Raw genomic sequence first — 227970 nt, 5'->3', positions numbered from 1 at the left:
TCGATACGCAGGCCCACCCACCCAGATACGCCAAAGCGGTCGGCATCCAGCCGCGCACGCTGGAGCTGTTCGAGGAGATGGGTGTTCTCCGCGACGTCCTCGACGCCGCGATCCTGATTCGCGGCCAGCTCGTCTTCGTCAACGGCGTCGAGTCGGGGCGGCTCGACCTGGCGCTGCCTCCCGAGGTGCCGTTCGCCTTCGTCGGGCTGCCCCAGTACGAGACCGAGCGCATTCTCTGGCAGCGGCTGGCCGCGCTGGGCACGCGCGTGGAACGCGGGGTGACGCTGACCGGGTTCACCCAGGACGACGACGGCGTCGACGCCGTGCTGGCCGGACCCGACGGTGAGCACACGGTGCGGACGCGATACCTGGTCGGCTGCGACGGCGCGCACAGCATCGTCCGCAAGACCCTCGGGCTCACCTTCGAGGGCGCGGCGTTCACGGAGCAGTACATGCTCGGCGATGTCGAACTGGACTGGTCGCAACCGCGCGGCTACGGCGTCCGGGCGATGCACCAGACCGACGGCGTCACCGACGACGTCCTGGTGTGCATCCCGCTGCCCGGCCGCCACCGCTACCGCGTCTCGATGCGGGTGCCCCCGGAACTCGAGATCGGCGCGGGCGCCGACGGTGTCGCGCACGGCTTCGGCAGTGGTCCGGCACCCGAATTGGCCGATATCCAGGCGGTACTGGACCGGTTGTCGCCCGAGCCGGTGCGCGCGTCGCACCTGCGCTGGTCCTCGGTGTTCCGGATCAGTCACCGCATCGTCGACTCCTATGGGCGCGGACGGGTTTTCGTCGCGGGCGACGCCGCCCACATCCATCCGCCCACGGGCGCGCAGGGTATGAACACCGGCATCCAGGACTCGCACAATCTGGCCTGGAAACTGGCGCTGGCGGTCGCGGACCTGGCCGCGCCGCAGCTGCTGGCCAGCTACGACGCCGAGCGCAGGCCGGTGGGCGAGGAGGTCGTCGGCCGCACCGTGCGCCATGCCAGGGACGGCATCGGCGCGGGCGACCCCGACCCGGAGCACGTACTGCTGCGCGAAGCCCAGTTGCTCATCGACTACCGCGACAGTCCCATCGTCTTCGATTCCCCGGTCGGCGCACCGGCGCCGACGGCGGGCAGCCGCGCCCCGGACGCGACCGGGCTGACCCGCGACGCGGTGGCCTCGCCGTTCCGGTTGTTCCCCTTGCTCACCGGCCCGGACCACACCGTGCTCTGCTACGTGGACAGCACCTGCGACGCCGCGATGCTCGACGAGATCGAGAGCCGGGTCGAGCTGCTCCGGGAACTGGCCGACGACCGGCTCGACGCCTATCTCGTCGCCGCGCCGGGCGCCGCCGTGGCGGCGGCCGTGCTGCCGGTGATCCATGATCGCGACGGTGACTTCGCCCGGCAGTACCACGCCGGACCCGGCGCGGTGTACGTCGTCCGGCCCGACGGCTATCTCGGGTACGCGGCCCGCCCGGCGTCCGCGCACGACCTCACCCGCTACTTCGGCGCGATCTTCGCCCCCGTGCCGGAGGGTGTCGCCGGGACCGCCTGAGCGTGGGTCAGTGCTCCCCGTCCTCGATCCGACGGCGCAGCAGACAGAATTCGTTGCCCTCCGGGTCGGCCAGGACATGCCACGATTCGGCGCCGGTCTGCCCGATCTCGACCGGTCGGGCCCCGGCGGCGAGCAGCCGCCGCAGTTCCGCGTCCTGATCGCGGTCGGTGGGATTCACGTCCAGGTGCAGGCGCAGTTTCTCGCGCTTCGGTTCCGTGCTGCGGCTGAACAGCAGGGTGGGCTGCGGGCCGCCGAATGCTGTTCCAGGCGGGCCGATCTGGATGTCGCCCTCGTCCCGGTCGAGTTCGACGTAGCCGAGGATCTCGCACCAGAAGTCCGCCAGCCGTTGCGGATCGGCGCAGTCGAGGACGAGTTCGGTGATCCGGCAGGCCATGCCCGCGACCCTACGCGCGGGTGGCAGCCGCAGCCAGGGACGACACCCGCTGCCCGGCCCGCGGGGCGATAAGCTGACCCGTGATGGCGACAGGAAGGCGACGATGACCCCCAGGGCCGAGGACCCGCGACCCACCGCGCCGGTGTCCAAGCGCAAAGCGGCGTCGGCCGGACGCGCGGCACGCAGGCTCGGGGTCGAGGACTGGACGAACGCGGCGCTGCGGGTCCTGCTGCGCGACGGGGTCGCCGGCATCACGATCGCCAAGTTGTGCGATGAGCTCGGGGTGACCAAGGGCAGTTTCTACTGGCATTTCGACGGTATCGATCAGCTGTTGCAGACCACGGCCCAGTTCTGGTGCGCCGATCAGAACGATGCCGCGCGCGGCTTCCAGGGCCTCGAGGAACTGCCGCCCCGCGAGCGGCTGGCCCGCATGGGCGAACTGCTCACCGCGGAGCGGGTGTGGCAGATCGAGCTCGCGGTGCGGGACTGGGCGCGCACCAACGCCGAGGTGGCCGCGGCCGTCAAGGCGCTCGATCAGCGGATCTTCCACGCGCTGTCCGACACGCTCGTCGAGATGGGCTTCGCCGCCGATCAGGCCGAGATGCGGGCGGGCCTGATGTGTTTCGCCGGGATCGGCTTCGTCCACGGCAACCAGAATCTCCCGGTGCCGACCGAGGATCAGCGCCGGGAGTTCTTCCGGTTCATCACCAGCACGGAGTCCGCGGACTGACCGCTGGTCAGGTCAGTGCGACCAGTTCGTGCAGGGTCGTCCCGGTGCGGTGCTCGGTCCCCGCGCCGGTGCGCACGGCCAGCGTGAAGGTGGACTCGAACCGGAAATAGCCCGGGTGCCCCACCAGCCGGTGCACGAGCGGTTTGATCAGCCGGGACCGGGCCACCGGGACATCGTCGAGCAGGTCGTGGGCGTGGATGACGCGCACGACGTCCAGGCGCAGCTCGAGGCTGCCGGGCACGGTCAGTTCCACCCATTCGGGGTAGGTCCGTCCGGCGGTGGCGTCGAAGCGCGCGGGTCCCTCGGTGAGGACGGTCTCGCCGGTGGACAGCACGATCTGCTCGTGGTGGGCCAGCATCAGCGGGCTGATCTCGTGCCCGCCCCGGCGCTGCTGGGTCAGGACGGAGGCGAACAACAGGGAGTAGTCCTCGACGTAGAGCCGTCCCCAGTGCCAGCGCTCGATGATCTTCTTCATGTCGCCGACGCCCCAGTTGTGGTCGTGGTATCCGCGCCCGGTGACCTCGTGACGCACGCCGTCGAGTTCGATCGCGCCGGTCACCCTGGCCCGGGGCGCGCCCACCATCCAGCCGAAGGAATCCCTGGTGCCGAAACGGGTTTCGCCCTTGCCGGGCATCCAGCTGGGCACTTCGTTGTGGAAGCGCAGGTCGAAGACGATGCCGTCCTCGGCCATCCACAGGTGATGGACGGGCAGGCCGTCGGTTCCGGCTTCGGTGCGGGCGGTGTTGTGGCCGACGCGGACATCGCACGCCTCGGCCGAGAACGACGTGTCGGCGCGGGGATAGCGCCGCGACACCTGACGGCGGGTGCCGTCGGGCGCGTAGACCATCATCTCGACCCACGGCCGCGCGGTGGGCAGATCCTCGGGCCTGCGCTTGGTGAGGAAGCCGATCACCACGTGGCCGGTGTCGAGGTGGGCGTCGAAATACCAGTGTTCGAAGGCGAGCCTGCTCGGCGAGGGATGGAGTCCGTTGTGCCGTGGCTCGACCGCTGTCAGGACACCGTCGCGGCGTCCCGGTCCGTTCCACACTTCGACGATGTCGCTGGTCATGATTGCTTCCGGTCGGTTCATCGGCGCAGGGCGCCGCTGGCGTCGAAGGCCGCTTCCCGGCCCTGCATCTGGGCGCGATACCAGTTCTCGCGATGCCACAGCATCAGCTTCTCGTGCGCCCGCGCGAACGGCGGGCAGACCCGGCGGGCGACCTCCATGGCGGTGATCAGCGGGAACCGGACGATCGGGACGACGATCCACGGGAACGCGGGCGGCATCGTGTAGCGCCGGCGGGTGCCGGGCGCCATGTACATCGCGGAGTACACGGAATTGATGCGGTAGTTGTACTTCTCGCGCAGCCGGGTCAGGCCACGGTGACCGTCGCGGGGCGCGAAGGCCGCCGGGTAGGACTCGATCAGTTCCGTGCCGTGCTGTCCCGCATCGTAGGAGCGCGACACGATCGTCATGGCCAGCACCCGCAGCGCGTCCAGGACGGTCTCCGGGTACCAGCGCAACCGCACGCCGAGCAGGTGCCCCAGGTACTTCTGGAAGTGCAGCAGCGCACGGATTTCCGACGGCGTGGTCTGGTAACCCAGTACCCACAGTCCCAGGCCGGGCGTCACACTGCCGCCGAGCAGCGTCAGCATCTGGTAGGTCTGGCTGATCGGCAGACCCCACCGTTCGATGTCCCATTCGGGGTGGCCGGCGACCTTCGCCCGCACCGAGACGTGCATGACGCGCACCTTCAGCGCGGTGGCGCGACCGGCCGAGCCCGGGGTGAGCAATGCGTCGGGGGCCGAGACGTCCATCCAGAAGCGGGTGGTCTCCAGGAACCGGCGCAGGGCGCTGTCCCCGGCGTAGCCGCCGGCGAGCGACAGCGGGGTCGCGACCGCCGCCTCGGTGTACATCTCGAGTGTCTCGGCGCCGGCGAAACTGAACAGCATGGTGCCCCAGCGCCGCCAGATCGCCGCGCCCTGTTCCACCAGCTCCGGCACCACCCACTCGGGTACGGTCTCGAACTCGTCGAACAGCGCGCGCATGGATTCGGGCGCGTCGGGCACCGCGTCGATGCCCTCGGCCAGCGCGTGGTCCAGCAGGCGGCGTCCGGCCTTCGCGCCGATCGCACCGTGGCTCACCTCGGCGACGAAGCGCTCGGCCACCGGGTCGCCGGTGAACAGGTCCGCGCACAGCGCCACGGCTTGTTCGTCACTGGGAAACAACCGCTGCCGGGTCACCGTGGCGAACAGGCGCTCGATCCGGCGCACCCGCGCGGTACCGCGCGCCTCCCAGTAGCGGAAGGCGGTGGGGCACTGCACCGGTGGCCGCTCGACCGCAGACCGGGGTGGGTCGGATCGGACCTGACTGTCGACGAATTCGGCCAATGCCGTGCTCCTGACGTGAAATTCGCTCCCCGGCTGTCGCGATAAGCCGACCATACTACGGAGAACATCCATCCGTACCTGAAAGTATGGAAGCGGGCGTCAGGGCACGATGCGGTACTTCAGCATCATGTCGTGATCCTCGTGATCGAGCAGGTGACAGTGCCACACATAGCCCTGCAGATCGTCATGCGAGCGGCCCCCGTGGTCGGCGGTGCGGTGCGTGCCGTGGGAATCCGTGGCGTCGAGTTCGGTCGCGTTCCGGCGGGGGAAGGTCGCGTCGGGGTCGAAGCCGAGTTCGGCCGCGGTCGGGAATCGGACGATGATGCTGGTGACGGTGCCGCCGTCGACCCGCACGATGTCCTTCCAGCCGGCTTCCCACGGCTGCGGCGGCACCATCGCCCCGGCCAGGAATCCCTCGGCCGAGGGCGCCCACTTCTGCCCGATCGGCGGCTGCGGATGCGCCAGCTGGTAGTCGACCGTGCGCAGCGGTGTCCGGCCGAGAATCCGGAAGGTGACCAGGTGCAGGTGGATCGGGTGCGGGTCGGGCGTGATGTTGATGATGTCCCACTGCTCGACGGTGCCCTGTCGCGGCCGCTCGATATCCGGGCTGGCGAAGGTGAGATTGTTCAGCGACATGATCGCGGGCGGCACCCGCAACTCGTAGGGCTGACTCACCGTCACCTGGCGGACCACCGTCGGGGTCTCGAGCGCCGGGAGCACCGCGGGACGAGATCCCCCGCCGCGCAACCGCTCCGGCACGCCACCTGCGAACCCGGGCCGATCCTGTACCCGGAACTGGCAGAACACCGGCATCGCCACCTCACCGAGGACCGCCGCCTGGAAGACCGGCGCCTCGTCATTGCACAACTCGACGGTCTCCCCCGGCGCCAGTCCGGCGAAATCGACCAGCACGTCCACCCGTTCCCCCGGCGCCAGCCGCAGCTCGTGCACCGGGACCGGGGCGTCCAGCAGTCCGTGCTCGGTGCCGATCACCCAGAACCGCATCCGGTTGCCGAAGAACAGATTCCACACACTGAACGAGGCCGCGTTGAGCATCCGGAAGCGGTAGAGACCGCGCGCGACCGGCAGGTAGGGCCAGATCTTGCCGTTGACCACCCCGACGTCCCCGACCGCCCCGCCTTCCCATCGTCCCTGCGGAACGACCGGCGTCGAACGCACCGATTGCCGTCCGTCGGCGGTGAACAGCTTCTCCTGCAAGACCAGTGGCACTTCGAACTCCCCGGCGGGCAGACCCAGCGGGTTGCCGGGGGCACCCGTATCGACGTCGTCGCGGAGCAGTAGCATTCCGGCGAGTCCCGCGTAGACGTTCACGCGGGTGATCCCCATCGCGTGGTCGTGATACCAGAGGTGGCCCGCGTCCTGCGCCAGCGGGAAGTCGTGGTCGATATCGCCGCCGGGATACACCAGTTGTTCCGGATGCCCGTCGCTGTCCGGCGGCGTCACTCCCCCGTGCAGGTGCAGCGAGGACGGCGGCGCGGACCGGAAGCTCTCCGCGACACCGTGCAGGGTGGTGTCCATGTCGGCGGCCAGCGGATGGGCGCTCATCCGGTTCTCGAAACGCAGGCGCAGCGGCGTGCCCGCCCGATGCTCGACGGTCGGCCCCAGGTAGGTCGACCCGTTGTAGCCCAGCGCCGGTGATTCCGGCAGATCGCGGTGGAAGCGATGGGAGGTCGTCGCCGCGACCAGATCGAGCCGGTCGCCGCGCACCACCGGCAATCGGGGCAGCTCGTCCACGAACGGCTCGACCTTCGGGGAGGGGAACAGCAGCGGACTGCGCGCCCGCGGCGGCACCGCGGCAGCCGACGTCTCGAGCAGCGCCGCGCCGAGCAGACCAGCCCCGGCGGCCCGCAGAAACCCACGACGTTCGATCGGATATCCCATGGCCGAGCCCTTCCCGGGCTGCACCGTCGCACGCACCGCCGTGCGACCATACCACTGGGTACAGTTATCAGTACCTCATCGAATGTGGCGGGACCGAGCTGTTCATCACCTCGCCGGACAGCGCGACTGGCCGATCGGCCGCCTCGCCTCGGACGCCTCGAGCGGTCGCGGCGCGAACCCGGACATCGGTCTCGTCACCTCGGATGCCGATGCGGGACAGACGACCCCGTCCGCCGGACCGAAGTTCATCGTGGCGAGCGGTGCGCAGACGACCTGGGCGAGGGCGATGAGGCACAGCATCTCGGTGCGCGTCGGCGCCGCATCCAGGTCGCGGGTGCGCCGGAACGCCCGGGAAGCAGCGCCGCCCCACACTCGACCGAGAAAGCGTCGACGGCGGCTCACCGGGTCGACAGGCGGTCGTTGGCGACCAAGGCTTCCGAGGCAGCGAGTGCAACTATGCACGCGAGTTCGGTTGCGTACGACGGAGCCTCGTCGAGCACGCTCAGCCACGCGAACAGCGGCGCGAGGAGCAGCGACCTGGTAACTGCGAGATCGGGGCGGCAACGCAACTCGCCACGGCGGATCGCTCGGTCGAGCAGTGTGGCGACCACCGCGCGCTCCGCCGCCGGACAGGTCGACGCGAACCGGACACTCAGCGTGCAGTCGCTGCGGATATCGGCCAGCAGACCCGCCACTGTCTCGCCACCCGATCGCCGCAGCCGGGCGCCGAGGCCGTCGGCGAGGGCAGCCAGATCACCCCGGAGCGAACCGGTGTCGGCGGGCGGATTCTCCCGCAGGGCATGCAGCAAGGCCCCGAAGGCCATCTCCTGACGGGTGACGAAGCGCCGGTGGATCGCCGCCGCGCTCACCCCGGCCCGCGCCGCGACCGCGTCGACGCCCAGACCCGCATACCCGGACTCGTCGAGGATCTCGCGCATCGACTCCGCGATCGACTCGTCGATCCGCCGCTCGCGCGCACGGACATCCCCGCGTTTCACCGTCACCATGAGGGCAGCATACGAAACTGTTAGTTTCGATATCAAGCGTCTCGTAACCGGTGACCCCGTTACTCGATCAGACGCTCGCTCTTCAACCAGTCGTAGGCGACATCGGACGGGTCCTCGCCGTCGATGTCGACGCGGCCGTTGAGGTCCTGCATCAGTTCGTCGGTCAGCCGCTCGGAGATGGTGCCGAGCAGGGCCCGGAGTTCGGGGTGCTGCTCGATGACCACGCCGCGGACCACGGCTGTGCCGCTGTAGGGCAGGAAGAACTTCTTGTCGTCGTCGAGGACGGTCAGGTTCAGGTTCTTGACGCGGCCGTCGGTCGTGTAGACCATGCCGAAATTGCAGGGCTGGCTCTTGGCGGTGGCGGTGTAGACGACGCCGGCGTCCATCCGGGTGACATTGCCCGAGGGCACGCCGTTCGGATCGTTGTACGGGATGCCGTACTTCTCCAGCATCGGCAGGAAACCGTCGGAGCGGCTGAAGAATTCGTCGTCGACGCAGAAGGTGCGCTCGGCCACCGGCAGGGCGGCGGCCTCGGTCAGCGACCGCACGCCCAGCCGCTGGGCGGTCGGCGCCGACGCGGCGAAGGCGTAGGTGTCGTTGAAGTTGGCCGGTGGGAGCCATTCCAGGTCGTAGTCGCGCTTCTCGACGTCGTGGACGCGCTGCCACAGTTCCTGCGGGTCGGCGATCGTCTCGGTCTCGTTGTGGTAGTTCACCCACCCGGTGCCGGTGTACTCCCAGAGCACGTCGGCGTCACCGTTGAGCTGGGCCTGGCGGGAGGAGGCCGAGCCCGGCGCGCCGGTCAGGTCGGTGACCGAGGCGCCCGCCGCGGCCAGATAGGTCGCGGTGATCTTGCCGAGCAGCACACCCTCGGTGAAGCTCTTCGACGTCACCACGATGTCCGCGCCGTCGAGCGGGCGGTCGCCGCCGGGCAGGCTCGCGTCGTGGAAGGTGCCCGACGAGCTCACCAATCCGCATCCGGTGAGCAGGGTCAGACCGGCCACGAGTACCGGAACCAGCCGTCGTCTCATGAGACACCTCGCGGGGTCGCGGCCAGTTCGACGAGTCGGCCGAGCCAGTCGATGATCAACGCCAGCAGCCCGACCAGCACGGCACCGGAGATCAGCAGCTTGGGCAGGAACAGCGTGACGCCGGTGGTGATCAGGGTGCCCAGACTGGTCGCGCCGATGAACGTGCTCAGCGTCGCGGTGCCGACCAGGATGACCAGCGCCGTGCGCACCCCGTTGAGGATCACCGGCACCGCCAGCGGCAGCTCGACCTGCACCAGCGTGCGCGCGGCGGAGAAGCCGATCCCGCGCGCCGCTTCGATGGTGCGCTGATCCACCTGCCGCAGACCGACGATCGTGTTCTGCAGGATCGGCAGCACCGCGTACACGACCAAACCCACGATCGCGGTGCGGAATCCGGTGCCGAGCCAGAACGTGAACAGCACCAGCAGGCCCACTGCGGGCGCGGCCTGCCCGATATTGGCGATATTGACCGCGATCGGCTCGAATCGCTTCAGCGCGGGCCTGGTCAGCGCGATGCCGAGCGGAATCGCCACCAGCACAACGATCAGCGTGGCGACCACCGTCAGCCGGATGTGTTCGGCGATGGTGGTCTGCAGATTGTCCCAGCCGAGGGAGGCCTGCTCGGTCGCGGTGAAGGTCGTCGACCGGTACCAGAGCAGGTAGCCCAGGCCGACCACCACGATGATGATCGGCTCGAACCACACGTCGATCGGCACGCGACGCAGCCTGCTCATGACGGTTCGGCCGGTGCGGTGCCGTCGTCGGCGGCGACGACCGGGGTCGGCGTCGGGTCGGACCCGTCGACATAGGTCTCGTACGAGGACGCGGGCTCGGTGGCGTGACTCTCGGCCAGCTTCGTCTGGATCACCTCGGTCACCGACCCGATGCTCAGCGAGCCGACGACCGCGCCGCGCCCGTCGGTGACGAGGGTGGCGCCCTGGCTGGCGGCCAGCATTGCGTCGAGCGCGTCGTTGAGCGTGGAGGACTGCGCGACCACCGGCAGCCTGCGGTCCAGATAGTCGGAGACCTCGGGCTTGCTGGCGACTTCGGTGAGCGAGGGCCACGAGCGCGGCCTGCCCGCCGCGTCGACGACCACGACCCAGGTGTGCCCGGCCGCCCTGGCCCGCTGGATCACCGCCTGCGCCGGTTCGCCGATGCGCGCCGTGGTCACCGGGTCGTAGGCGACATCGCGCACCCGCGAGACCGTCAGATACGCCAGTTTCGCGCCGGATCCGACGAATTCCTCCACGAACGGTGTCGCGGGATCGGTGAGGATCTCCTCCGGGCGCGCGTACTGCTCGATGTGCCCGCCCTCGGACAGGATGAGCACCTTGTCGCCGAGCTTGGTGGCTTCCTCGAAGTCGTGGGTGACGATCACGATGGTCTTGCCGAGTTCGTGCTGGATCGCGATCAGGCTGTCCTGCAGGCGAACCCGGGTGATCGGATCGACCGCGCCGAACGGTTCGTCCATCAGCAGCACGGGCGGGTCGGCGGCGAGCGCGCGGGCCACACCGACGCGCTGCTGCTGGCCGCCGGACATGTCCTTGGGCAGCCGGTCGGCGAAGGTGGCGGGATCGAGACCGACCAGATCCAGCAGGTACTCGGTGCGTTCGGCGATGCGCTTCTTGTCCCAGCCGAGCACCCGCGGAATGGCGCCGATGTTCTTGGCCACCGTCCAGTGCGGGAACAGGCCGCCGGACTGGATCACATAGCCGATCGACTGGCGCAGCTTGTCGGGGTCTTCCCTGGTGACGTCGCGGCCGCCGATGAAGATCCGGCCCTCGGACGGCTCGATCAGCCGGTTGATCATCTTCAGCGTGGTGGTCTTGCCACAGCCCGATGGCCCGACGAAGGCGACGATGTCGCCGGCGTCGATCTCCAGATCGAGCCGCCGCACCGCGGGCACGTCCTGCCCCTTGTACCGCTTGACGACACCGTCGAGCGTGATCGACGCCCCGGTCACGGTGCGCTCCGGCGCGGCAGGGGCGGGCTGGCTGGTCACTTCGGTCATGTCAGTCCTTCGGCAATCGTGAGCCGTCCGAGCAGGACGAGCAGCGCGTCGAACACCAACGCGATCGCGACGATGAGGATGGTGCCGGTCAGCGCCATCTCGAGGGCGTTGGCGCCGCCGAGGCGGGACAGGCCGTTGAAGATCAGCGAGCCCAGCCCGGGGCCGAGCACATAGGCGACGATGGCCGCCACGCCGACGATCATCTGGGTGGACACGCGAATACCGGTGAGGATCACCGGCCACGCGATCGGGAACTCGACCGTCAGCAGGATCCGCCATCGCGACAACCCGATGCCGCGCGCGGATTCGATCACCGAGGGCGGCACCGAACGCAGCCCCACGATGGCGTTGCCGATCACCGGGAGCGCCGCGAAGAAGGCCAGCATGATGAACGACGGCACCACGCCGAGCCCGAACGGCACCAGCAGCAGCGCCAGCAGGGCCAGCGAGGGAATGGTCAGCGCGACCCGGCTCGAGGTGAGGGTCAGCGCCGAGGCCAGCGGCAGACGGTAGACGGCCACCGCGACGAGGACGGCGACGAAGGTGCCGACCAGCACGGTCTGGAACGCCAGCGAGGCGTGCTGGTAGGTCAGGAAGGTCAGCAGCTCCCCCCGACCCCGCACATAGTTCCACAAGTTCACGGGAATCCCATCGTCGAGCCGGGCCGGTCAGGACCTGTGCGCGCGTGATCACCGGACGTACGTGTCGTCGAAGGGTAATCCATGACGTGCGTTCGGCCGGGGACCCGAAGTTCCGGAAGTGTTGCGATACCGGTTGATTCCTACGCCGCGCGCCGGTGCGGGGCACTCGCGTAGCCGGCGGCGTCGCCCGCGATCACCGTGCTCGGCGTGCCGTCGACGCCCACCGGGACCGCGCCGGCCAGGGTGATGCGGGTCAGCCTGCGGTGCTCGCGGCCGTCGTAGTCGTCGACGGCGTAGTGCTGGGTGGCGCGGTTGTCCCAGACGGCGACGTCACCGAGCGACCAGTCCCAGCGGGTGGTGTGCTCGAGCCGGGTCACCCGATCCTGGAACAGCCGGAACAGCGCTCGCGATTCCGAGCTCGACAGCCCGACGATCTCCTTCACGAAGCAGCCGAGCAGCAGAGCGCGCTCACCGGTCTCGGGATGCACCTCGACGACGGGATGCTCGGTCTCGAAGTAGGTCGACTCGAACTCGCCGCGGTAGGCGCGGTCCTTGTCGTCGGGCCGGTCCTCGATGTCGGCGGCGTAGTCGTAGCGGTTGGTGTGCCGGGCGCGCAGGTTCTCGGCCAGCAGTTTCAGCGGCGCGGGCAGCGCGTCGTAGGCGGCGACGGTCGAGGCCCAGGTGGTCGAGCCGCCATAGCTGGGCAGCGCGACGGCGCGCAGGATCGAGGCACTGGGCACCCGGTCGACGAAGGTGACATCGGTGTGCCAGACATTGGAGCGGGTCTGGTGCGAGTCGATGGCCAGGCTCTTCGCCCCCGCCGAGGTGACGGTGGGATGCGGAGTCGTCGGGGTGCCGAGCAGCCGTGCGAACTCGTACTGCCCGTCCTCGGTGAGGTGGTGCTGATCGCGGAAGAAGATCACCTTGTGCTCGTGCAGCGCGGCCCGCACCGTGGCGACGGTCCGCGCGTCGAGCTCGCCGCCGAGCCGTACGCCCTCGATCCGCGCACCGAGGTGCGCGCCGAGCTTGACCACCCGCACACCGGTCGCGGGGACGGTGGCGTCATCGACGGACATACGGGGCCTCTCGCTCGAACCGGGACGATCCGGTCCTACGAAACCATCCGCGCCACGGCGGGAACAGGATTGGACTCACGGCGAGCGGAACCCGCGTCCGACGCCGTGGACCTGCTACTGCGCGGCGTCGCGTACGTTGGTCGGCGCACACCCGGCTCTAGCGAGAGGCAGATTCCCCGATGGTCCTCACCGACGAGCCGCTCCTGCGCTCCCCCGGGCTCTACCTGGACGGGTGCTGGGTGCGGCCGGTCGACGGCGGCACCAGAGCCGTCCACGATCCGGCCGACGGTGGCGTCCTCACCATCGTCGACGAGGCGGGCCCCGCAGATGTGTCGACGGCGATCGCGGCCGCGCGCGCCGCCTTCGCGACCGGTGACTGGCCCGCGACACCGAAGGCCGAACGGTCGGCCCTGCTGCTCCGGATCGCCGAGCTGCTCGACGCCCACCGTGACGACCTGGCCCGGATCGAGACGGCCGACACCGGCAAGACGCTGCGCGAGAGCCACCTCGACATCGACGACGTGATCGCGGTGTTCCGCTACTACGCGCACCTGGTCACCATCGACACCGACCGGCTCGTCGACACCGGGAACCCGGCGGTGATCAGCCGCGTCGTACACGAACCGGTCGGGGTGTGCGCGCTCATCGCGCCGTGGAACTATCCGCTGCTGCAGATGTCGTGGAAGATCGCGCCCGCGCTGGCGGCCGGGTGCACCGTGGTGGTCAAGCCCAGTGAGGTCACGCCGCTGTCGACGATCGCGCTGGTGCGGTTGATCGACCGGGCCGGGGTGCCCGCCGGCGTGGTGAATCTCGTGCCGGGCAGCGGCGAGGTGGTGGGTGCGGCGCTCACCGACAGCCCCGACGTCGACCTGATCTCGTTCACCGGCGGCGCGAGCACCGGGGCGGAGATCGCGAGCCGGGCGGCCCGGCACGTCACCCGCGTCGCCCTCGAACTCGGCGGCAAGAACCCGCATCTCGTCTTCGCCGACGCCGACCCCGACAGCGCCGTCGACGCGGTGCTCACCGGCGCCTTCCTGCATTCCGGTCAGGTGTGTTCGGCGGGCACCCGGCTCATCGTGCACGCCTCGATCGCCGACGAGTTCGTGGCCGAGCTCGCGCGCCGCGCGGCCGCGATCCGGGTGGGCCCCGGTAGGGACCCGGCGTCGCAGACCGGCCCGCTGGTCTCCCCCGAGCATCGCGCGAAGGTGGAAGCGTATGTCGCGCTGGGCCTTTCGGAGGGTGCGCGGCTGGTCGCGGGTGGCCGCCGCCCCGACGACCCCGCGCTGGCGGCGGGCAGCTACTACCTGCCCACCATCTTCGACGACTGCGACCGCTCGATGCGCATCGTCCAGGAGGAGACCTTCGGCCCGATCCTCACGGTGGAACGCTTCACCACCGAGGCCCAGGCCGTCGCGCTGGGCAACGACACCGCCTACGGCCTGGCCGCCGGTGTCCGCACCGCCGACCCGGCGCGCGGCGAACGGGTGGTGCGCGCCCTGCGGCACGGCACGGTGTGGCTCAACGACTTCGGCGTCTACACGCCCGCCGCCGAATGGGGCGGGTTCGGCCGCTCCGGCATCGGCCGCGAACTCGGGCCGACGGGACTGGCCGAATACCAGGAGACCAAGCACCTCTGGCACAACACCGCCCCAGCCGTCGGCGGGTGGTTCAGCACCGGGTAGCCGGAACCGGAACGACTCGGCGACAGCTCACTTCGCGTCGCCGTAGCACTGCACCACCGCGGTGGTGAACGGGAACCGCACCGGGGTGGGCCCGAAGGCGAGCCGGCCCGCGGTGTCGGCGGCGGTGGCGATCACGTCGACGATCGTCGCGGCCTCGTTCTCCGGGCAGTGCACGATCACCTCGTCGTGCTGGAAGAAGACCATCTCGGCGCGCAGTCCCGCGCTCGCGATCGCCTGGCGGATCGCCGCCAGGACGAGCAGCGCCCAGTCGGCGGCGCTGCCCTGGACCACGAAGTTCCGGGTGAACCGGCCACGCGCTCGCGCCGCCGGCGTCCCGGTGAAGACCGCGCCGTTCTCCTCGGCGAGATCCGGGGACGTCGCCGTCACGGGCGGGCAGGTGCGGCCCAGCCAGGTGCGCACCAGCCGGCCTTCCTCCCCCGCGTGCGCCGCGTCGTCGACATAGGCCACCGCGGCGGGATACTGCCTGCGCAGGCCCGCCAGATGGGTGAGGGCATCGCCCGAGGTCTGCCCGTAGATGGCGCCGAGCAGCGCGAGTTTGGCCTGCGCGCGGTCGCCGCCGAAGCCCCGGGCCGCCAGGTCGGCGTAGAGGTCCTCACCGCGACCGGTCACCTCCATCAGGGCCGGGTCGCGCGAGATCGCGGCCAGGATCCGCGGTTCCATCTGCGCGGCGTCGGCCACGACCAGCGACCAGCCGGGGTCGGCGCGGATCGCCTGCCGGATCACCTTCGGAATCTGCAGGGCCCCACCACCATTGGTCGTCCAGCGGCCCGACACCGTCCCGCCGGGCAGGTACTCGGGCCGGAAGCGGCCGCCGTGCACCCACTGTTCGAGCCAGGACCAGCCGTGCGCGGTGTGCACCCGGTACAGGGATTTGTAGGCCAGCAGCGGCGCGACCGCCGGGTGATCGATCTGCTGCAGTTCCCATTTCCGGGTGGAGGACACCATGATTCCGGCCCTGGAGAAGGCCTTGACGATGTCGTTGGGCAGATCGGGCCGCACCCGCACCCCGCCGCCGAAGGCCCGTGACACCTCGTCGGCCAGTTCCGCCATCCGGCGCGGTTCCAGCGCGCCCGGAAAGCGTTCGCCCAGCATGGTGTCGAGCAGAGCGCGGTGGATGTCGGCGCGCCACGGGATCCCGGACCGGGCCATCTCGGCCGCGACGAGCATGCCCGCGGACTCGGCGGCCAGGAGCAGTCGCATCCGTTCCGGGTGTTCGGTCCGCGCGGTCCGGGCGACCTGCCGCTCGTAGACCGCCACCAGCGCGGTGAATTCGTCGGTGCCCGGCGGCAGCGGCACCGGGCCCGAGTCGAACAGGGAGGGCTGGGTCTCGGCGGCGCGCACGGGAGCGTCCGGCGGGACGGCCAGGCCGTGCAGGCGCGCCCAGGCGGCGGCCAGCGACCTGGCCTGGCCGGACTGACCTTCCTCGTGTCCGATCAGCAGCGCCTCGGCGGCCTCGACGTCGTAGCAGCGCTCGACCCGCACCCCGGCGGCCAGCAGGGTCCGGTAGATCTCGGCGGTCGATCGCCACACCCACCGCTCGACCTCGGGACGCGCGCGGACGGCCTCGGCCAGCGACGGTTCGTCCATGATCGGTCCCGCGGGCCTGCCGTCGGGGTCGAGCGGGCACAGCCGGGCGCCACCGTCACCCGTCTCCGCCACCGCCCATCGCACGTGCCGAGTGTGGCATCGGGGTCCGACACGCCACGGCCGCGCTCACCGTCCCGCGGCCGTGAGCTGGTGATCCGCCTCGAGCAGCATCCACCCGCTCAGCTGCACCGACAGATCGCGGCTCAGGTTCGCCGCCGACGCCGCGTCGGCGCCGGCGAGATGGAGCAGCGAGCTCGGATACTCCGGCGCGGCGATCGGGCGGTTCCAGTCCATGCCGAACAGCGGCAGCCCGTCGACCTCGGCGCGATGCGCCCACGCGGCCCGCGCCGACGCGCGCACGATGGCCGCAGCGGTGGCATCACCCAGCGCCAGCGCGGTTTCGGCCAGATACCGGGCGAGGATGCCCATGAACAGCCCGGAATCGTTCGCGGTGGCCGCGATGATCACGCCCCCGGTCGTCAGCGCGGTCGCCGTCGCCGCGACGAGCGCCGCCGCGCGGTCCCGGTGGACGGCGTCACCGGTGCGCACCGCCAATTCGGTCTCCAGCCCGATCGCCACGCCCTGGCAGTAGGTGTGGATGGTCCGGTTCACCTGTCCGTCGGGTTCGTGGACGCCGTCGAGGGTCAGCCCGGTGGCGGGGTCGCGCAGGCGGGTGTGCAGGAACTCGGCGAGTTGGCGTGCCCGGCCGAGATCGCCGAGCCGGGCCAGCGCGATCCCGGTCGGCCCCACCGCCGGGGTGTTGAAGTAGGGATCGCCCGACCGCCACGGCACCGCGCCGACCTGCGCGTTCCAGCCGTCGAGCAGGTCCGACCGCAGGTCACCGATCGCGTCACCGAACCGGATGCCGAGCAGCCGGTCGGCGCGTTCGAGCGCCAGCGCCAGCCAGGCCATGTCGTCGTAGTACCGGTTGGTCCAGCCGGTGATGTTGCGGGTGCGGATGCCGAGCGCGAGCGCGGCGACCCGGTCTGTGCGGGCGGGTGTGGGGTCGCGGTGGGCGGCGTCGACCGCGCAGTCCACCAGGTGGGCCTGCCACCAGTAGCACCAGCGCCCGAACGACTGTTCCACCGGCGACGCTGGCCAGACCAGCGCGCCCAGACTCCGCTGCGGCAGGCCCCACAGCGCGCGCACGTGCCGGGTGACGATCGCCCGTTCCGCCAGCTCCGCCCGCTGCCCGGAGGTCAGTGCGTCGGCGGCGGGCGGGCACCGGATCGTGCCCGCTCGCGGTGGGTGCCCCAGCACCCCGATACCGATCGCGGCACCCGCCGCGATCAGCGCACCGCGCCGGCTGATCCCCTCGTTCCGGCGAACCATCCGCTCGGACTCTCCTTCCGCACGACGACGCCCGAGCCGGGAACCGTACCGCTGGGGCGTCGGTCCGCGGTGGCCGGAACTTGAACTGTTCCGGTGTACCGCGAGAACGTTCGGCGGAGCCGGAGGCTGTCCGGCGGGTGTCGGCCGGGCGGTCCGGGCGGGGCGATCGGCGCGGCCGACGAGATCGGCGGCCCAGCCGTTCACAGACGACGAGGTCGACGGGCAGTTCGGTACCGTCGTCCAGAATCACCGTGTTCGCGGTGAATTCCCGCACTCGACCGTGTGCCAATTTTATCTCGCCGTCAGCACGCAGGGCCGCGGTGCAGATGGTCGTGGACCAGGCGGCGCCGGCTCAGTCCTGATCTCCCGCCTGACCACGTTTGTGGTCGCCGAACGGTTCGTCGCGTTCGCGCACGGCCTCCCGGAATCCGACAGTGGCCGAACGGAGTTGGAAGGCGTAGCCCTCTCGGGTGTGCCGGGAGATGCCGTCGAAGACGGTGCTGACCATGCCGGACGTGGCGACACCCTGGGCCAGCAGGCTCGAGTTGAGCGCCAGTTTGGCCATCATGAGCTGATTGACCGGCATCCGCGCGATCCGCTCCACCAGCGCCTCGGTGCGCGCGTCGAGTTCGTCGGCGGGCCACGACTCCACCGCCAGACCCCACTCGGCGGCCTGCTTGCCGGTCAGGCAGTCGCCGGTGAACAGCAGGCGCTTGGCGCGCTGGTCACCGAGCCGGTGCGCCCACATGCCCGCCGCCGGGATGCCCCAGACCCGGGTGGGCGGATAGCCGATCTTGGTGTCGTCGGCGCAGATGATCTGGTCGCTGTAGAGGGCGATATCGGTCCCGCCCGCCACCGCGAAGCCGTGCAGTTTGGCGACGGTCGGCTTGTTCGCGTGCAGCAGGCTGGCGAAGCCGCGATTGAACCGGCTCATCATGGCGTAGTCGAGCATCGGATCCCAGGTGCCCCAGGGATTGTGGTTGACCGCCTGCGCGATCGGGTCGACCGCGGTGCCGGTGACCTCGTCGGAACCGCCCGCGCTCGCGAAACCCCGCTCGGCGAACAGGTCCAGGTCGTAGCCGCCGCAGAAACCCTTGCCGCGCCCCGAGACCAGGATGACGTGCACGCGCGGATCGAGATCGGCCCGCTCGACCGCGTGCGCGAGATCCACCGGTGTGTCCGGGGTGATGGCGTTGCCCTTGTCGGGCCGATCGAAGGTGATCCGGGCGATGCGACCGTCCCGCTCGTAGGTCAGCGTCCGATATTCCCGCTCGGCACTCGGGTCGGGCCGGTCGCGCCACGGGGACTCGGGCCCTTCGGTCCAGTTCTCGTACCACGCCGCGGGCCGCTGTCCCGCATGCGATTCGTAGTCCGACATGTGGCTGCCTCCTGGGTACACGGAACGTGACGGCGAGGCCGATGCTATCGGCAGGCCAGGCCATGGCCCGCCGATTTCGCCTCGTCGCCTCCCGCCGCTGCCGCGCTATGGTCGAACGGCGTGGCCGTCCGTGACCGCGGGCGGGTTCCCCAGCCAACCGACACGAAGAGGCATGTCATGCACCTCGGCGGTACGACCATCCGGGCCCTGATCGCGGCGGCTGTCGTCGCGGCACCGCTGGGCGCGCTCGCGCCCGTCGCCGCGGCCGACCGCGGCCTGCTCGACGACGCGATCACCCTCACCAGCGGCGGACTGTGCGTCGGGCACATCCATTTCGCGACGGTCTTCGGACCGGACACCCCGTATTTCGGCCTGGTCAGCGCGCTGCACGGGATCGGCCCGTGCTCGGTGGAGGTCGCGGTGAACTGGCGCAATCTCGACACCGGCGCCACCGGTACGGTGCGGCAGCAGGTCTACGGGACCGGCGGCACCCAGATCTCGTTCGCTCCCGGGCCGGGGCGGATCACCGGCACACTCACCACCGACGCGCCGCACAAGCCGGGCACCTTCGAATTCCAGCGCACCGCACCGTGATCCGCCGCGGCCGGAGGGTGACCGGCCGCGGCGGAATCGAGGTGCCGCTCAGGCGCGGGTGAGCGCGCCCGCGTACTCGGACCGGGCGAATCTGCCCGCGGGCTGGAACCGGGCGAGCACGTCGGCCGCGGGCACCCCGGTGATCTCCTCGATGTAGGCGCCCGCCTGCTCGGCGGTGTCGATCCCGAGGAACGGCTGCGGCTGGTGCAGCAGGCCGACCAGCGCACTCGCGAACCGGGGCTCCACCGCCGCGGCGGCGAAGAACTGGCCGCCGATGTCGGCGAATTCCGGGTCGCTGAGGAACAACCGGGTCACCTTGGCGGCGGCATCGCTGCGCGCGGCGAGGAACTCGCCGTAGCGGGCGGCGATCCAGGCCTCGTCGAAGGCGCCGTCGTGCACGGCGGCCGCGGCCACCAGGCGTTGCGCCTGGATCAGGCCGCTCTGCGCGCCCTGCCCGGCGATCGGGTCGTAGGCGACGGAGGTGTCGCCCAGCGAGGCCACCGGATGACCGCTCGCGGTCCGGCCGACACCGGCCCGGACCACCGGCCGGACAGCGCCCTTCAGCCACGAGTGCGGATCGTCCTCGATCACCCGGGTGGCCAGGACCTCGGGCAGGTCCCAGTCGATGTAGTCGCGGTACAGCTCGGTGACGATCCGGTGCGCCGAGGCCGCCGAATCGGCCGCCCCGAACCGCGCCGCCCAGTCGCTGCCAGGCCGGGCCCAACCCAGGAACGCCCAGCTCGGACCGGCGTCCTTGTGCAGGTAGGGCCCCCACCAGCCCTCGCCCTGATCGGCGAAGATGGAGAACCCGCTGTGCCCGCCGCCCGCCGGACTGCGATGCGCGAACACACCCGGGTCGTGGCCGAGCCCGGTGACGGTGACCGTGAGCAGCGAACGCTGGGGCGCGTCGTAGACGGTCCGCTCGGTGTCGACGGGGAACAGGTCGGACAGGCCACCGCGGCCGGTGGCGACGAGGGTCAGGTCGTGCCGGGCGGCGATACCGTCGAGGGATTCCGGGGTGACCTGCTCGACGACGAAGTGCCCACCGCGTTCGCGGAAAGCGGTGAGCCGCTCGTCGGCTTTGAGCCTGGTGTCGACCGCGACCCCGACGTAGCCGTCGAACACGCCGTCGAAGGCGATCAGCTCGGCGCGGTCGGGGTCGGCGATCCGGACGCTGAGCCCGGTGTGCCGGGGGGCCCTGGCGGTGTAGGTGTCGAGGCCGAGGGCCAGTTCGGCCTGCTGGGTCACCCCGAATTCCAGGGCGGTGCCGGTGGCGGGAACGTCGTCGCGGAGGGCCGGTTGGTCGCGGTCGCTGTAGAGCGTCACCTCGAAGCCGGCGTCGAGCAGACCTAGCGCCGCGGAGACGCCGGTCTGTCCGGCGCCGACGATCGCGGCCGAACGCGTGGAACGTGAAGCGGGATTCTGCGATGTCATATCGACATGGTTCTCGATTCCCTTCCGCCGCAGCAGGGTTGCGATCAGCGGGAATCGATGGCCGCGGCGACCGAGCCCGGCCGTGACTCCGCGTCGGGCAGGACGGTCGAATTCCGGCCACCCACCCGGTAACTCGCGCCACGATGGTCGGCCGGGAGCCGGTCGCCCGCGCCGAACAGCGCCTGCCGCAAGGTGCCGGGCTCGTACGCGGTGGCATAGGCGCCGCGGGCGGTCAGTACCGGGACCACGTGCCGCACGATGTCCTCGAAGGTGCCGGGGGTGATCGCGTAGGCCAGGTTGAACCCGTCGAGATCGGTCTCGGCCACCCACTCCTGGAGCTGATCGGCGACGGTCTCCCCCGACCCGACGAACACCGGGCCCATGCCGCCGATACCCGCCCAGCGGCCGATGTCGCGCACGGTCCACGCGCGGCCGTCGTCGTCGAACTCCTGGAACGCCGCGACCGCCGACTGGATGGCGTTGCTCCGCACGTCGCCGATGGGGTCGTCGAGGTCGTAGCGCGACAGGTCGATCCCCAGCCAGCCGGACATGAACACCAGCCCGCCCTCCACACTCGCGTAGGACAGGTACTCCACGTACTTGGCGTGCGCGGCCTCGTCGGTGGCATCGGTGATGATGGTGGCCAGCGCGTAGATCCGGGCCGCGTAGCGGTCGCGGCCCGCCGCCTCGAGCGCGTCCCTGACCCGCGACACCGTCTGGGCGAGTACCCGTTTCGACGGTGCGGCCACGAACACCGCCTCGGCGTTCTCCGCGGCGAAACGCACGCCGCGCGGGGACGCGCCCGCCTGGTAGATCACCGGGGTGCGCTGCGGTGACGGCTCGGACAGATGGATGCCGGGCACGGTGAAATGCCGTCCGCGATGGCCGATGTGGTGCACCTTCGCCGGGTCCACGTAGACGCCACGGTCGACGTCCCGCACCACCGCGTCGTCTTCCCAGGAACCCTCCCAGAGCTTGTAGAGCACCTCGAGATACTCGTCGGCCTGGTCGTAGCGATCGTCGTGGTCGAGCTGGTCGTCGGCGCCGAGATTGCGGGCGGCCGAGGGCAGATAGCCGGTGACCACGTTCCAGCCGATCCGGCCGCCGGTGAGGTGGTCCAGCGTGGACAGCCGCCGGGCGAACGGGAAGGGGTGCTCGAAGCCGGTGCCGGTGGTGATGCCGAAACCGAGATGCTCGGTGACCGCGGCCATCGCCGTCACCAGCAGCAGCGGATCGGCCACCGGCACCTGGGCGCCCTCCCGCAACGCGGCGAGGTCGTTGCCGCCGTAGACGTCGTAGACGCCGAGCACGTCGGCGATGAAGATGCCGTCGAAGCGGCCGCGTTCGAGCAGCTGGGCGAGCTCGGTCCAGTAGCTCAGCTCCTTGTAGCGGTGCGACTGGTCGTCGGGGTGGCGCCACAGGCCGGGCGACTGATGGGCCACACAGTTCATGTCGAAGGCGTTGAACCGGATCCGGCGGGTCATCGGGTCTGCCCGTCGGCCGCGACCCGCTCGCCCGCACTCCAGCCGAAGGGCAGGTCGGTGCCGTTGAGCAGGTGATCGCCCACCGCCCTGGCCTTCTGGATGGCGGGGTTGTGCACGGAGATGGTGCGCGCGTTGCGCCAGTGCCGGTCCAGGCGCAGCCCCTCGGACACGATCGACGCGCCACCCACCTCGAACAGCAGGCTCGTGGCGGGCAGCACGGTGTCGATCACCGCGAGCTGGGCTCGCGCCGCGGCGAGTTCGACCGCGACGAGCGCGGTCTCGTCCTTCGCCCCGGCGGCGAGGACCTCGTCGAGCAGCTCGGCCACCGCGAGCACGTTCGCGCGGGCCGAGAACGCGGCCGCCGACAGGGTGCCGATCACCTGCTGCACCAGCGGATCGTGTCGGGGCAGGTCGGCGGCGGAATGGGTGTAGCCGCGCGTGCGTCGCGAGACCCACTCGCGCACATCGCTTTCCGCGCGCTGGGCGATCCCCGCGAGCACCGCGAGCTGGACCAGCTGCAGGTAGGCGGTCGCGTAGGTGGGGCCGGACACGCCGTAGCCGGGGCCGAGGATCTGATCCTCGGTCACCCGCACCGCGGTGAATTCGGTGGTGCCGCTGGCGGTGAGCCGCTGCCCGAAGCCGTCCCAGTCGTCGTGCTGACGCACCCCGTCGGCCTGCGCGCCGACCAGCACGCCGACCCGTTCGCCGTCACGGTCGGCGGCGACGAGGATGTGGTCGGCGTAGAGCGAACCGGTGCTGTAGTACTTGGTGCCGTCGAGCCGCCAGTGCTCGCCGTCGCGAGTGAGCCGGGTGCGGTACCGGTCGACCGCGCCGACACCGGGTTCGGTGATGGCGTTGCCGACCAGGGTGCCCTCGGTGATCGCCCGCAGCCACCGCTCGCGTGCCGGGCCTGCGTCCGCCAGCAACTGGTCCTCGACGAAGGAGAAGTGCACGCGCAGGGCCTGCGGCAGGTTCGATTCGGCGGCGGCGAGGTCGATGAGCAGCCGGAACAGCTGGCGCACGCTCGCGCCGTAGCCACCGAACTCCACCGGCACCCGCAGGGCGCCGAAGCGGGCGGCGCGCAGGTCCGCGATCTCGGCATGCGCCAGTGCACGGTCGGTCTCGCGGGCGACAGCGCCCTCGGCGATACGGTCGAAGAGGGGACGGAAGACGTCGTCCAGTTCGGAATCGGCCACGCGTTTCGTCTCTGTGGAAGTCATTCCCCCACCATGACGCCGCGGGCCCGCGCGCTCACGGGTTGCGCGCAGCGGGATCGCAAAGCGGGCCGGGCCGCGTTGCGATCAGGCCGAGCCGGGGGCCTGTGCCCCGGCGGGGTCTCTGCGACGATGTCGGCATGAGCACCGCCACCCGACCGGGTGTCTTCACGACCGGCACGCTGGTTCTGCTGTCCGCGCTGTACTTCGCGCAGGGTCTGCCGTTCGGCTTCTTCACCCAGGCGCTGCCGGTGGTGCTGCGCGAATCGGGCTATTCGCTGGTGGCGATCAGCGCGTCGGGTGTGCTGTTCCTGCCCTGGGCGCTGAAGTTCCTGTGGGCGCCCTATGTCGACCGGTACGGCACCCGGCGGACGTGGCTGCTGGTGCTGCAGCTGTCCGCGGCCGCGGTGGCGATGCTGCTGGCGTGCCTGGACCTGTCGTCGTCGCTGCGGTGGCTGTTCGTCGGCATCGTGGTGGTGAATCTGCTGTCGGCGACCCAGGACGTGGCCACCGACGGGCTCGCCGTGCGTCTGCTCGGTCCGCGCCAGCGTGGACTGGGCAACGGCATCCAGGTCGGCGCCTACCGCGTCGGCATGATCGTCGGTGGCGGGGCGCTGCTGTGGTTGTTCGCCCTGTCGGGGTGGCGGGTGCTGTTCCTCGCCATGGCGGTGCTGATCGTGGCGACCACGGTGCCGGTGTGGCTGCTGCGCGAACCGGTCGCCGACCGCCCGCCGCGCCCGCATCCGGCCCGCCTGCTCGGCACCTGGTGGACCCGGCTGCGCAGGCCGGGCGTCCTCGCGTTCATCGCGCTGATCGGCGCGTTCAAGTTCGGTGATTCGATGGCCTCGGCGCTGACCGGTCCGTTCCTGTCCGACGCCGGGCTCGATCTCGGCCAGATCGCGCTGATCAAGGGGGTGCTCTCCTCGGCGGGCGCCCTGGCGGGCGCGGCTATCGGCGGCTGGCTCGCCTACCGCTTCGGCCGCAGGCACGCGCTGCTGATCGGCGGGGTCACCCAGACCGCGAGCATCGCGCTGTATCTGTTCGCGGCCCTCGGCGTCGGCGGATTCGAACTGCTCGTCACCGCGAGCCTGGCCGAGCACGTCTTCGGCGGCGCCGCCACCGTCGCGGTGTTCGCGTTGATGATGGACGCCGCCGACACCGACCACGCGGGCAGCGACTACACCCTGCTCGCCTGCGCCATCGTCGTCGTCCAAGGGATGGCGGGGCTGGCGGCCGGGGTGATCGGCGACCTCGCCGGCTATCCCGCCCTGTTCGCGACGAGCCTGGTCCTGTCCGGACTCGGTTGTGCCGCAATGCTTCTCGGGTTGTCGCGCGGGCTCGGGCCCGTCGGCGTACGCCGCGCGCTGGCGGACACCGACGCGGCCGCGCGTCCGGTGCAGGAACCGGCGGCCGAGGAGTCTGCCAGACTGGGCCGGTGAGCGATGCCGATGCGGGTACCTACGTCGAGCCGGGCGAATTCCGTCGCGATACGAACTACATCACGACGCGGATCACCGCCGACGGTCGCGACGGTTACCCCGTCGAACCGGGGCGCTACCGGCTCGTCGCGGCCAGGGCCTGCCCCTGGGCCAACCGCACGCTGATCGTGCGCCGATTGCTCGGCCTCGAGCCGGTGCTCTCCCTGGGCCTGTGCGGGCCCACCCACGACAAGCTCAGCTGGACCTTCGATCTGGACCCGGGCGGGTTCGATCCGGTCCTGGGCATCCACCGGCTGCGCGACGCGTATCTGGCCCGGTTCCCCGACTATCCGCGCGGGATCACCGTGCCCGCGGTGGTCGACATCCCGACCGGGCAGGTGGCCACCAACGACTACGCCCAGATCACCCTCGACTTCTCCACCGAGTGGACCGCCTTCCATCGCCAGGGCGCGCCGCAGCTGTATCCGGAGCCGCTGCGTGACGAGATCGACGAGATCAACCTCGACGTCTTCCGCAACGTCAACAACGGCGTCTACCGCTGCGGATTCGCCGGCGCCCAGGACGCCTACGACGCCGCCTACACACGCCTGTTCGACGCCCTCGACCGGCTCACCGAGCGGCTGAGCACCCAGCGCTACCTGGTCGGCGACACCATCACCGAGGCCGACGTGCGTCTGTTCACCACACTCGCCCGCTTCGATCCCGTCTATCACGGCCATTTCAAATGCAACCGGAGCAAACTCACCGAGATGCCGGTGCTGTGGGCCTACGCGCGCGATCTGTTCCAGACCCCCGGCTTCGGCGACACCATCGATTTCGGTCAGATCAAGGAGCACTACTACGTCGTCCATCGCGACATCAACCCCACCGGCATCATCCCGGCCGGACCGGAGTTGTCGAACTGGCTGACGCCGCACCACCGCGAGGAACTGGGCGGTCGCCCGTTCGGCGACGGCACCCCACCGCCGCCGCCCCTGCCCGCCGAGCAGGTTCCGCCGATTATCTGAGATCGACTGTCCCACATCGACGCCGGGGCGCGTGGACACTAGGGGTATGCCCGAACTGCTGCCGCCCGTGGTGGATCCCGATCGATTCGCCGCGACACCGCAACCGCATCTCTCCGGCGTCGACGGCCTGGCCCTGCGGCCGTGGGCCGAGGCCGATGCGCCCATCGTGTACCGGGCGTTCCAGGACGCGGCGATCAGCCGCTGGCACGTTCGCACCGCCGAATCCGTCGGCCAGGTGCGCCGGTGGATCGAGCGGTGGCGCACGGCGTGGTCGGCCGGTAACGGGCAGTGGGCCGTCACCGTCGGCGACGAGGTGGCGGGGCGGATCGGCTTGCGCCGCAGCGACCTCGGCGAAGGCCACACCGAACTCGCGTACTGGACGCTGCCCGCCTGGCGCGGTCACGAGATAGCGCCCCGCGCCGCCCGCATCCTCACCCGGTGGGCGTTCGAGGACATCGGTTTCGACCGCATCCAGCTCACGCATTCGGTCCACAACCCACCGTCGTGCCGGGTGGCGGCCAAATGCGGATTCGTCCTGGAAGGAACGCTGCGCGGGGCTGGGCGCCACCGCGACGGCTATCACGACATGCACCTGCATGCCCGGCTGCGTACCGATCGCCCGGGAGTCCGCTGAACGATCGGCTGCTTGTCTCCCCCTTCTACTGTATACACGAATCCGGGGCCTCATGAGGCGCGCAATCGTGGTCCATAATCGCTCGCGAAATACCGAAACCACCAGGTGAGGAGTAGCGGGGATGGCCTATGTACTGGATTTCGGGGAGATCGATCGCACCCGGGTCGCGATCGTCGGCGGCAAGGGCGCGAACCTCGGCGAGCTGGCCCGGATCGACGGAGTCGACGTGCCTGCGGGCTTCTGCGTCACGACCGAGGCCTTCGCCGAGGCGGTGACGGGCGCACCCTCGATCGAGGGTCTGTTCGAAGAGGTGTCGCGGCTAGCGGCCGACGACCGGGCGGGTATCGCCGCCGTCAGCGCCCGTGTTCGCCGCGCGCTCGAAGAGCTGGTCGTGCCCGAGCACATCGCGGCCGAGATCCTCGGCACGCACGCCCGGCTCGGAGTCGACGGCGCCTACGCGGTCCGGTCCAGCGCGACGGCCGAGGACCTGCCGACCGCGTCGTTCGCGGGTCAGCAGGACACGTTCCTGAACGTCGTCGGCCCCGCGGCGATCCTCGCGCACGTCAGCCGGTGCTGGGGTTCGCTGTTCACCGAACGGGCCGTCACCTACCGACTGCGCAACGACCTCGGCGAGCAGCCGGTGCGGATGGCAGTGGTCGTGCAGCGGATGGTGTTTCCACGCGCCTCGGGCATTCTGGTCACGGCCGACCCCGTCACCTCCGACCGGACCGTGGTCTGCATCGATGCCGGATTCGGTCTCGGCGAAGCGCTCGTCTCCGGTCTCGTCAACGCCGACATCTACCGGGTCCGCGACGACGCCGTCACCGAGCGGACGATCGCCACCAAGAAACTCGCCGTCGAGCCGGCGCCGGAGGGCGGCACCCGGGTGCGCGAGATTCCCGAGGAGCGCCGCACCGACCCCGTGCTGTCGGAGGCGGAGGTGCTGCGGCTGGCCCGGCTCGGCCGCCGGATCGAAGCGCATTTCGGCAGTCCGCAGGACATCGAATGGTGCCTGGACGGTCCGGACCCGCGGATCGTGCAGAGCAGGCCGATCACCACGCTGTTCCCCGTTCCGGTGGCCGCCGACGCGGAGAACCGCGTCTACGTGTCGGTGGGCCACCAGCAGATGATGACCGACGCGATGAAGCCGCTGGGAATCTCGCTGTGGCAGTTGACGAGTCGCGCGCCGATGCGGGACGCGGGTGGTCGGCTGTTCGTCGATGTCACCGAGATGCTGGCGTCACCGATGATCCGCACCGGTCTGATCGACGGGCTGGGCAAGTCCGATCCGCTGATCGGCGACGCGCTGCGGTCCGTGGTCGAGCGCGATGACTTCCTGCGCCCGGCGACCGACGACACCTCGGTCCGCGCACCCGCCGGTGTCCCCGCACCGGGCGCGGCCCGCGCGCCGATCGAGGCCGATCCCGCCCTCGTCGCCGCACTGGTCGCCGATATCGACGGCTCCATCGCCACGCTGCGGCGCGAGATTCCGGCCTACTCGGGCCCGGCGCTGATCGACTTCCTCCTGGCCGATATCCAGGAGTTGCAGCGGACGGTGTTCGCGCCGCGCAGCCTGCAGGCCATCATGTCCGCGATGGAGTCCACCGAGTGGCTCAACGACCGGCTGTCGGACTGGCTCGGCGAGAAGAACGCCGCCGACGTACTGCTGCAGTCGGTTCCGGGCAATGTGACATCGGAGATGGGGCTGGCTCTGCTGGATGTCGCCGATGTCATCCGGCCGCACCCGGAGGTCGTGGCCTACCTGCGCGAGGTGGAGCAGACGGGTGCGGAGCGCGACGACTTCCTCGATCAGCTGGGCGCACGCTCCGGTGGGGCCGCGGCCCGGGCCGCGCTCGAGGGGTTCCTCGACCGGTACGGCATGCGCTGTGTCGGCGAGATCGACATCACCCGGCCTCGCTGGAGCGAAAGCCCCACCACGCTCGTGCCCACGATCCTGGGCAATATCAAGAATTTCGGGCCCGGCGCGGGCAAGCAGCGCTTCGACGACGGCCTGCGCGACGCCGAGCAGGCCGAGCACCGACTTCTCGCGCGCGTGCGCGCCCTGCCCGACGGTGCCGCGAAAGCCGCGGAGACCGCGGCGATGATCGACCGCCTCCGCACGTACTCCGGGTATCGGGAGTATCCGAAATACGGCATGGTGAGCCGCTACTTCGTCTACAAGCAGGCACTGCTGCGCGAAGCCGACCGTCTCGTGCGCGACGGCGTGCTGCGCGACCCCGAGGACATCTACTACCTCCGGTTCGACGAGCTCGGCGAGGTGGTCCGCACGCAGCAGGCCGACGCCGAACTCATCGACCAGCGCAAGGACGCGTTCCGCTCGTATCGAACGCTCGCCGCGCCCCGGGTGCTCACCTCCGACGGTGAAGCCCTCACCGGCGCCTATCGGCGCGCGGACCTGCCGCCGGGCGCGCTGCCCGGGATGGCGGTGTCCGCCGGGACGATCGAGGGCCGCGCGCGCGTCGTGTCCGATATCGGGCAGGCCGATCTCGACCCGGGCGACATCCTGGTGACCGCCTATACCGACCCCAGCTGGACGCCGCTGTTCGTCGCGATCCGTGGCCTGGTGACCGAGGTCGGCGGGCTGATGACCCACGGCGCGGTGATCGCCCGCGAATACGGCCTGCCCGCCGTCGTCGGCGTGGAGCACGCCACCACGCTGATCCGCGACGGGCAGCGCATCCGCGTGCACGGCGCCGACGGCTATGTCGAGATCCTGACGCCGGACGAGTGACGCCGGCACCGGCGCTCGGCGGCCCACCTCCGGGCCGCCGAGCGTCCGGTCTAGACGACCTTGGCGTCGATCAGCAGGTTCCAGATCTCGCCCTGGTCGACGACCTCCACGCCGAGCTTCTCCGCCTTGGCCAGCTTGCTGTCACCGACACCGGCGCCGGTGATGAGCAGATCGGTGTTGGCCGAGACCGAGGAGGCCGCGGTCGCGCCCGCCTGCTCGCACAGCCGCTGGAAGGTCGGGCGGGCGACCTTCTCCCCCGACCGCGGGTCGCTGATGGCGCCGGTGATGACGACCGTCTTGCCCGCCAGCGGCGCGCCTGCCGCGACGACCGGGGCGAGGTCTTCCTCGCGCACGTCCAGGTCGACACCGGCCGCCCGCAATCGATCCAGCTCCGGGCGTAGCCGGGTGAGGTGCGCGACCAGGGAGGCGGCGACCTTCGGGCCGATGTCGTCCACCGCGACGAGCCGTTCCTCGCCCGCGTCGGCGACCTCCTCCAGCGAGCCGAATCCCGCCCTGGCCAACCTGGCGGCGGTGCCGTCGGAGGCCATCGGGATGGCCAGCCCGATCAGCGCGCGGCGCAGGCCGACCCGGCGGCTCGCGTCGATGGATTCGATCATCCGCGCGGCCGACACCTCGCCGATCCGATCGAATTCGAGCAGGCGCTCCTGGGTGAGGGTGTAGAAGTCCGACGGGTGCTCCAGGATGCCCGCCTCGGCGAGGCGTTCGATCCACACCTGACCGATGGCGTCGATATCGGCCGCCGCGCGCGAGGCCCAGTGGATGAGCCTGCGCACCGTCTGGGCGGGACAGGCGACGTTGGTACAGAACAGCTCTCGGCTGTTGCCCTGTTCGGTCACCGGCTGCCCGCACGACGGACACACGGTGGGCGGCACGATCTCGCGCTCCGCGCCGGTGCGCTTCGCCGCGTCGAGCACGCCGGCCACGAACGGGATCACGTCACCGGCGCGGCGCACCAGCACCGTGTCGCCGATCTTGATGTCGCGGGCGCGGATCACCTCTTGATTGGCCAGCGTGGCCTTGGTGACGGTGGTGCCACCGACGAACACCGGTTCCAGCCAGGCGACCGGGACGATCTTGCCGGTCTTGCCGACATCCCAGACGACGTCGGCCAGCAGCGTGGTCTTCTCCTCGGCGGCGAACTTGAACGCGAGCGCACCGCGCGGCGAGTTGGACCGGGTTCCGGCCGCCGCGTAGGCGTCCCGGTCGGCCAGGCGCAGCACCGCGCCGTCGATGTCGTAGTCCAGGTCGTTGCGGCCCTGCTCGATCTCGGTGATCGCGGCCTGCGCCGCGGTGGCGTCGGCGCACACCCGCATCCGCGCACCCTCCACGCCCAGCGCCAGCAGCCCCGCGCCGAGATCGTGGGCGGCGCCTCCGTCGGCGGTGTCGAGGTCGAAGCCGAAGAACTGCAGGCGGCGTTCGGCGACCGTGGCCGGGTCCTTGGCCCGCAGCGTGCCCGCCGCGGCATTGCGCGGGTTGATCAGCGGTTTGTCCGGGTGGGCGGCGTTGTAGGCGGCGAAGGTCGACCGCAGCATCACCGCCTCGCCGCGCACCTCCACGCGCCCGGGGAGCTCGATCCGCTCGGGAACGCCGTCGACCAGGGCGCGGACCAGCATGGTCACGTCGTCACCGGTGGTGCCGTCGCCGCGCGTCACCGCTCGCACCAGGCGCCCGTCCTCGAAGACCAGCGACAGCGACAGGCCGTCCAGTTTCGGCATCACCACCACCGGCTGCCCGGGGAAGCGCTGGAAGAACGCCTCGACCTGCTCGGGTTTCGTGGCCTTCTCGAGCGACAGCATGGGCCGTGCGTGCCGGACCGGTGCGTGCAGCACCGCGGGCGCGCCGACCTGGTCGAGCGGGTTCGGGTCGGGCGTGAGTTCGGGGTGCGCCGTGATCAGCGCACGCAACTCGTCCTCGATCGTGTCGTACTCGGCATCGGCGACCAGTGGCGAGCCCTGATAGTAGGCGTCGCGCAGCGCCACGATGCGATCGGCGAGTTCCTGGATACGTTCCCCTGTTTCCACAGCACGCGACGCTACCGATGCCCACCGACAGCTCCGGCGAGGAGGGTGCGCCACCCGCCCGGCCGCTCACGAAATCCTCACGAGGGCGGCGGCAGTATCGGTGCCGGATCAGGTGCCCGGCCACGCCGACCGAGCGAACCCGACACCCGCGGCGGCACCTCGCGCCCCGCGGACCCGCACCCCGAGCTGCCCTCGCGGTGCGGATCGCTTCGTGGCCGCCGCTGATCCGGCGCACCCGCCGACTGTTCCTCCGGCGGGTGCGCCTCTTCCCCGACCGTCGGCGCGATCAGGCCGCGGCGGTCCGCCGAATCGCGTGCAGCCGTTCCGATGTCGGCGGATGGGTGCCCAGCCAGCGGGCCCTGGCCGCGAGCAAGGCCGACTCCGGCGATGTCTCGTACGGCAGCCACTTCCGCAGTGCGCCATGGAGATCGCGGCCGTACCCGAACTCGACCGCCATCCGGTCGGCGGCGAACTCCGCGCGCCGCGAGCGCGCCGCCGCCGTCAGCGGTTCCAGGACGAGCAGGCCGATCAGGACGACCACGACCGGCACGCCGATGCGCGGCGTCAGCACGACCGCCGCGACCACCAGCAGCGCGGCCGAGATCGCCGATCGGATCAGGAACCGGACGGCACCGGGCCCCCGTGCCGCGCGGACCGGGATCTTGCCGATCGCGCGCACCGTGCGGGCCGGGAGCGCGACCCACTCGTCGAGCAGCCGTAACCGTGGATCGAGCATCAGGTGATGGGCGAGTTCATGGGCGAGCACCGCCGCCAATTGCCGTGGCCGCAGCGATCCGATCGCCCAGCTCGTCACCGCGACCATCCGCGCGGGCGCGGCGAACGCGTTGAGCGTGCCCGATTGCTGCACCCACAGCGAATAGGGCCAGCCGTCGACGCCGGCGGTCCGGGTGACGTCGGACCACGCGGTCGCGAGCAGGTCCGGTTCCGCGCCGACCGGCTTACGGAAGCCGTAGGCGGCGGCCGCCTGGCCCCGGTTCGGGTGGAACCACGCGGCACTGGCCACCGCGCACCCGATCACGAACCACAGCGCGAGCACGACCGCCGCCGCCCAGCGACCGACGGCGACTCCGACGACGTACACCAGGACTCCGTTGAGCGCCACGCTCGGCAGCGTCAGCAGAAATCCCCCGGCGAATGCGCGAATCCTCCCCACGCACGCGAGTTTACGGCGAGCCACCGACACCCTGGTGAGCCCGACCACCAACGCTTGCCGCCCGGTAACCGGCGTGCCATGGTGGAGGCGAGCCCGGACTTCGGGCGACCGGACGAGGGGTGCCGTACCCGGAGTGCGACAAGACGGCCCGAGGAGGGCTGTGATGTCGTGGATTCTGCTCGTCGTGTCCGGATTCCTGGAAGCCGTGTGGGCGACCGCGCTGGGCAGATCCGAAGGCTTCACCCGGCTGGTGCCGTCGGTGGTGTTCTTCGTCGCGCTCATCGCGAGTATGGCCGGATTGGCCGTCGCCCTGCGCGAACTACCCGTCGGCACCGCCTACGCGGTCTGGGTGGGCATCGGCGCGGTCCTCACCGTCACCTACGCCATGGCCACCGGCACGGAACCGATCACGATCGTCAAGCTGGTGTTCCTGACCATGATCGTGACCGGCGTCGTCGGCCTCAAACTGGCCCACTGACCTGCGAACCGGATGTCCGCTCGTCAGCGGGCCGGGGCGGTGTGGCTTCGACCAGTTCGCGGAGTGCCTCGACGTCGCGGGTGAGGTTGCGTTGCAGCATCCGTGCCAGGAGCGCACCGAAGGGCCGTTGCAGTCCGTGCGGTCGCACCCGCAGGTCGAGGCGGACCGCGCAGCGGGCGGGCGCGAGCGCGGTGACGGTGCGCGCGCCGTCCGCGTCCGCTCCGCTGACGGTGCGCCAGGTCAGGCGGGTGCCGGGGACGACGGTGCCGACCTCGCCCCGGGTACGCCAGGTACGCCCGGCGAAGCGGAGTTCTTCGGTGGTCCGGGTCGCCGCGGTGGCGATGCCGGGTGGGTCGGCGGTCATCGCGACTACGCCGGTGCGCCACCGTGGGGCGTTGGCGTAGTCGGCGAGGACCGCCCAGACCTGCGCGGCGGGCCGGAAGACGGTCGTCGCGGCACAGAGTTCGAAGGTGCGCGCGTGCTGGGGATCAGACATGGTTCGGCCCTCACGGTGTCGGTGCGGAGCGGCCGGTCGGCGGCTCGTCTCGACTGTCGCGCCCGGGTGTTTCAGTCCCGCTACAGCGACGGCGTCCCCGGCCCGAGCTCCGGCCGGTCGGCGCGTGCCAGCGCACCGACCAGATCGATCACCGCGGGCCAGCTCAGCGCCGCACCGTCGGTCAGCTCGTCCGGTCGCGAGTGGGCGGCCAGCAGCCGGTCCATCCGCGCGACGATCGCGGGATGGGCGAACTGGGCGTAGCGGCGCGGATCGGCGCCGACCCGCGCGGAGTGGTGCAGTGCCGCCGCGCGCACCCGCAGCGCCTGCTCCGGTCGTCCCCGCGCCATGAGCGCGTACGACGCGGCGTACACCGCCCCCAGCGCGTCGGCGATGTTCGACTGCCGGGCGAACACCCCCAGCGCGCGATCGAGGGCGGTGAGAGCTGCGGCGGCGCCGTCGGTGTCGTCCGGGTCGGCCAGGATCGCCCAGGCCAGCACCACATCGGCCATGCCTTCACACCACAGGTGACCGCAGTCGGCGCTGCGTTCGCGGGCCACCCGCAGCAGGCGCACGGCCTCGGTCCGACGGCCCTCCAGCAGCAGCACGGTGCCCGTGCCGAACTCCGCGCAGCCGCGGATCCACTCCGGCGTCGGCAGCCGGTCGACCTCCGCGACGAGCGCGTCGACCGCCACCCGCGCGGTCGCCGGGTCACCGAGCGCGGTCCACGCCAGCGCCCGATACATCAAGGCGGACAACCACAATTCCCGCTCGGTCTCCGGTCCGCCCAGGGTGGCCATGGCGGCATCGGCACCCGCGAGCGCTTCCACGGGGTCCCCGGCGTGGAACGACACGATCGACAGACCGAGCAGCCCGAAGGCACGATCGGCGGCGGGGGCATCGGCCGCGGCCGCCAACGCGTCACGCAGCAGCGTGCGGCCGACCGCCACGATGCCGAGCACACTCCACGCGAACTGCAGGGCCGCCACGGTCCGCAGTGCCGCCACCGGATGGTGCTCGAGATCGTAGGCGATCCCCGCCCGGAGATTCGGCAGCTCCGCGGCCAGCGACCGGTAGGCGCCCGCGGCGTGATGGCCGGTCAGCAGGGCCGATTTCTCGGCGGCGAAGGTGCGCACCCAGCGCGCGTGCTCGGCCCGGCTGGCCCCCGGGGCGGGGTCGACGCCACGACAGTAGCCACGGACGGTCTCCAGCAGGCGGTAGCGGGTGCCGGAGGGCGTGTGCTCGAGGGTGAGCACGGACCGGTCGACGAGCGAGGCCAGCGGGGCGAGCACACCCGCATCGGGGTGTGTCGCCGCGGCCGCCTGCCAGGTGAATCCGCCCTCGAACGGCCACAACCGCACCAGCAGAGCCCGATCGCCGGGGGCCAGATCGTCGACGCTCCACCCGATCGCCGCGGACAAGTCGGCGTGCCGCGACAGCGATCCGTGCGGGGTCGGACCGAGCACGTCTCGCCGGTCCCGCAGATGGGTCGCGATCTCGGTCAGGCCGAACGCGCGTTCGCGCGCGGCCGCCAGTTCGATGGCCAGGGGCAGGCCGTCCAGCATCGCGCAGATCTCGTGCGCGGCCGTCCGATCCGCGGCGTCGGGCCGCCAGCCCGCCCGGCCGGCGCGCACCCGGTCGAACAGCAGGCGCACCGCGGCACCGTCGTCGCCGAGCCCGTCGAACACCGGCAGCGGCGACAGGGCCAGCACATGCTCGCCGTCGACACCGAGCGGCTGTCGGCTGCTGGCCAGGATCCGCAGGTGCGGGCAGGCGGCCAGCACCGTCACCACGACGCGGGCGACCGGTTCGACGAGGTGCTCGCAGTTGTCGAGCACCAGCAGGCCGGGCGTCGCCGCCAGCGCCCGGCAGATCTGGGTCACGGGGTCGCCGGTGCGCTGGACCAGCGACAGCGTCGTCGCGATCGCGGTCGGTACGGCGTCGCCGTCGTCGACGTCACCCAGGCGCACGAACCATCGGTCGACGGGCGCCTCCGCCGCGGTCCAGTGTTCGATCGCCAACCGGGTCTTGCCCACGCCGGCGGGTCCGACCACGCTGACCAGTCGCTCGGTGGTGAGCAGCTCGCCCAGCACGCGCAGCTCGTCGTCGCGGCCGAGGAAGGTCGACAGCGGCCGCCGGTGCGGTGGGCGGCGGCCGGGCGGGGAATCCGGCCGCGCGCCAGGCGATTCCACCAGCAGACCCGGATCCTGCGCGAGCATCCGGCGTTCGAGCGACCGCAACGCCGGACCGGGTTCCACCCCCAGTTCCGCCACCAGCAGCTCGCGCACCCGGCGCAGTTCGGCCAGTGCCTGCGCCTGACGACCGCTGCGGTACAGCGCCGAGGCCAGCAGCTCCCAGCGCCGCTCCCGGAACGGTGCGGCCGTCACCGCCTCGCCGAGATCGGCCACCGCCGTCGCGAGCTCACCGCACGCCAGCCGCGCCGCCGCCCGCTCCTCGATCGCGACCTCGTACAACTCCCTGAGCCGGATGCGCTCCGCCAGCGGACCGTCGGCCTGCTCCAGTTCCGGCCACGGGTCACCCCGCCACAGCGCGAGCGCTTCGCTCAGTACCCGCTCGGCGGACACGGGATCGTCGACGGCGAACTCGCGCACCCCGGCGGCGACCAGGTCGGTGAACCTGCCGAGATCGGTGCGCTCGGCCGGGAGTGCCAGCAGGTAGCCGGACCCCCTGCGGCGCACCAGCTCTCGCCCGGCGGGGCCCAGTGCGGACCGGAGCCGGGAGGCGACGACCCGCAAGGTCGCCGATGCCTGCCGTGGCTGGTCGGCACCCCACACGAGGTCGGCGAGGGCGGCATCGGAGAGCGGCGAGCCCGCACCGGTCGACAGCGCCGCGAGGAACCGTCGCGGCACCGGGCCGCCCAGATCCACGACGTGCCCGTCCACCTCGACCTCGATCGCGCCCAGTGCCCGCAGGAACACCACCACGAAACCCTATCCCGAGGCCGACACGCGATCCGGGATCCGCGTTGCGACCTTGTCGCCCCGCACCCCCGCTGGCACAATTGCTCGGAAATTGCCGAGGTCTCGCTCTTCCCTCCCGCTGAAGGGGTAGCCCATGCCGCAGACATCGAAGACGCGAAAGACCCATCGATCGGCAACCGGTAGACGACGTTCAGCGGCACGCGGGGGTACGTCCGCCGCGCTGCTCACGGCACTGGGTGTGGCATGGCTCGAGATACAGAGTGTCGGCGCGGTCGCGCTGGCGGCGACGACGGTGCTGATCGTGCCCGGCACCGGTACCAGCGACCCGTCGGTGGCCCACGATTTCGAGAGCAACGCGTACCAGAACTTCGTCGTTCCCGGCGCACACGGTTGTACCGACAACGCTTGTCCCGGCGTCACCTTCGTTCCCGTTCCCTACGACGCGTCGCTGTGGCCGGTCATCTCGTCGAAGGGCCCCGAGGCGTCGTCGGCGAAGTGGGACCCCTCGGTCGCCGACGGCGTCGCCACTCTCGGCGCGCTGGCCGCGCGTCAGCTGGGTGCCCCCGGGAACGGCGGCATCGTGATCTTCGGCTATTCGCAGGGTGCGACGGTGGCCAGCGCGGAGAAGACCGCCCTGGCCGGGCTGACGCCGGCGGAGAAGAACCGGCTGACCTTCGTCCTCATCGCGAATCCGAACCGTCCCAACGGCGGCATCATCGAACGGCCGGTGCGTTTCGGTGAGATCCCGGTCGCCGACATCAGTTTCGGCCCGCCCACCCCGACCGACACGGGCATCGCGACCACGGATATCGCCATGCAGTACGACGGCATCTCGGATTTCCCCGCCTATCCACTCAATGTGCTCGCCGATGCGAACGCCCTGCTGGGCACCCTGCTGATCCACCCCTCCTACCTGCAGCCGAAGGGCGACGGCGCGGGCAGCGCACCCAAGGCGGGCGCGGCGATCTACGGCTACCGCGATCCCGCCGACTTCGTCGCCCAGCAGAACTGCGATGCGCACCCCGGGAATTGCCAGAGCCACGGTGACACCACCTACACGACGATCCCCAGTCCCGAGGGCACCTTGCCCCTGCTGTACCCCTTGCGCGCGGTCGGACAGCACACGAACACCACGAGTGTCACCGAGCCCGCCGCGGTCCTGCTGGAACCGGCGCTGCGGGTCCTGATCGAGACGGGATACGACCGCACCGACTACGCGGAGCCGACGCCGCTGCGGTTCGACCAGCCGCTGAACCCGAGCAAGACCGCCTCCTTGCCGGTGGACCTGCCCGCCGCCATCGACGAGGGCATCGCCGACGCCCTCGCGGAGATCGACGACCCGGCACGCACGCCGGACCGGACGCTGCCCCCGGCCGCGGCCCTGGCCAATCTCGACGACCTCCTGCCCCCGAACCCGGTGACACCGCTGCTGCGCGACTTCTTCCCACCCGCGCCCTGAGACCACGCCGGAATCGCCGGATGCTTGATACCGAAACTAATAGTTTCGTATGCTGCCCTGGTGGCGACAGGGCGACGAGGGGCCGGCCGACCGCGCGAGGACCGCGTGGACGCGTCGATCGCGGCGGCGGTGCGTGCGGTGCTCGACGAGCGCGGGTACGCGGGGTCGACCGTGGACGCGGTCGCGACCCGCGCGGGCGTGAGCAAGGCGACCATCTACCGCCGCTACGCGACCAAGCAGGAGATGACCTTCGCCGTCCTGCTCCACGATCTGCGCGCGGCGGCGCCCGCCGACACCGGCAGCCTGTCCGGCGATCTGCGCGCGCTCACCGCCCAGATCGCGACGCAGGTGCGCGGCGCTGGCGCGGGCAACCTGACCGGCCTGCTCGCCGACATCCGCGCCGACCCCCGCCTGCGCACCCGTTTCGCGACGACCTTCCTGCCCGTGGAACGGCGCATCATCACGACGGTGCTCGACCGCGCGATCGCCCGCGGCGAACTGACCCGCGCGCCGGACCCGGCCGTGGTCCAGGCGCTGCTGCTCGGCCCCCTCTACTCCTGGCTGATCATGCTCGACGAAAACCCCACGCGCGCCACCGAACTCACCGGTCTCGTCGCCGCCGTGGTCACCGAGGCGCTCACCACGAATCTGCTGCCGACCCGCAGATCACCCGACGCACAGCCGGGGACCGAGCCCGGCGGGCCACGGCCACCACCGGCGCCACGCACGTCCCCATGGCCAGGACTCAACGCTTCCACCGAAGATCGTCCCGAACAAAGGAGTTCCATGAACAAGACATTCACCGCCGTCGCCCGCGTCGCGGCCGCCGGGGTTTGCGGCCTGGCGTTCGTCGCCGTCATCGGTTCCGGCACCGCGCAGGCGGCACCGCAGGACTGCCGGGTCGAACGGGATCTCTTCGGCGCGTCGGCCACCTGTCAGCCCGACGGCGGAAGCAACTACGTTCTGCACCTCGACTGCTTCGGCTTCTACGCCAACGGCCCGTTCCCGATGTACACGATCGGCTCCTACACCGTGCTCAGCTACCCGTTCGAGCCCTCGGGCCAGCGCATCTCGGCCGCGTGCACCGGCATGGGCCCGGGTGTCGTCGCGGCCGCCACCAACGCGTACGTCGAGGTCTACCGCGGCTAGCGAGCCGCGCGGCGCGCCCGATGTCGGGACCACTCGCATCGGGTCTCCGCGGCGCCCCGGTTCGGCTAGGGTCCGAGCAGATCGACCGCGCCGAGCGAAAGGAGCACGATGTCGCTCTCCCGTCGGCAGTTGCTCGCCGCAGCCGCGCTCGGCGGCGCCGTCACCGCCATCGGCCTACCCGCCGCCAGGGCCGAGGGGCGGGTGCTCGGTGCAGGCGACCACGAGTACGAGGAGCTGACCCGGCGCGGCTACAACCGCCGGTTCCAGGCCCGACCGGCGAAGATCTACCTGCCCACGACGACCGAGCAGGTCCGCACCGCGGTCGCGAGATCCGTCGCCGAGGGGACGCGGATCGCCGCACGCTCGGGCGGGCACTGCTTCGACGACTTCGTCGACCACGCCGCCACCCGGTCGCTCATCGATCTGAGCAGGATCGACGCCGTGTACTGGGACGAGCGCCTGCGCGCGTTCTCGGTCGGCGCAGGCGCCGACATCGGCACCGTCTACGACGCACTGCTCCGGAACGGGGGCGTCACCGTGCCGGGCGGGATCTGCCTCGGCGTCGGCATGGGCGGCCATCTCTGCGGTGGCGGCTACGGCCCACTGTCGCGGCGGCACGGACTCGTGGCCGACCACCTGGCCGGAGTGGAGGTGGTGACGGTCGACGCCGACGGCGCGGTGAAGGTGGTGCTCGCGACCCCCGACGGACCCGACCGCGATCTGTGGTGGGCCCACACCGGCGGTGGCGGCGGCAATTTCGGTGTGGTGACACGGTTCCTGCTCCGCTCCCCCAGCGCCGACGGCACCGATCCCGCCGCGGCCCTGCCGAAGCCGCCGGGCAGCATGCTCAGCACGCGACTGATCGTGCCGGTCACGACGGAGGAGTCGTTCGTCCGCTTCGTCGGCAACTACCTCGCCTTCTTCGAACGGCACAGCGCGCCCGGCGACGAGTTCACCGGCCTGTACGCCCCGCTCATGATCAGGACGACCGGCACCGCCGCCGCGGAGCTGCTCGTGCTGCTCGACGCCGACGCACCCGACGCGCGCGCTCGACTGGACGCCTTCGTCACGACGGTGACCGACGGTGTCTTTCCCCCGGCGATCCCGACGCCGGTCGCCCAGCTGTCCTACCCCGACACGGTGCGTCAGGTGTACTACGCGAAGGGCCCGAGTGAGCTCCGGGTCAAGGTGAAGGCCGCCTATCTGCGCACGGCGTACTCTCCCGACCAGCTCCGGATCTTCTATCGCTACCTCACCGATCCCCGGTTCCTCGGCGAGTCCCAGCTCGAATTCCTGCCGTTCGGCGGCGCGATCAACGCCGTCCCCGCCGACGCGACCGCCATGCCCGCGCGCGATTCGTTCATGACGATGCTCATCCACGCCGCCTGGCGCCGGCCCGCCGGCGACGACCGCTTCCTGCGCTGGGCCCGCGACATGTACCGCGACGTGCACGCCGACACCGGCGGGGTCCCGGTCCCCGGCGACACCTACGGCGGCAGCTACATCAACTACCCGGACCCGGACCTGGCCGACCCGGCGTGGAACACCTCCGGCCTGCCCTGGCATGCGTTCTACTACCGCGACAACTATCCCCGGCTGCACCGGATCAAGACCGATCGGGACCCGGGAAACGTTTTCGCGCACCAGCTCTCGATCGGCAGGCCCGAGTGGGGACCGATCAGGTGAGGGCGAGCACTCGGCACGGTCCACCCGTACCGCCCGCGTGCTTCGGCGCGCCCACGACGACCGTCGCCCCGGACGGCGGAACCGTCGCGAGGTTCGCGAGCATCTCCACGCCGTAGCGGCCCGCGCCGAGCAGCGTGGTGTGCGCGCCGAAGTCCGGGTCAGCGCCGCAGTCCAGGCTGAGCGTATCGACGCCCGCCCCGACGATCCCGCACTGCGCGACAAGGTATTCCGCGGCATCGGCCGAGAATCCCGGCGCGTGCGGCCTGCCCTGACCGTCCAGATTGAGAAAGGTCGACGGTTCGGCCAGGCGCCGCTCCCAGCCGGAATACATCGCGACGAAGGCCCGCTCGGGGATCTCCCCGAACTGCGCTCGCCATCGGTCGATATCGGCGACGGTGACCACCGCGTCGGCCTCGGTGGCGGCCTTCGCGCTGATGTCGATGACCACGAGCGGGGCGACCAGATCGTCGACGACCAGCGCATCCGTCGTCGCGCCGCCGACGATCCGATGCGCGGGCGCGTCGAGGTGCGTGCCGGTGTGTTCCCAGTAGCCGAGGGCGAACTGTCCGAAGCCACCGGAGGCGTGTCGTGCCACCGGCACCAGGGCGATCGGCGGATTGCCCGGCCACACCGGCAATTCCGGTGTGAGCGTGTGGGTCAGGTCGATCACGCCCCCGGTGCGCGGTGCGGCGGCAGCGGGTGCGGGTACCGCCGCGGCGAGCGCGGTCAGGCCCGCGAGACCGAACAGGGCCCGCCGGCTGGGACGCGGCGCACCGTCATGGGCGAGACGAACGATCTCCGGCGAGCACATCGGCCCAAGATAGCCGAGCGCGCCGGGCCCGGCGCAGATCTACGCGCCGGGCGAATTCGCCTCCCCGAGATAAGTCGGACACGATGTCCAGGTAAACTGTGCGGCGGGCACGGTCGTGGAGGTATGTGATGGTCAGCTGGGACAACGCCGTGCGCAATGTGGGCGCGCTGCTCGGCCCCGGAATCGAGCCGTATGTTCCGACGCCGTCGGAGGTCGTCTACGACCATCCGCACCGGCGGTTGCGGCGCTATCGCCGCAGCACCGAGAGCACCGGCAACCCCGTTCTGCTGGTCCCGCCGCTGGCGGTGACCATTTCCTGCTACGACCTGCGGCCCGGCCAGAGCCTGGTCGAGTACCTGCTGGAGATGGACCGCGACGTCTATGTCCTCGACTACGGCGAGATCGGCTACGCCGACCGGAACCTGGGTTTCGAGGAATGGGTCGACGACATCGTGCCGACCGCCGTCCGCCGGGTCAGCGCGGCGCACGCGCACGCTCCGGTCGACGTGATCGGCTGGTCCTTCGGCGGCACGATCAGCCTGCTCACCGCGGCCGCCGACCCCCGGCTGCCGCTCGCCTCGCTCACCGCGGTCGGCACACCGTTCGATCAGCGCCGCAACGGCCCGATGGCGCTCGCGCGCTCGGTCGGCCGCCTGACCTCGGGCCGGATCGTCACCGAGCCGGTCCGGCTCGTCGGCGGCATACCGAAACAGGCTGTGCGGCTGGGCTTCCGGGCCCAGGCGCTCGATCGTGAACTCACCAAACCGTGGTACATCGCCCGCAATGCCGGTGATGTGGAGGCGCTGGCGCGCATGCAGGCCGTCGACCGGTTCATGGACGAGATGCCCGGCTATCCCGGCCGGTTCTACCGGCAGGTCTATCGCCAGCTGATCGTGCGCAACGAGATGTGGAAGGGCACCGTGCATCTGAGCCCCTATCACGCGATCGAGCTGGCCGCGATCACGGTCCCGGTCCTGCTGATCGGCGGCCGCCGCGACAAACTCGCCTCGGCCGCGTCCGTCGCCGCGGGGACCGAGGTGCTCACCGGCGCGCCGGTGCGCTTCGCCGAGGTCGACGGCAGTCACCTGGGCATCATCGCCGGTCCCGGTGCCCGCGACTCCAGCTGGGCCGCGATCCGCGACTTCCTCGCCACCGAGGTCCCCCAGTGCGTCTGAGCCGCTAATCCGGCTCACTCGCGAAGGCACCGAGGATGGTGTCACGCAGCCAGCGCTGCGCCGGATCGGTGTCGAGCCGGGCGTGCCACGACAACCGCACCTCGACCGCGGGCAGCGGCGCGGGCACCGCGAACCAGCGGATGCCGAGGGCCGGACCGTACTGCTCGGCGAGGCGCTGCGGAACGAGGCCGACGTAGCGACTCGACGACACCAGCAGGGCGGCGACCGCCGAGGTGGGCACCACGGCGGCGACCTGACGGCGCAGTCCGGCGGCCTCGAGCACCTCGTCGAGCGGACCCCTGGTCCGTCCGCGCCGGGACGCCGACACGTGCGGATGACGACACAGCTGTGCCAGGGTCGGGCGCCGGTGCCTGCCCAGCGGACTGTCGGCGCGCACGATGCCGACGAGTCGTTCCCGGTACAGCGGCGCCGTCCGGATATCGGGCGCGGCGCCGTCACCGGCGCCGATGTCCAGGTCGACGGAGCCGTCGCGCAACGCCTCCACGCTCTCGGTGCCCTCGGTGACGAACCGCAGGATCACCCCCGGCGCCAACGCCGCGGTGGCCTCCACCACGGTGGTCGCCAGGGTGGCGGCCACGCCGTCGTTGATGCGAATCGTGAAGGTGCGCTGCAGGTCCGCCGCGGCGATATCGCGCTCGGCACTGATCAGCGCCGACGCCTCGTCGAGCAGCGAGCGCACGCGGGGCGCGGTGCGCAGCGCGAACGGGGTCGGTGTCATCCCCCGGCCTGCCCGGACCAGGATCGGATCGTTCATCGCTCGCCGCAACCGGCTCAGCGCACGGCTCGTCGCGGGAATCGACAGGTGCAGCCGTTCGGCCGCCACGGTGACGCTGTGGTCCTGCAACAGCGCGTCGAACACCCGCAGCAGGTTCAGATCGAGCTGCTCCGCCATAGTTGCATCGTACGCAAAGTATTCTTGCCAAAGTTGCGTGGCAGGAAGTAACAGCAGGCACATAGCGTTTTCCCATGCAATGGAATGTGCTCACCCGCGAGCGGATGCCGCGGGAATCGTCATCGGCGCCGGCCTCTGGCCCCGCCCTCCTCGCGATCATGTGCGCCTGCGTCGTCCTCGTCGTCGGCATGGTGGCCGCGATCAACCTCGCCGTCCCGATGCTGGCGTCGAGCGGCCTCCGCCCGTCCGCGTCGGCACTGGTCTGGATCGTCGACTCGTATGTGATCGTGTTCGCCTGCCTGGTGATTCCCGGTGGGGCGGCCGGAGATCGGTTCGGGCGCAAGGGCGTGCTGATCGCCGGTCTGGTGGTGTTCGCGAGCGGTGCGCTGCTGTCCGCCGTCGCGCCGAACATCGCGGTCCTGCTCCTCGGCCGGGCGCTCACCGGGGTGGGCGCCGCCGCCGTGCTGCCCAATACGCTGGCGGTGCTGCTGCACGCCGTCGCCGCCGAGCGCCGGGGCCCGACCGTCGCGACCTGGGCGTCGATGACCGGCATCGGTGGTGTCGTCGGCAATGTCGGCGGCGGGGCGATCCTGTCCGGGGGATCGTGGCGGTGGCTGTTCGTGGCGGTGGTGCCGATCGCGCTGGTTCTCGTGGTGCTGGTGGCCCTGTTCGCGCCGGTGTCACCGCGGCACGACCGGCGACTCGATCCGCTGGGAACGGCCTTGCTCGTCGGAGCCTCGGTGGCCCTGCTGGTCGGCATCGTCGAGGGGCCAGAGGCGGGGTGGGGCAGCACGGTCGTGATCGCCGGATTCGGCTGTGCCGTGGTGCTGTTCGCGCTGTGGGTGTTCGTCGAGCTGTCGGTCGAACATCCACTGCTGGATCCGCGTGTGTTCCGCTCGCCCGAGCTGCGCAGCGCGTGCCTGGGGATGACGACGATCTTCTTCGGCATGTTCGCGCTGTTCTATGTGAACGCCTCGTTCCTGCAGTACGGCAAGGGGTTCGGGGTGCTGCGCACCGGGCTGGGCATCGTCGCGCTGACCGTGCCGATCATCGTCGGCGCACGCCGGGTCGGCGGGCTGGTGCGGCGCATCGGCGCGGACGCGACGATCGCGCTCGCGTTCGTATTCGTCGGTGGTGGCCTGCTCGGGTTGTCGACCTGTGGCGCGAGCACGCCGTATCCGGCCTATGCCGCCTGGCTCGTCGTCACCGGAATCGGTGTGACACTGGCCCTTCCGACGCTCTCGGCCGCCATCGCCGGATCGCTGCCGCCCGCGCAGGCCGGTGTCGGCGCCGGGCTCCAGGCCACCACCCGGGAATTCGGCAGCGCGCTCGGGGTGGCCGCGGTGGGCACCGTGCTCACCGCACGGTTCTCCGACCTGCTGCCGGCGGACCTGCGCGCCGCGCACGCACCGCACACCGTCGCCCAGGCGCTCGCCGTCGCCCCCGATCGAGCCGACGACATCCTCACCGCGTTCGTCTCGGGCACCCAGTCCGGGCTCCGCGTGATCGGCGTGGCGGTGCTGGTTCTCGGCGGCTCGGTGGTCGCGCAGTCCTTGGTCTCCGGGCGCGGAGGGCAGCGGTAGGACCGGCGAAACCCACCCTCCCACTCTAGATTTCACCCTTCTGCGGCCGCGAGTCGACCGCCTCCACCCCGTCCGCGCGAGTCGCGGGCAACCCTCGAGGAGTGTCACCATGCATGTCTTCATCACCGGAGCGACCGGATGGATCGGCTCGGCCGTCGTCGATCACCTGCTCGCCACCGGACACGTCGTCAGCGGCCTCGCCCGCTCCGAGACCGCCGCGGAGGTGCTCGCGCGCAAGGGCGCCCGGCCGCGGCGCGGCGACCTCGACGACGTCGACGGCCTGCGCGCCGCCGCCGCGGCCGCGGACGCCGTCGTCCATCTCGCCAACAAGCACGACTGGACCGACCCGGCCGGAACCAACCGCACCGAACGCGCCGCGGTCACCGCGATGGCCGAGGCCCTGACCGGCAGCGACCGGCCGTTCGTCCTCGCCGCCGCACTCTCCGGCCTGACCAGGGGCCGCCCCGCAACCGAGCGCGATCCCTCCCCCGCCGTCGGCCCGGATTCACCCCGCGGCGGCAGCGAGAACCTCCTGCTCGCCTACGCCGACAGAGGCGTGCGAGTGATCAGCAGCCGATTCGCGCCCTCGGTCCACGGGCGCGGCGACACCGGATTCGTGGCGAGTCTGGTCGCGGCGGCCCGGCGGCACGGCCGCTCCGCCTACCTCGGTGACGGTGACACAGCCTGGGCGGCCGTGCATCGCGGCGATGCCGCCCGGCTCGTCCGGCTCGCGCTCGAGGCGGCACCGGCCGGATCCGTCCTCCACGCCGTCACCGAGGACGCGATCAGCACCCGCGCCATCGCCGACGCCATCGGGCGGATGCTCGATGTGCCGGTCGTGTCCATCCCACCCGAGGACGCCACCGAACACTTCGGGTTCGTCGGCCGGTTCTTCGGCATGGACATGTCGGCGTCGAGCGCGCACACCCGGGAACTGCTGTCGTGGACGAGTTCCGGTCCCGCCTTGCTCGCGGACATCGAGAACGGCGCGTACGCCTGAGATCGAGCGCCGACGCCCGCTGGTCCTCGGACAGCGGGTGTCGACGTCCTGTCCGTCGGCGATCGCCCGTCTTCCCGGTACGGCGGTCACACAGGTGTGACGCTCGGTACTTTCACCCTGTCGCGGACTGCGCGTCGATGGCAGGATCAGCTGCGGGAGTTGCCTGATCTACCCGGAGTGACGCTGCATCATGACCGAAACCCGCACCCCCGGCCCGGCTCGCCCGTCGAGATCCACCGACGGCGACCTCGTGAACGTCCGGCTCATCGCCCTGGCGATGGCCATCGGCTCGACCCAGCTGTTCATCCTCCCGCTACTGCTGCTTCCGCGGAACGCGGCCTGGGGCTGGATCCTGGTGCCGCTGGCGCTGACCACCACTCCGTTCTGGTCGCTGATCCACGAGTCCATCCACGGCACACTGCTGCGGGACCGCGCACGCAACGATCGCGCGGGCCGGGTGCTGGCCACCGTGTACGGCTCACCGTTCGCGCTGCTGAAAGCCGGTCACCTGCTGCATCATCGCTACAGCCGGGTCCGCGAACGCGCCGAGATCTACGATCCCGCCACGACCAGCCGGTTCCGGGCCACGCGGTCCCACTACCTGCAACTCCTCGGCGGCCTGTATCTGCTCGAGCTGATCGCCCTGCTCCTCGCCGCGATGCCGGCGCGGACCATCCGGGCGCTGGCCCGCCGGGTGGAGGCCCCCGAGTCGGTCGGCGGCCTCCTGCTCGAGCGGGTCGCCCAGCCCGCCGTGCTCGACAAGTTCCGCACCGACGCCGCCGCGATCGTCACCGTCCACGCGGTGGCGTTCCTGGCCTACGGCGCGCACGGCTGGATGCTGCTCGCCGCGATCGCCGCCCGCGCCCTGGTCATCTCGCTCTCCGACAACGCCTACCACTACGGCACCGACCTCGACGCACCCCGCGAGGCGATGAACCTGCGCCTGCCCCGCCTGCTCGAACGCTGCACCCTCAACTTCACCCTCCACGACGTCCACCACCGCCACCCCGGCCTGCGCTGGCACGAACTCCCCTCCCGATTCCGCGACGACGGCGCCCACTACCACCTCGGCTGGTTCACCGCCGTCGCCCGCCAGTTCCGCGGCCCCATCCCCCTCGACCGACCGACCGTGCGCCACGACTGATTCCCACACACACCACGGCGGGCTGGTGGACAGCGGCATGGCGTGGACGATCCTGCGGCCCACCCAGTTCGCGTCCAACGCCCTGTGGTGGGCGCCCGCGATCCGCGAATCCGGGGGTGTCGAGATACCGTTCGCCGACATCGGGCTGCCGACCATCCATCCCGGCGATATCGCCGCAGTGGCCGCGCTGGCCGCGACCGACGACACCGTCGCCCGGATCACGGGCAGGCAGCCCCGCCCGTTCCACGAGTGGGTCACCCACCATCTCACCGAGTTCCGGTGAGAAACAACGACGAGCTGGTCCCGTGGCCGAGGCACGGGACCAGCTCGTCGTGATGGGGCTATCCGGTGGTGTCGATGATGGAGCCGACCAGGCTCCAGCGGTCACCGGTCAGGCGCTGGATCTGCAGGGCCTCGATGGGGAACGCGTCGCCGTTGCCGGTCTTCAGCGAGACTCCCGGGAGCAGCAGATCGATCGGGATGTTGTTCAGGTTGCGCATGGAGTCGCGCAGGCCCTCGCGGGTCGGGCAGGTGGCGGCGGCCATGGTCTTGGCGAAGCTGTCGGCACTGGTCCAGCCGATGATCGCGTAGTTGCTGGTCGGGTCGATGCCCTGGCCGTAGCGGGCCAGCTTGTCCTTGTAGTCGCGCATCGCCGGGTCGGCGTCGCGGGCGGGGTCGGCGGGGTCCTTGGTGTAGGCGGCCGACACCACGCCCTGGATGTTCTCGACGCCGACCGGCTTCAGCGTGGTCACCGAGTTGGAGACGGTGGTGATGACATGCAGCGGGTTCCAGTCGCCGGTGCGCGCGTCGGCGGCGAGGGCTTGCGCGGTGAACTTCGGGGTCGAGAAGTTCAGCAGCACATCGGCTTTCGAGGCGGCCAGGTTGCGAACCTGCGGCTCCACCGTCGGATCGGTGACCTCGTAGCTCTGCTCGGCCACGATCCGCACGCCGCTGCCCGCCACCGCCGCGCGGAAGTTGTCGAGCAGGTCCTTGCCGAAGTCGTCGTTCTGATAGAGCACCGCGACGGTCGCGTCGGGCCGTTCCTGCCGGACGTACTTCGCGTAGGCCCGCGCTTCGGACCGGTAGCTCGGCTGCCAGCCGATGGTCCACGGATGCGCGGTATCCGAGCCCCACTTCGTGGCGCCGCCGGCGACGAACACCTGCGGGACCTTGCGCTGGTTCAGGTAGTCCCACACCGCGGACGAGGTGGCCGTGCCCAGCGTCGGGAAGACCGCGAACACCTGATCCTGCTCGACCAGCCGGCGGGTCTCCTCCACGGTCTTGGGCGGCTGGTAGCCGTCGTCGCGCACCAGGTATTCCACCTTGCGGCCGTTGATGCCGCCCTTCTCGGCATTGAGATAGTCGAAGTAGGCCTTCCCAGCTTTCCCCGCCTCGCCGTAGGCCGACGCGGGCCCCGACAGCGGGTACACCCCACCGAGTTTGATGGTGGTGTCGGTGATGCCGACGGTCTGCTGCCCCTGGCAGTCACCGCCCGCCGTTGTCGCCGTGTCGCCGCGACCACCACACGCGGTGAGGGCGAGCATCGCCGCCGCCGTGACACCGGCGACCCGGAATACCTTGGTTCTCATGGTCTTACGCCTTTCCGAGCAAGCAGGGTGAGGAGGTGACGAGGGAGCCGGGCGAGGAGTCCGGCCAGTCCGGTGGGTGCGAGATACATCAGGCCGATGACGACGATGCCGAAGATCACCCCGGGTGCGGCGTCGTTGACGTCCTGGGCCAGGCTCGGCACGTACATGACGAACGCGGCACCGAGCACCGCGCCCCACAGCGACCCGAGACCGCCGACGACGATGCCGGCGAGCAGCGTGATCGACAGGGCGACGGTGAACGAATCCGGTGACACATAGGCGATCACCCAGGTGTAGACGCAGCCCGCGATCCCGGCGAGCATGGCGCTCCAGGCGAAGGCGAGGGTCTTGTAGACCGCGAGCCGGACACCCATCATCTCGGCGACGATCTCGTTGTCGCGGATCGCCCGCAGCGCCCGGCCGACGCGTGATCGCAGCAGCCCGGCCACCGCCGCGAAGCTCAGTGCCGCCGTGGCCGCCGCCAGGAAGTACAGCCACTGGTCCTCGGCCAGACCCGTCCACGCCGGGGCGCTCGGCTTGGTGACGGTCAAGCCCATGGATCCGCCGGTGACCGCATCGAATCGCTTCAGCAGCGGCACCAGGAAGACCGCGATCGCCAGCGTCACCAGGGCCAGGTACAGCCCGTGCAAGCGCAGGGCCGGGATGCCCACCGCGACACCGAACAGGAAGGTCACCGCGGCGGCCGCCGGGAGAGCGGCGAGATACGGTGCGTCCCAGTGGTGCATCATCCCGGCGGCCACATACGCACCGGCGCCGAAGAAGGCGCCGTGCCCCAGTGAGATCTGCCCGGTGTAGCCGACGAGGAGGTTCAGCCCGAGCAGCGCGATCGCGTAGACCATCACCATCGAGAGCTGGAAGGTGTAGAAGGGCGCCAGCTGGAACGGTGCCACGCAGACCGCCACGGCCAGTGCCGTGAGGACGAGCGCGGTCCGGTGCGCGGTCACGAAGGCGACCAGGCGCGCACGCGGTGCGGGTGACGTCCCACCGGGTTCGGCGGCGGGCGCGGTGTGGTGCAGTGCGGTCTCGCTCATACTCGCTGCACCGCCGGGGTTCCGAAGAGACCCTGCGGGCGCACCAGCAGGACGGTGATGATGATCAGCAGCGGCACGGCGATCTTGAGCTCGGTGCCGATCGCGTCGATATAGGCGCCCGCCAGTGTCTCGCTGACCCCGACGATCAGGCCACCGGCGACCGCGCCGACCGGGGAGTCGAAACCACCCAGCGTCGCCGCGGCGAAGGCGTAGATGAGGACGCCGCCCATCATGTTCGGTTCCAGGAACAGCATCGGCGCGGCGAGGATGCCCGAGACCGCGCCGACCAGGGCCGCCAGGCCCCAGCCGAGGGCGAGCACGACGCCGACGCGAATCCCGTTCAGCCGGGCGGATTCCGGGTTCGCGGCCACCGCCCGCATCGCCAGCCCGATCTTGGTGAACCGGAACAGCGCGAACAGCGCCACCATCACCAGGCCGACCACCGCGAGCACGCCGAGGCTCTGATAGCTCGCGCTCACCCCGCCGGTGCCGATCGCGCCCGCGGGGAACGGGCTCGGAAAGGTGTGCAGCTGGAACGACCAGATCCATCCCGCCGCGGCATTGACGAAGAAGTACAGGCCGACGGTGACGATCACCAGCGTCAGTTCGGGTGCGCCCTCGACCGGGCGGATCACCACCCGTTCGATGAGCAGGCCGCCGGCGAAGGAGACCGCGAGGGCGGTGAGCATGGCCAGCCACAACGGCATTCCGCTCTGGCCGAACTGCCAGGCGAGAAACGCCGAGAACATGGCCAGCTCGCCCTGGGCGAAGTTCGCCACGCCGGTGAATCGGTAGATGAGGACCAGTCCCAGCGCCAGGCTCGCGTAGATCGCGCCCGCGGTGAGACCGCCGAGGAGTTGTTCGAGAAATGCATGCATGGGTCAGGCCTGATATCCGAGGTAGGAACGAGCGATGTGGTCGTCGGCGTCGATCTGGGCCGGCGTGCCCGACAGCACTACCCGGCCGGTCTCCAGCACGTGGGCCCGATCGGCGATGGCCAGCGCGAGATGCGCGTTCTGTTCGACCACCACGACGGTGGTGCCGTCGGCTTCGTTGACGGCGGCGATGATGGCGAACAGCTCCTGGGTCACCAACGGCGACAACCCGAGTGAGGGCTCGTCGAGCAGCAGCAGGCGCGGCCGCATCATCAGCGCGCGGCCGAGAGCCAGCATCTGCTGCTGGCCACCGGACAGGCCGCCCGCCTGCTGCCGCAGTTTGTCTTTCAGGATCGGGAAGTAACCGAAGACCTTGTCCAGGTCGGCACGGATCGCGGCGGTGTCGCGGCGGGTGAACGCCCCGGCGCGCAGGTTCTCGGCGACCGTCAGCGGCGCGAAGGTGCCGCGCCCCTGCGGCACGTGCGCGACGCCGAGCCGCGCCACCGATTCCGGCGTCGATCGGCCCAGCACCACGCCGTCCACGCGCACGCTGCCCGCGCGCGCCCGCACCATGCCGCTCGCGGTCCGCAGCAGGGTGGTCTTGCCCGCGCCGTTGGGGCCGAGGATCGCGCACACCTCGCCCTGGGCCACCGACACACTCACCTCGTGCAGCACCTGCGCCGCACCGTATCCGGCGCACACGCCGTCGACGACGAGGAACTCGCTCATGCCGGGGTCCCCAGGTAGGCGGCGACGACCTCGGGATGCCGTTGCACCTGCGCGGGCGTGCCCTCGGCGATCACCCGGCCGAAGTCCAGGCACACCACCCGATCGCACAGGCCCATCACGAATCCCATGTGGTGTTCGACCACGATGACAGTCAGGGCGAATTCGGCGTGCACGGCGCGGACGAGCGCGGCGAACTCGAAGACCTCGCCGTGGCTGAGACCGTTGACCGGCTCGTCCAGCATCAGCAGCCGCGGCCGGCAGGCCAGTGCCCTGGCCAGTTCGATCCGTTTGAGTGTGCCGAACGGGAGTCCGGCCGCCGGGTGGTCGGCGACGTCCAGCAGATCCAGGCGTTCGAGGACCTCGTGCACGTCGGCGACGAGCCGGGTCTCCTCGCGCCGGACCCCGGGCAGCCACAGGGCCGCCGCGCCGAATCCCGACGTCGCCCGGTGGTGCGCGCCGACCAGGACGTTCTCGCGCACCGTCATGTGCTCGAACAATCCGAGATTCTGGAACGTGCGGGCGATTCCCAGCCCGGTCAGCTCGTCGGGACGCTTCCGCAGCAGATCGATTCCGCGATAGGTGACCGTGCCTGCGTCGGGCTTGCCGCGGCCGGTCAGGCAGTTGAACAGCGTGGTCTTTCCGGCGCCGTTCGGGCCGATCAACCCGAGCATCTCCGACTCCCCGACGTCGAAGCACACTCCGTCCAGGGCGGTCACGCCACCGAATCGGACGGTGATGTTCCGTATTTCCAGCAAGCCGTCCTCCGCTCCCCGGATCGTGTCGCCACGATGTCGAGCTGTGCGCTGCCGACGCTGGTCTGCGCGTCGGGCGCCAGTATCAAATCAAGGGCCTGCGGCGGCGGGGAGGACGAACGAGTAGCACCGATGGGACGAGTGAAATGTCCCAATTGTCCCGGATGACCGGGACGGAATGCGGTAGCCGGTCACGGCACCGGACCCGGACAGACGACCACCGGCCGGGCACAGTGCCCGGCCGGTGGTCGTGGTGCCGATCGGATCAGCGCGGCGCCATGCGGATCGCGCCGTCGAGGCGGATGGTCTCGCCGTTGAGCATCGGGTTCTCCACGATGTGCCGGGCCAGCGCGGCGAACTCGGTGGGCTGGCCCAGGCGCGAGGGGTGCGGCACCTGCGCGCCGAGCGACTGCAGCGCCTCCTCGGGCAGCGTCTCGAACAGCGGGGTGCGGAACAGACCGGGCGCGATGGTGACGACCCGGATCTTGAAGCCCGCCAGGTCACGCGCGACCGGCAGGGTCAGGCCGACGATGCCACCCTTGGACGCCGAGTAGGCGGCCTGGCCGATCTGGCCGTCGTAGGCGGCGACGGAGGCGGTGTTGACGATGACGCCCCGCTCCTCGCCGACCGGCTCGGTGGCCGCCATGCGCTCGGCAGCCAGCCGGATCACGTTGAACGTGCCGACCAGGTTGACGTTGATCACCTTGGTGAAGTCGGCGAGCGGGAACGCGCCCTTCTTGCCGACCGTCTTGATCGCGTTGCCGATGCCCGCGCAGTTCACCGCGATCCGCAGCGGCGCCAGCGATTCGGCGACGTCGAGGGCCGCGGACACCGCCGATTCGTCGGTCACGTCCGCTGCCGCGAAGGCCGCGCCCTCGCCCAGCTCCTTGGCGATGGTCGCACCGTTGGACGACGGCAGGTCGACGATGACGACCTTGGCGCCCTGCGCGTGCAGTTCCCGCACGGTCGCCAGGCCCAGACCCGACGCGCCGCCGGTGACGATCGCGGACGCATTGACGAATTCCATACCAGTTACTCCTGTTCGATGAGGTGACTCGTGGTCGACCGCAATATTGACACACCTCGCCAAAACTGGTTGGCTTTCGCCGTGACGCCGCCCGCTGCCCGCCGCCCCGGCCGCCCGTCGGTGCTGGACACCCGGGCCGTCTCCGTGGGCGCGCTGCGCCTGTGGACCGAACGCGGTTTCGCCGCGACGAGCTGGAACGACCTCGCCGAGGCCACCGGGATCAGCGCGCGAACCCTGTTGCGGCACTTCTCCTCCCGGGCCGAGATCGCCTGGCTGGGGGTCGCGCCTGCCACGGACCGGCTGCGCGACGCGCTCACCGGCGCGGCCGAGGACGCGCTGCCCGCGCTGGTGGTCCGCACGGCGATCGTCGAATCGGTCTCGCGCGACCCGCGGATCCATGAGCTCGCGCCGGATTGGCTGCGATTGATCTCCTCCGAACCCGAGCTCGCCGCGACCGCGCCCCGGATCTACCAGCCCTGGATCGATACGCTCTCGGGCTATCTCGCCCGCCGGCTACCCGGCTCCCCCGCCGCCATCTGCCGGGCGCTCGCGACCGCCTACCAGTCCGCGACCTTCGCCGCGCTGATCGAGTGGGCCGAGTCCGGCGCGGGGGACGACTGCGCCGACTCGGTCGATCGGATGCTGCGGTGGATGGACGGTCACCTGCCGGGAACCGGCACCGCCCCGGACTCCTCGTCGCGGATCTCGGCCAGCGCGCCGAGCTGATCGCAGTAGTGCTCGGCCGAGGTCGCCGATAGCGCGGCGCCGATCACCGTCGCGCCCGCGCGGGTCGCCGCCGCGAGCTTCTTCCTTGTCCCCGTGGGGTTTCCGAGCGGGTCCAGGGATCCGGCCGAGAGCACGACCTCGAAGCCGGCGGGCGGCTCGCGGCGGGCGAGCAGCGTGCCGATCTCGTCGAAGGTCAGCCCGAACGGGACCCAGCCGTCGGCGAGGTCTACCGCGCGCCGCAGCGACCGGGCCGTGCGGCCACCGACCCACAGCGGGACCGATTCCTGGACGGCGTGCGGTTCGACCACCAGGTCCGAGAACCGGTGATACGGGCCGTCGTGGTGCGGGACGCGCTGCGACAGCGCGGCTCGCAGCGCGACCAGGGCAGCGTCGGCACGGGCGCCACGGTCGTCGAACGGCACGTCGAGGAGCTCGAATTCCTCTTGAAGCGAGCCCACTCCCAGGCCGAGGACCAGCCGTCCACCGCTCACGACATCGAGCGTGCCGTAGCGCTTGGCGATCTCGAGCGGATGGTGATAACCGAGGACGAGCACCTTGGTGGCCAGCCGGATCCGTTCGGTGCGCGCGGCCAGGTAGCCCAGGGTGGCCAGCGGATCCCAGTACGTCGCGCCACGCACCGCCGCGACGGCGGTCGGCACCGCGACATGTTCGCTGCACGTGAGGTGATGGAAACCGAGCCGGTCGGCGACGACCGCGATCCGCGCCAGTTCGGCGATGCCCGCCGACTCCTCCCACGGGCTGTGCGCGCCGGGCACCCGGGTGACCACCGGGGTGTCGATCCCGATCCTCATCGCACCGCCTCCCGAGCGCCCGGCGGCGGCAGGAGCTTGCGCGCCCCGGCGCTCGCCGCCAGCAGCAGCGCGGCCCGGTCGGTTCCGCTGTTGCGCTCGGCGATCGCGGCGAACTCCGTCACCACGACGACAGGTCCGTTCGGCAGGCTCGCCAGCCCCTGCGCGGCGACCTCGCGGGGTTCGGAGACCCGCAGGCCGGGCCGGTCCATCCGCAGGCCCGCTCGGGCCATGGCCGGGGTGCGGGTCACACCGAGGACCAAGTGCAGGACATCGACGTCGTAGTCGCGCATCTCCAGCCACAGCCCCTCGGCGAAGGTCCGCAGGAACGCCTTGGCCGCCGCGTAGACGCTGATCTGCGCCGACCCCAGATAGCCGCTGAGCGAGCCGACCAGCAGGATCCCGCCGCGGCGCCGCTCGCGCATGGGCGCGCCGAAGTGCTGGACCAGCCGCAGCTGGGCGGTGATGTTGAGGTCGATCACCTCGCGGAATCGGTCGAGGTCACCTGTCACGAACTCGTGGCCGTAGGTGTTGGCGCCCGCGTTGTAGACGAGCAGGCCCACGGTCAGGTCCTCGGTGAGGGCCACGATGCGGTCGAGCGCGTCCGGGGCCAGCAGATCGACCGACAGGGTGCGCACCTCGACGCCGTGGGCGCGGCAGACCTCGGCGGTCGCCAGCAGCGGCTCTTCCTTGCGCGCCAGCAGTACCAGATGTGTGCCAGCGCGGGCGAGCTGCTCGGCGAATTCGGCGCCGACGCCTTCCGATCCGCCCGCGATCACCGCCCAGGGTCCGTACTTGTCGAGATCCATGATGCTCAGCTCCGTTCGGATCCGGTGCCGACACCGCCGAGCAGCTCGCGCGCCTCCGGCCTGCCGTCCAGCAGCCGGGCCACCCGGCGCTCCACCTGCCAGCGACCGTCGGCCTTGACCAGTTCCCAGCGGTTCGCGGTGATCCGGGCGACCCGGAAGTCCGCGGTCGTGCCCGGCACCTTCAGCACCAGCTGCGAATGGCCGATGGCCACCGCGCGATCCCCGTCCACCTCGATGTGCGGCAGGCCGATCAGGTGCGCGGAGCCGTTGGTGATGAAGCCCTGATGCGGTGCGCCGCCGACCATCGCGCGCAGTTCGGCGCGCCCGCGCAGCATCCCCGAATCGACGTCGTACTCACCGTCTTCGGACCACAGTGCGGCCGTGGCGTCGGCGGCTCCGCTGTCCACCGCGGGACCGTAGGCGGCGATCAGCTCGAGGATCTGCCATTTGTCCTCCATCACCTGCACGCGTCGCAGCAGTGCGCCGATGTCCCCGGTCGTCTGTGTCATGGATCCCTCACGTCGTCGAATGGCTTCGACAGTAACCACGTTCGACCTGACGGTGTAAGAAATTCCTCCCACTCAGTGGGCCGAATCCGGTCAGGACAGGGCGGCCCGCCGCGCCGCGACCCGGGCCCACACCTGCGGGTCGGTGCGCGGACCGCCCGGGGTGTCGGCGCCGTATCGGCGGATCTGGGCGTCGATGTCCAGCGGCGCGGTCAGGGAGGTGCCGGGCGCCAGCGCGTCTTCCACGTGCGCGTCGGGCACCAGCCAGCACACCTCGAACTCGATGCCGTCGGGGTCACGCGCGTAGAGCGCCTTGGTCGACCCGTGATCGCTCGCGCCGGTCAGCGCGTCCGCGGCGGCCAGAGCGTCGCGAACCGCGGCCAGCTCCGCCAACGTATCCACTTCCCACGCGACGTGATACAGCCCGACCGAGCCCTGTCCCGCACCGCGCGTCCTGGCCTGGAAGAGCCCCAGATCGTGGTCGTTGGCCGAGCCGGGGTGACGCAGGAAGGCGCCGCCGGGGAACCCCTCGGCGAGCCGCTCGAATCCGAGCACGTCCTCGTAGAACGCGATGCTGCGCGGCAGATCCGCGACGAACAAGACGATGTGGTTGATGCCCCGCATGCCCGGTGACCTCCTGGGTGGACTGTTCTCGACCCCTCACCGTCCCACGGAACCGCGCCGGGACGACATCGGGTGACCGCCGAGTGGGACTGTTCGCGCGGTCCTCACTTCGGGACCAGCACCCCGGACAGATCCGCGTCCCGGATCGGCGTGTCCGGATTCGCCTGCCCGCCGCACATCAGGTTGATCGCGGCGACCGCCAGGTCGACATCGTTCTGGTCCGCCGCCGCGTTCCCGCGGCCCTCTTCCTCGAGCAGCTTCGTCACCGTGGTGTGCTTCTTCGCCGAGTCCTGGGCGAGGTACTCACTGCACCGGGTGTCACCACCCTTGTTGACCGCTTTCTCCAGCTCCGCGCATCCCGTCGCCCCGCCCAGGGCGGCCAGGATCAGCGCGGTCGTCACGATCGTCGTTCGCAGGTCCATGATCACTCTCGTTCCTGTCGCATCCGTGCGCCGCGAAGGCCCTACACAGGGGGCATAGCCACGATCGACGTCGGTAATCAGCCGCGCCCGGCCTCAGCGGGACGAACACGCCCGCACGGCCGTCATCCGCGCCGCGCGAGCGCCACCGACAGCGACTCGGCGCCCGCGCGGATCGTGTCGACGTACCGCTCGCGCTCGCCCCGGCCCACCGTCGATCGCAGCGGGCCGATCTGGACCTCGTAGGGCGCACCGGCGCCGGTGAGCACCGGCGCCGACAGATAGCTGACGGGCAGCGGGCGCTCGTCGGCGAGGTCGGCGTCGCGGTAGGGGCGCGCGGTCAAGCGGGCCAGCTGCCGCAGTACCCGGGCGCGGAGTTCCGGCTGGACCACCTCGCCGCCGACCGCGCCGAGCAGCTCGGCGAGCACCTCCACCAGACCCGCGTCGGCGGAGTCCGGCCCGAAGATCGCGCAGCCGTGGGTGGTGACGAACCGCAGCAGCGCGGGTGCGCCCCGCCGGGCCGGACCGGTCACCGCCGCCGACCACGCGCGGCGTTCGGCGTCCCCGCGCCACGGCATCACCGCCGCGCCCGCCGGGTAGGACAGCGGAATGGATTGTCCGACCGCCAGTCCCGGCACGATGCGCGCGCCCCGCGCGTACTCCTTGGCCACCACGGTGAGCCGTCCGTCGGCGATGCGGCTCAGTGTCACGCCGCACTGCGCGGCCACCGCCATCGCCCGCAGCTCGGCGCTCACCGTCGCGGCCGGGATCTCGGGGTCGGCGACGGACAGTGCGGCGAGCGCGGGGCCGGGACCGAAGCGCCGGTCACGGTCGCGGCGCACCCATCCGGCGTCGGTGAGTTCGGTGAGTACCGCGGTGACCGTGGCACGGGCGAGCGAGAGCGCCGACGCGATCTCCGAGGCGGTCAACGCCCGGTCGCCGCGCGTCAGCAGTTCCATTACCTCGATCACCCGGCGGGTCGGCGGCGACGCGGATTCCGGCATGACACCCCTTGTCTGCGGATGTGACCCGCCCTACACTGCTTCGACTATTCGCCACATATTAGTCGAATATTCGACGCACGAGAGGTGCTCATGATCCTCGACCAGTTCCGTCTGGACGACCGGGTAGCCGTTGTCACGGGAGCGGGACGCGGCCTCGGCGCCGCGATCGCGACCGGATTCGCCGAGGCCGGTGCCGACGTGGTGATCGCCGCGCGCACCGAGGCCGACCTGCGGCGGGTCGCCGATCAGGTCGAGGCGGCGGGTCGGCGCGCGCACGTCGTGGTCGCCGACCTGGCCGACCCGGACGCCGTCACCGCGCTGGCCGATGCCGCGACCGCGCGGTTCGGCCGCCTGGACATCGTCGTCAACAATGTGGGCGGGGCACTGCCGCGACCGTTGCTCGACACCTCCCCCGACGATCTCACCGAGGCTTTCGCCTTCAATGTCGGAACGGCGCACGCCCTGGTGCGGGCCGCGGTGCCGAAGATGCTCGAGACCGCGGGCGGCGGATCGATCGTCAACATCACCTCGACCATGGGCAGGCTGCCGGGCCGCGCGTTCGCCGCCTACGCCACCGCCAAAGCCGCCCTGGCACACTACACCCGCAGTGCCGCCATGGATCTCAGCCCACGGATCCGGGTCAACGCGATCGCCCCCGGCTCGATCCTGACCTCGGCGCTCGACATCGTCGCGGGCAACGACCAGATGCGCACGGCGATGGAACAGGCGACACCGCTGGGGCGCCTCGGCGAGCCCACCGACATCGCCGCGGCCGCGCTGTTCCTGGCCTCGCCCGCGGGCGCCTTCCTCACCGGGAAGGTGCTCGAGGTCGACGGCGGGCTCATCGCACCGAACCTGACCATCCCCCTGCCGGATCTGTGAGGACGACACCATGGTTCACCGCGTAGTCCATTGGGGCACCGGCAATGTCGGGCGGCACGCCCTGGCGGGCGTGCTGGCCGACCCCCGCTTCGACCTGGTCGGCGTGCGCGTCTCCGGTCCCGACAAGGCCGGTCGCGACGCCGCCGAGCTCGCCGGATCACCCACGCCCACCGGCGTACTCGCCACCGCCGACACCGCCGACATCCTGGCGCTGCGACCCGATTGTGTCGTCTACACCGCCATGACCGACAACCGGCTGATGGAGGCGCTGGCCGACCTGCGCGAGCTGCTCGCCGCCGGGATCAATGTGGTGGCCAGCGCACCCGTCTTCCTCCAGTACCCGTGGCATGTGCTGCCAGCGGATCTGCTGGACCCGGTGGAACAAGCTGCGGCGCAGGGCAATTCCAGTCTGTTCGTCAACGGCATCGACCCGGGTTTCGCCAACGACCTGCTGCCGCTGGCCCTGCTGGGCACCTGCCACTACGTCGAGCAGGTGCGCTGCCTCGAGATCGTCGACTACTCGACCTACGACAATCCCGCCGTCATGTTCGACATCATGGGCTTCGGCAGGCCCATGCACCAGACACCCCTGCTGTTGCAGCCCGGCGTGCTCTCGCTGGCCTGGGGCAGCGTGGTGCGCCAGCTCGCCGCCGGTCTGGACCTCGAACTCGACAGCGTCACCGAGCATTACGAGCGACTGCCCGCGCCGGAGACCTTCGAGATCTCGTCGGGCACCATCCCCGCCGGTACCGCGGCGGCCCTGCGATTCGAGGTCCGCGGCATGGTCGGGGACCGGCCCGTCACCGTGCTCGAGCACGTCACCCGGCTGCGGGCCGACCTCGCACCCGAGTGGCCGCAGCCCGCCCGTTCCGGCGGGTCCTACCGCGTCGAGATCACCGGCGAGCCGCACTACACCCTGGATCTGGCCATGTTCAGCGACCACGGCGACCACAACCACGCCAGTCTCGTCGGCACGGCGATGCGGGTGGTGAACGCGATCCCCGCCGTCATCGCCGCGCCGCCGGGCATCCGCACCACGCTGGACCTTCCCCTCGTCACCGGTGCGGGCCTGGCCGATCCGGGCCGAAAGCCCGGACAGCACAGGTGAAGACGGCCGACCCGAGGGTCGGCCGTTCACTCGTCCGCGTGCGGTCCGGCGACAGCGGCCTCCCGTCCCCACGCCGGCGGGTCCACGATGGTCGGTCGGGTGTCGGCGGGCGGCCAGGTCGTCCAGGCGGCCGCGGCCGCGTGTTCAGCGATGGATTTTCCCCAGTTCCACATCGTTTCGCTCCTCCCCAGAGCTCCTCGGTGGTCTCACCAGGCTATCCGGCGATGATGTGGAGGGCTAACGATTATTCGCCGCGCGCGCCGCATCCGCGCGGCGCCGGACCGGTTCGTAAGCTGCGGGTGTGCGCCTGATCGACCTGACCCAGCCGATCCACACCGGCATGCCGGTGTTCCCCGGCGACCCGGAAGTCCTGCTGGAACCGGCCCTCCGGGTCGCCGACGACGGGGTGAACGTGCTGCGCGTGCACCTGGGATCGCAATCCGGGACCCACGTCGACGCACCGGCTCACCTCGACGATCGCCTGCCCACCCTCGACGAACTGCCGCTGGAACGGTTCATCGGGCCCGCGCACCTCGTAGATGCCCGTTCCGTGCCCGCGCGCGGCGCGATCGGAGTCGAGCTGTTCGACCTCGATCCCGTCCCGGGTGCGGTGGTGCTGATAGTCACCGGCTGGTCGACCAGCTGGGGCACCGCCGACTATCTCGGCCATCCCTCTCTACACCCGGATGCCGCACAGTGGTTGGTGGACAAAGGAATCCGGACCGTCGGCATCGACGCTCCCAGCATCGACCCGTCCGAGGCCGACGATCTCGCCCTCCCGGCGCACCGGATCCTGTGCGGCGCGCACGCGGTCATCGCCGAGAATCTCACCGGGCTGGACCGGCTGCTGACCGCGGGCGCCGCGATCGAGATCTCGCTGTTCCCGCTACGGCTCAGCGGGGCGGACGGTGCCCCGATCCGCGCGGTGGCCCGAGTAGCCGACCGGTAGCGGCCCGCCACGCGGCCGAGACGCTACCGACGCCGGCGTCGAACACCAGGATCGGCGCGGCGATGTCCCGGTTGTGGCGGCCGGGCCCCGGGTTACGAGAGCAGCCGTCTGCCGAGACGACTTCCGAAGCCGAATCGAACCAACGCTGCGAGCTGTCGCTCGGTCGCCGGGGAATACGGGTACCAGATCGCTTCCCGTTTCGATCCACCGCGGGAGACCAGGACGGGTTGGGGATGCGTATAGCCACGCAGCCCCTCCGCGCCGTTGTTGATGTGTCCGAGCCCGCTGCTCTTGCGCCCGCCGAACGGCGCCTCCGGCACGCCGTAGATCACCGCGGCGTCGTTGTGGACGACGGACCCGGTGTTGAGCCTCGCCGCGATCCGGCGCGCTTTGGCGCCGTCTTCGGTGAATATCGAACCGCTGAGACCGTAGCGACTGTCGTTTGCGAGCTCGATCGCCGAGTCCTCGTCGGGCACCCGCATTATCGCCACGACCGGGCCGAAGGTCTCCTCTGTCATCAGGTCCATCTCGTGGGTCACGTCGATGACAACCGTCGGTGCGAAATGCAGGCCGTCTCCCCCGACCGGATCACCGCCGACCAGGATCGACGCGCCACGCAGTCGCGCATCCTCGAGATGGCGCCGCACCACCTCGAGCTGCCGGTCCCAGATCAGCGGTCCGACATCGGCGGCCTGGTCACGACGGAACCGCACCTGCGCAGCCTGCTCCCGCACCCGCCGGATGAATTCGTCGGCAACGCTTTCCACCACGTAGACGCGTTCCACACTGAGGCACACCTGACCGCAGTTGAACAGCGACAAGTACACGGCCCCGGCCGCCGCGCGTTCGAGGTCGGCGTCCGCGCAGACGATCATGGCGTCCTTACCACCCAGTTCCAGGGCACACGGTGTCAGCGCCGCGCCGCACGCCGCGCCGACCTTGCGCCCCGTCGCGACGCTTCCGGTGAAGCAGATCTTGTCGACACCCGAATCGACGAGCGCGGCACCTGTCTGTCCGTCACCGTGCAGGACCTGGACGACGTCCTCCGGGACACCGGCTTCCCGCAGCAGGCGAACAACCCACGCACCCGAATACGGCGCGACTTCGGACGGTTTGAGAATCACGGCGTTGCCTGCGAGCAACGCCTGGACGACCGGATTCAACGACAAGACGAACGGCGCGTTCCACGGCGTGATCACACCGACCACACCGAGCGGCTGGTAGTGCACGAACAGTTTCCGGAACGGCCGGATATATCCGTGCAAACCGCGACGCTCCGGGTTCAGAGCGCGCGCCGCGTGCGCGCTCCAGTAATTGATGAAGTCGCAGGACGGAACCAGCTCCATCGTCAGCGCCTCGATGCGCGGCTTGCCGGTCTCGGCATGGACTGTATCGATGATCTCTTCGCGCCGGCGAACGAGGACATCGAGCGCGCCGCGCACGATCCTCGCCCGTTCCCGCACCGGCAACGCCGCCCACACAGGCTGGGCGGCACGGGCGCGGGCCACCGCGCGCTCGACGTCTTCCGTGGTGCTCACCACCAGTTCCCCGACCCGATGCCGATCGATCGGACTCTCCAGTGCGATCCGGCGTCGTCCGTCCGACGTCTCGGGCAGCGGTTGGGTTATGGCCATCAGTTCTCCTTGGAACGCCGCGACTCACGCTCTATTCTGGCCACCATTCCATACTAATGTCTAGAGTGTTGTCCAGTTCACTGCCGCCGACCAGCGCGGTCACCGAGGAGCTGAAAGCGCTCTGAGACAAAGCGATTCGCGCCTTTTCCACGGGTGACCACACCGGGGACAACGAGAGTCGAGGATGCTTGCTGCGAACCACGTGTCGTCGGCCCGACGACACGTGGTTCGAGTGGCACGGTGCTATTTGGTCGGCAAAGCGTTCTGCAGACCACCGACATCGGTGATCTTCCAGTCCGCGTTGCGATCCAGCGTCAGCGAGTAGGTCACGGTGGTCTGGGCACCGGTCGGGGTTTGCGCGCTCGTCGAGGTCACCGTGAGATAGGCGTTCACCTTGTAGATTCCGCCGGCCTCGGAGATCACCTGCGCCGACAGCGGCGTCCCTGTGGACGTCCACTGCAACGGCAGCAGAATCTGTTCCAGTTGTGGGGAGGTGGCCTCGAACTTCGCCGCCAGTTCGGGGGTGGTGCCCGCTTTCAGCCGGTTCAGCCACGCTCTGGTGTCGCGGTAGTCGATCGTCGAGGCACCCACCGCGTAATTCGACGCGACCTGTTCGGCATGCCGGTCGTCAACGGACTTCGCCTCCCGTGCGGCCAGGTCGGCGTCGGCCGATCGGTAGAGCATCGCGAAAACCGCGGTCGACACGAGCAGCGCCACGATCGCGAACGCGGCTACGAGCGTGGTCAACGACAGCGACACCGTCCGCTCGCCCACCCGGGGTAGTCGAGATCCGCGCGTCGCCGCGGACGCCTGATCGGTGGATGTGTCGTCGACCTCCGCTGTCGCGGTGTCGCCGACCTCGTCGGTCCGCGTTGTCATGTGCTGTCCTTCCGCCGAATCGGTGGGCTACGAGGTGGATCTGCTACTTGACGCCGATTCGGAATTGCAGGGTGCCGTCGGCATCGACGCCGTGGAGCGCCTGATTGATCAATGCGCTGATGTCCAGCGCCGGTGTCCGATTCATCGCGTCGGTGACGACCGGTTCCAGCACCGGCCCCAGCTGGGCGGCGGTCGGCCCGATCTGCTCGACGAGGGTGGTCATGTTCCGCAGGAAGGGCACCAGCCCGTCGCCGGTGAAATAGTCGGTGACCGGACGGCTTTCCGCGAGTGCCGCGCCCGACTCGACAATCCGGTTCAACGTGGTACCGAACGCCGCGAACTCGGGGCCCGCCGCGGCCAGCGACGGCCCCAGCCATTCGATGTCGCCGCCGAGCGCCTGAAGGTCGTCGAACAATTGCCGGACGGTCTGGGTGCGGCTGAGCAGCGTCGCGGCCAACAGCGACGTCGATCGTTGCAGGGTGTGCACGGCCGAATCGGTTCCGCTCAGCGCGCGATCGAAGGTGCCGACCAGATTCCCGATCACTGCGGGATCGATCTGTTCGAGCAGTCGCACCAGTTTCGCCGACAACGCGGTGATGGTCATCGGCATCCGGATCCGCTCGGTGGGCACCACCTGTCCGTCCTCGAGATACGGCGCGGCATCGCGCACCGGCGAGAACTGCACATAGGGCTCACCCAGCGCCGAGAGTTGTTCGATCCGCACCTCGCTGGCCACCGGAATCCGGTACCGGTCCTCGATCCGCAGGCGCACGAGGACGCCGCCGGCTTGCTTGGTCACCGTCTCGGTACGGCCGACCTGCACCCCGGCCACCAGCACCGGGGCGTGGGCGCCCAAGCCGCCCGAGTCGTCCAGGCGCATCTCGACGGTGACGAAGCCGCGCCGGGGATCGACGTGCAGCACACCGAACGCCATGTACCCGACGCCGAATATCAACACCGCGACAATCGACGAGAGCGACACCGCCGCACGGATATTCATCGCAGCACCCCGATCATGCGCAGGGTGTCGACAATGCGGGCGGTCTGCTCTTCCGACGACATCGCCGCGGGCTGCTGCGCGCCCATCGTCACACCGACAACGTTCACTTTCGGACCCCGATCGGCAAAAGGAATGATCTTGTCCTGGATCAGGTCGACGACCTGTTTCATCGTCGAGGGCGAGTCGGCGTCGAGCGGGCGGCCGCCGAAGAGCATGGGCACGATCGCCCGGGTGGTGCCATCGAGGGATTGCACGACCGGCCCGAGCCAGCTCAGGCTGGGCGCGACCGGACCGAGAGCGGTGAGGACGAAGATGACGCCGATCTGGGCGTTGATGGAATCGACGGTGTGCGCAACGCCGTACGGCGTCAACAGGTCGTCGAACACCGGGACGTCCTCGCGCAGGCCGTGGCCGGTCGCCGCGAGACCGTCGAGCACGGCACCCACGGAGCTCAGATTGCCGCCGAGGTCGACCAGGTCGCGGCCGAGTACCTCGGCGATGCGCGCGGTCTCGCGCGGATCATCGGGCATGATCGCGTTCAGCTGGGTGACGATGGTCTGGATATCGGTCACCGCCCCGCTGCCGACGAAGGTGGCCAGCCCCGCGAAGATGTCCTCGATCGGCACCGAGGGGATGCTCTGCGCGAGGGGAATCGTGGCGCCCGGCGGCATCGGGGCCGCCGTCGAGTCCGCCGGTGCGCGCAACGCGATGTGCACGTCACCCAGTGGTGTCTCCTGCCGCAGCGCGGCGGTCGTCGCCGCGGGCAGCTGTACCGACGAGCGGACGGCGACATCGGCGACGACGTACCCGCGCCTGCCCTGTTCGGTCGGCGCGGTCGAGATCGGGTCGACGAGCCGCAGGCCGATCAGCTGGCCCACCCGGACGCCGTCGGCGAACACCTTCGCTCCCGGCGGAAGATTGAGAACGTCGGCGAACTCGATGTGCAGATCGTAGGTGGGGCCGTCGACGCCGGCACCCGGCACCGTGATCTCCGCCGGCTGAAATCCGCAGCCGGTCACCGCGAGTGCCACGGTGAGTGCCACGGTCGTGCCCATTCGGCGACATCGGGCGGTGAGCAGGGTCATCGCGCGCTCACCCCCGCCAGCAGAACCGGCAGCGGGGGCAGGGTGAGCGCGCCGTTGTCCGCGGTCAGGCAGCCCTGCCCGGTGATCGCTTGCACCGCGGCACAGACCTGGCCCGAATCCGGTGACGCCAGGACGAGTTTCGGTGCGGCGTAGCCGAGTGTGGGCCGCCCGGTGGCCGGATCGAGGGCCGTGGCGAACCCGGTCGCGATCGCCGGGATCATTCCGATGAGCTCGGTCAGTGATCCGACGCCCGCCTTCAGCAGGTCGGCCAGGCTCGCGGCCGAATCCAGCGCGCGCAACGCGGGCGAACCGAACATCATGATCACATCGTTGATCTGGGGTAACACCTGGCTCAGCGCGGCCACGAGGTCGATGATCGGTGGGAACGCGATGACATTGATGTCGTTGAAGGTCCGCGGCAGTCCGCTGACGGTCTCGCGTACCTGCGGCCAGCCGCCGCGGGCCCGCTGGGTCAGTTCGGCTACCGCGTCCAGCAACGCCCCGATGTGCCCGATGGCGGCGTCGGGGGCGGCCAGCGCCGCGCTCGCGCTGTTGATGAGTGCGTTGATCTGCTCGCCGGAGCCGTGAGTCGCGCGGTCCAGCGCCGCGATCCCGGATCCGAGCGCATCGCGCTGCGCCGGGTCGTCGACAGCGTTGAGCTGGTCGCTGAGCTGGGCCAGGGCGTCGAAGGTTTCCGACATGCTCTTCGGGGTCAGCGTTCTGGTGATGCACCGGCCCGGGCTCCAGCCGCCGTGCGTCGGCTCGTCGCCGATCAGCGCCAGCTTCCGGTCCGCGATCAAGGTGTCGCTGACGGTGACAGCGCCGACGTCCTCCGGCAGTCTGCGGTCGGCCCGCACCGTGAACCGCACACGCGCGATGGTGCCGACGAGTTCGACCTCGGTCACCTCGCCGACCGGTACGCCCAGCACCGTGACGGAGCTGCCCTGATACAGGCCGATGCCGTCGGGCATGTCGGCGCAGTAGTCGCGCGTCGCCGGGGCCGGTTTACCGATCGCCAGCACAGTTGCACCGGCGACGACGACAGCGACGATCATCGCCACCGACATCACCGCCCGTGATCCCAGGAATCGTCGCATCATCAGCAGGTCCCTCCGGGTACGGGCACACAGATGGCCGCGGCGGACTGGTCGACGGTGATCCCACCGCCAGGGGGCAGGAGCGGCAGCAGCTGCCGGTGCATGGTGCGCAGTGCCTCGAGCAGTTCGCCCAGCCGGGCCTCGAGCTGCGTCAGCGGGGGGATCGCATCGGCGAGCGTTCGAGCCCGCTCCTTCACGCCGTTGTCCCAGGCCCGCCCCAGGGGCGCGATATCCGACAGCACGACCGCCAGGTCGTTGAGGGCCTGCGCGACCACGACCTTGTGGTTGGCGATGATGTTCACCATCGTGCCCAAGGTGGTCAGCAGCTTCGCCAGCACAGCGGAGTTCTCCCGCATCGCCGTGAGGTACTCATCGGCCAGCGACAGCGTGCGCGAGACCTCGGAGTTCTGCCTTTCCATCAGCCCGACCAGGTCCGACGCGGCGCCCACCACGGCCCGGATCGATTCCGGGCTCTGGTTCAGCGATGTCGACAACTGGGCCAGGTTCTGGCGCAGCACCGCACCGTCTATCGCGCGGACCGGCTCGACCGCGTCCTGGAATGCCTGGGTGAGGTTGTAGGGGATGATGACCCGTTCCGGCGGGATGACGCCGGCTCCGAGAGGCTTGGTCCCGGCCGGCTCGACGGCGAGGTAGTAGCCGCCGACAACGGTCAGCATGCGGATGTCGAGCACGGTCTGGTCGCCGAGGAAGGCGTCATAGTCGGCGGTGAACTCCATCCGCACCCGGTCCGGCAGCAGCGTCAGCGATTTCACCTTCCCCACCGGGATGCCCGCGATCCGGACATCGTCGCCGGTCCGGATCGTCCCGGCCTGGCTCAGCTCCGCGCGGTAGGTCCTTTCCCTGGTGGTCCCGGTCAGCGAAACGACACCGACGGCCGCGACCAGCACGACCACCGCGCACAGGCCCCCGAGGCCCCAGCGCAGATCGGTGTTCCTCGGTGCGGTGGCTACTCCGGTGCGCCGCACCGAGATCCGCGCGCGCAGGTTCATGAGTTGCACAGGACAATCCTTTGACCGGCGAGCAGGATATGGAGTGGCTCGGGAGCCTGAGCGGCGCCATGAGCGCAGCCCGCCTGCGGACCGGACGCCGGTACCGCCGCGGCGATCGACTCGATCAACCCGGGCATCCGCTCGAACACCGCGACCGCGTCGTACGGGTCCGGAAACGACTGCTTCAACAGTGCGTCGAGATCTCGATCTTCCTGCCCGGTGAGGCCGAGCACGGTCAGCATGCTGCGCAGCGGCTGGATCACCGGGGGGATCTGCTGGGAGAAATCGACCAGTCCGGGCAGCTTGGCGGCGATCACGGCGAACAGATCTGTCAGGCTGCCCAGCAGTTTCATCGCGTTTCCCGAATCGCCGCCGATGTGATCGGAGACCTCGGCCAGGTTGTCCACCAGCACCGACAGCACCGCCTGCTGGTCGGACGCGTACCGGCTCAGGTTCTCGATCGCGCCGAGCGCGGGGCCGATACCCGTGCCGTTGCCCTCCACGACGGCGAGCAGGCTGGTCGTGAAACGGTTCAGATCATCGGGTGAGAGTTCGCGCAGCACGGGCTGCAGACCTTTGAACAAGGTCGTGATGTCGAAGGCGGGCACCGTCTGATCGACGCCGAAAGTCGATCCCGCGCCGCGTTGTTCGCCGGGCTGCGCGGGCTGCTCGACGTCCAGATAGCGGAACCCGGTGAGATTCTGATAGCGGACCGCGACCTTGGAATTGACGAACAGCGGGCGATCGGACCCGATGGTGAACCGCACCCGGGCCAGGCCACCGTCGAGCTCGACAGCGACGACCTTGCCGACCTGGACGCCGTAGAGGCGCACGTCGTCACCCGGCCGCAGGCCGTTGGCGTCGGTGAACATCGCGGTGTGGGTGTCGGTGTCACCCTCGACCGGACGTGTGATCACCGTAAAGATCCCCGACAGGACTATCAGCATCGACACCGCCGTGACCACGACCCGGATCAGCAGCGCACGGGTTGTCATCGCGGTCCTCCCCCCGCGGGCAGTCGATCGACCAGCGCCGCCAGCGGACCCGCCAGCCCGGGGACGAGGTCGAGTTCGACGCGGGCGTCGAGCACCGGCCCGTCCGGACCGTCGCGGAACGCGCGGTCGAGCCGATCCATCAGTTCGGTCAGCTGCGTAGCCGAAACCGTCGGATCGCCGACTGATCCCGAGACTCGATCGAGCAGCATGCTCACGATGGGCAGCAATCCGCCGAAGTAGGGTCGCGCGGTGCCGAACAGGGCGGTGACGGCGGGCAGCAACTCGTTCTGGATGCTCGGCCACATGTAGCCGAACTTGTCGAGATGTTCTTGCTCGGCCAGGTAGCCGTTGCGGTAGCTGGCGTGCAGCACGGTCAGACCGCCGCTCAGCATCGGCGGCAGGCCGGCCAGCGCCGCGCCGTAGCGGTCGAACAGCACCGACGGCGGGAGCTGCGCGGTCTCGGTGTAGGAACGCACCGTCGTGCCGATCGCTTGCATGAGTGGAGTGAACGCGCCCAGGTCACGGGCCACGGTGTGCAGTAGTTCGGTGAGCTGAGGCGTCAGCACGTCCTCGGTCAGCTCACCGGTGTAGCTCAGCAGCGAGGCGAGAGTGGCGTCGCGGACTCGATCGGTCCGGCCCTCGGTGAGGTCGACCGTCGACCCGTCCGCGAGGATCACACCGCCGGCGTCAGGGTGCACCTCGAGTGCGCTGATGCCGAACAGGTTGCCCGGCACGTAGTCGATCGACAGCGCGCTGGTCAGACCGAACAATTGGGATCGGACCAGGTTCAGCTCGATCTGCCGTCGACCCTGCCCGGCGACATCGATCCCGCCGACCGACCCGACCCGGACTCCGTCGAGCCGCACATCGGTCCCCGGCCCGATCCCGGCACCGACATAACCGACGATCAGGACGACGTCGATCTCCTCGGCCGAATCCGCATCGGGCAACACCCGCCACACCCCGGCGGCTATCAGCGTGAGCGCGACCGCGCACACACCCAACAACCGAGCTTTGAGTGGCCCGACTTCCGATCCAGGCAATCCATAGACAGGCATGCCGTCACCCCGTAAACGTAATGGGAGATCGGAATCCCCACAGCAGAATTGTCGCGAGCATGTCCAGGGCGATGATCGACACCAGGCTCGCGCGAATGGCCCGGCCCGATCCGATGCCGACACCTTCGGGACCGCCCGTCGCGAAATACCCCTGGTAACAGTGGATCAAGACCACCGTGATCGCGAAGATCATCACCTTGATCGTCGCGGCAACGACATCCCAGGTGAGAATGAACTGATCGAAATAGTGGTCATACGTTCCCGAGGGTGTGCCATGCACAACCGTCACGATGAACGCGCAGGAAGAATAGCTCAGGATCAAGGCGACGACGAACGCCGGCGCGACCGCGATGATGCCGGCGATCACACGGGTAGTCACCACGAAAGGCACGGAACGAATTCCCAGCGATTCCAGGGCATCGATTTCCTCCGAGATTCGCATCGAACCGATTTCGGCGGTCATACGGCACCCGGCCTGCGCGGCGAACCCGACCCCCGCCGCGATCGGCGCCAATTCGCGGGTCACGCCGAACGCCGAGATGAGTCCGCTGAGTTGCCCGAGCGACAACAGGTTCAGCGCGCTGAACGCCTCGATACCGATCGAGGCACCCATCGCCGCACCCATCAGCAACATCAACGGCACGACCCCGCCGCCGACGATGATCGAGCCACGGCCCCAGGTCATATCGGTGATGACGGCGACCGTCTGGCGCCGGTAGCGCATCAGCGTGTAGGGCACCGTCGAGATCACCTGCCAGCAGAACCCGAGCACGAATCCGAGCGAATCGACCGGCCGCAGTGGCGGGAACCGGCGCTGCAGCCATCCCGTCCAGCGAAGCACCGGCGGCCGGTAGGGCGCGGCCGCCATCACGCCATCCTGACCGGCAGGAACATCGTTACCACCTGGGTGATCGCGGTATTGAGGACGACGACGGCCGCAATGGACATCACCACGGCGGCATTGACCCCGTCCGCGACGCCACGCGGTCCCCCGTTGGCCTCCAGCCCCCGCTGGCAGGCGATGACGACCACCAGGAAACCGAACAGAGTCGCCTTGATCAGCGAGACCCAGACATCGGCCGGCGTGGTGAAAGAACCGAAGGACTGCCAGTAGCTACCCGGTGTCACATCCATCGCGGTCACCGCGGCCACGAAGCCCGAGGCGATGCCGACGAAGATGATCAGGATGTTGAGCAGCGGAGCGACGAGCATCATCGCCGCGATCCGCGGAACAACGAGGCGCTGCACCGGATCGACACCCATCACACGCAGCGCGTCGACCTCTTCGCGGACAGTACGGGCACCCAGATCGGCCGCGATAGCAGCGGCACCGGCGCCGCCGAGCAGCATCGCCGTGGCCATCGGAGCCCCCTGCTTGATGACGCCGAGCCCACCGGCCGCACCGATCATCGAATCAGCGCCGAGCTGGGAAACGATATTGCCGACCTGCGCGGAGACGATGACGCCGAACGGAATCGCCATCAAAATACTGGGCACCGCGGTGACTTTGATGAGAAACCACGCTTGCCGCAGGGTTTCGTCGACCTGCACGCGCAATCGAAAGATATCGGAGACCCCGACGGCGACAGCCTGCGCACCCATTCGCAGCGCCCGCCCCAGTGTGGCCACACTCGATAAAACGGTGTCGGCGAAATTCTTGCGAATCACAGCCGCCGGCGTCGGAATCGACACCTCATCGATTTCGGTGTTCATCGTCATCGCGCGACACGCATTCTGAAGTCGAATGATTCGGTGACCGCGCGAGCGCGCGAAAAAGCAGCATTGCGCTTTGTCATAGGATTATGTCGTAACTGTTCTACTGCGAGATTGCGGCTGCCGGCAGTGCCCCACGCCAGCCCATCCTGCCGCTCCTGTGTGCCATGCCGCGACACTACCATATGATGTGGACCACATTCCAGACACAAATCCAGATTGGTGAGCAGATTACTGTCAGCTCGTCGGAACCCGCTGATCGACTGCGTCGACCAGTGCGAATGCCGAGCAGCTCCCGACCACGACGAGAGGGCGCGAGACTCGTCTCGCGCCCTCTCGTCGTGGGGCTAGGGAAGCTCCACCGCGGCCAATCTGGCGCTGAGCCGGTCCAGGTAGGCCAGCACCTCGTCGGCGGACCGGTCCGGCACGCCGTAGAGGACATCGGTGACGCCCTCGGCGGCCCACCGCGCGAGCTTGTCGGGATCCGGCTTGAAATCCAGCGCGACCACGCGGGGACGATCGACCCGACCGGCTTCGGCCCAGATCTTGTGCAGCATCGCGAGCCTGACCGAGATGTCGGTTTCGGTCGGCGTGGTGATCCAGCCGTCGCCGGTGCGCGCGATCCACCGGAAGGTCTTCTCGGTGCCCGCCGCGCCGATCAGCACCGGAATGTGCGGCTGCACCGGCTTGGGCCAGGCCCAGCTGGGACCGAAGCTCACATACTCGCCCTGGTAGCTCGCTTCCTCGTGAGTCCACAGTTCCCGCATGGCCTCGACGTACTCGCGCAGCACGGTGCGGCGCTTGTTCGGCGGCACCCCGTGATCGGTGAGTTCGTCGGTGTTCCAACCGAATCCGGCACCGAGGGTGACGCGCCCACCGGAGAGATGGTCGAGCGTGGCCAGCGTCTTGGCCAGGGTGATCGGGTCGTGCTCGACCGGCAGGGCGACGGCGGTGGACAGTTCGATGTGCTCGGTCACCGCCGCCGCCATGGACAGTGATACCCACGGATCCAGGGTGCGGGTGTAGCGGTCGTCGGGCAGGGAGGCATCACCGGTCGAGGGATGCGCGGCTTCGCGTTTGACCGGTATGTGGGTGTGTTCCGGCACGAAGAACGACCGGAAGCCGCGTTCCTCGGCGGCCTTCGCGGCGGCCGCCGGCGTGATGCCACGATCGCTGGTGAACAGTACTAATCCGAATCGCATGGGCGCTCTGTCTCTTTCGTTGTCTGCTCGCGCGCGGCCGCGCGGCCGGCTCGACGCCCGTAGAAGCTGCCGTCACCCAGTGACGCGCCACTGGCATAGCCGCCGGTACAGATGCCCGCGGTGCACCGGCCCGCGGCGTAGAGGCCAGGGATCGGGACGCCCGCGGTGTCCAGCACCCGTGCGTCGAGGTCGGTCCGCAGTCCGCCGAGCGGGAAACCGGCGGTGAACCCGCGCATGTCGAAGGCGGCCACCGGGGAACCGATCGGCTCGAGCCATTCGGGCTTCTTGCCCAGCAACGGATCCGCCCCTCGTGCTGCATGCTCGTTGTAGGAGGACACCGACTCCTGCAGCGAGCCCGCGGGCAATCCGATCTCGCTTTCGAGTTCGGCGATGGACTCCGCGACCCAGGTGGGCTGCTGACGGAAGAACGGCGTGGCCGTCACGGTCGCCAGGGCCGCCTCGTGGGCTTGTTCGTCGATGATCAGGAAGGCCTGGTTGTCCTGCTCGATCAAGGTGGCCTGGCCGATGCGACCGGGGTAGGTGTCCTCGGCGATGTATCGCTGTCCCCGCCCGTTGACAACCACACCGCGAGCGAGCATCTGCGGATCACCGAAGAAGGCGACCTCGGTGGCGTCCATGGCTTCCACCTGCGCGCCGAGCTCCTGCGCGACCTGGATGCCGATGCCGTCGTGCTCTTCGATCGCGGCGGCCGGACGGCCGAGCAGGCGCGGGGCGTACTCGGCCACCATCTCCTGGTTGTAGGCGAAACTGCCGGTGGCCAGGACAACCCCGGTGCGCGCGGCGACGGCGAGGTCCTTGCCGTACCGGCGGGCGAGCACGCCGACCACCCGGCCGCCCTCGTCGACGATCAGCCGCTGGATCCGGGTGTCGAATTCCACTCGAACACCGAGCTTTTCGGCGGTCTCGACCAGCGGCTTCATCAGCATGTAGCCGCCGCCCTTCTCCCCCGTGCGCTTGTTCTGCATCTGCGGAACGTGACCACGCGGCGCGGGCGTCGCGATCGTGTTGAACGGTGCGGCGTTCTCGCCGCCGGAGTACATCAGGCCCTCGTCGTGCGGCGGTTCCCAGCCCGGCTCGCCCCAGAACTCCTCCTTGAACCGGACTCCGCAGTCGACGAGCCAGTGATAGTGATCGACGCTGCCCGCGCAGTAGTCGGCGATCTTGACCGGATCGGCACTCGGCCCGACGGCGGCCAGCAGGAATTTCTCCATGTTCGCCGCGTCGTCGTCGAAGCCGAGCGCCTGCTGCAACGGGGTGCCGCCACCGAGGTAGACGAAGCCGCCGGCCAAGGCCGCGGCCCCACCCCAGCCGCCGGTGCGTTCCAGGATCAGGACATCGGCGCCGGAGCGCGCCGCTTCGATCGCCGCGCAGACACCGGCGATCCCGTAGCCGGCGATGACGACGTCGGCCTGGGCGTCCCACTCGTCGATCTCGACTGCCCGGTGGGGCTGTACGCCGCTCATGACTGCTTGCGGCGATGCTGGGACACCACGGTGCCGACGGCGTTGTCGAGCTTCATGCCCGGCGCCCAGCCGATGTAATGGGTCAGGAACACCGCGATCTCGCGCAACTGCGCTTCGTCGAGTTCGTCGTTGCGCAGTGCCGCGCCCAGCTGGATCTCGGCGACATCGAAAAGCCCTTGGGCACTGAGCGCCCCGAGCAACAGCAGCCGCCGGTCACGGATCGTCAGTCCCGGCCGCGACCAGATCTCGGCGAACAGGTGGTCGGCGGTGATAGCGAAGAGGTCACCGGGGCCGTCGGCGAAATCCCAGCCGTACACCTCGCTCATTTTCGCCAGTCCCCGTTGCCGGCGGCTGTCGCTGTCCGGCTGTCCATTGGTGGTCATGCGGTCTCCTTGCCTAGCAGCTGTTTTCCGACACCGAGCCCGTCGGCCAACCGCGTCGCGGCCAGCTGGGCCAGCGGGAGCGGCACGTCGAGTCGCTCGCCCAGTTCCACCGCCAGCGCGAGATCCTTCTCGCCGAGGTCGCGGACGTGGCCGAGAATGGGGAACCAGAAGTCGTCGGGGTCGACCGCGCGGGTGGTCTCGCGCAGCATGATCGAGCCCGGCCCGCCGGTGATCGCGTCCGAATGACGCACCACCTTGCCCAGGTCGGCGATGTTCAATCCCGCACGCTCGGCCAGTCGCTGGGCCTCGGTGGCAGCGGTGAACGCGACGAAGTGCAGCAGGTTGCGGGCCAGTTTCATGCGCGTGCCCGCGCCGACCGGTCCGGCGTGAACGATCAGGTCCGAGAAGCAGCCGAACGGTGCCCGGATGCTGTCCACCGCGGCGTCGCTGCCCCCGACCATGACGGCCAGGCTGCCGCGCTTGGCCGCGCCCGCACCGCCGCTGACCGGCGCGTCGACGAATTCCACCCCGCGCTCGGCGCACACCGCGGCGAGCTGCTCCGCGGTCCGGTCGCTGATCGTCGAGTGCACGGCGATGACGGTGCCCGCCGCGGCGGTGCTCAGCAGGCCGGCCGGCCCGGTGACGACATCGATGACCTGCGCGTCGTCGAGGACGGTCACAGAGATCACCCGTGCCGCCGCCGCCAGCGCGGCCGGGTCGGCGGCCGAGGCCGCGCCCTGCTCGGTGAAGGGCAGCGTCGCCGCGGGACGCACATCGCAGACCGTGAGCCCGCCCGGCCAGGCCAGCAGCCGCTTCGCCATCGGGGCGCCCATATTGCCCAGCCCGATGAATCCCACCGGGAGATGGCCGGATTCGGTCGTCATCGGATGATCTGCCCGCCGTCGACATTGAGGATCTGGCCGGTGACCCAGCTCGCGTCGTCGGACAGCAGATACAGGCACGCGCCGACGAGATCCTGCGGGGTGCCCATCCGCTTGATCGGGATGCGCGAGACCATGTCCTTGACCATGTTTCCGGGCGTGACGGTCTGGGTGGCCTCGGTGTCGATCGGTCCGGGCGCGATGGCGTTCACCCGGATCTTCGAGCCGCCGAGCTCGGTCGCCAGCTGCTGGGTGAGACCGTTGATCCCGACCTTGGCCAGCCCGTAGAACCCGGAATACAGCCAGGCGGCCGTGGAGGATTGGTTGACGATGGACCCGCCACCGGCCGCGGTCATCGGCTGCCAGACCGCACGGGTCACATTGAGCGCGCCGTCGAGGTTCACGCCCATGAACTTCTTGTAGTAGTCCCACGGGACGGTGAGCAGCAGGTCCAGCTTCATCTCGCCGTAGATGGCGGCGTTGTTGACCAGGTGGTTGATGGCCCCGAACTCGGCGACGGTGAATTCCGCGAGCGCGGTGGCGGATTCGGGATCGGACACATCGACCCGGTGGAAGACCGCGGTGCCGCCGTCGGCGCTGATCTGCTTGGCGACCTCCTCGCCGCGCTCGACATTGAGATCGGCGACGACGACGTTGGCGCCCTCGGCGCCGAGCGCTGCGGCGTATTCCGCGCCGATGCCCTGGGCAGCGCCGGTGACGATCGCGGTCCGGCCAGTGAAACGTGCCATGGTGTTCAGCTCCTCATGCTGGGGTGACAGTGAATTCGGACGGGTGTGGATTTCAGGCGGGGGTGGCGACCACTTTGGTTTCGAGGTATTCCTCGAAACCCGCGACACCCATCTCCCGGCCGATGCCGGATTGCTTGTAGCCGCCGAAAGGCGCGTCGGGGTGGTACCAGAGCCCGCCGTTCACGCTCAGCGTCCCGGTGCGCACGCCCGCGACCACCCGCTCGACGCGGTCGGGATCGGTGCCCCACACCGCACCGGACAGGCCGAAGGGTGAATCGTTGGCCAGCCGGATCGCGTCGGCGTCACCGTCGTGCGCGATGACCACGAGCACCGGGCCGAAGATCTCCTCCCGGGCGACGGTGGCGGTGTTGTCGAGTCCGGCGATCAGCGTCGGCTCGATGAAGTAGCCGTGGTCTTTGTCCGCAGGCCTGCCGCCGCCCACCACGATGCGTCCCCCTTCGGCGCGCGCGATGTCGAGATAGTGCTCCACCCGGTCGCGCTGCCGAGCCGAGATCACCGGCCCGCACACGGTTCCCGGGCTCGTCGGATCGCCGGCCCGCAGGCCCGACAGCGCCTTGGCCGCGGCGTCAACGGCCGCGTCGTAGGCGGCGCGGGGCACCAGCAAGCGGGTGGTCAGCGCGCAGCCCTGGCCGGCGTGCACCGCGACCGAGAAGGCCGTGTAGCTCGCCGCCGTGGCGATATCCGCGTCGTCGAGCACGATGGCGGCCGATTTTCCACCCAGCTCGAGGAAGGTTCGCTTGAGGGTGGCCGACGCACTCGCCATCACCGAGCGGCCGGTCTGGGTCGATCCGGTGAAGGTGATCATGTCCACCCGCGGATCCTCGACCAGCCGGGCGCCCAGGGCGTGATCGTCGGAGGTGACGATATTGAGCACCCCGGCGGGGAAATCGGTGTGCTCGGCGATGAGCGGACCCAGGACCGCCGCGCACCACGGGGTGTCGGGAGCCGGCTTGAGCACCACCGTGTTTCCGGCGGCCAGCGCGGGCCCGATCTTCGCCAGGTTGATCTGGTGCGGGAAGTTCCACGGCGTGATGGCGCCGACGACGCCGACCGCTTCCCGCCGGATCACCCGCCTGCTCGAGATCCCCATCTGCTCCGCGACCCCGAGATCGGTCTGCCACACATAGTTTTCGGCGAGGTCGGCGGAGAACGACAGATCCGCGATGGGACCCTCCAGCTGCGGGCCGCTGGTGAGCATGACGGGCGCGCCCACCTCGGCGACGGTGATCGCGCGCAGTTCCTCGATGTTGTCGCGCAGGACATCGCGCAGCTGACGCAGGCAGTGCGCGCGCAGCGCGGGATCACGAGACCACTCGGTCTCGTCGAAGGCGGTGCGCGCGGCACCGATGGCGGCGTCCATGTCGTCGGCGGAGGCATTGGCGGCGTGCCCGAGGACCTCTTCGGTGGCGGGATTGATCGTCGCGAACACCCCCGCCCCGCCGGGGACGAGCTTTCCGCCGATCAGCAGCGGCGTGCCATCGGGAGGAACGAGGCCGTTCATAGAATCTCCGATACATGTCTGGACAGGTGTTCGGACCATAGTTCACATCGGCTGCTGGACGCAAGGCCGCGACGAGATGGCGACACTCGGCCGGTAATTGCACTGAACTATTATTGATGATACCGTCCAGACACATGTCCGAACTCGTATCTACCGGTATTGAAGCAACTCGGCGGCGGCTCACCGAAAAGCAGGCCGATACCGTCGACCGCCTGACCACCGCGACGGTCGAGGTCTTGGCACGCGAGGGCTATTCCGGGACGACGGTCCGGCTGATCGCCGCCGCCGCGGGTGTCGGCACCGCCACCGCCTATACCTACTTCTCCTCCAAGGAGCACCTCATCTCGGAGGTGTTCTGGCGACGACTGATCGCCAGCCCCGCCATGGAGTCGAGCGATCCGGATCCGACCACCCGCGTCGTCACCGTCCTTCGCCAGGTGTCGATGCTGGTCGCCGACGAGCCATCCCTGGCCAGCGCCGTCGGGAACGCCCTCCTCGGCGACGACCCCGACGTGGGACACCTGCGGGTTCGCATCGGCTGGGAGATCCGCGGCCGGCTCGCCGCCGCGATCGGCGTCGACCGCAAGGACACCGAGCGCGTCTCGATGCTCGAACTGCTCTACTCGGGCGCCCTGCTGCAAGCCGGCATGGGGCTGCTGTCCTACCCCGAGGTGGCCGAGCTGCTGGAGGCCTCGGCGCGGCGCCTGCTCGCCGAGCCGGAAACCACGGACTGAACGTCACCGGCGGGCCGTTGAGGCCTTGTCGAACCAGCGCAATCATAGTACCGTCCAGACACATGTCCACCACCTGTCTGGACATGTCTCCCGGGAAGGATTGTCAATGACGCTGATCAAGCCGCAGCGAGTGTCCGGAGGCGAGGACGAGCACGGGCACCTCGAGGAATTCCGCACCGATCCCATCGCGCTCATGCAGCGGGTGCGCGCCGAATGCGGCGACGTCGGAACATTCGAGCTCGCCGGACGTGACGTCATCCTCCTTTCCGGCGCCGAGGCCAACGAGTTCTTCTTCCGCGCCAGCGACGAAGACCTCGACCAGGGTGCGGCCTACCCGTTCATGAAGCCGATCTTCGGCGAAGGCGTCGTCTTCGACGCGCCGCCCGAGCGCCGCAAAGAGATGCTGCACAATCAGGCGCTGCGCGCGGATCACATGCGCGGACACGCCGTCACCATCGCCCGCGAGGTGGACGCCATGCTCGCCCAATGGGACGACGAGGGCGAGATCGACCTGCTCGAGTTCTTCGCCGAGCTGACCATCTACACCTCCTCGTCCTGCCTGATCGGGGTGAAGTTCCGCAACCAGCTCGATGGCCGCTTCGCGCACCTGTACCACGAACTGGAACAGGGCACCGACGCCCTGGCCTACGTCGATCCCTACGCGCCGATCGACAGCTTCCGCCGCCGCGACGAGGCCCGGGTCAAGCTCGTCGAGCTCGTGCAGGCGATCATGGACCAGCGCGAAGCGAACCCGCCCACCGGCAAGGACGACCGGGACATGCTCGACGTCCTCATCTCGGTGAAGGACGAGAACGGCATCGCGAGGTTCTCCGCCAGCGAGATCACCGGCATCTTCATCTCCATGATGTTCGCCGGCCATCACACCACCTCGGGCACCGCGGCCTGGACGATCATCGAGCTGCTGCGCAACCCGCAGACACTGGCGACCGTCGTCACCGAACTCGACGAGTTGTACGCCGATGGCTCGGAGGTGAGCCACAACGCGCTGCGCCAGATCCCGAACCTGGAATCGGCCCTCAAAGAGGCGCTGCGCCTGCATCCTCCGCTGATCGTGCTGATGCGCATCGCCCGCGACGAGTTCGAGGTGTGCGGCCAGCGGATCGCGCCGGGCGACATGGTGGCCGCCACGCCGGCGATCTCCAACCGGATTCCGGAGGACTTCCCGAACCCCGACACCTTCGATCCGGGCCGCTACCTCGATCCGCGGCAGGAGGACATCGTCAATCGCTGGACGTGGATCCCCTTCGGCGCGGGCCGTCATCGCTGTGTCGGCGCACCGTTCGCGCTCATGCAGCTCAAGGCCATCTTCTCGATCCTGCTGCGGGACTGGGAGTTCGAGCTGGCCCAGCCGTCGGACACCTACCGCAACGACCATTCCAAGATGGTGGTCCAGCTGCAACAGCCCTGCCGCGTCCGCTACCGCCGTCGGCAGCGGTGACCCGCGCACCCCGGTCCACCACGCCGTCGGCCTTTCAGGAGGAAGCTGTGCCAGCGCCGTCCATCCCCGCCGGATTCGACTTCACCGATCCGGCACTGTGGGAAACCCGAAACCCTGTCCAGGAATTCGCCGAGCTGCGCCGCAACGCTCCGGTGTGGTGGAACCACCAGCCCGACGACCAGTCCGGCGGCTTCAAAGACGGCGGCTACTGGGTGGTCTCCAAACACGAACACATCAAAGAGATCTCCCGGAAGCCGGAGCTGTTCTCCTCCCAGGCGAAGGGCTCGGTCATCCGGCTGCCCGGCCAGATCACGGTCGACCAGATCGAACTCACCAGCGCACTGCTGCTCAACATGGATCCGCCGAAGCACACGAAGATCCGCCGCATCATTTCCAAGGGCTTCAGTCCGCGCGCGGTGGAAGGATTGCGCGCCGCCCTCGCCGCGCGAGCGCAGGCCATCGTGGCCTCGGCCAAGGTGGCGGGCACCGGCGACTTCGTCGAACAAGTCGCGTGCGAGCTGCCACTGCAGGCCATCGCCGAATTGATCGGCGTCCCCCAGGAAGACCGCCGCAAGCTGTTCGACTGGTCCAACCAGATGCTCAACTACGACGATCCGGAATACGGCGACACCGCCACGACCACCGTCAGTGACAACGCCTCGGTCGAGCTGCTCGGCTACGCCTGGAACATGGCCGAGCAGCGTCGTGCCGATCCACTCGACGATATCGTCAGCCGACTCGTGCACGCCGACCTCGACGGCGAAGCCCTCGGCTCCGACGAGTTCGGCTTCTTCGTGATCCTGCTCGCCGTGGCCGGTAACGAAACCACCCGCAACGCCATCACGCACGGCATGAAGGCCTTCGTCGACAACCCCGACCAGTGGGAGTTGTTCAAGCGACAGCGCCCGCGCACCGCGGCCGACGAGATCATCCGGTGGGCGACCCCGGTGACCGTCTTCCAGCGCACCGCCACCGCCGACACCGAACTCGGCGGTCAGCTCATCCGCGAGGGTCAGCGCGTCGGTTTGTTCTACAGCTCGGCCAATTTCGACGAAGAGGCCTTCGAGGATCCGTTCCGATTCGACATCCTGCGCGATCCCAACCCTCATCTCGCCTTCGGCGGCACGGGCGCGCACTACTGTGTCGGTGCCAACCTGGCACGGCTGGAGATCGATCTGATGTTCAATGCCATCGCCGACGCGATGCCGAACCTGTCGCAGGTATCGGCACCGGAGCGGTTGCGCAACGGCTGGATCAACGGCATCAAGCATTGGCACGTGCGCTACGAGTAGCACCCGAACGACAGGCGAGAACATGCGCATAGCCCTGCTGTCCTACCGCAGCAAGACCCACTGCGGCGGCCAAGGGGTCTACGTCCGGTATCTGAGTCAGGGCCTGGCCGAGCTCGGCCATCAGGTCGAAGTCTTCTCCGGCCAGCCCTATCCGGAACACCTCGATCCGCGCGTGCGGCTGACCGAGGTACCCAGCCTGGATCTGTACCGTGACGACGATCCGTTCCGCACCCCGCACCCGAGCGAGATCCGCGACCGGATCGACCTGCTCGAACTCGCCACCATGTGGACTGCCGGGTTCCCCGAGCCGCGCACGTTCAGCAGGCGCGCCGCGCGGCTGCTGCGCTCGCGCGCCCACGAGTTCGACATCGTGCACGACAACCAATGCCTCGGTGACGGCCTGCTCGACATCGCCGAACTGGTGCCGCTGGTGGCGACGATCCACCATCCGATCACCCGGGACCGGGCGGTGGACCTGGCCGCGGCACCGTGGCGACGTAAACCGCTGGTGCGGCGCTGGTACGGATTCCTCGGGATGCAGCAACGGGTAGCCCGCGCGATTCCCGATCTGATCACGGTCTCCACGTCCTCGGCGGCCGACATCGCCGCGGACTTCGGGGTGTCGCCGCGGCAGCTGCACACGGTGCCTCTCGGTGTGGACACCGACCTGTTCCGGCCGCGCGACACCGGCCGGGTACCCGGGCGGATCGTCGCGGTAGCCAGCGCGGACAAGCCACTCAAAGGTATCGCGCACTTGTTGAAAGCTCTCGCGCGACTGCGTAATACGCAGGATGTCGAGCTGCGGCTGGTAGCGAAACTGGAGCCGAACGGGCCGACCGAGAAACTCATCGCCGAGCTCGGCCTCGCCGACGTGGTCACCACGGTGAGCGGACTGAGCGACGAGCAGTTGGCCGAGCTGCTCGCCTCGGCGCAGCTCGCCTGTATCCCTTCGCTGTACGAAGGGTTCTCGCTGCCCGCGGTCGAGGCCATGGCCAGTGGAACCCCGCTGGTCGCCAGCCGGGCCGGGGCGCTGCCCGAGGTGGTCGGCGACTGCGCCGAACTCGTCGAGCCCGGCGATGTCGACGCGCTGACCAGCCGGCTCGATGCGCTGCTGGGAGATCCGGGTCGGTTACGGCATCTGGAGCGCGCGGGCCGCCGGCGCGCCCTCGACGTCTACAGCTGGGCCGCGGTCGGCGCACAGACCGTCGCGGTCTACGAACAGGCGATCGAGCGACGTCACCGGGTCCAGGCCCGATCGATACATCCCTTCACTTCGAACAGCCAGGAGCGCACATGCTGACCGTCGACTTCGATCGGCTGGGCATCGGCCCGGGGAAACGCGTCATCGATGTCGGCTGCGGGGCAGGCCGGCATTCCTTCGAGGCCTACCGCCGCGGCGCGGATGTGGTGGCCTTCGACCAGAATTCCGAGGATCTGGCCGGCGTGGCACTGATGTTCGAGGCGATGGCCGATGCCTGCGAGGCGCCGGAGTACGCGAAGGCCGAGACGGTGCGCGGCGATGCCCTCGATCTGCCCTACGGCGACGGGGAATTCGATGTCGTCATCGCCTCGGAGATCCTCGAACACATCCCGCACGACAGTCAGGCCATCGCCGAGCTGGTCCGGGTGGTGAAGCCCGGCGGCACCCTGGCTGTGACGGTGCCACGCTGGTTGCCCGAACGGATCTGCTGGGCCCTGTCGGATGAGTACCACGCCAACGAGGGCGGCCATGTGCGCATCTACCAGGCCGACGAGTTGCGCGACAAGATCACCGCGCGCGGCGTGCGGTTCGTGCACCAGGACTTCGCCCATGCCCTGCACTCCCCTTTCTGGTGGCTCAAGTGCACGTTCGGGGTCGCCAACGACAAGCACCCGGTGGTGGCCGCCTATCACCGGTTCCTGGTGTGGGACATGATGTCCGCGCCCACGCTGACCCGGACCGCCGAAACCCTGCTCAATCCACTGATCGGCAAGAGCGTGGCACTCTACTTCACAAAACCGGTTGTGGCCCATGGTCTTTCCTGAGTTGCCGGCGGTTCCCGGGGTCCTGACCAGCCGGGATATCCGCCGAACCGGCGAATCCATCGCCGCCGCACAGGAACCCGACGGTGCGCTGCCGTGGTTCACCGGCGGCCACACCGACCCCTGGGACCACGTCGAATCCGCCATGGGCCTCACGGTCGCGGGCTTGTGGGACCAAGCGCGCGACGCCTACATCTGGTCGGCCAAGACCCAGCGCGACGATGGCTCCTGGCCCATGCAGATCCGCCAGGGCGTGATCGAGAACGCCGATGCCGACACGAACTTCTGCGCCTACCTGGCCACCGGGATGCTGCATTTCCTGACCGTCACCGGTGATCGCGGCTTCGTCGCCGACCTGTGGCCGACCGTGCGCGCCGGCATCGATTTCGTCCTCGACCTGCCCCGGGGTGCGCACGGCGAAATCCACTGGTCGGCCGGTGAATCCGGGAGCTCGGGCGAAGCCTTGCTCACCGGCTGCTCCAGCATCTACCACAGCCTCGGCTGTGCGCTCGAGCTCGCCGACCGGGTCGGCGATCCCCGGCCCGACTGGGCGAGCGCGCGCCGCAAGCTCGGCGGCGCGCTGCGCGATCACCCGGAAGCCTTCCTGGACAAGAGCAGATACTCCATGGACTGGTACTACCCGATCCTGGCGGGAGCGCTGCGCGGCCGGGCGGCACACGCACACCTCGAGCGGCACTGGGGTGAATTCGTCGTGCCCGATCTCGGCATCCGCTGCGTCTCCGACGCCCCGTGGGTCACCGGCGCCGAGACCTGCGAGCTGGTCCTGGCGCTGGACGCCAACGGCAACGACGCCGCGGCCAACGCCCTGTTCACCGCTATCCAGCACCTGCGGGAATCGGACGGATCCTATTGGACCGGCCTGGTCTTCACCGACGGGAAACGCTGGCCCGAAGAACGGACGACCTGGACCGCGGCGGCCGTCATCCTGGCCGCGGACGCCCTGTCGCGCACCACCCCGGGCAACGGCATCTTCCGCGACGCGCAGCCCTCCTGAACCCGCGTCGGCACACCACCGCCGGGCGGCGAGCGCGACCACGAGTGCGCTCTCCGCCCGGCGGTGCCATCAGACTCGTGCCGCGGCCTCGACGAACCGTCCGGGGCGGGTGACCAGCGGAAGATCCAGCATCGTCCGGATACCGGACGGCGCGGCCACGACGGTGGGGATCGCGTTCACGATGCGGCCCGCGGCGGCGACGATCGCGGCGTGGTTGTGGTCCCCGTTGCGGCTGGTCGGGCAGATGTCGACGTGATACGAGGGCTCACCGACGATCTCGACGCGATAGGAGCCCCCCTCCTGCGCGGGTCGCGGCCAGTCCGGGCACAGGTCCTCACGCAGCCTGGTGATGTGTTCGACGACGATCACCGGCCGGTCCGCGACCATGCCGCGGACCTGGAAACGCAACGCGGCCAAACCTCCTTCGGGAATGCGCCCGGCCGCGATATCGAAACCGGTCGGCGCCGCGACCCGCTCGTAGTCCTCGGTGATCGCGTCCAGTGTGAGACCGAGCCCCGAGGCGAGTTGCTGGATCGCGGGCCCCCAGGCGAGGCTGAGAATGCCCGGCTGCAACAACATCGGGACCTCGTCGAGCGGCTGCCCGAAGCCCATCACGTCGAACATCACGGTCGCGCCGTCGTAGGTGGCGTAGTCGGCGATCTCGAGGCAGCGCACCTGCTCGACGGTCTGGCACGTTCCGGTCAGCGCCAGCGGCAGCAGATCGTTGGCGAAACCCGGATCGACGCCGGTGATGAACAGGCTCGAATCACCTTGCTCAGCAGCATCTTCCACCCTCGCGATGTATTTCGGCGGGAGCGCGTTCCAGGGATACTGCAGCATTCCCGGCGCCGAACCCACGACATTCACACCGGCGGCGAGCAGGCGCCGGCAGTCCTCGATCGCTTCCTTCAAGCGTGTGTCACCCATGGCGCAGTAGACGACACATTCCGGATCGGTGGCCAGGAGGTCATCGAGGTCACCGACCGCGGCGATCCCGGTGGCGACCTCCAGGCCCGCGAGGTCCCCGGCATCCCGGCCGAGCTTCTCCGGAGCCGACACACAGACCCCGGTCACTGTGTAGTCAGGGCTCTCGATCAGACCGGCCAGCGCCAACCGGCCGACGTTTCCGGTGCCCACATGGGCGACACGGATAGGCATCCGTCCTCCTAAAACACTCGTCCACTCTTGATTCCAGACACTAGTCTGGATTTCATTCCAGCTTGCATGTTAGCCTCTCCCGCATGGGACGTGTAGACGGAAAAGTTGCCATCATCAGCGGCGGCGCACGCGGGATGGGCGCAGAACACGCGCGCGCACTGGTCGCCGAAGGCGCCGAGGTCGTCATCGGCGATGTACTCGACGACGAGGGCCGGGCGCTGGCCGAATCACTCGGTGACGCAGCGCTGTACACGCACCTCGACGTCGCCGATATCGAGCAGTGGGAGGCCGCGGTCACGCAGGCGGTGAACCGTTTCGGCACGCTGAATGTTCTGGTCAACAATGCGGGCATCGTCAACGGCGGGCCGATTCAGAAGTTCGATATGGCCAAGTGGCAGCGGATCATCGACGTCAACCTCACCGGGACCTTCCTCGGTATCCGCGCCTCGGTCGACGCGATGATCGCCGCGGGTGGCGGCTCGATCATCAACGTCTCCTCGATCGAGGGGCTGCGCGGCGCGCCCTGGGCACACGGATATGTGGCGTCCAAATGGGCGGTGCGGGGATTGTCGAAATCCGCCGCGCTGGAACTGGCCCCCCACAACATCCGGGTGAACTCACTGCACCCCGGCCTCATTCGCACTCCCATGACCGAGCGCATCCCGAACGACCTGCTCAATATCCCGCTCGGCAGGCCCGCCCAATCCAGCGAAGTGTCACCGTTCGTGGTGTTCCTGGCCAGTGACGAATCGTCCTACTCGACCGGGTCGGAATTCATCGTCGACGGCGGTCTGGTGACCGCGGTGGCCCACAACGGCTCGTAACCGCCCCGAAGGAGCAGCGACAATGACCGAAACGGTCCGGGGCATCATCGCCCGCCATCCCGGCGCCGCCGTGGAAATGGTCCAGATCAGCCTCCCCGATCCCGGCGCGCACGACGTCGTGGTCCGGGTGCTGGCCTGCGGCGTGTGCCATACCGACCTCACCTACCGCGAGGGCGGAATCAACGACGAGTTCCCGTTCCTGCTCGGCCATGAGGCCGCCGGCGTCGTCGACCGAGTCGGCGCCGACGTCACCCATGTCGCGGTCGGCGATTTCGTCGTCCTCAACTGGCGCGCGGTGTGCGGCGCCTGCCGCGCGTGCCGGCGCGGGCGGCCGTGGTACTGCTTCGACACTGCCAACGCCGAGCGTCGGATGACCCTCGAAGACGGCACGGAGCTCACGCCCGCGCTCGGCGTGGGGGCGTTCGCCGACAAGACTCTCGTCCACGAAAAGCAGTGCACCATAGTCGATTCCACTACCGACCCGGCGGTGGCCGGCCTGCTCGGGTGCGGTGTCATGGCCGGTCTCGGCGCGGCGCTCAACACCGGCGCGGTCGGCCGGGGCGACACCGTGGCAGTGATCGGATGCGGCGGCGTCGGCGCGGCGGCGGTGGCCGGGGCGAAACTCGCGGGTGCCACCACCATCATCGCGGTCGACCGTGACGCGGCGAAACTGTCCGCCGCCGCCGAACTCGGCGCCACGCACTTCGTCGACGCCACCGCGCACGATGCGGTCGAGCGAATCAAGGACTACACCAGCGGTTTCGGTGCCGATGTCGTGATCGATGCGGTGGGCCGACCCGAGACCTGGCGGCAGGCCTTCTACGCGCGGGACCTGGCGGGGACGGTCGTCCTGGTCGGGGTACCGACTCCGGACATGCGCCTGGACATGCCGCTGCTCGACCTGTTCTCCCATGGTGGCGCACTGAAATCGTCCTGGTACGGCGACTGCCTCCCCGAACGCGACTTCCCTGCCCTGATCGAACTGTATCGCCAGGGGCGTCTGCCGCTGGACCTGTTCGTCACCGAACGGATCGGGCTCGACGAGGTGGAGAAGGCCTTCGCCACGATGAAGTCCGGCCGGGTCCTGCGCTCGGTGGTCACCTGGTGACCACCGATTCCACCGCCGCGCAGTCCACCGAGCACATTAGGCAGGTGATCACCTCCGGAACCTTCGAACTCGACGGTGGCAGCTGGGCGGTCGACAACAATGTGTGGGTGGTCGGGGACGGCACCGAGGTTGTCGTCATCGACGCAGCCCATGATGCCGCGGCGATTCGCGAGGCGATCGCCGGGCGAGCGGTCCGCGCGATCGTCTGCACGCACGCGCACAATGATCACATCGGTGTCGCGCCTACGCTTGCCCGATCGGTCGACGCCCCGGTGCTGGTGCACCCCGGTGACGACATGCTCTGGCGCGCGGTTCACCCGACCGTGCGATACCAGCCGATCGAGGACGGCCTGCGAATCACCGTGGCCGGTACCGAATTACATATCATCCATACGCCAGGCCACTCCCCTGGGTCGATATGCGTGTGGGCGCCGGAACTCTCGGCCCTGTTCAGTGGCGATACACTCTTCGCGGGCGGCCCGGGCGCGACCGGGCGCTCCTTCTCGGATTTCCCCACCATCATCGGCTCGATTCGAGACCGCCTGTTCAGTCTGCCACCCGAAACGACCGTACTGACCGGTCATGGTTTGAGTACCCGGGTGGGCACTGCGGCGCCCTGTCTCGACGAGTGGATCGACCGAGGCTGGTAGCTCGGAGATAAGGCGGTGACTCGCGATCGACTCGATCGCGAGTCACCCCAACAGGCGACGAGCGCACCGCTCCAAGCGATCGGCCGCCGCGGCGTATGTCAGATGTCCCATTCCCGCCTGCAGCATCGCGCCGTAGTACACCAACTCGAGGTCTTCGAGGTCCTCGACGAGCTCGGGGTTGTCCGATCCCAGCGCCTCGACCAGGCGCTCGTGCAGGGCCGTGCCGATCCGGACCCGCAGATGCGCGACATCGGGGTCCTCGCCGAGCAGGGCTTGGCTCATCGCGGCCGCCAGGGCGGGCTCGTCGGCGACCAGCGTGGACACCTGCCGCAGCACCGCGATGGCGCGGGTCGCGGGATCGGCGTCGGGAAGGTCCTCGGGTTCTGTGGCGGTGAACCGCCGCCAGTACACCTCGGCGATGATGTGATCCTTGGAGGAGAAATAGGTGTAGGCGGTGGCCGTGCCGACACCGGCCTCGGCCGCGATCAATCGGATGGTGGTGGCCGCGTAGCCTTCCCGAGCCAACACGACGACCGCGGCACTGGTCAGCCGGGCAACCGTCTCGGCCTGTTTTCCGGTCAGACGGCGCCGGGTGGCTTCCATGGGGTTCGACGCAGGAGCAGACATATGTCCGAATACTACACCGACATCTGTCCAGAACGACAATTGTGCCACGCCTGTCGCCGGACCGGCGGTGAAATGGTCAGCGAATGAGGCGCTCGTTGTAGCCGCGGCGGGCGGACTGGTCCACCCCGTCGAGGAAGGTGTGGTCGATGCCGAGCCGCCGGACCATGAATTCACTGATCAACCGTGGCGTCACCTTGTCCATCGCGGCCAGCCAGCCGGCTCGGCGCGTTACCGTGACCCGCCGACGCGGTCGCGCAACCAGGCCCGCGACAGCCCGGGCGACGTCCTCGGGTTCGGCCAGCAGCCCGAAGGGCGCGCGCGTCCCGGCGATCATCTCGGTGCGGGTGAACGTCGGCAGGACCGCCGAGAAGTGCACACCACGACCACGGTGTTCCCGGCGCATCGCTTCGGTGAAACTCAGCACCGCCTGCTTGCTGGCGCAGTAGGTAGCCATCCCCGGGGTCGGGTTCTCGCCGGCGAGTGAGGAGATGTTCACGATGTGCCCGCGCCGGCGCGAGAGCATCTGCGGCAGTGCCAGTTTCGTCCCGGCGATGACGCCGTAGACATTGATGTCGAGTATCCGGCGGGTGATGTTGTCGGATTCTTCGACAAAGGGCCCGACGGGCATGACCCCGGCATTGTTGATCAGGACATCAAGGGGCCCGACCGCGTTCTCCGCGTTTCCGAGAAAGCGCTCGAACGAAGCCGGGTCGGTGACATCGAGTGCGAAGGCGCCCGCGAGCCCGAGGGCTGCCGCAGTGTCGGCCGCCGTGTCGAGATCGATGTCGCCGATGACGACCGAGCACCCGCGCGTCGCCAGCTCGGCGGCGATGGCCCGCCCGATTCCGCGCGCGCCTCCCGTGATGGCGATCGTGCGCGACGCGGTCGAGGTTGGACTCACACCCATGACCGCCGCCAGATACTCAGTTGCCTACTCATCAAGTTTCCGCACCTCCTGGGCGATATGACTGTCGTCTCAGCCACTATCCATTGCCTTGCAGTGGTGTCCAGAATAGCATCTAGACTTGTGTCCGAAACAGTGTCTTCCACCGCTGAAATTGACCGACGGATTCCCGACGACGAGGCCGAGACCCGCGCGCGAATCCTGGATGCCACGATTCGTGTCCTGTCCCGCAACGGCTTCGACGGTCTCAGCCTCCACGCTGTCGCCGACGACGCCGGAATCACGACAGCCACCGTGCGGGCCTACTTCGGCTCGCGCGAACGACTCGCGGCCGAGACGATATGGCGCAGCCTGTCATCGGCCGCGCACAGCCCTCCACCGGCCACGCTCACGGTCGCGGCCGGTCCCGACCCCGACGACACCTCCATGCCGCTCACGATCTCTCGGATGGCCGATGAGGCCTCCGATCTCGGTGACAACCCCGGGATCACCGCGCTACGGGATCGGCTGAGCGCTCGTGTTCGCCGACGTGCCCTGGCCGCCCTCGGACCCGATGCCGATGCCGAATCCGTCGACCTGCTCGAACGGGTATGCACCGATGCGCTCATCGATGCGGCCACGGGATACAGCTCGCGGATACTCGAGTTGCCTGCTACGCAAGCTCCGGAACAGCCGGTCACCGGCCAGTGAGCCGAGCTACCGGTTCGCGCCGACATGGCCGGTCGCGAACCGGGAACAGCAGGCCCACAACGGGTGGTGCACGCCCGGACGACAGAGCGCCGTACGAGCGTGCACCACCGTGCACCGGGTTCAGTGCCGATTCACGAGCGAGCCGACGGCGCGGCCCGGTAGTCGGGATCGCGGGCGGTGGCGTAGTTCTCGGCCCAGCGATAGTCAGGTTTGCCACTGGGCGAACGAGTGACCGACTGCGCGATCCACAGTGTCCGCGGCACCTTGTAGCCGGCGAGATGGGTGCGCACGTGGGCGATGATCGATGCGAAGTCGGGTTCTGTCGAGGCCGACAGTGACATCACCGCCGCGACTTGCTGTCCCCATCTTTCGTGCGTGATGCCGACAACCACCGCGTCGAACACCGCGGGGTGCGCTTTCAGCACGCTCTCGACCTCTTCCACGAAGACTTTCTCGCCGCCGGTGTTGATCACCATATTGCCGCGCCCGATGAGCGTGATGGAGCCGTCGTCTTCCACCCGGGCACGATCGTCGGTGATCACCATCCGGGCGCCGTCGACGGTCTTGAACAGCTTCCGGGACTTCTCGTCGTCCTTGTAATAGCCCAGCGGCACCGCGCCCGTCTTCGCCAGCCAGCCCTGTTCCCCCACGGCGACCGGGCGGCCGTCCTCGTCGACGACCACGGCACCGCGGCCGGTCTGCACCCGCGGACCTCGCCCCGGATCATCGTGCTTGGTCGCGAAGCCGATGCCACCGAATCCGGTCTCCGACGATCCGATGGAATCGGTGACCACGGCGCACGGGAACTGTTCGAGCAGTTCGTTCTTCACCGGCTGGGACAGCAAGGCCGCACCCGAGGCGACGGCGACGAGGGAGCTCGCGTCCGGCAGCGCGATCCGGTACGCATCCAGCAGCGGCCGGGCCATCGCGTCACCGGTGACGACCATGATCGCGGGCCGTTCCCGCTGCACAGTCCGCCAGATGGCGGCAGGCTCGAATCTCGATTCGTAGACGATGGTGTTGCCGCTCCACAGCGCGGCGAAGGTGGGCATCATCCCCGCCGCGTGAATCAGCGGCGGCAGGATCAGCCACCGGGTGGGATCGGCTTGCGCGCCGGCGCGCGACTGCGCGAACTCGTCCGCCACCGGTTCCCCGGTATAGAAGTCGATACCGCCGCCGAGCACCCGCCACATGTCCTCCTGGCGCCACATGACGCCTTTGGGCAGGCCGGTCGTGCCGCCGGTGTACATCACGAACAGGTCGTCGGCGTGACGGGGCACCTGAGGCCGCGCCGTCGATGCGGCGAGCACGGACTCGTAGGGCACCGCTCCGGTGTCGAGGTGATCGCTGCCCAGATCATCGTCGACGACTATCGCGTGGCGAACCCGCGGCGCCTGCCGCAGCGCCTGCTCGACCGCCTCGGCATAGCTGCGGTGGAAGACCAGGGTATGGATATCGGCGTTGTCGTAGAGGTAGTGCAATTCTTCGGCGCGGTAGCGATAGTTGATGTTGATCGGCACCGCCCGCACTTTGAAGCAGGCGATGATCGTTTCCATGGTCTCGATGCTGTTGTGCATCTGGAATCCGACATGGACTCCGGGGCCGATGCCGATCGAGATCAAGTGGTGGGCCAGGCGATTGGCCCGGGCGTCGAGTTCATCGAAGGTGATGCGCCGATCGCCGTGGATCAGCGCGGTGCGCCCGGGCATCGCGTCTACCGCGTGCTCGAACAGGTCAGCGAAGGTGCACGCCATAGGAATTCAATCTCTCGGTGGTGCTGTCAGATCACGGTCAGCGGAAGTGGAATGCCACGGTCGGCGAATTGGAAGTTCGCACCGGTGCTGAACCGGGTGATGGCGACTTCGCCCGACTCGGCGAACGGCTTCTCCGCCAAGAGGAATCCGACCGCGAGTTCATCGTCGGTGTCGTCGATGACGTGGACCGTGAAGCGCGGATTCACCCCGCGCGCCATCGCATCCAAGGGCGCCAGATGCGTGGCGTCGATCAGCGCGGGCCAGACCTTGTCGGTCATAGCCCCGCTGCGCTTCGGGATGCGCACGCGCACCCCGATCTCGGCGTGATCGACACGGACGCCGGTGTAGCACAGTGGGTTCCAGGCCGGATGTCGCCGCAGCACCTGGGCCAGGGCGGCATCGTCGTCACCGAGACCCAGTGCCAGGCGCAGCCGCTCGGCGGTCAGGCCCGCGATGCCGGCGAACTGCCTGCGCCCGATGTCGGCGGCCGCTGCGTCCTCGGCCCTGGCACCGACCGCGATGAGGAATCCGAGGGTCAGCAGGTGGTGCTGGAGGCACACCTCGTCAGCCATTCGGATCAGCGCCGAGCGCGAGAAGTCGCCGAACCGCAGATCGCTGAGCAGCGGGCCCGCGTAGTCACCGAGTCCGGGGTCGAGTGGATCGATCGGATCCAGCACCACCTGGGCGGCTTGCGATCGCGCGACGGTCTCGAAGTTGGCCGGAACCGGTGGCGGGACATGCGAGTCGTCGATGACCACCGTCCACGCGCAGACCGGATGACGGTCGGCGGGCACCCGTGGCGGCCGATGGATCGGCCGCACCTGGGCGTGCGGGTTGGTGGCCAGGGCGGTGGCGTCGAAGGTGGGGTCCTCGATATCGTGGCACATCGACCGTACGTAGGACTCCCCCATGGGTTCCACGTCCGCGAGCGCGCCGCAGTGATCGAGCCAGAACTCGCCGTGCCGGTGGTCGTGCACGCGGTAGCGGAAGTCCATGAACTGCGGTGGCGCCCCGATATCGAGTTGCAGCCCTTTGAAGATCGTCTCCACTCCGTCGCCGGTGAAGCCGAGCGCGCGCTGCATCCGCCGGGTGTAGACGGGACTGGCCACCTGCCATTCTTCGATGGCCACCTCGGCCATGCCCTCGCGGCCGAAAGCCGCGATGCTGTGCGCCATCCCGGAGCGGTCGATCAGGTGCCCGCTCAGCAATAGTTCGGGCACCAGGATCGCCAGTTCGCTCCGGCTCAGGTCCGCGAAACCGCTGGGCGCGCGGTCCGGTTCGCTCACCACAGCGGCACCGGGGCTTCGCCGATCTTGTACCAGCCCGGCAGTGGGTCACCGGAGACGGCCCGGGTGATGCGCTTGTTCATGCCCGGCGACAGCGCGTCGGCCGACATCATCTCCAGGAACAGCGAGCTCACATTGCCGAAGTCGAAGAAGTCCCGCTGCCAGGACCACTGGAAATTGCCCCCGTAGCGGAACCAGCTGCCGCCGATACCCGCCGGGGAGTAGTGGCTACCGTCGGGACGCGTGGTGTCGGCGACCTGCTTCCAGAAGCCGATCACCGTGCCGCTGCGGTCGTCGACGACCATCTCCTGATACGGGTAGGTCCAGCCCTCGAGGCCGTCCATTTCCACACCGATGGCGATGTCGCGGATCTCGTCACGGCCGACCGCCATGAATTCCTGTGTCGGACCGTAGTTCCAGCCGTAGGTGGCGTCCTCGGTGTAGTACTGCGCCAGCGGGCGCCAGTCGCCCTCGGCCTCGCAGTCCTTGTTGGCCTGCAGCCAGCGGGTCACCATCTCGTCGAGCTCGGCGCGATCGAAAGCAGCCATGTTCTCAGTCCTTTCGGGGTTATCGGGCAGGTCAGTTGTCGTCGCCGTCGATGATCGACAGCGCGCGAGTGGGGCAGTAGCGCGCGGCGTCCATGACCGCGGCGCGGGATTCCGGCGCGGGATCGGTGTCGAGGATCTCGACCTTGCCGCGACGGGGAACGGTGAAGACCTCAGGTGCCTCGGCCGCGCAGACCGCGTGGCCCTGGCACAGATCCAGGTCGACGACGATCTTCATGCGAGGCTCCCGTCGGTCCTCGGCTGCACTCGTGCCTCGGGTTGCACCTCGGTCAGCCGGATATGCGCGCCGCGCGGCGCCGACACCACGGCCAGAACGGCCGCGGCCAGATTCGACGCGCGCAGCATCTCGGAATGCCGGGCGAATCCCCAGGTGGCCCAGTCCTGCAGGACCGGCCCGATGATCTCGGCGGTGGTGTCGGAACCCATCGAGGTCTTGGTCGGGCCGGGCCGCACCACCGAGGCGCGCACGCCGGAACCCTCCAGCTCCATCCACAGCTGCTGGGCCATCGCTTCCAGGCCCGCCTTCGCGGCCGGGTAGGCGCCCGAACGCGGGCGCGGCGACGGCGCGGTGTCGGAGCTGATGATGACGAAGTCGCCGCGTTCGCGCTCGATCATGCCCGGGAGCACCCGGTGGGCCAGCCGCTGCGGGCCGACCAGGTGGACGTCGACCTGGCGAAGGAACTGCTCGGGGGTCAATTCGTGGACCTGACCGAAGACCAGGTTCCCGGCCCCGGACACCAGGATCTCGGTCGGCCCGAACTCGGCTTCCGCGGCGGTGACAAAGCTGTCGACGGACCCGGTGTCGGTGACATCGAGGCGACAGGCCAGCGCCTGGCCGCCGTCAGCGCGGATCTTGGCCGCCAACATCTCGCACTCGTCGAGCCGACGTGCACCGAGCACGACGGGATGGCCGGCCTCGGCCAGCGCCTGGGCGGTGGCCGCGCCGATGCCCGACGATGCTCCCGCCACGAGCGCCGGGCGGGAGTCGGGTTGGGGTGCGAAGCGGGGCATCAGTGGACCTCCGTAGTGATGGGAAGCGTGGCGAAGCCACGCACGTTCGTCGAATGCACCCGCACGATCCCGGTGTCGTCGAGCGCGTAGTCACCGACCCGGGACACGAACTCGCGCAGTGCGATGGTGGTCTCCAGCCGCGCCAGGTGGGCGCCGAGGCAGAAGTGCACGCCGGCGCCGAAACTGGCCAGCGCGCCCTTCTCCGGCCGGTCGATCCGGAAGACGTCGCCGTCGGGAAACACCGCGGAGTCCCGGTTGGCGGACCCCATCAGCAGCAGCACTTTCGCGCCCGCCGGGATCGTCCGGCCGTGCATCTCGATGTCGGTGGTGGCGCTGCGGGCGACGATTTGACTGGAGGTGTCGAACCGCAGCGTCTCCTCGACCCAGTCCGGCACCAGGTCCGGGGCGGCGACCACCTTGGCGTACTCGCCCGGGGTGCGCGCGGCCCAGTACAGCGCGTTGCCCAGCAGTTTGGTGGTGGTCTCGTTGCCCGCGACCACCATCAGGAACATGAACCCGATGATCTCCTCGTCGGTGAGCCGGTCACCGTCGATCTCGGCGTCGAGCAGGGCCGAGGTGAGATCGTCGGTCGGCAGCCGCCTGCGGCGGGCGACCATCTCGCTGTAGTACACGATGAGTTCGAGCGCGGACTCGATGGCCGCGGCGGGCATATCGAGCACCCCGTCGTCGCGGTGGACCACCAGATCGGCCAGCCGGCGCACCTCGGCACGGTCGGCGACCGGGACACCGAGGAGTTCGGAGATGACGTCCATGGGCAGTTTGCCCGCGAAGTCCTCGATCCAGTCGAAGGATCCCTCGGCCAGCGCCGGTTCGAGGTGCTCGAGGGTCAGCTCGTGGATTCGGCTGTCCATCTCGGCGACCCGGCGCGGCGTGAAGCCCTTGAACACCAGCTTGCGCATCCGCATGTGCCGCGGATCGTCCATCGCCAGAAACGACATCGTCTTGTGGGCGTGCGGTCCCCAGGCAGCCGGATCGAGGGAGACCCCGTTGGCGCTGGACAGGCGCACGTGGTCACGGAATCCGGCGATGACATCGGCGTGGCGCGACAGGGCCCAGAAGTCCAGATCCGCGTTGTGGTAGAGCGGGTTCTGCGTGCGCAGGCGCTCATAGGTCGGATACGGATCGTCGTGAAACGCGTAGTCGTACGGATCGAACGTGAACGGCTCCACTGCGGCCGACGGCATCACGTGTACCTCGAATTCAATAGCGGGCGTGCCCGGTCCCAGGTCATCCGACCGGGCCGGAGGGACAATTGACTGGACATGTGTCTGGACGGTATCACCGACATGAGCCCATAACAATGCTCATCGCGAAATTCGCCGCGACGAGCTCACATTCCGCGACGCGCGAGGTCAACGATCTCCCCGGCGCGCACGAACTTGACACGGGGCCGCCCCGCCAGAGCGCCCTTGGCCCGCTCGGCGGCATCGACCGCCATCCAGCCACCGCGATCGATACGCTGCGGACAGCGCTGCGTGAGCAGTTCCTCGAACGCCGCACGGTCGCGATCCGGCTCCGCCAGACTGCCGGCGAGGAAGTCCTCGATCAGCCCGGTCACCGTCTCCTCGGCATCACCCCGGTTCGTGCCGATGACCCCGCGCGCGCCCCGCTTGATCCAGCCGGCGGTATAGACGCCGGGTACGACCGAGTCCGCCGCATCGACCACCCGGCCACGCCGGTGCGGAATCACGCCAGCGGCGGAGTCGAACGGAACATCGGGGATCGGGTTGCCGCGATAGCCGACCGCCCGCAGGATCAGCGAGGTGGGTACGACTTCCGTGCGGTCGGTGGCGACAGCTGTCGCGCCGTCGGCCGAGGCGCGCAACTCGTTGTGGACGATCCGCACCGCGGCCACCGAATCAGCGCCGCTCACCTCGGCCGGGGAGACGAGGAACCGGAAGACGATGCGCTTGCGATCGCCGGCTCCCGTCTGTCGCGCGTATTCCCCGGCCAAGGTCAGCTTGAGCCGCAGCGCAGGATCGGTCGAGGGGTCCGCGAGCACCGCGGCCACGTCGTCATCGATGTCGGCGGGATCGATCACCACGTCGACATCGAGCTCAGCCAGCGCCAGGAACTCGGGCCCGGTGAACGCGGCGTGCGGCAGACCCCGGCGGCCGAGGAGCACTACTTCACGAATATTGCTGTGCCGCAGCGCTTCCAGCGCATGGTCGGCGATGTCCGTCCGACCGAGCGTCGCCGGATCGGCGGTGAGGACGCGGGCGATATCGAGCGCTACGTTGCCGTTGCCGACGATGACGGCGCGTTCGCCCGAGAGATCGAAGCGCCGGTCGGCGAAGTCGGGATGTCCGTTGTACCAGGCCACGAACTCGGTCGCCGAGTAGCTGCCCGCGAGATCCTCACCGGGGATGCCCAGCCGGCGATCACCGGCGGCCCCGACGGCGTAGATGACGGCGTGGAAGTGCGCGAGCAATTCGTCGTGGGTGACGTCTCGGCCGATGTCGACGTTGAGGTGCATCCGCACCGCGTCCCGTTTGAAGGCGGCGTTGAACATGTCGGTCACACCGCGGGTTTCGGGGTGGTCGGGGGCTACGCCGTAGCGGGCAAGCCCCCATGGCGCGGGCAGCCGGTCGAACATGTCGATCTCGACCCGGCCACGTCCCAGCAGCTGCTCGGCCGCGTAGCAGGCCGCCGGGCCGGTGCCGACGACGGCCACCCGCAGCGTCGCCGACTCCCGTGGCACACGGATCGGGTTCGGCGCGGCCGCGATGGCGGTGTCGAGTGGATTGCGCTCGAAATAGGCGGCATTGATGTCGGCGTAGCGCGCCAGGGCGGGTGGCAGTTCGTCGGCACCGAAAATGGCGTCCACGGGGCACGCCTCCACGCACGCACCGCAGTCGATGCAGGTATCGGGGTCGATGTGCAGTATCTCGGCGGTGGCGAACGCCGGCTCGTCCGGCCGGGGCCGAATGCAGTCGACAGGGCACTCCACCACACAGCTGGCGTCGTTGCAGCAACGTTGGGTGATCACGAAGGCCATGGGTGTCCTCACGTCTGGGGAACCGAGGAGTCGATTCATGTGGCGGTCATGCGGTCGAGGTCGTGTGCCGGTGGCAGACAACAGGCCGGGAGAGCCCTCGCCTGGTCGGCGGCAACTCCGTTCAGCCCATGGCCATGCCCGTGCGCACCGCGAAGTCCTGCGCCCACCGGTAATCCGCTTTCCCGGTAGGCGAACGCACGATTTCCGAACATCGGAGAATCGCCTTCGGAAGTTTGTAGCGGGCAATGTGTTTCGCGCCTTCGGCGAGCAATTCCGCGTCGGTGACGGTGTCATCCATCAGTTCCACGATCGCCACGACCTCGCTCCCCCACCGACTCGACGTCCGTCCGATGACCACCACGTCCGATACGCCGGGATGCGCCGCGATGGCCCGCTCGACTTCCTCGACGAAGATCTTCTCGCCGCCGGAATTGATGGTCAGGTTGTCGCGGCCGAGCAATTCGATCCGGCCGCCGTCGACCAGATTCGCGCGATCTCCGGCGATCGCCCAGCGCTGTCCGTCGATAGTGGGAAACGTCCGTGCCGTCTTCGCTTCGTCGTCGAGATATCCGAGCGGAATCCGGCCGCGCCGCGCCAGCCAGCCGTGCGCCCCAGGCTCGGTGAGCACCCGGCTCATCTCTTCGTCGACGACAGCGGTGTCCGAGCTCTGGGGCGCGAAATTTCCGCCTGCTTGCGGGTCGGCGGAACCGTAGACCTGTGTCATCTGGATCCCTGATTCCGAGGAACCCACGGAGTCGATCACCATCACCTCGCGACCCAGTGCGGTCATCAGCCGCTGACGAACCGTCGGGGTGAGTGGCGCGCCGGCGTTGTGCACCGCGGCGAGCGTGCCCAGGTCGTAGCGACCGGATTCGAGTTCACCCGCGATCGGACGCGCCATCGCGTCACCGACGATCGGCAGCGCGATCACGCGCTCTCGCGACACCGCCCGGAGCACGGAGGCCGGGTCGAAACGGTCCGTGACCGAGGGCAATACCAGTGTGCCCCCGTGGGTCACCGTCTGGAACAGCAACCACCCGCCGGCGCCGTGCATGAACGGGGCGGCGACCACGAGCCGGTAGTGCCCCTCGGTCGCACGTGCCGATTCGACGAGCTCCGCGTAGGAGCCGAGCTGCTCACCGGTGCCGAACCGGGTGCCACCCATGGCGGCCATGTAGATGTCGTCCTGCTGCCACAGCACCCCCTTCGGCATCCCCGTCGTGCCGCCGGTGTACAGCAGGTACAGGTCCTCGCCGCGAGGTGCGGGGAGCCCGTCCGGCGGCCGCGGAGTCGACACCGCGTCTTCGTAGGCGACGGCACCCGGCAGTAGTTCATGGTCACTGCCGTCGGCGACTTGGACGAGCAACACCGATCCGGGCAATTCGTCGAGAATCGCCGCGACCCGGGGGGCGAATTCCGCTTGGTAGACAAGCACTTTGACCTGAGCGTCGCGCAACAGGTAGACGAGTTCTCTTTCGACGTAGCGGTAGTTGACGTTGAACGGCACAGTGCGCGACCGGTAAGCGCCGACGAGAATCTCCGGATATTCGGTGCAGTTGCGCAGGTAGATGCCGACATGGTCCTGGCCCGAGGCATGACCGGCCAATGACGACCGCTCGATCCGGCAACCGAACCCCCGAGCTGCGAGAAAGCTGGCGAATCCACTGCTGCGCCGGTCGGCCGCGCCATAGCTGATCCGCCGGTCGCGCCAGACTATGAATTCCCGATCAGGCACCGCCGCGGCGACAGCGGCGAAGACTTCCGACAGATTGAATTTCACGATTGAAACCATCCCGATGATATGGAACTTGATTCATCAATTGCACTCAGAAACCGTGGCCGGACAGACCGGTTCGGGCGCGAACGACGGCGATCCGCCGGACTGCTACGTGGCATCCATATCGGTGGCGATCATTCGATGCAGGTCCCCGATCGGCCACACCGGCGACGTACGGTGATCGCGGTAGCCCAGGACCTGCGGAGTCTGCCGTCGATACCTTCCCACGAATCCTCCTGCGGCAACGAAGATCTCGCCCGTGACGGACACCGCCGACGCACTGCTCAGGTACAGATACACCGCGGCGGCGTAGTCAGCGGGTGGTGGATCCAGCGACGCGTCCATCGTCACCTGGTCGATCATCCCGCGGCGGTACAACTCCGTCAGATGGTCCTCATAGGCCGACCCCGTGGAAAGCCGGGTCCGAGCGCCCGGACAGACCACATTCGCGCGGACCGCCTTGTCTTTCAACTCAGCCGCGATCGCCAAGGTGAGGCTGTTGACCGCGCCTTTCGCAGCGGCGTAGCCGGTACCACCGAAGTCACCGAGGAACGCGAAGGACGAGGTGTTGATGATCGAGCCACGCTGCTGTGCCACCATGCGCGGGGCGGCGATTCGGCAGGTCGTGAATGTCGTCGCCAGATGGGAATCCAGCTGCGCCTGCCAGTCCCGCGGATCGACCGAAAGAATCGAGGAACCGGACGGTTCCGCGATCCCGGCGCAATTGACCAGCACATCCACCGCGTCGCATTCGGCAACACACGTTCCGACCAGCTTGTCCGCGACCAGCGAATCGGCCGCCGACCCTTCGACACCCCACGCCGCGCCGCCCGCAGCACGGATCTCGGTGACGGCCCGGTCCACAGCCGCCCCGTCCCGTCCGTTGATCACCACTCCCGCACCGTTCATCGCCAGCAGGCTCGCCACAGCAAATCCCACACCGCTACTGCCGCCGACAACCACCGCCCCCCGGCCGAACATGATCTGCGGTCGGCTCACTCGACACCACCCGTGATGCCCGGTCCGCACACCGTCGGGACATCCGGACAACACTCGACGTCACATCGAGCACTCGGTTTCCGCCGCATCAGGCTCTCCTCACCTTGCACGTTCTCCGGAGGGAGTGCATGACCGTCAACCTCCGCTACGACCGGAACCGACCGTCCAACGGAGGCAGTTCAGTGTCTGGACAGATGTCTATCACACATTCTGACACTTGTATACACACCTCTCGCACTCGGCGACAGCCACCGCCACGCATTCGAGTTCGGCGAAGGTGAGTCGTCAGCGCCGCGCAGGCCCCATTGCGTCATCCCGAGGCGCGGCCGCATATCCGGGGCAAGCCCGTCGACCTCACCGCCGGCGACTACCGGCCACGGCGCCGCGTGCGCTCATTCCCCGAGCAACGGCAGTAGCTGGTCACCCTGGCGTTCGATCTCGCGCAGGTACGGCGTATCCGACAGCACGAAGTGGGTGATCCCCAGATCCCGATACTTACGCAGCGACTCGGCGACGTCCTCGGCGGAACCGACCAGCCAGGTGGTACCCGCGCCGCCAGCTCCAGCAGCCGCTGCTGCCCGACGGCGGTCGGGCGCCGCGGATCCTGCGGTGCGCCATCACTGTTCGCCGCCATCTCGGCGACCCTGATCTCGGCATCGGCCCAGGCCTGCTCGGTGGTGTCACGGACGAAGGTGGTGATCCGCAGCCCGAATTCCAGCGGGGCGTGCTCGCGACCCAGTTCGGCACTGAGCGCGCGCAGCCGTTCGATCCGTTCCCGGACGCCGTCGAGCGGTTCGCCCCAGAACCCGCACCCGGCCACCGGTGAGATGGTCGAGAGTGGCTGCGGCGGAAGCGAAGTTCGCGGGCCGCCAGCACCCGGGACGGATCGCGATCAGCGGTTCGAACGTGCGGGTCCGCGCGGCGAGCGCGGCGGCCACGGTCAAGGTGTCGGGGCGGCCCCAGCCGGTGCCGAGCAGGGCGCCCTTCCACCCGTTGGCCTCCAGCGCCTCGGCGTGCGCGGTCAGCGTGTCGAGGCTGTTGTGGTCGGCGGCGACCGGCTCACCCAGTGACCTCAGCGGCCGGTGCTGCCGTCGATCAGTTCGCGCAGGATATCGGCATGGCCCGCGTGCCTGCCGGTCTCCTCGATCATGTGCGTGAGCGCCCAGCGGACACTGGGCGCGGGGCGCCCGGGCCGCGGAATCGGTGCTCCGAGATCGGTACAGCCGTCGAGGATTTCGTTCGCGCGCTCGACCGTGGACCGGTAGCGGGCGACGATGTCACCCACACCGTCCTCGGGAGCGACCCGGAAAGTGGCCTGCCAGTCGGTCACGGTGTCCCCGAGGAACATCGCGCGTTCGACGAACGTCAGATGCGCGAGCACGCCGAGCAGCGTCGTGCCCGACGGCACGGCGGCGGTGCGCGCCTGCGGCTCCGGCGCGCCCTCGACCTTCGCGGCGACCGATGTCCGCAAATAGTCGAGGAAGCCGCGCAGCACCTCGGCCTCGCCGCTGCCGGTCCGGGGCGGTGGGGTATCCCTGCGGCGGGTGCGGCGCGGTGTCGGCACAAGAGTCTCCTTCCGTCGCGAGCGTCGGCCCGCGTCGCCCTCGAGTCTCGTCATGCCCGCCGCGATCTGGCACGCGAAATTGCGGTTTCGGCAAACGGCGAGCGCCCGCGGGGCACCGGCGATCGTGCTCGGTGCCCCGCGGACGGGTGTCAGTTCCGGAAGGCGTCCTTGACCTTCTCGCCGGCGTTCTTCAGGTCGGACTTGGTCTGATCCGCGCGACCCTCGTTCTCCAGGTCCCGGTCGTCGGTGGCCTTGCCGGCGGCCTCCTTGGCCTTACCCGCCAATTCCTCGGCCTTGTTCTTCGCCTTGTCCGCAAAGCTCATCGCGGCATTCCTTTCGACGTTCGCTCGGCCACCACGGTGGCCGTGGGCCGTCTTGGGGACCCACCGCGGCGGTACCCGGGTCGCGCCGGGACAAACAACGGCGCCGGGTCCGCCTCAGCACCCGTCCAGCGTCGCCCGCGCGGATTCGGCCACCACGTCGGCGATGTCGCGTCGGGCGCGGAAAGCCTCGAGCTGGCGGCGCGCACCGTTTCCCCGGCCGATCAACGCGTCGATCGCCGCGACCACGAATTCGTGGTCACCGCTGTCGACGAGCGCCGGCTCGATGTGCTCGACGAGGCGTCGCAGCAGGTCCCGATGCGGAACCACCCGGCTGTCGGCCATGTCGAGGCCGTTGCCGTCCAGGCCGGAATGCGCGGCGTTCCAGTAGGCGGCCCGCAGCACCTCGCCCGACACCGCGAGTGCCGCTTCCCGCCGGGCGATCGACCGCAGCCCGGAGCTCACGATCCCCCGGATCAACGCCGCCAGCAGCGCGGATTCGGCCGCGGTGGCCGGGATATCGCTGACCCGGATCTCCACGGTCGGGAACGACTCCGAGGGCCGGATGTCCCAATAGACCATCTTGTTGTCCAGGATGCTCCCGCTGGCCCGCATCATCGCCACGATCGCCTCGTAGTCGTCGAGCGAGGTGAAATACGGCGGCGGACCGGCGCTCGGCCAGCGCCGCCACAGAATGCTGCGCCAGCTCGCGTAGCCGGTCTCGCTGCCGCGGTAGATCGCCGAGTTGGCCGTCGTGGCGAGCAGGACCGGCAGCCAGGGCCGCACGTAGTTGCCGACGAGCACCGCGGTCTCCCGGTCCGGCACGCCGACGTGGACGTGGCAACCACACAGTCCCTGTTCGCGGGCGAGCATCCCGAACGTGCGCGCGATCCGCTCGTAGCGCGGGGTGTCGGTCACCGGAAATCGCTCGGGAACGGTCGGCGGGATCGCGACCGCGAGCAACCGGGCATCGTGCTCGGCCGCGCACTCGGCGACCCGGCGCCGGGAGGCGCGCAACTCCCCCAGCAGTTCGCCGATATCGGAGTGCACCCGGCTGCTGGTTTCCACCTGGCACCGCGTCAACTCGAGCTGCAGGTCGATGCCGGCCTGCTGCGCGGCGGCGGCGACCTGGCGGTTCTTCGGGGCCGGCGCCCCGGTGCCGGGGTCGGTCAACAGGAATTCCTCTTCGACACCGACCGTGAGTACGTCCGCGTGCCTGCCCACCGCCCGCCTCCTTCGCAGGGATTCGACGAGGTACTTCCCGCCGCGACCACGACACAGCGGCGACATCTTCACGGTAGTCCAGGCCGTGGCCGAGGTGAACCCTGTCGGCGTCGTGTCGGGCCGCGGTCCGACGAGTTCGGGTCAGACAGCGGGGTCGGGCACCACCGACTCCTCGATGTCCGATTCGTCCGCCTCCGCGGGTGGTGCTCCGGTGGCGGCATCGATCTGCTCGCCGATGTACCGGATGACCACCGCGACCATCGCCACCACCGGCACCGCGAGGAACGCGCCGGTGATGCCGTAGAGCGAGCCGCCCGCGGTCACCGCGAGCAGCACGATCACGGCGTGCAACTCCATGCTGCGGCTCTGCAGCACCGGTTGCAGCACATTGCCTTCCAGCTGCTGGACCGCGATGACGATGCCGAGCACGATCACCGCGGTGGTGAACCCGTTGCCGACCAGCGCGACGAGGACCGCGAGCGCACCGGCGACGAACGCGCCGACCATGGGCACGAATCCGCCGATGAAAGTGATCACCGACAGCACCAGCGCCAAGGGGACGTCGAGGATGAACAGCGCGGTACCGATGCAGAGGGCGTCGACCATGCTGACGACGGCCTGGGTCCGGATGAATCCACCCAGGGTCGCCCATACCCGTTCCAGGACGGCTTCGACGTGGCGGCCGCTGCGGCTGCCGAACACCCCGTGCATCCACGGCAGCAGCCGGGGCCCGTCCTTCAGGAAGAAGAACACCAGTACGAGCACCAGGAACACGGTGATCAGGAACGAGGTCGCGGTGGAGACTCCGGTGAACACCCCGTTGGCGATCTGCGCGCCGCTGGACTGCAGCCGCGCCACGATGGCCTCGACGGCGGAATCGAGTTGCTCGTCGCGGATCCGCAACGGCGGGCCCTGGATCCAGTCGCGGACCTGATTGACGCCCTCGGTGGACTTGTCGACGAGTTCGGGGGCCTGATCGGCCACCGACGGCACGATCAGCGCGACGACGCCGGCGACCAGCGCGAGGAATCCCAGCAGGGTCGTCGACGCGGCCAGCGCGGGCGGCCACCGGTGCCGGGTCAGCCATCGGGTGAGCGGCCACAGGATCGTGGCGACCACGATCGCCAGCGCGACCGGCAGAATCACCACCCACAGCCGGGCGGCGACCGAACCGAGCACCCACGCCCCCGCCGCGATCGCCACGATGCACAGCGACCATTTGGCCAGCCACAGCAGCCCGCCGCCGATCACCTCCCCTCGGTCGCGCAACGACTTTCCGTTCGACGCCACCACTCTGGGTTCTTGCACCGAAGGTTCTTTCACCGGCCCGCTCACGCCGCCAGTCTTGCACGCCGGGCCGGATCGCGACGCCGAGACCGGACGCAATTCCATCAAACTCATTTGATGCGTTCGGTGCTAACCTGGAGTGGTGACCTCGCCCCGCCGAACGGTGCCCCCATTCGTTCAGCTGGCCGCTCATCCCCTGCGATGGCAGTTGCTCACCGAGCTGGCCGGCGGCGATCTGCGCGTGCGGGAACTGGTGACGCGGCTCGGCGAACCGCAGAATCTGGTGTCCTACCACCTGCGATTGCTCCGCGACGGCGGGCTGGTCACGACGACGCGCAGCAGCCACGACGGCCGCGATACCTACAACCACCTGGATCTGGACCGCTGCGCCGACCTGATCGCCGGCGCGGGCCCCGCGCTGCATCCGGCGCTCCGGATGCACCCCGGCGCACCGTCCATCGAACCGCAGGCAGCGTCAACGGTGCTGTTCGTGTGCACCGGCAACAGCGCCCGCTCGGTGATCGCCGAAGCCCTGCTCCGGCACCGCGGCGAGGACCGCGTGACGGCGCTCAGCGCCGGAACCCGGCCGAAACCGGCGCTGCATCCCGACACCGTGCGTGTGCTGCGCGACGAGTTCGGCATCGATGTCGGCGCCCGGGTACCCCGGCCGCTCGAGGAACTGCGTGATCAGCGCTTCGATGTCGTGATCACCCTGTGCGACAAGGCCCGCGAGAACTGTCCCGACTTCCCGGACCACCCGCGACACATCCACTGGAGCATTCCGGACCCGGCCGCGCGGCACCGCGCCGACGAGGACCCCTACCCCCTGTTCCTGGCCACCGCGACCGAGATCGACACCCGGGTCCGCCACCTCCTGCCCACCCTCACCGCCCACCCGAAAGGCAGTGCGCCATGACCACATCCACCGACCTGGCCGCCGTCCGCTACCTCGTCGACGACGTCGCGGCAGCGATCGACTTCTACACCGGGCACTTCGGCTTCACCCTGCACACCGATGCCGCGCCCGCCTTCGCCGATGTCGTGCGAGGTCCCCTGCGGCTCCTGCTGTCCGGTCCGGCGAGTTCCGGTGCCCGCGCCACCCCGGCCGAACTGGCCGGGCCGGGCGGCAACCGGATCCACCTCCTCGTCGCCGACCTCGATGCCGAGATCGCCCGGCTCCGTGGCGCGGGCGTCGACTTCCGCAGCGACCCGGTGTCCGGCCCGGGCGGACGGCAGGTCCTCATCGCCGACCCCGCGGGCAATCTCATCGAGCTGTTCCAGCCCGCCGCACAGCGACCGGGTTCGTAGCCGAACGCGGGCGCGCTCGTCCGGTGTCAGTGCTTGTTGCCGTACAGGGTCCGCACCGCGCTCCGGACGATGGCCATGGTTGCGGCCGTCCGCTCGAAGGTCAGCAACGCCATGCCCGGGATCGCGAACCGTTGCCGGGCCAGCGCATGCGGGCGGGCGAACTCACGCAGCCCCTCCTGACCGTGGATGCGCCCGATGCCGGACTCGCCCACCCCGCCGAACGGCAGGGACGAGATGGCGCCGAAGGCGAGGACCGCGTTGATCGAGGTGGCACCCGCGCGCAGCCGACGGGCGATCTCGAGCCCGTGCCGCTTCGAGTAGACGGTGGAGGCCAGCCCGAAGCGGGTGCCGTTGGCCAGCGCCACCGCTTCGTCCACATCGGCGACCGACCGCACGGTCAGGGTGGGCCCGAAGGTCTCCTCCTGCACCGCGGGTGACTGTTCGTCGACATCGAGCAGCACGACCGGGTCGATGAAGGGCGCCCGCACCGAATCGGGCCCACCGACCACGGCGGTGCCGCCGTCGCGCAGCGCGTCCTCGATATGGCGACGGACCACCTCGAGCTGGCCCGGCATGGTCATCGGGCCGTAGTCGGCCCCGGGATCGCTGCCGGCGCGCACACCGTCGAGGTTCTTGCGCAGCTCCGAAACGAACTGGTCGCGTATGGATTTCACGACGTAGACCCGTTCGACGCCGACACAGGTCTGGCCGCTGTTGGCGAAGGCGCCCCAGGCGATATCGCGGGCGGCGGCCGCGACATCGGCGTCGCCGGCGACGATCGCGGCGTCCTTGCCACCGCATTCGAGCAGCACGGGTGTCAGGGAATCGGCGGCCGCGGCCATGATCTTCTTCCCGGTCGCGGTCGACCCGGTGAAGGCGACCTTGTCCACCCCGGCGGTCACCAGCGCGGCACCGGTGGCGCCGTACCCGTTGACGGTCTCCAGAATGCCCTGCGGCAGCTCGGGATTCGCCAGGGCGAAGGCCGCCGCGAAGTAGTTGCCGATGCCGGTGGTGTACTCACTCGGCTTGAACACCACGGTGTTCCCGGCGATGAGGGCGTAGGCGATCGAGCCGGTCGGGGTGTAGACCGGGTAGTTCCACGGCCCGATCACCCCGACCACACCGAGTGGCCGCCACTCGACCGTGGCGGCGAAGTTCGCCATCAGCAGGCCGGGGCGCTCCCGCCGCGAGGCCAGCGCCCGCTCCCCGTGGCGGGCGGCCCAGTCGATGTGGCCCAGCGCCAGGGTGAGTTCGAGGAAGGCGTCGTCGACCGGTTTGCCGTTCTCCCGCTGGATCAGGGCGGTGAACTCCTCGGCGTGCCCGGTCAGGTACGACGCCCAGCGCAGCAGCGCCGTGCGTCGCGCCGAGAACGGCTGCCCCGCCCAGAATTCCGCGGCGACGCGCGCCGTGCCGACCACGCGCTGGACCTGCTCGGGGGCGTCGATCGGGTACTCGCCGATCGGTTCACCGGTCGCGGGATCGAACGACACCAGTACTTCCGCCGTGACCGGCGCCTGCTCGGTGGTACTCATCTCTGCTTCCTCGTTTTCGCTTCGGACGGGTCAGCGCGCGGCGCTGTACATCGTGTCGATCTCGGTGGCGTATTTGGCCGTGATCGGTGTGCGCTTGAGCTTTCCCGTCGGCGTCAGTTCGTCACCGCCGGGCTGCCAGAAAACCGGTGCGACAACGAATTTCTTGATCTGCTCCACCCTGGCCAGCTTCGTGTTGGCGTCGCGGATGCCGGCGTCGATCAGGTCGCGGATCCCCGGATCGGTGGCCAGCTCGGCCGGGTTCGGGGTCAGGCCGTGCGCGAGCGCGTACGCGGCGGCGGCATCGGGGTCGAGGGCGATCAGCGCGGTGATGTAGGGCCGCGCGTCGCCGATGGCCACCACCGACCCGGCGAGCGGGCAGGCGACCTTCACGTAGCCCTCGATCTTGCTGGGCGACATGTTCTTTCCGCCGGAGTTGACGATCAACTCCTTCTTGCGGTCGACGATCGAGACGAAGCCGTCGGCGTCGACAGTGCCGATATCGCCGGTGTGCACCCAGCCGACCGCGTCGATCGCCTCGGCGGTCTGCTCGGGGTCGCCCAGGTATCCCTTCATCACGATCGGGCCGCGGACCAGGATCTCGCCGTCCTCGGCGAGCGACACCTCGACCCCGCGCGCGGCGACACCGACCGTGCCGAGCCGCATCCGGCCCGGCCGGTTCAGGGTGGCGATGGCCGACAGTTCCGACATGCCGTACACCTCACCGACCGGCAGACCGAGTCCGAGGACGAACTCGAGCGCTTCCGGTGCGATCGGCGCCGCGCCGGTCGCACCGACGAGCAACTCGTCGAGCCCGAGCCGGTGCCGGATCTTGTGCAGGACCAGCCGATCCGCCACCCGGTGCCGCGCGGCCAGCCACGGTGAGACGCCTCCGCCCGACCCGCCGAGCTCGGCACGCACCTGCTGCCGCCCGATGTCGATGGCCCAGGTCGCGAGATTCCGCTTGACCGGACTGGTCTCGGCGGCGAGCTGCGCCTCCAGCGCGCCCTTGATCTTGTACCAGACCTGGGGCACGCCGACGAACGCCGTCGGCCGGGTATCCGACAGCGCGGTCACGATCTGCTTCGGGTCGGCCAGGTCGGTGACCGGTCCCCCGCCGATCATCGGGAAGTAGTGGCACGTCCAGCGATTCACGATGTGCGCGTCCGGCAGGTAGGACACCGTCCGATGTTCGAACCAGGGATCGAGCATGTCGCGGACGCCGTCGATATTGCTCAGGATGTTGGCGTGGGTGAGCTCGACGCCCTTGGGGGTTCCGGTGGTGCCGGAGGTGAAGATGATCGTCAGGACGTCCTCCGCGCCGACCCGCTCCCAGGCGGCGCGGAAGTCGAAGCCGGGCAGCGGGTTCGACTCGAGCTCGGCCAGCGACACCGTGTCGGCCCCGCCCTCGTCGACGACCACGACCGTGTCGACGGCGCGGTCGACGGCGCGGGCCGCGGCGATCTGGGGCAGGAACTGCTTCTCGCACACGATCACCCGGCTCCCGGTCTTCGCCAGCTGATAGGCGATCGTCTCGACCGGGTTGGTGTTGTAGATCGAGAAGGGCACGGCGCCCAGGTGCATCGCGGCGGTGTCGACGAGATGGAATTCGGGCCGGTTGGTCAGCATCAGAGCCACGGCGTCACCGGGGGCGACACCCAGATTCGCCAGGCCCGCGGCGATCCGCTCCACCCGGCGCGCGTATTCGCCCCAGGTGATGCGGGTGGTGTCGCCGGGTGTGCGCAGGGCGACGGCGTCGGGCATGCGGGCGGCGGTGCGCTGGAACGCTTCGCACAGGGTGGTCGGCAGGGCAACGGTCATCGGTCGGCTCCGGCAGGTCTCGTCGGGAAGGGGGTCGATCGGTTGCTGTTCACAACCCGGGGCGGTCGGCCGTGGCGGGGACCACCTGGTAGTCCGACAGCGCGAAGGTGCGCGTGCCGCGGCGATAGCTGGACACGGTCCCCGGCCAGTTGTTGGTGATGCGCCCGGCCGCGGTGCGGTACCAGCTCGTGCACCGGGTCCACGGGGTCCGTTCCAGCCGCCGCTGCACCCGGGTGTCGTACGCCTCGGCCACCTCGGCCCGCACATCGAGCACCCGTCCCGGGCGCCGGGCGATCTGCTGGACGGCCTGGCGGATGTAGCGGGCCTGGGACTCGATCATGTAGACGATCGACCCCACGCCGAGATTGGTGTTCGGGCCGTAGATCAGGAACATGTTCGGGAACCCGGGCACAGCTATGCCCTGATAGGCGCGGGCGCCGCCGTCCCACGCGTCGGTCAGCTCGCGTCCGGCGCGCCCGGTGATCCGCATGGGCCACAGGAATTCGGTGCCCTTGAATCCCGTGCCGTAGATGATCACGTCCGCGCCGTGGACGGCACCGTCGGCGGTGCGCAGACCGTCGGGCAGGATCTCGCTGATCGCGCTGGTCTCGACGTGTGCGTTCGGCTGGGTGAGGGCCGGAAAGTAGTTGTTGGAGAACAGGCCTCGCTTGCAGCCTGCCGGATAGTCCGGCAGCAGCGCGGCCCGCAGCCGCGGGTCCCGCACCTGGTTCTCGAGGTGCCGGGTGGCGATGCCGGTCACCAGCGGCCGGATCGCGGGGACATCGACGATGCCCAGCGACAGGAATTCGCACAGCGCCCAGACCGCGAACCGTTCCGCCAGCCGGATCGGTGGCATGGCGGCGAACACGGTGTGGTGCCAGGGCCGGTACTCGATGTCCGGCTTGGGCAGCACCCAGGCGGCCGACCGCTGGAACAGCGTCAGCCGCCGCACCTTCGGCTGGATGGCGGGCACGAACTGGATCGCGCTGGCGCCGGTCCCGATCACCGCGACCCGCTTGCCGGTGAGATCCACCTCGTGGTTCCACTCGGCCGAGTGGAACGACTCCCCCTGGAAATCGTCGATACCCGGGATATTCGGCAGCGCCGGCCGCGACAGCTGTCCCACGGCCGGGATGAGGATGTCGGCGGTGATCGTCGCGCCGTCCGCCGTGTGCACCGTCCAGGTGCCGGTGGCGTCGTCGAACTCGGCCGCCGTGACCTCGGCCCCGAACCGGATCTTCGGGATCAGACCGCGTTTCTCGGCGACCCCGCGCAGGTAGGCATGGATGTCGGGCTGCTCCGAGAACCGTTTTGGCCAGTCGGTTCGGGGTTCGTAGGAGTACGAGTACAGCGGCGAGGGGATGTCGCAGCCCGCCCCGGGGTAGGTGTTCTCGCGCCACACACCGCCGACGTCGGCGGCCCGTTCCAGCAGCGTCACCCGGTCGAATCCGGCCTTCTGCAGTTCCATCGCCATGCCGAGGCCGCCGAAACCGGTGCCGATGATGACGATCGACGGGGTGGTGCGCGCGCTCATCCAGGACTCCTCTGTCGCTGCTGTCGCTGTCAACGCTACGACCTGCGCGAACACCGGGGACAAACAACGACGGCCAGCAAATCAATATTTTCGGCCATACTGAACGGATGCGTACCGTCGAAGAGCCGGAAGTCCGGACCTGGGACTTTCCGCGCGGCATCGCCAGCATCGCGGTGATGGCGGCTTTCGCGGCCGATCACGGCGTCACCGCCGATCGCGTGCTGGCCGGCACCGGCCTCGCCGGGACGGCCCTGACCGCGCCCGATCTGCAGGTACCCGCCGCGACCGAACTCGTCGTCGTGCGCAATCTCGTGCGCGAGCTCGCCCACGTTCCCGCGCTCGGCGTCGAGGTGGGGCGCCGCTACCGGCTCTCCACCTTCGGCATCTTCGGCTTCGCCTGCGTCACCAGTCCCACACTGCGCGAGGCGATTTCGCTGGCGCTGCGTTACTACCACCTGGGCTACGGATTCTGCACGCCGGTCGTCGAATCCAGCGACGGCGGGGTGCTGGCCCGGATCCACCACGAGCTCGTTCCCCCCGACGTGGTGCGCTTCCTCGTCGAACGCGACATCGTCGCCATGCATCGGGTGATGGGCGACCTGCTCGGCCACGAACTCGCCGTCTCGCGGATCGAGTTCGACTTCGACGCGGGCGACAGCGCCGCGCGCCTGGCCGAGGTGCTCGGCGCTCCGCCGGAATTCGGCCGCGCGCAGACGGTGTTCACCCTCGACCCGGCGGTGCTGGCCCAGACGCTGCCCCAGGCGAACGCCCAGACCTGGAGCCTGTGTGTCGCGCAGTGCGCCGATCTCCTGCAACGGCGCAGCGCCCGCACGGGCATCACGGCGGAGGTCCGCGAGCTGATCCTGCCCGGCGGCGAGTCCGCGGGCATCGCGTCCCCGCCGACCATCGAGGTGGTCGCGCGCGAACTGGGCACGAGCCCGCGCACGCTCCGGCGGCGTCTCACCGAGGCGGGTACCGGCTATCGCGCACTCGTCGACGAGGTCCGCTGCACGCTGGCCGAGGAGATGCTCACCGGCACTCCGCTCTCGATCGACGACATCGCGATCCGGCTGGGCTACGCCGAGGCGACGCCGTTCATCCACGCCTTCAAGCGCTGGACCGGGACCACTCCGTCGGCCTACCGGCGCTCCCGCGTCCGCTGAGGGGCAGCGAACGCCGACTCGGCGACCGGCCGCACCGGGCTACCGCCACAACCGATTCCGACACTGTTCCCGCAGTGTGGCTACAGTGGTGTTGGTCAGCGTGCGCGCTGCGCGCGAGCCGAGCAACCGGTGCAGTCGGCGGTGGAATTCATCGGCGCCGAGCCCGAATCGGACGAAGGCCTCGGCATCGTTGCCGCCGTAGGGCGCCCACGCGGTGGCGAATTCGAGCAGCTCGATGTCGGCGGCGCTCAGCACCGTCGGCCGGTCACCCATCAGGCAACATCCGTGCCGGTCGGCGCGCCCGGCGTCGACGCACGCCACGCCCGGTGCGGAATCGCTTCACACATGACTGCACTCGCCGCCGCGGTACGAGGTCGCGTCACCCAGCCGCTGTCCGCCGTCGATCACGAAGGTCTCGCCGGTGATCCGGCCCGCCGCGTCGGAGGCGAGGAAAGCGATGGCGGCACCGATGTCCTCGGGCACAGCGTGGTCCGCCGCCGCGACGGCCGACTGCGGCTCGTCCGGCGGCGTGCGGACGGCGCCCGACGCTACAGCGTTGACCCGCACGCCGGGCGAGAGTTCCAGCGCCAGTTGCTCGGTGACGTGTTTCAGCGCGGCCTTCGCGGCGTGGAAGAGCCCGTGATCGGGCTCGCCCGCCGCGCCGCCGACCGACACGGTGTTGATCACGACCCCGCCGTGCTCACCCATCCACGCCCGCGTCACCAGCGAGGTCCACAGGATCGGCCCCCACACGTTCACCCCGAAGGTCTTGGTGAAACGCAGGTAGTCCTGGTCGAGGACCGGCCCGGCCGACGGGTTGCGGTCCGCGGCGTTGACCAGGATGTCGATGCCGCCGAAGCGGCTCATCGTGGCCTCGACACACCGCAGGGCCGCCGACTCGTCGATGCCACCGGCGGCGAAACCGACCGCTGCGCCCCGCAATTCGGCCGCGGCGGCATCGGCGGCCTCCTGTCGGCGTGCGGTGAGGACGACATTGCCGCCCGCCGCCACGATGGCCCGCGCGGCGGCCGAACCGACCCCCTCCGAGCCCCCGGTGACGATCGCGGTGCGTCCGGTCAGATCGAGTCCGCTCATGTCGGCCCACCGTCGCCGTCCGGCGTGTGGCACCGGGTACCGGCGGTGGCGCGGTCGATCAGATAGACGCGCCCGGCGTCGTCGACGCGCACCACGTCGCCGGTGCGGAGCCAGCCGCCGACGATCGTCTCGGCGGTCGCCGCCGGGCGGTACCAGTATCCGGCGGTGACGTTGGCGCCACGGACGACCAGCTCACCGATGTGCGGGACATCGCCGATCGGGACGATCCCGATGTCCACCGACGGCACCGCGTAGCCGACGGAGTCCGCGTGCGTGACCGCGTCCCGATCGGGCAGCACGGTGATCAGCGACGCCGTCTCGGTCGTGCCGTAACCGTTGGTCACCGTCGCGCGCGGAAAGGCCGCGAGCAACTCGCGCACCAGCGACGGCGCGATCGGGGCACCGCCGTAGCCGACCATCCGAACTCCGGACACGTCCGCGGTGGCGAAGTCCGGGTGCCGCAGCAGCGCCGAGTAGACCGACGGCACCGTCACGACGAAGGAGATCCGTTCCACCGCCAGCGTTTCGATCAGCAGCGCGAGATCGGGCGTGGACTGGATCACCGCGGTTCCACCGACGTAGGCGGCGACCACCAGTTGCGAATGGCAGGCCGTCACCTGGAACAGCGGCATCGAGATCAGCGTTCGCAGATCCGAGCCCACCTCGCGGGGCAGCATGCAGCTGCGGATCATGTTCTCGGCATTGGTGACGAAGGCCCCGTGGGTGGTGGGCACGCCCTTCGGGCGCCCCGCGCCGCCCGAGGTGTAGAACAGCGCGGCCAGGTCGTCGGCGCAGAGCCCCTCCGCCACATAGGGGTCGCTGTCCGGCAGCGGGGTGTCCGCGGTGAGATCGACCGCGATGTCGGCGTCGGTGAGGACGAATTCCACCTCCGGGCCCGCCGACCGGATATTCACCGCCACCGCGATGCCACCGGCCATGATCGTGCCCCAGAAGGCGAGCGCCCAGGTCTTCCCCGACGGGTAGCGCAGCGCCACCCGATCCCCGCGCCGCACCCCGGCGGCACGCAGCCCACCGGCCGTCCGCGCGGCGCGCTCCCAGAGCTGCCGGTAGGTCAGCCGGTCGCCGCCGACTTCCGCGACGGCTTCGGCGTCCGGTCGCTGCTCGACGTGGGCGCGCAGGACATCGATCAGCGTCTCCGGGACCGAGGCGTAGCGCGGGGTTCCCGTGCTGTCGCGCGTCACCTCCGACTGCGGAAAGGGATTACGCGCACGCGTGACTTCGATGACGGCAGTGGTCACGCGGCAACTCCGAACGCTCGATGGAATGGACATGGCGGTCGTGCATTGAATCGATCTCGAATTCAATTCGAGTTTAGGATCCGCGCGGAGCGCTGTCAAAAATCGGCAGATGACCCGGCGACTCCCTCGGACCCGACCAGCCGACGGGCGGGTCAGGCCCTCGGCGCGTAGGTCTCGAGGTAGGCGGCGACGAGCCGCCGCGCTTCGGCGATCGTGGCCTCGTCACCGGAAGGCGACCGCCGGAAGGCGACGTCGAACAGCCGGTTACCCGCCTCGAACGCGAGCTCGACGGGGAGCAGCGGCGTCTCGGCGTCGACGAACTCCCGGTCGATGAGGTACCGCCAGAAGCGTTCGGACTGCGCTTCGTCGAACACCCGTGCCACCTCGGCGATCGCCGGGGGGCGCCCCACGAACCAGAGTTCGATGAAGCCGGGAAACTCCCGGTAGTAGTCGACGAGCAGGTCGATGATCACATCGGTGGCCTGGCGCAGATTTCGCGCCACCGGGCGCTCCAGTACCGCGACGATGCGCGCGTCCAGTTCGCGGACATGACGGTGCGCCAGTTCGACATCGACCTGGTAGCGATCGGCGAAGTAGTGATAGATCGACGCCAGCGGAATACCGGTCCGGTCCCCGATCGCTTTCAACGTCGCCGCGTCGTAGCCCTGCTCGCGCAGCAAGGAATCGGCGGCCCCGAGAATCGCCTGCACGCGCTCGATCCCGCGACGCTGCACGGGAGCGGGCCGGGCCGAGGCCTGCGGGGCCGCCTTGTTCTCGAACACGACTTGACATCGTAACAGCCGATGACCTTGATGCACCGCCCGTCTACGCGGACTCCCCTCCCCCCTTCATCGCCCACGAGTGCGCCTTGACAGGGTCGGGACCCCGCCCCTACCGTCAATCTCGATTCGAGTTCGAATTCACTCGTGCCTCCCTCATTCGCGCAAGGAAGTACCCCCGTGCTGAACCTGTCGGTCCTCCTCGAGGACTCCGCCCGTCGCCATCCACACCGCGATGCCCTCGTCCTGGGTGGGACCCGGCTGACCTATGCCCAGGTGGACGCCGCAGCCAACCAGGTAGCCGATCTCCTGGTCGCGCGCGGGATCAGGCCCGGCGACAAGGTCGCGCTCAGCTGCCCGAATCTGCCGTACTTCCCGATCGTCTACTACGGCATTCTCAAGGCGGGCGCGGTGGTCGTGCCCCTCAATGTGCTACTCAAGAGCCGCGAGATCGCCTATCACCTGCGCGATTCCGGCGCGGTGGCGTACTTCTGCTTCGAGGGCAGCGCCGAACTTCCGATGGGCAGTGAGGGTTTCGCCGCCGCCGGGGTCGCCGAGATCGAGCACTTCTTCCTCATCACCGCCGACCCCGCGGCGCCCAGCCCCCTCACGGGTGCCGAGACGCTGGGTGCGGCGGTGGCCGGCGCCAGCCCGGTCTTCCAGGCGGTCGGCACCGAGGCCACCGACACCGCGATCGTGCTCTACACCTCCGGCACGACCGGGCAGCCCAAGGGCGCGGAGCTCTCGCATTCCAACACCCTCGTCAACGCACTGACCCTGAACCAGCTGCTGCGCAACCGTCCCGCGGCCGACAGTCACATCGTGTGCCTGCCGCTGTTCCACACCTTCGGCGCCACCGTGCAGATGCACGCGGGGTTCGCCACCGCGGCCACCCTGCATCTGGTGCCACGCTTCGACGCCGCGCAGGTCGTCGAGCTGATGAACACCGAGGACATCACCTTCTTCGCCGGTGTGCCGACGATGTGGTGGGGCCTGCTCAACGCTCTGACCGCCGAGATCGACGTCGAGCGAATCGCCCGCAACCTGCGCATCGGTATCTCCGGCGGCGCCGCCCTGCCCTTGGAGATCCTGCATCAGGTGAAAGATCGCCTCGGTATCACCGTGCTCGAGGGGTACGGCCTGTCCGAGACATCACCGGTGGTGTCGTTCAGCGACCCCGATCGCGGTCTCCGTCCCGGCTCGATCGGGGTGCCGATCTGGGGTGTCGAGATCAAGCTCATCGACGACGACGGGTCGGAGATCACCGAAGTGGGGGCCGTGGGCGAGATGGCGGTCCGCGGTCCCAACGTGATGAAGGGCTATCACGGCCGCCCAGAAGCCACGGCCGAGGTCATCCGCGACGGTTGGTTCCGCACCGGCGATCTGGCCCGCAGGGACCAGGACGGCTTCTACTACATCGTCGACCGCACCAAGGACCTCATCATCCGCGGTGGATTCAACGTCTATCCGCGCGAGATCGAGGAAGTGCTGCTGACCCACCCGGCGGTCAGCCTGACTGCGGTGATCGGCGTGCCGCACGACAGTCACGGCGAAGAGGTCAAGGCCTTCGTGATCCTCGAACCCGGGACCACCGCCACCCCCGAGGAGCTCGTGGCCTGGAGCCGGGAGCAGATGGCCGCCTACAAGTACCCGCGCATCGTGGAACTCGTCGACACGCTCCCCATGACGGCGACCGGCAAGATCCTCAAGCGCGAACTCCGCTGACGGACGAGCCGCACCAGCACCTCCGCTCCGGCGGTGCCGCCGACACGCCAGCGGTACCGCCAGAGCGGGCGAAGGTCTCCTACCATTGGTTTTCCGATAGCAATCGTCTCGACCCACCGGCGGGAGAAGCATGTTCGTCGCGATAGCGGTGACGATGGCCATCATCCTGGTGTGGGCCTGCTACTCCCGCGCCTTCGCGCGCTGGAGCGTGACCGAGCCGGTGGCCATGATCGTGGCGGGCGCCGCCGTCGGGCTGACCGACGACGAGTGGTTGCTGCCCTCGATCGACACCACCGCCGCGCTGCGGATCGTCGAATTCCTGCTCGCGCTGTTCCTGTTCACCGATGCCACCGAGATCCGGGACCGGATCGCCAAGAACACCGGGGTGACCCGCATGCTGGTGGCGTTCGCGGTCAGCCTCGTGATCGCCACGGTCGCCGGGCAATACGTGCTGTCGGTGGATTCTTGGCCGCTGTTGCTGATCCTCGCCTGCATCGTGATGCCGACCGATCTGGTGCCCGCCCAGTCCATCCTGCGGGACAACCGGATCACCAAGCGGGTCCGCGACACCCTCAATGTCGAGAGCGGACTCAACGACGGACTCGTCGCCCCGGTCATGCTCTTCGCCCTCGAGGCGTATCGGCGCAGCACCGACTCCGACGAGGTGCTGGGAGCCTTCGGCCACGCGCTGCAGGCCGTGGTGAAGTCCGTCCTGGTCGGCCTTCCCATCGGCGCGGCCGCCGGGCTCGCGCTGTCGGCGGCCGCGGCCCGCGGCTGGACCGACCCCAGGACCGTGCGCTGCGGCATTCTGGCCATCCCGGTGCTCACCTTCGCGCTGGCCATCCAGCTCGACGGCAACGGGTTCGTGGCGGCCTTCCTGGCCGGGCTCGCCTACCGGGCCACCCACCGAGACATCCCCGGCGAACCCCTGGAACTGACCGAGGGCCTGGCCCAATTCCTCGGCCTGGGCCTGTGGTTCGTGGTCGGCGCGATCGCGGTCGCCATTCCCGGGCTGGACTGGCAGGTCGTCGTCTACGGACTGCTCGCGCTGACGGTCTTCCGGATCGTGCCCGCGGCGCTCGCCCTGATCGGTTCCCGCTTCACCGGGCCCGAGCGAATCCTGCTGTGCTGCCTGGGCCCGCGCGGCGTCGCCTCCATCGTCTTCGGTCTGCTCGCGGTCAACAGCCTGGCGGGCACGTCGGACGCGAATCTCGTCGTCGGAGCCACGCTGGTCGTCGTGTGCGGCAGCATCGTGCTGCACGGTATCGGCGCACCCCTCGTCGCCGCGCAGTTCGGTCGGCGCGCGCGTAACTCGCGCACTCGCTGAGAACCCACTGGCAGCTGTCAGCTATTCCTCAGTTTCGCGTGCCACCATCGGCGACACCGTCGACACCTCGACCTCTGCCACAGCGGTGTGGGGCAGTCGCCGATGCCCGTTGCCCCTGCTGTCGAGGAGTCGCTTGTGTTCACCCGTTGGGGCGACCTGGTCTATCGGTTCCGTTTCGCGGTGCTCGCCGTCGTCGGCGCCGCACTGCTGGCCCTGGGCGGCTTCGGGCTGGGCCTGGAGAACCAGCTCACCTCCGGCGGGTGGGACGACCCTGGTTCGGAGTCGTCGCAGGGCGCGAAGATCGCCGACCGCGCGTTCGGACGCGACCACACCGGGGACGTCATCGTGCTGTACACCGCCCCCTCGGGGACAACCATCGACGATCCGAAGTTCAGCGCCGAGGTCGTCGACAGCCTCTCCCGGGTGGTCGCCGAGTATCCGACCGCGGTCGACAAGATCAACGGCGCCTATTGGACAGTGGGCACCACCCCCGGCGTGCCGTCCGTGTTCGGCTCCAAGGACAAGCAGCACGCCTTCGCGTCGATCGCGATCGTGGGCGACAACGACACCGAGGTGTTGCGCAACTACCGGGAAGTGAGCGACGCGTTCGCCATCGACGGCGTCCAGGTGGAAGTGTCCGGATTGCAGGCCGTCGGCGGCACCCTCAACGACACCATCGCCCACGACGTGCAGCGGATGGAGATGCTGGCCATCCCCGCGGTCGCGGTGCTGCTGTTCTTCATCTTCGGTGGCGTGGTCGCCGCCGCGCTGCCGCTGATCATCGGCGGGCTCACCATTCTCGGCGCCAACGGGATCGTCATGGGCATCACCCACGTCACCGACGTCAACTCGTTCGTGTCCGCGGTGGTGTCGATGATCGGACTCGGCCTGGCCATCGATTTCGGGTTGTTCATCGTCAGCAGGTTCCGCGAGGAACTGGCCGACGGCTACGACACGCGGGCCGCGGTGCGGCGGACGGTGATGACGGCGGGACGCACGGTCGTGTTCTCCGCGACGATGATCATCGCCAGCCTGGGTGGCATCCTGCTGTTCCCGCAGGGCTTCCTGCGCTCGGTCGCCTACGGCACCATCGCAACGGTCTCGCTCGCCGCGCTGACCGCGGTCACGCTGTTGCCCGCGATGCTGGCCGTGCTCGGCCCGCGCGTCGACATGCTCGGACTGAAGCGGTTCCGCAAGACCAGGACGTCGGAGGAGATCGAGAACGGCTTCTGGGGCAGGCTCACCCGCTGGGTGATGAGGCGTCCGCTCCAGGTGGCCATCCCGATCGTCATCGGCTTGCTGCTGCTGATCATCCCGGTGGGGAACCTGGCGTTCGGTGGCATCAACGAGAAGTATCTGCCGCCGGACAACAGCACCCGGCTCGCGCTCGAGCACTTCTACGAGATCTTCCCGTTGAAGAAGACCGACCCGATCCAGCTCGTCTTCGTCTCCGACAACACCCCGGCGATCGGCCAGATCATGCGCGAGGCCAACCAGGCACCGGGGCTGGTCAGCTCGTTCGGGGTCCCGAGCAATACCGGGTCCACCGACCCGACGGTGTATCGGACCTCCGCCACCCTGGTCGACCCGACCGGCAACGCCGAGCCGACGATCGACTACCTGCGCTCGATCGAGGTGCCCGACGGCGTGACGATGTACGTCACCGGCCAGCCCGCGATCATGGCCGACAGCATCGACACGCTGCTCGACCGGATGCCGTTCATGATCATCCTGGTGTTGGCGATCACCATGGTGCTGATGTTCCTGGCCTTCGGCTCACTGGTGCTCCCCCTCAAGGCCGTGTTGATGAACGTGCTCGGGCTCGGCGCGACCCTGGGCATCCTCACCTGGATCTTCATCGACGGACATGGTTCCGGGATCCTCAATTTCACGCCACAGCCGATCAGCGCTCCGGTGCTGATGCTGATCATCGCGGTGATCTACGGCTTGTCGACCGACTACGAAGTGTTCCTGCTCTCCCGGATGGTGGAAGCACGTGCCAAGGGCGCGTCCACCACCGACGCGATCCGCATCGGCACCGCCCAGACCGGGCGCATCATCACCGCGGCCGCGCTGATCCTGATCGTCGTCACCGGCGCGTTCGCGTTCTCCGATCTGGTGATGATGCAGTACATCGCCTATGGCATGATCGCCGCCCTGATCATCGACGCGACCGTGCTGCGCATGCTGCTGGTCCCCGCGATCATGAAACTGCTCGGCGACGACTGCTGGTGGGCGCCGCAGTGGATGAAGCGGATCCAGCAGCGGATCGGGCTCGGCGAGACCACCCTCGACGACGAGCGGCCACCGCAGCACGCGGTGACCGTCGGCTCAGCCTCCGGTGGACACGGCTGACGGCCGCAGGAACGCCGCGACGCGGGGCGCGAGATCGTCGGCACGGGTGATCAACCCGAGGTGGCCGTCGGGATAGACGTGCAGGGTCGAGTGCGGCAGCAACCGATGCATGATCCGCGCGTTGACGAGGGGAATGATCGGGTCGTCCGTGCCGGCCAGGATCAGCGTGGGCTGCCGGATCAACGGCAGGAACGGCAGACTGGTCCAGCCCGCCCCACCGATCAGCTGCAGGGCGTAGCCGCGACCGGGCGCCATCCTGGCGTGGCGGATCAGAAGCTCCGTCGCCAGCTCCGGTTCGTCGCGCAGGCGCCCGCCGTACAGCTGCGCGGCGATGGCCGCGGCGTAGGCGGGGTCGCGATACCGGCGGGGGGTGATCATCTTGCTCAGGACCCGCGGCCGGGCCGGGACCATCACCATGCCGGTCGCCGTGGCGACGAGCACCAGGCGACGGCAGCGCCGGGGATTCTGGACAGCGAACTGCTGGGCCAGGCCCCCGCCCCAGGAGATGCCGAGCACGTCCACCTCGCGACAGCCGATGTCGTCGAGCACCGTGCCGAGCAGGCAGGCCATTGTCGCGAAAGTGTAAGGCAGCCTGGGCAGTTCGGATCCGCCGATCCCGGGAACATCGAACCGGATGACGGGGATCGCCGGGTCGAGCTCGTCGACGAACGGCTGGAGCAGATCCAGGTTCGCGCCGATGCCGTTGCACAGCACCAGGGGCCGACCCTCCCCCGCCCGCACCGAGACCCGGACGCGCCGGCCGTTGATCCGCAGTTCACGAACGGTGTCGACAGGGGTCACGCGCACTCCTTCAGGCCGTGGCCGGGATGGGCTGGCCGAACTCGGGGAACATCCGGATCGCTTGCAACGCGGTGGTGAGGTCACCCAGATTCCGTGGGTCGTCGAGCGAGCCGCCCAGATGCTGTTCCAGTCGATGGATGCGGCCGCGCACGGTGTTCTCGTGGCAGTAGAGCAGACGGCCCGTCTCGGCGGCCGAGCCCCGCGCCTGGATCCACGCGGTCGCCGTCGCCAGCAACGTGGTCCGTTCGTAGTCGGGCAAGGCGAGGACACCGCCCAGCACCCGCAGGACGAATCGCCGGGTGGTGTCCCGGTCGCGGACGAGCAGGTCGATGTTCGGCTCGTCGGCCAGCTGACGAACCGATGCCGCACCGGGAGAAAGCGTTTCGAGGGCCACGTGCGCGAGCCGCAGCGCCCGAGCCGCACCGTCGAGCCGGACGAACACCGGACTCACCCCGATCCGGCCGATGGCCGCCTTCCGCACGGCGGCGAGTACCTCGTCCGGATCGCGGCGCCGTCCCAGGGAGAGGACGCCGATCTCGTGATCCGGTTGTGAACGCCACGCCGAACCGACATCGAGCTGCCGCAGGCGGTCCTCGAGATGCGGCAGCGGCGCCGAATTGCCGTCCACCGCCTCCGCGACGAGCACGAGGAACGTCCCGTCGTAGGGCAGATCGAGCAGCCGCGCGACCTCCCAGGCGCTGTGTGAGCCCGAACCGGGGCCGTCGAGGATGGCCGAGAGGAGACCGGACCGTCGCCGGTCGGCGGCGATCATCCGTTCGCTCATCGCTTCCCGGTACGCCTCGGTCACCGCCAGCGAGACGTCGTCGGCGATCTCCCAGATCGTCGTGGCCGTGTCGAGGAGCGCGTCGACCGTCCGCTGCCCCGAGCTCCGTGCCGCGCCGAGCAGCCGCCGCCACAGGAACGCGAAGCCGAGACGGTAGGCCCGCAGGACTTCCGGCAGTGGCATGTCCTGCTCCGCACGGGCGCGACCGGTCTCCCGGGGCGCCGACAGCTCGATCTCCCGATCGCCGCTCAGCCGACCGAGGATCTGATTCATATTGGCTATCAGCGAGCTCTTCAGCTCACGCCGATCGACGATGCACTCCAGGCGATAGACCTCGATCCGATCGGCGATCCGGACGGCGAGCTGGTCGGCCAGCACATCGATCCGTTCCAGCAGGCCGACGGCGAGTGTCGCCACCGAGGGAGCGGGACTGAGGGTGGACACCACGACAGGCTATCGACGACTTCCCCCGGACGCCGCAGCGAGCAGGCGGACTGTGGGCGCCGACACGTACCCCGCCGATTTCCTGTCGGCGCCGACATTGGCGGCCGTGGCGCAGTGCGCCACTGTGGGATCACGCGTTCGGCACGGTGGCCGCCCCGGGATGTGGGACATCATGCGTTCGCCGCCGAAGCCGACTGCCACACCACTCCTCGATCGATAACCGCCGCGCCCTCGGATCACTGCGGGAGATCCACGCGGACCCATCGACAACACGCCGCGCGAACCGATTCGCGCGGCCGTCCAGGAGTGGAGACGACATCATCACCATCGGCAGGAATCCACAGGATGCCGTTCATCGGGTCGTCGGCGGCGACAACGCTGGATCGGAGGGACTCCGATGACGAGCGCTCCGGAGGACACCGCGGTTCCGCTCGACCAGATCCTGACCAGGGCCGCGTTCGGGTCGGCCGGTCGCTGGCTGCCCGGCAGTTCGGGCGCGCGCTTTCTCGACGCGCTGGCCCAGCACCCGGACCGGGTCAAGGCCCGGATCGGCGGGCTGGTCGACGAACTCGGCCGGATCGCGAAGGGCACCTCCGAGATCGCGCCGCGGCGTGGCGACCGCCGTTTCACCGACCCGGCCTGGTCGGAGAATCCGCTGTTGAAACGCGTGGTGCAGGCGTATCTGGCCGCGAACGACACCGCCGAGGGCCTGCTGCGGGACGCACCGCTGGAGTGGCAGGACGCCGAGCGGATGAAGTTCGTGATGTCGAACATCGCCGAAGCCCTGTCACCGAGCAACAATCCGCTGATCAGCCCGGTCGCGTGGAAGGCGCTGTTCGAGTCGGGGGGCGCCAATACGATCGCGGGCCCGCTCAACCTCGTGCGCGACATCGCGAGTTCCCCGCGCATCCCGTCGATGGTCGAGCCGGATGCCTTCCGGGTGGGTGCCGACCTCGCGGTCACACCGGGCGCCGTCGTGTACCGCGCGCCGATGTTCGAGCTGATCCAGTACCTGCCCCAGACCGAGACCGTGCACGCGGTGCCGCTGCTGATCGTCCCGCCGACCATCAACAAGTACTACGTGCTCGATCTCGCGCCCGGCCGCAGCCTGATCGAGTACCTGGTCAAGCAAGGGCACCAGGTGTTCGTGGTGTCCTGGCTCAATCCCGACGAACGGCACAGTGAGTGGGGCATCGATGCCTACGCCGCCGCGGCGATCGACGCGTTCTCGGTGGTCGACCGGATCATCGGGGCCGGCTCAGTGCACGTCCTGGCCGCGTGCTCGGGTGGCCTGATCACCAGCCTCGCCGCGGCCCACCGCGCGGCGAAGGGGTCCATCGGCGCACTCGCCGGCCTCACCTTGCTGGTCACGATGATCGATCAGCGCCGGGCCGGCGTCGCCGGATCACTCGTCGACGAAGGCGTCGCGCGGGCGGCGATCGCGCGCTCGGCGAGCAAGGGCTACCTCGACGGCCGCCACCTCGCGGAGGTCTTCGCCTGGCTGCGCCCGTCGGATCTGGTCTGGAACTACTGGGTCAACAACTACCTCCAGGGCAAGACCCCGCCGAAGTTCGACATCCTGTTCTGGAATGCCGACACCACGCGCATGCCTGCCGCCCTGCATCGCGACTTCATCGAGGCCGCGTTACACAACAAGCTCGCCACCCCTGGGGCGGTCACCGTGCTCGGCACACCCGTCGACCTCGGCGACATCACCGTCGACTCCTATGTCGTGGCAGGCTCGGCGGATCACATCTGCCCCTGGACCAATTGCTACCGCAGCTCCCAATTGCTCGGAGGGAAGGTACGTTTCGTCCTCTCGACCAACGGCCACATCGCCGCGCTGGTCAATCCCCCGGGCAACCGCAAATCGAGCTACCAGGTGTCGGACGACAATTCGCTCGATGCCGCCGAATGGCGCGGTGCCGCGATCACGGCGCAGGGGTCGTGGTGGCCCGACTACGCCACCTGGCTCGCCGACCGTTCCGGCCCGCGGATCTCCCCGTCACCGCTGCTCGGCAACACCGAGTTCGCGCCGCTCGGTGTCGCCCCCGGCACCTACGTGATGGCCCGGTAGCACCCCGGCCCGAGCGCGAGTTCGTCCGCGCTCGGGCCGACCGGCGCCGGTCAGCGAGCATCCTGATAAACTCGATATCGAGTCGAGTTCGTAAAACAGCGAACACCGGAAGGAGTGAGGGACATGGTTGTCGCGATCGAGATCCTCGTCATCGCCTGCGCCGTCATGATCACGTGGTTCGCGGGCTACGTGATCTATCGCCTCGTCACCGAGGAACCCAACCGCCGCTGATCGCGGGCCGTCAAATCGCCGGACGTTCGGCGGCCGGACGCGAGCGCACCGCCACCACCCCGATCAGGATCAGCACGGCGAGCGTGTCGAAGACCGTGCTGAACAGCGGCGCGTCCGGCCGGGTCGCCGGATCCGACAGTGTCAGAACGAGATTCGTCGTCTTGGTAGCGATCGCGGCCAAGGCGACGGGCACCCGCACCGCCGGAACGAACGCCGCCCAGACCAGCGCGGCACCCAGCACCAGCTGCATCATGCCGCGGTGCCGGAGCAGGGCTTCCTCCATCGGGGCCAGCTGGGTGAGCCCGTAGTACTCCAGGGCCGCCGGTGTCACCAGGGCGAGCACCGGCGTCATCGTGACCAGGCCGAGGACTACGAGGACGATCTTGACGGCACGGGAATCGGGCATTCGACACGCTCCAATCATCAGTGGCACTGACGATCAGTGTACGTGACTAGAGTGAGGTGATGCGAGAGACGAATCCGGTGGCACGGATCACCCAGGCGCCGCTGTTCCTGTTGTTCCGGGTCGGCGACGCGGCGCGCGAGGCCGTCGAGCAGGCACTGGAGCGTTACGACCTGCGCGGCAAGGACTTCCGCGTGCTCGCCTACGCCGCGACGGGCACGCACTCGCAGCAGGATCTGGCCCGATCGACGGGCCTGGACCGGACGACCATGGTCGCCGTCGTCGACCGCCTCGAGCGCACCGGCATGGCCACCCGCGAACGCGGCGCCGACCGGCGCAGGCACGTGGTGGTCCCGACCGCGCAGGGCCTACGCACCCTCACCGACGCCTTCGCCGACTTGGAGCGCACGCAGGCCGACTTCCTGGCTGCCCTCAGCCCGGCGACACAGCAGGCCATGGACACCGCGCTCACCCAGCTGTTCACCGCGCACGATCCGTCCTGCCGCCCACGGCCCGACGACTGACAGGCCGCTCTCAACGCCCCCTGCGCGCCACCGCGAGGGCGAGTTCGGTACAGAGCGTGGCCAATTCGACACTCGACTGACGGGGGTCGCGCAGCCAGGCGTCGATGAGCTGATTGATCCCACCGACGACGAAGAGCGCTTCCTGGCGCCGGCTCTCCGGACTCGCGGGCGCGTCGAGGAACTCCGCGCTGTACTGCACGACGAGATCGGTGATGATGCCGACGGAGCGGGCCCGAAGCTCTTCGAGGCCCGCGGTGCCGTGGGTGTCGCTGGTGAGGATGCGGTGGATCCGCGGGTCGTCGGCGATGGCGTCGAGGAACGCCGTCAACGCCCGCAGCAGTTTGTCCCGCAGGCCGTCGGCCTGGGCCTGACTGGCCTCGACCAGGGTGGCGGCCAGCTCTTCGTGCACCTGCTCGGCGACAGCGAGCACCAGCGCGTCCCTGGTGGCGAACTGCTCGTAGAAGTAGCGCGGCGTCAATCCGGAAGCGGCGCAGACGCGGCGCACCGTGACCTCGGTCAGCCCGGCCTCGCCCCAGACCTGCCGACCGGCGGCGAGGAGCTTGTCGCGGCGTTCGTCCCGGCGATTCGCCGCGCTCATGCCCCGATAGGGCCGGACCACCTCCGCACGCGCCATTGACAGCACTTTAGCAGGCGGCCTACTTTGGATATCAGTCGTTATCCAGTTTACGTCGCTCAACGAGGAGTGCCGATGCCTACCGTTCCCACCCGACACCCCGACCGGCCCCACCGCACCCCCGTGATCGTCGGCGGGTTCGCGGCCACCCTGGGTGTCCACGGCCCCGACTCGGATCAGTGGCGTCGCCTCGGCGAGGGACTGCTCGTCGGTGACGAGCCGATGGATCAGCTGGTGGAGTGGATGGTCACCGCGGGCAGCAAGCAGATGCGCCCGCTGTTCGACCGGGCACTCACCCACGGCATCGCCGCCGTGCCGGACGCGCCGGAACCGCTGCGCGCGTTCTTCGCCGAGGTCGAGGCGGTGCCGGCGTGGGTCGATCACGACAAGCTCGTGCGCGGGGCCAAGGTGCTGCTCAGCAGCGGGGCCGACGGTATGTACATCGCGCGCGACGTCGCCATGCTCGGCGGCTACCAGTTCTCCGGCTTCAACAAGACGCTGCTGCGCACGGGCGCCTTGGAGAAGGGCTCCAATCAGCGCTGGGCCGAGACGATGCAGTGGGCGATGGACGTCCTGTCCGAGGACGGGCTCGCGCCGCTGGGCCTCGGCTATCGCTCCACCATCCGGGTGCGGCTCATCCACGCCTTCGTGCGACGCCATGTGGCCGCCATGCCGGATTGGCGGACCGAGGACTGGGGGCTGCCGATCAATCAGACCGATATGGCGGCCACGCTGGTCGGCGCCTTCATCGCACCGGCGATCGGCGCGCTGGGGATGGGCGTGCTGCTCACACCGTCCGAAGCCGACGACCTCGCGCACCTGGTCCGCTATGTCGGCAGCCTGCTCGGCGTCGAGGAGCAGTGGCTGCCGCACTCGTTCCGCGACGGCGTGCGCGTCCTGGTGCACACGCTCTCGGCCCTGGCCGACCCGGACGAGTCGACCCGCCAGCTGGCGGTGCCGATGTCGCGAGATCCGCTGTCGTGGAACTACGACCGCCTGCCCGCCGTGCGCCGCCGCCTCGCCTACGCCCAGCACCTGTCGGTGACGGGGACCTTCCTCGGCCGCCGCACGATGCGCGCGCTGGGCCTGCCGACGGTGGTGATTCCCTGGTATCCGGCGCTCCGGATCCCTACCAATCTCGTCCGCTCGGCCACCCGGGTACTGCCCGGCGGACTGGACCGGGCCGCGACGCGCGGTGCGCGGGAACAGGATCGATTCATGCGCACGCTGGTCGGCGCCCGCCCGGCGATCGGCGCCTCCGCCGCCCGACTCACCCACGCCGCCTGACCGGACCGAGCCGCCGACCCGACGACGTGACCGCGTGACTCACCCCGCGCGCGAGCGGGTTTCGTCGTCGGGATGGCCGTCCTCCGGCTTGCCGAGGCCACGGTGCGCGCGGATCAGCAGGGCCGCGCGCAGGTAGCACAGTCCCGTGACATCGTTCAGGTCGAAGCCGGTCAGCTGCCCGATGCGCTTCAATCGGTAGTCGACGGTATTCGTGTGGACGAACAATTCGCGCGCGGTATTCGTCCGGCGCAGATTCGACGCGATGTACACCTCGAGCGTGCGGAGCAATTCCGGATGGGCCTCGAGGGAATCGACGACCGAACTCAGATAATCACGCGCCGCGCCCTCGCGCGTCAGCTGATATTCGAAAGCCAATTCGTGCGGGCGGTACACCTTGCTCGGACCACCGAGCCGGTGCACTATTTCGACCAGTTCGTGGACCTGCTCGGCGGCGCGCGGAATATCGGCCGGTGCCGCGGGCGTCGTGACCGCGCGCACCGGCACCTGTGCCGCCGCGGACAATCCGATGACCAGCTCGTCGAGCTCGTGTTCGGAGAACTCCGCCGCGGGCAGCAGCAGCGTGCCGCCGTCGACGCTGAGCAGCGACAGCACCTTGCCGACACAGCGATTCGCCAGCTCGGCCTGCACGCGCCGCAACTTGCGCCGGGCGACCACATTCGCATCGAGCGCCGGGTCGAATTCCTCGGCGTGCGGCGGCAGCGCCAGGGCGATCACGTGGTATCGATCGGCGATCTCGATCCCGCATTCCCTGGCCATCGTGGAGGTGCTCTGTCCACCGAGCAGGGCCGAGGTCAGGGTGTGCACGGCGGTGTGGTGCTCGCTGACGACCGACCGCAGTTCCCGCACATAGGCCGCCGAGACGGCGGCGGTGATCGTGCTCTGGACATCGGTCAGCCGCCGGGCCACGCCGACGACGGTCGCGTGGTCGTGGTTGTTCACATTGGCGGTCACCAGGTCGAAACCGAGTTTGAAGCCCTCGTGCACCGCGTTGTGGATGGTGTCGATCGGAATGCCCTCGCGCGCCCAGCCCGCGGCCGCCGCCTGGATCCGCTCCAGACGCCCGGGGAGGTCGCGGCCGTCGAGCACACCGCCGGTCAGTTCCAGGCACACCCGTGTCACCGTGGTGACGTCACCGTCAAGGACTTCGGTGGGCAACGTCGCGCAGGGCGCCACGTTCTCGATGAAATGGCCCACCATCTGGCGGGATATCGCCCGCACATCCTTCAGCGGGGTCGATACCGGACGGCCCGCTGCGGTCAAGAACGGTGTGAGGGATGCTGAGCCAGCCATGATGAATCCTTCCCACCCAGACAACTGGGCAAGCTCCCAACTTACCGCGTAGAACAAACCGCCACGTCGGGTTCGCTTGTGACAGGCGGTAAGGGAATACCGGAATGTTTAGGGATTCCCCCAACGGCACCGGCGCGCGAACCCGCCGTCCGGCGGTGGTGAAACCTGACGGGACCGCGCAATCCCGCTCCCTACGGACGGTTCCACCACCACCGGAGGCATTCCGGCTAGCGGATCACAGGCACAAGCTCACCTCGAGCGGACCGACCGGCAGTGGCAGGCACACCTCGACCGACCCGGCCACCGGGGCCGGGGCCGCCGCGGTGGCGGTTCCCGCACCCAGGGCGCAGGCGGACAACGCCAGCACGGCGACGGCGAGCGGACGGGCAGTTCTGGAATTCATACAGTCAACCTCGATTGCATTCTTTCTGATCGCCCCCATCTCGGGGACATCTCGATCAGATCACAGACAGATCGCGGCGGGTTCACTTCGCGGGAGTTCTTGATTTTCTCCGTAGAACTCGGGAATTCGTCATGGATACCTACAAGTCGACCAAACCCACCAGCAGCAGCCGATTCGGGTGCGGCAGTGGGGTACTGAACTGCTGGACCCGGATTCCGAAGGGCTGACCGGTCTTTCGGTTCCGCAGCCGGACGGTGGGGTCGCGCCGGTCCAGGTACACCCGGCCGGCGCGCCAGAGTCGCTGGAAGTCGGGCTGGGCACCCAGCTCGCTCAGCAGGTTCCGCAGGTCGTCGCGGTCGCCGACGCGCCCGGCGTAGCCACGGAAGCAGCCGGTGATCACGGTGGCCTCGCGTTCCCACTCCTCGATCACCAGGCGGGCCCGCGGATCGGTGAACAGCCAGCGCAACAGGTTGCCCTTGGCCAGCAACCCCGGCAGGGCCGCGTCGAAGGCGGCATTGGCGCCGATCACGTCCCAGCCGCCGTTCAGCACAGCCGCCAGATGCGGGCTCATGGCGTCCACGGTGGTGCGCAGTTCCGGCTCGAGCTGCCGGGGATGCGCGGCGGCGGGACGCCGGAACCGTTGCTGCGCCAGGTGATACAGGTGCGCGCGCTCGTCGCCGTCGAGGGCGAAGACCTCGGCGAGCGCGTCGAGCACCGACGGGCTGGGATTGCTCGCGCCGCCCTGCTCGATCTTGGCGATGTAGCCGACGCTGGAGTGGATGGCCGTGGCCAGTTGCTGGCGACTCATGCCGCGCGGATGGTCCGGTCGGGTCGCGCGCCGATGGGCGCGGACGAAGTCGGCGAGTGTCGGCACCCCTGGCCCGTGCATGATCCTCCTCGATGGTCCGGCTCACTCTTGCGCGGCCGCACCGTCTTTCGCAATCTCGATCAGTGCCAGCGCGGCCCGCCCGATGCGCGCGGCGGCGCCCTCGGGATCGGGGCGGCCCACGTCGAGCCAGGCGATGACGGCGTCCAGGATGAAGCCGGGAATCACCTGGGTCGCCCAGTCCTGCCAGGGCCCGTCCGGGATCGCCTGGGTGAGATACCGCTGCGCGACCACGGTCGAATAGCCGCGCACCAGATCGGTGATGTCGCGAAAGTCCGGCTCCTGCACCGCATGCCGGAACAGCAGCCGGAAGGCGTCGGGATCGGCGGTCGCGGCGGCGAGCAGCGCGGGCAGGCTGGAGCCGCCGGGGTGCTCGGTCCCCATGGTGTCGCCGAGCCGGGTGTAGGCCCGCTCGAGCACCGCCCGGAACAGGTCGGCCTTGGACGCGAAGTGCCGGTACAGGATGACGTGGGTGATGCCCGCCTCGGCCGCGATCTGCTCGAGGCCGGTCGCGCCGAATCCGTTGCGCGCCAATACCCGCGTGGCCGCTTCGAGGATCTGCTCACGCCGTTCGGCGCGCGGCATGCGACGGCTCGGCGCGGGTGTGCTGCTGGCGGCCACGGACCTACCTCCTTGTTCAAGTCGAATGGTACAACTTCCTATGTTTAACTTCGCTTGTACAAGCGAACATATAGGAGTGAGTGATGACCACCGACGCACCCCAGCTCGCCTGCCCGATCCAGCGGATCCAGACCCTCACCGGTGATCCGGCCTGGCAGGTCTGCGGCTACGACCGCGTCAAGAAGCTGTTCACCGACCCCCGGCTCGGTCGTTCCCATCCGACGCCGGAGACCGCCGCACGCACCACCGCCTCACCGTTCTTCGGCGCTCCCCTGGGCAATTTCGAGACCGAACCCGCCGACAACGCCCGGATGCGGGAGTTGCTCAACCCGTTCTTCGCCCCGCGCGCGATGCGAGCCCTGCAACCCCAGGTGGAGGCCTACACCGCCGAGCTGCTGGACGAGATGGCGGCCAACGGCTCGCCCGCCGATCTGCACGAGGCGCTGGCGGTACCGCTGCCGCTGCTGGTGATCAGCGAACTGCTCGGGGTGCCCTACGACGACCGCGGCATGATCCGGGAGTGGACCGCCGGACTGTTCGACAAGTACGACGCCGCGAAGGCGTCGCAGGCCGGCGCGGAATGGTTCCTGTACTGCAAGGAACTCGTCGAGCGTAAGCGTAAGGAGCCCGGTCCGGGCGTGCTGTCGAAGCTGTGCGAGGTCGAGGACATCAGCGACGACGTGATCGCCACCCTCGCGCTGGGCCTGCTGCTGGCCGGGCACGAGACCTCGGTGGTCGAGATCGGTTTGGGCACACTGGCACTGCTGCGCCAACCGGATCAGTGGCAGCTGCTGGTGCGGCGACCGGAGCTGGTGCCCCAGGCGGTCGAGGAACTGCTCCGGGTGCACAAGTCGACCGGATTCGCCCGCTACGCGCGCACCGATCTGGTGATCGAGGGCGTCGAGGTGAAGACCGGGGAACTCCTGCTGCTCGACGTGGATTCGGCCAACCACGACCCGACGGTCTACACCGATTCACGCAAGGTCGACATCCTGCGCCAGCAGGGCGCGCACCTCGGTTTCGGCTACGGCCCGCGCTACTGCCTGGGCGCGCCGCTGGCCCGGGTCGAGCTGCAAGCGGTGTTCGGGCAACTGACGCAGCGCTTTCCGACGCTCCGCTTGGACGCGGACCCGGAGACCCTGCCCCGGCGCGACGACGTCGCGACCAGCGGCCTGCTCTCCCTGCCGGTGGCCTGGTGAGAAAGGAGTCCGCGATGACGACGGAGTCGACCTCCGCCCGGTGCCCCGTCACCACGACCCTGCACCGGACCACCACCGCGCTCGGCCATGAAGGCTGGGTCGCCACCGGTCACGCCCAGGTCCGCAAGCTCTACGCCGATCCCCGGCTGGGCCGCGCCCATCCCACTCCCGAGACCGCCGCGCGCGCCTCGGACTCGATGTTCTTCGGCGGACCGATGGGCAACTTCGACACCGAGCCGGCCGATCAGGCGCGCCTGCGGGAGCTGGTGGTGCCGTACTTCTCCCCGCGGCGCATGCGCGATCTCACGCCCCGGATCGAGGAGCTCACCACCGCGCTGCTCGACGAGATGGCCGCCACCGGCTCACCCGCCGACCTGCACACCGCCGTGGCGGTTCCGCTGCCCCTGCTGGTCATCTGCGAGCTGCTCGGCGTGCCCTACGAGGATCGCGACCAGTTCCGCGCCTGGACCGAGGGCCTGTCCGAGCAGGTCGAGACCACGAAGGTGCAGGAGGGCGTGGCCGGGCTGTTCGCCTACTTCCTGACCTTGATCGAACGGAAGAAGGCCACCGGCGGCGACGACGTCCTCGCCCGGCTGTGCGCCCGGGGCGACCTGGGCGATCACGGCATCGCGATGCTGGGTCTGGGGCTGCTGTTCGGCGGGCACGAGACGACGGTCGTGGAGATCGGTCTCGGCGTGAAGCGCCTGCTGGAGAACCCGGAGCAATGGCAGGCGCTGGTGCGCGATCCGGACCTGGTGCCGACCGCGATCGAGGAACTGCTGCGCGTCGCGCCGATGCCCCGGATTCCCCGCTACGCCCGCGACGATGTCGAACTCGACGGGTGCCCGGTCCGCAAGGGGGACCTGGTGCTGCTGGACCTGGACTCCGCCAATCACGATCCGGCGGTCTTCCCCGATCCGGACCGGTTCGACGTGACCCGCACCGGCGCGGCGCACGTCACCTTCGGCCACGGGCTGCGGCACTGCGTCGGCGCACCGCTGGCCCGCATCGAACTGCAGACCGTCTTCCGGCAGCTCGTGACCCGGTTCCCGACTCTGGAACTGGCGGTGGATCCTTCCGAAATAGCATTGCGCACAACCACTTTCACCGGCGGCGTGCGGGAGTTACCCGTGCGGTGGTGACCGGCGGCCGGCCGGGCTCTTGTTAGGCTGCGACCCCCAGGGGGTCGCACGACTGACAGGAGCCACGGTTGTGCCGTACGCGATCTCCGCGGGCGCGAAAGTCCACTTCGTCGACAGTGGCGGCGACGGTCCCGCGCTGATCCTCGGCCATTCCTTCCTGATGGACCACGAGATGTTCGACGACCAACTGGCCGCGCTCGCGCCGCAGTACCGGGTCGTGGCGGTGGACGCGCGCTGCCACGGGCTGACCGAGAGTCCCGACACCGTCTTCAGTTTCTGGGATCTGGCCCGCGACGCCTGGGCCGTCGCCGACCACCTCGGGCTGGACCGGGTGGTGGCGGGCGGCGTGGGGCAGGGCGGTTTCATCGCGCTGCGCATGGCGTTGCTCAGTCCGCCGCGGGTGGCGGGGCTGGCCCTCGTCGGCACCTCGGCGCGGGAGTTCTCCGAGCCGCAGCGGGTCGGGTTCCGGCAGGTCACCGACGCCTGGGTGGGATCGAGCCCGCTCGCGGCGATCGCGAAGATGATCGCGGGGCTGGTGATCGGCAACGATCGCGCCGATCACCAACGGTGGCTGGACAAATGGCTCAGCGGTGACCGCCGCCGGGTCGCGCCCGCCGCCGACGCCCTGGTCAATGTCGACTCGATCGCGGACCTGCTCGGCGACATCGACTGCCCCGCGCTGCTCGTGCGCGGCGCCTCCGACCCGGCGTTCGCCGCGGAGGCGATGACCGCCCTGGCCGAGGGCCTGGGCGGGCCGGTGCGATTCCACACCGTGGCGGGCGCGGAGCACACCGTCAACCTCACCCACGCGGACGAATTCCACGAACTGCTCCGCGATTTCCTCGCCGAGCTGCGCCCCTGAACCCGCGCGGTAGTACTACTCGCCAGGGGTACCACCGGCCGGGAGGCGGCTGAGAGGTGGTCCGGCGGCGCTCTTGCCGGTGCCCCGGCCCGCTTGCTGTATTCGATGGGTGATGAGGTTTGCTTACTTGTTCGGCGGTCAGGTCAGTATGACGCCGGAGACGATCGACGAATTCTGCCGGACCTGCCCGGCGGTGGAGAACGCCTACGACGAGGCGGCCGAGTGCACCGGATTGTCCGTGGACATCCTGCGCGGCCGGCATCCGGACGCGGAACTGCTCGGTACGCCCGAGGACCGGCACAGCATCGGCGCCCTGCGGCAGGCCGCGCTGAATCTGGGCCTGGCCGAAGATCTCTCCGCCCGGGGCGTGGAGGTGGTGGCGACGGGCGGACTGAGCCTGGGAGCGTTGATCAGCACCTGCGTGGCCGGGGCGGTGCAGCGGCACGAACTGTTCGGGATGCTGCGCCATCGACGACTGGTGCCGAGACCGGACGATATCGCGGGCCAGGGCATGGCGCTGCTGTCGGTGCCGATCGAGGACGTGCCCGAGCGCTACTACGGGCAGGCACGACCCGGGCTGTACCTGGCCGTCGACACCGGACCCATCGACGGCGTGAACCGCTCCTTCGTGCTGTCGGGATACACCGCGGCACTGCGCGAGCTCCACGCGGAGATCGAGGCCGCGGCCGACGCCCGGCACATGTTCGTGCTCGACGCGTACCAGGGCGCGTTCCACTCCCCCTTGCAGCAATACGCCGCCGATTTCATGCGGGAGTTCGTGAGCGGTATGACTTTTCGGGATCCGCGCGTCCCGGTGTGCTCCCCGGTGGCGCAACGCAGTCTCACCACGGCGGCCGAGGTACGGGATTTCGTGTGGCACAACAATCTGCTGCCCGCCCGCTACGAGCCGATCATCCAGGAAATGGACCGGCTCGACGTGCGGGGCGGGCTGGTGGTCGGCCCGGGGCTGCCGCCGCCCGCCGTCCAGCCGTTCCCGGTGGACGTGGTCGCCGAACCGGGCGATCTCGACCGGCTGCCCGCGTCCGGACCGGTCGCGATCGTGGAGGCCCGGTGAATCGCCTCGCCGGGCGCCGCGCGCTCGTCACCGGCGCCGGCTCGGGTATCGGCCAGGCCATCGTCGCGCGCCTGCTCGCGGAGGGCGCGGTGGTGACCGGGGTGGGGCGCACCGCCGCGGCGCTGGCGAAGACCCGGCAGCTGGCGGCCGATCACGGTGCGGCCGAACGGTTCAGCTACGAGATCCTCGACGTCACCGACGACGTCGCGGTCGCGGAGGTGGTGCCGAGACTGTCCGCCGACGGGCTCGACGTCCTCGTCAACGCCGCCGGGATCATCCGCCTGTCGCATCTGCACGAGACCGGCATCGAGCTGTGGAACACCGTGCTCGGCACCAACCTCACCGGCCCCTTCCTGGTCACCCGTGCCGCGCTCCCCGCGCTGCTGGAGAGCGAGCACGCGGTGGTGGTCAACATCAGTTCCAGCGCAGCCACCTATGCCGCGCCCTACCGCGCCGCGTACGCCGCCAGCAAGGGCGGGCTCGAGTCGTTCACCCGCACACTGGCTTTGGAGTACAGCAAGCACGGCCTGCGCGCGGTGTGCGTCTCGCCGGGCGGCATCGAGACACCGATGACCTACAGCCTCACCGATGTCCCGGCCGATATCGACGCCGGGCTGCTGAGCAAGATGGCCCCGGCCATCGGACCGCTGCTCGGCTCGCCCGAGATGGTCGCGGGTGTGGTGGCGATGGCGGCCTCCGACGACGCGGCGTTCATCACCGGCACCACCATCCAGGTGGACGGAGGCGCGCACATCTGAGGCTGTCGCCTTACGGGACCTGCAGGATGCGCAGGGCAGCGCGTTCGATGCGGTCGGCGATCTTCTCGTAGGACTCGTAGCCCATGCCTGGACCAGGCCCGCGAGGCCGACATCTGGTCGGCCACGTCCCAGCGCTCGGACGGGTCGTGGCCGATGCAGACTCGCCGCCAACGGCATCTTCCGCGACGCCGTCGACGGCTAACCGCAAGCGGCGACGCGCTGCAGGATGCGCAGCGACCCGGTCACCGAGAGCTCGCGGAACTTGCCGCTGTCGAGCGCACGGTGGTAGATGCCGAACGGGGCCTGCCCACCGTCGGCGGGGTCGGGGAAGACGTCGTGGATCGCCAGGAGCCCACCGCCCGCGATCCAGTGCACCCAGTTGTCGTAGTCGCGCCGGGCGGCCTCCTCGGTGTGGCCGCCGTCGATGAAAAGCATGGTCAGCGGCGTGCGCCAGAGGCGCGCGGCGGCGGTGGAGGACCCGATGATCGCGGTGACGGTGTCGGTCAGGCCGGCCCGCACCATGGTGCGCCGGAACGCCGTCACGGTATCGAAGACACCGGTCTCGGGGTCGACCAGACTCGTGTCGTGGTACTCCCAGCCCGGTTGGTGCTCTTCCGAGCCACGGTGATGATCGACGGTGACGACGGTCGCGCCGGTCGCACGGGCCGCGGCGCCCAGATAGATCGCCGACTTGCCACAGTAGGTGCCGATTTCCAGAATGGTTCCCGTCCCCGCGTAGTCGCGGGCGGCGGCGTAGAGCGCGCGCCCCTCGTCTGCCGGCATGAATCCGGTGACCTGCTCGGCGAGCGCGAACAGCGCACCGGCCTCGGCGGAGATCTCGTCTACGGGTCCCATGACTCACGCTAACACAGCAATTGGAATACACTCCGGACTACCGTCCAGCAGATCGCCGGACAGTGATCGGCACAGGAGACACGTGATGAAGACTCGCCTCAACTGCCCCTGCGGTACCCAGATCAACGCCGACAACGAGGACGACCTGGTCACCCAGACCCAGGCGCACCTGGCCGCGAACCACCCCGATCACGACTACACGCGCGACGAGATCCTCTTCATCGCCTACTGACCACGCTACTTCGCGGTCGGCAGGGCGTTCTGCAGTCTGCCCACCTCGGTGATCGTCCAGCCCGCGTTCCGCTCGATGGTCAGCGAACAGGCGACGGTGGTCGGATCCGGGTCGCCGAGACCACCTCCCGCTCCCCCAGCGGCAAACCCGACTACCGCTGGGCGAGCGACTACGTGGCGGGGCGCGCCGCCGACCACGCGGCGGACTGAGCTAGTTGGGCGTGTCGGCGACCTCGATGTCGAACTTCGTGTTGTCGCCCTCGACCGAGGTGACCGTCACCTTCACGTCGTAGGTGGCGCCTTGCTCGGTGAGCGTGCAGGTCATCGTCGCGCCCTTCTCGGCCTTCAGGTCCTCGGGGCAGGTGACCTGGTCCGGGGTCTCGCCCACCTGGTTCGCGAGCTGGGTGCTGATCTGCTCGGCCACCGCCTCCTTGTCGACGGTGGCGGTGCCGACCGACACCGAACATCCGGCGGATACCGCTGCCGCCGTCAGCAGTGCCGCGAGGACGGCGGGAACAGTGCGCAGTGCCCTCATGATCGAACCTCACTAGTGCCGAGGGAAAAGCAGGTTAGCTGCAAAGTTACTCTCAGATCCCCCGTCCGGGAGGGAATTCGGGGGCGACGTTGTCGAACTGTGCAATGTCGCGGCACGGGCCGGAAAATCACTCCGCAGTCCTATTCGATGTCATACCGCGGGATTACGAGAGGTGAGAATTCCGCCGATAACTTCGGGATCATGACGACGTCCTCCCTGGTTCCCGCATCATCTCCCTCGTCACCGCGGCGCGGCGCCGACGGTGACTACGCCCGGCTGCTGCGCCGCATTTCCGAGGCCGGGCTGATGCGCCGTCGGCCCGGCTACTACGCCGTCCGGCTCGGCCTCGTGGGGACCGCGTTCGTCGGCGGGTGGGCGGCGTTCTTTCTTGTCGGTGAATCCTGGTGGACCCTGCTGGTCGCCGCCTTCCTGGCCGTGACCTTCGCACAGATCGCCTTGGTCATGCACGATGTCGCCCATCGCCAGGTCTTCCGGCTGCGGCAGCCGACGGAAGTGATGGGCCGCATCGTCGGCAATGCCGGCATCGGCCTCGGCTACGGCTGGTGGCAGGACAAGCACACCCGTCATCACGCCAATCCCAACCACGAGGAACTCGATCCCGATGTCGCGCCAGACATTCTGGTCTGGTCACAACAGCAGGCGAGGTCCAGCCGCGGTCTGCCCCGCCTCATCGGCCGGGCGCAGGCATTCCTGTTCTTTCCGCTGCTCCTGCTGGAGGGCTTGAATCTTCACGTGGCGGGCGTCCGCGCGCTCAGTAATCGATCGATGAAACACCGCGCGGTCGAGGGCGCGCTGCTGTTCGGCCATTTCGCCGCGTACGCGACCGCGGTCTTCGCGGTGCTGCCCGCCGACAAAGCCATCGCCTTCATCGCCGTGCACCAGGGGCTGTTCGGTCTGTACATGGGCTGCATTTTCGCCCCGAACCACAAGGGCATGCCGACCCTGACCGGCGACGACCGTCCCGACTTTCTCCGTCGTCAGGTCCTGACCTCCCGCAACGTGCGTGGTGGCCTCGTGACCGACCTCGCGCTCGGCGGGCTCAACTATCAGATCGAGCATCACCTGTTCCCGAGTATGCCGACCCCGAATCTGGGTCGCGCCCAGGTGATCGTCCGGGACTACTGCGCGGAGATCGGCGTCCCGTACCACGAGACCGGGCTGGTCGCGTCCTACCGGGAGGCGCTCGTCCACCTGCATCGCGTCGGCGCGCCCCTGCGCGAACCCGACCGTCAGCCGAAGTAGCCCGCGTAGTCGCGGTACGGCACCTGGCCGGTGGGGCTCGCCTTGATCGCCTCGGCCACCTGCGGCGGGATCGGGGCCCAGTAGGCGGGCATCCCGGCCGCCAGCGTGGGGTTCAGAATGTAGATCAGGGCGAAGTTCACGATCCACAGCGGCGGCGCCATGGACATGCCGACCTCGGCGCTGACACCGCCCTTCGTGTTGGTCACCAGCTGCGCGGCGCCCGACATCTGCTGTGCCGCAAATCCATACGCGGCCTGGACCGTGTAGGCCGAGCGGTAGAGCGCGGTCAGGCTGTGGAGCGCGCCGTTGTCCCGCAACCAGTTGCCGACGAAACCGCCGGGCGCGATGAGGGTGTTGACCTGCCGGGTCGGTGCGTCGGCGTTGGCCGGGCTCTCCAGCGATCCGCTGGGATTCACGTACAGTCCGTAGCTGCCCAGCACCGAGGTCACGCGCTGCCCGCCGACCTCGGAGTAGACGGGGCGGCCCACCGTATTGGTGAGGATCTCGACGCAGGCGACGATTACCGCGGCAGCGTCGAGGTTCCCGCCGACGCCGCCGCCGGACGTGAGGTCGAGATACTGCTGCTCGCTCAGCGCGTCGGCCCGGTTGAGACCGATCTGGCCCGCGATCGTGTCGGCCCACTCCTGACCGAGTGGCTGATTGAGCTGTTCCGGACTCGTCAGCTGCGTCGGTGCGACGTGTTCGTAAGCGGGCGCTCCGGAGAACGGAATCGAGAAGCCGGTACCGTCGCCGTTTGCCACCGGTTGGCCGGAGACCGTCTGAGTCCCCGCGACCGCGAGGAGGCACGCACCGATCATTGCCACTATCAAGTGGAACCCGTGCCCGACAGCCGACCGCCGCGCCGGGCCCGCCCACGATGTGCTGCGCATTTCTACCCCTCAGACAGTGTCGAACGAGGTGAAACCAGCTTCCTGGTCAGTCAAAGCCGTGGTCGCCACCGTGTCAACCCCGAGGCCGTCGCTCCCGGCTCGATGGTGCCGAGAAGTTGCCGTCACCCGGGTTCTGCGGTGACCGGGGCGTCGGCGATATTCCGTTGCCGACGTCGCACCGCCGCCGCTAGGGTCCATCCCATGTGTGGCACCGCGATGATGAAGCCCTGGTCGTTCCGCTGACGGCGGCGACCGGACCTTTCTGACCCCCTTTCTTCCGCCGCCGTCCGAGCAGTCCTGCCGGGCGGTGTTTCCTGTGCCCTGCCCGGCTCCTTCCTCGAACGACGGAGCCCTCCATGTCGAATTCCCCCGCGCCACGCCGCGGATCCGCCGACGACCTGCCCGCGGGCGCGAGCGCGCACCTCAGGGCGATCGATGTCCATCACACTCTCGGTGATCGTGCGGTCCTGACCGATACCTCGATTACCGTGGCCGCCCGGTCGCGGCTGGCGATCGTCGGCGAGAACGGCCGCGGCAAATCCACCCTCCTGCACATCCTGGCCGGGCTGATCCGGTCCGACACCGGATCCGTCACCCGGGTGGGCACCCTCGGGATCGCCCGCCAGTCCATTCCCTGCCGAGCCGGGGAGACCGTCGGCACGCTGGTCGCGGAGACGATCGGCCCCGCGTTGCGGGCGCTGCGTGCCCTCGACGCGGCGACTCTCGCCCTCACCGAGGGTGTGCCGGGCGCCGATGACGCCTACGCCGACGCGCTCGACGCCGCCACCCGGCTCGACGCCTGGGACGCCGAACGCCGCGTCGATATCGCCCTGGCCGCCCTCGGCGCGTGCACCGATCGGGACCGCGCGCTCGCAACGATGTCGGTGGGCCAACGCGCGCGCGTCCGGTTGGCCTGTCTACTCGGCGCGGCGCCGGACATCATGCTGCTCGACGAGCCGACGAACCACCTCGATCGTGCCGGTCTCGAGTTCCTCACCGAACGGCTGCGCACCCATCCGGGTGGGGTGGCCGTGGTGAGCCACGACCGGGTGCTGCTCCGCGATGTCGGCACGGAGTTCCTCGACCTCGACCCCAGCCTCGACGGCCGACCGCGGCTGTTCAGCGGCGGCCACGCGGGCTGGCAGGACGGCAGGAATCGGGCACGGGCGCACTGGGAGCAGGAGTACGCCGACCAGACGGCCGAGCACGCGCGCCTGCGCGAGGCGGTCGCCGAGGCCCGTGATCGGCTCAGCACCGGGTGGCGCCCGGAGAAGGGACACGGCAGGCACGAGCGCCAGTCCCGGGCGCCCGGGCTGGTCCAGGCCCTCGCCGCCACCGGGCTGCTCGAGCGGCGAGCACGGCACACTCCGGTGGGCAGACTCTCGCAGGGGCAGCAGCGCCGACTCCAGCTCGCCGTGCACCTCGCCGCCCGCCCGGAACTGCTGCTGTGCGACGAGCCGACCAATCACCTCTCGGCCACGCTCGTCGACGACCTGACCGCCGCCCTCATCGGCACGGGCGCGGCGGTGGTGATCGCGACCCACGACCGGCAGCTCCGCGCCGACCTGGCCGACTGGCCACGCCTGGAGCTCACCCCGGCGCTGGTCGCCGGCTAGCGCGGGCCGTCAGCGGCGAGTGGTCAGGTGTGGGCGGCGCCGTCGATCCGGATCTCGGTGCCACTGATGAAGCGGCCGTCGTCGGAAACGAGCATGGCGATCACGCCGGCGACATTCTCCGGACCGGCCAGTTCCTCCGGGTTGTCCTGCGGGACAACGGCGATCAGGCGGCTGAACAGCGACCAGTCGGAGTCCTGCGGGAGGTAGCCGGGCGTGGCGTCGGTGATGCCCGACTTGATGCCGCCGGGGGCCACGCTGACCGCGCGCAGGCCCTGCTTGCCGTACTCGAGGGCCAGCACGTGGGTGAGGGATTGGACGCCGCCCTTGCTCGCGGAGTACGCGGCCATGTACGGATGCGCGAACGTCGCCGAGGTGGAGCTGAAGTTGACGATGGTGCTGCTGGGGTTGGCGAGCAGGGCGGGCAGGGCCTCGCGGGTCACCAGGAACGTGCCGGTGAGGTTGATGTTGATGATCTGATTCCACAGATCCAGGGACGTCTCGTGGGTATGCGCGGCGCGGAGCACGCCCGCGGCGTTGACGAGAGCGTCCAGCCCACCGAGGGTCTCGACGGCGCTCGCGACACCGGCGACGACGTCGGACTCGTCGCCGATGTTCATCGCGAGGGCGGTGAATCGGGTGTCGGTGCCCGCTTCGGCAGCGCGCTTGCCCGTCATCTGCAGGCCCTCGGCATTGACATCGGCACCGACGACGACCGCACCCTCGGACAACAGGCGGAGCACGGTGGCCTGGCCGATGCCGGATCCCGCTCCGGTAACCAGGATGCGGCGCTGTTCGAGACGGTTCATGAGATCTCTTCCTCGTCGTTCAGGGTGTTTCTGGCACAATATGCCATAAATGACACGACGTGCAAGGAAGTCGTTGATGCTGGGTATAGTGCGCCGGTGACCAGGCAACGGAACCAGGCAGCGACCGCACCGGGGCGGCCTGCGCTCAACGAGATCCGCCGTGCGGCCACCCGGCGCGAGGTGGCCATGGTCGCGGCCCATCTCTTCGCCGAGAACGGCTACGCCGCGACGACCGTCGAGGACATCGCCGCGTCGGCGGGGATGGGGTTGCGGACCTTCTACCGGTACTTCTCCGGCAAGGAGGACGTCGTCGCCCCGCTGCTGGCCATCGGCACCCAGGCCTGGGCCGACGAGCTGGCCGCGTGCCCGCCCGAGTTGTCGCTGCGTGAGGCGCTGAGCCGCTCCTACCGCGCCGCCACCACCGCGGCCCTGGTCGACGCCGACGTCGCCGACAAGCTCCTGCACCCGCTGCTGCGTGCCGCCACCGAACTCCCCGCCCTGCGGGCGACCTGGCTGCGCGTCCAGCAGGACTGCGAAGCCAGTCTGATCCCCATCATCGCGGCCCGCACCGGCCGGTCCCCCGACGATTTGGACGTCGCGCTCGCCGCCGCCATGGCCAATACGGCCGTGCGCCTCGGCACCGAACGGTGGGCCGCCGAAGCGGAGCCCGGCTCGGCCGCCGACGTCGTCGACACCTGCCTGGCCCGCCTCGCCGCCCACGCACTCCTGTAGCGGCGGGTCGCTCAGGTGAGCGCTTCGTCGGCGAGGGCGCGGGCCGCCTCGTCGGGCGCGTAGCTCGCCAGGGCGACGACGACGCTCCTGATCCCGGCCCGTGTGGAGCGCGGCAACTGCGCGTGACGGGCCACGTCGAGCTCGTTGGCCATCGTCAGCACGGCGAAGTCATGCAGTTCAGCGCCCTGGACCAGCCGGAAGCCTCCGGTGAATCGGTCGGCTACCGCCAGCGGCTGTCGCCCTAGATCGCGGTAGGTCCGCTCGCGGTCGCACCCACCGTAGAGATACACCAGGGCCTCCGCGTCGTGCCCGATCACGTCCGCGAGGCGCCCTCGATCGATGGTCGACAGGAGGGCGGTCGCGAATCCGTCCGTGCCGTAGGACGCGTGGCAGATCGCGGCCAATCGGGTTCGCGGCGCGGCGTCCCACTCGACCACGAGGTCGTGCACTCGATGCAAGTGTGCGTACAGTGCACCACCGGGGTGGTCGATCTTCTCGGCGCCGAGGGCGCGCTGCAGGTCGAACGCGTCCCGCACCACCCCGGCGGCAGCGTCCCAGCGGGCGGCGTGCCGTGCGACGATGCGCGCGAGCTCGGTGGGGGCGTCCCGAGCGACGAGATGACCGGCATCCGGCACCCAGGAGACCGGGACATCGCGATCGGCGAGAAAACGGTCTACTTCCGCGTCGGTCAGCGGCGACCGGCCGCCGCGCACGAGCAGGAGGGGCACGTCCGATCCGACGGCTGTCGCGTGCAGCGCGGACCCCGCCGCGAGGCTGTCGTCCACGAGCTCGGCGTGCCGATCGCGAAGCCCGATCTCGCCGAGCCAGGCACGCACCCGATCCGGATCGGATCTCGGAACCACGTCCACCAGCACCAGCCCGGCCACCCGACGCGCGATATCCGGTTCGCCGAGAGCGGCGATGGCCGCGAGCCCGCCGACCGAGGCACCCACCACGACGACCGGCTGCGGCTCGCGCCGCACCATCTCGGCCACATCCTCAGCGAGCACGCGAAGATCTACCGCCTCCCCCGTGCTCTCACCATGACCACGCAGATCGAATGCCACCGCCCGGAAACCGGCCGCGGCGACCCGCGACGCGACCGGACCCCACACACCGCGGTGCTCACCCCCAGCATGGAGAAGCAGCACCGTCGGGCCCGCGCCGGTCACGGTTCCTCGCAGGAGGGCCCCATCCCGGGTGAAGCTCACGTCGGTCATGGGAGATCCGATCGCTCGATGTCACCGCTGACACCGGACAGCCTCGGATCGCCCTTGCGCACAGCAGAATCAGCCGCATACATCGATGCTCCTCGCCGACCTCGGGAATGACGGGGTTCCGTCACGGACGTCGGGTCGACACCCACCCGCATACTCCGTCCCGAACGGTTCGGAGCAGGGGACGAGTTGCCGCCCTGTGCCCACGACAATCATCAGCGACACACCACCAACGGGTCAATCCTGTTGTCCAGGTATCGCCTTCGCCGATAGCGCGCCACACCCCGCGCCGTTCATACCCGGCGCATGGTGGCGTCGTAGGCCGCCTCGGCCATGTCCGGACGGTCCGGGTCGGGCAACCACGAACCGGTGATCGTGGCACCGTCGGCGCTGATGGTTCCGGTGTAGGTCATTCCGAGACCGGCATGCACGAGAGTGTCACCCTCACGGCGCCACCGGTAGTTCAGCGGTGCGCCGGAACCCGAATACACGTGCGCGGCGAATCCGGAGGCGGCCTCGTCCGGCCAGATCAACTCCAGGCTGCGGATCTCCGTGTCCCCGATCCGCATCCTGCCGTCGAGCTGTAGGAGCCCGCCGTCCAGGATGCGTGTCGCGGTGAGCTCCCCGGTGATGTCGTCGTGGTCGGACTTGTGGGTGCGCCCGGTGAGTTCCCAGGAGCCGAGCAGTACATCGAGATCATTGGCGGTCATGTGCTTCCTCCCTCGGGTGGGTCGTCCGGCCTTTGCCGGTCTTCTCATTCGTAGGTCGAACGGGAGCCGGGGAGATCGACATGCCTGCCGGCCGAGATGGGGGCCTGCTCACCAGGGCACTGGTCCCGCGTCGTCGAAGAACCCGCCGGTCGGTCCGTCGTCGGGCAGGGTCGCGAGGTGAATCGCGATCGCCGCGCCCTGCCGGGGTGTGCGGACGCCACGGAAATCGGTGAGGTCGGTGGCGGTGAAACCGGGGCAGGCGGAGTTGATCAGGATCTTGGTGTCGCTCAGCTCCTTCCCGTATTGGATCGTGACGGCGTTCAGAAAGGTCTTCGACGCCAGGTACGCCACGGGAATCGGGCCCATGTCGATGCCGGGCGTGGTGTGCAGGGCGAGTGAACCCGCGCTGCTGGACATGTTGACGATGCGCGGTGACGCCGAGCCGCGCAGCAGGGGCAGCATCGCGTTGGTGACCCGGACGACGCCGATCACGTTGGTCTCCACCACAGCTCGCACCGTCGCGGGATCGACCGTGGTGGGAGTCTGCGGCAGAGCACCGCCGATCGCGGCATTGTTGACCAGCACGTCGAGCCCGCCGGCCTGATCGGCGATCAGCTCGGCCGCGGCCGCGACACTCGCGTCGTCGGCCACGTCGAGCGGGACGGCGAACGCGTCGGTCCCCGCCGCACACAACTTCTCCACCGCGGCCTCGCGGCGTTGCCGATCCCTCGCGCCCACCCCGACCCGCCAGCCGAGGGCGCCAAGGCCCGCCGCGATCTCGTATCCGATTCCTTTGTTCGCGCCGGTCACCAGCGCGATCGTGGGTTCACTCATGCCGTTGATCATGTTGCGGGCCCAGGTGTCGCGTCCAAGACCGACTGGGTGGCCGCCGATACCGCACGGGTATCGATCGTGGTGAACGCCCGGATACGATCACCCGGTGGAGACGCGGGAGTTGCGATACTTCGTCGCGGTGGCCGAGGAATTGCACTTCGGGCGGGCGGCGCAACGGCTCGCGATGGCGCAACCGCCGCTGTCGCGGGCGATCCAGCAGCTCGAACGACGGCTCGGAGTCGTCCTGCTGCACCGTAGTTCGCGCGCGATCACCTTGACCGAGGCCGGGGCGGTACTGCTGCGGGAGGCCCGGCTCGCGCTCGACGCGGTCGACGCCGCCGAGCGCCGCACCCGCCGCGCCGCCGCCGAGCTGCCCGGTGTCGTGCTCGCCACCAAGGCGGGAGCCGCCAGCGAACTGTTGTCGAAGCTGCTGGACGCCTACGCTGCCGAGCCCGGCGCTGTCGCCGTCGAGGTGATGCTGTGTGGCCCCGGCGAACCGGAAAGACTGCTACGCAACGGAAGTGCCGACGTCGCGCTGCTCCACCGGCCCTACGACACGACGACCGGATTCGACACCGAGGACCTGTACACCGAACCACAGATCGTGGTCCTGCCCGCCGGACACCCCCTCGCCCACCGACCCCACCTCTCGATGAGCGAAATCAGCGCCCTGACCGACCTGCCCCTGCCGCGCTGGCCCCGGCGAGACGGCAGCTACCCGGACGGCCCCGGCCCGCAGGTTCGCGACCACACCCAATTGGCCCAGCTGATCACCCTCGGACGGGCCTGCGCGGTCGTCCCCGAGTCGCTCCGCGCCCAACTCCGCGCCGACCACGCCACCGTGCCGGTGCTGGACGCGCCGACCGTCACGACCGTCATCGCCTGGCCACCGCACAGCACATCCCGAGCCGTCGCCGACCTCGTCCGTACGGCGACACGCCTCTAGCCTCCGCCCCCGCTGTTGATCGGCGCCCGGGGCGGTGAGCAGCGAGTGACTGTGCAGCGGATCCGCCACGGGTCGGCTGAGGGCGGCCCGCCGACGCACGATCAGCCCGAGGACTCGGGAAGTGACCTGTCCGGCCGGCGATCCGGTGGAGTCGGCGGGATCTCCGGCGTGCGGTGCTCAGTGCCGCCGGACGGGCTCGACAGCTGGAGGAACCGGGCCAGTTGCCATTCATAGCTCTGCGACGAACCGCGGATGGCGAGTCCGATGTCTTTCCGCACGACCTCATAGAAGCCGCGGCGCGCTTGACTTGCCTCTTCGACTGCCCGCGCCCAGGGGACATCGGAGATCCTGCCGGTTGCTATCAACTGGAGACGGAACCCGCTCTCGTGCCACCTGCGGCCTGCGACGACCGCGTCCTCGCTTCCCAACATCAGCACCGACTCCCACATCATCGTTCGCGCTTCCTCCGCGGCGGCGAGGGCGACCAGCCCTTCGTCGAGGGGAAGTTTGTCGATATCGGGGTGCATCCCCTGGTGCGCGGCGATCCGGACCGAGAGACCGATCGCCTTCTTCACCGCGTAGGCGTACTCGGTGTAGGCGGTGAGTCTCTTCTCATCCCATCGGATCGCCTGAGCTCGGCGCCACCGTGCTCGCTCGGCGGCCGAGGTCGACAAGTAGGTTGCCGCGACTCCGAGCAGCACGCCGATCAGGGCGGGCAGCTGCTGTACCAACGATGTCATCTCGAACCATCCCGACGGCGATGATGCGTGGTCGGTGGCGCATGTCCGTTCTCTCCCACGCGATTGGGTCAGCCTGCCCGATGAATTCTCCCAGTACGCAACATCTTTGGATAGAGTCACGACCTCGCGCGGGCGGCGCGAGCGGCGCGCCGAGAGAGGGTGGCGAAGGCGTCGCGGAGTTCGTCGGGTCCGACGACTTCGATCTCGGTGTCGAATCGGGCCAGGGTCGCGGCGAGCGCGGCCCAGGACCAGGAACCCGTCAGGAGCCTGGTGCGCGCGGAGCCGAGTTCCTCGACGGTGCCGTCGCCGGCGAACGGTGCCACCCGGGCGGCAGGCAAGTCGAGAATGACCTCGCCGCGACACGGCCAGATGTTCGCGGTGCCGGACCCTTTGAACCGCGCGGACAGGAAGGCGGCGATGTCGCCACCCGGCACCTCGCGTGGGGTGAAGCGGGGGCCGTTGGGGATCCGCAACACCATCCGGTCGGCGCGGTAGGTCCGCCACTCCTGCCGCTCGGGATCCCAGCCGATCAGATACCAGCGACCGCCGCGGGCCACGAGGTGGTGTGGTTGCACCCGCCGCGCCGGCGGCGACTCCGCGGGTGTCGCCGCCGCGGACCGGTAGTCGAACCGGACCTCCTCCGCGGCGCGCACCGCGGCGCTCAGGGCGAGCAGCACAGTGGGGTCGACCTGCGGATCTGTTCCGCGGCCTGCCGATTCGACCGCGGTCATTTCGAGCGCGTCGACACGGTGACGCAGGCGCGCGGGCAGGACCTGCCGCACGGTCGTCAGCGCACGGGCGGCGGCCTCTTCGATCTCCGCGCCTGTTCCGACCGCGACCCGCAGCGCCACCGCGAGCGCGACCACCTGGTCGTCGTCGAACAGCAGCGGCGGCATGGCACTCCCCGCCGCGAGCCGGTAACCACCGTCGGGGCCCTTCGCCGCGTGAATCGGGTAGCCGAGTTCACGCAGCCGCTCGACGTCGCGCCGCACCGTGCGTTCACTCACGGCCAGCCGCTCGGCCAGCACCGCACCCGGCCAGTCGCGGTGAACCTGCAACAGGGACAACAGCGCGAGCAGACGACGAGAGGTCACGGTCGAGGACGCGATCGGCATGCTGACCAGACTGCCACGAATAGCGGACGTTCCCTGTCCGGTACTGCTGACACGGTGGGCTTGTCGCCGGAACCTCCGGCGACCAAACCACTTCCGAAGGGACCGCTCACCATGTCGGTAAACACTGTCGCGCACTTGAACTTCCACGGTCAGGCCCGTGCCGCCCTGGAGTTCTACCAGTCGGTGTTCGGCGGACAGCTCACCGTCGCCACCTACGGCGACTTCGGGATGCCCGCGGCGCTGCCCGATGCCGCCAAGGTGGTCTTCGGTCAGATCGTCGCCGACACCGGGTTCCGGGTCATGGCCTACGACGTGCCGGGCACGGACGCGCCGGTCGCCCTCGACCAGCCGACCACCCGCCGGGAGAACGGCACGACCCTGACCACCGAGCCGTTCTTCCTGTCCGTCCGCGGCGACACCGTCGAGGAGGTCGGCGCGCTGTGGGAACGCCTCGCCGACGGAGCGAGCGTCATCGAGGACTTCGGCCCGGCACAGTGGGCGCCCGGGTTCGGGATGCTGCGCGATCGCTTCGGCGTGACCTGGATCCTCGACGTCGCCACCGAGTACGCCCAGGCCTGACGCCCGTTCCCGGGGTGCGGCCAGCTCGGTCGCACCCCGGTGGGATGGTCTGTTATCACAGCGTCCCGAGGTCGTTCTCGCCCTGGTGATCGTCGAAGCGCGCACGTGCCTGCTGGACCGCGGGCAGGGTGTCGGTGGTCCAGAGCAGCAGTGCGTCGATGAGCCCCTGCAGGGTCCGGCCGATCGGCGAGATCCGGTACTCGACAGCGATGGGCCGGGTGTGGGTGATCACTCGATCGACCATGCCGTTGCGTTCGAGACGACGCAGCGCCGAGGTGAGCGATTTCTGTGTCACCTCCGGGATCGCCCGGCGGAGCTCGTTGAACCGCAACGGCTGATCACACAGCGCCTCCATGATCTGCAACGACCATTTGTCGAGCATCTGGTCGAGCAATTCACGGTGCTGCGCGGTGAGCTGAGCGGCCTCGTCGGTTTCCTGCATGACACCTAGTCTCGTTGAAGTGCCCTTCGAATACCACGTATACAAGGGATACCTAGTCGATCCGCGAAGGGAACCACCGTGCCCGTACAGCTCATCACCCCGCCGAAGATGTTCGGTCCCGTTCCGTACCACCATGTTTCGATCAGCACCGGAACCCGCCACATCCACGTCGCCGGTCAGATCGCCCGCGACGCCGACGGCAACCCGGTCGCCCCCGGTGACCTCGCGGGCCAGCTCGCCCACGCCCTGCGCAACACCGCCCGCGGCCTGGCCGGAGCGGGCGCCACCTTCGCCGACGTCGTCCGTCTCAGGTTCTTCGTCACCGACTGGACTCCCGACAAATACGCAGCCTTCCTCGACGGCATCACCCAGGTCGCCACCGAACTCGCCCTCCCCGATCCCCTCCCCCCGGTGTCCGCCATCGGTGTCGACTACCTCTTCGAACCGGACGTCCTCGTCGAGGTGGAGGCCTACGCCGTCCTCGACTGACGCACGCCTACACGGCGGCCTGGTCGACACTGAATACCCCTCGCCGAGGGACGGATTGGCCCGGAGACAGCGCGGCGCGCCGAACACCTGGAGGACCTGCCCCTGGGCGTCAGTCCTGGGCGTCAGCCGCGCGCCACGCGACCAGGCGCCGGGTGGCGTCGTCGTGTTCGGCGGCGCCGAGCCGGTCGTAGAGCGCGACGGCTGCCGAGAGGTGCGCGAGGGCTTCGTCGATGGCCCCGCGCCGACGGGCGACCTCGGCGAGCCCGGCCAGTGCGTGCGCTTCCTCGTAGGTGTCGTGCAGTCCGGCCGCGTCGGCGAGTGTGCCGGTGAACAATTCGGCAGCGGTGTCGAGGTCGTCGCCGCGGGCGGCGAGCCCCGCCAGGAAGTTGACCGCGTAGATCTCACCGGCGCGCGTGCCCACCGAGCGATAGATGTCGCGTGCCTCGGAAAACAGCCGACCCGCCGCGTCGCGGTCGTCGTCCAGATCGCGGATCCGACCGAGCGCGACCAACGCGTTCGCTTCACCGAAACGGTCGCCCGCCGCACGATAGTCGGCCAGTGCCGAATCGACGTGCGCGGTGGCAGCCTCGGCATCGCCTGCCGTGCAGTGCAGATGGGCCAGCTCGACGAGCGCGCTGGTCGCGCAGATGCGATGGCCGACCTCACGTCCGATGGTCAGCGAGCGGGTCTGGAGGTCGAGGGCCTGTCGGTAGTCGCCGCGACGTCGCAGGACGAGTCCGAGCTCACCGAGTGCGTAGGCTTCGCCGACCAGGTCACCTGCCTGCGCGTGCAGCCGCGCTCCGTCTGCCAGCAGCTCGGTGGCGGCGGCGAAATCACCGGTCAGCCGGTGAACGCGACCCTGTTCGACCCGGCAGTTCGCCTGCAAGGCGGGATTGCCGGTGTCGCGGGCGAGCACGCTCGCCACATCCTGCTGGGCGACAGCCGCAGGGTAGTCGGCGGCCAGCCGGTGGCCGATGCCGAGGTGGTGGACGGCGTCGGCCTCGCCCCGGCGGTTGCCCAACTGCCGGAACGCGGCCACGGCGCTGCGGTGCACCTCGATCGCGGCCGGGTAGTCGCCGGTGATCTGGTGCAGGATACCGATCGCGTGCAGGGCCTGCGCCTCGCCGAGCGGGTTGCCGATGGTGCGGCACAGGTCGAGTGCCTGCTCGTGATAGGCGACGGCGGCCGGGTAGTCGCCGCTCAGTCTGCTCAGCGTGCCGAGTTCGTTGACCGTCTCGGCCAGGCACAGCGGCTGATCGATCGCCGCATAGAGCTCGCGGGCGGCGGTCAGCTCGGCGGCAGCCGTCCGATAGTCGCCGGTGATGATGGCGACGAGTCCGAGGTTGTATCCGGCGGTGGCCCGGCCGAGCCGGTCGCCGGACTCCTCGAAGATCGCCAGCGCCGCTCGCAGCAGACTCCGGGCGTGGTCGAACTCGCCGAGTTCGTGCAGGACGTGACCGATGTTGTTGAGGGCGTTGCCCTCTCCGGTCCGATGTTCGATCCGACGGTAGGTCTCGAGCGCTTCGGTCAGCAGATCCCGTGCCTCGGCGTGTGCCCCGGTGAGATCCCGGACGACGGCCAGATCATTGAGGGCGTTGCCGTAGGCGAGCTGGTCGCCGCCGGTCCGCGCGTATTCGGCGACCCTGCTGTGCAGACGGGCCGCCTGTTCCCAGGGACCGTCCAACCGGAGCAGGCCCGCCAGGGACGAGGTCAACCGGAAGAGGTGCTCGAAATGTTCGATGCGCCAAGCATACTCGACGCAGGCGAGCAGGTTGGCGCGTTCCGCGCGCAGCCACCGGAGAGCGGCGGCGAAGTCACGCGGGCCGGAACGGTCGGTTGGGGCAGTCCCGACACCCGCTCGGCGGGTAGGGCGCGTGGTGGCGCCCAGAAACTGCTCCGCGCGTTCGGCGATGTCGGCGTAGTGGGCGATGAGGCGGCGCACCGCTTCGGCGGATTCGAGCACGGGATCGCGCGCGAGCAGGGTGCGCGCGTATTCCCGCAGCAGATCGTGGGTGCGGAAGCGGCCGGGTGACTTCTCGTCGACGAAGTGATCCTCATAGAGCGCTTCGAGTTCGCGCCGCGCGGTGGCGACGCTGCAGTCGTGGAGAGCGGCCGCGGCGTGCGCGTCGATGTCGGTTCCAGGATGCAGGGCCAGCCGCCGGAAGAACTGTTGCCGTCCTGCGGGAACGGCGCGATACGACATCTCGAACGCCGCGCCGACCGCGCGGGTCCCGGAGGTCAATTCACCCAGACGATCCTCGGCTCCGGTGAATTCCGCGGCGTAGTCCGCGATCGACCAGCTCGGATGATGGGCGAGGCGACCGGCCAGCAGGACCAGGGCCAGCGGCAGGCCCTCGCAGCACTCGACCAGCTGGGTGACCGCGGCCAGATCCGCCGCCTGCCATGTCCGGCGACCGGACAGATTCCGGAACAGCTGGGCGCCATCCTCCGTGGGCAGCATGTCGAGCGGCGTCGGGACGGCGTCGTCCATGGCGACGAAGCGGCGTCTGCTGGTGACGAGGGTGAAGCAGCGACTGCCACTGGGCAGGAGGGGGTCGACCTGCCCTTGATCGCGCGCGTCGTCGAGGACGACCAGGATCCGCTGATGGCTGACGCGATCCCGCCACAGATCGCGTCGGGCGTCCAGGCCGTCGGGAATGTGTCGCGGGTGGATACCCAGATCGATCAGGAGGGTGGCGAGCACCTCGGCGGGTTCGGCCGGTGTCGCTCCGGGCCGGTGGCCGCGGAGGTCGACGAAGAACTGGCCGTCGGGGTAGTGCGGCACGAGCGCATGCGCTACACGGATGGCTACCGCGGTCTTGCCGATCCCCGCGGTGCCGCTGATGGTGCCGATGGCGGTGAGCCCACTCGCCGCGCCGGTCACCAGGGACGCGATGACTTCTTCCCGATCGACCAGGGTGCGAAGGTCCCGCGGCAACAGATGCACGGCCGGTCCCCGTGGCGCGAGCGCCGTCTCCTGGACGATGGTCGCGTGGACATCGCGGCCGGCTTGGATGCTGGTGCCGCCGTCCACCGAGGCCACGAGCTCGACCCGGGGCGGTTCGGCCGTCACGGCAGCGGTGGCGGACCGGAGAGGTGGGCGTCACGCCCGGCCTGGATGCTGATACCGCCGCTGACCTCCGCGGTGAGCGTCACCGAATGGTCCTCGACCGGAACCGCGCCCGGCGCTGCGGGCCGCAGGTTCTCGTCGAGGACTCGACGCAGTTCGACGGCCAGTTCCGGGTCGTGCTGGAGCAGTCGACGGAGGCGGTGCTGCCACGATTCGGCTAGCACCGCCTCGATGGTGGTGTCGCCCGCGGCCTGGGCTGCTTCCAGACCGGGGCGCTGGCGCTCGAGATCGCGCCCGACCTCCTCGGCCTCCTCCGGATCACCGTGCCGCCACAGGCCGACGATCGCATCCCGTGCCTGTGTCCAGGTCTGGGTGGTCAACGCGGTCACCAAGGCGGACCCGGCAGCGATGATCAGTTCATCCATTGAGAGTCCTTAGAACACAGGATGTTTCGTTCGAGAATACCGGGCCGGAGACTTCTGCGGTCGCAGCTCGACCTCGGTCATCGATCTTTCCGGTTCGCAGAGCCGCACCGTGGTCACAGCGAATCGGGGACTCGGGTCCGGGTTGTCCCTGATGTGCGCGAAGGCCTTGCGATGCAAGGGTGTCAACCATGCATCTGCGTAGGTTCGTGCTGGTGGCCGGGGTCGCGACGCTGCTCGCGGGCAGCGGGCAGGTCATCGCCCACGCGACACCGGCCGACCAGCTCCGCCGCGACACCGCGGCCCTCCACGCTCTCGGCGTCAGCGGCGTTCAGGCCAGGATGATCGCACCGGACGGGCGGCACACCGTCGCCACCAGCGGCACCGCCGACCGCACCACCGGCCGTCCCGTCTCGGCGGACGGCTACTTCCGGCTGGCGAGCACGGCCAAGGTGTTCGTCGCCACGACGGTGCTGCAACTGACCGCCGAGGGCCGGGTGTCCCTGGACGACACCGTCGACCGGTGGCTGCCCGCGGTGGTGCGCGGCAACGGCAACGACGGCTCGCGGATCACCGTGCGCCACCTGCTCCAGCACACCGGCGGCCTGCACGACGACCTGCCCGGATACACCACGCCGCAGGAGTACTACGAGCAGCGCTACGACGTGTACACGCCCGAGCAGCTGGTCGCGCGTGCCATGGCGCATCGGCCGGACTTCGCGCCCGGCACGGACTGGGGGTATTCGAACACCGGCTATGTCCTGCTCGGCATGATCATCGACCAGGTCACCGGCCGTCCCGCGCACCAGGAGATCGAGGACCGCATCCTGGGCCCGCTCGGCCTCGACCAGACCAGCTGGGCGGGCACCTCCCCCACCCTGCCCACGCCGCATGCCAGGGCGTATCAGCTGTTCGGGCCCGACGCGGAAGTCGATGTCACCGAACAGATCCCGGTGGATCCGGACATCCTGTCGTTCGTCACCACCACCCGCGACGTGAATCTCTTTCTGCGCGCACTGTTCACGGGACGTCTGTTGCCCGCCGAACAGCTGGCCCAGATGCGCCAGACCGTCCCCGTGAGCGAGGACCTGCAGCAGCTGTGGCCCAGTGGACGGTACGGGCTCGGCCTGGTCGAACGCCCGCTGAGCTGCGGCGGCAGCTACTGGGGTCACGAGGGTGGCGACGGCGGCTACATCACCCACAACGGCGTCACCGCCGACGGCACACGCAGCGTCGTCGTGTCCATGTCCGAAGCGTTGGGCGATACCCCCGAACACATTCTGGCGCAGGAGAACGCGGCGAGCGCACTGGTCGATCACGCGCTGTGCGGCGAGCAGTGATCGCGACACCACCGCCGACCCGGATCAGCGGCTAGTTGTTGGCGCGTTGGATGGCACGGTGGACCAGGCCGCGGATGCCGGGGAGCTGGATCGCGCGAAGCATCATTTCGCCCGCCCAGACATGAGTGCGTGTCGGCGGGGCGAATCGGCTGATTCCCTTGCGCGCCAGTGCCTGCCGCTTGTCCACCTCCGGCCGCAACGTCGTCTCCCAGGCGTCGAGCGCGGCGGGGATGTCGTCGCCGCGTTCGGCCAGCGCGGTGCCGAGCCGGTCGGCGCCGTCGAGGGCGAGGGCGGCGCCGTAACCGGCGAAGACCGTGACGCACCAGGCCGCGTCGCCGAGCAGCACGATCCGGCCCTGGCTCCAGCGGTCCATCACGATCTGGCCGACCGAATCGAAGTAGGCGTTGCCGGGCTCGGCGGCGAGCTGACCGAGTGCGTCGGCGACACCGCCGCCGAGATCCCCGAACGCTCGGGTGAGCGCGGGTGCGGCGCCGAGATCGAGTTCGGTGGCGGAGTCGGCGTCGGGGCAGCGGTAGGCGAAGAACGCCGAGGACCTACCCGGCCCCATGTTCATCACCGCGGCCGTGCGGCCGGGACCGATGAACGTGGTGCCCACTCCATCGGGCATCCGGGTGGGAAGTGTGTCCAGCGGAAACGCACCGACCATATGGCCCAGGTCCACGAAATGCTCGGACTCGGCGCCGAAGACGAGCTCGCGAACCCGGGAGTGCACGCCGTCGGCGCCGACGAGGAGTTCGGCGCGCAGATGGGTGTCGTCACTGAGGGTGACGTCGACCTCCTCCGGGGTCTGGGTGATGGCCCGCACCGTGGTGCCGAAACGGATATCGGCGAACTCGGCGACGGCGTCGTACAGCGCCGACTCCAGATCGCCACGGAACAAGCTCAAGGCCCGGTCCCCGACAGCGGCCTCGGCGACGGCGGCGGGAATCCGGAGTTTCTCCCGGCCGTCGGCGTGGACGAGGACCGAGGTGAAGAATCCGATATCGCGCGGGTTCAACGCCGGGAGCAGCCCGAGCCGCTCGGCCGCGTCATATCCGGGCCCGTGCAGGTTCACCAGATAGCCGCTACTGCGACGACTCGGCGCACGCTCGACCACGACGACATCCCAGCCCTGCTGACGCAATCGCAGCGCGGCCGCCAAACCTGCGATCCCAGCGCCGACGATCACCGCCCGACTGCCCGATGGCTCGGCTTGCCTGCGCGCAGCGCTGTCGAAGGTTTCCATGACGACTCCTCGGTTCGATGGGATGTCGGCGAAACCACTCACGAACGTCCGCCGTGCGTCAACTACTAGTTGACGCACGACCTGTCGTCAACTAGTAGTTGACGCATGGTTCAGCAGGTACCCCTGGACGATGCGATCGCCGCGATCACACTGCTCGGTCGAGCTCGGATGGAGCAGGCTTCAGAAACTCCAGACCAGCGGCGTTGACCCACCAGAGCACCCCGCCCGCGTACTCGCGGTACTGGACGAGGCGCAGCCGGTGCAGTTCGCCGAGGTAGGCGCCTGTCTGACGAGTGTCGTGACGCAGCGCAGCGGCGAGCTCGTACACCGTGGTGCCCTGAAGGCGAGTCGGTGCGACAGCGGCGAGAGACTCGAGCGTCCAGCGCTGGCAGCGGGTCAGTGTCGCGGGCGCGTTGCTATCGATCACTCGTTCCCCGTCCCGAGCGCGTGGCGCCCCGCGAGCGCGGAGTCTCGGAGTCGAGCTCGCGCAGCCAGGTGCTGTCGTCCCACGGACCGAATGCGACCGTGTGCTCGCGGCCTTCGTCGTCGATGCGCGACCACGAGCCGTCCAGTCGTTGCAGCCAACCAAGCGTCACCGGACGGACTTCCGAGGCGGTGTCCGGAGCGGCGGCCAGATCTGCCAGAGGTCGCGTTGTCTGCGGAATGCGAAGCCGTCGCGGAACAGCACCCCGAGAGCGCGGCGCGCCTTCCACTTCGATAAGCCCGCGCCGCGGGCGATCTGGTCGACAGTCAATATGCCGCCGGGTCTCAGAACATCGAGCACGGTGCGCTCCCGTGCGGTCAGGTGGTCGAACATCGCGCCCCTTCACGGCGTGGGTGTTGGTCGGCCTCGAATCGAGGCTGAATTCAGCACACCGCGAGCCGCCTTTCCCGCGTAAGGCGTGCGACATGGGCGGGTGTGTGCACAGGGGGTGTGCACGGAATCGGATTCCTGGCTATGCAGTCGAGCCCGTGCCACACTCCTGAGATGGGACGCATGCCGAAGCAGCCCAACCACCTACTGCACGACCTGGTCGGCGAGACCGGCGTTCTCCGTAAAGCATTGGCCCGCAGAGTCGTACAGCGTGGCCGCGCAGTCGGCGTAGAACTGGCTTACGATCACACCTCCGTCGGACGCTGGTTGGCCGGCGAGCAGCCGGCGCCACCGGTACCAGCGCTCGTCGCCGAAGTGATGAGCGAGCTCGTCGGGCGCCGCGTCACCCCGGCCGAGTGCGGGATGACTGGCGGCGACTCCGCCGATCTCGGCCTGGAATTCTCGCTCTCCATCCCCGAAGCGACCGAGGCGGCGACCGCGCTGTGGCGCAGCGATGTCGAGCATCGACGTTTCCTGCGCGACTCGTCCTACGCCGTGGCCGCCTACTCGGCAGCGAGCATGCGCTGGCTGACCCTTCCCGGCCCCGAGCGGCCGTCCTCTGCGAAGGGATCTCGTCGGGTCGGGCTGTCCGACGTCGACGGCGTGCGGATCATGACCAGATCCTTTGCCGAACTCGACAATCGAGTCGGCGGCGGCAGAGTCCGCAGCACCGTGGTCCACTACCTGCACAGTTCGGTGACTCCGCTCTTGCGCGGCATCTACGACGAGGCCACAGGCCGGAAGCTGTTCGGCGCTACCGCAGAGATGACAAAGCTCGCCGGGTGGGCCGCCTATGACCTCGAGGAGCACGGCCTCGCGCAGCGGTACCTGATTCAGGCGTTGCGAATGGCGCGCGCTGCCGGCGACCCGGCACTCGGCGCCGAGATCCTGAGCGCGATGTCACATCAGGCCACCTATGTCGGCCGCCCCGGCGACGCCGTCGACCTGGCACGCGCCGCACAGATTGCCGCCCGCTCGACCGGGTCGGCGACCTTGGAGGCCGGTTGCCTGATGGTCGAGGCGCACGGGCACGCGGCTCGAGTCGACCGCGGTTCGTTCGCCACCACGCTGAACGCCGCCGAGCGGGCTTTTGATCGCGGCGACGCGCACCTGCCCGGCTGGCTGTCCTACCTGGACAGCGCCTACATGTCAGCAAAGACCGCCCAGTGCTTCCGAGAACTGGGCGATCACAAACGCGCCGCCGGACTGGCTCGGCAGTCGCTCGACATGAGCGATGGCTATGACCGGGGCAAGGCGTTCAACCTGTGCCTTCTCGCCTCGACACTCGCGCAGGAGGACCCGCACGAAGCTGTCCGAGTCGGCGACGAGGCGCTCGAGCTGGCGGGCGAAGTGGCGTCCAAGCGAACCGGCGCGTACCTCCGGGATGTACGGGCGCGTCTGGCCCCGCATGACGCGCTGCCCGATGTGGGCGACTTCCGACAGCGCGTGAAGGCGAGCGCCTAGGTCAGCGACAGCGCTCGGTAGATCCCGACCACCGTTGCCGCGCCGACGATCTCACCGCGGTCGATCATCTGCACCGCCTCGTCGAGCGGCACCCAGCGAACCTCTTCGGCCTCGTTGACGTCCGGGGCCGCGCCGGTCGGCTCAGCGCCCCGTGCCAAGTAGATTTCCTGCGGCTGATCGAGCGTGCCGATCGCGGGCTGATACGTGACCAAGTGCTGCATCGACGTGGGCCGCCAGCCGGTCTCCTCTTCGACCTCACGGGCGGCAGCTGCGGCGACATCCTCGGCGCCGTCGACGTAGCCGCCAGGGACTTCCCACACCCACTGGTCGATCAGGAACCGGTGTCGCCTCATCAGCAGTACCTCACGGGAGCCGTTGAGCACTAGGGTCATCGCGCAGCGTGGCAACTTTGCGGCGTACTGCGTGAACCGGACGCCATCAGGCAACTCGATGTCCACCGTCGTCAGGCGGATGTGGCGGTTCTCGTCCACCAGGGTCTCGCCAAGGATCTTCCACTGTGTGTCGCTCACGCCCTCGACGGTAGCGCGGTCACCGCCACCTGTGGTGCGAGTGATCGCCTCCTCGGTGACCGACGGTCAGTAGACGACGGCGTCACACCGACGGCAAGGCCACCGGCGGCCGAGCACACGAAAGCCTCACCCGTACCCTTGTCAGGCTGTCACATCGGGTATCGCAGGATCGCTGCGGCCGGACCGCCACCGGGCACCTCCGACCCGCGCACCGCGAGCACCCGGCCGTCCGTGAGCAGCACCCGGCGCGCGATCTCGTCGAGCACATCGAGACCTTCGACATCGGAACCGAATTCGACCGCGCCGTCGTCGGCGGCCAGCGTGCCCGGGAGCGCGGTCTCGATGTCGACGAAGAGGATGCCGACGATGCCGAACGTCGCCGCGCGGGCGATGTCGGCGATATCGGACAACGCACGGCCCTCCGACATCCGCTTGTCGAACAGCGTCCCCAGGTCGGCGAGCTGGGCGGCGTAGTAGCGGTCCAGGATCGGTCTCGTCTGGGCGGCGAGCTCGTCCGGGCCGAGGTGCTCGGGGTTGCCCGCCAGGCTCTCGTCGAGCAGATCCGGATAGCTGTTCACCGACCGGAACAGCGAATCGGTGGGCTCCGTCGCGGCGAGCACCAGCGGGACGTCACGGCCGGTCAGGATGGTCCGCAACTGCTGGTCCACGGCGCGCGCGTACTGCCGCACCCGCATCTTGCGTCCCTCGTATCCCTGGACCCGCCCCTTCGGCGCCCGATCGCCCAGCGAGGACTTCCCGGCATGGTCGGAGGCGCTACTCGGCAGATCGCGTGGGGTGACGTCGACCGCGGGGCCCTCGGCGTCGACATCGATCAACCGGGCGGCGCCCTCCGACAGGGCGAGGACATAGGCCGACTGCGGAAAAGTCACTGTGCGCAGCAGCGGCTTGAGCAGGAATCGGTCGGCGACCGTGGTGGACGCCGGCAGCCGATTCGGCAACCGATAGATCCGGATTCGCTCGGGGGTGGCCAGCACGACGAGCGTGCGCGACTGGAACCGCCAGAACTCGGGATCGTCGAGCAGGTCGTCGAATTCCTCGGACAGCGCCGCCCGCTCCCCCGCCGAGGTGACCCGCTCGAGCGCGTCACGCACCTGATTGGAGAAGGCGACGCGGCTGATGTCCGGTTCGGCGGGATCGATCTCGGTCGGTGTGTAGATCGACACCGACCAGGGCGCGGTCATCGCGGCGAGGACGGCGATCTCACGGCGGGTGGGGACATCGGTGTGCAGCACGCGGACTCCTCGATAGTGTCGCTTTCAGGTGCACAGGTCGTCGAATCACCAGTATGTCCAGACCGTGCCCGCGTTCGGGCTACCGAAGACCGAGTTGTTACCAAGTGGTTGCCAGCTCTGCTGAGTGCCAGGTCCGAAATGCCAGGCAAGTGCCAAATATTCCGTTTTGCCCTGGATCAACACTCGAGAATCGCGATGACCACCTCGATTTGCAGCTTCGCTGGATAGTCGCCGATCAGCGGAGAAGCCCTCGATGATGATCTTCGATCGGGACGTTCAGCGCTCTGTCGCGCGATGAACGACCATGACCGGGCACCGCGCGTGCTGGACCAGCGCATTGCTCGTCGACCCCAGCAACAGGCCCCGGAAACCACCGCGCCCGCGGCTCCCGGTGACCACAAGCTGCGCCTCGACGGACCATTCGAGGAGATGATGGGCCGGGCTGTAGCGATAGACCCGTTCCTCGACGTCGACCGCGGGGTGCGCGGCCCGGCCCGGCGCCAGCACCTCGGTCAGCAACCGGTGCGATTCCGCGATCGAGTCGGCGTCGTCGACCGGATCCGGCAGCGCGGCCGCCTTCTCGTAGCGCAGGTCGTCCCAGGTATGGACGGCAACCAAGCGCACGCCGCGCAGCGCAGCCTCGGCGAAAGCCGCTGCCGCCGCGGCACGACTGAGATCGCTGCCGTCCACCCCGACCACGACCGGTAGGTCGGTGCGCGCGGCGAGATCGCCACGCACCGCGACGACGGTGCCGGCCGCGTACGCGGACACCGCGAGCAGCGTGGAACCCAGCCGATTCCCGCCGCGCCCGGCACCGATCACCGTGAGATGGGCGCCGCCCGACCGCGCGACGAGCGCGTCGGCGGCGTCGTCGTCAGTGAGTTCGACCGCCACCGCCAAGCCGGGATCGATGGTGCCGACCAATCGACGCGCATTCTGGAGACGTTCCTCGCCCTGCGCGCGGACGGTGTCCGACAGCGAGGGCGTGAACAGGTCGAAACGCCCGAAAACCGACTGTACGGAGCTGATTTCGAGGGCGCACAGCAGATGGAGCGGGCGCCGCCGAGCCACTGCAGCGCGGGCGGCCCACCGCACCGCCGAATCACTGTGCCCGTCGATACCGACCAGGACCGGCGCCGACTCACGATCCGGAGTATCGGATACCGGGCTGCCCATGGGCGCGACCTTTCGCGTCGAAGAGACGAGGTGCTCCTGGTGGTGCTCGACCCATCCTAGAAGCTCCCGGCCCGAGGACAAGAACGGAAAGACTCAGGCGCGTGGCAGCACGCCCAGCAGCGCCGAGGTGAAGGACGCTCGGAGAGCGTCACGCAGATCTCGGTGGAGCACACCGAGCGCAGGCTCGTCCTCGTAGGCGGCGAGCACGCTGGGCGGCGGCGAGGCGTAGGCCGACAGGGCGCCCGCCGAGACGAGGCCCATCAGGCAGAACAGTTGCGCTTGGCCGTCGTCGAGCTCGGGGACGTGACGGCGCACGAGCTCGGTCATGGCCGCGAGTCGTGCGAGGGAAGACCGCTTGTGCCGCTTGACCACCTCGACCGAAACGTTGTGCTCGAGGACGCCACCCTGCGCACCGAAGAGGTCACACAGGACGACCCGGTCCGCCAGTGAACGACTGAGGACATCGGCGAGTTGGCTCGCCCGCACTTCCGGCGCCTCCCGCGCGTCGATGCCCGCGACCAATTCATCGGCGAGGGCGGCGAGCCAGCTCTCCAGAAAGAAGTCCAGCAATTCGAGCAGCACCGCCTCGCGCGACTCGAAATACCGCAGGACATTCGATTTGGCCAGGCCCACCCGCCGGCTGAGCTCGTTGAGGCTCACCGCGGCTACCGGCATCTCGGCGAGCATCTCGGCCGCCGTGTCCAGGATCGCCTGTCGGCGGATCTCCCGCTGCTCCTCGCTGCGCGCTCGCTGAAACATCACGCCGCCATCGTAGCTTAGAGACCGCCGGTCTCTTGACAGCAGACCATCGGTCTCTTACGGTGAAATCTATAACAGACCGCCGGTTCTTTAGGAGAAGTCATGAGCAGCAACTGGACTGAGCAGCACATCCCCGATCAGCACGGCCGGGTCGCGATCGTGACCGGAGCCAACACCGGACTGGGTTTCGAGACCGCTCGGCTGCTCGCCGCGCGCGGCGCGACGGTGGTGCTGGCCGTCCGCGACGTCGAGAAGGGCAGGCAAGCGGCCGCCCGCATGACCGGTGAGGTCGCCGTCCAGGAGCTCGACCTCACCTCGCTGGAATCGATCCGGTCCGCGGCGGCCGACCTGCGCGAGGCCCACCCACGCATCGACCTGCTGATCAACAACGCGGGCGTGATGTACACCCCGCGACAGACCACGGCGGACGGCTTCGAATTGCAGTTCGGCACAAACCACCTCGGCCATTTCGCCCTCACCGGCCTGTTGCTCGACCGACTTCTGCCGGTCCCCGGCTCCCGCGTGGTGACGGTCAGCAGTACCGGACACCGCATCCTGGCCGGCATCCACTTCGACGATCTGCAGTGGGAGCGCTCGTACAACCGCGTCGCCGCCTACGGCCAGTCCAAACTCGCCAACCTGATGTTCACCTACGAACTGCAGCGTCGGCTCGCTCCGCACGACACCACCGTCGCGGTCGCCGCCCATCCCGGCGTGTCCAACACCGAACTCGTGCGCAACTCGCCCGCCGCGTTCCGCGTGCCGGTCACCTGGCTCGCGCCGCTGCTCACCCAGACGCCCGAGATGGGTGCCCTGCCCACCCTGCGCGCCGCTACCAATCCGGCCGTCGTCGGCGGCCAGTACTACGGGCCCGGCGGACTTGGTGAGATCCGTGGCTATCCGAAACTGGTCACCTCCAGCGCCGATTCCCACGACCAGGCCGTCCAGCAGCGGCTGTGGAACGTCTCCGAGCAGCTCACCGGGGTGACGTTTCCCTGCGGTGAGGCAGTGACTCCGCTCCGCAGCGACTCCTGAGGTCGTCGAGCCACCAGCTAGGACAAATACCGTCCTAGCTGTGCGGAAGAATGTGCGGGGTGTTGGAAACTTCGGCTCGCCTCCTCGAACTGCTTTCGCTCCTGCAAACACCCCGCGTCTGGACCGGCGCCGACCTCGCCGAACGCCTCGACGTCGATACCCGAACCGTCCGCCGCGACATCGACAAGCTCCGCAACCTCGGCTATCCCGTGCACGCGGTCTCCGGTGCGGCCGGATACCGCCTGGGAGCGGGAACCAAACTGCCTCCGCTGCTCTTGAACGACGAGGAGGCGGTCGCCGTCGTCGTCGGATTACGCACCGCGGCAAGCGGAACGATCACCGGCATCGAGGAGAGCTCGCTGCGGGCACTGGCCAAACTGGAGCAGATCCTGCCGGCCCGGCTACGTCACCGAGTCTCGGCGCTCCAGGCAGCGACAGTCAGCATGCCGGCGGGCACGCCATCGGTGGACGCGGATGTCCTCACCGCGATCGCCGCCGCGATCCGCGACCACGAACAGCTCCGCTTCGACTACCGCACCCATGACGGTTCCGAGATCCGGCGGGCGGCCGAACCGCATCGACTCGTGCACACCGGACGGCACTGGTACCTGGTCGGCTGGGACGTCGAGAAACAGGACTGGCGCACCTACCGTGTCGACCGCCTCCGCCTCCGCGTCCCCAACGGGCCTCGATTCACCCCGCGCGAGGCACCCGAGGTCGACCTGACCGGCTGGGTGTCCCGCGGGGTCAGCACCGCCCCCTATCGCTACCAGGCACGCATCACCCTCGAGGTGTCGGCTGCCGCGGCGGCGGATCGGATCCCGCCGACGGTCGGTGTCATCGAGGCGATCGACGACGGGCACTGCCTGCTGCACACCGGCTCGAACTCGCTCGATGAAATAGCCGTCTACACCGGACTTTTCGGCTTCGGGTTCCATGTTCACGAACCGCCCGAACTCATCGACCACCTTCGCGCGCTGGCGGACCGCGTCACCGTGGCCATCACTCCCCGCGACAACGCACACCCGACCCGGTAGCGGTGATACAACGGTCGGCTCGGAGCCTGGAACTCGTTCGACCGGTCGGAGTAGCTACTGCTGAAGATCACCTGTGCGGCCATGTGTTCGATTCCTTTTCCGGCACAGGAGATTCGGCGTTCGCCGACTCCCTGTCACCGGGGTACCGGCGAACCCAACACACGACCGCACACCGTGGGCATCAATCCTTGACGACTTGGGTACCGCCCGCGAAGTTGTCGTGCCAGCCCTGCTTGGTCGAACTCGAACTCACCGTCACCGCGATGCCGATCGCCGCGATGAACCACAGCAGGCCGCCGACCCAGGGAATCAGGTTCAGCAGCATGTACGCGTTGCGCTTGGCGGACTCGGCCAGATCCGGTTTGCTTGCGCCGCCGGCGCCGTTGACACGCAGCCCGAGGATCTTCTTGCCCGGTGTCGACCCCGTCGCTACTTCGAAGGCCACGAAGTACAGGAACCCGAATCCGGCGCCCGGCAGGATCGCGATCCAGCTGGGGAGATCGGTGACTCGCTCCAGTAGCCAGAACAAGACCGCGCCGATCAGTCCGGCGATGATCCAGTCGATGAACCTCGCTGCGGCCCGACGTCCGATTCCGGCGGGTGTGATGCCGACTGTGTTGGTCATGGTGTCCTCCTCGACGCGATCACACGTCACCGTCCTCGACGCAGAAACCGCCAGTCACGGTGGCACACCGAGTATCTCACCGCTTCGCACGGCAGGGACACGGGTCAGGTGGATCGAGACCACGTCGAGTACGGAGACGGACGGTAGCGACCGCCTGTCGACTACGACCCGCTCGTCGCCGTCCGTGCCCGTGCCCTGTTGGAAACGAGCCTCGGTCGACCTTCGCTCTGTGCGGCATCACCGACACCGCCGCTGTCCTCGATCGGATCTCCACCACCCCTGGACCTCGGCGAACCGACGGCGACCTGTCTGTCCGGCACCGCCGAACTCTTCGCGGACGCCTGATCATCTTCAGCCAGGGGACAGCGCGCCCTGATCGGCGGCAGGCTCTGTCGCGCCGGAATGGTCTGCGGAACGCGGGCGTGGCCGGTCAACTGTCGCGCGAATGGTCTGTTCTCCGGTAGTTTCCCGCCTGTGGGTGGCGATGTTGATATCGAATGGGCCAGGTCGATCGCCCGCGCAGAGTTGGAGCATGCCCTGCCACGCCGTTGGTCGCACTCCCAGGGTGTAGAGCGAGCCGCCGAGAAGCTCACCGCCTGCCTGCCGGCCGCCGATGCACTCCTACTTCGAGCTTCGGCCATACTGCATGACGTCGGCTACGCCCCAAGACTGGCGCGGACGGGCTTTCATCCACTCGACGGTGCCCGATTTCTGCGGGACGAGCATGGCGTGGATGAGCATGGCGTGGATGAGCAGCTGACGCGGCTCGTGGCTAACCACAGCTGTGCGCTGCTGGAGGCAGAGGAGCGCGGACTCCGCGGCGAGCTGGAAGCCGAGTTTCCTCTCCCCCAGGACCGCCTTCTGGTAGACGCATTGATCTACGCCGACATGACAACAACGCCCGACGGAAGCCGGACGACGCAGTCCTCGCGGATCACCGAGATCATCGGCCGCTACGGCCCAGACACATTGGTGGGCAGATTCATCCAACGCGCGGAACCAGAGATCATGGCCGCAACGAGAAGGATCGAACGGGCGCTGCAGAATCAGCCGAGGTTAGGGTAGCTACCAGACAGATAGTCACCGATTTGTTGACGCATACTCGGGTGGATGTCGTAGTTGTCCAGATCATCGGAAGCAACGAACTTCACCCCGTCGGCTTCGTCGTTGATCGTCGGCTTCCCTGACACCGGTCGCCCGATATAGGTGTTCTCGTACTGCTGGCGCACCTCGCCATCGGTGTAGGCGACGATGTGGTGGGGATTGCTGTAAATGCCCAGGAATCCGGTGATTTCAGCGGTAATCCCGGTCTCTTCACGGCATTCCCGGATAGCACATTCGGCTGCAGTTTCACCGAAGTCCATCGCGCCGCCCGGCAACGCCCACTGGCCTGTGTCGCGACGACGTTGCAGCAGAATCGCCCCGGCAGCGTCGGTGACCAGCAGATTGCATGCCACGACAAGCGAATTGGGCTTCGGGGCCTTCGGATCGTGGTAGTACTCGATTCTGCCCATTGTCGACCTCTCAGTCCGGAATCCAGGGCTGTGCATCTGCCCAGATCGCGTCGAAGCTCTCGGCGTAGTTGTCGAACCAGCCGCCATCGTTGACCCGTTTGAGCTGGAATACGGGATTGGCACTGGCTGGCTGCCCCCAGATGTGTGGATTCACCAACATGGTGTCGTCGTATCGAAACAACGAGTTGTAGAGCGTCGTATCATGTAGTCGCACCTCGCACCGTTCAACAGACGGGAGTGAGCGGTAATAGGTAAGCGAGGCACGGATCTTCGCGGCCAACGTATCCCGGCCGAGACCTTCTTCGAGACCACGTTCGAGGACCGCCCTGCCGCTGGGGTCGCCGAAGCACAGCCTCACTCGGACCCCCTGGCGTGCTCGTTCGGTGAGCGTGTGGGCGACACGGGGATTCGACTGCGCCAGGAACGTACCGGAGAACACGAGAACGTCGATCTGCTCGGTCGCATTACCCAGCAGAGACAGCCAGATCTCGCGAGGCACTTCAGCACGATTGTGAAAAGTGGCGACAAGTTCGACGTTCGTTGGCGCGGCGCTCTCGGCAACGGCAGGTGGCCAAAGGAATCCCTCTTCGACCCGCAGGTGATGCGCCACACGTCGGCGGTGCCGAGGATGCGGGACCCTGCCACCGAGCCAGCGCCCGACCGTCTTCGGATCGACCTCACAGACATCGGCCAGCGACTCGGGCGCGATCCCGCGCTGATGGAGCACACTCTGCAGCCGGATGTTCACGCCTCCCATAGAAGCCGACGCGACAGGCTCGAGCAAGCACAGGCTCCGAACCAGGAATCGAAACGTCCCCGGACGTCCTGGGCGACGTCCCAAACGCGGTTACGGGGTCCGGCTGCCGACGGCCACGATGTTGGCCTCACCGAAACCCAAGGCGGCCAATATGATCACCGAACGAACCGGCATCCACACCATCCGACGCCTCTACTTGCAGCTGCTCTATCGGTGCAACTTCGAGTGCAAACACTGTTTCCACGGTGAACGGCTCGAATACGCCGACGCATTCACCGCCGCACAAGCCTGCAATCTCCTCGCTCGCATGCAGCGCGACTACGCCACCGAGGCCGTGGTCCTGCTGGGTGGTGAGCCGTTCCTGTACAAGGAACTGCCGCGTGTGGCCCGCCATGCCAAGCACACCCTGGGGTTGGCCGTAGAAATCTGCACCAACGGCTACCGCATCGGCGCCCGGCTGCGCGAGATCGCGCCGTGCATCGACCTGTTGCGGATCTAACTCGAAGGCATCGGCGCCACCAACGACCGCATCCGCCGCAACGGCAGCTACACCACTGCCATCGAATCCATCGCTCTTGCGCACAGCCTCGGCGTAGCCACTGGTGCAACGCTGACCGTGAACCGATACAACATCGACGAAGTCGTCGACCTGGCGAGAACCCTCCAATCGCACGGGGTGGCGCAACTCAAACTGCACCAGCTCCGCGCTGTGGGCAACGCGGCACAGCACCCGGACATGCTGATCACCGACCCTGCCGCCTACACCGACCTCCGGAGCCGACTCGGCGAGGCTCACCTGAACATCGCGGTGATTCTCGACGACGACCTCAACGAATCACCGACGTGCCCGACTTCGGCCGGCAACGACACCATCGACCGAATCGAGACCGACCCCCGCGGCGCACTCACCATGTCCTGCAAGGCCGTAGGCAACGACTCACACGCCTTCTGGTACGACAAAGCCTCTGACCGCATCGAATACCGACCATCCGCGCACGACGAGATCGCTCTCGGAATCCCCGACGTGGTGTATGGCCGTGTCTGAACACGTGCTGTTCGAGAGCATCGAAGGACTCGCGGGCACCGGCAAAACCACCGTCGCGCCGCTGCTGGCACAGGCCCGGCAGGCCGTCTTGGTCGCGACGGTCCCTGCGAACTTCCAGTCGCTACGCCGGAAGCTGGACAAGTCGAGCAATGCCGACGCGCGCATGTGCCTGTTCCTGTCCGCTCTCCTGACCGCGACAGACCAGATTGTGCGCTATCTCGAGGCCGGGGTCCCCGTCGTCGTCGAAAGCTATTTCGCGCGCTGCATTACCACTCATCGCGAATACGGTGCCACGCTCGGCATCGTGCTGCCCGCTGAGCTGCCCGAACCAGTGACCTACCAGCTGACATGTGCACCGCACGAACGACTGCGCCGTCTTGCGCACCGCGACAAAGCTGTCACCAAGTGGGACATCCTTGCCGAACAACACTCGGAAAGCCTCACCGCCGCTATCGGCGAATGGGCCACACATCGCATCGACACGACGGCGAGCGCACCCGCCGATGTTGTCCGAACCATCCTGTCCCTCAACCGAAATGGGTCCGAAGATGCAACCCGCTAGCCTCTGGGAGCAAACCCTTACCTTCTTTCCGCAATTCCTGCGTGAACTGGACGACCGCTGCGGCCAGGGCGCGACGGTGACCGTCGTCGGCGCCGGCGACGGCAAGTTCGTTCTGCCACTCGCCGCCGCCGGGTACACGGTCATCGCCGTCGAGAGCGACCCGCAAGCGCTACTCGGCGGCGAGGTTCTGCTACCTGGATCCGGTCTCGCGTACGCACCCAGCTTGGCCGAACGTGTCGAGGACGCCGGGCTGACAAACCGCGTGCGGATCGAACCACACGACTTCTTCGACGCCGAGCTGCCTGAATTGCAGGCTGAGGCTGTGTGGACGAGTTGCTCGTGGCACTACAGCGCCAACCACCATCGTCCGCTGAGCGAGTTCATCGGACGAATGACCGACCTCCTCACCCCCGGCGGGCTCTTCGGCGCCGAATTCATGATGCCGGTCGAGGATCACCAGTACCGCATCGAGCACTACACCACCCCGGACAAGCTGTTCCGCTACTTCCCCGGTGAGACGTGGGAAGTGTTGCTCACCTTGAGAACGGATCCGTTCATCGAACGGCCGCACGTCGGGCAACTCCACGACCACACGCACCGCATGGGTGTACTTTTCGCTGCACAGTCCGAACTCCTCGACGAAGGGTCGCGAGCTCGATGAAGCACGAATACGAAGCCACCTTCTTGGCGATCGACGTCGAGGTGATCAAGGCGAAGCTCGAGGCGCTCGGCGCCGCTCAACGATTCCCTCGAACCCTGCTGACCCGCAAGATCTTCGACGGCGAGGCGGTGCCCGAAGGAGCCTGGGTCCGCCTCCGGGACGAAGGCACCCGAACAACGTTGACACTCAAGCGCGTCACCGACTCCACAACCATCGACGGCACCACCGAGGTCGAGACCACCGTCGGCGACCTGGACTCGATGGCCGAGATCCTCACCGCGATCGGGCTCACAGAGACCCGATATCAGGAGAACTACCGAGAAGAATGGAGCCTCGGCGACGTCGTCTTCGACCTCGACACCTGGCCGGACCTGCCCACCTTCCTCGAAATCGAAGGGCCCGACGAATCCTCGGTCCGCCGAGCCGCCGCGGACCTCGGACTCGACTACACCCAAGCGAAGTTCGGCAGCGTAGACACGATCTACCTGGTAGAACTCGGCCGGGACATCCTGACCGAACCAACCCTGCTGTTCAGCCACTCCACCGCGTAGCCCTGTCGCGGGCCCTGACAGGTGATGGCCCGCAAATGCCGGTGCGCGGCCGCCGACGGCAAACGTGGGTTTCTCCCCGGCCCGCCGGCCTAGCGTTGTGATCAGGAAATGCTGCGGAAGAAGGTGCGGATGTCTTCTGCGAGTAGTTCCGTCGCCTCCATCGCGGGGAAGTGGCCGCCTTCGGTGAACTCGCTCCAGTGGGTGATCGCCTTCCACGGGTCCAGTGCACGGCGCATGAGTGGGTGGGTGTCGAAGACGGCCCATGCGGACGGCACGTCGGCGGCCATGATCCAGTCGAGTCCGGAGTGCTCGCCCTCGTAATAGAACTGCGCGCTGGACGCGCCGCTGCGGGTGAACCAGTACAGGCTGATGTTGGTGAGGAGCTGGTCGCGGTCGACCGGCGTTCGGGAGGCACCGGACCAGGTCGTGAATTTCTCGGCGATCCACGCGAGCTGACCGACCGGCGAGTCGGTGAGCGCAGCGCCGATCGTGTCGGGGCGGTGGTTCTGGATCTCGAGATATCCCCGCTCGGCGGCGACCTCGGTGCGCACTACCTCGAGCTGGGCGATCTCGTCCTCGGACAGACCATCCGGGAGCGGGAGCTTGTCGCCGACGAACGCGAGCAACCGGGAGTCGGCGCCGGTGTGCGTGCCGATGACCCGTTCGGGGTGCAGCGCCGCGAGGCGGCCGATGACACCCGATCCGATGTCGGTGCCGTGGGCCGCGAACCGCTCGTAGCCCAGCCGCGTCATGATCTCGGCGTAGGCCTCCGTGGTCCGTGCCAGCTCCCAGCCGGTCCCCGACAGCGGAGTGGAGAACCCGAAGCCGGGCAGCGACGGGACGACGAGGTGGAACTCGTCGGTCAGCATCGGGATGAGGCGCTGGTACTCGACGAACGATCCGGGCCAGCCGTGGCTGAGGAGCAGCGGGATGGCCCGCGGGTTCGCCGAGCACGCGTGCACGACGTGGAACGTCTGGCCGTCGACAACCGTCGTGAACTGTTCGTGCTCATTGAGTTTCGCCTCCTGCGCACGCCAGTCGAACCCGTCGCGCCAATATTCGGCGAGCTCCTTCAGGTACGGCAGCGGGATGCCCCGGCTGAAGTCCGTGCGATCGTCTCGGCCCGGCACGGGGATCGGCCAGCGTGTGTGGGTCAGCCGGGCGCGAAGGTCCTCGATATCGGCCTGCGGGATCTCGATGCGGAAGGGAGTGAGTGCGCTGTTCTCGTTCATGCCACCCAGGCTCCCGGGTAATGCGGCAGGATAGCTTCCGCAATTGCTGGAATGATCGAGAATATGTTGGAAACCTCGGCCCGCCTGCTCGAACTGCTGTCGTTGCTGCAGCTCAAACGGGACTGGACGAGCGCCGAGCTCGCCGACCGGCTCGCGGTGAGCACGCGGACGGTGCGCGCCGACATCGGCAAGCTGCGGTCGCTCGGCTATCCCGTCGACGCGCGTCCCGGCGTCGCGGGTGGGTACCGGCTGGTCGCCGGGACGGCGATGCCACCGCTGCTGCTCGACGACGACGAGGCCGTCGCCGTCGCGATCGGACTGGGTGCGGTCGCGACCCAGCGGCTCGGTGTCGAGGAGACATCGCTGACCGCGCTCGCGAAGCTGGAGCAGGTGCTGCCGTCTCGCCTGCGTCGGCGGGTCGAGGCGGTACGCGAGGCGACGAGCGTTGTTCCAGGAGCCGAGCCGCCGCTCGATCTGTCGGGCCTCGCAGCGGTCGCTACCGCGATTCGCGGTCACGAGCGGCTCCGGTTCGGCTACACCAAGCCAGGGGGAACCGAAAGCGCCCGCCACACCGAGCCGCAACGGCTGGTGAGCTGGGGTTCGCTCTGGTACCTGCTCGCATGGGATCTCGACCGTGCCGACTGGCGGATCTTCCGGGTCGACCGCATGGTCGCCCACACACCGACGGGCGCGCGGTTCCCGCCGCGCGTGATCCCGGCGGACGATGCCGTCGACTACGTCGTCCGACGCGTCAGCAAGGCCGCCTGGCAGTACCGCGCCCGCGTCCTCGTGCACGCTCCCGCCGCCGAGGTCGCCGCGAAGATCCGGATCCCGGTCGATATCGAGGTGGTCGACGAATCCACCTGCCGCGTCGAGCTGGGTTCCACCGATCCGGACCGGCTCGCACTGTGGGTCACCCAGCTCGATCTCGATATCGAGGTGATCGACGGCGACGAGCTCGCCGCGGCGTTCGATCGCCTCGCGACGAGGTTCCGCCGCGCGGCGAGCAGCCCACCCCCGAGGTGATCACCCGGCGAGGTTGACGATGCCGCGGACGGCGAACAGCGTGCCGAAACCGAACAGCACCGACAGGGTGAGGGCCCTGCTGTGCGCGAGCATCCATTTCTCGAGGACTGCGAGGCCGTGTTCGGCATGCTCACCGGCGATGATGAAGATCCCGATCGGAATGATGAAATCGGCGACGGCCGCGACGAGCAGCACCAGGGTGGCGACGAGCGCCGCGCCGGTACCGACAGCCGCACTGGAGATGGCGCTCATCCCCGCCAGCATGATGAACAGATTCGGGTTGAAGACACCGAGCACCACGCCCAACGCGAAAGCTTTACGCGGACCGGCCGAGTCGAGTTCGGCGAGTAGTTTCGGGCGCTCGGCGGTCGGTCGGGGCTTGCGATACAGCAACCAGCCGCCGATCGCCAGGAACAACAGGCCCACGATGAGTCCGGCGTAGGCGGAAGTCCGGGCGGAGGTGGCCGCCGGATCGGACGCGCCGCCGAGCACCGCGGCCAGTGCGACCAGGAAGTAGACGACCAGGAATCCGGCGCCCAGCATCGACGCGTTGCGTACCGGCTCGCGCGAACGCAACAGCAGGACACAGCCGATGACCGCACCGGGGGTGATCATCAAGCCCAGGATCTCGGGCAACAGCATGAGCAGTAGTCCACCCACGTCAGGTCCTCCGTCGCTGGTCGATCCGGACCTCGGCGTCGGCGTAGGCCGACAACGTCGATTCCCCGATCGTGCTGGATGCCGGATAGAACTCGATCTCGATGCCTTGACTGTCGAGCAGTTCGTCGGTCCAGACCGCGCGGATCTGCGGGTCGATCCCGCTCAGGTAGAGGCGTCCGCCCACCTCGTCGAGGCGGCGCGCGTAGTCGGCGATGATGTGCAGGAAGGTCGAGCTGACGCTGGCGCGGCCTCGCAGGCGCAGGATGACGATGCACCCCGTCGCTCCGGCCGGGTCCGGCAGCCGCGTCTGCAAGGTCCGCGCGCCCGCGTAGAAGAGGCTGCCGTAGACGTCGAGGATCACGATCTCGTTGTCGGACAGGTGTTTCGGCACCGTCGACTCGAGCAGGTGGTCGCCCTCCACCCGCAGGCGCACGACCTTCAGATCGATGGCCTCCTGGTTCATCTGCATCAGCAGCGAGATCGCGACGCCGACCCCGACCGCCGAGGTCACCGGCAGCAGCAGGGTCGCGACGAAGGTGACGCCAAGGGCGGTGCGCGAGATGGTGCCGCTGCTCCAGATCGCCAGCACTCGGTCCGGATCCATCGAGCCGACCGCGGCCACGATGAGGATCGCCGCCAAGGTCGGCATCGGTACCCGGCCGACCACGCCGCTCAGCGCGACGAGGATGACCAGGATCCACAGTCCCGACCACATCGCCGCCCACCGGGTCCGCGCGCCGGAACTCACGTTGATCGCGGTCTGACCCACCGAACCACCCACCGGCATCCCACGGAACAAGGCGGCGAAGATATTGCCGATGCCCTGCGCGCAGAAGTCACGGTCGGTCCTCGCTCGGGAACCATCCGGGTTCGGCGACGATTCGGCCACCCCGGCGCCCTGCACCAGCACGATGACGGTCACCGCGAGCGCACCCGCGATCAGTGACGGCGACAGCACACTCAGCTCGGGCACCTGCGGCAGGGGAAATCCGCGGGGAATCTCACCGGAATCCGAGACGGTCGCCACGCCCTCCCAGCCGAGACCGATCACCAACGCGGTCGGCACGATGAGACCGGCCAGCGAGGCGACGGTGCGGAACCTGGTGCGAGCCAACGCGACCAGCAGCACGATCGCGAGCCCACCGACGACGGCCGACGGCCAGTGGATCTGGCGCGGATGCAGCACCACGTGCACCGCCTTCAGCGCGGCCACCGACCCCTCCGACGGCGCGCCGACCAGCACCGGCAACTGGCCGAAGACGATGTTGGCCGCGACGCCGAGCAGGAAGCCGGTCATCACCGAATGGGAGACGAACCGGGTGTAGCGGCCCAACCGCAGTGCGGCAGCGGCGATCATCGCGATGCCGCCGATCAGGGTCAGCACGACCATGGCGGCCGAGCGGTCCTCGGGGGCGACGTCGGTGAGCACCGAGCCGGCCGCCAGGGCCGACGCGCTGGTCGTGGTGATCACCATGAGCCGCGTGCTGGTGCCCATCCCACCGAAGAAGCGTCCCGCCAGGCTCGCGTAGAGCCCGTGGACCGGGCTGACGCCGGCCAGCATGCCCGCCGCCATGCCGTCGGAGACTCCGCCGATCGCGCCGGGAACTCCCGCGACGACATCGGCCTTGGTCATGCGCTGCCCCGCGAATGGGTTACGCATGCCACGCCCCTCCCGGCCCGCCGGGCAGTCCCGGTGCGGCGATCATCTCAGTCCTCGAGTCTGGCGCCGACCGTGTGCACGACGATCACCTTCGGGTCGAACGGCACGAGATCGTCCACCACGTCCTGTAACTCGGCCACCGGTGGCAGCTGCTGCGGGCCGAGCACCGAGACCGTCGCGGTGTCGCCCTGCACCGTCACATCGATGACCTGCGCTCCCGGCGCGTCACCCAGCCAGTCCCGGGTCGCGTCGGCGATCTGCCCGGCCCACAGGGTCGACAGCGAATTGATCACCATCGGAATCGCGACCAGCACCAACGCGGCACCGAGCACCAGATACGCGCGACCGCGCCGGGCCGAGGAGGCTTGCGCCTCCCCCGCGTAGCCTGCGATGAGCAGCACCGCGGTCACCGTGATGATCATGGCGACGACGTTCGACGCGAACAGCACGAACGCGCCGAGTGCGAGCGACGGCGCGTCCGAGCCCAGGCACACCCCCACCACACCCAGCGGTGGGACCAGCGAGATCGCGATCGCCACACCGGGCAGCACATCGCCGACATCACGCCGGGTGATGGCCACCGCCGCGACCAACCCCGTGGCCAGCGCGGCGGTCAGATCCATCAGTTTCGGCGAGGTCCGCCCGACCACCTGTGCGTTCGTCAGCACGTTGACCGGGTTCGGCAACACCTGCGCGAACACGAATCCGAGCGCGACGACCACCACGATCCCGGCCAGCACCAGAATCAGGCTGCGCCCGACCAGTGCGGCGCGTCCGGTGACCACGCCCAGCGCGACACCGAGGATGGGTACCGACAGCGGCGCCACGATCATCGCGCCGATCACGGTGGCGGTGGAGTCACCGATGACACCCGAGATCGCGATCACCGCCGAGAGCACCAGCATGATCCAGAACGCCGACCGCTTCGCGGTGACCGCACCGACCGACAGATCCAGTTTGTCGGTGAGCTCGTCCAGCGATCGGCGTTGATCCGCGGGAACCAGGAAGTCCGATGCGGGCATCACGACGTCACGACCGGGGAAGCGCACGCGGTGCGCACCACGCCCCGCGACAGCGAAGCGATGCTCCGCCGCTCGGCATCCGCGAAATCCAGGCTGGCGCCGAACGGTAGCGTCCCCGCTTCGATCGGGCCGAGGCTTCCCGCTGACTGGTCATCGGTTCCCTTCCCACAACAGTTGAGCGCCATCACCGGCCGGTTCCCGCACAGGCGGAGGCCGCCTCCGCAGCATCACACCGCGATGCCGCCGCGACCTCATCCGAACGGGATGAACTCGGCCGAGCGTCCGATCACGCGATCGGCGACGAGTCGGCCGCAACGTCGTGCACGGCCGTCCCAGCCCCACATCGTGTTCTGAGCTAGGCGGTCGGCTCGGGGCGGGACGCGGCGGCGGAATGCCACTGTCCGTCGGGATAGGTGATGTACAGGGGTCCGAGGTTGCAGGGTGTCAGGCAGCCGGTCGGGGTGACGAGGGCGTCGGGATGGGTAGCGCGCAGACTTCGGTGGAGCTCGGCGGCTCCGTACGCGGTGCAGCGCGGACCGCGGCAGACCAGGATGTGGCCGGTGTGCCGCGGAATCTCCGACCAGGCGGGGCTGCGGAATGCGCGGGGGCTCGCGGTGACGGGCGTGCCCGGTTCGCGCATGCGGGTGCGGATGACGTCGGTGAATCCGGTGGCGGTGTCGACGCCGTCGGTGCGGCGGATGTCGAGGTCGATGGCGCGGGTTTCGCGCCAGTTGGCGACCGCGCGATCGATCCAGGTCTCCAGGTAGCGGTCGCGCGGCACGGCCAGCGGGATGAGGGTGACCGCGACATTCTCCGCGGCGGCCGCGTCGAGAACCTCGTGGATCGTTGGTTCGCCCTGGTCGAGGAGGGCGTAGCCGAGGCCGCAGGCGCGCGCGAGCGCGTCGACGGCGGGGACGTCGACACCGGACGGGGTGGGACGGGCGACGAGGAGGTGGCGGCGGTTCACGCGGTCCGCACCTCGCGACCGGCCGGCACCACCAGCGGGGTACCCGTCATCGGATCCTCGATCACCGCACAGGTGACGCCGAAGACGTCGGCGACCAAGTCCGGGCGCACGATGTCGGCAGGGGTGCCCTGCGCGACCACCCGGCCGTCCTTCATCGCGATCAGGTGGTCGGCGTAGCGGGCGGCCAGGTTCAGATCGTGCAGCACCGCGATGATGGTGCGCGGCAACAGGTTCCGTAGCACATCGAGGATGTCTAGCTGGTGTGCCAGGTCGAGGAAGGTGGTCGGCTCGTCGAGCAGCATCACCTCCGGTTCCTGGGCGATGGCCAGTGCCAGCCACACCCGTTGCTTCTGCCCGCCCGAGAGCTGGTCGAGGGTGTGGTCGATCAGGTCGAGGGTGTCGGTGGCCGTCAGCGCGGCGCGCACCGCGGTCTCGTCCGCCGCCGACCATTGCCGGAACCAGCGCTGGTGTGGGTGTCTGCCGCGCCCGACGAGTTCGCCGACCGTGATCGAGTCCGGGGCGACCGGCTGCTGCGGCAGCATGCCGAGTCTGCGAGCCACGGCCCGGGCGGGCTGGGGCGCGAGGTCGGCACCGTCGAGCAGCACCGCGCCGGAAGTGGGCGGCAGGAGCCGGGCCAGGCCGCGGAGCAGGGTCGATTTGCCGCAGCCGTTGCGGCCGACGATCACGGTGAACCGGCCCGCGGGGAAGTCGACGGTCGCGTCGGTGACGATCGCGCGGTCACCGTAGGTGAGGGTGAGCGCGTCGGTGGTGAGATGTGCGGTCATCCAGCGTGTCCGATCCGGGTTGCACGGGCGAGGAGATAGACGAGGACGGGCGCGCCGAGCAGCGCGGTCACCACACCGACCGGCAGTTCCGCCGGGAACAGCGACCGGGCGGCCAGATCGGCGGCGACGACCAGCAGCGCACCGGTGGCGGCGGCGGGCGCGAGCCCGGCGCCGCGTTCGGCGAGCAACCGACGCACGATCTGCGGCGCGACCAGCGCGACGAAGGCGACCGGTCCGGCCGCGGCGGTGGCCAGGGTGGCGGCCATGGCGGCGAGCACGACGAGGGTGGTGCGGTGCGGACCGCGCTGTCCGGCCAGCGAATTGGCGAGTTCGTCGCCCAGTTCGAGCAGCGGCAGCGACCGGGCGAGCACCAGCAGCGGTGGCACGACCACGACCAGGGCCGCGGCGGCGAACCACACATGGTTCCAGTCGCGATTGGCGAGGCTGCCGGTGAGCCACATGGCGGCCGTGTGCGCCTGGTACACGCTGGCGGTCGTCAGGACGTAGGAGATCGCCGAGGTCAGCATGGCGGTCACGCCGATGCCGACCAGGACCAGGCGGTAGCCGTCGAGGCCGTCCTTGGTCGCCGCCACGACGATCATCGCCATGGCCACGAACGCACCGGCCAGCGCACCGCCGACGAGTGCCACCCCGGCACCGCCGAGCATCACGCTCACCACCAGCGCGCCCAGCGAGGCTCCGGCGTTGATGCCGATGATCTCCGGGCTGACCAGTGGATTCGTCGCGATGCGTTGCAGGATCGCCCCGGACAGCGCGAACGCGGCACCGACCCCGAGGCCGGTGAGCGCCCGCGGCAGCCGGTCGGCGACGACCACGTCGTATTCGATGAGGGTGCCGCCGCCCGCGAGCACCCGCAGCACGTCGGCGACGTCGAGCGGGAAGTGACCGACCGTCAGCGAATAGGCGGCCACCCCGAGCGCCGCGGCGGTGATCAGTGCCGTGAGCAGCAGCGATCGACACTGGACGCGGATCACGATCCGCCGGCTCGGCGAGCGCACCAGCAGGGTGCCTGCGGGCAGCACCCGCCGTTCGGTCGTCGTCACAGCGTGGCCACCTTCCGGTTGCGCACCAGGTAGAGGAAGAACGGCGCGCCCGCGAAGGCGGTGACGATGCCGACCTGGATCTCCACCGGGCGGGCGACGAGACGGCCCAGGATGTCGGCGAGCAGCAGCAGCGACGGCCCGAGCACCGCCGACCAGGCCAGCACCCACCGGTAGTCCTGGCCCGCGAAGAACCGCGCGATGTGCGGAACCACCAGCCCGACGAACGCGATGGGCCCGGCGATCGCCACCGCGCCACCGGCCAGCAGCACGACACCGGTGGCGCCCAGCGCGCGTACCGCGCCGAGGCGGGTGCCGAGGGTGCGGGCCAGGTCGTCGCCCATGGCGATCGTGTTCAGCGGCCGCGCCACCACCGTCGCCAGCACCGCACCCGCCACGATGAACGGCGCGATCGCCCAGACGGATTCGCTGTCGGCCCGGGTCAGCGACCCGACCACCCAGAACCGGAAGTTCTCGAACTTCGTCCGGTCGAGCAGGGTGATCGCGGTGGTGATCGACCCGCACAGCGCGGCGAACGCGGCACCGGCCAGGGCCAGCTTCACCGGCGTCGCGCCGCCGAAGCCGAGGGATCCCAGCGAGTAGACGAAGACCGCTGCCACAGCGGCGCCGAGGAAGGCGAACCAGACGTAGCCGGCCGGCGTCGCCACACTCAACCCGCCCATGGCGAGCACGATCGCCAGCGAGGCCCCCGCGTTGATGCCGAGCAGACCCGGGCCGGCCAATGGATTGCGGGTCAGCCCCTGCATCACGGCCCCCGCCAGCGCGAACGCCGAACCGGCCAGCACCCCGGCGACGGTGCGCGGCAGGCGAATATAGCGGATGATGTGGTCGCTGTCGGAGCCGGTGAAGTCGGTGAACGCCGCGATCGCCTGACCCGGGGGCACGGCGTTGGCCCCGATGAGGATCGACGCGGCACCGACGACGGCCAGCACGGCCCCGGCCACGAGCAGGCCGGGACCGCGAACCGCGCGCGTCACCGCCCGAACAGCTCGGGGTGGATCAGCTCGGCGACCAGCTCGGTCGCGTGCGCGATCCGCACGCCCGCGGCCCGATCCGCGAACAGGAACGGGTGCACCTTCCCGGCGCGAACGGCGGTGAGGGTGGCGAAGGCCGGGTTGCCGACGATCCGGTCGACCTGCGGCTTCGCGTCGGCACGGGTGTAGGTCGCCTTGCAGCACTGGCTGGTCAGGATGATGTCGGGGTCGCGGGCGATGAGCTCCTCGGCACCGATCTGGACGTTCCGGCGCGCGGTGAGATCAGCGAAGGCGTTCACCCCACCCGCGGCCTCGATGATCTGGGTGACGAAGTCGATGCCGCCCGCCACCTGAAAAGTGCCGTCCTCCTTGGGCGAGACCACCGCGACCCGCGGCCTCGACGCGGTGCCGACTTTCGTCCTGACCGCGTCGATGCGAGCGCTGAGCCCGGCGACCACCTCCTCTGCCCGCCCCGAGACACCCCAGAGGGCACCCAGGTCACGCAGGTCGGCGTAGACATTGTCGAAGCGCACGGTCCTCGGGTCGATCGCCTCGTCGGCCAAGCCGTCCGCACTCGGGCACAGCGGGCTCAGCACCCAGGTGCGTACCCCGAGTTCGTGCAGGCTCGCACGGGTACCGACGCTCTGCTGCGCGGACTTCGCGAACACCCCGTTGAACCCCGACAGCACGAAGTCCGGATTCTGGGCGAGCAGTTCGTCGCGGCTCGGCAGCTTCTCGACATACGCCGACTTCGCCTGTGCGTCTTGATATTCGGGCAGCACGGTCGAATCGAGGAAGGCGGTGCCGACGAGGCGGTCGGTCACGCCGAGCGCGTGCGCGATCTCGATCGAGGGCTGATACGCGGCGTAGATCCGCTGCGGTGGCGCGGGAACGGCGATATCGATTCCGCAGTTGGCGCGGGTCACGGCATTCGCACCGTCGGCGTGCGGGCCGGGTTGCACGCCGCAGCCGGCGATGACGATCGCACAGGCAATCAACGCGCCGGTACGTAGGCGCGTGAGAACAGACAGGGTCACGGTGTCGGCCTTCCAGGTCCTCGTGGAATGGGTGTACTAGGCCGTGGCCGGTCTCCTGGCTGACGGGGGTTGTGCGCGGCGGACCCACCTTCCCAGGACACAAGTGCCCCAGTGGCTCCGGTCGACAGATGTCGTCCGGATCGATCCGCCGCTCCCGATCACAGTGGCGAGGGCCGCACCGGTTTCTCACCGGTTTCCCGAACACCACGGCTCGGGCACTGTACCAAGATCACCATTCCGACTGGTCTGTCGGCATCGACTTTCGGGCTGTTCGGATGTTTCGCCTGTAACGGTGCCGCTGCCCCCGAAGCCTCAGGGCGCGACCGGCATCAGCTACTGCAGGGCGATGTATTTGGTGTCGAGGTATTCCTCGATGCCTTCGATGCCTGCTTCCCGACCGAGGCCGGATTCTTTGATTCCGCCGAACGGGGCCGCGACGTCGGAGATGAGTCCGCGGTTCACGCCGACCATACCGGCTTCGATCGCCTCCGACACTCGCAGCGCCCGGTGCAGGTCACGGGTGTAAATGTAGGCAGCCAAGCCATATTCGGTGTTGTTGGCGGCGGCGATGCCCTGGTCCTCGTCGTCGAAGCCGGTGATCGCGGCGACCGGCCCGAATACCTCTTCACGCAGAATGCGCGCATCGGCGCTGACGTCGTTCAGCACGGTCGGGGCGTAGAAGTAGCCGTCGCCGTCAGCACAGGCGCCGCCGGTGGTGACCACCGCGCCCTTGGTGACGGCGTCGATCACCAGTTCGTCGACCGAGTGTCGCTGCTTGTCGGTGATCAACGGGCCGACCTGCACGCCGTCGAGGTGGCCCGGGCCGATGGCAAGCCCACGCATGCGTTCGGTGAGGCGGGCAGTGAATTCGGCGCGGACCGCGTTGTCGACGTGGAAGCGGTTCGCGGCGGTACATGCCTGTCCGGTGTTGCGCATCTTGGCGGCCATCGCTCCCTCGACCGCGACGTCGATGTCGGCGTCGGCGAACACGACGAATGGCGCGTTGCCGCCGAGTTCCATCGAGGTGCGAAGCACCGAGGTGGCTGCGCGCGCGAGCAGGTGCTTGCCCACCGCGGTGGATCCGGTGAAGGTGAGCTTACGAAGCCTCGGGTCCGCGAGCATCGGGTCGGTCAGCTGCGCTGATCGAGAGGTCGGCAGGATCGACAACACACCGGGTGGCAGGCCGGCCTCGGCGAAGATCTGGCCGAGGAACAGCATCGTCAACGGCGTTTCGGAGGCGGGTTTCACCACCACTGTGCAGCCGGCGGCGAGCGCGGGACCGATCTTGCGGGTGCCCATGGCCAGGGGGAAGTTCCACGGTGTGATCGCCAAGGTCGGGCCGACGGGCTGTTTGGTCACCAGGATTCGCCCGTTCCCCGAGGGGGAGGGTGTGTAGCGGCCGTTGATCCGCACGGCTTCCTCTGCGAACCAGCGCAGGAATTCACCGCCGTAGCCGACCTCGGCGTAGCTGTCGGGCAACGGCTTGCCCATTTCCAGGGTCATCAGCAGGGCGAAGTCGTGTCGGCGTGCTGTCACCAGTTCCCATGCCCGGTGCAGGATTTCCGCGCGCCTTCGGGGCGCTGTCGCCGCCCACGCCGGTTGCGTTGCGGCTGCGATGGTCAGGACCTGCGCGCCGTCGGCGGGGTCGGCGTCGGCCACTTCGACCAGGACCTTTCCGGTGGCAGGGTCGTAGACCGGGAACCGCGACCCGCCGGCCGCCGGAGCTTGGTGCCCGCCGATCCACAGGTCGGTCGGCAGCGTGGCCAGGAAGGCGTCGATGTCGGTCATCGGCGGCCTGCCGCGGCGTGCAGGACGTCGTCGAGCACGGTAATGGCCTCGTCGAGCAGGGCGTCGCTGATCACCAGGGGTGGCAGCAATCGGATCACGTTGGAGTGGGTGCCGCAGGTCAGCAGGACCACGCCCTGGGCGAGGGCTTCCGCAGCTATCCATTTGGTGAGGTCGGGGTCTGGATCGGTGGAGCCGGGGTGGACGATCTCGATGGCCAGCATCGCGCCGCGGCCACGAACGTCGCCGATGATTCCGGTCCGGTCGGCCGCTTCGTGCAACCGTGGTTTGATCGCGCGCTCGATCGCCCGCGCCCGGGCAGGCAGGTCGAGTTCGCGCATCGTGCGCAAGGTGGCCAGCGCGGCCGCGCAGGACACCGGGTTTCCGCCGTAGGTGCCGCCGAGTCCGCCCGGATGCACCGCATCCAGGAGCTCGGCGCGGCCTGTGATCGCGGCCAGGGGCATACCGCCAGCGATGCCCTTGGCCATGGTGATGATGTCGGGCTCGATCTGCTCGTGTTCACTGGCGAACCAGGCGCCGGTGCGGGCGAAACCGGTTTGCACCTCGTCGGCGATGAACACCACATCGTGCCGCTTGGCCCAATCGGCCAGCGCGGGAAGAAAACCCGGGGCCGGGGTGATGAAGCCGCCTTCGCCCTGGATCGGTTCGATGATGATCGCTGCCAGCGATTCGGCGCCGATCTGCCTGTCGATCTGCTCGATGGCGCGGCGTGCGGCGAGCTCACCGGTCAGCCTGTCGCGGTAGGGATACGAGGCAGGCATCCGGTAGATCTCGGGCGCGAATGGCCCGAACTGGGTCTTGTAGGGCATCGACTTCGCGGTCAGTGCCATGGTCAGGTTGGTGCGGCCGTGGTAGGCATGGTCGAAGGCGACAACCGCGGTCTTGCCGGTGGCCAGCCGCGCCACCTTGACGGCGTTTTCCACCGCCTCGGCGCCGGAGTTGAACAGGACGGTGCGCTTGTCGTGTGCGCCCGGGGTCAAGGCCGCCAGTTGTTCGGCGACCTCGATGTATCCCTCGTACGGGGTGACCATGAAGCAGGTGTGGGTGAAGCGACGGGCCTGCTCGGCCACCGCGGAGGCCACCTCCGGGTTGGCGGCGCCGACGGTGGTCACCGCGATCCCGGAGCCGAGATCGATGAAGGAGTTGCCGTCGACGTCGACGATCACCCCGCCATCGGCGTCGGCGGCATACACCGGGACCGCAGAACCGACCCCGGCCGCGACAGCCTGTCCGCGCCGCTTCGCCAGTGCGGCAGAACGCGGCCCAGGCAGCGCGGTGACGATGGAGCGCTGTTGCGCGAGACGATAGGCGATGTCGGTCATCAGAGAGACTCCAGGTGAATCGATCGGAAGGTGGGTGGGGGTTTGCCCTGGTGTCAGTGGAGGGTGCTCATCACGTGCTTGATGCGGGTGTATTCCTCGACGCTGTAGGCGGAGAGGTCTTTGCCGTATCCGGAGTACTTGAATCCCCCGTGGGGCATTTCGGCGACCAGCGGGATGTGGCAGTTCACCCATACCGCGCCGAAGTCCAGTGCCCGGGTGAGTCGTTCGACGGTGCCGTGGTCGCGGGTCCACACGCTCGACGCCAGGCCGTAGTGCACGTCGTTGGCGTAGTCGACGGCCTGGGACTCGTTGATGAAGGACTGCACGGTCAGCACCGGCCCGAAGGTCTCCTGCTGCACGATCTCGTCGTGCTGGCCGACGCCGGTGATGATGGTGGGTTCGAGGAAGTAGCCCTGGTCTCCCACGCGTTTGCCGCCGGTGACGATCCGGGCGTGCGACGGCAACGCATCGAGTTTGTCGGTGACCGTGGTGAAGTGGTCGATATTGTTCAACGGGCCGTAGTAGGCATTCGGGTCCTCGGGCAGTCCCGGCCGTAGGGTCTCCGCCTTTTTCACCAGCGACTCGACGAGTTGATCGTGGACGGAGTGGTGGACCAGGACCCGGGCTGCGGCGGTGCAGTCCTGTCCGGCGTTGAAGAAGGCCGCTTCGGCGATGCCGGCGGCCGCCTTGTCGATGTCGGCGTCGGCGAACACCACCGCCGGCGCGTTGCCGCCGAGTTCGAGGTGTACACGTTTGACCTGCTCCGCCGCCGCGGCCGCGACGGCGATCCCGGCCCGCACCGAGCCGGTGATCGAGACCAGGCCGAGAGCGGGACGTGACACCAGTGCCGCGCCCGTGGTGCTGTCGCCGAGTACTACGTTGAACACCCCGTCGGGCAGAATGTTCTTGCTCAGCCGGGCGAGAACCAGGGTGCTTTCGGGGGTGGTGTCGCTCGGTTTGAGGACGACGGTGTTACCGGCGGCCAGGGCGGGTCCGATCTTCCAGATCGCCATCATGAACGGGTAGTTCCACGGCGTCACCTGCCCGACGACCCCGATCGGTTCGCGCCGCACGTAGGAGGTGTATCCCTCCATGTACTCCCCGGCGGCTTTTCCCTCGAGCAATCTGGCCGCGCCGGCGAAGAAGCGCAGCTGGTCGGCGGCCACTGCCACTTCCTCGGTGGCGATGACCGCTCGCGGCTGACCGGTGTTGCGGCACTGCGCTTCGACGATGTCATCGCTGTGTGCCTCGATCGCGTCGGCCAGTTTCAACAGCACCGTCTGCCGGAAGGCCGGGGTGGTCTTGCCCCAGGTGACAAACGCTCGTGACGCGGCGGCGACCGCCGCCTCGACATCCTCGCGAGTCGAGACCGGTGCTCGGCCCACCACGCGCTCGTCGACCGGGTTGACCAGGTCCAAGGCCTCTTGGGACACCGAGGCCACGAACAAGCCATCGACGTAGTTGCGCAACAGCGCGATCGGCATGATTTCCTCTCAGAGTTGTGCGGTGGTGACAGCGGGCGCGGTCGGTGCGTTGTGCACCAGCGCCCGGCCGACGTCTTCGGCGGCTCGCTGCCCCGCGCTCACCGCGCCGTCGATGTAGCCCTGGTTGACGGTGGCGGTCTCGGTGCCGGCCCAGTGAACGCGTCCCACCGGTTGCCGATCGGCATCGGTGTACTGGGTGATCACGCCAGGCGGACGGGAGCTCACGCAACCGCTGATCCACGGTTCGTGCGTCCAATCCTTCTCCAGGTAAGCCCGCGGCTGGGCTGCCTCGGGCCCGAACAGTGTCTGCAAGTCGGCCAGGAACATCGCACGACGCACTTCGGGGTTGTCGAGGATCTCGTCGCTCCAGTGCAGGCCGTACCCGGATCCGGCGGTGCCGAGAAAGGTGAGGAGGATTCCGACGCTGCCGTCGGGCGGCGAATTGTCGACGACGTAGTTGGCGACCCGCAGATCGGTGATCGCCTGGCCGTTGAATCCCTGGTCACGCCAGAAAGGTCGGTCATAGATCGCGAACAGTTTGCTTTCGGTGCCGTTGCACCAACGGCGCTGGAGCATGGCCCGGCGGGTAGGCAGATCCGGCGCGAACCGGATGCGGTTGGCATCCGAGGGCGCCATAGCGACGATCGCTTGTTCCGCGCGAACATCGACACGCGCGGAGGACACCGTCACCCCGGTACTGTCCTGCGTGATCCGCGAGACCGGCGAGTCGAGCACGACCTGTCCGGGCAGGGCGTCGGCCATGCGCAGCGAGATCAGCTGGGTGCCTCCTACTACGCGGGATTCCTGAGCGCCGCCGGTGATGTTGACCAGATGGTCGATCCCGCCGCAGCCGGCGATGCGGGTCAGCTGCACCAGCAGCGAGGTGCTGTGGAGGTCTTCACCGTCGGTGACGGTGAAGGCCAGTTTGAACAGCAGCCGAACTTCCTTGGTGAAGGAGTTCGCGTCGACCCACCGGCCGAAGGTGATGCTGTCCCAGTGACGAGCCTCAGGTGCCTTCCACGGGGCGTCGAGCGGGACGGTTTTCGCCATCCGCTCGAGGCGCAGCTGCAACTGCGCGAAGTCGGCCAGGACCATCGGGTTCAGCGGCGGGATCGTGCCCTTGTAGAGCTTCTTCTTTCCTTTACGCAGGTAGATCGACTTGCCCTCGACGTAGGTCTTGAACGTGTCGAGGCCGAGTTCGTCCAGCAGCGCCAGCACGTGCTCTTGGCCGGGTCCGACCCACTGCCCGCCGCCCTCGGTGATCACACCGGGAACGACATCGAGGTTGAAAGTGCGTCCGCCGACCCGGTCGTCGGCTTCGACAACGACGACAGAATGTCCGGCTTGGTGGAGTCGACGGGCTGCGGTGAGGCCCGATACTCCGGCACCGACTACAACGACGTCGGCTGTCAATTGCTCGCTCATGGTGTGACTCCTTTGTCGGTCGAAAGAGTGAAGTGCGCCGGAGCCAGGGCGGTCCGGCGGATTCTTGTCAGCGGACGCGGCGGTCGAGCTGGTCGGCGAGGCCGGCGCGGGTGTCGGTGGTCTTGTTCATCGCGTTCCTCCGGATCGCCCTGTGGCAGTGGTGCGTCGGCGACGCTGTCTGGGCTTCGTGGTGGTGCAGTGCTTGTCGACATGCGCGGCGATGTGTTCGACGATCACGTCGGCCAGCGAGTCCGGGATGTGGTGGCCCATCCCCGCGATGACGAGGTGGCGGGAGTCGGGAATGGCGGCCGCGGTCGCCTCGCCCCCCGAGGGGTCGACGAGGGGGTCCCGTTCGCCGTTGACGACGAGTGTGGGTACGCGAATCGTGCGCAGCTCGGCGGTGCGGTCGCCGGACGCCAGGATGGCTTGTAGCTGGCGTTGCATTCCGGCGGGGCCGTCACCGGCTGTTCTGTCCCATTGGACGGCTGCGTGCTCGGCCTCGGCGAGTTCATCGATGGGGTACCCGGCACCCGCCAAGTTGGCGGTCAGGCGCAGGTGCGCTTTGATCGCCTGCGGTTTCGTCCGCGGCGACTGCGTGGCGAGGATGAAGGTCGTCTTCATCGATGCTCGCCCGACCGCAGGGTGGCCCGTCGTTGAGTAGACCGAAATCAATGATGCTGCGTACGTGGGGAATTCGGCGGCGACCTGCTGCGCGATCATGCCGCCCATCGATCGCCCGACCAGATGAACGGGACCGATGCCGAGGTGCTCGATCAGGTACGCGCAATCGGTGGCGCAGTCGGTGAGGGTGTAGGCATCCGATCGTGGGCGCGACGAGACCAGCCGGAGGACCCCCGGGGCGGGATCGGAGACGAAGGTCGACCGACCGCTGTCCCGATTGTCCACCCGGATGACGAGGAAACCGCGGGAAACGAGCGCGGTCACGAAGTGCTGGGACCACATGGTCAGGTCTTCACCGAGGCCACCGATGAGCAGGACCGCGGGTCGACCCGGCCGACCGTCGACGCGATAGCAGACCCGGATGCCGTTGGGCAGAAGTGTGAACTGGTCCGTGCTCGCCTCGGGCCGCTCAGACATTGCCGGATTCCTGTGCGGCTCCGGCCAGTTCCCCGCGAGTGGATGAGCCGCCGGCGAAGGGCTGGTCGGTACTGGCGCTGAGGTGCAGGCTGTCGTCGAACAGCGCGCCCCGCAGCAGTTTGGCGTCTTCGGGGTAGGACAGTCCCATCCGCCAGGGCAGTTCGGTTCCTTGCCGGGGCACGGTGTGCTGGGAACGCAGTACGTACCCGGCGCTGATGTCGAGCACGGGCTTGGTCTGCATGCCGAGCTCGGCGACCGCGATCGCGGTGTCGTAGCCGTGGCTGTCCATGTGCGCGAGCAGGTCACAGAAGTAGCGACACAAGAGGCTGATCTTCAGCGTCCACGACGATGTCGTGTATCCGACCGCGATCGCCCAGTTCGGCACGCCGGAGAGCAGCATTCCGCGGTAGGCGATCGTTTCGGCGAGGTCGACCGGAGTGCCGTCGACTCGCAGGTCCATGCCCCCGAACAGCTGCAGGTTCAGGCCGGTCGCGGTGACGATGACGTCGGCGGGCAGCTCGCGACCGGATTCGAGCAAGATGCCATCCGGGGTGAATCGCTCGATCTTGTCGGTAACGACCGAGGCGACGCCGTTGCGGATCGATGCGAAGAAGTCGCCGTCGGGTGCCAGGCACAGCCGCTGGTCCCACGGATCGTAGGGCGGGTTGAAATGGGTGTCGACGTCGAAACCCTGTGGCAGCAGGCGCTTGTTGACCCGGCGGATCAGCGCACGCCCGGCCCTGGGGAACATGCGCAGGCCCTTCACGACCCCGCGGTCGAGCCAGATGTTCTTGAACCGAGTCAGTGCGTATCCGCGCTGTTCCCCGAACAGCTTGGTCAGTGCCAGCGCCAGCGAATCCACCCGGGGCATCGGCATCACATACGTCGGGGTGCGCTGCAGCATGGTCACGTGCTCGGCCGCGCCCGGGCCCGTGGCCATCGACGGAACGAGCGTGATCGCGGTGGCGCCGCTACCGATCACCACCACCTTCTTGCCGGCGTAGTCGTAGTCCTCGGGCCAGTGCTGGGGATGGAGGATGTCGCCGCCGAAGTCGTCGCGTCCCTCGAAGTGCGGAGTGAAACCTTCGTCGTAGCGGTAGTAGCCGGTCGCAGCAAAGACCCAGTTCGCCTTGATCTGCTGGTGGGTGACCGAGTCGGTGCCATTGTCGATCCGGACCCGCAGCGTCCAGGCCGCCTCGGTGGTGGACCAGTCGGCCGAGGTCACTCGGTGCCGGAACCGGATCAGCTGCTCGAGGCCGTTCTCGTGCACGGTTTCGCGCAGGTAGTCGCGGATGAGTGGCGCGTCCGCGATCGCGGCCCTGTCCTTCCACGGCTTGAATTCGAAGCCGAAGGTGTGCAGATCCGAATCAGATCGAATACCGGGGTAGCGGAAAAGATCCCACGTACCACCGATATTGTCGCGTCCTTCCAGCACAACGACACGCTTGGTCGGGAATGCTTTCGTGACGTAGCGGGCGGCGCCGATTCCCGAGATTCCGGCACCGATGATCACGATGTCGAACTCTTCGTTGACGATCGACGTGTTCATCACATTCACCCCATTTTCCGTTGGTTAGGCGTTAACCCACTCTCGCCTCGGCGCTATGTCGCCGAATACAGCGCCGTGCCCCACCTGTGGCCTCGACCGGTGCACAGTGCACACCTGTCGGTCTGTGCGTGTTGGTCTCGCCGGACGGAACCCGGGATGAGCTACCGCCGAGTCGTTGGACACGGCCCAGCAGAACCAGCCGAGCGGCGGTGGCGCGGTGTGTCGCATCGGTGATGGATGAGGGTGCAACGACGTGTCCCCCGGCACACCGAAGCGCCGGGCCGGGATCCACGTCAGGCTTTCATGAATTCAGCGCATCGCAGCCGGCAACCGAGTTCACGATTTCACCGGCCGAACTCGAAAGGCTCGCAACGCCGACCGTTTTCAGCTCCGGGCGTAACCCGTCAACGGTCATCGCGCAGCTGCAGATACATCAGCGCCGCGACCACACTGGTCGCATTCTCGACCAGCGGTATCGGCAACATCCGGTCGACGCGCGCCAATCGGCGCTCGATGGTGTTGCGGTGGGTGAACAGTCGCTCGGCGGTGCTGGTGGCGTTGAAACGCTCTTGCACGTAGGCCAGGGCTGTCTCTCGCAGCAGGGTGTCGGCGGTCGCGAATTCGCCGAGCGTATCGGTGACGAACTGTTCGGCTTGGGTCATGTCGGCGGACAGGGCCGCGACGAGTTGGATGTCCTCGTACCGGACGACCCGGCGGGCCGAACCCAGCCGTGCGAGGACTCGCTGCGCGGTGGCCGCATCCAGGTGGGTGCGGCGAAAGCCCTCGATGTCCCGTCCTGGCCGGCCCACCGCCACTCTTACCCCGGGCAATCCCTCCAGCTCCGGTTGCAGCACGGAGGTCGGCGGGACTTGATCGGTGGGAATCCACAACCAGAGCGCATTCGTGCTCGCCACCAATGTCAAACGCCGTCCGGCGCCGCAGGCCCGCATCACATGCTCGGCTGCTGCCTCGAGCGCCTCGGAGCGTTCGCTGGAGTCCACCCAGACGATGGCTGCCACATGGGTGCCGGTGAGGGCGTAACCCAGCCGCGCCTCAGCGCGCGCACGACTGATAGGCGCGCCTTCGACCAGCAGCTGAGCGGTGGCGTGCCGTTCGGCGTTGGCACTGCGAGCGAGGTCGGTGCGTTCGGCTTCGACATATTCGGCCAGAGCTGCCATCGAGTCGTCGACGAAGGTGATGATCGAGTAGCCCGACACCTGCAAGGTCTCGCGCAGCAGTTCGTGATCACCGGTAGCGGCGAAACACTCGTCGGTCCACCGGCGCCACGCGACCCACTGGGCGGCACGCCACGATCCCAGATCGCCGGTGTCCAGACCTCGCCGCACGAGGTCACGGGCGAATCTCAGGGTCTCGGGATCCTCGAACAGTGGTACCCGTCGACCGGGATGGTGGATGGTCCCGGTGAGCCAATGTATGAGGTAGGCCTTGTGCATTCGCCGGTCCCCCGCAGCGAGCACCGGATCGTCGACGACGAACTGGTACTGGGTGCCGAGCTGGGAGGCGGCGAACACCTCGTCGACAAAGTCCTCGGTGGTGGGCAGGATCCGTTCGGCAACGGCGCGCATCAACGCGCACGTCCGCTCGCTTGGCACCGGCCACAGTTCCTCCATGGGTGCACTGTTCACCATCGATGGCTCGATTGCATCCGACTCTCCGAGAACCGCCACGACGACCTCACTACCTCCCGCCGTGGCTGTGATCGGCAACGGCGCAGAGTGGGGCTCGAAGCACTCAGCCCCCGACGGCGGCCCCGCCGGGGAGGAGGAGTTGGCGCAGGGCGTGGCCGGCGGCCAGGTCGGCGAGTGCGTCGGCTGCTTCCGACAACGGCCTACGGGCGGAGATCATCGACGCCAGATCGAGACGGCCCGCCATCATCTCGTCCACCAGTTCCGGGATGTCGCGGTGGGGAATGGATGAGCCGTAGTTGCAGCCGAGGATGCGCTGGTCGGCTTCGGCGAGCGCGAGTGGATCGAAGGTCGCGTATTCGCCCTGAGCAGGAAGGCCGACGATCACCGCCGAGCCGCCGAGCCCGAGTGCGGCGATCGCCTGCTCGGTGGTGCGGATCTTGCCGATCGCGTCGAACACATAGTCGTAGCCCTCGGGTACGGCCGACCGGAGCGCGGCGACCACGTCGGGCACCGCGGCGGCGTCGACGGTGTCGGTCGCTCCCAGCGTAACGGCCAGTTCGAGCTTGTCGGCCACTACGTCGACCGCGACGATGCGGGTTGCTCCCGCGAGTCTCGCGCCCTGGATGCACGCCAGACCGACTCCACCACAACCGATCACGGCGACCGTGGACTCCGGCCTGACCGCCGCGGTGTTGCGGACCGCACCGACACCGGTAGCGATGGCGCAGCCGATGATCGCGACGTCTTCGAGTGGGGCATCGTCGCGAATCTTGATGGCGCCGGACACCGGGACCACCACTTCCTCGGCGAACGAGGACACTCCGAGATAGTGGTGAATGCGGCCGGTCGCGTCCGACAAGCGGGTCGTACCGTCGTAGAGCACCCCGCCGGGCGCGACGATCGAGGCCACCAGTGCGCACTGCGCGGGTCGCCCAGCGCGGCATGTGCGGCAGTCCCCGCAGCCGGGCACCCACGACAGCACGACATGGTCGCCGATCTCGAGGTCATCGACCCCTTCACCGACCACGGTCACGATCCCGGATCCTTCGTGCCCCAGGACAACCGGCTGCGGCACCTCCCAAGCACCGGCGGTGACGTGCAGGTCGGAGTGACAGACCCCGGCCGCGACGATCCGGACCTGCACCTCGCCGGGTCCCGGGGGTGCCAGATCGACGTCCTTGAGCGTGATCGTGCCGCCGTCGTCGAGGACAACGGCGCGGATCGGAGTCGGCTGGGAGGTGGTGGTGTCGCGAGCAGGCATGCGGTGGTTCCTGATTCGTTGAGCTGTAGGGGGCGCGCCGCCACCTGGGCACTGCCGTGGCGACCCATCGAACGTGGCGTGTCAGAGGCCCAGGCGATCAGCGATCTCGTGGGCATCGGCCATCCACAGGCCCGGCGATCCGACGGGGTACTGCGAGCGAAACCCGAGTAGTTTCTGCACCCGCACCGACAGTCCGCGGATCGTTTCTCGGTCGATCAGCAGCGCATGTGGCTCCTCCGGAGTCAGAAAAGACGCCTGGACGGCGATGCTCACTGCCCGTCTGCACTGGTCGTGGGTCTGATTTGCGCCGCCCCCGTGCAACACCTTTCCGGAGAAATACAAGGCGTCACCTGCGCTCATCTCGGCTGCTACAGTTTCCGCGGGATCTCCGCGCTGACCGAAATCGTCGGCCAGATGAGTTCCCGGCAGCACTCGGGTCGCGCCGTTGGCGTCGGTGAAATCGGTCAGCGCGACAAGGAGATTGGCGCACACTTCGGGTGCGTTCCTGCCCATGGCGGCGAACGCTGGATAGTTCTCGTTGTCGCGATGCAGGAACTGGGCCCGGTTACCGGGACCGATCTGAATGACCTGACCGGTCGAGAGCCACCAGTCCCCCAGATGATCGCGGAATGTTCCCTCGCCCAGGGCATGCAGGAGATCATCATCGAGGATCTCCCGGCGAAACGTCGGACTCTGCGCGACCAGTCCGGTCATCCGTTTGGTGTTGGCGCCGTGGAACTCCTGCATGATCGGGTTCCAATGCTGCGACCCCGCCGAAACATCGCCCAGAGCGGGGTCGAGTTCGGCGTTGAACCGGCGGACCTGATCGGCCGACAAGAATTCGCTGATGATCACCGCCCCGTCCTCGGCCACGATCTGCAAGATTTCTTGCAGATCGGTCGACCGCGGTACCTTACGCACGAGCCGTGACCGGCCATCTGCCATTGATGCCATGGTTTCACCTTCGTCTCGACTGAATGGACTCACCCAGCGCTATCAGGTCGGATGTTGTTGTTCACCACGGAGCTCCGTCTCAGACGCGGGTTCCTGGGATACCCGCGGTTCGTTGCCGCTGGTGTAATGCCACTCTGCCTGCGGCGGTGTGTGTCCACCACGACGCGGTGCCCATGGATGCGTCGGGGACTGGTGCACGCTGCACACCTTGTCGCCGATTGTCCGATCGCAACCCGATGCCTGCCTGGGTGCCGCAACGCGGCGCGTGTGTTGCGCAGCCGCGGGCCGCTGCAAGAGGCGAATCCGAGACTCTGACTCGATGGGCCCAGTGGACGGTGTGCAGAGTGTCGCAGTCGGCGCGACATGTGGCTGCACGTCGGCGTATCGGGCGTCCCGCAAGCCCGCCACTGTGGAAGCCGCACGAGATCACGGTCACACTCAAGGAGGCGCGACGATGCGCGAGGCATTATTCGCAGCGGCGGACATCTGGATGATCGCCATCGGACTCATCTGCGGCGTGAAATTCATTCGGCGGCATCACAACTATCTGATCGGCCTCGAATGGATCATCATGGGAATGTCGGGGACGAATTTCCTGATCTACGGCTTGACGATGGCGGGTCCCGATTCCCCGATGTTCCACATCGCCTTCTTCCTCGACGCATTCTCGCGCTCGATCGGGTTCACGCTGATCCTGGTCCTCGGATTGCTGGTCGTCACCCACGGCTACAAGCCCACAACCCGGGTCGAGGTGAGCGCCTTCGCCCTCGCCGCCGTTCTCGGGTTCTGCCTCTCCGAATACGCCCGGGAGATCGGTACCCCCGGCAAGGCATTCCTCCTGATCACCGCGCTCGCGACGTCCGGCTTCCTGTGCTACTTCGCAGGGAGGCTCTGGGAAATCGGCGAGCGCGCCCACGCCGGGGCGGTGGCTGCCGTTACCGCATTGAACGTGGTCGTCGCCGCGATCTACGACTTCTGGCGGATCCCCGGCGACGACGCCAACCACACCCTCTTCTACACCCTCGCATTGTTCACCTGGGGCCTGGCAATGCTCGTCGTCTACCGGTCCTACACCGCCTTTGCTACCCACAACAGCCGGGTCGGCGCAGGCATCGACCCCGTCGGCACCTCCCCGGTCCACTGAGCTGAAGTCACGGCGTAGTCGAGGAAGTAGGCCTCGCGAGCGCGGGTGGATTCAGGGACCTGGTCGGCGGCGCCCATGAAAGCGGTGGATTCGCTGGCGAATGACCGAGGACGAGTCGGTCGAGATGGTTCTCGACCTCGCCGCGGCCGGAGTCGTCCTGCTCGAGCTCTCCGGCAGCAACGGGCAGGACCACCCGCACCGGCAGAAGTTGCAGCGCCAGTAAGTCGCGGCAAAACGGGGGCCTTGCCAACGACGAGTTGAGTGAGCGTTGATCGGTTGGCAACGGGCGCAGGGCGTCGGGGCAGTCACCGCAGACGCCCCCGTGGCCGGTCGACCGGTTCCTCGTCGCCGAAGCGGTTGAACAGCAGCTCGTGGAGGGCGTGCGTCGGCGTCATCCGGCCCGCGCGGATCTGTGTCCGCAGCGCGGCACGTTTGCAGGCACAGTCCTCGGCGGAGCACAGCTTGTGCTTCTGGGTGAGTTCATGGGCACGATCGGCGGACAACGGACGCGTGGGAGCGCGGTGCGCGAGGTCCGCGCGTACATCGGACACCGAGATTCCTTGCACGTCTCGCGACCACCACAGGTTCAGTGCGACAAGGACGGCGATCACGGCTGCGAGAGCGGCTGCGACGACGAGGGCGGTCACTGCTTGCTCGCCGGTGCGACGCAATCCAGAATCGCCCGGGTTACTACAGCTCCGGACGGCAGCTTCGCTGTCGGCGGCTCGACCCAGTACCGCAGATTCTCGTGCCACTCGGTGGGCGCAGGGAGCGCGATCTGTGTTCCGGAGCGAGACAGGGATACCTGGTGACGGAACAGCTGTGCGCAAGTGACTCGGTCGGTCGGCGCGTTGCCGGTCACCAGCAGGGTCCAGCGCCTGGAACGGGGGTGCGAGATCACCGGGCCGAGGCCGATCTGCTTGGCGTGCAGGTGATCGCGGACCCTGGTCGCTAGTTCGGCGGGCAACGTCATTCCCGCCAGGCGACTGTTGGCGACGACAATGAGCCGCCGCAGGTCCTCCTGGACGTGCGCATCGATCCCGTGCGCGCGGTAGAACTCGCAGTGTGCTCGCAAGGCTACTTCCGGTGCCGCCGATGAGGACTGCTGGGTGTCCGCAGATACAGACGTCATGGCTTGCTCCCTCAACTACCCAGTGCGACAGGCGAGCCGGCGGCGCGCGACCAACCTCTGGCCACGGCCAGTGCCCGACCCAATGACCATGGGCGGGCCACCGAGACCGGACATGGGTCCGGCTCGGCCGCTGTCCGGATCGGAATCCAGGGCATCTCGGCGGGATCGCACAGCTCCAGCATTCGGACCGTCTCATTGAGAGTCAGCCCGATCGGCCGCACCAACGCTTCGAGCTCACGCCACCTCGGATCAGCTGCGGGAAGTGGCAATACCTCGCTGATCGTGTCGGCGAGGACGACCAACGCCAGCGCCTGATCGGCGGTGAAGATTCGACCGCGAAGCGGCGGACAACTCCACTGCCCCGCACCGACGGCGACCGCGCACACCGTCGATCTGTCGGTCCGAATCCCCTTGCAGTCCATCTCGACGGTCATCTCGGCCCGTCCCCTCCGCGATGTGGCTTCATAAGGCACACGGTCGGCGCCCCTGAGTGGACTATGCCACTTCATCGGCTAGTGGCATAGGCCACTTTGCCCGATGATTGGAAAATTTCCGGAGAGCGAGATCAGAGGGTGATCGGATACTCCTGGCGGAACGTCCACGTCGACGGCGGGTACACAGCCTCGTCGACCTGCAGCGGAACTTCGCCCGGGCCATAGGCGACGAGCCAATAGACCAGGACGGCCGATCCGTGGTCGAGCCGGAGATAGTCCGCCTCGGCTTCCGTGGCGATGCGGGCGCTGACCTGATCGCGGGCGAATGACGCACGCAGCCCGACCGTTTCAGCCAGATACCGAAGCGTCCCGCCCCGGATTCGCTCCGGGGTCAGCAAGGCCGGGGCCGACTCGGCGAGATCGGCAGCGAACCAGCTTGTAGAGAACTCGATCGGACGGTCGTTGGTGATGAGTCGGCACCGCCGGACGACCTGAGAGTCCGGGTCGATTCCGAGCGAGCGCGCGACATCCGCTGGCGCGTCGACGATACCGACGCTCGGAAAGCTGACACTCTCCGCGTCGCTGTACATCGTGCCCAGCGCGGCCGCACGCTCATACCGCTCGCGAGCACGTGGCGCCGCCGCGACGTCACGCACGATCGTGCCCGACCCAACGCGAGATTCGACGAGGCCTTGCGCACGAAGGACCGCCACTGCGCTGGATGCCGTCGGGCGGGAGACACCCCAGCGTCTGGCCAGTTCCCGCTCCGAGGGAAGTTTGTCGCCGGGGCGCAGATCGCCCCGGACGATCTCGTCGCGCAGAGCGCCAGCGATCTGCTTGTATGGCGCTGCGACCTGCTCGACTTTCGGCACTGCAACTTCCTCTCGTGGGCGGCCTAGTACCCTAGGCCACTAGCCACATTAGCCACTTTTTCGCTCGACGACAGCAGGCAGACTCATGAGGAACGCAGTGGCCTTCGCCGCAGGTGGCGGTGGAGATGCCATCTCCGCCGCCGTCCTGGGGCACGCACTCGCCGATCAGATCACTGTCTCGGCAATCATGAGCTGGTCATGGGATCGGCTTCTCATGGACCCTTCGCCCGGTCCGCGCAGCGCCGCCGACTTCGACGGTCTGGTCGACCGTGGATCCGACCTCTTCGAGGTCGGACCGAACGCCAGCCTGAACACCGGCGGGCTGTCCACTCTCCCCCGGGTCGCCGGCCACACGAATTTGCCGATGCTGCTGGCCGATCCGACGAAGGGAGCCCGAGGACTGAGCCGTCAGCTGGTGCGGGCGGCACAGGTTTTCGACGCAGACATACTTCTGGTGGTCGATGTCGGAGGCGATATCCTGGCAGCCGGCCACGAGCCCGGGCTGCGCAGCCCTCTCGCCGACTCGCTCGCTTTGGCAGCAGCCGTCAAGACTGGAATACCGACCGACGTCCTCGTCACTGGGTTGAGCCTCGACGGCGAGCTCACCGTCGACGAACTCGAGGGTCGGCTTGCTCGACTCGAGGCCACTCCCCTCATCGATCTACAGCCGCAGCACACCACTCAGCTGGACGGTGTATGGCAATGGCACCCATCCGAGGCGAATGCCCTGCTCGCAGTCGCCGCGAACGGCTGGCGCGGACGTGTCGAGTCTCAACGCGAAACCTCGATTGTCGTCGACGACCGGTGCACCACGGTCTTTCGCGTCGACGCGGACCGCCTGGCCGGCGACTCGATCGCCGCGGACCTGGCCACATCCAGAACCCTCGACCATGCCGAACATCTTGTCCGCGTGCGACGGGGCATCAGCGACATCGACATCGAGCGACAGCGGCTCGTTGCGCGGCGCCAGCCACGCACCACGGGCCTCGACGATATCGGTGCCCTCGACCGATACGTTCAGGACGCAGCAGCACGCGGGACCGACGCCCTGACCATCCGTCGCGTTCTCGAACTCACTGATGCGACAAGCCCATCCGGTGCCGATACCTTGCGCAAGGAGCTTCTACGGCGGCGCCCGAACAACTTCCTGCCGCCCCTGTATCTGACCTCGCCCTAGTTCAGGCCAACGCGCTGGCGCGTGGTGGAGACGGCCGATGCCACTCAGCTGGATCGGGCAAGAACAGCGCCGGGGTCAGCCCGCTGTGATCCGGTTGAACGCACCGGTCACCGCCAAGTGATATGTGCTTATTGACGGTCGCGCGGCGCGGTCGTGGTTTCGGTGTCGCGGAGGCGATCCGTGCTGGCGCCCAATGCGGCGGCCGCGGTCCATCCGGCTCGCGCTGTTCATGGGAGTCAGCCTGGTCAGGTTTAGGCGAACACGTTCGACCCAGCTAACAGTTCTGCCGCCCTCGAAGCGTTGCCACGGGGCAGGGTGTGGCGAGACAACGCGGCCGGCCGAAGGGATTCTCGATTGATTCACGCTTGGGACAGTCGCGGCGAATTCGGGCGGTGAGGAGTTCCTAACGCTGCGGTTACCTTCCGTGACTTCAGAGAAACAGCACGTCAATAGCGTATACAGGCATGTCGACCACACTGAATACGCTGGGCCCGGCGCCGGGAAGTCTGCGCGATGTGGTGTATTCCGCGCTCCGCGACGAGATCATGAACGGGCAGATCCGGTTCGGGGAACGCCTGACCGAGCCGAAGGTGTCGGCCAGATTCGGAATCTCTCGCACACCGGCACGGGAAGCATTGGCCAAGTTGTGCGCCGACGGACTGTTGCAGCGCGACGAGGTCGGATACAGCCCGGTGCGGCCCAGCATCACCGGCATCCGTGACCTCTACGAGCTTCGGATCACCCTGGAGCTCGGCGGAATCACGCGCGCCATCACCAACCCCGAGGTCCGCCACGACCGGGAACTGCTCGAGCACGAACGGCAGCGCTGGCTGGACCTCCAGGCCGACCCGCCCGCGCAGGAACCGGGTTTCGTCGTCGTCGACGAGAGCTTCCACGTGGCGTTGCTGACCGCGTCGGGCAATCCCGAACTGGTGTCGGCGCTGACCGCGGTGAACGCCCGGATCCGCCACGTGCGGATGTACGACTTCATGGTCAACAACCGGGTCGAGGTGACCATCGCCGAGCACCTCGCCATTCTCGATGCCGTTCTGGCAGAGGACCTTCCCCACGCGTACGAGCTGTTGCGCCGACACATCGGCGAATCGTTGGACGTCGTCGTCGACCGGGTCACTCGCGCCGTCGTCGCGATGACCCTGGCGGCCGAGTAGGAGTTTGCGGTGAGTCTGAATTTCGACACCCTGCTGGTGGCCAACCGCGGGGAGATCGCCTGCCGCGTCATGCGCAGCGCGGCCGGCCTCGGCCTGAAGACGGTGGCGGTGTACTCCGATGCCGATCTCGGAGCCGCGCATGTCCGGATGGCCGATTCCGCGATCCGGCTCGGACCGGGTCCTGCCGCACAGTCGTATCTGCGCAGCGATCTGGTCATCGAGGCCGCGCTGGCAGCCGGAGCGGGCGCGATCCATCCGGGTTACGGATTCCTCTCCGAGAACGCGGAATTCGCGACCGCGGCCGCCGAGGCGGGCATCGCGTTCGTCGGCCCGACACCGCAGCAGCTGCGGATCTTCGGCGACAAACACACGGCGCGCGAAGCCGCCCGCGCGGCGGGCGTTCCGCTGGTTCCCGGCAGCGGCGTGCTGGACTCGGTCGACCACGCGATCGCCGAGGCCGAGCGCATCGGTTACCCGGTGATGCTCAAGGCGGTCGGTGGTGGCGGTGGCATCGGCATGCAAGCATGCTTCACCGCCGACGAAGTCCGCGCTGCGTTCGAGCGGGTGCGCAGGCTCGCAGTGGCCAACTTCTCCTCCGCCGGGGTGTTCCTGGAGCGGTTCGTCACCAGGGCCCGCCACATCGAGGTCCAGCTGTTCGGTGACGGTGCGGGCCGGGTCGTCAGCCTGGGGACCCGGGACTGCTCACTGCAACGCCGGAACCAGAAGGTCATCGAGGAAGCGCCGGCACCGGGACTGCCCGCCGAGGTCACCGCGGAACTGCTCGGGACCTCGCGGGCGTTGGCGAGCTCGGTCGGCTATCGCTCGGCGGGCACGGTCGAGTACGTCTACGACACCGAACGCGGGACGGCGTCGTTCCTGGAGGTGAACACGCGCCTGCAGGTCGAACATCCGGTGACCGAGGCGGTGACCGGCGTCGATCTGGTGGCGTGGATGCTGCGCCTGGCCGGTGGCGACACCGGCATGCTCGACGGCCTGCCCGACCACGGACCCGCGATCACCGGTGCCGCGGTCGAAGCCCGCGTCTACGCCGAAGATCCCGGCAACGACTACCGGCCCAGCGCCGGAACGGTCACGCGGGCACAGTTTCCCGACGAGGCCAGGGTCGACACATGGATCACGACGGGCACCGAGGTCAGTTCCTTCTACGATCCGCTGCTCGCCAAGGTCATCGCCCACGGCGACACCCGCGCGCAGGCCTTCGAGCGGCTCGCCACGGCGCTCGGGCAGACGCGTGTCTACGGCGTGCAGACCAATCTGCCCCAGTTGCGGGCCGCGGCGACCGCGCCGCTCGTGCGAGCGGCCGAGCATGTGACGAGCAGTCTGGCCGATCTGGCGTGGGCGAGCCGCCGCATCGACGTGGTGCGGGCGGGAACCATGACGACCGTGCAGGACCACCCGGGCCGGATCGGCTTGTGGGAGGTGGGGATTCCGCCGTCGGGACCGATGGACGACCTGTCGTTCACCCTCGCCAATATCGCGGTCGGCAACGAGCCCGGCGTGCCCGCGCTCGAGAACACGCTGCAGGGACCACGCCTGCGATTCGCCGGGCCCACGCTGATCTGTGTCACCGGAGCGCCCACCGTGGTGACCGTCGACGGAGACCCCGTCCCGATGTGGGAACCGGTCGCCGTCGCCGCGGGCGCGACGCTGGACATCGGCTCGCCCACCGACGCGGGACTGCGCACCTATCTCGCCGTGCGCGGTGGCATCGACGCACCGCTCTACCACGGCAGCGCGGCGACTTTCGCGCTCGGCGGGTTCGGCGGCGTGACCGGCAAGGCCGTCGCCGACGGTGACGTCCTCGGCGTCGCGGCCGTCGACGCGGACCGGCCCGACACCCCGGCCGCGGTGCCGGTCGAGCACCGGCCGGTGTTCACCCACGACTGGACCTTGGCGGTGGGTGAGGGTCCGCAGACAGCGCCCGCGTACTTCACCGACGCCGACATGGCACAGTTCTACGACAGCCGCTGGACGGTGAGCAGCCACGCCAATCGCACCGGGATCCGGCTCGAGGGACCGAAGCCGCAATGGTCGCGCACCGACGGCGGCGACGCCGGATTGCATCCGTCGAACTTGCACGACAACCCCTACAGCGTCGGCGCGCTCAATGTCTCCGGGGACACCCCGATCCTGCTCGGCCCCGACGGACCGAGCCTGGGCGGGTTCGCCTGTCCGCTCACCGTCGTCTCCGCCCACCGCTGGCAGCTCGGTCAGCTGCGACCCGGCGACACCCTGCGCTTCGTCCCCGTCTGCGACGCGACCGCCACCGCCCTGCGGAACTCCCCCGTCGTCCGCGCCACCGGCGTGGTCGGCGAACAGGCTACGCCGCTGCATGATCGAGGCGTTCTTCATCGTGCACCGGGCACCCTCGATCGGCCCGACGTGGTGTATCTGCGCGGCGGCGACGACAACGTCCTCGTCGAGTACGGCGCCATGGAACTCGACCTGGGTCTGCGGATGCGCGTCCACGCCCTCGCGCAGGCGCTGGCCGCGGCGGCCCCGGCAGGGATCATCGACGTCACTCCGGGTGTGCGGTCGCTGCACATCCACATCGATCCCGACACGCTGCCCCAGCACCGGCTGATCGGGTTGCTCGCCGAGCTGGAACTCGAGCTGCCCGCGACCGCGGACCTGGAAGTGCCCAGCCGGACCATCCGGTTGCCGCTGTCGTTCGACGACCCATCGATCGCCACCGCGATCGATCGCTATCGCAACGGGATTCGCGACACCGCGCCCTGGCTGCCGTCGAACACCGAGTTCATCCGGCGCATCAACGGACTCGACAGCGTCGACGAGGTCCGCCGGACCGTCTTCGACGCCGAATACCTCGTGCTCGGCCTAGGCGATGTGTATCTCGGTGCACCGCTGGCGGTTCCACTGGATCCGCGGCACCGGCTGGTCACCACCAAGTACAACCCGGCCCGCACCTGGACCCCGTCCGACGCGGTCGGCATCGGTGGCAAGTACCTGTGCGTGTACGGCATGGAGTCCCCCGGTGGCTATCAGCTGATCGGCCGCACGATCCCGATCTGGTCGAGCTACCGGCAGACTCCGCCGTTCGAGGACGGCACGCCGTGGCTGTTCCGGTTCTTCGACCGCATCGTGTGGGAGCCCGTCACCGCCGAGCAGCTCCTCGACTATCGTGCCGCCGCCAGGGCGGGCCGGTTCGACGCCGAGATCAGCGACGGCACCTTCGCACTGGCCGACTATCTGAACCTGTTGCGCGACAACGCCGACGACATCGCCGCGTTCGAGGCGAGACAAGCCGCGGCCTTCGATGCCGAGAAGCAGGCGTGGCACGCCGCCGGCGAGTTCGACCGCACGATCGTCGCCGAAGCCGAACCCGAACAGCCCACCGACCCGCTCGCCGGCCTGCCGACCGGCGCCACCCTGGTGACCGCCCCGATGGTCGGCAATGTGTGGCGCATCGACATCACCCCCGGTGCCCGGCTCCGCGCCGGCGAGCAGGTGGCCGTGCTGGAGGCGATGAAACTCGAGCTGCCCGTGACGAGCCCGGTCACCGGCACCGTGCTGCGGGTGTTCGCCGAACCCGGAGCCAAAGTAGAACCAGGAACCCCTCTCGCTGTGATCGGAGCCGACGAAGAATGAACACCCTTGCGCCCCAGTCCGACGCCGGGCAGGCACCGACCGCTCGGGTCGCCGCCGCCTACGCGCGTATCGCCGAGGTCGACCGGCCCGAGGTCTGGATCACCGTGCGTGCGCAGGCCGAGGTGACCGCGGAGGCGGCGGTGATCGAACAGCGTCTCGCCGCGGGTGAAGTATTGCCGCTGGCCGGTCTGCTCGTCGCCGTCAAGGACAACATCGATGTCACCGGGATCCCCACCACCGCCGGATGTCCAGAATTCGCCTACACCCCGACCGACACCGCCACCTCGGTCCAGCGTCTGATCGACGCGGGCGCGGTCATCCTGGGCAAGACGAATCTCGACCAGTTCGCCACCGGCCTGGTCGGCACCCGCAGTCCGTACGGTGCGGTCCGCAACGCGCATCACCCCGCGCTGATCGCTGGCGGCTCCAGCTCGGGCTCGGCCGCCGCGGTCGCCCTCGGCATCGCCGATCTCGGAATCGGTACCGACACCGCCGGTTCGGGCCGCGTCCCGGCCGCGCTGCACGGCATCGTCGGCATCAAGGCCAGTCTCGGCATCATCCCCACCGACGGTGTGGTCCCCGCCTGCGCCGACTACGACGCCGTCACCGTCTTCGCGGGCACCGTCGATCTCGCCACCCGCGCGGCGGCGATCATGGCGGGTCCGGAGCCCCGGGACCCCCGTAGCCGCACCTGGCCCGCCGACGTCCGCTTGGCCGCGCCGCGTGAACCCCGGCTCGCGGTGCCGGACGAAGCGAACCTCGCGGCGCTGTCGTCGAGCTATCGTGACGCCTTCGATCGCACCGTCGCCGCGGCCACGGCCGCCGGGGTCAAGATCGAGCCGATCGACATCAGCGGTCTGCTCGAGGCCGCGCGGCTGCTCTACGGTGGCGCGATCGTCGCCGAACGATACGCCGCGGTCGGCGCGTTCCTCGAGACCCGTCCCGCCGGTGCCGATCCGACCGTGGCCGCCATCATCACCGCCGCCGCGGCGACTACCGGCCCGGCTTTCGCCGCCGACCTCGACGCCTTGGCCCGGGCACGCGCCGACGCGCTCGCGCTGGTCGGATCCTTCGACGCGCTGCTGCTGCCGACCACCACCGAACACCCGAGCATCGATGCGGTGGCCGCCGAGCCGGTCACGATCAACCAGCGGCTGGGCACCTACACCAACTTCTGCAACCTGCTCGATATGGCCGCGGTCGCGGTACCGGGGGAACCGACGGCCACCGGCGAGCCGTTCGGGGTCATGGTCGTTGTCCCCGCGTTCGCCGATCAGGTCGCCGTCGACATCGCCGCCCGGCTCGAAGGGTCTGCCGCGACACCACTTCTGGTGGACCGCGGGGTCGATCTGGCGGTGTTCGGCGCCCACCTGCGTGGCCAACCGCTGAACTGGCAGCTCGACGACCTCGGCGCCCGTTTCGTCGGCAGCATCCAGACGACCGACGCCTACCGGCTGACCGCGCTGGACACCACACCGCTCAAGCCAGGACTCGTCCGCACGGCCCCCGGCGCGGGAGCCCCGATCGTCGGCGAGTTGTTCCGGTTGTCCGAGGCCGCGTTGGGCAGTTTCCTCGCGGGACTACCCGCGCCGATGGCCTTGACCCGTATCGAGCTCGCCGACGGCCGCGCGGTCGTCGGATTCACCGCCACCCACGACGCGACAAGCACCGCAACCGACATCACCGAGTACGGAGGCTGGGTGACGTACCTGAACGCTAGGTAGCGGACAGCCAGGCTCACGCACAGCTGCCTGCCGCCGCGACGTCCTCGGAGGTCGAGCATCGAACCATCTCCGAGGGCACCGGCGCTGTCCGGCGGCTACCGCGGGGATCAGGCGTCGGCCGGGGCCGGGGTGGCGTGGACGGCGGGGAGACCGAGGTTGTCGCGCAACGTCTTTCCCGTGTATTCCGTGCGGAGGGCGCCGCGGTCCTGGAGCAGGGGGACCACTCGGTCGACGAACTCGTCGAGGCCGGTCGGGACGAGGTGGGAACCGAGGATGAAGCCGTCGGAGCCGTCGTTCTGGACGAAACTGTCGATCTTGTCGGCGACCTGGGCGGGGGTACCGACGATCGGGCCGCGTTCGAACTGGTCGATCACGGTTTCGCGCAGCGACAGCTTCTTGGCTTCGGAGACCTCGCGCAGGCGGCGGACCGTCGCGAAACGGTCCTGGTGCAGGAAGGCGCGGCCCTGGATGATCGGTGCGGCGTCGGGGTCGGGGTCGACGGCCGGGATCGGGCCCTCCGGGTCGTAGCCGGACAGGTCGCGATTCCAGATCTGTTCGAGCAGGATGAGGGCGGTCTGGCCGGTGACCTGCTCGTCGCGGATCGCGTGGTACTTCTCGATCGCCTCGGATTCGGTGTCGCCGAGGACGAAACTCGCCGAGGGCAGGATCTTGATGTCGCCCGGGGCGCGGCCCGCGGCTACCGCTCTGGCCTTGATGTCGCGGTAGAAGTCCGCGGCCTCGGGCAGTTTGCCGTACGGCGAGAAGATGGCGTCGGCGTTGGCGGCGGCGAAATCGCGGCCCTGCGGTGAGACGCCGGCTTGCAGGACCACGGGCCTGCCCTGCGGGCTGCGGGGCACGGTGAACCGGCCCGCGATGTCGAACTGGGCGCCCTGGAAGGCGAAGGAGCCGGTGTCGGGTCGGGCCAGGAAGCGGCCGGTCTCCTTGTCTGCGACGATGTCGTCGATGTTCCACGAATCCCACAGGGCGCGTACGGCGTTCAGGGTCTCCTCGGCCCGCACGTAGCGGTCGGCGGGGTCGAGGAAACCGCCGCGGCGGAAGTTCTGCCCGGTGAACGCGTCGAACGAGGTCACCACGTTCCACGCGGCCCGGCCGCCGGACAGGTGATCCAGGCTGGCGAACTGGCGGGCCAGTTCGTAGGGCTCGTTGAAGGTCGCGTTGATGGTGCCGGCGAGGCCGAGATGGTCGGTGACTCCGGCGATCGCGGCCAGCACGCCGAAGGTGTCGGGGCGGCCGATGATGTCCTGGTCGAAGATCCGGCCCGCGCGTTCGCGCAGGATGAGGCCCTCGGCGAGGAAGAAGAAGTCGAACTTGCCGCGTTCGGCGGTGCGCGCGGTGTGTTCGAAGGTGCTGAAGTCGATCTGGCTGCCCGCCTCGGGATGCCACCAGGCGGTGTGGTGGTTGACGCCGCCGAGGTAGGCGCCGAGGATGACCTGCTTCCGGGGTGTACTCATCGAGGGGACCTCACACGTTCGCGTAGCGGTTGGGGACGGTGGTCGGCAGGCCGAGCAGCCCGCGCAGGGAGCCGTCGGGGTAGCCGGTGCGGAACAGGCCGCGATGTTGCAGAGCCGGTACGAGCCGCCCCGCGATGGCGTCGAGGTCGTCCACGGCGACACCGGGACGCAGCCGGAATCCGTCGATTCCCTGCCCCGTCCACTCGACGAGCAGGTCGGCGAGATCTTCCGCGCTGCCGGTGAAAACGGCCGCGTCGGAAGTGAACTCGGTGCCGGCGAGCTCGTCGAGCCCGGCCAGGCGCTGCGCACCGGTGGCGTCGTCGGTGTCGAGGAAGACGACCAGGTCGGCGTACACCCGCAGCGGTTCGCCCACCCGGTTCGCCGCGGCCGCGGCGACTTCCCCGAGGATCGGTGCCGGGCCGTGCGCCCTGGTCGGCGTGACGAACACGAGATCCGCTCCGGCGGCGGCGAATTCGTAGATCCTTCGGCTGTGCGCGAGGGCGGTCACCACCGGTTGTCCCTGCGGCGACCGCGGGGTGATCGACGGACCGCGGACCCGGAAGAACTTGCCCTCGAAGTCGACATAGTGCAGTTTGTCGCGGTCGATGAACCGGCGGGTCGCGACATCGCGGATCTCGGCGTCGTCCTCCCAGCTGTCCCACAGCCGCCGGACCACCTCGACCACGTCGGTGGCCTCGTCGAACAGTTCGTGCACGTGCGGCGGGTAGGTGCCGGTGGCGATGGCCTCGGCCCGTTCGGCCGCGGTGAGGTCGGGGATCGCGCGGCGCCCGAAGTGGGCGGCTTCCTCGGCGGTGCCCGACACCTTGACCTGCCAGCCCGCCCGGCCCCGCGAGGTGTAGTCGAGGGTGGCGAGGGCGGTGGCGACGTGGAACGGTTCGGTGTGGGTGGCGGTGACGGTCGGGATGAGGCCGAGGTGCCGGGTGCGCGGCGCGAGCCGGGCGGCGATGAGATGGGCGTCGAGCCGGGCGTGGACCCGGTCGACGGCGTCGGCCGGACCGTGCGGGTCGCTCGGGATGCGCAGGCTGTCCTCGATGGTGACGAAATCGAGCAGCCCACGCTCGGCGGTGGTGACCAGGTCGGTCCAGTAGTCGGCGTCGAAGAGTTCGGTGGGACGCGAGTTCGGCGCGCGCCAGGCGGCCGGATGCCAGCCCGCGCCGTCGAGCGCGACGCCCAGATGTAGGGGGTTCGATGCCATCAGCTGCCATTTCTGTCGTTCGGGAACCGTGCTGAGTGCAACGCTCGCTTCCCGGACAGGGCGCCAAACCACGGCTATCGAGCTCGACGGCGCCGGCGGGGCGAGAACGATCGGCCGCGCTCGCCCCGACATCACCGCTGGCAGACGGTCATCGGTCCGCACGTGGACAGGCGGTGCGGTTCCCGTGTCAACGGTTGAATTCCGGCTGATCGACCGGAAATGGCCCGGATCAGTAGAAGATCGGACCGGGCACGCCGCCGCCCGCCGCGATCGCGTCACCGGTGATGGCGATGCTGCGCGGGGAGGCGAGGAAGGTCACCACATCGGCGACCTCGCTCGCGTCGATCACCCGGCGAATCGAGTTCCTGGCCAGCTCGGCCTCCAGGGTCGCGATATCGACGCCGTCCTCGTCGGCCCGGGCGCGGAGCCGGTCGCTCAGCCGTTCGGTGCGGGTGAGCCCGGGGTGTACGACGGTGACGTTGACTCCGTGCGGGCCGAGTTCGTCGGCGAGGTTCTTGGTCAACGCCGACACGCTGACATTGCGGATGGTCTGGCCGATCGAATTCGCCTGCCGCGCACCGAGTCCACTTATGTTGATGATGCGCCCCCAGCCCTGTTCGACGAGGTGCGGGGCGACGGCCCGCGCGGTGCGCAGATAGCCGAGCACCTTGATCTCGACCTCCCGGCGCACGATGTCGTCGGTGGTGGCCGACAGATCGGTGTTCGCGCCCGCGCTCCACGGGGTGGCGGCGGAGTTCACCAGGATGTCGACGCCACCGAGTTCGTCCACCGTCCGCGCGACGAGGTGCTGGACCTGGGCGTCGTCGCCGGTGTCGGTCGGTATCGCGATCACCCGTCGTCCCGATTCCCCGGCGATATCGGCCGCGGCGGCCTCGAGCGGTTCGCGCGAGCGCGCCGCGATCACCACGTCGACGCCTTCGGCCGCGAGCCCGCGCGCGATCGCGAGCCCGATTCCCTTGCTCGCGCCGGTGACGATCGCGCGCTTTCCCTGCAGTCTCAGATCCACGCCCTCGACGCTATCCAGCGCGCGCCCGCCGGAGAGCGATCCAGCTCGAGCTGATCGCAACCTGCCCCGCCCGCGACCGCCGGTCAGCGTATTGTCCTCCATGGAGAAATCCTGCCCAGCTCGGATCCGCCGAATCGGTCGATGCCGACGGCTGACGTAGCCGCGACCGATCCGCGGATCGGCCTGCCGCCACGAGGAGACGTCATGGCTACCGACCAGAGCTTGCTGCACCGCTTCGTCATCGCGCAGTTCGACGCGGCCGGGCTCGATCGCGCGCAACTGATCCGGGATGCCGGGGTCCCGGATTGGTCGATGACCGGCCAGGACGTGCATCTGCCCAGTGCGGTGTTCTCCCGGCTGTGGGAGATCGGCGAACATCGTCTCGGTCCGGATGTCGCCCTGCAGGTCGCGCGCCGGTACCAGCTGTCGAGCCTGGGCCTCTACGACTACCTGTTCGCCTCCGCGCCGACGCTGGGCGCCGGGCTGGCCACCTGTGGGCCCTACGTCACCGCGGTCACCACTAATCACCGGTTCGACCTGGTCGCCGAGAGCGAGGACGAGTCCACTCTCTATCTCGAGATGCTCGACGGGGACGGCCGGGGCCGGGATCACACCCAGCTGTGGGGACTGTCGGCCGTGCTGAGCCGCGCCCGCCGGGTCGTCGACGGTCCGTTGAATCCCGTGCGCGTCTCGCTGCGCCAGGCCGCTCCCCCGCACATCGACAGCTTCCGGGAGGTGTTCGGTTCCGCCACCGTCGAGTTCGACGCGCCGACCGATTCGATCACCTTCCGTGCCGCGGACCTGGATCTGCCGCTGACCACCGCGGATCCGGTCCTGGCCGGTGTCCTGCAACCGCTGGCCGCCGCACTACCACCGCCGCCGACGCTGGCCTCGGCCTGGCCTCGGCGGGTGGCCGACGCTTTGGACCAGGCCATCGAGGCCGGGGAGGTCTCGCTGCACAGCGTCGCCCGGATCCTCACGGTCAGCCCTCGAACGCTGCAGCGACGGCTGACCGAGGCGGGCACGACCTGGCGCGCCGAACTGGACCGGGCCCGCAGCGCGCGGTTGGCGGCCACCGGAACCCTCACCGGCGCCAAGCAGGCCGAACTGCTCGGCTATTCCGATGCGGGCTCCTTACGCCGGGCCGCCCGGCGCTGGTCGGCGGGGTCCCCGCCGACGGACAGCCTCACACCCTGAGGTAGGTCGAGGCGATCCGCCAGAAGGTCTCCCGCTCCATCAGGTGGAAATCCCACCCGTCGGTGATGTCCCGGAACGCGGTGACGATGCCGGCTACGTCGAAGTCGTCCCGGGTCGCCGTCCCCTTCGCCTCCAGCGCGGAAATCACGTAGGCGGTGGCACTCTCCTTGGTCACCGACACCACGCTCCCCTCGTTCGCACACTGATCCGTCTGATTCGTAAGTCTCGAATTCCCTCGAGTCCGCGACAAGGACAGAACGCGCCATTCCCGAGCCGAACGCGCCAATCTGCTCGTACCGGCGATCGAAAGCCTCGTCAGCTCAGCGTCTTCAGCGCCGCCGCGTCGTAGGGCTTCAGCTCATCGATCCGGCCCGCCAGGACCTTGGCCGCCCACTCCGGGTCCTGGAGCAGGGCGCGGCCGACGGCGACCATGTCGAATTCGTCGCGCTCGAAGCGATCCAGGAGGTTGTCGATAGTGCCGAGTTCGGCGCCCTCGCCGGTGAAGGCGCGCAGGAAGTCGCCGTCGAGGCCGACCGAACCGACGGTGATGGTCGGCTTGCCGGTGAGCTTCTTGGTCCAGCCGGCCAAGTTCAGGTCCGAGTCGTCGAACTCCGGGAGCCAGTAGCGGCGGGTCGAGGCGTGGAAGGCGTCGACGCCGGCCGCGGCGAGCGGGGCCAGGATCGCCTCGAGCTCCTGCGGGGTCTCGGCCAGGCGGGCGCGGTAGTCCTGCTGCTTCCACTGCGAGTAGCGGAAGATCACCGGGAACTCGGGCGAGACGACGGCGCGGACCGCGGCCACGATCTCGGCGGCGAATCGGGTGCGGGCCACCGGGTCGCCGCCGTAGGCGTCGGCGCGCCGGTTGGTCTGAGCCCACAGGAACTGGTCGAGCAGATAGCCGTGCGCACCGTGCAACTCGACGCCGTCGAAGCCGATGCGCTCCGCGGCCGCGGCGGCGTCGGCGAAGGCGGCGACGACATCGTCCAAATCACCCTGGGTCATCGCCTTGCCCGCGCCCTCGGTACCGTCGGCGCCGATCCCGGAGGGGCCCATGGCCGGGGCTTCGGGGTAGGGCTGTTCGCCCTGGTTGCGCACCATGCCGATGTGCCACAGCTGCGGCACGATCGTGCCGCCCGCCGCGTGCACGTCCGCGGCGACCTTCGCCCAGCCCGCCAGCTGCTCTTCGCCGTCGAACCGGGGCACCCGATCGCTCTGCCCGGCCGAATCGTGGCCGACGTAGGTCCCCTCGGTGACGATGAGGCCCACCCCGGCGGCGGCGCGGCGCGCGTAGTAGGACCGCACGTCGTCACCGGGCACACCGCCCGGGGAGAACATGCGCGTCATCGGCGCCATCACGATGCGGTTCGGGACGGTCAGGCCGTTCAGGGTGATGGGCCGGGCCAGGATCTCGGCCGTGCGGGCGGCGTCGGAGGCGGTGACGATCACAGGGTGCTCCTCATGTCACTTGACAATGTCGATGGTTGAGAACTTCAAGCAATGCCCGCCACGGTAGAGGTAACTATTTGAGATGGTCAAGTTTCTGGGGATAAACTGATCGCATGACAGCAGCTCCCCGCGTCGACACGACCCAGCTCATGGAGTTGCTCTCGGTGTCCCTCGGCGTCTACTACGGGGACTTCACGGTGGCAGCGGCGAGTGAGAACCTCACCGCGAGCCAGGGCAAGACGCTGACGGTGCTGCGCCGCGGGCCCGTCGCGATGCGCGCCCTGGCCAAGATCCTGTCCTGCGACGCCTCCAACGTCACCGGGATCATCAACCGGCTGGAGAAGCGCAATCTCGTGCGCCGCGAAGCGAGCCCCTCCGACCGGCGCGTCACCTATCTCGTCATCACGCCCGAGGGCGAACAGGTCACCGACGCGATCCGGGCGAAGATGCGAGTCACCCACGACGGCCTGAACCGGCTCAGCGAGGACGACCGCGACCAGCTGTACGCCCTGCTCGAACGCGCCTTCGTCCACCGCGCCGCCGATCGATCCGAGTGAGCGCACCGCGACATCGGACACCGCGGCCGCCTGCCGAAAATCGGTCGTGCTCCACGGGGCCGCGTTGCTACCGTGCAGACATGAAGGTCGATTCACACTTCGCCGCCGCGGCCGCACGAGCTCTCAGCTCGCCGGTCGCTGCCGCCTGACCCCTTCTCCCCTGCCGGCGACCGGAAACGGTCCGCCGGTGTGCGTCGGTCTCGGTGCCGGACGCCGGGTGTGGTCGCTTCCGGTCGATATCCCCTCGATGGAGCAACCACCATGATCACCACCGACCAGACCGTCCGCACCTTCCTCGACTTCTTCCGCGACCGCGGGCACGAACTCACGCCGGGCGAATCGCTCGTGCCCTCGCCGGGAGATCCGGTGCTGTTCACCACCTCCGGAATGCACCCGCTGACGCCGTATCTCCTGGGGCGACCCCATCCGCTCGGCCGACGGCTCACCGGCCTGCAACGCTGCCTGCGCACCACCGACCTCGACGAGGTCGGCGACGACACCCACCTGACCGTCTTCGAGATGCTCGGGTCCTGGTCCCTCGGCGACTACGACGGCCCGCGGAGCCTGCGCTGGGGCCTCGAACTGCTGCGCGACGGATTCGGCATCGATCCCGGCCGCATCCACGGCACCGTCTTCGGCGGCGACGACCAGGTCGGGCCGGACCTCGAATCCTGGCGCACCTGGGACGAATTGGGTCTGCCGGTCGAACCGACCACCGACGAGAACTGGTGGTCCAACGGCCCGATCGGACTCTGCGGACCCGATTCGGAGATCTTCCTCTGGACCGGCGACGAAACCCCGCGGGGCACACCGACATCCGACGACCGGTGGGTGGAGGTGTGGAATCACGTCCTGATGCGCTACCTCCGGCATCCCGACGGCAGCCTCGAACCGCTGCCCAGGCCCAGCATCGACACCGGCCTCGGCCTGGAAAGGCTCGCGCGGATCCTGCAGAACACCCCGTCGGTGTTCGAGATCGATGTCTTCCAGCCCTGGCGGACCACCCTGCCCCGCCTCTGGGGCCCGCTGGAGGAACGGTCGCTCCGACTACTGTCGGACCACCTGCGCTCGGGCATCGTCGTCCTGGGCGACGGGGTCACGCCCTCACCGTCCGGCCGCGGCCACATCCTGCGCCGCCTGATCCGCCGCACCCTGACCACGCTGTGGCGCGACGACCCGACCCGCACGCTGTCCGATCTGCCCGTCGAGCTGATCGACCACACCCTCCACCACTTCCGGCAGTCCGTCGAGCCCCGCGAGGTGCGCACCATCCTCCTCGACGAAGAACGAGGATTCGGGCAGCTGCTCCAGCGTGGACGAAAGGTCCTGTCCCATCGCCGATTCACGCGACCGCTGACCGCCGAGGACTACCACTACCTGCACGACACCCACGGCCTGCCCCGAGACCTCGTGGTCTCCTTGACCACCGAGGGCGGCCTCGGATAGCGGGGCCCGGCCGCTCGGCGGGACCCGGTCAGCTGGACCGGGCGGCCCGGAACCACCGCCGCCGCGCCGGACGCTCGTCCGCGCACGAACAGCGCTGCGCTGCCGGGACGTCGCCGAGCACCTGCTCGACGTGGTTACCGCATCCGGTGTAGCCGGGCTTACCGCAGGTGCGACAGGTGATTCGCTGACACATAGTTGTTCCTTTCGATGGGTGGAGAAGAATTCTCGGCCGGATCTACTGCTGGAGTTCGGCGGTGGCCGCACGCCAGGTTCGATACCCGCCGTCGAGATTGACCGCGTCCCGCCCCAGCTGGGTCAGCAGCCGCGTCGCATTGTTGCCACGCTGCCCGACCTGGCAGAACACCAGGACCGGGCCGTCCGGGATCTCGTCCGCGCGCGCACGCAGGACATCGAGGGGGATATTGCGCGAGCCGGGGATCGACCCCGCGGCGAACTCCTCCGGCGACCGGACGTCCACGACCTGCGCTCCGGTGGCGACCAGGTCGTCGAGGTCGTACCACTGCGCGGTGCGGAGTGCGCCGATGCGCAGATTGTCGGCGAGGTAGCCGAGCATGTTCACGGGATCCTTCGCGGATCCGTAGGCGGGCGCGTACGCCAGCTCCAGATCCATCAGTCGTGATGCCGTGATGCCGCCCGCCATCGCGGTCGCCAGGACGTCGATGCGCTTGTCGACGCCTTCTCCGCCGATCGCTTGGGCGCCGAGGATCCGATCGGATTCCGGGTCGACCAGCAGTTTCACCGACATGGCGCGAGCGTCCGGGTAGTACCCGGCGTGCGAGAGCGGATGCGTGTGCAGCGCCCGGAACGGGCGGCCCGCCGCGCGCAGCCGTTTCTCGCTCCAGCCGGTCATCGCCGCGGTGAGATCGAAGACACCCACGATCGCGGTCCCCTGGGCCGGCGGATCCACGGCGGGCAGGCCCGCGATGACATCGGCCACGAGCCGACCCTGCCGGTTCGCCGCGTTGGCCAGGGGCACCAGCGCGGACTGGCCCGACACCGCGTCCTTCTTCTCCACCACATCGCCGACCGCGTAGATCCCCGGCGCCGAGGTCCGCAACCGCTCGTCGACCACGATGCCGCCGCCCGGACCGATCTCGATCCCGGCGGCCCTGGCGAGACCGCTTTCCGGGCGGACCCCGATCGCCATCACGACCAGCTCCGCCGGCACCGCGCGCCCGTCGGACAGCGTCACGGTGTCCGCGTCGACGGCGGTCACCTCCGCGCCCAGCTCCACCCGGATCCCGTGCTTGCGCAGCTCGGCGGCGACCGGTGCGGCCATCTCGACATCCAGTGGTGCCAGCACCTGCGTGCCCCGTTCGATCACGGTGGTCGCGATCCCCCGGCGCACGAGGTTCTCGGCCAGCTCCACGCCGATGAATCCGGCGCCGACGACCACGGCCGACCGAACGTCGGCCGCTGACTCGACCATCCGGTCCACGTCCGCGACATCCCGCAGCACCAGCGCGCGTTCCACACCGGGCACCGGCGGCACCACGGCGGACGCGCCGGTGCTCAACACCAGCGCATCGAAGGACTCCATGTACTCGCGGCCCGACTCCAGCTCACGAACGGTCACCGTCCGCGCGACCGGATCCACCGCGACGACCTCGTGCCGCACGCGCACATCCAGCCGGAATCGCGCCGACAACGCCTCCGGCGTCTGCAGCAGCAGCGATTCCCGCTTCGGGATCACGCCGCCGACGTAATAGGGCAGCCCGCAGTTCGCGAAGGACACGTGAGCACCGCGCTCGAGCACCACGATCTCGGCCGATTCGTCCAGCCGACGCAATCGGGTGGCCGCCGACATCCCGCCGGCCACTCCACCGACGATCACCACTCTCATCTTTTGCCTCCCTGCGCTCGTGGCACGGCGGGTGCCGCACTTCCGGTTCTCATACCCCTGGGGGTATATTCGAGGTCGAGAGCCAATATACCCCCAGGGGTATCCAGCGGGACAGTGAGATGCGACTCCCCGACGGTTTCCCCGAGAGAAAGGCACCGCCATGGTCGGCAACGAAGAGACGATCGCCCAGGTCCTCAACCGCCTGCGGCGCGCGAACGGACAGCTCGCCGGGGTCATCTCGATGATCGAGCAGGGTCGCGACTGCAAGGAGGTCGTCACCCAGCTCGCCGCCGTCTCCCGCGCGCTCGATCGCGCCGGATTCAAGATCGTCGCGACCGGCCTACGGGAATGCCTCACCGGCGACACCGCCGACGGCTCGGAACCGATGACCGAAGCCGAACTGGAGAAGCTCTTCCTCGCACTCGCCTGACCCACCGGCGGTCCTTGACCGGCCCCACCGATCAGCGGAAGCTGAGGGCCGGTATCCACCTCCTGGGAACCGAGACCCGCGCTCGACATCGATGCACCATCGCGGTGTTCGTCACATCATCGCCGTAGCCGTGGTCCGGAATTCGCCCGCCACGGATTGTCCGGAAGGAGTGGAAATGCACGCAAGCACTGGACGGATCGCCGTCGTCACCGCCGTTGTCACACCCTTTCTCGCGGTCGGGGTGAGCCTGGGGGCCGGGACCTCGGCGGCGGCCACACCGCCGACGATTTCGGTCACCCTCGCCGGTGACGACAGCTGGAACATTTCCTGGGACGGGTCCCCCGCCGCGAATTGCTCCCTGTTCGTCAACGATGTCGTCAATCCCGACGCCAATCCCGCGCCGGCGGTGTTCACGGCCGGCGTGAGCCCCTCGATCGCGGCGGGTTCGTACGCGGTGCGGGTGGAATGCCCGATCATGAGCGGGAACAAGAGCAATACGGTGACCTTCTATACCCCGCGCGGACCGGTGAACGACGTGCGGACCCAGTTCAGCAACGCGACCCAGGGCGCGACCGGAAGCTGATCCCACAACCACGCGGCGGAACCCCGACGGCCACGACGGGGTTCCGCCCTCGCGCGCATCGCCTGCCAGATTTTCGGACGGTTGTCCGACTTTATTCGGATCGACCCGGGTGACGTGTGCGAGAGTTGTGGCGACCTACGTCCGCCCGTGGAGCGAGGAGAGACCCGTGGCCTACGTCAAAGCGTCCGAGCGCGAAGAACAGATCGTCGCGGCGGCGGTCACCGTGCTCAGCAGGGTCGGGGTGCCCGCCACCACGCTGCGCGCGGTCGCCGCCGAGGCAGGGGTCCCGCTCGGCACGCTGCACTACGTCTTTCCCACCAAGGACAAATTGCTGCAGGCGGTCATCACCACCGTCATCGGTGACATCTCGCGGACGCTCGGGACCCAACTCGAAGTCGACAAGGGCGTCGAACACGCCCTGCGCCACGGCGTCACGGGCTTCTGGGAGATCCTGGTCACCGACCGAATCGGCCTGCAGATCATGCAGTACGAACTGATGACCTACTCGCTGCGCACCGACGCAGGCGGCAGTCTGGCCCAGCTGCAGTACGAGCGGTACAGCTCGGTCGTCACCGAGTTCTGCGAGCGCGCGGCCGAGGCGGCGGGCGAACGCTGCGCGGTCGGCTTCGACACGCTCGGACGGCTGGCGCTGGCCCAGATCGACGGGCTGATCCTGCAGTACGTGTCCAAGCCCGACCCCGACCGTGCCCGGCGCGACCTGAACCGGGCTGTCGACATGCTGGTGCTGTTCGCCGATCCGCAGCCGGTCGCCCGGAGCACCACCCGGCGATGACCTCCCGGCGCCACCACGTCGTGGCCGCCGGTTCACCACCCCTTGCATCGTAGGTCACTTCCGCTCTATCGTAATTCGTACGGATGACCGACTTTTTGTCTCGCAGGCCCGCATCGGAGCGGGCGCTGCGCGGTCGGTACCACGCACCTCTGGAGTGAGACGATGGCCCACCAGAACTCCCCCACCCGGCCCGACGGCGAGGACGCACCACGTGCCGCGACAGTCGTGGTGATCGGCGCCGGCATGGCCGGACTGATCGCCGCCCGCGAGTTGCGCCGCCGCGACATCGACGTTCTCGTGCTCGAGGCCGCCGGTCGACCCGGCGGGCGGGTGCTGGCCGAGACCACCGTGCTCGGCTCGCGGGTCGACCTCGGCGGCCAATGGATCGGCCACGGGCACCACCGCTTCGCGACGCTGGCCGCCGACCTCGACGCCCCGGTCTTCGCGATGCGGACACCCAGCAGGCCCACGATCGTCGACGGCGACACGGTCGTCTCGAATGCGGGCATGACGGCGGTGGTGGCGAACGCGGTCCTGCTGGTGTGGGAGATCGCCACCCGGGTCGGCGCTCCCGGCTCGTGGCGGACGCGCAGCCTGCGGTCCTGGCTGGACCACGTGCCGAATCGGCGAGCGCGGCGGCTGCTGACCGTGATCACCTCGGTGTCGACCACCGCCGATCTCGACCGGTACTCGATGCACGCGTTTCTCGACATGATCCGCTTCCAGGGCGGCTTCCGGACCATGCTGTCCACCGCGGGCGGCGCCCAGGACAGCCTGGTCACCGACGGGGCCGGAACGCTGGCCGAACGGCTCGCGGCCGAGCTCGGCGACCGGGTGATCCTCGACAGCGCGGTCACCGCGATCCACCGCGACGACGACGGTGTCACGATCCGGTCGGCCACCGGCACCTACCGCGCCGCGAAGGTGATCGTCACCGTGCCGCCCCCGACGGCCGCGCGCATCGAGCACCAACCTGCCCTGCCCGCCGCGCGAATCCACCTGCAGGACAACACCTATATGGGCTCGGTGTACAAGGCGATCGCGATCTACGACCAGCCGTTCTGGCGCGACCCCACCGACGCCGAGATGCTGGCGCTCACCGAACCGGGCCTGGCGACCTTCGACACCTCACCGCCCGGCGGTCCCGGTCATCTGTGCGTCCTCGTGGCGGGTCCCGAGGCTCGCGCCCTCGACGAACTCGACGGTGACGCCCGCCGCGCGGCGATCCTGGGCCCGCTGGCCGCCCACCTCGGCCCGGAAGTCCTCGCGCCGCACGGCTGGCACGAGAAGTCCTGGCACCAGGACCCGCACGCCGGTGGCGGCTATACGGCCCTGCCGATCATCGGCTCCGACGAGGGCTATCTACCCATCGATACGACCCCGCTGGGCCACCTGCACTGGGCAGGCTCGGAGACCGCGCGCGAACACGCCGGATACATCGAGGGCGCCATCGAGTCCGGCCAGCGCGCTGCCGCCGAAGTCATTGCCGCCCTGCGAGATTCGCCGCACGTGTCTGCGTGACGCCGGGAAGGGCGACGATGGCGTCGTGTCCGCGCTCGGCCCGCTTCGACACCGACCAGCGCCCACCGCGACTCGGGTCCCCCGTCGGTGCCCCGTGCACCGAGGGATCGGTCTCGCCGACACCGGACCCGGATATAGCGGAGCCGCCCTTTCCCGAGGACACTGTGAACGTAGACGTTCGCTCGTCCAGTGTCGTCACGAGGAGGAATTGCCATGGCAAATTTCGGGCCTTTCGACATCGACCCGGAGGATTTCGAACGCGCGCTCCGTGACACCGGAAACGATATTCGCGACATGCTCGGAAAAGCGGGCGATTATCTGGGTCGCGTCGATCAGGGCGGCCTCGGCGCCCTGACATCCCTGTTCGGCCAATTCACTCAGCAGCCACGCCCCGCGGCGCCCGAGGGCGCGACGACCGGTGAGACCGGCAGCGGCGTGTGGGCGGCGTACACCCTCGACGACGACGGCCAGGCCAGGGTCGACCAGGTGTTCCCGAACGAACTCGAGGCGCTGCGCGCACATCGCGACAACACCGACGACCGCCGTCGCGTGCGATTTCTGCCGTACGGGGTTCCGGTGAGCGTCCTGGATCTGCCGTAAGTCCCGATCAGGCGCGGTCGTGCAGCGTGATCCGGTAGCCGTCGGGGTCTGCGAAGGTGAATGTCCGGCCGAATGGTCCGTCGATCGGCGCGGACACGATGGGGTGACCGTCGGCGACGAGCGCGTCGTGGATGGCCTGGACGTCGGTGGCGTGGAGCCAGATCGCGGCACCGATCCCCGGCTGAGCGGCGGAGGCGAGATCGGTGCCGGGCACGATGTCGCGCAGCGCGAAGGCGATCGGTGTCGTCTCGAAGACGACGGCGTGCGGCGGTCCGGTCTGCGAGCGGACGAGTCCGAGATAGTTCTCGTAGAACGCCTGCGACGCTTCGAGATCGCGTGCTTGGAGCGAGAGGAAATCGGGTCCGGTGACAGGCATGCGCATTCTCCTAAGTTCGTGTCAGCTTTCTGACACGCATCAATCTATGTCAGAATACTGACATGGGTCAAGACGGTGTCGACCTGGAAACGTCGCTCGGCTACCTGCTGAAGGAGGCGTCGAGCGCCCTGCGCGTCGCCATGGAGGAGGTACTGCGGCCGCTCGGAATGAACGTGACGCACTACTCCTGCCTCGAGCTGCTGGCACAGCGGCCGGGTCTGTCGAACTCCGAGCTCGCCCGGGGCGCGTTCGTGACCAGGCAGACCATGAACGTGCTGCTCCACACCCTGGAACGGGATGGCTACGTCACCAGGCCCGCGCAGGCACCGGTCGGGAAGGCGCTGCCGACGCGGCTCACGCCGAGTGGCCGGCGCAGCCTCGAGCAGGCGACCGTCGCGGTCCGGTCCGTCGAGCTCAGGATGCTGGCCGACCTGACCGAGACCGAGCGGTCGGACGCCTTGCGGATCCTGCGGAGCATGATCCGATCCTTGCGCGACGACACCGCGTAGCCCGCTCCCGGCGCACCCGCCGAGACAGGGATCGCCCTAAGGGAGTGTTAGGAACCTCCCGTGCGGCTTCCGTTCGGTCTGTGACTGGCGACACAGTGGTCTCCGACGGCGCAAGGCCGCGCCGATGGAGGAGGGTGCACAGTGACAACACGGGCCGGAGGTGAACGGCGAGTCGTGGCGAATGTGCTGCGTGGCTCGATCGGCAACCTCGTCGAATGGTACGACTGGTACGTCTACGCCGCGTTCAGCGTCTACTTCGCCAAGGCGTTCTTCCCCGACGGCGACCCCACCGCGCAATTGCTCTCCACCGCAGCGGTTTTCGCGGTCGGATTCATCATGCGCCCGATCGGCGGCTGGGCGCTCGGGCGCTACGCCGACCGGTTCGGCCGCCGCTCCGCGCTCACGCTGTCGGTGACAGTGATGGCCGCCGGCTCGCTGATGATCGCGGTGACACCGGGATTCGGCACCATCGGCATCGCGGCCCCCGTCCTGCTGCTCATGGCGCGGCTGCTGCAGGGTCTCTCGGTCGGCGGGGAGTACGCCACCAGCGCCACCTATCTGTCGGAGGTGGCGTCGCCGGGCCGGCGAGGCTTCTACTCCAGCTTCCAGTACGTGACCCTGGTCGCGGGTCAGCTCACCGCCCTCGGCGTGCAGATCATCCTGCAGCAGGTGCTCACCTCCGAGCAGATGCACAGTTGGGGCTGGCGCATTCCGTTCCTGATCGGTGCGGGCGGCGCGATCGTGGTGATGCTGCTGCGTCGCGGCATGGACGAATCCGACTCGTTCAAGGCCGTCGCCGGCTCCGCGGCGGCCGCGAGCGGCTCGCGCGGATCGCTGCGGGTGCTGCTGCAGTACCCCAGGGAATGCCTGCTGGTGGTGGGCCTGACCATGGGCGGCACCGTCGCGTTCTACACCTACACGACCTACATGCAGAAGTTCATGATCAACACCTCGGGCATCTCCAAGGACACCGTGGCCTGGATCAACTTCGTCGCGCTGCTGTTCTTCGTGGTGCTGCAACCGATCGCGGGCGGACTCTCGGACCGGATCGGTCGCCGCAAGCTGCTGATCTTCTTCGGGGTGGCGGGCACGCTGCTGACGGTGCCGATCATGTCGGCGCTGGCCCACACCGCCAACCCGTTCGCGGCCTTCGGCCTGATGATGACCGCGCTGGTGATCGTCACCGGCTACACCTCGATCAACTCGATCGTGAAGGCCGAACTGTTCCCCACCAAGATCCGCGCGCTCGGCGTCGGCCTGCCGTACGCGCTGACCGTCGCGGTGTTCGGCGGCACCGCCGAGATGATCGCCCTGGCGCTGAAGAAGGCCGGGCTCGAGTCGCTGTACTTCTTCTACGTGGCCGGGTGTGTCGCGATCTCGCTGCTCACCTACTACTTCATGCGCGAGACGTCGGCCGAGTCGACCATCGACGCCGAAGCCGCCGTCGAGGCCGCGCCGGTCGAGCCGGAGCGGGCGATGGCCACCGTGCGTGGCTGACCGTCCGGCAACCGCGCCGGTCCTGCCCCTGTGGGAGGATCGGCGCGTGCGGCTTGCGGTGGTCGAGGACGACGACGGAGTGGGTGACGCCCTGGTCGAGGCGCTCACCGCGCGCGGCTACCGGGCCGAGCGCCTGCGCCGGGGTGCCGATCTGCTCATCGCCCACCGCGGCTACGACGCGGTCCTGCTCGACCTCGGCCTGCCGGACGCCGACGGGCTGCAAGTGCTGCGGCAACTGCGCGAGGTCAGCGCGATCCCGGTCCTGATCCTGACCGCCCGCAGCGATGAGCGTTCCATCGTGCGCGGCCTGCGCGGCGGCGCCGACGACTATGTGGTGAAACCACCCCGCATCGCCGAGCTGATGGCGCGGCTCGAGACGGTGCTGCGCCGGGCGGCGGCCGTGGCCAAGCAGGCCAGGACCGAAGTGGTCACCGGGGATGTGCGGGTGGACCTGCGCGCCCGGGTGGTCGAGGTCGACGGGACCCCGATCCCGCTCACCCAGAAGGAATTCGAACTCGTCGAGGCACTGGTGGAACGCCCCGGCGCCGCCGTGAGCAGGCAGCAGCTGATGGACCGCATCTGGGGCGACGCCTTCGTCGCGGTCTCTCGCTCGCTCGATGTCCACATGACCGGGCTGCGCGCGAAACTGAACCGGCCCGGCCTGATCACCACCATCCGCGGCTACGGCTACCGGTGGGGCGAATGACCCGCCGAGGACGCGCATGCGACGCCGGCTGCTGATCGCGCTCACCGTGTTCGCCGCGCTCGCCGTGCTGGCGTTCGCGGTGCCGTTGTCGCTGACCGCGGCCACCAGCCGAACCCAGCACCTGGTGCTGGGCAGGTCCGGCGACGCCGACCGTTTCGCCACCCTGGCCGACGCGGCCGGGTCGGCGGGTGGGGTGCGGGCACTCGCCGACGAGGTGACCCGCTACCACGAGCTCTACGGGGAGAACGTGCTGGTGGTGGACGCGCGCGGGGCGCCCGTCGTCAATGCCGGGGTCGCGGTGGACGACCCGCGGATCCGGGCCGCGGTGGCCGCCGCGCGGCGCAACCAGCGCCCGCAGCAGGTCGATCGGCTGACGCCGTGGAGCGCGCCGGTGATGCTCATCGCGCGTCCCGTCGGCACCGGGGTGCAGGTCAACGGCGCCGTCGTGATCGAGGCGTCGACCGCGGCGGCACGCTCGGCGATCGCCCGGCTGTGGGCGTTGATCGCGGTCGGCGCGCTGGGCGCGATGGTGGTGTTCGTCCTGCTGGCGCTCGTGCTGAGTCGCTGGGTGCTGCGCCCCCTGGCCGCCATGTCCGACGCGGTCGCCGAACTCACCGCGACGCTGCCGAAGCCGCGCGGGCGGGCCCCGATCACCCGGCGATACGGCGGCCCACCCGAGGTCCGTGCCCTCGCCGAGTCCGTCGACGCGATGGCCACCGCCGTCGGCGATTCCGCCGACGCGCAACACCAGCTCGTCGCCGACACCGCCCACGCCATGCGGAACCCGCTCGCCGCCTTGACGATTCGGCTCGACTCGCTCGAAGCCGCCGTCCCCGCCACCGCGTCGGCGACCTTCCGCGCCGCCACCACCGAGGTGGAACGGCTGACCGCGCTCCTGGACGACCTGCTCCAGCTGGCCGTCGCCGAAGCGCCCGCCTCCTTCGGCACCGCGGCCTCCGCCGAGGAGCACTGCGATCCGGCGCAGGTCGCGGCCGACCGCGTCGACGCGTGGACCTCGGCGTTCGACGACGCGGGCATCCGGCTGACGGCGACACCCACCGGCCACTCCCCCGTGCCGGGCGACCGCGGCGAGCGCCCGGCGGCCGCCATCAGCGCGGCCGCCCTCGCCCAGATTCTCGATGTGGCCCTGAGCAATTCGTGCCGATACGCCGGATCCGGCGCGCACACGGCGGTCGGCGTCTCGGCCGGTCCGGACTGGGTGACAGTGCGCGTCGCCGACGACGGGTCCGGCGTCGCGCCCGACGAGCTCGACCGGCTCACCGCCCGATTCTTCCGCGGTTCGACCGCGGCCGCCGGTGGCACCGGCCTGGGACTGTCGATCGCCAACGCGCTGACCAAGGCACGGGGCGGCACCTTGACGGTCGAGGCGGTACACCCACACGGTCTGGCCGTCGCGATCCGAGTCCCGGCGGTGGCGCGATGAGCGGGCTGCCGATCAGCCGTCGCCGGCTGCTGGCGCTGGCCGCGCTGGCGTCGGCGGGTGTGGTCGGCTGCACCACGAACGACCCCGCGACGATCCGTCTCGCCTCCGGCGAAGACGGCGGCTTCTACTTCGCCTTCGCCCGGCTGCTGGCCACCGCCGCCGCGAGAAATACCGACGACCTCCGCATCGAACCGGTGGAAACCGCCGGCTCCCAACAGAATCTGCGCCTGGTCGCCGACGGGGCTGTCGACACGGCCCTCGCGCTGGCCGACTCGGCGAGCGACTTCGGTGGCCGCGTGCTGGCGCTGGGCCGGGTCTACGAGAACTACTTGCAATTGGCCGTCCGCGCCGACGGCCCGATCACCCAGGTCACCGACCTGCGCGGGCGCCGGGTCAACCTCGGCGCGGAGGGTTCGGGCGCCGCGGTCACCGGTGAGCGCCTGCTGCGCACGGCCGGTGTCGACCCCGCCGATGTCGCGGTCGAACACCGCCCGCTGCGCGAGGCCGCCCAGGCACTGACCGACGGCGCCATCGACGCCCTGCTGTGGGCCGGTGGCGTGCCGACCGCCGCGCTCACCGTCCCCGACCCGATGCGACTGCTCGACCTCGGCGCCTTGGCCGCCCCGATGCGGGAGGAGTACGGCCCCGTCTACGACCGCGTCGCCATCCCGGCCGACGCCTACCCGGGCAGCCCCGCGGTGCACACGATCGGCGTCGCCAACCTCCTGCTCGCCACCGCGGACCTGCCCGACGACACCGCCGCCGCCATCGTCGACCTGCTGGTCCACCACGCGGACGCACTCGTGCCCGCCGAGGCCGCCGGTGCCCAGTTCCTCGACGGCCGCTTCCTCATCGGCACCGGAACCATTCCCCTGCATCCCGGCGCCGCCGCCGCGTACCGCCGTTGGCACGGATGACGATCAGCCCAGGTACTTGCGGTAGAACGGCACCAGGCTCGCCAGCGCTTCCCCGGTCGGGCCCGGCTGGTCGTACAGGTCGTAGTGCGAGGCACCCTCGACCACGACGAGCTGCTTGTCCTTCGACGCGGCGCGACCGTAGAGCTCCATGCTCAACCGCTGCGAGGCGAAGGCACCCACCTTGTCGCCGATGACGACGCACAGCGGCTGGGTCAGGAACACCTCGACGCGGTCGTAGGCGTCCCAGTCGGCCAGTGCGGCCTGGCGAGCGAAGTTGAAGCTGGTCTTGCCGCCGGGGGTCCGGCCACGATCGGTCTTGTAGTACTCGGTGGCCTCGACGATGTCGATGTCGGTGACACCGGCCTGTTTCGCCGCCTCGACCGACGGCGGCAGCAGATCGTTGATCACCTGCGCCTGACCGCGAGCCTCCGCGGTGCGTTGCGCGGCGATGGCCTCGAGCATGCCCATCGCGTTGTACTCCGAGAAACCTTCTCGCATCAGCCGGCCGACATTGCTGCCGACGACGGTACCCAGCGCCTTGATCCGACGGTCGACCTTGGTGGCCGCCACCGCGTACCCCGCGCCACCGCAGATCGCGAGCACACCGATCTTGTCCGCGTCGACATACGGCAGGGTGACCAGGTGATCGATCACGAAGCTGAAGTCGCTGGTCCGAAAGCCGGGATCCTCGGCCGAGCGCGGATCACCACCGCTGTCACCCTGGAAGCTAGCGTCGAAGGCCGCCACCACGAAACCGGCTTCGGCCAGCGCCTTGCCGTAGATATTGCCCGACGTCTGCGCCTTGCAACTGCCGGTCGGATGGCCGGAGACGATGGTGGGATACACCTTCGACTCGTCGAACCCCGGCGGGAAGTAGATGTCGGTCGCGATATCCCAGGCCCAGCCCTTGACCCGCACAGTGGTGATGTTGTCTGCCATGACCTGTTCTCCCATTCGTCGGCTATCTCTTGGCTACGACACGAATCTATGACCGCGTCGACAGCCGAAGAAGGGCAGAACAGTGCATAGGAACGTTCGTTCCCAGTCGGGACCGGTGCCACCCGATCCCGACCGCTCCAGGTCCTAGCCCGCGGCCGCCAGTTCGGCCGCACTGGTGATCTCGGCGCCGCCGGTCCGCAGACTCTCCCAGTCCTCCGGGTCGTGGCTGATCCAGACGGTGGTGCCGGGCTGGGTGCCGAGCAGTTTCAGCTTCTGCAGCGCGCTGTGCTTGTGCAGGCTGTCGACGTCGAAGGGCATACCGATGGTGAGGTCCACGCTGGCCCGCTTGTGCGCGGCGTCGCTGGTGAGCACGAGGGTGCTCTCGTCGGGCAGGCGCAATTTCAGCCCGAGGGTGCCGGGGGTGTGGCCGGGCAGCGACAGCAGGACGACGCTGCCGTCGCCGAACATGTCGTGGTCATAGCCCGCCGGGACCTCGTTCCAGCTGATCCTGCCCGCGGCTTCGATGTCCTCGGCGCGGAAGAACGGTGCGTCCAGGGTGCGCGGGGTCCGCGCGTAGCGCAGTTCGCCCGCCCCGATGAAGCCCTGCGCGTGCGGGAACAGATCCAGCCCGCCGGTGTGGTCGAAGTGCATGTGCGAGAGCACGATCCGACGGACGTCGGTGGTCTTGTAGCCGAGGGCTTCGATCTGGCGGTCCAACCGGTAGGACTCGGGGAACTCGATCTGGAACGCCGCCGCCATGTCGCCGTAGGCGGCGGCCGGATCACCGGCGCCGGCCAGGCTGGTGTCGAACAGCATCAGCCCCTCGTCGTGCTCGATCAGGAAGGCGGGCGACGGGATCGTGTCGTTCTCCCCGCCGGTGCCGAGCATCAGGATGCCGCAGTCGACGGTGAGTCGTGGGGCATCGAGCGCCCAGACCCGGCGAACGGTATCGATGGCCATGAATTCTCCTCGAATTTCAACGAGCACACCACGCCGTGCGCAATGTGATCCCTTTCACAGACAATTCGGAGACTATCGGCCGAAATGTCACCCACCAAGTGAAGTATTTCGAATACGCGCTTCACGAATCGGAAATTGACCTCGGCGGATTCCGGTGCGAGCATCGCAGTGTCAGGCGTCACACCGGGTCACGCCGACGATCCGGCACGTTCCGAGGGAGTAATCGATGTTGACACGGGGCGCAGTGCTGCGCGAATCACCGGGAATCTACGAAATCGTCGAAATGGAACTCGACGATCCACGGACAGGCGAAATTCGCGTCAGAGTGGTAGCCAGCGGCCTGTGCCATTCCGATGATCATTTCGCCGTCGGTGATCAGACCCCCGGAATTCTGCCCCTCGCGGGCGGGCACGAGGGTGCGGGCATCGTGGAAGCGGTCGGGCCCGGCACGACCGGCTTCGCCGAGGGCGACCACGTGGTTTTCTCGTTCCTGCCGGTCTGCGGCCGCTGCCGCTGGTGCGCGAAGGGTCTGCAGAACCTCTGCGATCTCGGCGCGTTCCTGGCCACCGGCGCCCGCTTCGACGACCCCACCTCGTTCCGGCTCTCGCTCGACGGCGCGCCCGTCGGGCAGCTCGCCGGACTGGGCACGTTCTGCGAGTACGTCACCGTCTCGGTGTCCTCCGCCATCCGCATCGATCCCTCGATCCCCCTCGATGTCGCGGTCCTCACCGGCTGCGGTGTCGGCACCGGCTGGGGCGCGGCCGTCAACTCCGCCCAGGTGCGGCCCGGCGACGTCACGATCGTGATGGGGATCGGCGGGATCGGTATCAACGCGGTCCAGGGTGCCGCGCACGCGGGCGCCGGCGCGGTGATCGCCGTCGACCCCGTCGCGTTCAAGCGCGACTCGGCCCTGAAACTCGGTGCCACGCACGCGGTTTCCACCAACGAGGAGGCCGAAGAACTCGCCCGCTCGATGACGAACGGGCAGGGCGCGGACTCGGCGATCGTCACCGTCGGCGTGACCACGGGCAAGCACATCGGCCAGGCGCTGCAAGCGGTCCGCAAGGCGGGCACCTGCGTCGCCGTCGGCCTGGGCGACACCTTCGTCAAGGACGGCGATATCGACCTGCACCAGCTCATCCTGTTCCAGAAGCGGTTGCAGGGCTCGCTGTTCGGCGCCTGCGCGCCGACCGCCGACATTCCCGCCCAGCTGGCGATGTACCAGCAGGGCAGCTTGAAACTCGACGAACTCGTCACCACCCGCTACGCCCTCGAGGACATCAACCAGGGCTTCGACGACATGAAGGCCGGCCGCAACCTGCGCGGCGTCATCGTCCACCAGCACTGACGTTCCCGGAACGTCAGGCCGTACGGGGACGAGCCGCCCCGTCACAACTCCATGAGCAACAGTGAGGAAGCACGACATGAAGACGACTGCCGCGATTCTGTGGGAGGCGCCCGGCGCTTGGGACGTGCGGACAGTGGATCTGGACGAGCCCGGCGAGGGCGAGGTGCTGGTCAAGGTGATGGCCTCGGGTCTGTGCCATTCCGACGACCATTTCGCCAAGGGCGACATGCGATTCCACTCCTACCCCGCGTGCGGCGGTCACGAAGGTGCGGGCATCGTGGAGGCCGTCGGGCCGGGCGTGACCCGGGTACGGCCCGGTGATCACGTGGTGACCTCGTTCATCGCCGCCTGTGGCCACTGCCGGATGTGCGTGAACGGGCACCAGAACCTGTGCGACGCAGGCCATCTCATCA

General features: G+C 69.1%; 219 protein-coding genes, 1 pseudogene and 2 riboswitches (2 of these 222 cut by a window edge). Of the genes and pseudogenes, 84 read left to right on the top strand and 136 right to left on the bottom strand.

The features are described 5' to 3' along the window. On the top strand, positions 1–1550 hold the 3' portion of the coding sequence (locus AB0H54_RS20315) for an FAD-dependent monooxygenase (RefSeq protein ID WP_357346863.1). The gene continues 94 nt to the left of window position 1, outside the view; 1550 of the gene's 1644 nt are visible here — the last part of the coding sequence; its start codon lies beyond the left edge, outside the window; its stop codon occupies positions 1548–1550. A gap of 7 nt (positions 1551–1557) precedes the next feature. On the opposite strand, the gene AB0H54_RS20310 is transcribed toward AB0H54_RS20315, so the two are convergent. Continuing rightward, complete coding sequence (locus AB0H54_RS20310; protein WP_357346862.1) at positions 1558–1944, bottom strand: VOC family protein; 387 nt, start codon at positions 1942–1944, stop codon at positions 1558–1560. A gap of 103 nt (positions 1945–2047) precedes the next feature. On the opposite strand from AB0H54_RS20310, the gene AB0H54_RS20305 reads away from it, so the two are divergent. Next, positions 2048–2674: a TetR/AcrR family transcriptional regulator gene (locus tag AB0H54_RS20305; RefSeq protein WP_357346861.1), complete on the top strand. Its 627-nt coding sequence runs from the start codon at positions 2048–2050 to the stop codon at positions 2672–2674. A 7-nt stretch (positions 2675–2681) separates the two neighbouring features. Here the strand turns inward: AB0H54_RS20305 and AB0H54_RS20300 are convergent, their stop codons facing one another. From AB0H54_RS20300 to AB0H54_RS20260, 9 genes are all read right to left on the bottom strand, one after another. Then, entirely contained in the window at positions 2682–3743 is a 1062-nt protein-coding gene (locus AB0H54_RS20300; protein ID WP_357346860.1) for a lipocalin-like domain-containing protein, read from the bottom strand. A gap of 17 nt (positions 3744–3760) precedes the next feature. Next, positions 3761–4999, bottom strand: coding sequence for an oxygenase MpaB family protein (locus AB0H54_RS20295; RefSeq protein ID WP_357347546.1), 1239 nt, complete (start codon positions 4997–4999; stop codon positions 3761–3763). Between the two features lie 165 nt (positions 5000–5164). Beyond that, positions 5165–6967 carry a multicopper oxidase domain-containing protein gene (locus AB0H54_RS20290; RefSeq protein ID WP_357346859.1) on the bottom strand — a complete coding sequence of 601 codons (1803 nt, stop codon included), beginning with the start codon at positions 6965–6967 and terminating at the stop codon, positions 5165–5167. Between the two features lie 398 nt (positions 6968–7365). Beyond that, entirely contained in the window at positions 7366–7974 is a 609-nt protein-coding gene (locus tag AB0H54_RS20285; RefSeq protein WP_357346858.1) for a TetR-like C-terminal domain-containing protein, read from the bottom strand. Positions 7975–8033: 59 nt separating this feature from the next. Next, positions 8034–9002, bottom strand: a complete 969-nt coding sequence (locus AB0H54_RS20280; RefSeq protein ID WP_355272400.1) for a glycine betaine ABC transporter substrate-binding protein — start codon at positions 9000–9002, stop codon at positions 8034–8036. Continuing rightward, positions 8999–9736, bottom strand: coding sequence for an ABC transporter permease (locus AB0H54_RS20275; RefSeq protein WP_355272401.1), 738 nt, complete (start codon positions 9734–9736; stop codon positions 8999–9001). Before AB0H54_RS20275 ends, AB0H54_RS20280 begins: the two co-directional genes overlap by 4 nt. Then, entirely contained in the window at positions 9733–11013 is a 1281-nt protein-coding gene (locus tag AB0H54_RS20270; RefSeq protein ID WP_357346857.1) for an ATP-binding cassette domain-containing protein, read from the bottom strand. Before AB0H54_RS20270 ends, AB0H54_RS20275 begins: the two co-directional genes overlap by 4 nt. Continuing rightward, positions 11010–11654, bottom strand: coding sequence for an ABC transporter permease (locus tag AB0H54_RS20265; RefSeq protein WP_357346856.1), 645 nt, complete (start codon positions 11652–11654; stop codon positions 11010–11012). The genes AB0H54_RS20270 and AB0H54_RS20265 overlap by 4 nt, the downstream gene beginning before the upstream one ends. Before the next feature lie 140 nt (positions 11655–11794). Beyond that, positions 11795–12730: a TauD/TfdA family dioxygenase gene (locus AB0H54_RS20260; protein WP_357346855.1), complete on the bottom strand. Its 936-nt coding sequence runs from the start codon at positions 12728–12730 to the stop codon at positions 11795–11797. 179 nt (positions 12731–12909) lie between these two features. Here AB0H54_RS20260 and AB0H54_RS20255 point away from each other — a divergent pair, with 179 nt between their 5' ends. Further along, positions 12910–14412, top strand: a complete 1503-nt coding sequence (locus AB0H54_RS20255; RefSeq protein WP_357346854.1) for an aldehyde dehydrogenase family protein — start codon at positions 12910–12912, stop codon at positions 14410–14412. 27 nt (positions 14413–14439) lie between these two features. Here the strand turns inward: AB0H54_RS20255 and AB0H54_RS20250 are convergent, their stop codons facing one another. The 3 genes from AB0H54_RS20250 to AB0H54_RS20240 form a co-directional block, all read right to left on the bottom strand. Then, positions 14440–16104: a bifunctional 3'-5' exonuclease/DNA polymerase gene (locus AB0H54_RS20250; protein ID WP_357346853.1), complete on the bottom strand. Its 1665-nt coding sequence runs from the start codon at positions 16102–16104 to the stop codon at positions 14440–14442. 42 nt (positions 16105–16146) lie between these two features. Then, complete coding sequence (locus tag AB0H54_RS20245; protein ID WP_357346852.1) at positions 16147–17352, bottom strand: glycoside hydrolase family 76 protein; 1206 nt, start codon at positions 17350–17352, stop codon at positions 16147–16149. Positions 17353–17704: 352 nt separating this feature from the next. Further along, positions 17705–18730: a crotonase/enoyl-CoA hydratase family protein gene (locus AB0H54_RS20240; protein WP_357346851.1), complete on the bottom strand. Its 1026-nt coding sequence runs from the start codon at positions 18728–18730 to the stop codon at positions 17705–17707. Positions 18731–18907: 177 nt separating this feature from the next. On the opposite strand from AB0H54_RS20240, the gene AB0H54_RS20235 reads away from it, so the two are divergent. Continuing rightward, a complete protein-coding gene (locus tag AB0H54_RS20235; protein WP_357346850.1) occupies positions 18908–19324 on the top strand; it encodes a hypothetical protein in 417 nt (138 codons plus the stop codon). Between the two features lie 48 nt (positions 19325–19372). On the opposite strand, the gene AB0H54_RS20230 is transcribed toward AB0H54_RS20235, so the two are convergent. Genes AB0H54_RS20230 through AB0H54_RS20220 form a run of 3 tightly spaced genes read right to left on the bottom strand, consistent with a single transcriptional unit; the run spans position 19373 to position 23462 of the window. Next, positions 19373–20758, bottom strand: a complete 1386-nt coding sequence (locus AB0H54_RS20230) for a styrene monooxygenase/indole monooxygenase family protein (protein WP_357346849.1) — start codon at positions 20756–20758, stop codon at positions 19373–19375. 44 nt (positions 20759–20802) lie between these two features. Continuing rightward, positions 20803–22242, bottom strand: a complete 1440-nt coding sequence (locus AB0H54_RS20225) for an LLM class flavin-dependent oxidoreductase (RefSeq protein WP_357346848.1) — start codon at positions 22240–22242, stop codon at positions 20803–20805. Beyond that, positions 22239–23462 carry an acyl-CoA dehydrogenase family protein gene (locus tag AB0H54_RS20220; RefSeq protein ID WP_357346847.1) on the bottom strand — a complete coding sequence of 408 codons (1224 nt, stop codon included), beginning with the start codon at positions 23460–23462 and terminating at the stop codon, positions 22239–22241. Before AB0H54_RS20220 ends, AB0H54_RS20225 begins: the two co-directional genes overlap by 4 nt. Before the next feature lie 134 nt (positions 23463–23596). Here AB0H54_RS20220 and AB0H54_RS20215 point away from each other — a divergent pair, with 134 nt between their 5' ends. The 4 genes from AB0H54_RS20215 (at position 23597) to rph (ending at position 29288) form a co-directional block, all read left to right on the top strand. Continuing rightward, complete coding sequence (locus AB0H54_RS20215) at positions 23597–24895, top strand: MFS transporter (protein WP_357346846.1); 1299 nt, start codon at positions 23597–23599, stop codon at positions 24893–24895. Next, positions 24892–25902, top strand: coding sequence for a glutathione S-transferase C-terminal domain-containing protein (locus tag AB0H54_RS20210; protein ID WP_355272422.1), 1011 nt, complete (start codon positions 24892–24894; stop codon positions 25900–25902). Before AB0H54_RS20215 ends, AB0H54_RS20210 begins: the two co-directional genes overlap by 4 nt. A 46-nt stretch (positions 25903–25948) precedes the next feature. Beyond that, positions 25949–26536: a GNAT family N-acetyltransferase gene (locus AB0H54_RS20205; protein WP_357346845.1), complete on the top strand. Its 588-nt coding sequence runs from the start codon at positions 25949–25951 to the stop codon at positions 26534–26536. 121 nt (positions 26537–26657) lie between these two features. Beyond that, positions 26658–29288 (top strand): rifamycin-inactivating phosphotransferase, encoded by a 2631-nt coding sequence (gene rph, locus AB0H54_RS20200; RefSeq protein WP_357346844.1) that lies wholly within the window; start codon positions 26658–26660, stop codon positions 29286–29288. A gap of 50 nt (positions 29289–29338) precedes the next feature. On the opposite strand, the gene ligA is transcribed toward rph, so the two are convergent. Together ligA and AB0H54_RS20190 are read right to left on the bottom strand one after the other, a co-directional pair. Beyond that, positions 29339–31330, bottom strand: coding sequence for an NAD-dependent DNA ligase LigA (ligA, locus tag AB0H54_RS20195; protein ID WP_357346843.1), 1992 nt, complete (start codon positions 31328–31330; stop codon positions 29339–29341). A gap of 286 nt (positions 31331–31616) precedes the next feature. Continuing rightward, the gene (locus AB0H54_RS20190; RefSeq protein ID WP_357346842.1) at positions 31617–32504 is read right to left on the bottom strand and encodes a M48 family metalloprotease; all 888 of its coding nucleotides are present in this window, start codon (positions 32502–32504) and stop codon (positions 31617–31619) included. 86 nt (positions 32505–32590) lie between these two features. Beyond that, positions 32591–32657, top strand: a riboswitch (guanidine-III (ykkC-III) riboswitch). A 10-nt stretch (positions 32658–32667) separates the two neighbouring features. Between AB0H54_RS20190 and AB0H54_RS20185 the strand changes: the two genes are divergently transcribed. Further along, entirely contained in the window at positions 32668–32982 is a 315-nt protein-coding gene (locus AB0H54_RS20185; RefSeq protein WP_357346841.1) for a multidrug efflux SMR transporter, read from the top strand. Here AB0H54_RS20185 and AB0H54_RS20180 read toward each other — a convergent pair. Together AB0H54_RS20180 and AB0H54_RS20175 are read right to left on the bottom strand one after the other, a co-directional pair. Beyond that, positions 32966–33478 carry an SRPBCC family protein gene (locus tag AB0H54_RS20180; protein ID WP_357346840.1) on the bottom strand — a complete coding sequence of 171 codons (513 nt, stop codon included), beginning with the start codon at positions 33476–33478 and terminating at the stop codon, positions 32966–32968. The genes AB0H54_RS20185 and AB0H54_RS20180 overlap by 17 nt on opposite strands. Positions 33479–33558: 80 nt before the next feature. Next, positions 33559–36417 carry a BTAD domain-containing putative transcriptional regulator gene (locus AB0H54_RS20175; protein ID WP_357346839.1) on the bottom strand — a complete coding sequence of 953 codons (2859 nt, stop codon included), beginning with the start codon at positions 36415–36417 and terminating at the stop codon, positions 33559–33561. Between the two features lie 238 nt (positions 36418–36655). Here AB0H54_RS20175 and AB0H54_RS20170 point away from each other — a divergent pair, with 238 nt between their 5' ends. From AB0H54_RS20170 to AB0H54_RS20160, 3 genes are all read left to right on the top strand, one after another. Further along, a complete protein-coding gene (locus AB0H54_RS20170) occupies positions 36656–37876 on the top strand; it encodes a PE-PPE domain-containing protein (RefSeq protein ID WP_357346838.1) in 1221 nt (406 codons plus the stop codon). A 105-nt stretch (positions 37877–37981) separates the two neighbouring features. Then, a complete protein-coding gene (locus AB0H54_RS20165) occupies positions 37982–39025 on the top strand; it encodes a TetR/AcrR family transcriptional regulator (protein WP_357346837.1) in 1044 nt (347 codons plus the stop codon). 108 nt (positions 39026–39133) lie between these two features. Then, positions 39134–40711: an FAD-binding protein gene (locus AB0H54_RS20160; protein ID WP_357346836.1), complete on the top strand. Its 1578-nt coding sequence runs from the start codon at positions 39134–39136 to the stop codon at positions 40709–40711. Here the strand turns inward: AB0H54_RS20160 and AB0H54_RS20155 are convergent. Beyond that, complete coding sequence (locus tag AB0H54_RS20155; protein WP_357346835.1) at positions 40704–41522, bottom strand: cyclase family protein; 819 nt, start codon at positions 41520–41522, stop codon at positions 40704–40706. The genes AB0H54_RS20160 and AB0H54_RS20155 overlap by 8 nt on opposite strands. Before the next feature lie 128 nt (positions 41523–41650). Here AB0H54_RS20155 and AB0H54_RS20150 point away from each other — a divergent pair, with 128 nt between their 5' ends. Beyond that, positions 41651–42697: an alpha/beta fold hydrolase gene (locus AB0H54_RS20150; RefSeq protein WP_357346834.1), complete on the top strand. Its 1047-nt coding sequence runs from the start codon at positions 41651–41653 to the stop codon at positions 42695–42697. Positions 42698–42701: 4 nt separating this feature from the next. Here the strand turns inward: AB0H54_RS20150 and AB0H54_RS20145 are convergent, their stop codons facing one another. Next, positions 42702–43610: a LysR family transcriptional regulator gene (locus tag AB0H54_RS20145; RefSeq protein WP_357346833.1), complete on the bottom strand. Its 909-nt coding sequence runs from the start codon at positions 43608–43610 to the stop codon at positions 42702–42704. A 74-nt stretch (positions 43611–43684) separates the two neighbouring features. Between AB0H54_RS20145 and AB0H54_RS20140 the strand changes: the two genes are divergently transcribed. From AB0H54_RS20140 to AB0H54_RS20125, 4 genes are all read left to right on the top strand, one after another. Beyond that, positions 43685–45193: an MFS transporter gene (locus tag AB0H54_RS20140; RefSeq protein WP_357346832.1), complete on the top strand. Its 1509-nt coding sequence runs from the start codon at positions 43685–43687 to the stop codon at positions 45191–45193. 109 nt (positions 45194–45302) lie between these two features. Then, positions 45303–46193 carry an SDR family oxidoreductase gene (locus tag AB0H54_RS20135; protein WP_357346831.1) on the top strand — a complete coding sequence of 297 codons (891 nt, stop codon included), beginning with the start codon at positions 45303–45305 and terminating at the stop codon, positions 46191–46193. A gap of 190 nt (positions 46194–46383) precedes the next feature. Further along, positions 46384–47337: a fatty acid desaturase gene (locus AB0H54_RS20130; RefSeq protein ID WP_357346830.1), complete on the top strand. Its 954-nt coding sequence runs from the start codon at positions 46384–46386 to the stop codon at positions 47335–47337. A gap of 37 nt (positions 47338–47374) precedes the next feature. Further along, on the top strand, positions 47375–47620 hold the full coding sequence (locus AB0H54_RS20125; protein ID WP_357346829.1) for a hypothetical protein: 246 nt from the start codon (positions 47375–47377) through the stop codon (positions 47618–47620). Between the two features lie 58 nt (positions 47621–47678). On the opposite strand, the gene AB0H54_RS20120 is transcribed toward AB0H54_RS20125, so the two are convergent. The 6 genes from AB0H54_RS20120 to AB0H54_RS20095 form a co-directional block, all read right to left on the bottom strand. Then, positions 47679–48926, bottom strand: a complete 1248-nt coding sequence (locus AB0H54_RS20120; RefSeq protein WP_357346828.1) for an ABC transporter substrate-binding protein — start codon at positions 48924–48926, stop codon at positions 47679–47681. Next, the gene (locus AB0H54_RS20115) at positions 48923–49978 is read right to left on the bottom strand and encodes a branched-chain amino acid ABC transporter permease (protein WP_357346827.1); all 1056 of its coding nucleotides are present in this window, start codon (positions 49976–49978) and stop codon (positions 48923–48925) included. The genes AB0H54_RS20120 and AB0H54_RS20115 overlap by 4 nt, the downstream gene beginning before the upstream one ends. Next, complete coding sequence (locus AB0H54_RS20110) at positions 49975–50856, bottom strand: branched-chain amino acid ABC transporter permease (protein WP_357346826.1); 882 nt, start codon at positions 50854–50856, stop codon at positions 49975–49977. Before AB0H54_RS20110 ends, AB0H54_RS20115 begins: the two co-directional genes overlap by 4 nt. A 3-nt stretch (positions 50857–50859) precedes the next feature. Next, on the bottom strand, positions 50860–51582 hold the full coding sequence (locus AB0H54_RS20105) for an ABC transporter ATP-binding protein (RefSeq protein WP_355272456.1): 723 nt from the start codon (positions 51580–51582) through the stop codon (positions 50860–50862). After that, complete coding sequence (locus tag AB0H54_RS20100) at positions 51579–52337, bottom strand: ABC transporter ATP-binding protein (RefSeq protein ID WP_357346825.1); 759 nt, start codon at positions 52335–52337, stop codon at positions 51579–51581. Before AB0H54_RS20100 ends, AB0H54_RS20105 begins: the two co-directional genes overlap by 4 nt. 262 nt (positions 52338–52599) lie before the next feature. Then, positions 52600–53361 carry a 3-hydroxyacyl-CoA dehydrogenase gene (locus AB0H54_RS20095; RefSeq protein WP_355272460.1) on the bottom strand — a complete coding sequence of 254 codons (762 nt, stop codon included), beginning with the start codon at positions 53359–53361 and terminating at the stop codon, positions 52600–52602. 81 nt (positions 53362–53442) lie between these two features. On the opposite strand from AB0H54_RS20095, the gene AB0H54_RS20090 reads away from it, so the two are divergent. Continuing rightward, complete coding sequence (locus AB0H54_RS20090; protein ID WP_357346824.1) at positions 53443–54087, top strand: TetR family transcriptional regulator; 645 nt, start codon at positions 53443–53445, stop codon at positions 54085–54087. Here AB0H54_RS20090 and AB0H54_RS20085 read toward each other — a convergent pair. From AB0H54_RS20085 to AB0H54_RS20060, 6 genes are all read right to left on the bottom strand, one after another. Then, complete coding sequence (locus AB0H54_RS20085; RefSeq protein WP_357346823.1) at positions 54021–54899, bottom strand: TIGR03619 family F420-dependent LLM class oxidoreductase; 879 nt, start codon at positions 54897–54899, stop codon at positions 54021–54023. The two genes, AB0H54_RS20090 and AB0H54_RS20085, sit on opposite strands and share 67 nt — an antisense overlap. After that, a complete protein-coding gene (locus AB0H54_RS20080) occupies positions 54896–55708 on the bottom strand; it encodes an SDR family NAD(P)-dependent oxidoreductase (RefSeq protein WP_357347544.1) in 813 nt (270 codons plus the stop codon). The genes AB0H54_RS20085 and AB0H54_RS20080 overlap by 4 nt, the downstream gene beginning before the upstream one ends. 2 nt (positions 55709–55710) lie before the next feature. Continuing rightward, on the bottom strand, positions 55711–56214 hold the full coding sequence (locus tag AB0H54_RS20075; protein WP_357346822.1) for a nuclear transport factor 2 family protein: 504 nt from the start codon (positions 56212–56214) through the stop codon (positions 55711–55713). A gap of 90 nt (positions 56215–56304) precedes the next feature. Further along, positions 56305–56835 (bottom strand): VOC family protein, encoded by a 531-nt coding sequence (locus tag AB0H54_RS20070; RefSeq protein ID WP_355272467.1) that lies wholly within the window; start codon positions 56833–56835, stop codon positions 56305–56307. A gap of 104 nt (positions 56836–56939) precedes the next feature. Further along, the gene (locus tag AB0H54_RS20065) at positions 56940–57257 is read right to left on the bottom strand and encodes a hypothetical protein (RefSeq protein ID WP_357346821.1); all 318 of its coding nucleotides are present in this window, start codon (positions 57255–57257) and stop codon (positions 56940–56942) included. 122 nt (positions 57258–57379) lie between these two features. Next, positions 57380–58258: a helix-turn-helix domain-containing protein gene (locus AB0H54_RS20060; RefSeq protein WP_357346820.1), complete on the bottom strand. Its 879-nt coding sequence runs from the start codon at positions 58256–58258 to the stop codon at positions 57380–57382. 90 nt (positions 58259–58348) lie between these two features. On the opposite strand from AB0H54_RS20060, the gene AB0H54_RS20055 reads away from it, so the two are divergent. The 3 genes from AB0H54_RS20055 (at position 58349) to AB0H54_RS20045 (ending at position 61197) form a co-directional block, all read left to right on the top strand. Beyond that, complete coding sequence (locus AB0H54_RS20055) at positions 58349–59140, top strand: SDR family oxidoreductase (RefSeq protein ID WP_355272472.1); 792 nt, start codon at positions 58349–58351, stop codon at positions 59138–59140. 10 nt (positions 59141–59150) lie between these two features. After that, positions 59151–60248 (top strand): diacylglycerol kinase, encoded by a 1098-nt coding sequence (locus tag AB0H54_RS20050; RefSeq protein WP_357346819.1) that lies wholly within the window; start codon positions 59151–59153, stop codon positions 60246–60248. A gap of 301 nt (positions 60249–60549) precedes the next feature. Further along, complete coding sequence (locus AB0H54_RS20045) at positions 60550–61197, top strand: cyclase family protein (RefSeq protein ID WP_357346818.1); 648 nt, start codon at positions 60550–60552, stop codon at positions 61195–61197. Positions 61198–61289: 92 nt separating this feature from the next. Here the strand turns inward: AB0H54_RS20045 and AB0H54_RS20040 are convergent, their stop codons facing one another. From AB0H54_RS20040 to AB0H54_RS19965, 16 genes are all read right to left on the bottom strand, one after another. After that, complete coding sequence (locus tag AB0H54_RS20040) at positions 61290–62831, bottom strand: aldehyde dehydrogenase family protein (RefSeq protein ID WP_357346817.1); 1542 nt, start codon at positions 62829–62831, stop codon at positions 61290–61292. 243 nt (positions 62832–63074) lie between these two features. Then, entirely contained in the window at positions 63075–63710 is a 636-nt protein-coding gene (locus AB0H54_RS20035; protein ID WP_357346816.1) for a hypothetical protein, read from the bottom strand. A 43-nt stretch (positions 63711–63753) separates the two neighbouring features. Further along, on the bottom strand, positions 63754–64710 hold the full coding sequence (locus AB0H54_RS20030; RefSeq protein ID WP_357346815.1) for an MlaD family protein: 957 nt from the start codon (positions 64708–64710) through the stop codon (positions 63754–63756). Beyond that, complete coding sequence (locus AB0H54_RS20025) at positions 64707–65765, bottom strand: MlaD family protein (RefSeq protein WP_357346814.1); 1059 nt, start codon at positions 65763–65765, stop codon at positions 64707–64709. The genes AB0H54_RS20030 and AB0H54_RS20025 overlap by 4 nt, the downstream gene beginning before the upstream one ends. 26 nt (positions 65766–65791) lie before the next feature. Then, the gene (locus tag AB0H54_RS20020; RefSeq protein WP_357346813.1) at positions 65792–66895 is read right to left on the bottom strand and encodes an MlaD family protein; all 1104 of its coding nucleotides are present in this window, start codon (positions 66893–66895) and stop codon (positions 65792–65794) included. Further along, positions 66895–67902 carry an MlaD family protein gene (locus AB0H54_RS20015; protein ID WP_357347542.1) on the bottom strand — a complete coding sequence of 336 codons (1008 nt, stop codon included), beginning with the start codon at positions 67900–67902 and terminating at the stop codon, positions 66895–66897. The genes AB0H54_RS20020 and AB0H54_RS20015 overlap by 1 nt, the downstream gene beginning before the upstream one ends. Next, positions 67899–68897, bottom strand: coding sequence for an MlaD family protein (locus AB0H54_RS20010; RefSeq protein ID WP_357346812.1), 999 nt, complete (start codon positions 68895–68897; stop codon positions 67899–67901). Before AB0H54_RS20010 ends, AB0H54_RS20015 begins: the two co-directional genes overlap by 4 nt. Then, entirely contained in the window at positions 68894–69850 is a 957-nt protein-coding gene (locus tag AB0H54_RS20005) for a hypothetical protein (protein ID WP_357346811.1), read from the bottom strand. Before AB0H54_RS20005 ends, AB0H54_RS20010 begins: the two co-directional genes overlap by 4 nt. A 109-nt stretch (positions 69851–69959) precedes the next feature. After that, positions 69960–70823: an ABC transporter permease gene (locus AB0H54_RS20000; RefSeq protein WP_357346810.1), complete on the bottom strand. Its 864-nt coding sequence runs from the start codon at positions 70821–70823 to the stop codon at positions 69960–69962. After that, positions 70823–71674 carry an ABC transporter permease gene (locus tag AB0H54_RS19995; RefSeq protein WP_357346809.1) on the bottom strand — a complete coding sequence of 284 codons (852 nt, stop codon included), beginning with the start codon at positions 71672–71674 and terminating at the stop codon, positions 70823–70825. The genes AB0H54_RS20000 and AB0H54_RS19995 overlap by 1 nt, the downstream gene beginning before the upstream one ends. 341 nt (positions 71675–72015) lie before the next feature. Next, positions 72016–72870 (bottom strand): LLM class F420-dependent oxidoreductase, encoded by an 855-nt coding sequence (locus AB0H54_RS19990; protein ID WP_357346808.1) that lies wholly within the window; start codon positions 72868–72870, stop codon positions 72016–72018. Further along, on the bottom strand, positions 72855–74354 hold the full coding sequence (locus tag AB0H54_RS19985) for an FAD-dependent oxidoreductase (protein WP_357346807.1): 1500 nt from the start codon (positions 74352–74354) through the stop codon (positions 72855–72857). The genes AB0H54_RS19990 and AB0H54_RS19985 overlap by 16 nt, the downstream gene beginning before the upstream one ends. Beyond that, positions 74351–74737: a carboxymuconolactone decarboxylase family protein gene (locus AB0H54_RS19980; RefSeq protein ID WP_357346806.1), complete on the bottom strand. Its 387-nt coding sequence runs from the start codon at positions 74735–74737 to the stop codon at positions 74351–74353. Before AB0H54_RS19980 ends, AB0H54_RS19985 begins: the two co-directional genes overlap by 4 nt. After that, positions 74734–75621, bottom strand: a complete 888-nt coding sequence (locus tag AB0H54_RS19975; RefSeq protein ID WP_357346805.1) for an NAD(P)-dependent oxidoreductase — start codon at positions 75619–75621, stop codon at positions 74734–74736. The genes AB0H54_RS19980 and AB0H54_RS19975 overlap by 4 nt, the downstream gene beginning before the upstream one ends. Then, positions 75618–76367 carry an SDR family oxidoreductase gene (locus tag AB0H54_RS19970; RefSeq protein ID WP_357346804.1) on the bottom strand — a complete coding sequence of 250 codons (750 nt, stop codon included), beginning with the start codon at positions 76365–76367 and terminating at the stop codon, positions 75618–75620. The genes AB0H54_RS19975 and AB0H54_RS19970 overlap by 4 nt, the downstream gene beginning before the upstream one ends. A gap of 52 nt (positions 76368–76419) precedes the next feature. Continuing rightward, complete coding sequence (locus AB0H54_RS19965) at positions 76420–77889, bottom strand: aldehyde dehydrogenase (protein WP_357346803.1); 1470 nt, start codon at positions 77887–77889, stop codon at positions 76420–76422. A gap of 134 nt (positions 77890–78023) precedes the next feature. On the opposite strand from AB0H54_RS19965, the gene AB0H54_RS19960 reads away from it, so the two are divergent. The 6 genes from AB0H54_RS19960 (at position 78024) to AB0H54_RS19935 (ending at position 84411) form a co-directional block, all read left to right on the top strand. After that, positions 78024–78623, top strand: a complete 600-nt coding sequence (locus tag AB0H54_RS19960) for a TetR/AcrR family transcriptional regulator (protein ID WP_357346802.1) — start codon at positions 78024–78026, stop codon at positions 78621–78623. A 106-nt stretch (positions 78624–78729) separates the two neighbouring features. Next, entirely contained in the window at positions 78730–80082 is a 1353-nt protein-coding gene (locus AB0H54_RS19955) for a cytochrome P450 (RefSeq protein ID WP_357346801.1), read from the top strand. A gap of 47 nt (positions 80083–80129) precedes the next feature. Further along, positions 80130–81374 (top strand): cytochrome P450, encoded by a 1245-nt coding sequence (locus tag AB0H54_RS19950; protein WP_357346800.1) that lies wholly within the window; start codon positions 80130–80132, stop codon positions 81372–81374. A gap of 22 nt (positions 81375–81396) precedes the next feature. After that, on the top strand, positions 81397–82674 hold the full coding sequence (locus tag AB0H54_RS19945; protein ID WP_357346799.1) for a glycosyltransferase family 4 protein: 1278 nt from the start codon (positions 81397–81399) through the stop codon (positions 82672–82674). Continuing rightward, positions 82668–83399: a methyltransferase domain-containing protein gene (locus tag AB0H54_RS19940; protein ID WP_357346798.1), complete on the top strand. Its 732-nt coding sequence runs from the start codon at positions 82668–82670 to the stop codon at positions 83397–83399. The genes AB0H54_RS19945 and AB0H54_RS19940 overlap by 7 nt, the downstream gene beginning before the upstream one ends. Then, positions 83386–84411: a prenyltransferase gene (locus tag AB0H54_RS19935; protein WP_357346797.1), complete on the top strand. Its 1026-nt coding sequence runs from the start codon at positions 83386–83388 to the stop codon at positions 84409–84411. The genes AB0H54_RS19940 and AB0H54_RS19935 overlap by 14 nt, the downstream gene beginning before the upstream one ends. Before the next feature lie 69 nt (positions 84412–84480). On the opposite strand, the gene AB0H54_RS19930 is transcribed toward AB0H54_RS19935, so the two are convergent. Next, positions 84481–85569, bottom strand: a complete 1089-nt coding sequence (locus AB0H54_RS19930; protein ID WP_357346796.1) for a diacylglycerol kinase — start codon at positions 85567–85569, stop codon at positions 84481–84483. Positions 85570–85652: 83 nt separating this feature from the next. Between AB0H54_RS19930 and AB0H54_RS19925 the strand changes: the two genes are divergently transcribed. Genes AB0H54_RS19925 through AB0H54_RS19915 form a run of 3 tightly spaced genes read left to right on the top strand, consistent with a single transcriptional unit; the run spans position 85653 to position 88151 of the window. Beyond that, complete coding sequence (locus AB0H54_RS19925) at positions 85653–86393, top strand: glucose 1-dehydrogenase (protein ID WP_357346795.1); 741 nt, start codon at positions 85653–85655, stop codon at positions 86391–86393. A 22-nt stretch (positions 86394–86415) separates the two neighbouring features. Next, positions 86416–87501, top strand: coding sequence for an S-(hydroxymethyl)mycothiol dehydrogenase (locus AB0H54_RS19920; protein ID WP_357346794.1), 1086 nt, complete (start codon positions 86416–86418; stop codon positions 87499–87501). Next, the gene (locus AB0H54_RS19915; RefSeq protein WP_357346793.1) at positions 87498–88151 is read left to right on the top strand and encodes an MBL fold metallo-hydrolase; all 654 of its coding nucleotides are present in this window, start codon (positions 87498–87500) and stop codon (positions 88149–88151) included. Before AB0H54_RS19920 ends, AB0H54_RS19915 begins: the two co-directional genes overlap by 4 nt. A gap of 42 nt (positions 88152–88193) precedes the next feature. Here the strand turns inward: AB0H54_RS19915 and AB0H54_RS19910 are convergent, their stop codons facing one another. Next, positions 88194–88778 carry a TetR family transcriptional regulator gene (locus tag AB0H54_RS19910; RefSeq protein WP_357346792.1) on the bottom strand — a complete coding sequence of 195 codons (585 nt, stop codon included), beginning with the start codon at positions 88776–88778 and terminating at the stop codon, positions 88194–88196. 76 nt (positions 88779–88854) lie between these two features. Further along, positions 88855–89685 carry an SDR family oxidoreductase gene (locus AB0H54_RS19905; protein WP_357346791.1) on the bottom strand — a complete coding sequence of 277 codons (831 nt, stop codon included), beginning with the start codon at positions 89683–89685 and terminating at the stop codon, positions 88855–88857. Between the two features lie 96 nt (positions 89686–89781). Here AB0H54_RS19905 and AB0H54_RS19900 point away from each other — a divergent pair, with 96 nt between their 5' ends. Further along, positions 89782–90372, top strand: coding sequence for a helix-turn-helix domain-containing protein (locus AB0H54_RS19900; RefSeq protein ID WP_357346790.1), 591 nt, complete (start codon positions 89782–89784; stop codon positions 90370–90372). A 131-nt stretch (positions 90373–90503) separates the two neighbouring features. Here AB0H54_RS19900 and AB0H54_RS19895 read toward each other — a convergent pair whose 3' ends face one another. The 15 genes from AB0H54_RS19895 to AB0H54_RS19825 form a co-directional block, all read right to left on the bottom strand. Further along, positions 90504–92126: an acyl-CoA synthetase gene (locus tag AB0H54_RS19895; RefSeq protein ID WP_357346789.1), complete on the bottom strand. Its 1623-nt coding sequence runs from the start codon at positions 92124–92126 to the stop codon at positions 90504–90506. Between the two features lie 26 nt (positions 92127–92152). After that, complete coding sequence (locus tag AB0H54_RS19890; RefSeq protein WP_357346788.1) at positions 92153–93412, bottom strand: hypothetical protein; 1260 nt, start codon at positions 93410–93412, stop codon at positions 92153–92155. Continuing rightward, positions 93409–93960: a nuclear transport factor 2 family protein gene (locus AB0H54_RS19885; protein WP_357346787.1), complete on the bottom strand. Its 552-nt coding sequence runs from the start codon at positions 93958–93960 to the stop codon at positions 93409–93411. The genes AB0H54_RS19890 and AB0H54_RS19885 overlap by 4 nt, the downstream gene beginning before the upstream one ends. A gap of 31 nt (positions 93961–93991) precedes the next feature. Then, positions 93992–94195, bottom strand: a complete 204-nt coding sequence (locus AB0H54_RS19880; protein ID WP_357346786.1) for a ferredoxin — start codon at positions 94193–94195, stop codon at positions 93992–93994. Further along, positions 94192–94989 (bottom strand): SDR family oxidoreductase, encoded by a 798-nt coding sequence (locus tag AB0H54_RS19875; protein ID WP_357346785.1) that lies wholly within the window; start codon positions 94987–94989, stop codon positions 94192–94194. The genes AB0H54_RS19880 and AB0H54_RS19875 overlap by 4 nt, the downstream gene beginning before the upstream one ends. After that, positions 94989–96194, bottom strand: a complete 1206-nt coding sequence (locus tag AB0H54_RS19870; RefSeq protein WP_357346784.1) for a cytochrome P450 — start codon at positions 96192–96194, stop codon at positions 94989–94991. The genes AB0H54_RS19875 and AB0H54_RS19870 overlap by 1 nt, the downstream gene beginning before the upstream one ends. Positions 96195–96340: 146 nt before the next feature. After that, on the bottom strand, positions 96341–98008 hold the full coding sequence (locus tag AB0H54_RS19865; protein ID WP_357347540.1) for an FAD-dependent oxidoreductase: 1668 nt from the start codon (positions 98006–98008) through the stop codon (positions 96341–96343). A 121-nt stretch (positions 98009–98129) separates the two neighbouring features. Beyond that, a complete protein-coding gene (locus AB0H54_RS19860) occupies positions 98130–99800 on the bottom strand; it encodes an acyl-CoA synthetase (protein WP_357346783.1) in 1671 nt (556 codons plus the stop codon). A gap of 93 nt (positions 99801–99893) precedes the next feature. Further along, on the bottom strand, positions 99894–100784 hold the full coding sequence (locus AB0H54_RS19855; protein WP_357346782.1) for an SDR family NAD(P)-dependent oxidoreductase: 891 nt from the start codon (positions 100782–100784) through the stop codon (positions 99894–99896). 367 nt (positions 100785–101151) lie between these two features. Further along, positions 101152–101544 carry a hypothetical protein gene (locus AB0H54_RS19850; protein ID WP_357347538.1) on the bottom strand — a complete coding sequence of 131 codons (393 nt, stop codon included), beginning with the start codon at positions 101542–101544 and terminating at the stop codon, positions 101152–101154. Further along, positions 101465–101788 (bottom strand): LLM class flavin-dependent oxidoreductase, encoded by a 324-nt coding sequence (locus tag AB0H54_RS19845; RefSeq protein ID WP_357347536.1) that lies wholly within the window; start codon positions 101786–101788, stop codon positions 101465–101467. Before AB0H54_RS19845 ends, AB0H54_RS19850 begins: the two co-directional genes overlap by 80 nt. A 68-nt stretch (positions 101789–101856) precedes the next feature. Further along, the gene (locus tag AB0H54_RS19840; RefSeq protein ID WP_357346781.1) at positions 101857–102348 is read right to left on the bottom strand and encodes a DinB family protein; all 492 of its coding nucleotides are present in this window, start codon (positions 102346–102348) and stop codon (positions 101857–101859) included. A gap of 149 nt (positions 102349–102497) precedes the next feature. Beyond that, on the bottom strand, positions 102498–102671 hold the full coding sequence (locus AB0H54_RS19835; RefSeq protein WP_355272486.1) for a CsbD family protein: 174 nt from the start codon (positions 102669–102671) through the stop codon (positions 102498–102500). Positions 102672–102785: 114 nt separating this feature from the next. After that, positions 102786–103892, bottom strand: a complete 1107-nt coding sequence (locus AB0H54_RS19830; protein WP_357346780.1) for a glutamate--cysteine ligase — start codon at positions 103890–103892, stop codon at positions 102786–102788. 141 nt (positions 103893–104033) lie between these two features. Continuing rightward, complete coding sequence (locus AB0H54_RS19825; protein WP_357346779.1) at positions 104034–105200, bottom strand: AI-2E family transporter; 1167 nt, start codon at positions 105198–105200, stop codon at positions 104034–104036. 121 nt (positions 105201–105321) lie between these two features. Between AB0H54_RS19825 and AB0H54_RS19820 the strand changes: the two genes are divergently transcribed. Both AB0H54_RS19820 and AB0H54_RS19815 read left to right on the top strand, forming a co-directional pair. Continuing rightward, a complete protein-coding gene (locus AB0H54_RS19820) occupies positions 105322–106095 on the top strand; it encodes a MarR family transcriptional regulator (RefSeq protein WP_357346778.1) in 774 nt (257 codons plus the stop codon). Then, positions 106092–106487, top strand: coding sequence for a VOC family protein (locus AB0H54_RS19815; protein ID WP_357346777.1), 396 nt, complete (start codon positions 106092–106094; stop codon positions 106485–106487). The genes AB0H54_RS19820 and AB0H54_RS19815 overlap by 4 nt, the downstream gene beginning before the upstream one ends. 26 nt (positions 106488–106513) lie before the next feature. On the opposite strand, the gene AB0H54_RS19810 is transcribed toward AB0H54_RS19815, so the two are convergent. Genes AB0H54_RS19810 through AB0H54_RS19800 form a run of 3 tightly spaced genes read right to left on the bottom strand, consistent with a single transcriptional unit; the run spans position 106514 to position 111371 of the window. Beyond that, positions 106514–108019, bottom strand: a complete 1506-nt coding sequence (locus AB0H54_RS19810; RefSeq protein WP_357346776.1) for an aldehyde dehydrogenase family protein — start codon at positions 108017–108019, stop codon at positions 106514–106516. Between the two features lie 30 nt (positions 108020–108049). Continuing rightward, entirely contained in the window at positions 108050–109837 is a 1788-nt protein-coding gene (locus AB0H54_RS19805; protein ID WP_357346775.1) for a long-chain fatty acid--CoA ligase, read from the bottom strand. Between the two features lie 49 nt (positions 109838–109886). Next, positions 109887–111371 (bottom strand): NAD(P)/FAD-dependent oxidoreductase, encoded by a 1485-nt coding sequence (locus AB0H54_RS19800; RefSeq protein WP_357346774.1) that lies wholly within the window; start codon positions 111369–111371, stop codon positions 109887–109889. Between the two features lie 107 nt (positions 111372–111478). Between AB0H54_RS19800 and AB0H54_RS19795 the strand changes: the two genes are divergently transcribed. Then, positions 111479–112534, top strand: a complete 1056-nt coding sequence (locus AB0H54_RS19795; protein WP_357346773.1) for an AraC family transcriptional regulator — start codon at positions 111479–111481, stop codon at positions 112532–112534. A 39-nt stretch (positions 112535–112573) separates the two neighbouring features. Here the strand turns inward: AB0H54_RS19795 and AB0H54_RS19790 are convergent, their stop codons facing one another. The 4 genes and pseudogenes from AB0H54_RS19790 to AB0H54_RS19775 all read right to left on the bottom strand — a co-directional run bounded on the left by AB0H54_RS19790 (position 112574) and on the right by AB0H54_RS19775 (position 115670). Beyond that, positions 112574–112807, bottom strand: a complete 234-nt coding sequence (locus AB0H54_RS19790) for a hypothetical protein (protein ID WP_357346772.1) — start codon at positions 112805–112807, stop codon at positions 112574–112576. Between the two features lie 66 nt (positions 112808–112873). After that, a complete protein-coding gene (locus AB0H54_RS19785; RefSeq protein ID WP_357346771.1) occupies positions 112874–113629 on the bottom strand; it encodes an SDR family oxidoreductase in 756 nt (251 codons plus the stop codon). Between the two features lie 50 nt (positions 113630–113679). Then, positions 113680–114921: pseudogene (locus tag AB0H54_RS19780) on the bottom strand (AMP-binding protein); the annotation flags it as partial. Between the two features lie 119 nt (positions 114922–115040). Then, positions 115041–115670 carry a TetR/AcrR family transcriptional regulator gene (locus AB0H54_RS19775; RefSeq protein ID WP_357346770.1) on the bottom strand — a complete coding sequence of 210 codons (630 nt, stop codon included), beginning with the start codon at positions 115668–115670 and terminating at the stop codon, positions 115041–115043. A gap of 177 nt (positions 115671–115847) precedes the next feature. Between AB0H54_RS19775 and AB0H54_RS19770 the strand changes: the two genes are divergently transcribed. The 3 genes from AB0H54_RS19770 to AB0H54_RS19760 all read left to right on the top strand — a co-directional run bounded on the left by AB0H54_RS19770 (position 115848) and on the right by AB0H54_RS19760 (position 121074). After that, a complete protein-coding gene (locus AB0H54_RS19770; RefSeq protein ID WP_357346769.1) occupies positions 115848–117392 on the top strand; it encodes a long-chain fatty acid--CoA ligase in 1545 nt (514 codons plus the stop codon). A gap of 130 nt (positions 117393–117522) precedes the next feature. Then, the gene (locus tag AB0H54_RS19765) at positions 117523–118719 is read left to right on the top strand and encodes a cation:proton antiporter (protein ID WP_357346768.1); all 1197 of its coding nucleotides are present in this window, start codon (positions 117523–117525) and stop codon (positions 118717–118719) included. 135 nt (positions 118720–118854) lie between these two features. After that, positions 118855–121074, top strand: a complete 2220-nt coding sequence (locus tag AB0H54_RS19760) for an MMPL family transporter (RefSeq protein WP_357346767.1) — start codon at positions 118855–118857, stop codon at positions 121072–121074. Here AB0H54_RS19760 and phaZ read toward each other — a convergent pair. Both phaZ and AB0H54_RS19750 read right to left on the bottom strand, forming a co-directional pair. Next, positions 121051–121875: a poly(3-hydroxyalkanoate) depolymerase gene (gene phaZ / locus AB0H54_RS19755; RefSeq protein WP_357346766.1), complete on the bottom strand. Its 825-nt coding sequence runs from the start codon at positions 121873–121875 to the stop codon at positions 121051–121053. The two genes, AB0H54_RS19760 and phaZ, sit on opposite strands and share 24 nt — an antisense overlap. A gap of 10 nt (positions 121876–121885) precedes the next feature. Then, the gene (locus AB0H54_RS19750; RefSeq protein ID WP_357346765.1) at positions 121886–123103 is read right to left on the bottom strand and encodes a helix-turn-helix domain-containing protein; all 1218 of its coding nucleotides are present in this window, start codon (positions 123101–123103) and stop codon (positions 121886–121888) included. A gap of 397 nt (positions 123104–123500) precedes the next feature. On the opposite strand from AB0H54_RS19750, the gene AB0H54_RS19745 reads away from it, so the two are divergent. Next, positions 123501–125180, top strand: coding sequence for an alpha/beta fold hydrolase (locus AB0H54_RS19745; protein WP_357346764.1), 1680 nt, complete (start codon positions 123501–123503; stop codon positions 125178–125180). Between the two features lie 241 nt (positions 125181–125421). Here AB0H54_RS19745 and AB0H54_RS19740 read toward each other — a convergent pair whose 3' ends face one another. Then, positions 125422–125817: a hypothetical protein gene (locus AB0H54_RS19740; protein ID WP_357346763.1), complete on the bottom strand. Its 396-nt coding sequence runs from the start codon at positions 125815–125817 to the stop codon at positions 125422–125424. A gap of 59 nt (positions 125818–125876) precedes the next feature. On the opposite strand from AB0H54_RS19740, the gene AB0H54_RS19735 reads away from it, so the two are divergent. Next, positions 125877–126338: a MarR family winged helix-turn-helix transcriptional regulator gene (locus AB0H54_RS19735; protein ID WP_357346762.1), complete on the top strand. Its 462-nt coding sequence runs from the start codon at positions 125877–125879 to the stop codon at positions 126336–126338. 10 nt (positions 126339–126348) lie between these two features. On the opposite strand, the gene AB0H54_RS19730 is transcribed toward AB0H54_RS19735, so the two are convergent. Then, the gene (locus tag AB0H54_RS19730; RefSeq protein WP_357346761.1) at positions 126349–126972 is read right to left on the bottom strand and encodes a TetR family transcriptional regulator; all 624 of its coding nucleotides are present in this window, start codon (positions 126970–126972) and stop codon (positions 126349–126351) included. Positions 126973–127047: 75 nt separating this feature from the next. Here AB0H54_RS19730 and AB0H54_RS19725 point away from each other — a divergent pair, with 75 nt between their 5' ends. After that, positions 127048–128259, top strand: coding sequence for an oxygenase MpaB family protein (locus AB0H54_RS19725; protein WP_357346760.1), 1212 nt, complete (start codon positions 127048–127050; stop codon positions 128257–128259). A 39-nt stretch (positions 128260–128298) separates the two neighbouring features. Here the strand turns inward: AB0H54_RS19725 and AB0H54_RS19720 are convergent, their stop codons facing one another. From AB0H54_RS19720 to AB0H54_RS19705, 4 genes are all read right to left on the bottom strand, one after another. Further along, entirely contained in the window at positions 128299–129570 is a 1272-nt protein-coding gene (locus AB0H54_RS19720) for a helix-turn-helix domain-containing protein (protein ID WP_357346759.1), read from the bottom strand. Positions 129571–129805: 235 nt separating this feature from the next. Next, positions 129806–129973 (bottom strand): hypothetical protein, encoded by a 168-nt coding sequence (locus tag AB0H54_RS19715; protein WP_355272523.1) that lies wholly within the window; start codon positions 129971–129973, stop codon positions 129806–129808. A gap of 139 nt (positions 129974–130112) precedes the next feature. Then, entirely contained in the window at positions 130113–130862 is a 750-nt protein-coding gene (locus tag AB0H54_RS19710) for a helix-turn-helix transcriptional regulator (protein WP_357346758.1), read from the bottom strand. Between the two features lie 21 nt (positions 130863–130883). Beyond that, positions 130884–131480 carry a TetR/AcrR family transcriptional regulator gene (locus AB0H54_RS19705; RefSeq protein ID WP_357346757.1) on the bottom strand — a complete coding sequence of 199 codons (597 nt, stop codon included), beginning with the start codon at positions 131478–131480 and terminating at the stop codon, positions 130884–130886. Between the two features lie 83 nt (positions 131481–131563). On the opposite strand from AB0H54_RS19705, the gene AB0H54_RS19700 reads away from it, so the two are divergent. The 5 genes from AB0H54_RS19700 to AB0H54_RS19680 all read left to right on the top strand — a co-directional run bounded on the left by AB0H54_RS19700 (position 131564) and on the right by AB0H54_RS19680 (position 136516). Beyond that, a complete protein-coding gene (locus AB0H54_RS19700) occupies positions 131564–132679 on the top strand; it encodes a cytochrome P450 (RefSeq protein ID WP_357346756.1) in 1116 nt (371 codons plus the stop codon). 14 nt (positions 132680–132693) lie between these two features. Then, complete coding sequence (locus AB0H54_RS19695; RefSeq protein ID WP_357346755.1) at positions 132694–133821, top strand: cytochrome P450; 1128 nt, start codon at positions 132694–132696, stop codon at positions 133819–133821. 70 nt (positions 133822–133891) lie between these two features. Beyond that, positions 133892–134683: an alpha/beta fold hydrolase gene (locus tag AB0H54_RS19690; protein ID WP_357346754.1), complete on the top strand. Its 792-nt coding sequence runs from the start codon at positions 133892–133894 to the stop codon at positions 134681–134683. A 112-nt stretch (positions 134684–134795) separates the two neighbouring features. After that, a complete protein-coding gene (locus AB0H54_RS19685) occupies positions 134796–135758 on the top strand; it encodes a hypothetical protein (protein ID WP_357346753.1) in 963 nt (320 codons plus the stop codon). Further along, positions 135755–136516, top strand: coding sequence for an SDR family oxidoreductase (locus AB0H54_RS19680; protein WP_355272536.1), 762 nt, complete (start codon positions 135755–135757; stop codon positions 136514–136516). Before AB0H54_RS19685 ends, AB0H54_RS19680 begins: the two co-directional genes overlap by 4 nt. Before the next feature lie 198 nt (positions 136517–136714). Here AB0H54_RS19680 and AB0H54_RS19675 read toward each other — a convergent pair whose 3' ends face one another. Continuing rightward, positions 136715–137371 carry a class I SAM-dependent methyltransferase gene (locus AB0H54_RS19675; RefSeq protein ID WP_357346752.1) on the bottom strand — a complete coding sequence of 219 codons (657 nt, stop codon included), beginning with the start codon at positions 137369–137371 and terminating at the stop codon, positions 136715–136717. 85 nt (positions 137372–137456) lie between these two features. Here AB0H54_RS19675 and AB0H54_RS19670 point away from each other — a divergent pair, with 85 nt between their 5' ends. Further along, positions 137457–137603 carry a DUF1059 domain-containing protein gene (locus tag AB0H54_RS19670; protein WP_357346751.1) on the top strand — a complete coding sequence of 49 codons (147 nt, stop codon included), beginning with the start codon at positions 137457–137459 and terminating at the stop codon, positions 137601–137603. A 210-nt stretch (positions 137604–137813) separates the two neighbouring features. Here the strand turns inward: AB0H54_RS19670 and AB0H54_RS19665 are convergent, their stop codons facing one another. Continuing rightward, the gene (locus AB0H54_RS19665; RefSeq protein ID WP_357346750.1) at positions 137814–138137 is read right to left on the bottom strand and encodes a DUF4333 domain-containing protein; all 324 of its coding nucleotides are present in this window, start codon (positions 138135–138137) and stop codon (positions 137814–137816) included. 201 nt (positions 138138–138338) lie between these two features. On the opposite strand from AB0H54_RS19665, the gene AB0H54_RS19660 reads away from it, so the two are divergent. Continuing rightward, the gene (locus tag AB0H54_RS19660; protein ID WP_357346749.1) at positions 138339–139400 is read left to right on the top strand and encodes an acyl-CoA desaturase; all 1062 of its coding nucleotides are present in this window, start codon (positions 138339–138341) and stop codon (positions 139398–139400) included. On the opposite strand, the gene AB0H54_RS19655 is transcribed toward AB0H54_RS19660, so the two are convergent. Then, positions 139388–140290, bottom strand: coding sequence for a hypothetical protein (locus tag AB0H54_RS19655; RefSeq protein WP_357346748.1), 903 nt, complete (start codon positions 140288–140290; stop codon positions 139388–139390). The two genes, AB0H54_RS19660 and AB0H54_RS19655, sit on opposite strands and share 13 nt — an antisense overlap. A gap of 356 nt (positions 140291–140646) precedes the next feature. Between AB0H54_RS19655 and AB0H54_RS19650 the strand changes: the two genes are divergently transcribed. Further along, complete coding sequence (locus tag AB0H54_RS19650; RefSeq protein WP_357346747.1) at positions 140647–141906, top strand: ATP-binding cassette domain-containing protein; 1260 nt, start codon at positions 140647–140649, stop codon at positions 141904–141906. 23 nt (positions 141907–141929) lie between these two features. Here AB0H54_RS19650 and AB0H54_RS19645 read toward each other — a convergent pair whose 3' ends face one another. After that, entirely contained in the window at positions 141930–142712 is a 783-nt protein-coding gene (locus AB0H54_RS19645) for an SDR family oxidoreductase (protein WP_357346746.1), read from the bottom strand. 96 nt (positions 142713–142808) lie between these two features. Between AB0H54_RS19645 and AB0H54_RS19640 the strand changes: the two genes are divergently transcribed. Next, positions 142809–143444: a TetR family transcriptional regulator gene (locus tag AB0H54_RS19640; protein ID WP_355272550.1), complete on the top strand. Its 636-nt coding sequence runs from the start codon at positions 142809–142811 to the stop codon at positions 143442–143444. Between the two features lie 11 nt (positions 143445–143455). Here AB0H54_RS19640 and AB0H54_RS19635 read toward each other — a convergent pair whose 3' ends face one another. The 3 genes from AB0H54_RS19635 to AB0H54_RS19625 all read right to left on the bottom strand — a co-directional run bounded on the left by AB0H54_RS19635 (position 143456) and on the right by AB0H54_RS19625 (position 146205). Beyond that, the gene (locus tag AB0H54_RS19635; RefSeq protein ID WP_357346745.1) at positions 143456–144664 is read right to left on the bottom strand and encodes an alpha/beta fold hydrolase; all 1209 of its coding nucleotides are present in this window, start codon (positions 144662–144664) and stop codon (positions 143456–143458) included. A gap of 290 nt (positions 144665–144954) precedes the next feature. Then, complete coding sequence (locus AB0H54_RS19630; protein WP_357346744.1) at positions 144955–145371, bottom strand: hypothetical protein; 417 nt, start codon at positions 145369–145371, stop codon at positions 144955–144957. Between the two features lie 108 nt (positions 145372–145479). Beyond that, positions 145480–146205, bottom strand: coding sequence for an SDR family NAD(P)-dependent oxidoreductase (locus AB0H54_RS19625; RefSeq protein WP_357346743.1), 726 nt, complete (start codon positions 146203–146205; stop codon positions 145480–145482). 106 nt (positions 146206–146311) lie between these two features. Between AB0H54_RS19625 and AB0H54_RS19620 the strand changes: the two genes are divergently transcribed. After that, entirely contained in the window at positions 146312–147151 is an 840-nt protein-coding gene (locus tag AB0H54_RS19620; protein ID WP_357346742.1) for a LysR family transcriptional regulator, read from the top strand. A gap of 101 nt (positions 147152–147252) precedes the next feature. Here the strand turns inward: AB0H54_RS19620 and AB0H54_RS19615 are convergent, their stop codons facing one another. Together AB0H54_RS19615 and AB0H54_RS19610 are read right to left on the bottom strand one after the other, a co-directional pair. Further along, on the bottom strand, positions 147253–147882 hold the full coding sequence (locus AB0H54_RS19615) for a hypothetical protein (protein WP_357346741.1): 630 nt from the start codon (positions 147880–147882) through the stop codon (positions 147253–147255). Between the two features lie 125 nt (positions 147883–148007). After that, on the bottom strand, positions 148008–149006 hold the full coding sequence (locus tag AB0H54_RS19610; RefSeq protein WP_357346740.1) for a WYL domain-containing protein: 999 nt from the start codon (positions 149004–149006) through the stop codon (positions 148008–148010). Between the two features lie 111 nt (positions 149007–149117). Here AB0H54_RS19610 and AB0H54_RS19605 point away from each other — a divergent pair, with 111 nt between their 5' ends. After that, positions 149118–149585, top strand: coding sequence for a VOC family protein (locus tag AB0H54_RS19605; protein ID WP_357346739.1), 468 nt, complete (start codon positions 149118–149120; stop codon positions 149583–149585). Positions 149586–149640: 55 nt separating this feature from the next. Here AB0H54_RS19605 and AB0H54_RS19600 read toward each other — a convergent pair whose 3' ends face one another. Further along, positions 149641–150027: a helix-turn-helix domain-containing protein gene (locus tag AB0H54_RS19600; RefSeq protein WP_357346738.1), complete on the bottom strand. Its 387-nt coding sequence runs from the start codon at positions 150025–150027 to the stop codon at positions 149641–149643. A gap of 108 nt (positions 150028–150135) precedes the next feature. Here AB0H54_RS19600 and AB0H54_RS19595 point away from each other — a divergent pair, with 108 nt between their 5' ends. After that, positions 150136–150516: a Rid family hydrolase gene (locus AB0H54_RS19595; RefSeq protein WP_357347534.1), complete on the top strand. Its 381-nt coding sequence runs from the start codon at positions 150136–150138 to the stop codon at positions 150514–150516. Between the two features lie 109 nt (positions 150517–150625). Here the strand turns inward: AB0H54_RS19595 and AB0H54_RS19590 are convergent, their stop codons facing one another. Together AB0H54_RS19590 and AB0H54_RS19585 are read right to left on the bottom strand one after the other, a co-directional pair. Further along, positions 150626–153589: a tetratricopeptide repeat protein gene (locus AB0H54_RS19590; protein ID WP_357346737.1), complete on the bottom strand. Its 2964-nt coding sequence runs from the start codon at positions 153587–153589 to the stop codon at positions 150626–150628. Continuing rightward, on the bottom strand, positions 153586–154011 hold the full coding sequence (locus AB0H54_RS19585; RefSeq protein ID WP_355272568.1) for a hypothetical protein: 426 nt from the start codon (positions 154009–154011) through the stop codon (positions 153586–153588). The genes AB0H54_RS19590 and AB0H54_RS19585 overlap by 4 nt, the downstream gene beginning before the upstream one ends. Before the next feature lie 188 nt (positions 154012–154199). On the opposite strand from AB0H54_RS19585, the gene AB0H54_RS19580 reads away from it, so the two are divergent. Beyond that, complete coding sequence (locus AB0H54_RS19580; RefSeq protein ID WP_357346736.1) at positions 154200–155348, top strand: serine hydrolase domain-containing protein; 1149 nt, start codon at positions 154200–154202, stop codon at positions 155346–155348. A gap of 31 nt (positions 155349–155379) precedes the next feature. Here AB0H54_RS19580 and AB0H54_RS19575 read toward each other — a convergent pair whose 3' ends face one another. From AB0H54_RS19575 to AB0H54_RS19565, 3 genes are all read right to left on the bottom strand, one after another. Then, complete coding sequence (locus AB0H54_RS19575) at positions 155380–156594, bottom strand: FAD-dependent oxidoreductase (protein WP_357346735.1); 1215 nt, start codon at positions 156592–156594, stop codon at positions 155380–155382. A 145-nt stretch (positions 156595–156739) separates the two neighbouring features. Next, on the bottom strand, positions 156740–157021 hold the full coding sequence (locus tag AB0H54_RS19570) for a hypothetical protein (protein WP_357346734.1): 282 nt from the start codon (positions 157019–157021) through the stop codon (positions 156740–156742). Positions 157022–157186: 165 nt separating this feature from the next. Beyond that, entirely contained in the window at positions 157187–157411 is a 225-nt protein-coding gene (locus AB0H54_RS19565; RefSeq protein WP_357346733.1) for a hypothetical protein, read from the bottom strand. A gap of 171 nt (positions 157412–157582) precedes the next feature. On the opposite strand from AB0H54_RS19565, the gene AB0H54_RS19560 reads away from it, so the two are divergent. Then, the gene (locus tag AB0H54_RS19560) at positions 157583–158932 is read left to right on the top strand and encodes a hypothetical protein (RefSeq protein ID WP_357346732.1); all 1350 of its coding nucleotides are present in this window, start codon (positions 157583–157585) and stop codon (positions 158930–158932) included. Here the strand turns inward: AB0H54_RS19560 and AB0H54_RS19555 are convergent. From AB0H54_RS19555 to AB0H54_RS19540, 4 genes are all read right to left on the bottom strand, one after another. Beyond that, a complete protein-coding gene (locus AB0H54_RS19555; RefSeq protein ID WP_355272580.1) occupies positions 158929–159462 on the bottom strand; it encodes an NUDIX hydrolase in 534 nt (177 codons plus the stop codon). The two genes, AB0H54_RS19560 and AB0H54_RS19555, sit on opposite strands and share 4 nt — an antisense overlap. Before the next feature lie 149 nt (positions 159463–159611). Beyond that, positions 159612–160715 (bottom strand): hypothetical protein, encoded by a 1104-nt coding sequence (locus tag AB0H54_RS19550; RefSeq protein ID WP_357346731.1) that lies wholly within the window; start codon positions 160713–160715, stop codon positions 159612–159614. 276 nt (positions 160716–160991) lie between these two features. Further along, a complete protein-coding gene (locus tag AB0H54_RS19545) occupies positions 160992–161891 on the bottom strand; it encodes a universal stress protein (protein WP_357347532.1) in 900 nt (299 codons plus the stop codon). Between the two features lie 93 nt (positions 161892–161984). Next, positions 161985–162650 (bottom strand): TetR family transcriptional regulator, encoded by a 666-nt coding sequence (locus AB0H54_RS19540; RefSeq protein ID WP_357347530.1) that lies wholly within the window; start codon positions 162648–162650, stop codon positions 161985–161987. A 102-nt stretch (positions 162651–162752) separates the two neighbouring features. Between AB0H54_RS19540 and AB0H54_RS19535 the strand changes: the two genes are divergently transcribed. Then, positions 162753–163685: an SDR family NAD(P)-dependent oxidoreductase gene (locus tag AB0H54_RS19535; RefSeq protein ID WP_357346730.1), complete on the top strand. Its 933-nt coding sequence runs from the start codon at positions 162753–162755 to the stop codon at positions 163683–163685. 59 nt (positions 163686–163744) lie between these two features. Beyond that, entirely contained in the window at positions 163745–164722 is a 978-nt protein-coding gene (locus AB0H54_RS19530; protein WP_357346729.1) for a YafY family protein, read from the top strand. Between the two features lie 181 nt (positions 164723–164903). Here the strand turns inward: AB0H54_RS19530 and AB0H54_RS19525 are convergent, their stop codons facing one another. Next, positions 164904–165347 (bottom strand): RDD family protein, encoded by a 444-nt coding sequence (locus AB0H54_RS19525; protein WP_355272588.1) that lies wholly within the window; start codon positions 165345–165347, stop codon positions 164904–164906. A gap of 474 nt (positions 165348–165821) precedes the next feature. Between AB0H54_RS19525 and AB0H54_RS19520 the strand changes: the two genes are divergently transcribed. Next, a complete protein-coding gene (locus tag AB0H54_RS19520) occupies positions 165822–166412 on the top strand; it encodes an HD domain-containing protein (protein WP_357346728.1) in 591 nt (196 codons plus the stop codon). Here AB0H54_RS19520 and AB0H54_RS19515 read toward each other — a convergent pair. Both AB0H54_RS19515 and AB0H54_RS19510 read right to left on the bottom strand, forming a co-directional pair. Beyond that, positions 166394–166861, bottom strand: a complete 468-nt coding sequence (locus tag AB0H54_RS19515; protein ID WP_357346727.1) for an NUDIX domain-containing protein — start codon at positions 166859–166861, stop codon at positions 166394–166396. The two genes, AB0H54_RS19520 and AB0H54_RS19515, sit on opposite strands and share 19 nt — an antisense overlap. A 10-nt stretch (positions 166862–166871) precedes the next feature. Next, complete coding sequence (locus AB0H54_RS19510) at positions 166872–167609, bottom strand: DUF5919 domain-containing protein (protein ID WP_357346726.1); 738 nt, start codon at positions 167607–167609, stop codon at positions 166872–166874. A 160-nt stretch (positions 167610–167769) separates the two neighbouring features. On the opposite strand from AB0H54_RS19510, the gene AB0H54_RS19505 reads away from it, so the two are divergent. From AB0H54_RS19505 to AB0H54_RS19485, 5 genes are all read left to right on the top strand, one after another. Further along, positions 167770–168117: a radical SAM protein gene (locus tag AB0H54_RS19505; protein WP_357346725.1), complete on the top strand. Its 348-nt coding sequence runs from the start codon at positions 167770–167772 to the stop codon at positions 168115–168117. Positions 168118–168234: 117 nt separating this feature from the next. After that, the gene (locus AB0H54_RS19500; protein ID WP_357346724.1) at positions 168235–168663 is read left to right on the top strand and encodes a hypothetical protein; all 429 of its coding nucleotides are present in this window, start codon (positions 168235–168237) and stop codon (positions 168661–168663) included. Then, a complete protein-coding gene (locus AB0H54_RS19495) occupies positions 168656–169225 on the top strand; it encodes an AAA family ATPase (RefSeq protein ID WP_357346723.1) in 570 nt (189 codons plus the stop codon). Before AB0H54_RS19500 ends, AB0H54_RS19495 begins: the two co-directional genes overlap by 8 nt. Further along, positions 169212–169886 carry a class I SAM-dependent methyltransferase gene (locus AB0H54_RS19490; RefSeq protein ID WP_357346722.1) on the top strand — a complete coding sequence of 225 codons (675 nt, stop codon included), beginning with the start codon at positions 169212–169214 and terminating at the stop codon, positions 169884–169886. The genes AB0H54_RS19495 and AB0H54_RS19490 overlap by 14 nt, the downstream gene beginning before the upstream one ends. Further along, positions 169883–170437, top strand: a complete 555-nt coding sequence (locus tag AB0H54_RS19485; RefSeq protein ID WP_357346721.1) for a class IV adenylate cyclase — start codon at positions 169883–169885, stop codon at positions 170435–170437. The genes AB0H54_RS19490 and AB0H54_RS19485 overlap by 4 nt, the downstream gene beginning before the upstream one ends. A gap of 101 nt (positions 170438–170538) precedes the next feature. Here AB0H54_RS19485 and AB0H54_RS19480 read toward each other — a convergent pair whose 3' ends face one another. Beyond that, entirely contained in the window at positions 170539–171669 is a 1131-nt protein-coding gene (locus tag AB0H54_RS19480; protein ID WP_357346720.1) for an epoxide hydrolase, read from the bottom strand. 63 nt (positions 171670–171732) lie between these two features. On the opposite strand from AB0H54_RS19480, the gene AB0H54_RS19475 reads away from it, so the two are divergent. Beyond that, a complete protein-coding gene (locus tag AB0H54_RS19475; RefSeq protein WP_357346719.1) occupies positions 171733–172695 on the top strand; it encodes a WYL domain-containing protein in 963 nt (320 codons plus the stop codon). On the opposite strand, the gene AB0H54_RS19470 is transcribed toward AB0H54_RS19475, so the two are convergent. The 17 genes from AB0H54_RS19470 to AB0H54_RS19390 all read right to left on the bottom strand — a co-directional run bounded on the left by AB0H54_RS19470 (position 172696) and on the right by AB0H54_RS19390 (position 193430). After that, a complete protein-coding gene (locus AB0H54_RS19470; protein ID WP_357346718.1) occupies positions 172696–173355 on the bottom strand; it encodes a GAP family protein in 660 nt (219 codons plus the stop codon). It abuts the gene before it with no gap. Position 173356: 1 nt separating this feature from the next. Then, positions 173357–175015, bottom strand: coding sequence for a SulP family inorganic anion transporter (locus tag AB0H54_RS19465; RefSeq protein WP_357346717.1), 1659 nt, complete (start codon positions 175013–175015; stop codon positions 173357–173359). 47 nt (positions 175016–175062) lie between these two features. Then, entirely contained in the window at positions 175063–176037 is a 975-nt protein-coding gene (locus AB0H54_RS19460; protein WP_357346716.1) for a DUF389 domain-containing protein, read from the bottom strand. Between the two features lie 355 nt (positions 176038–176392). Beyond that, positions 176393–177004 carry a (2Fe-2S) ferredoxin domain-containing protein gene (locus tag AB0H54_RS19455; RefSeq protein WP_357346715.1) on the bottom strand — a complete coding sequence of 204 codons (612 nt, stop codon included), beginning with the start codon at positions 177002–177004 and terminating at the stop codon, positions 176393–176395. Then, positions 177001–177789 (bottom strand): ABC transporter ATP-binding protein, encoded by a 789-nt coding sequence (locus AB0H54_RS19450; protein WP_357346714.1) that lies wholly within the window; start codon positions 177787–177789, stop codon positions 177001–177003. Before AB0H54_RS19450 ends, AB0H54_RS19455 begins: the two co-directional genes overlap by 4 nt. Next, positions 177786–178853, bottom strand: a complete 1068-nt coding sequence (locus AB0H54_RS19445) for an iron chelate uptake ABC transporter family permease subunit (protein ID WP_357346713.1) — start codon at positions 178851–178853, stop codon at positions 177786–177788. The genes AB0H54_RS19450 and AB0H54_RS19445 overlap by 4 nt, the downstream gene beginning before the upstream one ends. Then, entirely contained in the window at positions 178850–179848 is a 999-nt protein-coding gene (locus AB0H54_RS19440) for an iron chelate uptake ABC transporter family permease subunit (RefSeq protein ID WP_357346712.1), read from the bottom strand. Before AB0H54_RS19440 ends, AB0H54_RS19445 begins: the two co-directional genes overlap by 4 nt. Continuing rightward, positions 179845–180882, bottom strand: coding sequence for an ABC transporter substrate-binding protein (locus tag AB0H54_RS19435; protein ID WP_357346711.1), 1038 nt, complete (start codon positions 180880–180882; stop codon positions 179845–179847). Before AB0H54_RS19435 ends, AB0H54_RS19440 begins: the two co-directional genes overlap by 4 nt. A gap of 27 nt (positions 180883–180909) precedes the next feature. Beyond that, positions 180910–181125, bottom strand: a riboswitch (cobalamin riboswitch). Positions 181126–181215: 90 nt separating this feature from the next. After that, the gene (locus AB0H54_RS19430; RefSeq protein WP_357346710.1) at positions 181216–182670 is read right to left on the bottom strand and encodes an NAD-dependent succinate-semialdehyde dehydrogenase; all 1455 of its coding nucleotides are present in this window, start codon (positions 182668–182670) and stop codon (positions 181216–181218) included. Then, positions 182667–184010: a 4-aminobutyrate--2-oxoglutarate transaminase gene (gene gabT, locus AB0H54_RS19425; protein ID WP_357346709.1), complete on the bottom strand. Its 1344-nt coding sequence runs from the start codon at positions 184008–184010 to the stop codon at positions 182667–182669. The genes AB0H54_RS19430 and gabT overlap by 4 nt, the downstream gene beginning before the upstream one ends. 53 nt (positions 184011–184063) lie before the next feature. Continuing rightward, a complete protein-coding gene (locus tag AB0H54_RS19420; RefSeq protein ID WP_357346708.1) occupies positions 184064–185494 on the bottom strand; it encodes an aminobutyraldehyde dehydrogenase in 1431 nt (476 codons plus the stop codon). A 9-nt stretch (positions 185495–185503) separates the two neighbouring features. Continuing rightward, complete coding sequence (locus AB0H54_RS19415) at positions 185504–186919, bottom strand: NAD(P)/FAD-dependent oxidoreductase (RefSeq protein WP_357346707.1); 1416 nt, start codon at positions 186917–186919, stop codon at positions 185504–185506. Positions 186920–187045: 126 nt separating this feature from the next. Next, complete coding sequence (locus tag AB0H54_RS19410; RefSeq protein WP_357346706.1) at positions 187046–188017, bottom strand: alpha/beta hydrolase; 972 nt, start codon at positions 188015–188017, stop codon at positions 187046–187048. Continuing rightward, positions 188010–189566, bottom strand: coding sequence for an NAD(P)/FAD-dependent oxidoreductase (locus AB0H54_RS19405; protein WP_357346705.1), 1557 nt, complete (start codon positions 189564–189566; stop codon positions 188010–188012). Before AB0H54_RS19405 ends, AB0H54_RS19410 begins: the two co-directional genes overlap by 8 nt. 404 nt (positions 189567–189970) lie before the next feature. Then, positions 189971–191197 carry a helix-turn-helix domain-containing protein gene (locus tag AB0H54_RS19400; protein ID WP_357346704.1) on the bottom strand — a complete coding sequence of 409 codons (1227 nt, stop codon included), beginning with the start codon at positions 191195–191197 and terminating at the stop codon, positions 189971–189973. Between the two features lie 121 nt (positions 191198–191318). Then, positions 191319–192476 carry a zinc-binding dehydrogenase gene (locus AB0H54_RS19395; RefSeq protein ID WP_357346703.1) on the bottom strand — a complete coding sequence of 386 codons (1158 nt, stop codon included), beginning with the start codon at positions 192474–192476 and terminating at the stop codon, positions 191319–191321. 81 nt (positions 192477–192557) lie between these two features. Next, positions 192558–193430, bottom strand: a complete 873-nt coding sequence (locus AB0H54_RS19390) for a phytanoyl-CoA dioxygenase family protein (protein WP_357346702.1) — start codon at positions 193428–193430, stop codon at positions 192558–192560. A 454-nt stretch (positions 193431–193884) separates the two neighbouring features. Here AB0H54_RS19390 and AB0H54_RS19385 point away from each other — a divergent pair, with 454 nt between their 5' ends. Beyond that, the gene (locus AB0H54_RS19385; RefSeq protein WP_357347528.1) at positions 193885–194574 is read left to right on the top strand and encodes a transporter; all 690 of its coding nucleotides are present in this window, start codon (positions 193885–193887) and stop codon (positions 194572–194574) included. Between the two features lie 100 nt (positions 194575–194674). Beyond that, positions 194675–194797, top strand: a complete 123-nt coding sequence (locus AB0H54_RS19380) for a hypothetical protein (protein WP_357346701.1) — start codon at positions 194675–194677, stop codon at positions 194795–194797. Positions 194798–194879: 82 nt separating this feature from the next. Here AB0H54_RS19380 and AB0H54_RS19375 read toward each other — a convergent pair whose 3' ends face one another. From AB0H54_RS19375 to AB0H54_RS19360, 4 genes are all read right to left on the bottom strand, one after another. Continuing rightward, complete coding sequence (locus AB0H54_RS19375; RefSeq protein WP_357346700.1) at positions 194880–195125, bottom strand: hypothetical protein; 246 nt, start codon at positions 195123–195125, stop codon at positions 194880–194882. Positions 195126–195217: 92 nt separating this feature from the next. Further along, on the bottom strand, positions 195218–195706 hold the full coding sequence (locus AB0H54_RS19370; RefSeq protein ID WP_357346699.1) for a DNA-directed RNA polymerase subunit beta: 489 nt from the start codon (positions 195704–195706) through the stop codon (positions 195218–195220). A gap of 11 nt (positions 195707–195717) precedes the next feature. Continuing rightward, positions 195718–196140, bottom strand: a complete 423-nt coding sequence (locus tag AB0H54_RS19365) for a hypothetical protein (protein ID WP_357346698.1) — start codon at positions 196138–196140, stop codon at positions 195718–195720. A 131-nt stretch (positions 196141–196271) separates the two neighbouring features. Further along, complete coding sequence (locus AB0H54_RS19360; protein WP_357346697.1) at positions 196272–197012, bottom strand: GntR family transcriptional regulator; 741 nt, start codon at positions 197010–197012, stop codon at positions 196272–196274. A 97-nt stretch (positions 197013–197109) separates the two neighbouring features. On the opposite strand from AB0H54_RS19360, the gene AB0H54_RS19355 reads away from it, so the two are divergent. The 4 genes from AB0H54_RS19355 (at position 197110) to atzF (ending at position 204712) form a co-directional block, all read left to right on the top strand. Next, entirely contained in the window at positions 197110–198189 is a 1080-nt protein-coding gene (locus tag AB0H54_RS19355) for a DUF1152 domain-containing protein (protein WP_357346696.1), read from the top strand. A gap of 464 nt (positions 198190–198653) precedes the next feature. Beyond that, on the top strand, positions 198654–199358 hold the full coding sequence (locus tag AB0H54_RS19350) for a GntR family transcriptional regulator (RefSeq protein WP_357346695.1): 705 nt from the start codon (positions 198654–198656) through the stop codon (positions 199356–199358). A gap of 9 nt (positions 199359–199367) precedes the next feature. Beyond that, entirely contained in the window at positions 199368–202988 is a 3621-nt protein-coding gene (gene uca / locus AB0H54_RS19345; RefSeq protein WP_357346694.1) for an urea carboxylase, read from the top strand. Further along, entirely contained in the window at positions 202985–204712 is a 1728-nt protein-coding gene (gene atzF, locus AB0H54_RS19340) for an allophanate hydrolase (protein ID WP_357346693.1), read from the top strand. Before uca ends, atzF begins: the two co-directional genes overlap by 4 nt. A 107-nt stretch (positions 204713–204819) precedes the next feature. Here the strand turns inward: atzF and AB0H54_RS19335 are convergent, their stop codons facing one another. From AB0H54_RS19335 to AB0H54_RS19325, 3 genes are all read right to left on the bottom strand, one after another. Further along, complete coding sequence (locus AB0H54_RS19335; RefSeq protein WP_357346692.1) at positions 204820–206184, bottom strand: NtaA/DmoA family FMN-dependent monooxygenase; 1365 nt, start codon at positions 206182–206184, stop codon at positions 204820–204822. Between the two features lie 10 nt (positions 206185–206194). Next, positions 206195–207400 carry an LLM class flavin-dependent oxidoreductase gene (locus tag AB0H54_RS19330; protein ID WP_357346691.1) on the bottom strand — a complete coding sequence of 402 codons (1206 nt, stop codon included), beginning with the start codon at positions 207398–207400 and terminating at the stop codon, positions 206195–206197. Between the two features lie 229 nt (positions 207401–207629). Further along, positions 207630–208427: an SDR family oxidoreductase gene (locus AB0H54_RS19325; RefSeq protein ID WP_357346690.1), complete on the bottom strand. Its 798-nt coding sequence runs from the start codon at positions 208425–208427 to the stop codon at positions 207630–207632. A 204-nt stretch (positions 208428–208631) separates the two neighbouring features. Here AB0H54_RS19325 and AB0H54_RS19320 point away from each other — a divergent pair, with 204 nt between their 5' ends. Beyond that, positions 208632–209624 carry an AraC family transcriptional regulator ligand-binding domain-containing protein gene (locus AB0H54_RS19320; RefSeq protein WP_357346689.1) on the top strand — a complete coding sequence of 331 codons (993 nt, stop codon included), beginning with the start codon at positions 208632–208634 and terminating at the stop codon, positions 209622–209624. On the opposite strand, the gene AB0H54_RS19315 is transcribed toward AB0H54_RS19320, so the two are convergent. Together AB0H54_RS19315 and AB0H54_RS19310 are read right to left on the bottom strand one after the other, a co-directional pair. Beyond that, the gene (locus tag AB0H54_RS19315) at positions 209614–209799 is read right to left on the bottom strand and encodes a hypothetical protein (RefSeq protein WP_355272635.1); all 186 of its coding nucleotides are present in this window, start codon (positions 209797–209799) and stop codon (positions 209614–209616) included. The two genes, AB0H54_RS19320 and AB0H54_RS19315, sit on opposite strands and share 11 nt — an antisense overlap. A gap of 140 nt (positions 209800–209939) precedes the next feature. Further along, complete coding sequence (locus AB0H54_RS19310; RefSeq protein WP_357346688.1) at positions 209940–211067, bottom strand: NADH:flavin oxidoreductase; 1128 nt, start codon at positions 211065–211067, stop codon at positions 209940–209942. A gap of 113 nt (positions 211068–211180) precedes the next feature. Between AB0H54_RS19310 and AB0H54_RS19305 the strand changes: the two genes are divergently transcribed. Together AB0H54_RS19305 and AB0H54_RS19300 are read left to right on the top strand one after the other, a co-directional pair. Beyond that, positions 211181–211624, top strand: a complete 444-nt coding sequence (locus AB0H54_RS19305; protein WP_357346687.1) for a MarR family transcriptional regulator — start codon at positions 211181–211183, stop codon at positions 211622–211624. A 261-nt stretch (positions 211625–211885) separates the two neighbouring features. Then, positions 211886–213070 (top strand): alanine--tRNA ligase-related protein, encoded by a 1185-nt coding sequence (locus AB0H54_RS19300; RefSeq protein WP_357346686.1) that lies wholly within the window; start codon positions 211886–211888, stop codon positions 213068–213070. A gap of 235 nt (positions 213071–213305) precedes the next feature. Here the strand turns inward: AB0H54_RS19300 and AB0H54_RS19295 are convergent, their stop codons facing one another. Further along, on the bottom strand, positions 213306–214934 hold the full coding sequence (locus tag AB0H54_RS19295) for an FAD-dependent oxidoreductase (protein ID WP_357346685.1): 1629 nt from the start codon (positions 214932–214934) through the stop codon (positions 213306–213308). A 160-nt stretch (positions 214935–215094) separates the two neighbouring features. Between AB0H54_RS19295 and AB0H54_RS19290 the strand changes: the two genes are divergently transcribed. From AB0H54_RS19290 to AB0H54_RS19270, 5 genes are all read left to right on the top strand, one after another. Continuing rightward, the gene (locus AB0H54_RS19290) at positions 215095–215364 is read left to right on the top strand and encodes a metal-sensitive transcriptional regulator (protein ID WP_355272644.1); all 270 of its coding nucleotides are present in this window, start codon (positions 215095–215097) and stop codon (positions 215362–215364) included. A 175-nt stretch (positions 215365–215539) separates the two neighbouring features. Further along, positions 215540–215947, top strand: coding sequence for a hypothetical protein (locus AB0H54_RS19285; protein WP_357346684.1), 408 nt, complete (start codon positions 215540–215542; stop codon positions 215945–215947). 166 nt (positions 215948–216113) lie between these two features. Next, the gene (locus tag AB0H54_RS19280) at positions 216114–216740 is read left to right on the top strand and encodes a TetR/AcrR family transcriptional regulator (RefSeq protein WP_357346683.1); all 627 of its coding nucleotides are present in this window, start codon (positions 216114–216116) and stop codon (positions 216738–216740) included. 162 nt (positions 216741–216902) lie between these two features. Further along, entirely contained in the window at positions 216903–218261 is a 1359-nt protein-coding gene (locus tag AB0H54_RS19275; RefSeq protein WP_357346682.1) for an FAD-dependent oxidoreductase, read from the top strand. A gap of 213 nt (positions 218262–218474) precedes the next feature. Then, complete coding sequence (locus tag AB0H54_RS19270; RefSeq protein WP_357346681.1) at positions 218475–218861, top strand: hypothetical protein; 387 nt, start codon at positions 218475–218477, stop codon at positions 218859–218861. Positions 218862–218868: 7 nt separating this feature from the next. Here AB0H54_RS19270 and AB0H54_RS19265 read toward each other — a convergent pair whose 3' ends face one another. After that, the gene (locus AB0H54_RS19265) at positions 218869–219237 is read right to left on the bottom strand and encodes a VOC family protein (protein ID WP_357346680.1); all 369 of its coding nucleotides are present in this window, start codon (positions 219235–219237) and stop codon (positions 218869–218871) included. 62 nt (positions 219238–219299) lie between these two features. Between AB0H54_RS19265 and AB0H54_RS19260 the strand changes: the two genes are divergently transcribed. The 5 genes from AB0H54_RS19260 (at position 219300) to AB0H54_RS19240 (ending at position 224310) form a co-directional block, all read left to right on the top strand. Further along, positions 219300–219746, top strand: coding sequence for a MarR family transcriptional regulator (locus AB0H54_RS19260; protein WP_357346679.1), 447 nt, complete (start codon positions 219300–219302; stop codon positions 219744–219746). Between the two features lie 141 nt (positions 219747–219887). Continuing rightward, positions 219888–221243, top strand: a complete 1356-nt coding sequence (locus AB0H54_RS19255; RefSeq protein ID WP_357346678.1) for an MFS transporter — start codon at positions 219888–219890, stop codon at positions 221241–221243. Between the two features lie 46 nt (positions 221244–221289). Then, entirely contained in the window at positions 221290–221949 is a 660-nt protein-coding gene (locus AB0H54_RS19250; RefSeq protein ID WP_357346677.1) for a response regulator transcription factor, read from the top strand. 16 nt (positions 221950–221965) lie between these two features. After that, positions 221966–223393 (top strand): HAMP domain-containing sensor histidine kinase, encoded by a 1428-nt coding sequence (locus tag AB0H54_RS19245; RefSeq protein WP_357346676.1) that lies wholly within the window; start codon positions 221966–221968, stop codon positions 223391–223393. Then, positions 223390–224310, top strand: a complete 921-nt coding sequence (locus tag AB0H54_RS19240; protein ID WP_357346675.1) for a TAXI family TRAP transporter solute-binding subunit — start codon at positions 223390–223392, stop codon at positions 224308–224310. The genes AB0H54_RS19245 and AB0H54_RS19240 overlap by 4 nt, the downstream gene beginning before the upstream one ends. 3 nt (positions 224311–224313) lie before the next feature. Here the strand turns inward: AB0H54_RS19240 and AB0H54_RS19235 are convergent, their stop codons facing one another. Both AB0H54_RS19235 and AB0H54_RS19230 read right to left on the bottom strand, forming a co-directional pair. Further along, a complete protein-coding gene (locus AB0H54_RS19235; RefSeq protein ID WP_357346674.1) occupies positions 224314–225249 on the bottom strand; it encodes an alpha/beta hydrolase in 936 nt (311 codons plus the stop codon). A 144-nt stretch (positions 225250–225393) separates the two neighbouring features. Beyond that, positions 225394–226209 carry an N-acyl homoserine lactonase family protein gene (locus tag AB0H54_RS19230; protein ID WP_357346673.1) on the bottom strand — a complete coding sequence of 272 codons (816 nt, stop codon included), beginning with the start codon at positions 226207–226209 and terminating at the stop codon, positions 225394–225396. Positions 226210–226435: 226 nt separating this feature from the next. Here AB0H54_RS19230 and AB0H54_RS19225 point away from each other — a divergent pair, with 226 nt between their 5' ends. Both AB0H54_RS19225 and AB0H54_RS19220 read left to right on the top strand, forming a co-directional pair. Further along, complete coding sequence (locus AB0H54_RS19225) at positions 226436–227557, top strand: NDMA-dependent alcohol dehydrogenase (RefSeq protein ID WP_357346672.1); 1122 nt, start codon at positions 226436–226438, stop codon at positions 227555–227557. Positions 227558–227633: 76 nt separating this feature from the next. Then, positions 227634–227970, top strand: partial view of an NDMA-dependent alcohol dehydrogenase gene (locus AB0H54_RS19220; RefSeq protein ID WP_357346671.1) — the beginning only. It continues 785 nt past the right edge of the window; the window shows 337 of its 1122 coding nt (coding positions 1–337); it begins with the start codon at positions 227634–227636; its stop codon lies off the right edge, out of view.

It is taken from the genome of Nocardia sp. NPDC050718 (genome assembly GCF_040654235.1).
Classification (GTDB): Bacteria; Actinomycetota; Actinomycetes; order Mycobacteriales; family Mycobacteriaceae; genus Nocardia.
Note: the sequence above shows the minus strand (reverse complement) of the source record. Positions and strands in the feature narration are given on the sequence as shown.

Coding starts and splice junctions, on each gene's coding strand:
- AB0H54_RS20310 (WP_357346862.1), bottom strand. CDS start 1,944: ATGGCCTGCCGGATCACCGAACTCGTCCTCGACTGCGCCGATCCGCAA.
- AB0H54_RS20305 (WP_357346861.1), top strand. CDS start 2,048: ATGACCCCCAGGGCCGAGGACCCGCGACCCACCGCGCCGGTGTCCAAG.
- AB0H54_RS20300 (WP_357346860.1), bottom strand. CDS start 3,743: ATGACCAGCGACATCGTCGAAGTGTGGAACGGACCGGGACGCCGCGAC.
- AB0H54_RS20290 (WP_357346859.1), bottom strand. CDS start 6,967: ATGGGATATCCGATCGAACGTCGTGGGTTTCTGCGGGCCGCCGGGGCT.
- AB0H54_RS20285 (WP_357346858.1), bottom strand. CDS start 7,974: ATGGTGACGGTGAAACGCGGGGATGTCCGTGCGCGCGAGCGGCGGATC.
- AB0H54_RS20280 (WP_355272400.1), bottom strand. CDS start 9,002: ATGAGACGACGGCTGGTTCCGGTACTCGTGGCCGGTCTGACCCTGCTC.
- AB0H54_RS20275 (WP_355272401.1), bottom strand. CDS start 9,736: ATGAGCAGGCTGCGTCGCGTGCCGATCGACGTGTGGTTCGAGCCGATC.
- AB0H54_RS20270 (WP_357346857.1), bottom strand. CDS start 11,013: ATGACCGAAGTGACCAGCCAGCCCGCCCCTGCCGCGCCGGAGCGCACC.
- AB0H54_RS20260 (WP_357346855.1), bottom strand. CDS start 12,730: ATGTCCGTCGATGACGCCACCGTCCCCGCGACCGGTGTGCGGGTGGTC.
- AB0H54_RS20255 (WP_357346854.1), top strand. CDS start 12,910: ATGGTCCTCACCGACGAGCCGCTCCTGCGCTCCCCCGGGCTCTACCTG.
- AB0H54_RS20245 (WP_357346852.1), bottom strand. CDS start 17,352: ATGGTTCGCCGGAACGAGGGGATCAGCCGGCGCGGTGCGCTGATCGCG.
- AB0H54_RS20240 (WP_357346851.1), bottom strand. CDS start 18,730: ATGTCGGACTACGAATCGCATGCGGGACAGCGGCCCGCGGCGTGGTAC.
- AB0H54_RS20235 (WP_357346850.1), top strand. CDS start 18,908: ATGCACCTCGGCGGTACGACCATCCGGGCCCTGATCGCGGCGGCTGTC.
- AB0H54_RS20230 (WP_357346849.1), bottom strand. CDS start 20,758: ATGACATCGCAGAATCCCGCTTCACGTTCCACGCGTTCGGCCGCGATC.
- AB0H54_RS20225 (WP_357346848.1), bottom strand. CDS start 22,242: ATGACCCGCCGGATCCGGTTCAACGCCTTCGACATGAACTGTGTGGCC.
- AB0H54_RS20220 (WP_357346847.1), bottom strand. CDS start 23,462: ATGACTTCCACAGAGACGAAACGCGTGGCCGATTCCGAACTGGACGAC.
- AB0H54_RS20215 (WP_357346846.1), top strand. CDS start 23,597: ATGAGCACCGCCACCCGACCGGGTGTCTTCACGACCGGCACGCTGGTT.
- AB0H54_RS20205 (WP_357346845.1), top strand. CDS start 25,949: ATGCCCGAACTGCTGCCGCCCGTGGTGGATCCCGATCGATTCGCCGCG.
- rph (WP_357346844.1), top strand. CDS start 26,658: ATGGCCTATGTACTGGATTTCGGGGAGATCGATCGCACCCGGGTCGCG.
- AB0H54_RS20185 (WP_357346841.1), top strand. CDS start 32,668: ATGTCGTGGATTCTGCTCGTCGTGTCCGGATTCCTGGAAGCCGTGTGG.
- AB0H54_RS20180 (WP_357346840.1), bottom strand. CDS start 33,478: ATGTCTGATCCCCAGCACGCGCGCACCTTCGAACTCTGTGCCGCGACG.
- AB0H54_RS20160 (WP_357346836.1), top strand. CDS start 39,134: ATGTCGCTCTCCCGTCGGCAGTTGCTCGCCGCAGCCGCGCTCGGCGGC.
- AB0H54_RS20155 (WP_357346835.1), bottom strand. CDS start 41,522: ATGTGCTCGCCGGAGATCGTTCGTCTCGCCCATGACGGTGCGCCGCGT.
- AB0H54_RS20150 (WP_357346834.1), top strand. CDS start 41,651: ATGGTCAGCTGGGACAACGCCGTGCGCAATGTGGGCGCGCTGCTCGGC.
- AB0H54_RS20145 (WP_357346833.1), bottom strand. CDS start 43,610: ATGGCGGAGCAGCTCGATCTGAACCTGCTGCGGGTGTTCGACGCGCTG.
- AB0H54_RS20140 (WP_357346832.1), top strand. CDS start 43,685: ATGCAATGGAATGTGCTCACCCGCGAGCGGATGCCGCGGGAATCGTCA.
- AB0H54_RS20135 (WP_357346831.1), top strand. CDS start 45,303: ATGCATGTCTTCATCACCGGAGCGACCGGATGGATCGGCTCGGCCGTC.
- AB0H54_RS20130 (WP_357346830.1), top strand. CDS start 46,384: ATGACCGAAACCCGCACCCCCGGCCCGGCTCGCCCGTCGAGATCCACC.
- AB0H54_RS20125 (WP_357346829.1), top strand. CDS start 47,375: ATGGCGTGGACGATCCTGCGGCCCACCCAGTTCGCGTCCAACGCCCTG.
- AB0H54_RS20120 (WP_357346828.1), bottom strand. CDS start 48,926: ATGAGAACCAAGGTATTCCGGGTCGCCGGTGTCACGGCGGCGGCGATG.
- AB0H54_RS20115 (WP_357346827.1), bottom strand. CDS start 49,978: ATGAGCGAGACCGCACTGCACCACACCGCGCCCGCCGCCGAACCCGGT.
- AB0H54_RS20110 (WP_357346826.1), bottom strand. CDS start 50,856: ATGCATGCATTTCTCGAACAACTCCTCGGCGGTCTCACCGCGGGCGCG.
- AB0H54_RS20105 (WP_355272456.1), bottom strand. CDS start 51,582: ATGAGCGAGTTCCTCGTCGTCGACGGCGTGTGCGCCGGATACGGTGCG.
- AB0H54_RS20095 (WP_355272460.1), bottom strand. CDS start 53,361: ATGGAATTCGTCAATGCGTCCGCGATCGTCACCGGCGGCGCGTCGGGT.
- AB0H54_RS20085 (WP_357346823.1), bottom strand. CDS start 54,899: ATGAGGATCGGGATCGACACCCCGGTGGTCACCCGGGTGCCCGGCGCG.
- AB0H54_RS20075 (WP_357346822.1), bottom strand. CDS start 56,214: ATGACACAGACGACCGGGGACATCGGCGCACTGCTGCGACGCGTGCAG.
- AB0H54_RS20070 (WP_355272467.1), bottom strand. CDS start 56,835: ATGCGGGGCATCAACCACATCGTCTTGTTCGTCGCGGATCTGCCGCGC.
- AB0H54_RS20065 (WP_357346821.1), bottom strand. CDS start 57,257: ATGGACCTGCGAACGACGATCGTGACGACCGCGCTGATCCTGGCCGCC.
- AB0H54_RS20060 (WP_357346820.1), bottom strand. CDS start 58,258: ATGCCGGAATCCGCGTCGCCGCCGACCCGCCGGGTGATCGAGGTAATG.
- AB0H54_RS20055 (WP_355272472.1), top strand. CDS start 58,349: ATGATCCTCGACCAGTTCCGTCTGGACGACCGGGTAGCCGTTGTCACG.
- AB0H54_RS20050 (WP_357346819.1), top strand. CDS start 59,151: ATGGTTCACCGCGTAGTCCATTGGGGCACCGGCAATGTCGGGCGGCAC.
- AB0H54_RS20040 (WP_357346817.1), bottom strand. CDS start 62,831: ATGGCCATAACCCAACCGCTGCCCGAGACGTCGGACGGACGACGCCGG.
- AB0H54_RS20035 (WP_357346816.1), bottom strand. CDS start 63,710: ATGACAACGCGGACCGACGAGGTCGGCGACACCGCGACAGCGGAGGTC.
- AB0H54_RS20030 (WP_357346815.1), bottom strand. CDS start 64,710: ATGAATATCCGTGCGGCGGTGTCGCTCTCGTCGATTGTCGCGGTGTTG.
- AB0H54_RS20025 (WP_357346814.1), bottom strand. CDS start 65,765: ATGGGCACGACCGTGGCACTCACCGTGGCACTCGCGGTGACCGGCTGC.
- AB0H54_RS20020 (WP_357346813.1), bottom strand. CDS start 66,895: ATGATGCGACGATTCCTGGGATCACGGGCGGTGATGTCGGTGGCGATG.
- AB0H54_RS20015 (WP_357347542.1), bottom strand. CDS start 67,902: ATGAACCTGCGCGCGCGGATCTCGGTGCGGCGCACCGGAGTAGCCACC.
- AB0H54_RS20010 (WP_357346812.1), bottom strand. CDS start 68,897: ATGACAACCCGTGCGCTGCTGATCCGGGTCGTGGTCACGGCGGTGTCG.
- AB0H54_RS20000 (WP_357346810.1), bottom strand. CDS start 70,823: ATGGCGGCCGCGCCCTACCGGCCGCCGGTGCTTCGCTGGACGGGATGG.
- AB0H54_RS19995 (WP_357346809.1), bottom strand. CDS start 71,674: ATGACGATGAACACCGAAATCGATGAGGTGTCGATTCCGACGCCGGCG.
- AB0H54_RS19990 (WP_357346808.1), bottom strand. CDS start 72,870: ATGCGATTCGGATTAGTACTGTTCACCAGCGATCGTGGCATCACGCCG.
- AB0H54_RS19985 (WP_357346807.1), bottom strand. CDS start 74,354: ATGAGCGGCGTACAGCCCCACCGGGCAGTCGAGATCGACGAGTGGGAC.
- AB0H54_RS19980 (WP_357346806.1), bottom strand. CDS start 74,737: ATGACCACCAATGGACAGCCGGACAGCGACAGCCGCCGGCAACGGGGA.
- AB0H54_RS19975 (WP_357346805.1), bottom strand. CDS start 75,621: ATGACGACCGAATCCGGCCATCTCCCGGTGGGATTCATCGGGCTGGGC.
- AB0H54_RS19970 (WP_357346804.1), bottom strand. CDS start 76,367: ATGGCACGTTTCACTGGCCGGACCGCGATCGTCACCGGCGCTGCCCAG.
- AB0H54_RS19965 (WP_357346803.1), bottom strand. CDS start 77,889: ATGAACGGCCTCGTTCCTCCCGATGGCACGCCGCTGCTGATCGGCGGA.
- AB0H54_RS19960 (WP_357346802.1), top strand. CDS start 78,024: ATGTCCGAACTCGTATCTACCGGTATTGAAGCAACTCGGCGGCGGCTC.
- AB0H54_RS19955 (WP_357346801.1), top strand. CDS start 78,730: ATGACGCTGATCAAGCCGCAGCGAGTGTCCGGAGGCGAGGACGAGCAC.
- AB0H54_RS19945 (WP_357346799.1), top strand. CDS start 81,397: ATGCGCATAGCCCTGCTGTCCTACCGCAGCAAGACCCACTGCGGCGGC.
- AB0H54_RS19940 (WP_357346798.1), top strand. CDS start 82,668: ATGCTGACCGTCGACTTCGATCGGCTGGGCATCGGCCCGGGGAAACGC.
- AB0H54_RS19935 (WP_357346797.1), top strand. CDS start 83,386: ATGGTCTTTCCTGAGTTGCCGGCGGTTCCCGGGGTCCTGACCAGCCGG.
- AB0H54_RS19930 (WP_357346796.1), bottom strand. CDS start 85,569: ATGCCTATCCGTGTCGCCCATGTGGGCACCGGAAACGTCGGCCGGTTG.
- AB0H54_RS19925 (WP_357346795.1), top strand. CDS start 85,653: ATGGGACGTGTAGACGGAAAAGTTGCCATCATCAGCGGCGGCGCACGC.
- AB0H54_RS19920 (WP_357346794.1), top strand. CDS start 86,416: ATGACCGAAACGGTCCGGGGCATCATCGCCCGCCATCCCGGCGCCGCC.
- AB0H54_RS19910 (WP_357346792.1), bottom strand. CDS start 88,778: ATGTCTGCTCCTGCGTCGAACCCCATGGAAGCCACCCGGCGCCGTCTG.
- AB0H54_RS19905 (WP_357346791.1), bottom strand. CDS start 89,685: ATGGGTGTGAGTCCAACCTCGACCGCGTCGCGCACGATCGCCATCACG.
- AB0H54_RS19895 (WP_357346789.1), bottom strand. CDS start 92,126: ATGGCGTGCACCTTCGCTGACCTGTTCGAGCACGCGGTAGACGCGATG.
- AB0H54_RS19885 (WP_357346787.1), bottom strand. CDS start 93,960: ATGGCTGCTTTCGATCGCGCCGAGCTCGACGAGATGGTGACCCGCTGG.
- AB0H54_RS19880 (WP_357346786.1), bottom strand. CDS start 94,195: ATGAAGATCGTCGTCGACCTGGATCTGTGCCAGGGCCACGCGGTCTGC.
- AB0H54_RS19875 (WP_357346785.1), bottom strand. CDS start 94,989: ATGCCCCGCTTCGCACCCCAACCCGACTCCCGCCCGGCGCTCGTGGCG.
- AB0H54_RS19870 (WP_357346784.1), bottom strand. CDS start 96,194: ATGCCGTCGGCCGCAGTGGAGCCGTTCACGTTCGATCCGTACGACTAC.
- AB0H54_RS19865 (WP_357347540.1), bottom strand. CDS start 98,008: ATGGCCTTCGTGATCACCCAACGTTGCTGCAACGACGCCAGCTGTGTG.
- AB0H54_RS19860 (WP_357346783.1), bottom strand. CDS start 99,800: ATGGTTTCAATCGTGAAATTCAATCTGTCGGAAGTCTTCGCCGCTGTC.
- AB0H54_RS19835 (WP_355272486.1), bottom strand. CDS start 102,671: ATGAGCTTTGCGGACAAGGCGAAGAACAAGGCCGAGGAATTGGCGGGT.
- AB0H54_RS19815 (WP_357346777.1), top strand. CDS start 106,092: ATGACCACATCCACCGACCTGGCCGCCGTCCGCTACCTCGTCGACGAC.
- AB0H54_RS19810 (WP_357346776.1), bottom strand. CDS start 108,019: ATGAGTACCACCGAGCAGGCGCCGGTCACGGCGGAAGTACTGGTGTCG.
- AB0H54_RS19805 (WP_357346775.1), bottom strand. CDS start 109,837: ATGACCGTTGCCCTGCCGACCACCCTGTGCGAAGCGTTCCAGCGCACC.
- AB0H54_RS19800 (WP_357346774.1), bottom strand. CDS start 111,371: ATGAGCGCGCGCACCACCCCGTCGATCGTCATCATCGGCACCGGTTTC.
- AB0H54_RS19795 (WP_357346773.1), top strand. CDS start 111,479: ATGCGTACCGTCGAAGAGCCGGAAGTCCGGACCTGGGACTTTCCGCGC.
- AB0H54_RS19790 (WP_357346772.1), bottom strand. CDS start 112,807: ATGGGTGACCGGCCGACGGTGCTGAGCGCCGCCGACATCGAGCTGCTC.
- AB0H54_RS19785 (WP_357346771.1), bottom strand. CDS start 113,629: ATGAGCGGACTCGATCTGACCGGACGCACCGCGATCGTCACCGGGGGC.
- AB0H54_RS19765 (WP_357346768.1), top strand. CDS start 117,523: ATGTTCGTCGCGATAGCGGTGACGATGGCCATCATCCTGGTGTGGGCC.
- AB0H54_RS19745 (WP_357346764.1), top strand. CDS start 123,501: ATGACGAGCGCTCCGGAGGACACCGCGGTTCCGCTCGACCAGATCCTG.
- AB0H54_RS19740 (WP_357346763.1), bottom strand. CDS start 125,817: ATGCCCGATTCCCGTGCCGTCAAGATCGTCCTCGTAGTCCTCGGCCTG.
- AB0H54_RS19735 (WP_357346762.1), top strand. CDS start 125,877: ATGCGAGAGACGAATCCGGTGGCACGGATCACCCAGGCGCCGCTGTTC.
- AB0H54_RS19730 (WP_357346761.1), bottom strand. CDS start 126,972: ATGGCGCGTGCGGAGGTGGTCCGGCCCTATCGGGGCATGAGCGCGGCG.
- AB0H54_RS19725 (WP_357346760.1), top strand. CDS start 127,048: ATGCCTACCGTTCCCACCCGACACCCCGACCGGCCCCACCGCACCCCC.
- AB0H54_RS19720 (WP_357346759.1), bottom strand. CDS start 129,570: ATGGCTGGCTCAGCATCCCTCACACCGTTCTTGACCGCAGCGGGCCGT.
- AB0H54_RS19715 (WP_355272523.1), bottom strand. CDS start 129,973: ATGAATTCCAGAACTGCCCGTCCGCTCGCCGTCGCCGTGCTGGCGTTG.
- AB0H54_RS19710 (WP_357346758.1), bottom strand. CDS start 130,862: ATGCACGGGCCAGGGGTGCCGACACTCGCCGACTTCGTCCGCGCCCAT.
- AB0H54_RS19700 (WP_357346756.1), top strand. CDS start 131,564: ATGACCACCGACGCACCCCAGCTCGCCTGCCCGATCCAGCGGATCCAG.
- AB0H54_RS19695 (WP_357346755.1), top strand. CDS start 132,694: ATGACGACGGAGTCGACCTCCGCCCGGTGCCCCGTCACCACGACCCTG.
- AB0H54_RS19685 (WP_357346753.1), top strand. CDS start 134,796: ATGAGGTTTGCTTACTTGTTCGGCGGTCAGGTCAGTATGACGCCGGAG.
- AB0H54_RS19675 (WP_357346752.1), bottom strand. CDS start 137,371: ATGGGACCCGTAGACGAGATCTCCGCCGAGGCCGGTGCGCTGTTCGCG.
- AB0H54_RS19670 (WP_357346751.1), top strand. CDS start 137,457: ATGAAGACTCGCCTCAACTGCCCCTGCGGTACCCAGATCAACGCCGAC.
- AB0H54_RS19665 (WP_357346750.1), bottom strand. CDS start 138,137: ATGAGGGCACTGCGCACTGTTCCCGCCGTCCTCGCGGCACTGCTGACG.
- AB0H54_RS19660 (WP_357346749.1), top strand. CDS start 138,339: ATGACGACGTCCTCCCTGGTTCCCGCATCATCTCCCTCGTCACCGCGG.
- AB0H54_RS19655 (WP_357346748.1), bottom strand. CDS start 140,290: ATGCGCAGCACATCGTGGGCGGGCCCGGCGCGGCGGTCGGCTGTCGGG.
- AB0H54_RS19650 (WP_357346747.1), top strand. CDS start 140,647: ATGTCGAATTCCCCCGCGCCACGCCGCGGATCCGCCGACGACCTGCCC.
- AB0H54_RS19645 (WP_357346746.1), bottom strand. CDS start 142,712: ATGAACCGTCTCGAACAGCGCCGCATCCTGGTTACCGGAGCGGGATCC.
- AB0H54_RS19635 (WP_357346745.1), bottom strand. CDS start 144,664: ATGACCGACGTGAGCTTCACCCGGGATGGGGCCCTCCTGCGAGGAACC.
- AB0H54_RS19630 (WP_357346744.1), bottom strand. CDS start 145,371: ATGACCGCCAATGATCTCGATGTACTGCTCGGCTCCTGGGAACTCACC.
- AB0H54_RS19625 (WP_357346743.1), bottom strand. CDS start 146,205: ATGAGTGAACCCACGATCGCGCTGGTGACCGGCGCGAACAAAGGAATC.
- AB0H54_RS19610 (WP_357346740.1), bottom strand. CDS start 149,006: ATGCCGATCGCGTCCTCGACCGTGACCTCTCGTCGTCTGCTCGCGCTG.
- AB0H54_RS19605 (WP_357346739.1), top strand. CDS start 149,118: ATGTCGGTAAACACTGTCGCGCACTTGAACTTCCACGGTCAGGCCCGT.
- AB0H54_RS19600 (WP_357346738.1), bottom strand. CDS start 150,027: ATGCAGGAAACCGACGAGGCCGCTCAGCTCACCGCGCAGCACCGTGAA.
- AB0H54_RS19595 (WP_357347534.1), top strand. CDS start 150,136: ATGTTCGGTCCCGTTCCGTACCACCATGTTTCGATCAGCACCGGAACC.
- AB0H54_RS19585 (WP_355272568.1), bottom strand. CDS start 154,011: ATGGATGAACTGATCATCGCTGCCGGGTCCGCCTTGGTGACCGCGTTG.
- AB0H54_RS19580 (WP_357346736.1), top strand. CDS start 154,200: ATGCATCTGCGTAGGTTCGTGCTGGTGGCCGGGGTCGCGACGCTGCTC.
- AB0H54_RS19575 (WP_357346735.1), bottom strand. CDS start 156,594: ATGGAAACCTTCGACAGCGCTGCGCGCAGGCAAGCCGAGCCATCGGGC.
- AB0H54_RS19565 (WP_357346733.1), bottom strand. CDS start 157,411: ATGTTCGACCACCTGACCGCACGGGAGCGCACCGTGCTCGATGTTCTG.
- AB0H54_RS19560 (WP_357346732.1), top strand. CDS start 157,583: ATGGGACGCATGCCGAAGCAGCCCAACCACCTACTGCACGACCTGGTC.
- AB0H54_RS19545 (WP_357347532.1), bottom strand. CDS start 161,891: ATGGGCAGCCCGGTATCCGATACTCCGGATCGTGAGTCGGCGCCGGTC.
- AB0H54_RS19540 (WP_357347530.1), bottom strand. CDS start 162,650: ATGTTTCAGCGAGCGCGCAGCGAGGAGCAGCGGGAGATCCGCCGACAG.
- AB0H54_RS19535 (WP_357346730.1), top strand. CDS start 162,753: ATGAGCAGCAACTGGACTGAGCAGCACATCCCCGATCAGCACGGCCGG.
- AB0H54_RS19525 (WP_355272588.1), bottom strand. CDS start 165,347: ATGACCAACACAGTCGGCATCACACCCGCCGGAATCGGACGTCGGGCC.
- AB0H54_RS19515 (WP_357346727.1), bottom strand. CDS start 166,861: ATGGGCAGAATCGAGTACTACCACGATCCGAAGGCCCCGAAGCCCAAT.
- AB0H54_RS19505 (WP_357346725.1), top strand. CDS start 167,770: ATGATCACCGAACGAACCGGCATCCACACCATCCGACGCCTCTACTTG.
- AB0H54_RS19490 (WP_357346722.1), top strand. CDS start 169,212: ATGCAACCCGCTAGCCTCTGGGAGCAAACCCTTACCTTCTTTCCGCAA.
- AB0H54_RS19485 (WP_357346721.1), top strand. CDS start 169,883: ATGAAGCACGAATACGAAGCCACCTTCTTGGCGATCGACGTCGAGGTG.
- AB0H54_RS19480 (WP_357346720.1), bottom strand. CDS start 171,669: ATGAACGAGAACAGCGCACTCACTCCCTTCCGCATCGAGATCCCGCAG.
- AB0H54_RS19475 (WP_357346719.1), top strand. CDS start 171,733: ATGTTGGAAACCTCGGCCCGCCTGCTCGAACTGCTGTCGTTGCTGCAG.
- AB0H54_RS19465 (WP_357346717.1), bottom strand. CDS start 175,015: ATGCGTAACCCATTCGCGGGGCAGCGCATGACCAAGGCCGATGTCGTC.
- AB0H54_RS19460 (WP_357346716.1), bottom strand. CDS start 176,037: ATGCCCGCATCGGACTTCCTGGTTCCCGCGGATCAACGCCGATCGCTG.
- AB0H54_RS19450 (WP_357346714.1), bottom strand. CDS start 177,789: ATGACCGCACATCTCACCACCGACGCGCTCACCCTCACCTACGGTGAC.
- AB0H54_RS19430 (WP_357346710.1), bottom strand. CDS start 182,670: ATGACCGACATCGACGCCTTCCTGGCCACGCTGCCGACCGACCTGTGG.
- gabT (WP_357346709.1), bottom strand. CDS start 184,010: ATGACCGACATCGCCTATCGTCTCGCGCAACAGCGCTCCATCGTCACC.
- AB0H54_RS19420 (WP_357346708.1), bottom strand. CDS start 185,494: ATGCCGATCGCGCTGTTGCGCAACTACGTCGATGGCTTGTTCGTGGCC.
- AB0H54_RS19415 (WP_357346707.1), bottom strand. CDS start 186,919: ATGAGCGAGCAATTGACAGCCGACGTCGTTGTAGTCGGTGCCGGAGTA.
- AB0H54_RS19410 (WP_357346706.1), bottom strand. CDS start 188,017: ATGTCTGAGCGGCCCGAGGCGAGCACGGACCAGTTCACACTTCTGCCC.
- AB0H54_RS19405 (WP_357346705.1), bottom strand. CDS start 189,566: ATGAACACGTCGATCGTCAACGAAGAGTTCGACATCGTGATCATCGGT.
- AB0H54_RS19400 (WP_357346704.1), bottom strand. CDS start 191,197: ATGGAGGAACTGTGGCCGGTGCCAAGCGAGCGGACGTGCGCGTTGATG.
- AB0H54_RS19395 (WP_357346703.1), bottom strand. CDS start 192,476: ATGCCTGCTCGCGACACCACCACCTCCCAGCCGACTCCGATCCGCGCC.
- AB0H54_RS19390 (WP_357346702.1), bottom strand. CDS start 193,430: ATGGCATCAATGGCAGATGGCCGGTCACGGCTCGTGCGTAAGGTACCG.
- AB0H54_RS19385 (WP_357347528.1), top strand. CDS start 193,885: ATGCGCGAGGCATTATTCGCAGCGGCGGACATCTGGATGATCGCCATC.
- AB0H54_RS19380 (WP_357346701.1), top strand. CDS start 194,675: ATGACCGAGGACGAGTCGGTCGAGATGGTTCTCGACCTCGCCGCGGCC.
- AB0H54_RS19370 (WP_357346699.1), bottom strand. CDS start 195,706: ATGACGTCTGTATCTGCGGACACCCAGCAGTCCTCATCGGCGGCACCG.
- AB0H54_RS19365 (WP_357346698.1), bottom strand. CDS start 196,140: ATGACCGTCGAGATGGACTGCAAGGGGATTCGGACCGACAGATCGACG.
- AB0H54_RS19350 (WP_357346695.1), top strand. CDS start 198,654: ATGTCGACCACACTGAATACGCTGGGCCCGGCGCCGGGAAGTCTGCGC.
- atzF (WP_357346693.1), top strand. CDS start 202,985: ATGAACACCCTTGCGCCCCAGTCCGACGCCGGGCAGGCACCGACCGCT.
- AB0H54_RS19335 (WP_357346692.1), bottom strand. CDS start 206,184: ATGAGTACACCCCGGAAGCAGGTCATCCTCGGCGCCTACCTCGGCGGC.
- AB0H54_RS19330 (WP_357346691.1), bottom strand. CDS start 207,400: ATGGCATCGAACCCCCTACATCTGGGCGTCGCGCTCGACGGCGCGGGC.
- AB0H54_RS19320 (WP_357346689.1), top strand. CDS start 208,632: ATGGCTACCGACCAGAGCTTGCTGCACCGCTTCGTCATCGCGCAGTTC.
- AB0H54_RS19305 (WP_357346687.1), top strand. CDS start 211,181: ATGACAGCAGCTCCCCGCGTCGACACGACCCAGCTCATGGAGTTGCTC.
- AB0H54_RS19300 (WP_357346686.1), top strand. CDS start 211,886: ATGATCACCACCGACCAGACCGTCCGCACCTTCCTCGACTTCTTCCGC.
- AB0H54_RS19295 (WP_357346685.1), bottom strand. CDS start 214,934: ATGAGAGTGGTGATCGTCGGTGGAGTGGCCGGCGGGATGTCGGCGGCC.
- AB0H54_RS19290 (WP_355272644.1), top strand. CDS start 215,095: ATGGTCGGCAACGAAGAGACGATCGCCCAGGTCCTCAACCGCCTGCGG.
- AB0H54_RS19285 (WP_357346684.1), top strand. CDS start 215,540: ATGCACGCAAGCACTGGACGGATCGCCGTCGTCACCGCCGTTGTCACA.
- AB0H54_RS19275 (WP_357346682.1), top strand. CDS start 216,903: ATGGCCCACCAGAACTCCCCCACCCGGCCCGACGGCGAGGACGCACCA.
- AB0H54_RS19270 (WP_357346681.1), top strand. CDS start 218,475: ATGGCAAATTTCGGGCCTTTCGACATCGACCCGGAGGATTTCGAACGC.
- AB0H54_RS19265 (WP_357346680.1), bottom strand. CDS start 219,237: ATGCCTGTCACCGGACCCGATTTCCTCTCGCTCCAAGCACGCGATCTC.
- AB0H54_RS19260 (WP_357346679.1), top strand. CDS start 219,300: ATGGGTCAAGACGGTGTCGACCTGGAAACGTCGCTCGGCTACCTGCTG.
- AB0H54_RS19245 (WP_357346676.1), top strand. CDS start 221,966: ATGCGACGCCGGCTGCTGATCGCGCTCACCGTGTTCGCCGCGCTCGCC.
- AB0H54_RS19240 (WP_357346675.1), top strand. CDS start 223,390: ATGAGCGGGCTGCCGATCAGCCGTCGCCGGCTGCTGGCGCTGGCCGCG.
- AB0H54_RS19235 (WP_357346674.1), bottom strand. CDS start 225,249: ATGGCAGACAACATCACCACTGTGCGGGTCAAGGGCTGGGCCTGGGAT.
- AB0H54_RS19230 (WP_357346673.1), bottom strand. CDS start 226,209: ATGGCCATCGATACCGTTCGCCGGGTCTGGGCGCTCGATGCCCCACGA.
- AB0H54_RS19225 (WP_357346672.1), top strand. CDS start 226,436: ATGTTGACACGGGGCGCAGTGCTGCGCGAATCACCGGGAATCTACGAA.